The sequence below is a fragment of the Oceanicella actignis genome, from assembly GCF_900111545.1.
Classification (GTDB): Bacteria; Pseudomonadota; Alphaproteobacteria; order Rhodobacterales; family Rhodobacteraceae; genus Oceanicella; species Oceanicella actignis.
Genome location: NZ_FOHL01000001.1, coordinates 275445 through 500090, shown reverse-complemented (window position 1 = coordinate 500090; position 224646 = coordinate 275445). Strand labels below are relative to the sequence as shown.

Below are 224646 nucleotides of genomic sequence, written 5' to 3'. Positions count from 1 at the left end.
CCAGCATGTCCTCGAGCACCAGGATCTGGCCGTCGCAGGCCGCCGAGGCGCCGATCCCGATGGTGGGGATGGGGATCTGGGCGGTGATGCGCGCGGCCAGCGGCTCGACCATGCCTTCGAGGACCACGGCGAAGGCGCCCGCTTCGGCCACCGCCTGGGCGTCGGCCTCGTGGCGGGGCCAGCTGTCCTGATCGCGGCCCTGGGTCTTGAAGCCGCCCAGCGTGTTCGACGATTGCGGCGTCAGGCCGATATGGGCCATGACGGGAATGCCGCGCTCGACCAGAAAGCGGATGGTGTCGGCCATGCGCGCGCCGCCCTCGAGCTTGACGGCGCCGCATCCGGTCTCCTTCATCACGCGCACGGCGCTGCGGAAGGCGGCCTGGGGGCTTTCCTCGTAGGCGCCGAAGGGCAGGTCCACCACCACCAGCGCGCGGCGCGAGCCGCGCATCACCGCGCGGCCGTGCATGATCATCAGGTCGAGCGGAACGGGCACCGTGCTGTCCATGCCGTGCATCACCATGCCCAGCGAATCGCCCACGAGGATCACGTCGGCGTGGCGGTCCACGATCTGGGCGGTGTGCGCGTGATACGAGGTCAGCGCGACGATCGGCTCGCCTCCCTTGCGCGCCGCGATCTGGGGCGCGGTGATGCGTCGGACGGGTTTCTGGGCGCTCATGGGGCGTTCTCCTGGTCAGCGGGGCGGATGACGCGCTGGTCGATCAGCAGCACGTCGCCGAAGCGCATCGAGATCAGCGCCACGGCCGGGCGGCGGAGCGCGCCGCGCAGGGGCGAAAGGTCGTCCGCGGCGCGGACGTCCACCCGCGGGTCGCGCCCGCGGGGGCTGGCCTCGAGCGTCTCGCGGATCAGGCGGCGCAGCGCCTCGACCGAAACGGGGCCGCGCGCGGCGCGCGCCTCGGCCGCGTCCAGCGCGCGGCACAGGACCGGCGCGGCGGCGCGATCCTCGGGCGACAGGCGCACATTGCGCGAGGACATGGCCAGCCCGTCGGGCTCGCGCACCGTGGGCACGCCGACGATGCGCACGGGAACGTCCAGATCGGCGACCATGCGCCGGATCACCGTCAGCTGCTGGTAGTCCTTCTCGCCGAAATAGGCGGCGTCCGGGGCGACGATGTTGAACAGCTTGGTCACGACCGTGGCCACGCCGCGGAAATGCCCGGGGCGCAGGCGTCCGATGAGGATGCGCGAAAGGCGCTCGGCCTCGACGAAGGTCTGCGCGTGCGGGGCATACATCTCGGCCGCGTCGGGCAGGAACACGGCATCCGCCCCCTCGGCGCGCAGAAGGAGCAGGTCGCGTTCGGGATCGCGGGGGTAGCTGTCGAAATCCTCGTTCGGGCCGAACTGGGTCGGATTGACGAAGATCGAGACCACGACCGCGTCGTTCTCGGCGCGCGCGCGGCGCACCAGCGCCAGGTGCCCCTCGTGCAGATAGCCCATGGTGGGCGCGAAGCCGATCGAGCGCCCCTCGGCGCGCCAGCGGCGCGTCAGCGCGCGAATCTCCTGCTTGGTGCGGCAAATCTGCATCGCATGGACCTCCGACCCGCGGCGCGGCGGTTTCGCCCGGAAACCGCTTTTCGCACCTGCAATGCATATGCTGCGGCGCAGCTTTGCGCAATGATGTTGCGCGCGCGCGCCGCGCTTGCGGACGGCGGCGTTCGGCGCCACATTCTCCGCGCCGGAGAACGGCGTATCCCGAACCTTGGCCCAAGGGGTTGCCCCATGGATCTGCACACCTGGATCGCATTCGCCGTCGCGGCGGGCGTCATCGTGGCCATTCCCGGCCCGACGGTGATGATCGTGGTGAGCTTCGCGCTGGGGCAGGGGCGGCGCGCGGTGCTGGCCAGCGCGCCGGGCGTGCTGCTGGGCGACCTGGCGGCGATGAGCGCCTCGATGCTGGGCGTGGGCGCGGCGCTGGCGGCGTCGGCGGCGCTGTTCTCGGCGGTCAAGCTTGCCGGCGCGGCGTATCTGCTGTGGCTGGGCCTGCGCATGTGGCGCGCGGCGCCGCAGATGGCGCTCGGGCTGACGACGGCAAGCCCGAAGGCGCCGCGGCGCATGTTCCGCGACGCCTTCCTGGTGACGCTGTTCAATCCCAAGGCGCTGGTGTTCTTCGTGGCCTTCGTGCCGCAGTTCATCGACCCCACGCGCCCCTTCGCGCCGCAATGCGCGATCCTGATCGCCACCTTCGCCACGCTGGGCTTCGTCAACGTGGTCATCTGGGGCCTTGCGGCGGGCGCGCTGCGCGAGCGGATGACGCGCCCCGGCGCGATGCGGGCGCTGGGGCGGACCGGCGGCGGCCTTCTGGCCGGCGCCGGCGCCCTGGCGGCGCTGAGCGCGCGCGGCTGAGCGGGCTCAGTCCTTCTCGTAGGCGTAGATGTCGGTCGGCGCCCACAGCAGGCGCCCGCCCGGCTTTTGCATCTTCAGCAACAGGCACGAGGTGCTCAGCCGCTGGAAGAACACCGCCTTGAGCGCATACCAGCCCGGCTGCGGCACGTTCACGCGCACCGGGCCGGCGGTGTCGCAGGGGCGTCGCTCGTCGAAGCGGTAGATGCGCGCGCCGCCCAGCAACACCTCGAGCCCGTCATTGGACCAGAACTCGAGCGCATGCTCGCCGGCTTCGTCGAAGCGCATGTAGCCTTCGATCAGCGCCACCACGCGCGTGGCCCGGCGCGAGGTCAGCGCCGGTTCGCCCGGCAGGGTGTTGGGGTAGTCGAACCCGATCAGCGGCGGCCCCGGCTCGAGCCCCGAGTCGATGGCCCGCCAGGCGTCGGTCAGGAACTTGACGTCGCCCGGATAGGCGTAGCCCACCTTCAGCCCCGGCGCCAGATGCGCGGGGTCGGGCTGCGGATCGGCCGGGCGCAGCGTCGTCGGCGCCTGCGTCTCGCTCAGGGCGGGCAGGGCGGCGAGCAGCGCGGCGGCAAGGCCGACAAGGCCGGTCACAAGGGCTTTCATGGCGTCTCCCGCATGGATGCGCCCCGGGCGGGGCGGCTTGCGTTCAGCCTAGGCGCGCGGGCGGCGGCGGGCAAGCGCGCACGCTTGCCTCGGCCGCGCCAAGGGCGGAAACTGCGCCCGCCCGCGGCCGCCATGGCCGGCGGACGGCCCAACGAAGAACGAAGGAGCACGAAATGACCGCCCCAGCGCCCTGGCAGCAATCGGTCCAACGCCTGGTCGACGTCGCCGCGGGGCGCGCCCCGGCCGATCTGGTGGTGCGCGGCGGCCGCTGGGTGAACGTGCATTCGGCCGAGATCCTGCCCCGCACGGACATCGCCATCGCCGCGGGGCGCTTCGCCTATTGCGGCCCGGATGCGGGCCATTGCATCGGCCCGGACACCCGCGTCATCGAGGCCGAGGGGCGCTACATGGTTCCGGGCCTGTGCGATGCGCACATGCATGTCGAATCGGGCATGCTGACGGTCGGCCAGTTCGTGCGCGCGGTGCTGCCCCACGGCACCACCTCGATGTTCATCGACCCGCACGAGATCGCCAATGTTCTGGGCCTTGCGGGCGTGCGGCTGATGCATGACGAGGCGCTGGTCCAGCCCGCGAACGTGTTCGTGCAGGCGCCCTCCTGCGTGCCCTCGGCGCCGGGGCTCGAGCGCGCGGGCGCCGAGTTCGGCCCGGACGAGATCGCGCAGATGATGGCCTGGCCGGGCATCGTCGGGCTGGGCGAGGTGATGAACTTTCCCGGCGTCGCCGCGGGCGATCCGCGCATGATGGGCGAGATCGCCGCCGCCGCCGCCGCGGGCAAGACCATCGGGGGGCACTATGCCTCGCCCGATCTGGGGCTGCCCTTCCACGCCTATGTCGCCGGCGGCGCCGCGGACGATCACGAGGGCACCCGCAAGGAGGACGCCGTGGCGCGCGTGCGCCAGGGCATGCGGGCGATGCTGCGGCTGGGCTCGGCCTGGCACGACGTGGCCGAGCAGATCCGCGCCGTGACCGAGGATCGGCTCGACCCGCGCAACTTCATTCTGTGCACCGACGACTGCCATTCCGGCACGCTGGTGCGCGAGGGGCACATGAACCGCGTGGTCCGCCACGCCATCGCGCAGGGTCTGGCGCCCGTGACCGCGATCCAGATGGCCACCATCAACGCCGCCGCCCATTTCGGGCTTGAGCGCGAGCTGGGCTCGATCGCGCCGGGGCGGCGGGCCGACATGATCCTGACCTCGTCGCTGGTCGAGCTGCCGGTCGAGACCGTCATCGCCCAGGGCAGGGTGGCGGCCGAGAACGGGCGCCTGCTGGTCGAGCCGCCGCGCTTCGACTACCCGCCCGAGGCGCGCGCGACGGTGCGCATCGCCCGTCCGCTGACCGAGGCCGATTTCGACATCCCCGCCCCCGCCGGCGCGGATGAGGCGACGGCGCGCGTCATCGGCGTGATCGAGAACCAGGCCCCGACCCGCGCGCTGACCGCGCGCGTGCCCGTGCGCGGGGGCGTGGCGCAGATGGACCGCGCGCGCGACCTGTGCCAGATCGCGCTGGTCGAGCGCCACCGCGGCGAGGGGCGCGTGGTCAACGGCTTCGTCACGGGCTTCGGCTACGAGGCCGACTGCGCCGTGGCCTCGACGGTGGCGCATGACTGCCACCACATGATCGTGGTCGGGACCAGCAAGCGCGACATGGCGCTGGCGGCCAATCGCCTGGCCGAGGTCGGGGGCGGCGTCGCGGTGTTCCGCGACGGGCGCGAGGCGGCGCTGGTTCCGCTGCCCATCGCCGGGCTGATGTCCGACGCCCCGGCCGAGCAGGTCGCCGCCCAGGCCGACGGCGTGATCGAGGCCATGCGCGCCTGCGGCTGCCGGCTGAACAACGCCTACATGCAGCACTCGCTGCTGGCGCTGGCGGTGATCCCCGAGCTGCGCATCTCGGATCAGGGTCTGATCGACGTGACCCGATTCCGCCACGTGCCCGTCCTGCTCGAAGAGGGCGCCGAGCCGTGATCGCGTGGCCCGGCCGGCGCGGCGGATGAGGCGCGCGCGGCCGCGGGGCGTGGCGCGCCGCGCTCGGGCGCCGAAGGAAGCGGCCCGGGACGCCGCCGCCGGACGGGCGTGACGCAGCCACGCGGCCGGGTTTGCGCGGCGCGCCATCGCGGCGGCCCGGCCGCGCCGCCCCGGTCTGCGCGGGCCCCTCGTCCGGCGCGCGCGGCGCGCGGCCGCAACCTGCGCGCGCCGGCGCGGAACACGGGTTCACAACCGCTCGGCGGCTGATAATCTGCGCCGCGAAGAACCATTCGGGAGGAGACGGTTCATGTTCGGGGAAATGCAGGACTGGCCGCTGCGTGTGACGTCGATCATCGACCACGCGGCGAAATTTCATGGCGACCGGCCGGTGATCGGACGCTCGATCGAGGGGCCGATCGTGCGTTCGAACTGGCGCGAGATCCACGCCAAGGCCCGCAAATGCGCCCAGGCGCTCAATCGCTGGGGCATCGGGCGCGGCGACGCGGTGGGCGTCATGGCGTGGAACACGCCCCGTCACCTCGAGGTGTGGTGGGGCGTGGCCGGCGCCGGCGCGATCATGCACACGCTCAACCCGCGCCTGTTCGCCGACCAGCTCGAATACATCATCAACCATGCCGAGGACCGCGTCCTGTTCGTGGATCTCGACCTTGTCGGGGTGCTCGAGCCGCTGGTCCCGCGCCTGCGCACGGTCGAGCGCTACGTCATCATGACCGATCGCGCCCACATGCCGCAGACCACCCTGCCCGATCCGATCTGCTACGAGGATCTGATGGCCGAGCAGGACGGCGACTTCGCCTGGGTCATGGGCGACGAGACCGACCCCTGCGGGTTGTGCTACACCTCGGGCACGACGGGCAATCCCAAGGGGGTGCTCTACTCGCACCGCTCGAACGTGCTGCACGCCATGGCGTCGGTCAGTCCCGACGTGGTCGGGCTTAGCTCGACCGAGGTGGTGATGCCCGTGGTGCCGCTGTTCCACGCCAATGGCTGGGGGCTGGCCTACACCACGCCCATGGTCGGCGCCTCGGTGGTGATGCCCGGGCGCGACATGACGCCGCCCGCGCTTTACGAGCTGCTCGAGATGGACGTGACGCTGACCGCCGCCGTGCCGACGGTGTGGCTGGGCCTGCTGCAGCACATGCGCGCCAAGGGCCTGAAGCTGAGCACGCTCAAGCGCGTGGTCATCGGCGGCTCTTCCTGCCCGCGCGCGGTGATCGAGACCTTCCAGAAGGATTACGGCGTGCAGGTCATCCACGCCTGGGGCATGACCGAGACCTCGCCCCTGGGGACCGTGTGCACCTTCAAGCCCGAGGTCGCCGCCCTGGACGACGAGGCGCGGCTGGACGTGCAGACCTCGGTCGGGCATCCGCCCTTCACCGTGGACATCAAGATCACCGACGACGCCGGCGCCGAGCTGCCGTGGGACGGCCGCACCCAGGGCAAGCTGTTCGTGCGCGGCCCCGGCGTGGTCAAGCGCTACCACAAGGCCGACAAGCTGGCGGTGGACGAAGAGGGCTGGTTCGACACCGGCGACATGGCCACCATCGACCCGCACGGCTATGTGCGCATCACCGACCGCTCGAAGGACGTGATCAAGTCGGGGGGCGAGTGGATCTCTTCGATCGAGCTCGAAAACGCCGCCGTCGCCCATCCCGAGGTGGCCGAGGCCGCGGCCATCGGCGTCAAGCATCCGCGCTGGGACGAGCGTCCGATCCTGGTCATCGTGCCCGTGGCGGGCAAGGCGCCCAGCAAGGAAAGCATCCTCGAGCTGGTCGCGCGCAGCTTCGCCAAGTGGCAGGTGCCCGACGACGTGGTCTTCGTGGACGAGATCCCGCACACCGCGACGGGCAAGATCTCGAAGCTGCAGCTGCGCCGCCAGCTTGAAGAGATGGGCTACGCCCACCCCGACCTGCGCGCGGCCGCGGGCTGAGGCCCGCCGCGCCCTGTCCTCGCCCCGCGCCCGGCCGCCGCGGCGGCCGGGCCGGCCGGGTCAGTCCCCGGGCGTCTGCGCGGGCGACGCCTCGCGGATCACGCCCTTGTCGCGCAAGGCGTCGATCTGCGCGTCGCTCATGCCCAGCGCCTCGGTGAGCACCTGCCGGCTGTGCTGGCCAAGCAGCGGCGCGGCGTGGTCGTAGCGCATGCGCGCGTCCGAGAACCTGATCGGATTCGCGACGCCCGGAACCGTCCCGCCCAGCGCGTGGGGCGTTTCGATCTTCATGCCGCGCGCCTGGACCTGCGGCTCTTCGAAAGCCTGCTTGATGTCGTTCAGCCCCGAGCAGGGCACCCCCTGGCGCGGAAGGTTCTCGATCCACCAGGCGCGCGGGCGCTGGGCGATCTTCTCGGCGATCAGGGGGATCATGCGCGGGCGATTGGCGTTGCGCGCGGGGTTGGTCGCGTAGTCGGGGTGGTCGGCCATCCAGCTCAGCCCGATGAAGTCGCACAGCGCGCGGAACTGCCGGTCGTTGCCGACGGCGATGATCACCTTGCCGTCGGCGGCGTCGAAGGGCTGGTAGGGGCTCAGATTGGGGTGCCAGACGCCGGTGCGCGTCGGAACCTTGCCGCCGATGAACCAGTTCATCGCCTGATTGGCCAGCCAGCCCACCTGCGTGTCCAGAAGCGCCATGTCGATATGCTGGCCAAGGCCCGTCGCCTCGCGCTGGCGCAGGGCGGCCAGGATGCCGATGGCCGCGTAAAGCCCGGTGGTGATGTCGGCGATGGCCACGCCCACGCGCATGGGCCCGCCGCCGGGCTGGTCGTCGGGCTGGCCGGTGATCGACATCAGCCCGCCCAGGCCCTGGATCAGATAGTCGTAGCCCGGCTGCGCGGCCATGGGTCCGGTCTGCCCGAAGCCGGTGATCGAGACGTAGATCAGACCGGGGTTCAGCGCCCGCAGGCTTTCATGGTCGAGACCGTATTTCTTCAGCCCGCCGACCTTGAAGTTTTCGACGAACACGTCGGCGCCGGCGGCCAGGCGGCGGACGATCTCGCGCCCCTCTTCGCTGCGCAGGTCCAGGGCCAGCGACTTCTTGTTGCGGTTGGCCGACAGGAAATAGGCGGCCTCGCGCGTTTCCTCGCCGGTCTGCGGATCTCGCAGCCAGGGCGGCCCCCAGGAGCGGGTGTCGTCGCCGCCCTCGGGGTTCTCGATCTTGATGACCTCGGCGCCCATGTCGGCCAGGATCTGGGTGCACCAGGGGCCGGCGAGCACGCGCGTCAGGTCCACCACCCGCAGCCCCGCCAGCGGCAGGGGGCGCGGATCGGCCTGTTCGGGCGCCGGGGCGGCGGGTTGTCGGTCGGGCGCGGTCGGGTCTTGGGTGGTCATGCAAGCGGTCCGTTCTGATTGGCGCGTCGGCGCGCGGGCGATGGGGGCGGCGGGCGTCAGGCGGCGGGGGGGCCGCCGAAGCGCGCGGCAAGCGCCGGCGAGGCGGGGGGCAGGGGGCCGTCGGGGCGCCCCTCGCAACCGTCGAGCCAGCGTTCCGAGGCCGGAAGCAGGCGCCAGTAGAGCCGCCGCACCGCCGCGCGCGCCTCTTCGCCGCGCCAGCGCGCCGGGCGCAGCGCCAGCGGCAGGTCGGGGCCGCGCAGCGCCGCGCGCCGCCAATGGTGCAGCAGCAGGCAGCGCGCGGCCATGGCGTCGAGCGGATCGGACGGCGGCGCGGCGTCCAGCGCCGAGGCCAGCGCCGCGCACAGCGTCAGGGCCGCCTCCATGCGGCGTTCGGCCTCGGGGTCGCTCCAGGCTTCGGACAGCGCCTCGAGATCGGGTCGCGCGTCCTCGCCCGGCGCATCGAACCACGACACCCCCGGCTCGGCGACCAGCGGCGCCGCGTTCTCGCGGCGCGGGCGCAGCCAGGCCTCGCCCACGCGGCCGAAGCCCCGCGCCGCAAGGCGGGCGGCGATGGCGGCGCGCGCGTCAGCTTCGGGCGCATGGATCAGCGCCACGCGCCAGCCGCCGTCCCATTCGGGCGGGCCGGGCGCGTAGATGCGCCGCGCGGCGGCGTCGGTTTCGGCCTGCTTGGCGGGGGTGAGGGCGTAGAAGCTGGCGCGGCCGCGCCGCTCGCGCGTCAGCCAGCCGTCGCGCGCAAGGCGCGACATGGCGGTGCGCAGCGCTCCGGGCTCGACGCCAAGCCGTTCGGTGACCTGCTGCAAAGCCCCCAGCCGGATGACCCCGCCGCGGGGCGCCACCGCGTCGCCGAAGAAGGTCACCACCAGCGACCACACCCGCAAGCGGTCGGGGCCGGCGGCGGCGCGGGCGCTCAGCGCGTCAAGGGCGCGGGCAAGGGGCGGGCGCGCGCCGCCGCGTTCGCCCGGCGCGATGGTGTCGAAGGCGCTCATGGCGGGGAATGTGTCAGCTTGCCCGCCGCCGCGCAAGCCGCCGCCCCATCACCCTTTCGCGCGCGGCAGGGTGATGCGGACGGCCAGCCCGCCCAGATCTTCGCTGCGGTCAAGGACCAGGTCGCCGCCATAGGCCTCAAGAATGTCCGAGGCGATGGCCAGCCCCAGCCCGGTGCCCGGGGTCGACTGATCGAGCCGCCCGCCCGCGCGCAGCGCCGCCTCGCGCTGCTCGGGCGGGATTCCGGGGCCGTCATCCTCGACCGTCAGCGCGATCATGCGCTCGCGCGGGCTTGCGCGCACCCGCACGCGCCCGTCGGCCCATTTGAAGGCGTTGTCCAGAAGGTTGCCCAACAGCTCCTCGACATCCTCCTTCTCGGCGCGCACGCGAAGGCCCCTGGGGATCTCGATGCTCAGCGCCACCTCCTTGTCGGCGTGAACGCGCGCCATGACGCGGCCCAGGCCCTGGGCCAGCGGCGCCAGCTCGGCCGAGGCGCCGGGGGCGTTCGCGCCCGCAAGGCGCGCGCGGGCGGTGTAGCGGGCCATGAGCGACTCGATGCGGTCGAGCGCGTCGCGCATGACCGGCGAGGGCGGGTCCATGGCGTCGATCTCGTTGCGCAGGATGGCCGCGGGGGTCTTGAGCGCATGGGCCAGATCGGCCGCCTGGCGGCGCGCGCGGCTGATGATCTGCGCGTTGCGCTCGAGCAGCTCGTTCAGGTCCTCGACCAGGGGCTCGATGTCGGCCGGATAGTTGCCGACGATGCGGTCGGCCTCGCCCTGCCGATAGTCCCAGAAGGCGGCGCGCAGCGTCGCCAGCGGCCGCAGCGCCAGACCCGTCTGCGCCGCGCCCGCCAGGATCAGCGAGGCGCCCAGGCCGATCAGCGCGCCGAACAGGCTGCGCCGGAACTCGAGCTGATCGCGCGAAAGGGTGGCCAGCGCCTCGCCGGCCAGGATGCGCCACGATCCGGCGCCGCCGCGCGCGGCCCCCGCATCGACGGCCACGTCGCGGGCCATGATCTTGATGACCAGACCGCTGGGCGCGCGCGCGAAATAGGCGTTGCGCGCGCCGTCCGGGTCGGGCAGGCGCTCTTCGCCCAGATTGGGCGAGCGGAACACGCGCCCGTCGGGCGCCTCGATCTGCCAGAAATCCGTGGGGCGCGAGGGCCCCAGCGCGCCGGTGCGCCCGTCGGCGGGCGCGCGCTCGGGGTCCAGCGCGCCCGAGCGGATCAGCGTCTCCATCTGGTCAAGGCGCGCCGACAGCTTGTTGTCGAAGGCGCGCCGCGCGATCTCGTCGAAGGCCGAGAGCAGGACATAGCCGCTCAGCCCCACCGCGAACATGATCCAGACGAAGCCGCCGAGAACGGCGCGCGCCCTCAGCGACAGGTTCATCGCGCGTCAGGAGCCGTTGAACTGATAGCCCCGCCCCCGGATGGTGACGATGATGTTGTGCCCCAGCTTGCGGCGCAGGCGGCCGATGAACACCTCGATGGTGTTGCTGTCGCGCTCGGTGTCGTAGCCATAGACATGCTCGGACAGCTCGGTGCGCGAGACGACCTTGTCGCGATGGGCGATCAGGTAGCCCAGCACGTTGGTCTCCTGCGCCGTCAGCTGCACCGAGACGCCGTGCATGCTCACGCGCCCCGAGCGGGTGTCGAATTCGAGCCCGCCCTGGCGGAACACCGGATTCGCCTGCCCGGACGAGCGGCGGATCAGCGCGCGCAGGCGCGCCAGCAGCTCGTCCATCTGGAACGGCTTGGTCAGGTAGTCGTCGGCGCCGCTGTCCAGCCCCTCGACCTTGTCGCGCCAGCTGTTGCGGGCGGTCAGGATCAGGACGGGCGCCTTGACGCCGCTTTCGCGCCAGTCGCGGAGAATCGAGTGGCCGTCCTTCTTGGGCAGGCCCAGGTCGAGCACGATCGCGTCATACGGTTCGGTCGAGCCAAGAAAGCCGCCTTCCTCGCCGTCGGTGGCCACGTCCACGACGCGGCCCTCGCGCTCGAGCGCCTTTTGCATCTGCGAAGCAAGGACCGTTTCATCTTCGACTACCAGAACGCGCATCGAATCCTCCAGAATTCCCGCCGGCGCAAAAAAACGCCGCGCCAGCCTGCGTATGCGACGGAATCTTAACCTCAATGGGGCGCGCGGTTCAACCGAAAGGAATGCCCAAGAAACGACGAAAGCATAAGTAGCGCAAATTGGAAAGATACATGAAGCATTGTTCATCTTGCGGCGGGTTCGACGGCGCGAGAGGGCGAGACATCGTCGCGGCCTGCCCAGCGTATTGATTATGAACCATTTCTGAATGGAATTGCCGTTGATTTTCGCGCGAATTTGGGCGACAACAAGGCCGTGAAAGCTTCCGCGCCGCGCTGCGTTCCGTGCGGCGACCATGCACACTCAGGTAGCGTAGCTTTCCGCGCGCGTAGCAAAGCGCATGAAGGACGTTCGGCACCCTGGGCCGGCCGCGTGGCCGCGAGCAGGGCGGACGAAATCGTCAAGGCCCCCCACCTTGGCGAGAGAGGCTCCGGGGCGGCGCGCCCCCACGCTCGCCGGGCCCTTCCCCCAAGGGTCAGGATCAACGCAGCACCCCACCTCAGCGCCGCGCCGGAGCCTCGCACCCCTTGGCCTGGGTCAGCGCTCGTCCTCGGGCGGCTCGCGCCCCACCCCCAGAAAGACCCGGCGGAAGGGCAGCGCCCACAGAATTCCCAGCACGACGTAGATCGCCACCTCGAGCGCGATGTGCGGACGCTCGAACATGCCGGCGAGGGTGACCGCCGCCACGACGTAGAGCGGCAGCCACACCAGCAGCAGAAACAGCGACAGGCGCCGGCGGGTCTTGTGGCTCAGCGCCATGACCTCAATCCGCGAAGGGGTCGGTGACGAGGATCGTGTCCTCGCGCTCGGGGCTGGTCGACAGCAGCGCCACCGGGCAGCCGATCAGCTCTTCGACGCGGCGCACATACTTGACCGCCGCCGCCGGCAGGTCGGCCCAGGAGCGCGCGCCCTCGGTGCTTTCGGACCAGCCTTCGAGCGTCTCGTAGATGGGCTTGACGCGGGCCTGCTGCTCGGCCGCGGCGGGCAGATGGTCAAGCCGGCGGCCGTCCAGCTCATACCCGACGCAGATCTTCAGCTCGTCGAAGCCGTCCAGCACGTCGAGCTTGGTCAGCGCGATGCCCGTCACGCCGCCGATGGCGCAGGTCTGGCGCACCAGCACCGCGTCGAACCAGCCGCAGCGGCGCTGACGGCCGGTGACGGTGCCGAATTCGTGGCCGCGCTCGCCAAGGCGCTTGCCGACCTCGTCATGCAGTTCGGTCGGGAAGGGGCCTTCGCCGACGCGGGTGGTGTAGGCCTTGACGATGCCCAGCACGAAGTCGATCGCGTTCGGCCCCAGCCCCGAGCCCGTCGCCGCCATGCCCGCCGTGGTGTTCGACGAGGTGACGTATGGATAGGTGCCGAAGTCGATGTCGAGCAGCGCCCCCTGCGCGCCCTCGAACAGGATGCGGTCGCCAGCGCGGCGGCGCTCGCCCAGCACCTGCCAGACCGGGCGGGCGTAGGGCAGCAGGCGCGGCGCGACCTCGAGCAGCTGCGCCTTGAGAGCGGCGCGGTCGATGGGCTCGGCCCCCAGCCCCTTGCGCAGCGCGTCGTGATGCGCCAGCAGGCGGTCCAGGCGGCTGTCCAGCGTGGCCTCGTCCGCCAGGTCGGCCACGCGCACCGAACGCCGGCCCACCTTGTCCTCGTAGGCCGGGCCGATGCCGCGCCCGGTGGTGCCGATCTTGCCCTTGCCGGCGGCGGCCTCGCGCATCACGTCAAGGTCACGGTGAACGGGCAGAATCAGCGGCGCGTTCTCGGCCACGGCGAAGTTCTCGGGCGTGATCTCGACGCCCTTGGCGCGCAGGCGCTCCATCTCGTCCAGCAGCGCCCAGGGGTCCAGCACCACGCCGTTGCCGATCACCGACAGCTTGCCCTTGCGCACGATGCCCGAGGGCAGAAGCGAAAGCTTGTAGACCTCGCCGTCGATCACCAGCGTGTGGCCCGCGTTGTGGCCGCCCTGAAAGCGCACGATCACGTCCGCGCGCTCGCTCAGCCAGTCCACGAGCTTGCCCTTGCCTTCGTCGCCCCACTGGGCGCCGACCACGACAACGTTGGCCATCCGCCGATCCTTTCCTGTTCGGGAATTACGCGGCCTTTTAGCAGCGCGCGCGGGCGGGCGAAACGGGAAATGCGCATGGGGCGACGCGCGGTCGCCCCATGCCCGTCGGCGCGGCGCCGGTCAGAAATGCAGCGCCTTGGCCTGGCGCACCTGCGGCAGCTGCGCGATGTCGGCCAGCATGGCCTCGGTCACCGGCTCGTCCACGCCCAGCAGCGCGATGGCCTCGCCGCCCTTTTCCGCGCGGCCGAGCGCGAAGGTGGCGATGTTGACGCCCAGCTCGCCCAGCTTGGCGCCCAGCGCGCCGATATAGCCCGGCGTGTCGGTGTTGACGGTGTAGAGCATGTGCGGCTGGGGCTCGGCCTCGAGGTCGATGCCCTTGATCTGGATGATGCGCGGCTTGCCGTCCGAGAACACCGTGCCGGCGACCGAGCGGGTCTGCTTCTCGGTCGTCACCACGAGGCGGATGTAGGAGCCGTAGGCGCCCTGCGCGTCCTTGCGGGTTTCGGCGATCTGGATGCCGCGCTCGCGCGCCACGAGCGGCGCCGAGACCATGTTCACCGCGCCCTCGCCGACCAGCGGGCGCAGCATGGCCGCGGTCAGCGCGGCGGTCAGGGGCTTGAGGTTCAGCTCGCCGACGCGGCCGACATACTCGATCTCGATCTCCTTGATCGCATGCTCGGTCACCTGGCCGGCGAAGCCGCCAAGGGTCTCGGCCAGGGCGATCCAGGGCTTGAGCAGCGGCGCCTCTTCGGCGGTGACCGAGGGCGCGTTGAGCGCGTTCGAGATGGCGCCCTTCGTCAGGTAGTCGGACATCTGCTCGGCGATCTGCAGGGCCACGTTCTCCTGCGCTTCGGTCGTCGAGGCCCCCAGATGCGGGGTGCAGACCGTGTTCGGCGCGTCGAAGAGCGGGTTCTGCCGGGCGGGCTCTTCGGCGAAGACGTCGAAGGCGGCGCCGGCCAGATGGCCCGCGCGCAGCGCCTCGGCCACGGCGGCCTCGTCCACCAGCCCGCCGCGGGCGCAGTTGATCAGCCGCGCGCCCTTCTTCATCTTCGCGATGCGCTCGGCCGACAGGATGTTGGCGGTCTTTTCGGTGCGCGGCAGGTGCAGGCTGACGAAATCGGCGCGCGCCAGCAGGTCGTCGAGGTCGGCGACCTTTTCGACGCCCAGGTTCTGCGCGCGCTCGGCCGACAGGAAGGGGTCGTAGGCGATGACCTTCATGCGCAGCCCCAGCGCGCGCGAGGCGACCACCGATCCGATGTTCCCGCAGCCGATCAGGCCCAGCGTCTTGCCGGTGATCTCGACGCCCATGAATTTCGACTTCTCCCACTTGCCGGCGCGGGTCGAGGCGTCGGCGGCGGGGATCTGGCGCGCGACGGCGAACATCAGGGCGATGGCGTGCTCGGCGGTGGTGATCGAGTTGCCGAAGGGCGTGTTCATCACCACGATGCCGCGCGCCGAGGCGGCGGGGATGTCGACGTTGTCCACGCCGATGCCGGCGCGGCCGATGACCTTGAGCCTGTCGGCGCGGGCGATGATGTCGGCCGTGACCTTGGTCGCCGAGCGGATGGCGAGGCCGTCATACTGGCCGATCACCTCGGCCAGACGCGCGGGGTCCTTGCCCAGATCGGGCTGGAAATCGACCTCGACGCCGTTGTCGCGGAAGATCTGGACGGCGGCTTCGCTGAGCTTGTCGGAAATGAGAACCTTGGGCATGGGGCGTGTCTTTCGGATGGAATGATGCTGAGGGGGCGCCGGCCGTCGCGGTCGCGCCCGTGGCGGGCCGGCCGCGCGGCCGGCGTTGGCGGCGGGGCGCCGCGCGGCGGGCCGGGCATGCGGCGCCGGCCCGCTGCGGCGGCGCCGGTCAGGCGGCTTGGGCCTCGGCCAGGGCCTGGGCGAAGGCCCAGTCGAGCCACGGGGTCAGGGCCTTGACGTCGTCGGTCTCGACCGTGGCGCCGCACCAGATGCGCAGCCCGGCGGGCGCGTCGCGGTAGCCGTTGACGTCGAAGGCGGCGCCTTCGTCCTCGAGCAGCTTGACCATGCGCTTGACGAAGGCCTTCTGCTCGGCGTCGGGCAGGGCGGCGACGCCGGGATCGACGATGCGCAGGCACACCGAGGTGTTCGAGCGCGCCGCCGGATCGGCGACCAGGTTCTCGACCCAGGGCGTAGCGTCCACCCAGGCCTGAAGGGCGGCGAAGTTGGCGTCGGCGCGCGCGCGCAGCGCCGGCGCGCCGCCGATCGATTCGGCCCAGTCCAGCGCGTCGATGTAGTCGGCCACGCACAGCATCGAGGGGGTGTTGATCGTCTCGCCGCGGAAGATGCCCTCGATGAGCTTGCCGTTCTTGGTCAGGCGGAAGATCTTGGGCAGCGGCCGGTCGGGGGCGAAGGTTTCAAGCCGCTCGACCGCGCGGGGCGAGAGCATGAGCATCCCATGCGCGCCCTCGCCGCCCATGACCTTCTGCCAGGAGAAGGTGACGACGTCGAGCTTGCTCCAGTCCAGCTCCTGCGCGAAGACGGCCGAGGTGGCGTCGCAGATCGCAAGCCCCTCGCGCGCGGCGGGGATCCAGTCGGCGTTGGGCACGCGCGCGCCCGAGGTGGTGCCGTTCCAGGTGAAGACGATGTCGGCCTCGGGGCGCACGGTGGCCAGGTCGGGCAGCTGGCCGTAATCGGCCTTGAGCACGTTGACGTCGGGCAGCTTGAGCTGCTTGACCACGTCGGTGGCCCAGCCGGCGCCGAAGCTTTCCCACACCAGCACGTCCGTCGGGCGCGGACCGAGCAGCGACCAGAGCGCCATCTCGACCGCGCCGGTGTCCGAGGCGGGCACGATGCCCACGCGCCAGTCGGCCGGCAGGCCCAGCATGGCGGCGGTGCGGTCGATGGCCTGCTTGAGCTGCGCCTTGGGGCCGGCGGCGCGGTGCGAGCGGCCCAGCCACGCCTTCGCGGCGACGGCTTCGGCCGACCAGCCGGGGCGTTTGGGGCAGGGACCGGAAGAGAATTCGGGACGCGCAGGGCGAACCTGCGGCTTGGCGGGGAACGTCATCGACGCGCTCCATCGTCAGGGCGAGGTTCCTGAGTCCGCCGCCGCTCGCCCTTGTTCCGGCGACGGGCCCGCAGCCGCAATACGCTCCGGCCCCGGCGCGGTCAACGCACAAAACGTCGCGTTCCCGCAGAAAAGCGTCGCGTTTCGCCGCGATGGGAAACCATGTTTCCGATCCGAAACCGCGCGCGCCGATGCGCGACGCGACGGGCCGGCCTGCGGGCCCCGCGGCCGCGATCATGCGCGGCGCGGCCCGCGCGGGCGTCGGTTTCATGGGGGTTCATGGGGGGCGATTCGCGGGCGCGCGGCCTGCCTCGAATGCCCGTCCCCTGCGATCGGCGGGCGGGCGGCGCCTTGCGCCGCCGCGCGGCCGCGCGGGGCGGGCGGCAGCGGCGCGCGCCTCAGGCGGCGGCGTCCTCGACCGCGGCGCAGATCTCGGCCACCACGGCCTCGACCAGCGCCGGGTCCTCGCCCTCGGCCATGACGCGGATCAGCGGCTCGGTGCCGGACTTGCGGATCAGCACGCGACCCGCGCCGGCCAGGCGCGCCTCGGCGGCGGCGATGGCGCGGCGCACCTCGGCCGCGTCCAGCGGCGCCGCGCCGGGTGCGTAGCGCACGTTGCGCAGCACCTGCGGCAGCGGCGAGAAGCGCGCGCACACCTCCGAGGCCGGGCGCCCCTCTTCGGCCACGGCGGCCAGCACCTGCAGCGCCGCCAGAAGGCCGTCGCCCGTGCTGGCATGGTCGGTCATGACGATGTGGCCCGATTGCTCGCCGCCCAGGTTGAAGCCGCCCTCGCGCATGGCCTCGACCACGTAGCGGTCGCCCACGCGGGTGCGCAGAAGGCGCACGCCGCGCGCGGCCAGGTGGCGCTCGAGCCCCAGATTCGACATCACCGTGGCCACCAGCGTGCCGCCCGCCAGGCGCCGGCTCTGCAGCCAGCGCTCGGCGATCAGCGCCATGATCTGGTCGCCGTCCACGATCTCGCCCTTCTCGTCGATGATGTGGACGCGGTCCGCGTCGCCGTCCAGCGCCACGCCCAGATGCGCGCCGGTCTCGACGACCGTGCGCCGGCACAGATCGGGCGCGGTCGAGCCGACGCCGGCGTTGATGTTCAGCCCGTTCGGCTCGACCCCGATCTTGATGACCTCGGCGCCCAGCTCCCACAGCACGGCGGGCGCGGTCTTGTAGGCGGCGCCGTTGGCGCAGTCGAGCACCACGCGCAGCCCGTCCAGCCGCAGATGGCGCGGGAAGGTGGCCTTGGCCGCCTCGATGTAGCGGCCCAGCGCGTCGTCGATGCGCTTGGCGCGGCCCAGATCGGCGGCGTCCGCCAGGGCGATGGGGCGCTCCATCATCGCCTCGATCTCGGCCTCGACCTTGTCCGACAGCTTGAACCCGTCGGGGCCGAACAGCTTGATGCCGTTGTCGTGGAACGGGTTGTGCGAGGCCGAGATCATCACCCCCGCATCCGCGCGCAGCGACTTGGTCAGCATGCCGACGGCCGGGGTCGGGGCCGGGCCCAGCAGGAACACGTCCATGCCGACCGAGACGAAGCCCGCCGTCAGCGCCGATTCGATCATGTAGCCCGAAAGCCGCGTGTCCTTGCCGATCACCACCCGGTGACGATGGCGCCCGCGCAGGAAACGCCGCCCCGCCGCCTGGCCCAGCTTCATGGCGATCTCGGCGGTCATGGGATGCTCGTTGGCGCGCCCGCGCACGCCGTCGGTGCCGAAAAGCTTGCGGGTCATGGGTTTTCTCCGTGACGGATGGCGCGCCAGACGGCGACGGCCTGGGCGGTCTGGGCGACGTCGTGCACGCGCAGGATCTGCACGCCCTGCGCAAGCCCCGCGAGCCCGGCGGCGATCGAGCCGGGGGCGCGGCGGGCGGGGTCGGCCTCGCCCGACAGGGCGCCGATGAAGCTCTTGCGCGAAACGCCGAGCAGGATCGCGCAGCCCAGCCCGTGAAACAGCGACAGCCCGCGCAGCAGCGCCAGGTTGTGCGCCAGGGTCTTGCCGAAGCCGATGCCCGGATCGACTAGAATGCGCGCGCGCGCGATCCCGGCGGCCTCGCAGGCGGCCACGCGCGCGGCCAGCCAGTCGTAGACGTCCAGCAGAACGTCGTCGTAGCGCGGGTTGCGCTGCATGGTCTGCGGATCGCCCTGCGCATGCATCAGGCACACCGGGCCGCCCAGCTCGGCGGCGGCGGCCAGGCTGTCGGGGGCGAAGGTCAGGGCGCTGACGTCGTTGTAGAGCGCGGCGCCCGCGGCGAAGGCGGCGCGGGCGACCTCGGGCTTGCGCGTGTCGATCGACAGCGGCGCCGCGCCGCGCAGCGCCGCGATGACGGGCAGGACGCGGGCGGCCTCTTCCCCGGCGGGGATCTCGGCGGCGCCGGGGCGGGTCGATTCTCCGCCGATGTCCAGAATGTCGGCGCCTTCGGCCAGCATCCGCCGCCCGGCATCGGCCGCGGCCTCGGCCGCCAGGTGCCGCCCGCCGTCCGAGAAGCTGTCGGGCGTGACGTTGATGACTCCCATGATCCGCGGACGGTCCAGCGTCAGCCCGCAGATCGGCGCGCGCGGGGCGGTCAGGCGCTCGAGCAGGTCGTCGGGCAGCGCGCGCGCGGGCACGACGCGCGGGGGCGCCGAGCGCGACAGGATCTGCGCGAAGGCGAAGCGCACCGGCCCGCCGGCCAGCGGCAGCGTCTGGTCGTCGCCAAGCGCCGGGTCGGCGGGGATGGGGCGGGCGTAGAGGGCGCGCTCGGTCATCTGGCCTCCTGTGTCAGGCAAAGCGGTTAGCGCCGCGCGGGGCGGGGGTCCAGTCCCAAAGCCCGCGGCGCGGGTTAAAACATTGCTTGGCTGTGAAATAAATGTTGAGCGCAAAGACGTATGTGAAATATTGAGAACCACATCGAACAGGCATAGTTTCCTGCCTGCGGCCCCCCGCGCCGCGGCGCGACCGGGGGCAGGAAAGCGAAGGAAGACCAAGCCATGGCGAAACGCTTCAATCCCGTCGTCCTGACCGCCAACGCGCTCGAATCGGGCGCGCCGCTCTGGTGGACCGGCGCCGGCTGGTCCGAGAGCTTCGCCGATGCGCGCGTCGCGACGACGCCCGAGCAGGCGGCCACGCTCCAGGCGCTGGCGGACACGCCGCTCATGCAGGCCGCGACGGTCGGCCCCTGTCTGGTCGAGGTGGTCGAAGAGGACGGCGCCTGGCGGCCCGCCTCGCGCCGCGAAGCCATCCGCGCCTCGCGCAGTCCGACCTTCGCCTACGGTCCCGAAGCCGCATCCCGGCGCGGCCCCGGCGCCCGCGCCGCCTGAGCGCCCCCAAGCCCGCCGCGCCACACCGACGGAGACGCCGCATGTATCGCTATGACGAATTCGACGCCGCTTTCGTGGCCCAGCGCGCCGCCCAGTTCCGCGAGCAGGTGCGCCGGCGCCTGTCGGGCGCGCTGACCGAGGACGAGTTCCGCCCCCTGCGCCTGATGAACGGCGTCTATCTGCAGCTGCACGCCTACATGCTGCGCGTGGCGATCCCCTACGGGACGCTCGACGCCGAGCAGATGCGCATGCTTGCCCATGTGGCCGAGAAATACGACCGCGGCTACGGCCACTTCACCACGCGCCAGAACATCCAGTTCAACTGGCCGCAGCTCAAGGACATTCCCGACATCCTCGACGATCTGGCCGGCGTGCGGATGCACGCGATCCAGACCTCGGGCAACTGCATCCGCAACGTGACCTCGGACCCGCTGGCCGGCGTCGCCGCCGACGAGATCGAGGATCCCCGCCCCACGGCCGAGCTGATCCGCCAGTGGTCCAGCCTGCACCCCGAGTTCACCTTCCTGGGCCGCAAGTTCAAGATCGCCGTCACCGGCGCCGAGAACGACCGCGCCGCGGTGGCGGTGCATGACGTGGGCCTGCGCATCGTGCGCGGCCCGGACGGCGAGATCGGCTATCGCGTGCTGGTCGGCGGCGGTCTGGGGCGCACGCCCATGATCGCCAAGACGCTGCGCGAGTTCCTGCCCCGCGCGCATCTGCTGCCCTATCTGGAGGCGACGCTGCGCGTCTACAACCTGCTGGGCCGGCGCGACAACAAATACAAGGCGCGCATCAAGATCCTGGTGCACGAGATGGGAATCGACGCCTTCCGCGCCGCGGTCGAGGACGAGTTCGCGCGCCTCGACCCCGAGGCGAGCGCGCCCGATCCGGCCGAGGTCGCGCGCATCGCGGCCTATTTCGCGCCCCCCGCCTATCCCGAGCTGCCCGACGCGTGCCCCGCGCTCGAGCGCGCGCGCCGCGCGCATCCCGAGTTCGACGCCTGGGTGCGGCGCAACGTTCACCCGCACAAGGTTCCCGGCCATGCGGCGGCCACGATCTCGCTCAAGCCCATCGGCGGCGCGCCCGGCGACGCCACGGCCGAGCAGATGCGCCTGATGGCCGACGTGGCCGAGCGCCACTCGATGGGCGAGCTGCGCATCACGCACGAGCAGAACGTCGTGCTGCCCCATCTGCGCAAGGACGAGCTGTTCCAGGTCTGGCGGATGCTGGCCTCGCAGGGGCTGGATGCGCCCAATCGGGGGCTGGTGACCGACATCATCGCCTGCCCGGGGCTGGATTACTGCGCGCTGGCGACCGCGCGCTCGATCCCCGTGGCGCAGGCGATCTCGCGGCGCTTCGCCGATCCGGCGCTGCAAGAGCGCATCGGCCCGCTGGCGATCAAGATCTCGGGCTGCATCAACGCCTGCGGCCACCATCATGTCGGGCATATCGGCATTCTGGGGCTCGATAAGGCCGGGGTCGAAAGCTACCAGATCACGCTCGGGGGCGATCCGACCGACGACGCCGCGCTGGGCGAGCGCACGGGGCCGGGCTTCGCCTTCGACCAGGTGCCCGACGTGGTCGAGACCCTCGTGCGCCGGTATCTCGAGCTGCGCCAGCCCGGCGAGACCTTCCTGCAAACCTATCGCCGTCTGGGCATGACCCCGTTCAAGGAGGCCCTCTATGCCGCTGCTTGACGATACGGGCTTCGTTCCCGACCCGTGGACCCGGCTCGCCGACGACCGTCCCGCCCCCGAGGGCGCGCGCGTGATCGTGTCGCTTGCGCGCCTGCGCGAGCAGGGGCCGCCCGCCGGCGCAGCCGCGCTGGGCGTGCATGTCGCGCCCGAGGACGACCCCGAGGCCGTCGCCGAAGCCGCCGCGCGCGCGGCGCTGATCTCGGTGGGCTTTTCCAGCTTCGCCGACGGGCGCGGGTTCTCGGTGGCCCGGCGCCTGCGCGCCGCGGGCTTTGCCGGCGAGCTGCGCGCCTTCGGGCCGCTGATCGCCGATCAGTTCGCCGCCCTGCGCGCCTGCGGCTTCGACGCCGTCGAGATCCCCGAGGCGCTGGCCGCCCGCCAGGACGAGGCGCAGTGGCTGGCCGCGGCGCGCAGCATGACGCTGGGCTACCAGCGCGGCTACGCGCTGCCCGGGCGCAACATTCTGGAGGCGCGCCGCGCCGCGCGCGAGGAGGCCGCAAGATGACCGCACCCGCCAGCATCGACCAGGCCGGCGCCGCGCCGGCCGCGCCCAGCCTGCTGCACCGCCATGCCGAGCGGCGCGCGGCCGCGCTCAACCGCCTCAACGCCGGCAAGTCGGCGCAGGAGCTGCTGGCCGACGCGATTCTCGAAGAGTTCCGCGGCCGCATCGCGCTGGTGTCCTCGTTCGGGGCCGAAAGCGCGGCGCTGCTGCATCTCGTGGCCGAGGTCGATCCCTCGACGCCGGTCCTGTTCCTCGAGACCGGGATGCTGTTCCCGGCCACCCTGGCCTACCAGAAGGATCTGGCCGAGCGGCTGGGCCTGACCGACGTGCGGCTGATCCGCCCCGATCCGGCGGATCTGCGCGCCGAGGACCCCGACGGCGCGCTGCACCAGACGGACCCGGACGCGTGCTGCGATCTGCGCAAGACGCGCCCGCTCGAGCGCGCGCTGGCGCCGTTCGACGCCTGGATCACCGGGCGCAAGCGCTTCCAGTCGGCCGAGCGCGCGCGGCTCGAGTTCTACGAGACCGACGCCGCCGGGCGCATCAAGCTCAATCCGCTGGCCGACTGGGATGCGCGGCGCATCCGCGCGCATATGGAGGCGCACGACCTGCCGCTGCACCCGCTGGCCACCGAGCGCTTCCCCTCGCTGGGCTGCGCGCCGTGCACCACCCCGGTCGCCGAGGGCGAGGACCCGCGCGCGGGCCGTTGGCGCGGGCGCGACAAGACCGAGTGCGGCATCCACATCGTCAACGGCAACGTGGTGCGCCGCTCGGCCGCCTGAGACGGCGCCCGCCGCGCGGCGGGGAAGGGATGACGGCCGGCCCGCGCGGGCCGGCCGTTCGCGTTCGGGCCGAACGGTCGCGGCGGACGCGCCGAAGGCCCGCCGGCGGGCCGCCGAGCCCGCCCGCCCGACGGCCCGACGCCGCCAGCCGGGCCTCAGCGCCGGTCGCGGATCGAGCCGATGATCAGCAGCGTGATCGCCCAGACCAGCAGAGACACGAAGGCCACGGCGATGGTCCACATGAGCCGGTCGGGGTATTCGGCCTCTTGCGCGCGGGTGGGGGCGATGTGGGTGGCCAGGTAGCGCTGGGCGCGGCGGGCGTCGGCGCGCGCCGCCTCGACCGCCGCCAGCGCCGAGGTATACATGTTCTCGGCGAAATTCAGCTCGACGGTCAGCTGCTCCTGCGCGCCGGCGGCCGAGGTCAGCGAGCCGTCGCCGTCGCGCTCGCGCGCGGCGGCCTCGGGGTCGGCCGAGGCGATGCGCTCCTGCTCGCGGCGGATCTGCTCGTCCAGGCTGGCCATCTGCCGGCGCAGCGCCGCAAGGGCGGGGCTTTCGGCGCCCAGAAGGTCCTTGCGGCTGTCATAGTCGGCCTGCAGCGCCGCGCGCTGGGCGCGCAGCTGCGAGATCAGCGCCATGGCCTGCGCGATGTCCTGCGTCACGTCCACCGAGCGTTCCGACAGCCGGAACTCCTGCAGCTTGCGCCGCGCCTCCCGCACGCGCGCCTCGGCGTCGGCCAGATCGGCCAGGGCGTAGCGCACCGCGTCGGCGCGGGCCTTGACCGACAGCTCGTTGATGAGCCGCGCGCTCTCGTCCAGCACCGCCTGCGCCACGCGCTGGGCGTCGTCGGGGTCGAAGGCGCGGGTCTGGACGTAGATGATCCCGCTTGCGTTGTCGTAGCTGACCGTGACCGCCAGGTTCCAGTAGAACACCTTCTCTTCGATCGAGCGGCCGCGCCCGAGGCGGAAAAGCGGATCGGCGTCGGGGTGGTTGTAGATCTTTTCGAGGTCCAGCTTGCGGTCGATGATCTCGACCAGCGGCTGGCTTTGCAGATACTCGAACAGCATCTGGCTGTCGGCCGCGGTGGAATCGGCCGCGCCGCCCAGCAGTTCGGTCATCGGGCTGGGCAGGGTCTGGTCCAGGCTGCGCACGGCGAAGCTGGTCTCGGAGGCGTATTGATCGGCCGCCTGCGTCCACAGATACCAGCCCGCCAGCCCCGAGGGCAGCAGCACCATCACGACGAAGCTGAGCCAGAACAGGGCCGCGCGCAGCCGCCGGCTCAGCCCCGCCCGGCGGCCCGTTTCGGGCGCGCCGGTCTCGATGATGACCGTCGGGCGCAGCGGCCGGGGGCCGTCGACGTTTCCGCCGCGAAGGCGCCCGCGCGCCGCCTCGGCCGGCGCGCCGGATCCGGCGCCGGCGGCCAGCCCGCCGCCCTCGCCGCCATCCTGGCGCCGGGGGCGAGCCGGGTTTCCTCGGGCCGCGAGGGGGCCGCCCTTTCCGGCGCCGGGGCCCCTTGCGCCCCCGCGCCCCGGACCCTTGGCGCCCTGGCCGGCCTTGCCCCCGCCCGAGACCCCGCCCGAGCCCGCGCCCCCGCCCTGGCCCCCGGGCGCGCCGCCCTTGCGGCCGGGGCCCCCCTGGCCGCCGCGGCCCAGGCGCGCCAGGCGGCGGGCGCGGCGCGCGGCGCGGCGCTCGGCCTGATCGGGCGCCGCGTCGTCGGCGGCGGGCGGGCGCGTGTCGTCCGTCATGCTCAACTCAGCTCCTCATGCGCTTCGCGAAGGGCCGCGCCCGCGTGGCCGGCGCTCAGATTCGCGACGTGACGCGCGATGGCGTCCTCGACGTCGTCGTAATATTCGAGCCGCCCGTTCTCGAGCACCAGCCCGCAGTCGCAGTAGCTGCGCAGCGGCCCCGGCGCGTGCGAGACCATGATGACGTCGCTCGCCGAAAGGCGGTCCTCGAACACGGCGCGGCACTTGCGCTTGAAGTCGGCGTCGCCCACGGCGATGGTCTCGTCCACCAGATACACGTCGAAGCGGATGCCCATCGACACGCCGAAGGCGAGCCGCGCCTTCATCCCCGCCGAATAGACCGCCACAGGCTGGTGCAGATAGTCGCCCAGCTCGGAAAACTCGCGCACGAAGGCGATCAGCTCGTCCGCGTCCACGCCGTAGATGCGCGCCACGAAGCGCACGTTCTGAATGCCGCTCATCGCCCGGTGGAAGCTGCCCGAAAAGCCCAGCGGCCACGAGACCCGGCAGCCATGGATCACCCGGCCCGAATCGGGTCGCAGCGTGCCCGCGATCAGCCGCAGCAACGAGGATTTCCCCGCCCCGTTGCGCCCCAGCAGCGCCAGCGAGCGCCCGCGCGGGATCGTCATGGTCAGATCGCGCACGACGGTCTTGCGCAGCCCGCCGGGCAGGCGGAAGGTTTTCGAGACGTTCTCGAGACGGATCACAGCTCGTCCAGCCTTTCCGCATGGCGCCGGGCCAGGAGCTGCCCCAGAAGGCACAGCGTCAGCCCCAGGATGATCGGATACTCCAGCCGATCCAGCGTCGCGTGATAGACGGGATAGACCCCCTCGCGAAAGGCGGCCACGATGTGCACCACCGGGTTCAGCGCCAGCAGCTCGCGCAGCTGGGAGGGCAGGGCCTCGGGCAGGAAGAAGATCCCCGAGATGATGAAAAGCGGGCGCATCAGGATCTTGTAGATGCGCTCGTAGATCGGGTGCACCACGAACATCACCGCGTTGACCGACCCCACGCCGAAGGCCAGGATCGCCGCCGCCGCCAGCGCGCCCAGCAGCCATTCGGGCGCGATCAGCACCGGCTCGCCCGTCGCGACGATCAGCGCCGGCAGGATCAGCGCAGCGATCATGCATTCGGTCAGCAGCTGCAGCGTGCCGGCCGCCACGATGGCGTCCCAAGGGTTGACGTTCGGATAACGCAGCAGCGCCTTGTTGGCCCGGATCGCGGTCGAGATCTGGTCCGCCGTGTTGCGGTAAAGGCTGTAGGCGATGTAGCCCGTGGCGAAGAAGACCGGAAAGCTGCGCCCCAGCGAGGGCGTGCGCGCCAGGGTCGAAAACACCAGCGACAGCAGCGCGATGACGGCGATGGGCTCGGCGATGGCCCAGAAATACCCGCCCGCCGAGCGCCCGTAGCGCGTGGTCATCTCGCGCCGCATCAGCGCCCCGACCACGCGCAGGTGCACCCGGAATGGGTTCTCGGCCTGTCCCGCCCTGGCTTCCATGGTCGCTTCCGTCTTTCGCTTGCGCGCCGCGCCGGGCGCGGGGCCGGCGCAGGCGAACGCTTCGTCACTAGCACGCGGCATCGGCGATTGCGAGGGGGCCGGGCGCCCGCGACGGTCGATCCGAGGCGGTTGCGCATCCGCGCGCAAGTCTGCACAAAGAAGGCCGACCGGGGCGCCGCCGCCCCTCGCGCGACGAGGTTCCAATGCGCTTCAATCCGACGCTCCGCGCCGTCCTCATCCTGACCGCACTGCTTGGCGGCTGCGCGCGCATGCCCGAGGCCGGACCCAAGGGGGATGTGGTGCGCGAGACCGCTCAGGTCAAGGATGCGCCCTATCTGCTGGTCCCGCTCGACCCGGCGGCGCTTGACGCGCTCGAGGGCGCGTCGGGCGGCGAAGCGGGCGCGCTGCGCGCCGACGCGCCCGCCGCCGGCCCCGCCGCGGGCGACGCGCTGCGGGTGGGCGATCTGGTGACGGTGACGGTGTGGGAGGCCGTCAATGGCGGCCTGTTCAGCGCGCCGCAGGCGAACGGGCCGCGCATGGCGCCCTTCCCGGCCCAGCGCGTGGCCGAGGACGGCGCCATTCTGGTGCCCTATGCCGGGCGCATCCGCGCCGCCGGGCGCACCCCGCGACAGGTCGAGCGCGCCATCGAGGCGGCGCTGGCGGGCAAGGCGATCGAGCCCCAGGCGCTGGTCACGCGCCAGGAATCGCCCGTCTCGGCCGTCACGGTGCTGGGCGACGCGGCCAATGGCGGCGGCCGCGTGGCGCTGGCCGGGGTGGGCGAGCGGGTCCTGGACGTGATCGCGGCCGCCGGCGGCCTGCGCGCCGCCCCGCACCGCACGCTGGTGCGCCTGACGCGGGGCCGGATCTCGGCCGAGGCGCATCTGTCCGAGGTGCTGCGCGACCCGGCGCAGAACGTCCCCGTCCGCCCGGGCGACGTCGTCAACCTGGTCGAGGCGCCGCGCAGCCTGACCGTGTTCGGCGCCGCCGCCCGCCCCAGCAAGATCGAGTTCCCCGCCGAGCGCCTGACCCTGGACGAGGCCCTGGCCCTGGCCGGCGGGCTGTCGGACGACCGGGCCGACCCCTCGGCGGTGTTCGTCATGCGCCGCGAGAGCGCCGAAACCGCCCGCGCGCTGACCGGCGGGCGCGTCGCGCGGGACGTGCCGGTGGTCTACAACCTGGATCTGAGCCGGCCCGAGTCCTTCTTCCTGGCCCGCCGCTTCGAGATGCGCGACAAGGACATCATCTACGCCGCCAACGCCCCGATCGCGAATTTCGAGAAGGTCATGCGCGTCATCGCCCTGGCGCTGCAGCCGGTTTCGACCGGCGTCGGGCTGGCGCGGCTTGCGCAGTGAGCGCGCGCTCAGCGCCCGCCCGGCGCCGGGCGCAGGCGCGGGGGAAAGGGCATGAAGGCGCCCGGCTCGTTGACGCGCCCGCCGGCCACGCGCGCCACGATCTCGGCCTGCGCGCGCGCCCGTCCCGCCGGCTGGTAGAACGAGCCCTTGACCTGGATCGTTGCCGCCAGCGCCAGGACGAAGTCGCGCGTCAGGGCGCGGTCCGGCGCGGCGGCCTCGCGCCAGAAGGCGTCGAGCGGCCCCTGATGCGTCAGCCCCTTGACGTCGAACACCGCCGCGCCCAGCGCCGCCGTCGGCCGTCCCGCGCGGATGGCGTGCAGCCCGACGGTCGAGTTGACGACGATCACCCCATGCGCCGCCTCGATCAGCGCGTTCAGATCGCCGCCGTCGATCGTGGTCACCCGCTCGGCCACGCCGTGCGCCGCGGCGGCGCGCGCCACGCGGGCGGGCCAGTTCTCGAGCCCGTTGTCCAGCGGGTGCTGCTTGACCACCAGCCGCCGCGCGGGCGGCGCGTGGCGCGCGAACGAGGCCACGACCTCTTCGATCGCGTCCTCGAGCCCCGCATAACCGCAATTGTCGCGGATCTGGTAGTCGCTTTGAAGCTGAAGGGCGAACAGGTCGTATTCGAAGGCGCGGGCGGCGCAGGCGCGGGTCACCTCGCGCGCATGGGCCTCGGCGCGGCGGCGTCGCGCCAGCCGCGGCAGCCACGAGATGAAGTCGAGCAGGGGATGATACAGCCTGTCCATCCGGTAGAACGGATAGGGCCAGAAGAACAGGCTGTTGAGCAGGTTGAACGAGACCTCGTTGAAGGCTTCCTGAACGAAGGGATGGGGGTGGCGGGTTTTCAGGTCGGGCGCGAAGCCCTCGGCGCGCACGCGTTCGGCGATGGCGCGGATGGCGTCGGGATCGTCCGGAAAGCGCGAATAGGCGCCCATGCCCACGCGCTCGAGCGTCAGCCAGTCCGGGCGCAGATAGCCGAACTCGAGCGCATGGGCGCGCAGGCCGCGTTCCTCGGCCAGCTCGGCGGCGACGACGTGGTAGGGGTTGCGGTCGGCGTAATACAGGATGTCGGTGACGCCCCGGCGCGCGACGAAATCCTCCAGCCAGCGCCGCCAGCCGGCGAAGCGGCCGCGATACGAGGCCGTCGGCCGCCGGCCCCAATAGACCCGATCGGCCGTGCAGACGGCGACGTGAAGCGCCTCGTGCCCGGCGGCCTCGAAGGCGCCGGCCAGCTCGCGCCAGAAGGGCGAGGGCGGGCCCTGCAGCAGCAGCACGCGCCGGCGCGCGGGCGCGGCGGGGGCGGCTTCGGCGCGGGTTGCGTCGTCTGGCGTCATTTCGTGTCCGGCGTGCAGGGATGGCCCCGCAGCGCTAGGCGCGGGCGGGCGGCTTGTCAATGGCGGCGGGGGCGGCGGGCATGAGCGGCGAGGCGCGCGCGCGCACGGCGCTGCTGCTGCAGGGGCCGTCATCGTTCTTCTTCTCGTATCTGGGCGACGCGCTCGAGGCGCGGGGCGCGCGGGTCTTGCGGGTGCATCTGTGCCCCGGCGACATGCTGTTCTGGCGCCGGGGCGGCGGGCGGGTCTATCGCGGCGGCCTGGCGCGCTGGCCCGCCTGGATCGAGGCGTTCATGGCGCGCGAGGGGGTGAGCGACCTTGTCCTTCTGGGCGCGCACCGGCCCTTTCACGCGCCCGCCATCGCCGCCGCGCGCAGGCTGGGCGTGTTGGCGCATCATGTTGAGCTGGGCTATTTCCGCCCCGACTGGATCACGGTCGAGCTGGACGGGGCGGGCCCCGACTCGCGCTTCGCGCGCGAGGCCGAACGCTTCATGGCGCAGGCCGCCGCCGCCACGGACTCCGCCGCGCCGCCCCAGCCGGCGCGGCGCTTCGCCTCCAGCTTCGCGGCCTATGCGGCCATGGACATGGCGTGGAACCTGTCGAACCTGGCGCTGTCATGGGCGCTGACGCCAGGCTATCGGCGCCATCAGCTGTGGCATCCGCTGGCCGAATATGGCGGCTTCGGGCTGAAGCTGGCGGCCGGGCCGCTGCGGCGGCGGGCGGCGGGGCGGGCGCTGGCGGCGTTGGCGCGGGCGCGCGGGCCGATGTTCCTGTTCCCGCTGCAGCTGCGCACCGATCACCAGATCCGCGTCAACGGCCCGGACCCGGACCTGCGCGCGACCGCGCGGCGCGTGGTGCGCTCATTCGCGGCGCATGCGCCGGCGGACGCGGTGCTGGCGGTCAAGGAGCACCCCATGGACAACGGGCTGACCCCCTGGCGGCGGCTGCTCGAGCGCGAGGCCGCCGCCTGCGGCGCCGCCGGGCGCGTGCGCGTGTTCGACGGCGGCGATCTGGACGCGCTGATCGCGCGCAGCGCCGGGGTCGTCACGGTCAATTCGACCGTCGGCTTGGCGGCGCTGGCGGCGGGGCGCCCGGTCAAGGCGCTGGGACGCGCGCTGTTCGACCGGCCGGGGCTGACCGACCAGGCGCCGCTCGACGCGTTCTGGCGCGCGCCGGCCGCCCCGGATCCGGCTTTGGCCCGCGACTTCCTGGCGGCGCTGCGGTGGGCGACGCAGCTGCGCGGCGCCTTCGACGGCGAAGGAGCGCTGCCGGGCGCCGAGGCGGCGGCCGAACGCATTCTGCATCCGCGCCTGTAGCGGCCCTGCCGCCGCCGCGGGCGCGCCCCCTTGGCCGGCCTTGCGATCGCTCCGCGGCCGTGACCGGCGTCCGGCCGGGGCGCGCGCGGCTCAGCCGGTCATGCCCTCCCAGAAGGACTTGACCTTCGAGAAGAAGTTCGAGCTGTGGGGCGAGTTGTCCTTGCCCGCGGCCTCGAACTCGCGCAGCAGCTCCTTCTGGCGCGGGGTCAGGTTGACGGGCGTCTCGACCTGCAGCTCGAGATACAGGTCGCCATGGCGGCCGCCGCGCAGGTTGGGCATGCCCTTTTCGCGCAGGCGCAGCTGCTTGCCCGACTGCACGCCCGCGGGCACCTTGACCCGGGTGCGGCCGCCGTCCAGCAGCGGCACCTCGATCTCGCCGCCCAGCGCGGCGGTGGTCATGGGCACGGGGACGCGGCAGTGCAGGTCGGGGCCTTCGCGCTCGAAGATCGGGTGCGGCGCGACCTCGATGAAGATGTAGAGATCGCCTGGCGGCCCGCCGTTCACGCCCGCCTCGCCCTCGCCGGCCAGGCGGATGCGGGTGCCCGTCTCGACGCCCGGCGGGATGTTGACGTTGAGCGTGCGCTCGCGATGCACGCGGCCCGAGCCGCCGCAGGCCCGGCACGGGTTCTTGACCACCTGGCCGCGGCCCGAGCAGGTGGGGCAGGTGCGCTCGATGGTGAAGAAGCCCTGCTGCGCGCGCACCTTGCCCATGCCCGAGCAGGTGGGGCAGGTGACGGGCGCCGAGCCGTCCTCGGCGCCGGTGCCGTCGCAGGACTCGCACTTGGCCGAGCCGGGCACCGTGATGGTCTGCCGCTTGCCTGTGTAGGCCTCTTCGAGCGTGACGCGCAGATTGTAGCGCAGGTCCGATCCGCGCCGCGCCGCCGTCCGCCGACGCCCGCCGCGATGGCCCATGAAGTCGCCGAACAGATCGTCGAACACGTCCGAGAAGGCCGAGGCGAAATCCGCGTCGCCCTGCGGCCCGCCATGGCGGAACCCGCCGGCGCCGGGGCCGCCGGCCTCGAAGGCGGCGTGGCCGAACTGGTCGTAGGCGGCCTTCTTCTGCGGATCCTTGAGAACGTCGTAGGCCTCGTTCACCTCCTTGAACAAGGCCTCGGCCTCGGGGCGGTCGGCGTTGCGGTCGGGGTGCAGCTCCTTGGCCTTGGCCCGGTAGGCCTTCTTGATCTCGGCCTCCGTCGCGTTGCGGGAGACGCCGAGGACTTCGTAATAGTCGCGTTTCGCCATGTCGATCTCCTAACGCGGGAGCCGTTTCACGCAGCGGCCCCGCCCCCGCTGCCGGGGGCGGGGCCAGGCCGCGCCGCGGGGCCGAGCGGCCCCGGACGTCACTTCTTCGCGTCGTCGTCCTTCACCTCGGTGAAGTCGGCGTCCACCACGTCGTCGTCCTGGCCCGACGCCTTCTGCTCGGCGCCGCCCTCGGCGGCCTGGCCTTCGGCCTCGGCGGCCTGGGCCTTGTAGATGGCCTCGCCCAGCTTCATGGCCGCCTCGGTCAGGGCCTGCGACTTGGCCTTGATCTCGGCCGCGTCCTCGGATTCGAGCGTGCCCTTGAGCGCGGCGACGGCGTCCTCGATGGCCGTGCGGGTGGCCTCGTCAACCTTGTCGCCATGCTCCTTGAGCGACTTCTCGGTCGAGTGGATCAGGCTTTCGGCCTGGTTGCGGGCCTCGACCAGCTCGCGGCGCTTGCGGTCGGCTTCGGCGTTGGCCTCGGCCTCCTTGATCATCTTCTCGATGTCCTCGTCGGACAGGCCGCCCGAAGCCTGGATGGTGATCTTCTGCTCCTTGCCGGTGGCCTTGTCCTTGGCCGAGACCGAGACGATGCCGTTGGCGTCGATGTCGAAGGTCACCTCGATCTGCGGCACGCCGCGCGGCGCGGGCGGGATGTTCTCGAGGTTGAACTGGCCCAGCAGCTTGTTGTCCGCGGCCATCTCGCGCTCGCCCTGGAAGACGCGGATGGTGACGGCGGTCTGGTTGTCCTCGGCGGTCGAGAACACCTGGCTCTTGCGGGTCGGGATGGTGGTGTTGCGGTCGATCAGACGGGTGAACACGCCGCCCAGCGTCTCGATCCCGAGGCTGAGCGGGGTGACGTCCAGCAGCACCACGTCCTTCACGTCGCCCTGCAGCACGCCGCCCTGGATCGCGGCGCCCAGCGCCACCACCTCGTCGGGGTTGACGCCCTTGTGCGGGGCCTTGCCGAAGAACTTGGTCACCTCCTCGACGACCTTGGGCATGCGGGTCATGCCGCCGACCAGGATCACCTCGTCGATGTCGGTCTTGGAGATGCCCGCGTCCTTGAGCGCGGCCTTGCAGGGCTCGAGCGTGCGGGCGATCAGGTCCTCGACCAGGCTTTCCAGCTTGGCGCGGGTCAGCTTGATCACCAGGTGCAGCGGCGTGCCCGACTTGGGATCCATCGAGATGAAGGGCTGGTTGATCTCGGTCTGCTGGCTGGAGGACAGCTCGATCTTGGCCTTCTCGGCCGCTTCCTTCAGGCGCTGCAGCGCCAGCTTGTCCTTGCGCAGATCGACGCCATGCTCCTTCTGGAACTCGGAGGCGAGGTAATCGACGATGCGCATGTCGAAGTCCTCGCCGCCCAGGAAGGTGTCGCCGTTGGTCGACTTCACCTCGAACAGGCCGTCCGAGATCTCGAGGATCGAGACGTCGAAGGTGCCGCCGCCCAGGTCATAGACCGCGACGGTCTTGTCGCCTTCCTTGTCCAGGCCATAGGCCAGCGCCGCCGCGGTGGGCTCGTTGATGATGCGCAGCACCTCGAGCCCGGCGATCTTGCCGGCGTCCTTGGTGGCCTGGCGCTGGGCGTCGTTGAAGTAGGCGGGAACGGTGATGACCGCCTTCTCGACTTTCTCGCCCAGATAGGCCTCGGCGGTTTCCTTCATCTTCTGCAGGATGAAGGCCGAGATCTGGCTGGGCGAATACTTCTGGCCGCGCGCCTCGACCCAGGCGTCGCCGTTGGGGCCCTCGACGATCTTGTAGGGCACCATCTTCATGTCCTTCTGGACGACCGGGTCGTCCATGCGGCGGCCGATCAGGCGCTTGACGGCGAAGAGGGTGTTCTCGGGGTTGGTCACCGCCTGGCGCTTGGCCGGCTGGCCGACGAGGCGCTCATCCTCGGTGAAGGCAACCATCGAGGGCGTGGTGCGCGCGCCCTCGGAGTTCTCGATCACCTTCGGCTGCGACCCTTCCATGACGGCGACGCAGGAGTTCGTGGTCCCGAGGTCGATACCGATGACTTTCGACATTTTGCGATCCTTCTTTCGGCGATCTTCAAGGGCGGGTCCGGCGCGGCCCCCGTCCTTCATCCCATGCGGGCCTTGCCGAAACGACAACGCCCGCGGTTCGCCTCGCATATAGGGGCCGCTCGTGCGGGCCGCAAGCGCGGCGGGCGCGGGGCGCGGCCGGAATCGGCGCCCTGCGGCTTGCCGGCCGCGCCCCGCGCGCTAGGCTGGGTGGGCGAGTGCGGCGGCGGAGGCAAACGCATGACGGCGCTGGAGCTGAACGGGGTCAGGATCTTCAAGGGGTTTCTGGGGCGCGAGGCGCAGCGCGCGCTGCTCGATCAGGTGCGCGAGGCGGTTCGCGCGGCGCCCTTCATGCGCCCCGTCACGCCCTGGGGCAAGCCGATGAGCGTGCGCATGACCTCGGCCGGCCGCGTGGGCTGGGTGTCCTCGCGCCAGGGCTATCGCTACGCCGCGCGCCATCCGGCCGGCACGCCCTGGCCGCCCATCCCGCCCGGCGCCCTGGCGGTGTGGGAGGCGCTTTCGGACTGGCCCGAGCCGCCGGATTGCTGCCTCATCAACCATTACGGCGAGAAGGCCCGCATGGGCCTGCATCAGGACCGCGACGAGGGCGAGTTCGCCGCGCCGGTGGTGTCGATCTCGCTGGGCGACGCGGCGGTGTTCCGCGTGGGCGGGACGCGGCGCGGCGATCCGACGCGCTCGACGACGCTGGAAAGCGGCGACGTCGCCATTCTGGGCGGACCGGCGCGGCTGGCCTATCACGGCGTGGACCGGGTGCGCTTCGGCAGCTCGACCCTGCTGCCCCAGGGCGGCCGCATCAACCTGACGCTGCGCGTCGTGCGCGTCGCGCCGCAGGCGTGACGCCGCGGCGGCGGGCCGGATGGGCCGATTGTCCGGGGCGATCGGTCGGGCTGGCCGAGGCCCCGCGCCGCCGCATGCGCCCCGCGCCCAACGCGTAGCGGGCGGATAGGCGCGCACGGGCCGCCGGGGCGGCGCCGCCCTTGGACGCAGCCATGGACGGCGCGGGGACGGGTGCGCGCAAGATGGCGCCCGGCCGATTGCAGGGGCGGCGCGCCATGCGGATGGCGCCCGCGCGCCGGCGCCGCGGCGGGGCGAAGGGCTGGCGACCTTCGCGGGGCGGGCAGGTTCCGAGGGGCGCCTTCAGACGGGCGCCCGGGCCGGATCGTAGCCGTAGATCCAGTCGTTGAGCGCCGCCGCCCGGCCGGGCGCAAGGCGGGCGAACAGCTCGAGCGCCGCGAATTTCGCCAGCCCGTCCAGCGCCGTGCGCGCGTGAAAGCGCCGCCCCGTGCGCCGCGCCGCCTGCTGAAGGCGCGTGGCGCGGGGCTTGCGCGCGGCCTCGTAGGCGGCAAGCCCGTCGGCGACGCCATGCGCCGCGACCGCGCGCGACAGCACCACCGCGTCCTCGAAGGCCATGGCCGCGCCCTGCGCAAGAAAGGGCGTGGTCGGATGCGCCGCGTCGCCCAGCAGCGCAAGGCGCCCGCGCCGCCAGCTGGGCAGGGGGGCGTGCCCGAACAGGCCCCATTCGAAGGTTTCGTCCGCCGCATCCAGGATCGCGCGCGCCTGCGGGTGCCAGTCGGCGAACTCGGCGCGCAGCGCCTCGGGGTCGCCCGGGCGGCTCCATCCCTCTTCGGTCCAGGCGGCGCGCTCGATCACGGCGACGAAGTTGACGATCTCGCCGCCGCGCAGCGGATAATGGACCAGGTGCCGCCGCGGCCCCATCCACACGGTCGCGCAGGGCGGCGCGGCGCCTCCGGGCAGGCGGTCGGCGCGGACCAGCCCGCGGAACGCCACATTGCCCGAAAAGCGCGGCGACGAGGCGCCCGCCGCCGCCCGCAAGCGCGAGCGCACCCCGTCCGCGCCCACGATCAGATCGGCGCGCAACGGGCCGCGGTCGGTTTGCAGCGCGTCCTCGCTCACCCCCAGCGCCTCGCAGCCCAGGCGCAGCTCGACCCCCGCCGCCAGCGCCGCGCGCAACAGGATGTCCAACATGTCGGCCCGGTGGATCTGGCGATAGGGCGCGCCGTGGCGGCGCTCGATCTGCGGGTTGAGCGCCAGCCGCCAGGCGAGGCGGCCGCTGCGCCAGGCGCGCAGCTCGACCGCCTGCGGCGCGAAGCCCGCGGCGCGCGCCTCGTCGCCCACGCCCAGATGGTCGAGCGCCTTGATCGCGTTCGGCGACAGCTGGATCCCCGCGCCCACCTCGCGCAGGGCCTCGGCGCGTTCGACCACCGTCGCGCGCCAGCCCATGCGCGCAAAGGCCAGCGCGGCGGCCAGGCCCCCAAGCCCTCCTCCGGCGACGGCGACGCTGCGCTGGGCGCGGTCGGACATGGGGGCGCTCCGCAAGCTGGCGCTCAGGCGCCGGTGAAGACGGGCTTTTCCTTGCGGAAGAAGGCGGCGACGGCGTTGCGCGTGTCCTCGCTGCCGGCGCACAGGGCCTGGAGCTCGGCCTCGAGGCGGAAGGTGGTCTCGAAATCGCCGCCCTCGGCCGCGCGCAGGATCTGCTTGGCGTAGCGCAGCGTGCGCGGCGCGCCCTGGGCCAGCCGGGCCGCCCATTCGAGCGCCGCCGCGCGCGCCTGGCCTGCGGGAACCACCTTGTTGACCATGCCCGCGCGCAGGCATTCCTCGGCCGTGATGCGCGGCGCCTCGACGATCGCCTGATAGGCGCGCTTGTAGCCCAGCGCCCGCACCAGGTGCCAGTGGTTGCCCCCGTCGGGAACCAGCCCGATGGCCGCGAAGGCCTGGTAGATGTAGGCGTCCTCCTCCATCACCGCCAGGTCGCAGGCCAGCGCGTAGGCCGCGCCGATGCCCGCGCAGGCGCCGTGGATCGCGGCGACGAAGGGCTTGGCCGAGCGCATGATCGCGTCGATCGAGGGCTTGAACTCTTCGTTGAGCACGCGCGTGACGTCCTCGCCCGGCACGCCCGCGCGCAGATCGGCGCCGGCGCTGAAGGCGCGCCCCTCGCCGGCCAGCACCACGACGCGCACGGCCTCGTCCTGCTCGGCGCGGCGCAAGGCGTCCAGCAGGTCGCGCCGCAGCGCCGCGTCGAAGGCGTTGAGGCTGTCGGGCCGGTTGAGCGCGATCAGCGCCACGGGGCCCGACACGGCGTAGCGGACGGTTTCGAGTTCGGTCTCTTGCGGCTCAGCGCTCATGCCTCGGGCTCCTTCGCTCGTTCTCGCCCGCGCGGGGCCTTGGTCGGGCGCGCGGCGCGCCCTTCGATCGGGCCGACTGTTTCGCCGCCGCGCGGCCTCGTCAAGCCCGGCGCTTGCCTTGTCGCGCGCCGGGCCGCAAGATCCGGCGGTCAGCTTGAAGGGGGCGCGATGAAGAAGCGGGCGGGCGAAGCGCCCTTCGCCGCCGCGATGCGGCGCGAGGCCGAGCGCCGCCGGCGCATCGGCGCCCTTGCGCGCGCGGGGGCGCTGGCCGCGCTCGCGCCGGTGGTGGCGCTGGTCTCGGACTGGCCGGACGCGCTCTGGAACCTCGGCTTCATGGCGGTTCTGGCGGCGCTGGGCGGGCTGCATGTCGCGGCCGCGCGGATCTGGTCCGAGCGCGCCTGGCCCGATTTCGCCTTCGCCGCGCTCGACATCGGCGCGCTGGCGCTGTTCCTGGCCACGCCCGATCCGCTGGGCGGCGGCCCGGCGCCGGCGGCGCTGGGCGGCGGGGTGGGGCTGTTCCACCTGGCGCTGTCCTGGCTGGCGCTCAGCCTTCGTCCGGCCCTGCTGCTGTGGGGCGGGGCATGGGCGGCGGCGCTGTGGCCGGCGGCGGCGCTGGCGGCCGGGTCGGGGGCGCCGTTGCGGCTTCTGGCGTTGCAGGCGGCGGCGCTGGCGGCGGCGGCGGGCGTGCTGGCGGCGGCGGCGGGGGCCTCGCGGCGGATGGCGCGCCGGCAGGCCGAGCTCGAGCGGCGCGCGGCCGATCTGGCGCGCTACGTCCCGCCCGAGCTGGCGGCCCGCCTGGCCGAGCGCGACTGGCCTTACGCGCAGGGGATCGAGCGTCACGCGGCGGTGCTGTTCGCCGACCTCGTGGGCTTCACCGGCTGGGCCGAAACGCAAAGCCCGCAAGAGGTGCTGCGCCTGCTGCGCGAGGTGCAGGCCGCCACCGCCGAGGCGGTGTTCGAGGCCGGCGGCGTGCTCGACAAGTTCATCGGCGACGGGGCCATGGCCACCTTCGGCGCGGCGGCCGATCCGCCCGGCGCCGCCCGCGCGCCCGAAGCCGAGCGCCGCCGCATGGCCGCGCGCGCCGCGCTGGCCTGCGCCGAGCGGATCGTGGACCGGCACGCGGCGCTGCGCCAAGGGCCGGGCGCGGTCGGGCGCGCGCCGCTGGCCATATCGGTGGGCGTGCATTTCGGGCCGGTGATCGTGGGCGACGTCGGCGCGCGCCAGCGCCTCGAGCTGGCGGTGCTGGGCGACTCGGTCAACGTCGCGGCCCGGCTCGAGGGTCTGACGCGCGCGGTGGGCTGCGCGGCCTGCGCCTCGCAAGAGCTGATGGACGCGGCGGGCGGCGCGCCGCCGCGCTGGCGGCTGGTGGGGCCGGCGCGCCTTGCCGGGCGGCGCGGCGAAGAGATCGTCTGGGCGCTGGACCCGCCCGGGGCCGCCGCGGCCCGGGGCGCGCGCTGAACGCGGCGCGGCCCCGCACGACGATCACGACCGCGGCGGCGCCCCGCGCGCCGGTCCGTTTGCGCCGGCGCCGAGCGACGCGCGGGCGAACCCTTCGGCGCCGAGCCCGCGCGCGCGGCGTCGAATGATCTGATCCGCGCCTCGCGGCGTTCGATCGGCGCCTGCGCCGCCTTGGGCAAGGCGGGCGGTCCCCGGCGCCCCGGCGGATTTCGAGCTGTTCCGCCCCGCCCGCCGCGCGGACCGGGCCGGGCGCGGCTGCGGCAAGGCCGATCCCGAGCCGCCTCGCCGGCTGGGCGAGGGCCCGAGGCGGATCAGGGCGCGATCGAAGCCTTGCGCCGCGACGTCCATCCCAACAGGACCAATCCCGTGGCGAGAAGCGGCAACCCGGCCGGAACCGGAACGGCCGAGACGGCGACCACCCGTCCGGTCGCCTCGCCGCCGCGCCAGTTGGTGATGGACGAACCGACCCCTTGGGCGCATTCGGAACGCGAAGAGCAGCGGAACTCGGCGAACGCCCGCTCCGAAATCGGTTTCGAGCCGGGCGCGCCCAGATCGGCAAGCCAAACGCCCGCCAGCATGAAAGCCGTCTGCTCGGCGCTCGGGTCCGCGCCGCTTTGCCCGAACGTCAGCCCGCCGCCGGCGGAATAGAAGGACTCGCCCAGATGCGCATCGAAGATCAGGCCGCCCGAGGGCGACCCTGCCGGCGTGGCGATGCGGACGTCATGGATCTGGCCGGTGTCGGTGTCATAGCGGAAGACGCCGCTCGCCGTGCCTGCGTCGGGACCCGACACGCTTCCGGCCAAGATCGTTCCCGAGAAAGACCACTCCAGCACGGCGGCATGAGCCGAAGCCGCCGTCAGCGCCAGCGCGGCCGAAGCGGCGGCCAGCATGGCGCGCAAGGACAATGGCAAATATTTCGATGTCTGCATGGCGAATACTCATCAGAAAAAAACGATGTTGGTTGAAAATGCTACGCTTCTCGGCGACCGGCGGTCAAGTTGCGAGGATTCGTCAGACTCGGCGCGGTCCGTCATGCTCTTGCCAAGGGCGGCAGATCTCGCGCGGTTTCTTCCCGCGGCCCTCTTTTCGGCGCGACGCGAAAAATCCGCCTCATGGGCGAGCAGCGACGGCGAAAAGGCGGCCGTCCGCCGGCGGGGGCCTGGTCCTTGCCCGCGCTCGCGCGCTTCGCCAAGCCGGCCCGCGCGCCGGCGGAACGATCGCCTCGGCCGCTCGAACGCCCCGAGCGACCTTGCCCGATCCTCCGCGGGCTGTCATGGATCGGTCGGGCGGTCTTGACCGGGCCATCCGGGCGCCTGCGCCCTCGATCGTCCCTGCGGATCGCCGCGACGGGGCGAGGGCGAAGCCGGACGTGACGCGAGGAAGCCGATGGAAGACGTGCAAGACCCGGGCGCGGCAGGCAGAGCCGGCCCGCAAGGCGCAACGCCTTCGAACGGGGCGCCGCGGGCCCCCGGCGGCGTTCCCTTTCATGCCCTGTCATGCGAAGAGGCGCTGGCCGCGCTGGCTTCGTCGCGTCAGGGGTTGAGCCAGGCCGAGGCCGCGGCGCGGCTGCGTCGGCACGGGCCGAACGTGCTTCCCGAGCGCCGACGCGCGGGGCCGGTGCGGCGCTTCTTGCGGCAATTCAACAATCTGCTGATCTACGTCTTGCTTGTCGCGGCGGCCATCACCGCCGGGCTTGACCACTGGATCGATACCGGGGTGATCCTCGCCGTCGTGCTGGTCAACGCGCTTGTCGGCTTCATGCAGGAAGGCCGCGCCGAAGCCGCCATCTCTGCGCTGCAGCGGATGCTTGCGCCGCAGGCGACGGTGCTGCGCGAGGGCAAGCGGCTGCGCATTCCGGCGGCCGAGCTGGTCCCCGGCGACGTGATCCTGGTCGAAGCCGGCGACCGGGCGCCGGCCGACGCCCGGCTGATCGAGGCCGTCCGGCTGAAGGCGCAGGAAGCGATCCTCACGGGCGAATCCGTGCCGGTGGACAAGTCGACCGAACCCGCGGCGGCGGACGCGCCGCTTGGCGAGCGGCGCTCGATGCTGTTCTCGGGCACGCTGGTCGTCGCGGGGCAGGGCCGTGCCGTCGTCGCCGCCACGGGCGCGGCGACCGAGATCGGCCGGATCAGCGGCATGCTCTCGAACGTCGAGGAGCTGACCACGCCGCTGCTTCGCAAGATGGACGCCTTCGCCCGCTGGATCACCGCCCTGATCCTGCTCGGCGCAGCCATTCTGCTGGTCTACGGGCATTTCGTCCGGCGCCACCCGTTCGAGGAGCTGTTCCTCACCGTCGTCGGCCTTTCGGTGGCGGCGATCCCCGAAGGTCTGCCGGCGGTGCTGACCATCACGCTTGCCGTGGGCGTGCGCAAGATGGCCGAGCGTCACGCCATCGTCCGCCGACTGCCCGCCATCGAGACCCTGGGCGCGCTGACGGTGATCTGCACCGACAAGACCGGCACGCTGACCCGCAACGAGATGATGGTCGCCGAGGCGGCGACCTCGGCCGAGCGCTACGAGGTGACGGGCGAGGGCTATCTGCCGGGCGGCGAAATTCGCCCCCTGGGCGAGACGAACGGCGAGGATGCCGCGATCGCCGCGCTTGTCGAAGCCGCGATGGCCTGCAACGACGGCGCGCTTGTCGATCGCCCCGAGGGCCGAACCATCGCGGGCGATCCGATGGAGGCGGCGCTTCTGGTGCTGGCCGAGCGGGCCGGGCGGCTGCAGGAGCGCTCGGGCATCGCCCGGCTGGCGCTGATTCCCTTCGACGCCGCGCATCGCTACATGGCCACGCTCGATCGGATGCCCGACGGCGCCGTCCGCCTGCATGCGAAGGGCGCGCCGGAGGCGATCCTGGCGCTTTGCGACGGCGAGATGGCGCCCGACGGCCGCCCGCGCCCGCTGCGCGCCGAGTTCTGGCAGGCCGAGACCGAGCGCATGGCCGCGCAGGGCATGCGGGTGATCGCCATCGCGCGCCGCGAGGCGAGCGCGGACGAACGGCCGACCCCCGAAACCCTGACGGGCGGCTTGACGCTGCTTGGCCTGGCGGGCCTGATCGACCCCCCGCGCGCCGAGGCGATCGCCGCCGTGGCCGAGTGCCGGCAGGCCGGCATCAGGGTGAAGATGATCACCGGCGACCATCCCGCAACCGCGTCGGCCATCGCCGCGATGATCGGGATCGAGGCGCCTGAACGGGTGCTGACGGGGCGCGACCTCGACCGCCTCGACGACGCGATGCTGATCGAGGAGGCGCGGCTGACCAACGTCTTCGCCCGCACCACGCCCGAGCACAAGCTGCGCCTGGTGATCGCGCTGCAGCAGGCGGGCGAGATCGTGGCCATGACGGGCGACGGCGTGAACGACGCTCCGGCGCTCAAGCGCGCCGACGCCGGCATCGCCATGGGCGTCGCCGGCTCGGACGCCGCCAAGGAGGTGGCCGACCTGGTGCTGACCGACGACAACTTCGCCTCGATCGCAGCGGCGGTGCGCGAGGGCCGCACCGTGTTCGAGAACATCCGCAAGGTCATAAGCTGGACCCTGCCCACCAACGCCGGCGAGGCCGCGGTGGTCGTGGTCGCGCTTCTGGCCGGGCTGGCGGCGCCGCTTTCGGCCTTGCAGATCCTGTGGGTCAATCTTGCAACCGCCGGCACGCTGGGCATCGCCCTGGCGTTCGAACGGACCGAACCGGGGATCATGCGGCGCCCGCCCCGAGCGGCGGACGCGCCGGTGCTCGACCGCACCCTGGTCTGGCATGTGATCTTCGTCTCGGTCCTGTTCGTCGCCGGCGCCTACGGAATGTTCAACTACGCCATGGGTCGCGGCCATTCGGTCGAGCTGGCCCGGACGCTGTGCGTCAACACATTGATCGTGCTCGAGGTGTTCCACCTTTTCTTCATCCGCAACTTCCATCTCACGTCGCTGACATGGGAGGCGGTGCGCGGCACGAAGGCGGTCTGGATCGCGGTCGTCGTGGTGGTGGGCGCGCAGATGCTCTTCACCTATGCGCCCTTCATGCAGGCGGTCTTCGCCACCCGGCCGGTGTCGTTGATCGACGGCGCGGTCGTGATCGGCGTCGGCCTGGCCTTCTTCGCCGTCGTCGAGGTCGAAAAGCAGCTGCGGCTGCGGCTGAGCAACGGCGCCGGGCCTGCCGCGCGCCGGGGGCGCGGATATCGCTGAAATGGGCCGGACCGAGGCTTTTGCCGACGGTCGCCGCCCGCGCGTCGGGGGCGGCGCCTCGGCGCCGCGCCGTCGGCCTTGCGCGTCGGGACGGGCGCCCCTATCGCGAGGCGGGGGATGATGCGGGGGTTTCGTCCGGCGCGAGCGTCAGGCCGCCCGCGTCGCCGAGGAAATCCACGATCTCTTCAAGGCCCTGTCCCGCGCGCAGCTCGGCCATCACATGGGGACGGCCCTCGCGCATGGCCTCGACGTCCTGCCGGTATGTCTCGAGCGACACCCCGACATGGGGCGCCAGATCGCACTTGTTCGCCACCAGCAGGTCCGAGCGGGTCAGCGCCGCGCCGCCCTTGCGGGGAATGTCCTGACCTGCGGCGACGTCGATGACGTAGATCGTCAGATCCACCAGTTCCGGGCTGAATGTGGCCGCAAGATTGTCGCCGCCCGACTCGATCAGCACCAGATCGAGGTCGGGAAACCTTTCGCGCAGCTCGGCCAATGCGGCAAGATTGATCGAGGCGTCCTCGCGGATCGCGGTATGCGGGCAGCCCCCGGTCTCGACGCCGCGGATGCGATCCAGCGGCAGCACCTGGGCGCGCATCAGGAATTCGGCGTCTTCGCGGGTGTAGATGTCGTTGGTGATGACCGCCATCGACAGGCGCGGAGCAAGCGCGCGCGCGAGCGCGGCGGTCAGCGTGGTCTTGCCGGCGCCGACGGGGCCGCCGATGCCGACGCGCAGCGGGCCGTTTGGTGAGGTCATGAGCGGAAGATCCTTGTCGTCATGGTTTCGTGTTCGAGGCTGGCCATGTCCGAAGCCAGGGCGCAGCCGCCAAGATCGTCCGGGCAGGATCGCAGGGCCTCGGCCGCGACGCGCGCGATCAGGGGCGCAAGGCCGGCCAGGATCCCCTGTCCCGCGCTTTGGCCCAGCGGGACGTGGCGCACCGCGATGGTGGCGAGATTGGCGGCGAAGTTCTGCAGATAGGCCAGCAGGACGGCCTCGAGAGGAAGGCCGGCCCCCCGCGCGGCCGCGCCGACCGCCACCGGCAAGGGCCAAGGGGGCAGATCCGCCTCGCCCGTGCGTTCGAGCGTGGCGGCGAAAGCCGCGCCCTGGGCGGCGCTTTCGCGCGCGCGCTCGGCGCCGGGAGCCAGCGCCAGCGCCAGATCGGCGAGTTCCTCGCGCTCCTGGGCGTTCGCCGCCCGCCAGCTTGCCGCAAGCAGGATCGCATCGTTGCGTCCGGCGCCGTGCTCCAGCACCGCCGCCAACCAGTCCCGCGCCGTTTCGGCGTCGCGCACCCGCCCCGCCGCCGCCTCGGCCTCGAGGCCGTGGCTGAAGGCGAAGCCTCCGGTCGGGAAGGCGGGCGAGAGCCAGCGCGCAAGGGTCAGAAAGATCTGCGCGTCCATCGGCTGTTCAATGCGAATGGCCATGCGTGCGTCCGTGGCCATAGGCGCCGCCTTCCGGGGCGAAGGGTTCGACGACCTCGCAAATGCGCCCGCCCAGCCGCCGGATCATCTCGCCCAGCACGTGATCGCGCGCGATGAGCAGCCGTCCCTCTTCGATCTGGCAGGGCGTATGTCGGTTGCCCAGATGCCAGGCGAGGCGAACAAGGTCGCCGGCGATCTCGTAAAGCGGCTCGGGGGCGGCGACCACCTCGACCAGGCGGCCGTCGTCGAGCACGAAAGCGTCGCCATGGTCGAGCGCGGCGGTTTCGGGCAGGTCCGCCAGAAACGCCTCGCCGGCGTCGGTGGTCAGCACCTTTCGGCGCAGGAAGCGCTGTTCATGGGTGAGCGTCACCCGGGCGTCGCCGCGGTGCGCATGGATTGTGGCGCGAGCGATGGGAAGAGTCATGCCTTGCGCTCAGAACAGGAAATAGCGTTGGGCCATGGGCAACGCCTCGGCCGGCTCGCAGGTCAGCAATTCGCCGTCGGCGCGGACCTCGTAGGTCTCGGGATCGACCTCGATCTTCGGCAGCGCGGCGTTGAGCGCCATGTCCCTCTTGCCGATGCCGCGCACGCCCCCGACCGCCGCGGTCCGCTTGCGCAGGCCAAGCCGCGCGCCGATTCCGGCCGCCTCGGCAGCCGCGCTGACGAAGGTCACGGCGCTTGCCTCGACCGCGCGTCCCAGCGCGCCGAACATGGTGCGCGAATACACGGGCTGCGGCGTCGGGATCGAGGCGTTCGGATCGCCCATCTGGCTCATGGCGATGGCGCCGCCGATCATCACCATCTCGGGCTTGACCCCGAAGAAGGCCGGATCCCACAGCGCCAGATCCGCCCGCTTGCCTTCCTCGACCGAGCCGGTCTCTTGCGCGATCCCGTGGGCGATGGCGGGATTGATCGTGTATTTGGCGATGTAGCGGCGGACGCGGAAATTGTCGTTGTCGCCGGTTTCCTCGGGCAGGCGTCCGCGCTGCTTCTTCATCTTGTCGGCGGTCTGCCATGTGCGGATGATCACCTCGCCCACCCGGCCCATCGCCTGGCTGTCCGAGGCGATGATCGAGAAGGCCCCGATGTCGTGCAACATGTCCTCGGCGGCGATGGTCTCGCGCCTGATCCGGCTTTCGGCGAAGGCGACGTCCTCGGGGATGCTCGGGTCGAGGTGATGGCAGACCATGAGCATGTCGAGATGCTCTTCGAGCGTGTTCGCCGTATAGGGCCGGGTCGGGTTGGTCGATGCCGGCAGCACATTGGGCTCGCCGGCCAGGCGGATGATGTCGGGGGCGTGGCCGCCGCCCGCGCCCTCGGTGTGAAAGGCGTGTATCGTGCGGCCCCTGAAGGCGCCGATGGTGGCTTCGACGAAGCCGCTTTCGTTGAGCGTGTCGGTATGGATCATCACCTGCACGTCCATGTCGTCGGCAACGGTCAGGCAGTTGTCGATGGCGGCCGGCGTCGTGCCCCAATCCTCGTGCAGCTTGAGGCAGCAGGCCCCCGCTTCCACCTGCTCGACAAGCGCGGCGGGAAGCGAGGCGTTCCCCTTGCCCGCGAAGCCGAAGTTCATCGGCAGACCGTCGACCGCCTGCAGCATCCGCCCGATATGCCACGGTCCCGGCGTGCATGTGGTGGCCAGCGTGCCATGGGCGGGCCCCGTTCCGCCGCCCAGCATGGTGGTGATGCCCGAATGCAGCGCATCCTCGACCTGCTGGGGGCAGATGAAATGAATGTGGCTGTCGATGCCCCCGGCCGTCAGGATCCTGCCCTCGCCGGCGATCACCTCGGTTCCCGGGCCGATGACGATGTCGACGCCGGGTTGCGTATCGGGGTTGCCGGCCTTGCCGATCTTCGCGATCCGCCCGTCCCTGAGGCCGACATCGGCCTTGAAGATGCCGGTGTGATCGACGATCAGCGCATTGGTGATGACCGTATCCATCGCCCCCTCGGCGCGGCTCGCCTGAGACTGCCCCATTCCGTCGCGGATCACCTTGCCGCCGCCGAACTTCACCTCTTCGCCGTAGGCGGCGAGGTCGCGCTCGACCTCGATGATCAGTTCGGTGTCGGCAAGGCGCACGCGGTCGCCGACGGTGGGGCCATACATGTGGGCGTAATCGGCGCGCGAGATCCTGAAGGGCATCACAACTCTCCCATCACCTGTTGCCGGAAGCCGTAGATCCGCCTGGCCCCGGCGATCGGCACAAGCCGCACCTCGCGCCGCTGGCCGGGCTCGAAGCGCACCGCGGCGCCGGCGGGTATGTCGAGACGCATGCCGCGCGCCCGCGCTCGGTCGAAGTCGAGCGCCGCGTTGGTCTCGGCGAAGTGGTAGTGCGAGCCCACCTGCACCGGCCGGTCGCCGGTGTTGGCGACCTCCAGCGTCAGCGCTTCGCGGCCCGCGTTCAGCTCGATTTCGCCCTCGAGAGGGAAGAGTTCGCCCGGAATCATCGCCTTGCCCTCGTCATCCTGGTCCGAATGCCTCGCCCGAGGCGGATCAACGGATCGGCCGGTGCACCGTCACCAGCTTGGTTCCGTCGGGGAAGGTCGCCTCGACCTGGATCTCGTCGATCATCTCGGGCACGCCCTCCATGCAGTCCTCGCTCCGGATCACATGCGCCGCGGCCTCCATCAGATCGGCCACCCGCCGCCCGTCCCGCGCGCCCTCGACGACGAAATCGGCGATGAGGGCGACCGCCTCGGGGTGGTTGAGCTTCACCCCCCGCGCCTTTCGCGCCCGGGCCACCATCGCCGCGACGCTGACCATGAGCTTGTCTCTTTCCCTGGGCGTGAGCTTCATCGTGATCCTGCCTCCTCATATCTGCCAGACGGTCGGAACCTGCGCGCCCAGCACCCCGACAAGCCGCGCCGCCAGCGCCTTGAGCGGGGCGAGATCGGGCGCCAGCATGCGCACCACGATCCGCCCCTCCCAGGCCGAGGCGGCGGCGCGCAGATCGTCGCGCGCGAGCGCCTGGCGCACCTGCGGCAGAAGCGCTTCGGCCCCGGGCGCAAGGCAGCTCATCAACCCGATCGCCCGCGCCCCGTCGAGCAGCGCCGGCGCGCGCGCAAGCGCCGCCATGTCGCCCCCGAGCCGCAACGCCTCGGCCTGCGCAAGCCGCCCGCCGCGGCGGATGCGCCAGCGGTCCGCAAGCTGCGCGGCCGCAAGCGTCTCGCCCATGGCGCGGCGGCCCAGGACCAGCATCTCGAGGCCGATGAAGCACGCATCCTCGGCCATCTCGACCTCGAGCCTTCGCGCGAGCGCGCTGCGCTCGAAAAGAATCGTTTCCTGCGGCAGCCACCACAGCGTGCAGCCCCGGCCGATCCGCAGCCGGCTCTCCACCCGCGCCGCCCCGCTGATCGAACGGTATGCGCGCTCGGCCGCCTGCGTGGTCATCGCAAGCCGCGCCCCCTCGCTCAGCTCCGCCTCGACCGCGAAGCGATCGCCGCCCGTGAGGCCGCCGGCGGTGTTGAGCACCACCGCAAGCGGCGGGCCGCCGGCGTTCCTCGGCATCATGATCCGCCCGCAGCCCGCCTGCGCGAGCCGCCCGAGCCGCTCGCCGGCAAAGCTGACGGCCACATGCCCGCGGGCGCGCTGGTGCGTCATGCCGCGCTCAGACCGTGAGCAGGCGTCGAACATCGGCCTCGACCATTTCCCGCCGCCGTCCCGACATGACCACCTCGCCCCGGTCCATCACCACGAAGCTGTCGGCAAGGTCGCGTGCGAACTCGAAATACTGCTCGACCAGAACGATCGCCATCTGCCCCTGGTCGCGCAGCCAGGCGATGGCGCGGCCGATGTCCTTGATGATCGAGGGCTGGATGCCCTCGGTCGGCTCGTCCAGCACCAGAAGCCTCGGGCGGGTCACCATCGCCCGCGCGATGGCAAGCTGCTGCTGCTGCCCGCCCGAAAGATCGCCGCCGCGACGGCCCAGCATCTCCGCGAGCACCGGGAACAGCTCGAACACCTCCTCGGGCAGGCGCCGCTCGCCGCGCGGCAGGCAGGCAAAGCCGGTCTCGAGGTTTTCCCGCACGGTGAGGAGGGGAAAGATCTCGCGCCCCTGCGGCACGCTGCCGAAGCCGAGGCGCGCGCGCCGGTGGGCGGGCAGGGCCGCGACGTCCGCGCCGTTCCACACAATGGCGCCGCGGGCGATGCGCCGGCGGCCGGTGATGGCGCGGATCAGCGAGGTCTTGCCCACCCCGTTGCGCCCCATCACCGCCGTCACCTCGCCCGGCCGCGCCGCGAGCGAGACCGACTTGAGCGCCCGGCTCGCGCCGTAGAAAAGGTCGATGTCCTTCACTTCGAGCATCGTTCAGCGCCCCAGATAGACTTCGATGACTTCGGCGTTGGCGGAGACATGCGCGAGCGAGCCCTCGGCCAGCACCCGTCCCTGATGCAGCACCGTCACCTTGCAGCCGAGCGCGCGAACGAACTCCATGTCGTGCTCGACCACCACCACCGCATGCCTGCCGGCGATCTCGCGCAGAAGCTCGGCGGTGCGCATCGTCTCGGCATCGGTCATGCCGGCGGCCGGCTCGTCGACCAGCAGAAGCTCGGGATCCTGCGCCAGAAGCATGCCGATCTCGAGCCACTGCTTCTGCCCGTGCGACATGCTGCCGGCGAGCGCATCGCGCGCCTCTTCGAGCCGGACCAGCGCAAGAAGCCGCTCGATTTCCCGCGCCTCCTCGCGCGTGCGCCGCCCGAACAGGGTCGCGCCCACCCCGCGCGGCCCCTTCAGCGCCAGCTCCAGGTTTTCCGCCACGGTCAGGCTTTCGATCACCGAGGGCTTCTGGAACTTGCGGCCGATGCCGAGCCGGGCGGTTTCGACCTCGTCGGCGCGGGTCAGATCCACGGTCTCCTTCCACAACACCTCGCCTTCGTCGGGGCGGGTCTTGCCGGTGACGATGTCCATCATCGTGGTCTTGCCGGCGCCGTTCGGCCCGATGACCGCGCGCAGTTCGCCCGGAAGGACCACGAGCGAGAGATTGTCGATGGCGCGGAAGCCCTCGAAGCTCTTGCTCACGCCGGAGAGATAGAGAAGCGAGCCGCTCATGCCCTTGCCTCCTCGGGGGCGGAAGCGCGCGCCGGGCGAAGCCGACCGAGCCCGTCCTCGAGCGCGCCCAGAACGCCGCGCGGCAGCCACAGCGTGACCAGCACGAACAGCCCGCCCAGCGCGAACAGCCACAGCTCGGGCAGCCACGCGGTCAACAGCGTCTTCGCCAGAGCGACGAGCATCGCGCCGAGCGCGGCGCCGACCAGCGTGCCCCGCCCGCCGAGCGCGACCCAGATGACGATCTCGATGGAATTCGCCGGCGAGAACTCGCCGGGGTTGATGATGCCGACCTGCGGCACGTAAAGCGCGCCCGCCACGCCCGCCATCACCGCCGAGACGGCGAAGACGAAAAGCTTGTAGTGCTCGACCCGGTAGCCGAGAAAGCGCGCGCGCTCTTCCGCATCGCGGATCGCCGCCAGCACCCGGCCGAGCTTCGATGCGGCGATCCAGCGCGCGATCAGCAGGCCCCCCGCCAGCGCGAGCGCCGAGGCCGCGAACAGCCCCGTGCGGGTGGAGGCGGCGGTCAGGTCGAGGCCCAGGATCTCCTTGAAGTCGGTCAGCCCGTTGTTGCCGCCGAAGCCCATCTCGTTGCGGAAGAAGGCGAGCATCAGCGCATAGGTCATCGCCTGGGTGATGATCGACAGGTAGACGCCGCTGACCCGGCTGCGGAAGGCGAACCAGCCGAAGACGAAGGCCAGCAGCCCCGGCGCCGCCATCGCCATCAGCGCGGCGAACCAGAAGCTGTCGAAGCCGAGCCAGAACCAGGGCAGCTCCTGCCAGTTCAGGAACACCATGAAGTCGGGCAGCACCGGATCGCCATAGACCCCGCGCGGCCCGATCTGGCGCATCAGGTGCATCCCCATCGCATAGCCGCCCAGCGCGAAGAAGGCGCCATGGCCAAGGCTGAGGATGCCGCACAAGCCCCAGACAAGATCGAGCGCGACGGCAAGCAGCGCGTAGCACAGATACTTGCCGACGAGCGAGACGAGGTAGGCCGGCGCCAGCTCGCCGGCCGCGGCCGAGCTGGCGACGGGCAGGCCCACCGTCAGGATGAACAGGCCGGCAAGGAAGATCGCCATGCGGCGGTCGATGATGCGGGCCATGCTCAGGCCTCCGCTGCGCGGCCGCGCTGGGCGAAAAGCCCGCGGGGCCGTTTCTGGATGAACAGGATGATGAACGCCAGCACGAGGATCTTGCCCAGCACCGCCCCGGTCCACGGTTCGAGAAACTTGTTCACGACGCCAAGCCCGAAGCCCCCCGCGAGGGCGCCCCACAGATTGCCCGCGCCGCCGAAGACGACGACCATGAAGCTGTCGACGATGTAGCTCTGGCCGAGATTGGGGCTGACGTTGTCGATCTGGCTCAGCGCCACCCCGGCAAGCCCGGCGATGCCCGCGCCAAGCCCGAAGGTGAGCGCGTCGACGCGGCCGGTGTCGATGCCCATCTCGGCGGCCATCGGGCGGTCCTGCGTCACCGCGCGCATCTGCAGCCCGAAGAAGCTGCGCCGGAGCACGAGCAGCAGGGCGAAGAAGACGGCGAGCGCGAAGATCAGGATCCACAGCCGGCTCCAGGTGACCGTCATCTGCCCGATCTCGAAGGCCCCGGACATCCACGATGGATTTCCGACCTCGCGGTTGTTCGGCCCGAAGATCGTGCGCACCGCCTGCTGAAGGATCAGGCTCACCCCCCATGTGGCCAGCAGCGTCTCGAGCGGGCGGCCGTAGAGATGGCGCACGATCCCGCGCTCGATGGCGATTCCGACGCCGCCGGCGACCAGCATCGCCAGAGGCGCGGCGATGAGCAGCGAGAAGTCGAGAAGCCACGGCGCAGACCCGCGGATCGCTTCCTGCACGGCGAAGGTCGTGTAGGCGCCCAGCATGACCAGCTCGCCATGGGCCATGTTGATCACGCCCATCACGCCGAAGGTGATGGCGAGCCCGATCGCGGCAAGCATCAGGACGGATCCCAGCGACAGGCCATACCAGACGTTCTGCGCGACGCCCCACATCCGCTGCGTGCGCTCGATCCGGGCCAGCGCGGCGGCGACCTCGGCTCCGATCGCCGGATCGGACGCATGGGGCGCGAGCGCCGCCTGCGCCGCCGCATCCCCGCGCGCCGCCAGGATGGCGACCGCGGCGCGTCTTTCCGCGACGGGGGCCTTTGCGTTCAGGATCGCCGCCGCGCGGGCTTCGGCCAGCGCGGCGGCGACCTCCCTGTCGGACTCGGCCGACAAGGCGGCGTCCAGGGCTTCGATATCGGCCGGATCGCCGCTTTTGAGGACCGACTGCGCGGCCCTCAGCCGCGTTTCGCGGTCGGGGCTCGTCAGCGACAGCGCCCCGATCGCGCTGCGCAGCATCCCGCGCAGCCGGTTGTTGACCTTGATCCTTTCGGTGGAGCGGGCCGGCGCTTCGCCAAGGCTTTCGCCGCTGAGCGCATCGATGGCCGTCGCGCCGGCCGCGCCCTCGACAACGATGACGACGCGCCCGTCCGCCTTGCGCGCATGCAGCCGCCCCTCGAGCAGGGCCTCGAACAGCTGCGCGGCGCGCGGGTCGCCCGTCCGGGCGATCGCGTCGATGGTTTGCGCGCGGTCCGAATAGCCGCCCTCGGGCAGGCGCGCCACAAGCTCCTCGAAGCCGGCGGCGCGGCTGGCGGAAGGCATCATCAGCGCAAGCGCCGTCAGCAAGGCCGCAAGATACGGGCGAAGGGGCAAGGCGAGCACGTTTTTCATCTTTTCCGACAAGCGATGAGACTGGTTTCGGGAAGGGCGGCCATGCGGCGGGCGGCGGGCCGGGCCCGCCGCCGCCGGTCCGGCCGCCGGGCCGCGCGCGTCAGCCGGCGCCGCCGCAGCGGCCCAGCTCGACGTTGAAGTTCCCGCAGGACATCGGCGCGCGCCAGTCCGAGATCAGCTTGGCGCTGTCGGGCAGATAGTCCGACCATGCGTCGCCGACGACGAGGCCGGGCGTCTCCCACACCACGTCGAACTGCCCGTTCTCCTGAATCTCGCCCACCAGCACGGGCTTGGTGACGTGGTGGTTGGGCATCATCGTGGAACAGCCGCCGGTCAGGTTCGGGGCCGAGACGCCGACGATGGCGTCGATCACCGCGTCCGGGTCGGTCGTGCCGGCCTTCTCGACCGCCTTCACCCACATGTTGAAGCCGATGTAGTGGGCTTCCATCGGGTCGTTGGTCACGCGGTTCGGGTCGCCGGTGAAGGCGTGCCACTTGGCGATGAAGTCGGCGTTCTCGGGCGTGTCCACCGACATGAAGTAGTTCCAGGCGGCAAGGTGGCCGACCAGCGGCGCGGCGTCGAGCCCGGCAAGCTCCTCCTCGCCGACCGAGAAGGCGACGACGGGAATGTCCTCGGCCGAGATGCCCTGGTTGGCCAGCTCCTTGTAGAAGGGCACGTTGGCGTCGCCGTTGATGGTCGAGACCACGGCCGTCTTCTTGCCCGCCGAGCCGAAGGCCTTGATGTCCGAGACGATCGTCTGCCAGTCGGAGTGGCCGAAGGGCGTGTAGTTGACCATGATGTCCTCGGGCGCCACGCCCTTGGACTTCAGATAGGCCTCGAGGATCTTGTTCGTGGTGCGCGGATAGACGTAGTCGGTGCCCGCCAGCACCCAGCGCTCGACGCCGCCGCCATCCTCGCTCATCAGATAATCGACCGCCGGAATGGCCTGCTGGTTGGGCGCGGCGCCGGTGTAGAAGACGTTGCGCTCGCTCTCTTCGCCCTCATATTGCACGGGGTAGAACAGCAGGTTGTTCAGCTCCTTGAACACGGGCAGCACGGACTTGCGGCTCACGGACGTCCAGCAGCCGAAGACGGCGGCGACCCGATCCTTCTCGATCAGCTCGCGGGCCTTCTCGGCGAACAACGGCCAGTCCGAGGCGGGGTCGACGACCACCGGCTGCAGTTCGCGCCCCAGCAGCCCGCCCTTCTTGTTCTGCTCTTCGACGAGCATGAGCATGACGTCCTTCAGCGTCGTCTCCGAAATCGCCATCGTGCCCGAAAGCGAGTGCAGCACGCCGACCTTGATCGGGCCGTCCGTGGCCGCGCGCAGGATCGACGGCGCCGAGAGCAACGCCGTTCCGGCGGCGCCCATCTTCAGGAATTCTCTGCGACCGAGCATGTTTCCCCACATCTCCTCGAAGGTGCGGAGACCTGCCGGTCGCGCCTGCGCCGCGGCCCCCGGGAAGAGGGGCGCATTGCGTCAAGGCGGCCGTTATGGCAGGCATGTCCCCGCAACATCCGTTGCAAACCGTGCGGCGGCAGGAACCCGGCCAGGCGATCGCCGCCGCACACCTCTTTCCTTCTTCATGCGGCGCCGAGCCTTGTGACCACGAGCCGCACAGGCATGCTGTCGGACCCTCGTCGAGGGAATCAAGCTTTCCGCCCCGCCGATGCTGCACTGCGGCACCAGAATGCCCACAATTTGTGCAGGAATGCAGGGATTGCGCGTTTTCGCATCTTTGTGTGATCCGAGGATGCGTGTTTTTTGGGCGAATCGATTCGCCCGCCGTAGCCGCAGGCCCGCGCCCAGGCCGCAGCCGGAGCGTGAATTCAGATCTCACGAAGAGCGCCCCTCGCCCCGGGTCCGCCGGCCCTTGCGCGTGGACGGCGCATCCGCGCTCCGCCCGAGTTGGGCGCCGCGCCGCTCACAGGCCCGTGCAGGCTGAGTCGACCAAGGCGCCCAAAGGGGCGCGTCGGCGATTCTCGGGCGGGTGTCGAGGGCGAACGAAAGGGCGTCGCGGCCAGCCCGTTGCGCGGGATGGCGGCGACGCCCTCAAGATCCTCGGGAACCGAGGAGAATTGGAAATTTGGCATCCCCTAGGGTTTCAAAACCGATTGGCGGCATTGGTCTAAGCCAATGCAAAAAAAGAAAAAACCCGGCCGCACATGGCGGCCGGGTGTTCAAATGTTCCGGGATTTGTTCCGGCGCGCGCGGGCCGAATCAGGGGGCGGCGGCGGCCAGCGCAGCGGCGGCCCGCAGGCGTGCGCAAAGGTCGATGCGCAGCGCCCGCGCGGCGGCCAGTTGACCCTCCGCGACGCCAGCCGCCAGCGCGTCGGCGGCACCCGTGGCCTGCACCGCATCCATGCCGGCGCACAGGTCAAGGGCGGCCGCGGCCACCCCCGCCGCATCGCCCGCGGCGATTGCGTCGCGGGCGTCTCGAATGGGCGTGCAGGCGGCCAGCAGGGCGGCGACGCCGGCCGCGGAAAACATCATCGCTTTGGTCATGATTCAAACCTCCCATCAAGGGCCGCGCAATCCGCCGCGCAGGCCCAGCGGCGCGCCGCATGGCGCAAGACTTCGCGGGCGGCCGCCGCGCCGTCATCTTCCGCAGCATTCAGAACGGCCACGTCAGCCTCGACGCCGGCTTCCGAAATGTGGCCGCCCACATCGTCGCCCCTCGGGCCCACGATGCGCACCACGAAGCCGCCGAGGGCGCGAATGGCGGCCGCCTCGTTCTCGAACCGCACCGAATCGTTGACGACGCCGCGGCCCGCAGACACATGCGCCCGCGCCCGGCGGTCCCAGGCGCCCACCCAAAGGTCGGGCGTCATCTGTTCGCGGCCCCATTCGGTCCCGAGCCGCTGCATCGCCTCCGTGGGGGTCCGCCCCCCCAAAAGCGGATCGGGCGCGCGCTTCAAGTCGCCGTCAATCCTGCGCGCAATCTCCGCCGGCGGAATGCTGCATTGCGCGTAGAACGCTGCCAGCATCGCCTTTAAGGGCACGCCGGTTCCGTCAACGACAATGCCGCCGCGCGCCCGCTGGATCGCGCGCGCCACGGTTGACTTTCCGACCCCGGCGACACCCGCCAGGCCGATGATGAACGACGCCGGCCAAAGGGCCGGCGGGTGCTGCGAGTCCGACATAGGGGCCTCATGTGCCATGTGAATGGAAGGAACCAGGCGGGCCGCTACTCGCCCCGCCACTTCGCGCCCCGCATCGTCACAAGGGCGCGCTTGCCGTTGTCATAGGTCAAGGCGTGGGTGTGCGACCAATTCGAGGGGCCGCGATTATAGCCCATGCACAATTCACAACTGACCCCCACCTGGTAGCAGCCGGCCACGATGTTGGCGCCGTGCGAATGCCCAATGGTGGATCGGCGGCCGATGCGCGCCAGCGCCGCAGCCGACCCGCGCGCGCCGTTCGGCCCTAGGTCGCCGTGGTGCGCGTGGTCGATTCCGGCGATTGTCAGCGGCTCATCGCGCCGAAGGAAGCGCACGGGCGGGCCGCCGGCCCTGGCGATTGCCCAGGCCACAAGGTCGAATTCCCGCCCGTCTCGTATCGCCTCAACCTTCGCCAAGGCCGCGGCAAGATAGAAATGCGCATTCACAGGATCGGCGCGCCAGTCCGACTCCCTCACCCATCGGTCAAGGTGTTCATCGTGATTCGACTTCACAACGAAGGTTTCAGCCCACGGCCGCACCATGCGCCGCAATTCAGCGGCGGTAGCCTCAACCTCGGATTCAACCGATTCGCGCCCGGCGAAATGAAGCGCAAGGCGCTCCTCCAGCGCCAGATGGTGCGAACGCCGGCCCATATTGAACACGTCATGCAACACCTGGGCGCGAGGGCGCAGAACGTCCACCATGCCGCCGGCGCCCCACACCGCGCCCGCCACCACCTGGTCGATGCGCTCGCCGTGTATGTCGCCGGGTGTGAACACCGCGACCCGGTGGCCGCGGGTGACGCGGCCGCCCTCCACGCGCGCGTCAAGGTCATGGATGACGCCCGCCCGGTCCGCGTTCACCTGGCGCACGAACCAGTCGCCCGCGGCGTCAACTTCAACCATCAAGCCGGAATAAGCGTGATGAAATTCGGCCTTCAAGCCCGCCTTGCGCTTGATGTAGTTTGCGAGGGTGGCCGCCCCGGTGGTGTAATTGATTTTCACCGGGTCGGGCTTCGCGGTGGCGATGGATCGCAGCGCAAGATGCGTATGCGGGAAGATGCAGGAGTCCACGCCGGTGAAGCTATCCAAGCCCGAAAGAGGGTTGGCGGCGGTCGGAAGGGCGTTCATGTCACCCGCCCACATCAGGCCAGGGGCCAGCCGCACCCGCTCGTCGCAGATATAGGGCGCGAACTCGGGCGCATACCAAAGATCGCCCTGCGCCGCGCCGTCATCCTTTTCCTGCGCCACCTGCTGCCGGGTGTGATTGTATCGGATGCGGCCCAGCATCACCCGCGCGCCGGTTTCCTCGGCCAGCGCCAACAGATTGGCCCAAAACTCGCGATGCGGCGCGGTGTTGTTTTGAACCGCCGAAAGCAGATAACGCGCCACGCCCCGCTCGGGCACGGGAAAGACCACCTCGCGCGTTGCGTCAACTTCCCCGTGCGGCGTTATTCCGTAACGATCCGCGGCCCGCAGGCGGCGCTGAACGGCCGCGCGAGTCATGCCAACGGCCCGCGCGGCGGCGGCGATGCTGCCCGCCGCCGCAACCGCCTGAACGGCCTCCCGCGCTTCCTGCGGCGTGATGGGCGCGCGCGCGCCGCGCGCGGTCATCGCCGCCCCCGCAAAATCAATGCGAACAGCGGCGACAGCGCCCACGCGGCGAAGCGCACCAGCAGAACAACGCCAGACGCCAGCGCCAGCGCGTCGGCGGCGGTGACGTAAACGGGCAGGCCGCCCCACTCGAACGCCGCCACCGATTGCTCAACGAAGCGCGCCGCCAGCCCCGCGCCGGGGTTGCCGATTTCGCCGGAAATGGCGCCGGCCCAGCGGTCCACCCCGGCCGCCGTCGCCATGGTGGCGAAAAGCCCCGCGTCGATCCGGTCAAGGGGTCCGCGCGTCACGAGTCCGCCCTCGGCGCCGCGTATCCGTCGCGGATGTTGGGAAGGCGGGCCGCCTCAAGGTGCGCCGCGAAAAGCCGCCGGAACCACCCCAGGCCAAAGCGCACGATGTGCGGCAAGCCCGAATAATGAAGCGCCCGCCTGGCGGCCACGTCGCGCAAGAACGAATCGGGGCGCAAGCGCGCCTCCCGCTCGATGGCGGCCAATGTGACAGGCCCCACGATTCCGTCAGCCGCGACGCCGGCGGCGGCCTGCACAATTCGCGCCGCGCGGCGCGGCCCCTGATTGACGGCCGAGTCGAACACCAGCAGGGCCACAGCCGGGGGCATGTCGCCACAGCGGCAAGCATTCCAATATGCCGCCCGGTAAAAGGCGCGCGCCTCCGCGCGGGTCATGGCGGCCAGGTCGCGGCGATCCACGCGGCCGTCGCCGGTTACGTCAAGGGCCGCGGCCGCGAGGGCGCGCAGGGTGACGCCCCATTTCGTGAGGCCCCCAGGGTCGCGCGGATCGTCAGACCAACCGCCCTCCCACCTTTCGACAAAGGCCATTGCGCGTTCAAACATGCCAACCTCCACGGGCAACACGGAAAACGAAAAGGCCCCGCGCGCGAATGCCGGGGCCTTTGATGCTGTTTTGCAGCGGTCGGGGCGCGGCGCCCCCCTATGGTTCACGCGCCGGCGGTGAACACAGCGCGGCGGGTTTCGCCCGTCAGGCCCGCGGCGGGGTTGGTGTCGATCCTGCGGCGGGTGGTCACTTGGAAGGTGTAGAGCGCGCCGGGGGTCAGGCCCGACAGGTTCGCAACGCCCGAATAATTGGCCCCGTGGTCAGCCTGCTGGCCCCACAGCACCGGCCGGAACGCGCCCGCCTCGATGTCCTCGGGCCGGTGGAAGAACACGTCGCCCTCGAACACCGCCCAGGTGTCGGTCCCAGGCGCCGTGGCGCCCCACGTCGCCGTCGCGGCGCCCGCGCCAGCGGAAGCCACCGCCAGGTCGGGCGCAATCTTGGTTCCGCCGCCTCGGGTCAGCTTGTGGACGGCCGAAGGCGCCCCCACGGGCGCGCCGGCTTCAATCTCCGAAAGGATGAAGTAGGCGTCTTGAACCGTATTTGCCGCGAAGGTGCCCGACCCCGTGAACGCGCTGAAATCCCCGGCCGCCAAAAGGTCCAGGGTGAAGTCAGACACCTTGCCGGGCACGCTGGCCGCCGCCAGCAGGTCGGCGGCGGAAGGGGGCGCACTGCCCGCATCCAAGACCATGCCGAAAACGCGCCCGCCAACGCTGGCGTGGCCCGAAACCTCCATTTGCGACCCGGTGTCATCGGTGAACATGGGGGGCAACAGGAAGGCCGGGCGAAAGCCGCTGAACGGGTGCGACACCACCAGCCCGTCGCCGGGGCGGCCGTGCGCGTCGCGAATCCACGCGAATGCGCGCCGGCCAATGTCGCCCTGCGCGGCGCCATCATAGTGGGTGTCGGCGTCCGCCGTCCCCCACGCCCCACCGCCGGAAATCAGCGTTGCGTTTGGAATCTCGGCGGCGGCGGCGGCCAACTGCCCGTTAACCGCGGCCCGATCCGCGCCGTTCTCGAATACCTCGACAAGCGCCACCGGGAAGTCGCAGCCCAGCAGCGCGCGCACCTGCCGCACGTATTCCTGGAGCCGGCCAGACATGGACTCGCCCATTTTCGCGCCGCCGCCGGGGTGGTCAAGGTTGGCGTCGGCCTCTCCGATGACCACCACCGCCCCCTGGATCAGAACAGACTTTCCGGCGGCCGCCAGCCCCGCCAGGTTGACTCCTGCGGTGGTCTGGATCGCGCCGAGCGAATAGGCCGTTTCCCGCCCGCCGTGGCGGAATGCGTCCACTTCGGTGCCGCCAAGCGTCGCCTTCAGCACGTAAAGCCGGGGGTCGGCGTCGTCGCGCCATTTGCGGGCCGCCGGCGCGCCCAGCACGTGACGCACCAGGCCAACCTCGGGGCCGAAAGATGGCGTCGCGTCCGGGATTCCCCAAACGCCCCCGCTCCACATCTTGGCCGCGGTGCGCGGCTCGCCGGCGCCGGGGGTCGCGAGGCCGCGCCGGCTGAACTGGCCGCCCGTGGCGCTGGCCGGAACGTCCGCAGGGGTGAAGCGCGCCCATTCGTGAATCATGCGCTCCCCTGCCGCCAGCGCAGGCACGGCCGCCGCCGGGTCGGCCTTGGCGGGGTCTTGCTCATAGGGCGCCCATCCCGATGCGTTGGACTGCCCCAGGATCAGCCACACCGCCACCGCGTCGGCGGGCCAGTCGGGCGGGGGCGTAAACACCTGCGCGGCGCCAAGGTAGGCGGGGGCGGGCAGGGCCACGGGATCGCTGCCGAAAAAAAGCGCCATCAGATCACCCGTTCACAATGTAAAGGGTTGCCGCGTCGGGCGCTGCAAGCGCGTCATATTCGGCCTGGGTCAGCGTCACGATGCGGGCCACGTCCGCCGACGCCACGAACGGCCCCGCGGCGTCGCCGGCGCCGTCATTCATCAGGTCAGACGTGGCGCCGGGAACCGATGCCGCCATCGCGAAGGAGTCGGCGGCGTCGGTCAGAAGGTCAATCAGGTCTTGCCCAGACGTGCCGCCCTGGCCGGTCGTGTCCACCTTGGCCGCAACCTGATTCAGAAAATCGGCCCTTGTTCTTTCGGTCATGTCAGGCTCCTGCGCTGGCGCCAAAGTCGGCGCTGAAATCGGCGTTGAAGTCGGAAGGGGTGGGCGTGGGCGTCGCCGGCGGGGCGGCGTATTCATCCTCCGGGAACACCGCCGAATCCGTGATGGTGCGCAGCACGGTGCGCAGGTGGGCGGGGGTGATGGCGCCCTCCTCGTTATCCGGGATCAGGTTTGCAATTTGCGCCAATGTCGCGGCGCGGGTTTGCGCGGGCATGGCCGCCTCCTAGTCGAATGCCTCGGAATAGCCTTCATCGAAGGCGCCGCCGGGAACGTGCGGGGGCGCCTGGTCGGTGACGAACTGCACAAGAAACCGCGCTTCAACGGTGCCCACGCGGCGCTCGCCGCGCCCCACCGAAACCTCGAAGCCGGCGGGGTCAACGTATTGCGCCAACCCGCCAAGCCGGGCGGGCGGCGCCGCCAAAACATCCGCCAGCCCGCAAGCCAGAGACGACAGCCGCGACTCCATATCGCCGCGGCCGGCCACTTGCGCGGCCACGGTGATTTCATCCTGGACGATATACGCGCCGGGGGCGTTCATCGCGCGCGGCTCGCGCTCGCGTTCCGCCGCCGCCACCCAGAAGGCGGGCAGCCGGTCCGCGGCGGCGGCTTCTGGCTCCTCGGTGCGGTCCACCGCGTCGGGCCACGCCACAGCGATGCGCGCGCGCACCGCGTCGAGAATCAACTTGCGCTTGCCGCCGGCCATCAGGGCGCCGCCGGAATGATGAGCGACACCGACAAGCCCAGCCTGCCGCCGGTGAATGTCCCGCCGTTTGCCGTCGCCACCACATCGGCCGGCGCATAGGTCGCAAACGGGCCGACCACCCCGACATTGGCCGCGCCCAGCGATGTGCCCAGGGCGCCGCCGAACCTGCTAGGGTCCGATCCGTCGCCCAAGTCATACGACGCGGCGCCGGTCACTTCCTCAAGCACCCAACACGTGACGCCCAGCACGATGGCGCGCGGCGGAATCAGCCCGGCCGCGGCGGCGCTGGCCCCGGCCAGGTCCAGCGCGCCGTCGCGGATCGCCAGCCCCAGCGAAGAGCCGCTAGCGCCGGCCACCGATCCGGGCGCCCATACGCCGCCGCCCACATGGACTCGGTGCGCGCCCTCATCCAGCACAAGCAGCCGGTGCCCGGTCGGCGCGGGTCCGCCGAACCACCCGCCGCCCAGATACACCGCAACATCGCCGGGGGCGAGACTCGCGCCCTCGGGCGTGACGAATGCGCCGCCGGGCGGAACGATCCACGCCGCCCCCTCGGCCGGCGCCGCCGGCGAGGGGTCGGTGGCGCTGACCACGGAAGCGCCGGCCATGGCGGCCAGCATGTCCATGGCCTCGTTGTGGGTGACGTGCTTTTGCGCCTGGTCGGCGGCGATATAGGGAACCCCAAAAAATGGCGTTGCCATGCCAGCCTCCTTTTAAATGTTGATGGTCATGCGGGCGGGAACGCCAGGCCCGAACGTCTCGGACACCTGCGCCACGCGCACCTCGGCGGGGCCGGTCAGGCCGTCCGCCGCCTGCATGGCCGCGGAATAGGTCCAGCCCGACACATCGGCGCCGGCTATCTCGGCCACCCGCGCCGGGTCGTCCGCCGGGCCAATCTCGACCCGCCAGGCCAGGGATGACTCGCCAAGCGGCGAGTCGCCCACATCGGGCCAGCGGTCCCCCTCGATTCGCGTGCGCCGCGTCCATGTCAGGATCACATCGCCGCCCGCATATGCAGCGCGCAGATGGACAGGCGAAAACGGCCGCCGGCCGAGGCCCGCGAACGCATGTGATGCGGTGCGGAACGAAGCATCATCTTGGGCGACGCCGGCCGGGCCGTATTTCCACCACCACGCCCGGCCCACATCCTGCGGCGACATGGCAACAGGGGCCACCGCGGCGTCGAGGGCCACCACGGAAGCGCCGGGCGGAAGCGGCGCCGCCGCGCGCACGGATTCGGTGCCGCGCTGCCCGCGCAGCAGCCCGGAAAGGCGCCACGTGTCGGGGCCGACAAGATCGGCCGCGCGGAATTGCACCACCTCCCACCCGGCCGGATGCTTCACCGCCAGCGCGTTGGCGCCGTTCAGAACGTCCACGCGCGGGCGGGTGACAAGGCCCCCCGAGAACATGCGAACATCAACGGACTCACCGCTCCAAGCCCACAGGCGGCCCGGCTCAAGCGGCGTCGCCGTTTCACCCATCGCCGCCCGAAGCCCCAAAACCGCATTGGATTGGTAGCCCGTGAATTCGTCGGGGCTTCGCAGCAGCACCGCGCCCCCAGGCCATGGGTCGGCGTGGGCGGCCACATATCCCCGCCAATCAGGCGCCGCCTGGTCCGCCAACAAGGGCAAGTCGAGAAACTCCATCAGGATGCTGCGCGAACGCGGGCGCAACGCCACGGGCGCGCCGCGCCGCACGGCCCGGCCGCGGTTGATGGCGGCGGCGTCGAAGTCCACGCCAACCACGGCGCGGGCCGCCCCTTCGGTGACGGACTCAACAATCAGAGTCCGGCGGTCGCCGCTGGGCAATAGAACGTCAATCAACCGCCCAGGGCGAACGCCAAAGGCCGATGGCGGCAGGGCAAACGCGATGCGCTCGCGCGCCCCGGCCGCCTTGCGCAGCCACGATTCCACGGCCGGAAGGGCCAATTCCTGGTCCAGCACAAGCGGCGTTTCAGCCACCGCCAAACCCACCTCCGGGCCTTCCTCGATCGCGGCGCGCACCGCTGCGGATTCATAGTCGCCCAGGCCGTTGACATAGCGCAGCACCGCGGCGCCCGGCGCATCAGCCAGAGCGCGGCGGGTGGCCGTGAAGCGCGGCGCGCCCTCGGCGTCCACCATGTCGTCGGCCCGCACCAGCCCCGCGGGCGGCGCCGCAATTCTCGCGCGCACGGTCAGCGCGCCGAAATCCTCGAACGCATCCAGCGCCAACAACAACTCCAAGGGCTGGAACCACTCGCGGAAGCTGACGGCCTCGCGCGTGGCGTAGCCATCAACCTGCCCGTGCGCGTCGGCCAGGTTCAGGTCGTCCGCGCCAAACCCGTGAAGCGCCAGCCGGCGGGCGATGGCCTCGCGCGCCGGCGCCGCCCCGGCCCGGCCGTTCAGCCAATGCCCCAGCGACCAATCCGGCCCATCTGCCCACACCGAGTCTTGCGTGGGAAATTCGGGCCAAGGCCGCGCATCCCAAGCCCAAATCAGAATGCCGGCCGGGTCAACAACGCCCGCCCCGTGCTCGCCCCACCATTCCAGCGCGGCGCGCAGGAACTGACGTTGCGCGAAGTCATCGCGCGCGCCGCTGGAATGGTGCGGATAAGCGCCCTCCGATGAATTCGCAGAAAAGAACGCATTGGGCTGATTTGCCGCCTTGTCCACCGCAGGGGCGCCCAACTCGGTGAACCATACGGGTTTCGCCCCCGGCGCCCAAGCGGTCGGCGCGGCGTCGCGAACCCCGCCTGGGCGGTTGTGGTGCGCCGCCCCGTGCCAGCCCCGAATGTCCTTTTGACGATACACCCAATGCTCGCCGTGCGCGCCATCATTGATTGGCGTTCTCACCTGCGCGGCCCGGTCGGCCTCCGTGGCATAATACCAATCGAAGAACTCGCCGCCCTCAACCTGCGATTTCAGGTAATCCAATGAATATTGCGACGTGTGCCCCTTGTCCGCGTCATAATCAAGGTGGGCCGTCCCCTCGCGCCAGTCAGCCAGGGGCAAGTAATTGTCAATTCCGACAAAATCGACATGCGGCGACGCCCAAAGCGAGTCCATGTTGAACCACACATCGCCGCCCTGCCGGTGGGAATGGTATTCCGACCAATCCGCCGCATATGACACCAGCGCGGCGGGCAGAACGGCCTTCACATCCCGCGCCAGGTCGGACAACACGTCAACGAACGGGTAAACGCCCGGCGCGTCGGTGGCCTGGGTCATGCCGACCATTTCAGACCCCACCAGCATGGCGTCGATGCCCCCCGCCGCCGCCGCCAGGTGGGCAAGGTGCAGGATGAAGCGGCGATAACCCCATTCCGCCGGCCCTGCATAGGAAACGGCGCCGCCCGCAATGCTGAAATCAGACACCGCGGCGGAGCCGGCGAAGGCGGCCACCTCATCGGCCACGGCCGCGGCGGGGTCGGGCGCGATCCTGCCGCGCCAAGGATACGCGCCCTGCTCGCCCCCCCACGGGCTGGGCTTGCCGGTGCCGGGCGGAATGTCCATCATAATGAACGGATAAAGAACCACCCGCTTGCCGCGGCCGCGCAGATGCTTGATTGCCTCAATCACGCTCGAATCTGCCGGCGATGATCCGAATGCGGGCCGCCCCCCAGACTGCGAGACGACGCGCGCCGCCGCGCGGTCCAATCCGCCGGCCGACCATGCCGCGGGCGCCGTATCCTTGACGCCAACCTCCACGCGCGGCGCGATTTCGCAAAGCCCTGCCCGCAGGTCGTCCCCGAACCAGGCCACCACCAGGGCCACGGTGTCGGCGTTGGGCAGAACTTCCTCCATCATGTCAACGGACAACGACAGGTCGGAAATTCCTTCATGCCGGTGCGCGTTCTCCGGGCGCTCGGAAACAATCTTTCCGGCCGCGTTGCGCGCCACCTGGGTGATGACTTCGGGGTGATAGCCCCATTCCGTGGTGCCCGGAATCAAATCCACGCCCCGCACCAGCGACTCCAGATCGCCCGAGAACCCGAACACCTCGAATGTGATTTGCGGAATCCTGCGTCCGAACTGCGCAAGGGGCATGCGCTCAAAAACCACGTATGCGGTGCCGCGATAGGCGGGCGCCGCGCCGTCCTTTTCCTCCAGCAGCCGGTCGGGCTGCTGCGCATCGCCGCCGTGGTAGAAGCGCACCACAAGGCCGCTAATGTCCAAGGGCTTGCCGTCAGCCCACAGGCGGCCGAAATGCGCCACCGGCCCCTCGGCCACGGCCACCGCGAAGCTGGCAAAATAGGTGTAATCGGTCGACTCGACTTCCTGCCCGCCGCCGCCCTTGCCCCCCACCTCCTGGGTGGTGGTGGTCGCCACTTCCTCGATGCGAGTCGCCCAGATGACGCGGCCCGCGACGCGGGCGCGCCCCTCGACGCGGGGCAGCGCGACGCCCTCCTGGGCCACCATCACGTCAAGCGATTGCATTCGCGGCCCGGCCACGCGCTGCGATGCAGAAGAACCGCCCAGCAGCAGCGAGTCCACGTATTGCCCAGCCACAGCGCCGAGGGCCTGCCCAATCGCAGCCGCCCCGACGCCCAGAACCGCGCCCCCGATGCCGCCGCCAATGGCCGCGCCGGCGGCCGCCAATGCCAGAGTCGCCATTTTGAACCCCCCGCGTGCAGGTGTCAGATGATGCCCGCCCGGCGCCGCGCCAGGCGCCTATCAGGTCTAGAAAAAGAGAATTCGACGCCCGGTCTTTCAACTTGCAATTCGTGTCATATGATGCGAAAAGGGGCGCGAAAGTTGATTGCATTTGCACAAAATGGAAGGGAACGGACATGCGCCCAGAAGCCCAACGCGAAGTCTTGGCCCACGCCGCGCGCGTGATCGCCGCGCGAACGCCGGCGGATGCCCGCTTGGCAATCTCGGCGCTCGATTCCGCCGTGGCCGCCATGTGCGATGCCGCCATCACATTGCTGGCCGCCCGCATCGCGTCCAGCCCGCGGCCCGCCCCCGCCGAATGCGTCGCCATGTCGGCCGCGGCGGATGTGTTCACGGCCCGCCATGGAGTCACCCGCGAAGAATTCCACGCCCGCCTTGCGGCGGGGCCGGGCGGGGGGCGCTGACATGGACCAAAAGCCCCTTTCGGCGCAGGAATACGCCAACGCGCGGCGGGCGGTGGAGGCCCGCATCGCGCTTCACAAGGCGCGCTTTGAAGCGGCCGCGGCCCGCGGCGATTTTGAAACGATGCGCAAGGCCGGCGGCACGCTTTACCGCCTGCGGCGCGCGCTCGCGCGGCTCGGGTAGCCGCGGCGCCACGATGGGGGGCGGATGCAATGGCAAGATTCGACTACGGGAACGAAAGACAGCCCGGCCGCCTCGACGCCATCCTGGCAAAGGTGGATCGCTCGCCCGTCTTCCACGCGGCGCTCGCCGCAGGCGCGGCGTGGTGGTGGGTTGACTACGCCCTCCAGATCGCCGCCGCGTTCGGCTGACGCCGCGGCACGGCGCCCCCTATAGCGCCGGGAAGCGCACCGGGAAGCGCGCGCAAAATGCGATTCTTCCGCGCCATGCCGCAAGCGTCACCTCGACCACCCCGACCCCCTCAGCCGCATGGACGACGCGCCCCGCGTCGGTCAGGATGCCGCAATGGGCAACCCGCGCACCGCCCATCCGAAAGGCCACAACATCGCCGGGGCGGGCCTCGGCCGGCTTCAACTCGATCAAATGCCGCCGGGCGGCGTCCAGAAGCGGCGCGCCGGGCGCCGCGGCCCAATCTGCTCGCCATCCATGCGGCGCCGGAACGTGTCGCCCCGTCACGTCGCGCAGAACGCCGCGCACCAGGCCGACGCAATCGCAGCCGACGCCGCGCAGGGCGGCGCCCGCGCGGTAGGGCGTCCCGATCCACGCCCGCGCCGCCGCCACCGGGTCGATGTCACCCCCAGCCATGCCAAGCCCCCCGCTTCATTGCATCGTCTCCCCATACACCTGCGGCGGCGGCGCCGGCTGCGGGTTGCCGGTTTCGCCATCCTGTCCGGCGGCGCCGGGTTCCGCAAACGCAACTGCGAACTGTTCGGATGGCACATGCGGGAAGCCGCGGAAATTGGCCCCGTTGGAAAACTTGACCACGCAAGAATCCCAGCTTTTCGGGCAGCCCGCGCGCACCTCGAAGGTGTCGCCAACCTGGGGCGCGTAGGGCGGCGCGCGCCACAGATGCAGCACGCCCGCGCCGGCGCCGCGGGAATGCAGCCGCACCACGGAGGAAGCGCCCGCATTGGCGCCGCCCGTCCAGATCAGCGCGCCGCGGTCGAAAAAGCCCGCTTCGGCGTCCTGGATTTCGGCCGCCTCGATGGTCAGGCCGGCGGCAGAGGCCACCACCCCCGTGCGCATGAACGGCGCGCCGGTCACGTCCACGCCGCAGCGGCCATCGCCCAGGCTGGCGTCGCAAAGATTGGTAATGTGGCGCCCGGCCTTGGTGTCGAGGGCCGACGCGCGGGAACGCAATTCCCCCCGAAACGTCGCGTCGGTGCGCTCGACTTCGCCCATGACGTATTCGGCCAGCGTGGCCCGCGCGGCGGGGTCGGTCCAGTCAACATCGAACACGGAAACCTCGGCGCCGTCATAGAGGCCCCGCAGAAGGTCGGACTCGGTGATGGCGTCGGACGACAGGGCGCCGGCGATTTCCTGGTCATCGGCCGAAAGGCCGAGGGTGGCGGCGGCGTCGGACGCGACAAGGGCGGCGCCAGGCTCGTAGTCCACGCCGCCGAAGGTCAAGGGGCGGTCATGGTCGGTGAACCCAAGAACGGCGCCGTCGCGGCGCGTCACCCGCCAGCAGCGCGCGCGGGTGGTGGCGCCCGTCGCCAGGCCCGCAAGATATGATTCCGGCGGCGTCGTCATTCCGCAACCTCCACAAGCGCAATGTCTGGAAGCGACCCGCTGCCGGCGCCGCCATCTTGGAAAAACCCCAGGTCAACGTCCAGTCGGTCGGCGTCGAACCGCACGGGAACGTCGAATTCAAACCCCGCCGCCACCGATACGCCGGCGGCAGGGGCGGCCGCGAACGTCACCAGGCCGGTGACGTGATCCACGGACCACCCGCCCCCCTGCGGCACCCCATCCAATGACACCTGGACGGTGCCAGGGGCGGGCTTGGTCACGTCGCGCCAATAGGCGTTGACGGCGCCATATCGCAGGCGCAACTGAAATTCCGTGCGCGCGCCGTCGCCGTCGCCCAGCCATTGGTCGGCGGCGCCGATTGGCGCGCCGGGCGGGGCGCTGCGATAGTCCGACCAATCGCGAAAGCGGAAGCTATGCAGGCGCCCGCGGGCCTCCTCGAAAAGCGCCAGAACCGCCGCCAGGTCGGCGGCGGATCGCAGGCCAAGGCCCACCTGATAGGTGCGCCGCGAGTCGGCCCATCGGCTGTTGCGCTCTTCATATCCAGAGCCAACGGACACCACATCGGTGCGCCGGCCAGGCCCACCCGTCGAGCCGGCGGCAATGTCGCGCGGAAACTGCACATCAAGAAACGCCATTCCGCGCGCCCCCCTGCACTTCGGCGGCGTCGGCCAGAACGCCGGCCGCCATTTCAAGGGCCGCAACGCGGGCGGCGGCCTCGGCCCCGCCGCGGCGCGCCTCGGCGCGGGCCAGAACGGACACAAGGCGCGCCCCCAAGCGAAGGCCGCGCGCCGGATCGGCGGCAGCTTTCGACCCGACCCGCAGGCCCATGGCATTGCGAACCATCACCACCTCCCCCATTGTCACATCATGCGCTGGCCGCGCCCAACCGCCCGCGCAATCTGGGCCGCCACCTGATTGCGCGACGCGCTGAACGCCGCCGGGCTGGGCGTTTGAATGGTCACGTTGACCACCGGCGCGGCGCCGGCGGCCGCCCCCCGCGGCGTCACGGTGATGCGCTCGCCACGCGATACATTGAAGGCGGCCACGTTGCGGTCGATGCCGCCAGCGCCAGCCGCGACAAAATCGGCGCCATTGTTGAAGCTGGGAAGCACCGCCGCCAGCCCATCAGCCAGGAATCCGCCAATCGCGCCGAAAACGCCGCCGGATGGCGCGGCGGCGCCGGCGCCTGAAATCGCGCGCGTCAGCGCGGCGCCGGCCTCGCCGTTCAGGCGGCCGAACACGTCGCGAACGAGCGAGTCCACCATCGCGTTGGCGGAATCCATGATGACCCCGGCGAAGCGCCGAAAACTGAACTCGCCATCGCGCGCCATGTCGGTGAGCGCGCCGGCCACGTCATCCGCGAGGCCGTCGAACGCCGCGCCAACCGCGCCGGCCGCGTCGTCCGAAACCTTGACCATTGCGCCGTCCAGCCGCGCGAACTCTTCCGCGATTCCGTCCACCATGTCGGGCACGTAGGAATGACCCACCACCGCGTCATACATCTGGAAGAACGCATCGGAAACGCTCGCCACCGCCCCCTTGACCCAATCGAACGCCGCGGCCAGCTTGCCGCGGAAAATCGCCACGATGCGGTCAACGGTTTCCGACACAAGGGCGGCGGTTTCTGGAAACAGCGCGGCGAAGGTGTCGGCCACCGCCCGCACGGCCAGGGAAACGGGCGCCATGGCCTTTTCGAGAAGCGTCATTTCCCCCCAGGCCGCGCGCACCCAGCCGATTGCCGACTCGATTTCCGGCCAGAACGCAGCCGCGGCGGCCGTCAGCGCGCCCACGCCGGCGGCAGCCGCCAGCACCGGCCCGGACAGCGCCGCCATGCCGGCCACCAGAAGCCCGACCACGCCCAACACCGGCCCCAAGGCAACGGCCAGCGCGCCGATGGCGACAGCAAACCGCTTGGCCGGCTCGGGCATGGCCTGGAACCCGTCAGCTAGGGCGCGCAAGGCGGAAATGACGGGCGGCAGGATTTCCGCGATGATCCCGCCCACCTCTTCCTTTATGTCGCCCCATGTGTTCGCAAGCTGTTGCAGCGCGCCCAAGCCGGCCCGCGCGGCGGCCTCGGCCTGCCCACCATACTGGCGCTCCAATTCTTCAAGGATGACCCTTTGGGCCTCGGCCACCTTGCCGGCGGCGGCCAGGGTCTTGATTGTTTCCTGTTGCGTCGCGTTGAACGTGACGCCGGCTTCCGACATGGCGGAAAGGCCCTTGACTGGATCGTTCAGGGCCTTGCCCAGCATGATGGCGGCTGACTGAAGGTCGCCCTCCAGAACGGTGGCAAGGTCGAGGGCGACCACCTGCGCGCGCCGGAACTCGTCGCCCGCAACATTGGTGAATGTCAGAAGCTGGCCCGTGACTTTGGAAAGAATTTCCTCGTCTCCGAACCTGGTAACGGCCTGCAAGCTGCCGGCCATCTCGTAAAGCTGCGCGGCGGCGAAGCCGGCGGCGCCGGCGGTCGACTCTACTGCGCGGGCCACCTTGGCCTCGGCGCGCGCCTGGGTGTCGTAAAGCGAAAGCGAGTCGCGGAAGGCAAAGAGAATCGAGGCCGAGGCAGCCGACGCGGCCGCCCCAACCTTCGCCATGCCCCGGCCAACGGACGCGATGCGCTCGGAGGCCGTGCGCGCGGCGCCGTCCACGCCGGCCAGGTTGTCGCGCACAGACTTGAAGGCCGCGCCGGTCTTGTCTTTGGCGAGGATGTTAAAGAACAGGTCTTTCAGCGCCACGGCCCGACTCCTTGTCTCTCGCGCGGAAATAGGCCGCCCAGCCCGCCACCTCTTCGGCCGTCAGGTCCAGAACGGCCGAAACGGGAAGTCGGAGGGCGTGGGCAAGGTCGTAAATGAACCGCGTTTCCGCGTCGCGGCTCAGGACTCCCCCAGGTCGTCAGGGTCGGAAGCGCCAAGGATGGCGGCGGCGATCCTGCCGATAACGGCCGGGTCAACCTCGTTCTCCAGCGTCTTGCGGGTCTTGGCGTCGTCAGCGAACAGGCGTTCGCCGCCGGCGCCCTTGGCGTGGCGCACCACCACCAGAATGGCCGCCTGGGCGTCCGACCCCTTGGCCGCCGATTGAAGCGCCTGGCGTTCGCGCATGGTCAGGGGGTCGAAATGAACCTCCAGGCCCCACTCGGGCACGGTCATGGACTGGCCGCGCATCCGGGCGAAATGCTCGCGGGCCTTGTGCAGAACGTCATTCATGCCACGGTCCCCTCGGTCACGGCGCCGTTGGCGCGGAAATTGATTGACAACGCCACAACATCGGTTTTCGAGCCGCTGCGCGAAACCGACTCGATCAGGGCCGACAGGCTGAAATAGCCGGTTCCCTGGGTGTCGCCGCCGGGGTAAAGCTCCAGGGGCACCTCATCGCCCACATTCAGCACCGCCTGCCCGGCGTCCGCGGGGTCGAAATACACCTCCACCGACCCGGTGGACGAAGGCGGCGCCGATTGGAAATGGCGCGCCGCCAGGTCGCCCATGCCCCACGCTTCGGAAAACGCCGCCGATGTGTCCAGCTTCCAGCTTTGCACCTCGCCCACCGCGGCCAATCCAGGCCCCGCCTTCACCACGCCATCGCGGCCGCTGTAAAAGGCCATATCGTCACCTTTCGAGAATGACGCGCACCAGCCCGGTGCCGTCAGGTTGCAAATCGGCCGCCCGCCATTGGGCGCCGCTTATGTCCACCTTGTCGCCCTGCCCCGCCCCATCGGGCACGTCAGCCGCCGCAACGGTCAGAACAGGCTGGACGGTGGACGCGCCGGGCCAGTCGCCCGCCCCGGCCGCCGCGTGCGCGGCGGTGAAAATGCCCGCCAGATCGGCGGGGGGGCGGCCCTTCGGCGTCCACGTGACGGCCTGGGCGAAGCCGCCCGCGCCGTCGAACAGCACCGCCAAGTCGGCCGCATCCTCGATCACGGCGCGCCCCGCGTCGCGTCGGGGCTGGCGGCCCGGTTGGGGGCGGGGGCGGCGGCGGCCGCAACGGGAACGGCGCGCCCGGACCCCATCAACGCCAGCGCGCTTGCGCGGTCCACGTCCGCCACCGCGCCCGGCCGATACACCCGCCCCCCAACATTCGCCGGGGCCGTGAACTTCACGCGCAGCGCGTCAGCCATGCGTCGCGCCCCCATCGCGCCCCGCCGCGCCGGGGTCGCCGCCGGGCGCGCCGCGCGCACGCGACGCGGGGCCGGCGTCGGCGTCGGCGTCGGCGTCGGGGGGCGTGCCCTTCGCGATTTCGTCGAGAATCCAGCGGGCAAGCATGTTGACGTTGTGCCCGTCCATCGTGTTGGGCACGATGAGGGCGGCGGCGGCGGCCATCGTCACGGATGCAAGGTTGATGATTTCGGCCGTTGCGTATTCCGAAACGCCGGGGATGAAATGCGCCGCGAGGCCCAGCAGGCCGGCGAGAAGCGCGGCAATGGCCTTGCGGTATTCGGAAACTCGCGACATGGCGCGACTCCTTTCGTTCCTGGGGTGGTGCGGCGGCCCGCTCAACTCGCGGCGGGCCGCGCGCCGGTCGGCGTCAGGGGGTGGCGGTGCCCACGCCGCGGATGAACGACTCGGGATGCCGAACCGCAAAGTCAACATCCTGGAACGCGACCACCCGCACCGCGCCGGTGGAGGAGCGCGAATAGGGATCAACGGTCAGGTCAAGCCCGGACCAAAGGCCGATCACGAAATCGGACCAGTTGCCGAACCACACATCGCCCGCCGCAACCTGGTTCGAGTCGGCGGCGGTGAACCCGTTCAGCGCGCCGCGCCCGGCCATGATCGGCGTATCGCCGGCGGCGAACTTCGGCGTCGTCATCAGCGCCGCCACCTGAAGGGGGTTCAGCGCGTAGCCCAGCGACCCCACCGCGGCGTTGGCGTTCGCCACCTGCGCCCACATGCCCACGGTCTCCGCGTAGTCGGGCGACTCGGCCGCAAAGGTGGTGGACAGCAGGCCGGCCTGGTCCGCGAGGCCATCCGGCGCGTCAGCCGAAGCGGCGCCGTTCAGCCCGCACGAGTCGATGGCCAGGGCCATCTGGGCGGCAATGTCGGCCCGGATCATGGACTCCACGTCCACGCTGGACTGAATCAGCAGCTTGCGGCTGATTTCCGTCAGCGCGCCCAGCGTGTGCGGGGTCATGGGCACCTGGTCAACGGTCACGCCGCTATTGGTGGGGCCGGTGTCCTCGCCCACCCAATAGGCGGTCACGCTGCCGGACTGGCGCGGAATAGCGATGTTGCCCGACAGGTTCGACAGGGTGCGCACCCCGAGTCGCGGCAAAATCGCCGTGGCGCGCAGAATGTCGATGAACGAGCCCGACAGGAGCCCCGTGGCGATCAGGTCGCCGCCCGTCGCCGCGGCGCCGGCGGCCATGTCCGACGCGCGCGTGGCGCCGAAGCCCTCGGCCAGAACGTCCTGGGGCACCATGATGCCCTGGGCCTCGCGGCCGGCGGCCTTCGCGGCGGCCTCGGACACCTCCAACTCGAACGCGGCCGCATCGCGCGCGCGCGCGTTGCCGGTGTCGGCCAGGTAGCGCAGGGCGCGCACGAAGCTGAACTGACGCACCTCGCCGGCGGTCATGCCGATGCGGGCCGCCCCGGCGCGGGTGGCCTCGGCCGATCCGGCCCCCAGATGGTCCAGCACGCGAGACTGGAACGCCGCCACGGTGTCGCCGTCGCGAATGGCCGCCTCCACCATGTCGGCGGGCAGGTCGAACTGGCGGCCGGTCGCCGTGATGTTGGCGATGCGCTCGCGCTCGGCCTTGCGCACATCGTCCGCGCGCGGCGCGCCCGGCTCAGCCGGGGCGGCGCGGCTGGCGGCGGCCGCCGGCGCGGCGGGGGCGGGGGCGTTGGGCGCGGCGGCCTCGGGCGCGCCGGCGTTGGTGTTGCGTGCGGTCATGTCGTCGCCTTTCAGTTTCAGAATGATGGTTTCATTTTCGGCCCCGGCGGCGCCGGCGGCCCCGGCGGCCCTGCCAACGCCCACGCTGGGGTCGGCCGGGATGGCGACCAGGGAAATTTCCATGGGCTGCCATTTCGTGGCGCGAAACACCGGGGCGCCCTCGCGCTCGCCGGCCTGTTCCACGGCCTTGATGGCGTAGCCAACCGAAACGGCCGACACCTCGCCATCTTTCACCCGCGCCATGACTTCGGCCGCCCGCGCGGATGTTCCGAAGCGCACCACCGCGCGGCCGCGGCCGCCCGACACCTCGGCCGACTCGATGACGCCCACCTGGTGCTCAAGGTCCGCCCGGTGATCCATCAGCAGGGGGGCCGACCCCGAGCCGATGCGCCCCAGGTCAACCTCGCCGGCGTCGTGGCCCAGCACTTCCCAGCCAAAGGCCCGCAACACGGGTTCCTCGGACGAAAACGATAGAGTCACCCGCCTGGGGTCGCCGTCGCGGCCGGCGTCGATGATCGCGCCGCCGCGGAAGGCCCGCGCGGGCATTCTGATTTCGTTCATTCGGGCTCCCCATTGGTTGCGTTTTCGCCCGCGGGCTGGGCCTGGCCCGCCAAAGCCTCGGGCAACGGAACGCCGGCCCGGCGCATGGTTTCCAGGTCGGCGGCGAAGCGTTCGGCCACGTCCGCGAAATCGTCGCCGCGATCCGCCACAATGTCGGACGGCGCGCGCAGCCTGTTGCGCAGGTCGGAATCCGCCGCGGTGGCGTCATCCTTCGGGTTGACGCTGGGCCACCCGCGCGGCCGCCATGCCGCCGGGCGCAGGCGCTCCATGTCGGCCATGGGCAGCGACAGACGCCCGGAAAGGATCGCCCGCGGAAGCCACATGCGAAAGACTTCGCTATGGAGTCCCTCGTAAAGATCGCGCTGGAACATTCGCCATTCGTCGCGCTCTTCGCCAAGGCCCGCGCGCAGGCTGGAAAAATTCGCGCCCTCAAGGTCATTCGACAGGCCCGAATAACTGACCCCAAGGCCGGCCGCGCCACCTTTCAGCATATGCTTTGCGAAGGCGGGCATTTCGCCGTCTGGGTAATTCGGCGCCCAACTCGCCACATCCATGCCAGGCGGCAGGCGCGCGACCATGCCGGCCTCTATCTCTTCGGGCAGATCGTCGGCCGCGGCGTCGCCATCGGGCGGCCCTTCGCCGTCCAGGGATTCCTTGATCCACGCCATATTCGCCGCACCGAAATGGGCGGCCGTCAGCGCGGCCTCCTCATATCTGCCCAGCATGTTGAACCGCCGCAAAGCGGTGTGCGAAGATGGCACGCCAAGGGCCTGCAAGGACTCGGTCGGGCGGAATACGTGAATCACCTCATCCATGGGAACACGGATGCGCCGGGGGCGGCGGCCGTGGTGATGTTCGCCGGGGTGGGCGCTCCACAGGTGCAGGGCGACAGGCCGGCCGCGCGGGTCAAATTCAATGCCGCCGTCAATGTAGGCGCCGCCGCGCAGGGCCTCCACCCGGTCAAGGTCCACAAGGTCGATAGGCAGCACCTCAACCTGGAAGCCGAACGGGCCGAAGCCGGGGCCGGTGTGGGCGCGCATTAGAAAGTTGCCCTCGCGCGCCACCATCGTGGCCGCGATGTTCTCGACGTTCCACCAGGACAGGCGCCCGCATGTGGTGCAATTGCGGCGCGCGCCCCACTCGGCCCATGCCGACTCAATGGCGCGCGCGGCCTCCATGTCGCGCGCCCCGTCCGCCCCCTTGGCCTGCGATTGCAGGGCGATGCCGCGGCGGCCCACCACATGGCGTCTAACCATCATCTCGAATGCGCGCACGTAGTCGATATTTTGCGCCGCGTGGCGGGCGTGGGCGATCAGGCCCCGCAAGTCTTGGCGCACGGTCGCCCTGGTGGATGGAAGCGCGCCGGCCCCAAAGCCGCCGGCCAGCCTATCGGGCCGCGCCGCCATGAACTTGCGGGCGCCGCGGGCGGGCGTGGCGCCGGCGGCGCGCGGCGCCGGCGGCGCATCCGCCACGGCCGGCTCGATGCGCGGCGGCGCCGGCGTGCGCCGAAGGAAGCGGGGCATTTTCATGGGATCACCTCAACGTCATGCGCTTCCAGCGCACGCCCCCGCGGCCATCTTCGGCCGCGACCAGGCGCGCGTAGCGTGTCCGCAGCTTGTCCAGCACCTCCAGCGGGGTGCGGGCGATGCTGCGCCCCTCGATGGTGTAACTTTCCGCATCCTTGGTAATGCGGCCTTCAATGCGCGCCGTGATTGCGTCAAGGATTCGGCGGTTGCGGCTGCGCGCATCGGGGGCGTCGCCATCGGCCGGGGCTGGCATGACCTGGACGAAGCCGCGGGGGCCGTGGGCAATTTCCCCATCAGCCAGCCGCATGATGACGGCCGACCACGCCCAGCGGCCTGGCGTGGCCGCCGCCGTGCGCGACCCCGGAACTTCCACAAGGAAGCCGGCGGCGTCGGGCGTCGCCTCGGCCCGGATCGCGGCGCCGCCGCCTTCCGGCGTCAGGACGAAAGCGAGGCCGTGGGCGTCGGGGTCAAGCCCCAGCGCGTCGGCGCGCCACGTCCAGAACGCGCCCGCGAACAGCGCGAGGGGCACGCCCTCGCAGGGCTTGAACAGGTCGGACATTCCGGCCTCCGGGGTCAAAATGGGATGTCGTCGTCAATGTCGGATGCGCCGCCCTGCCGCCCCCCCGCCACCGGGGCGTCGCCAGCCCCGGCGGCGGGGGCCGCGCCATGCTGGCCGGCGGCGTGCCCCGCGCGGTCCAGAAGCACCAGCTTGGAGTCGAAGCCCGCCAAAATCACCTCGGTGGTGTAGCGTTCCGCGCCCTGCTGATCGGTCCATTTCCGGGTTTGCAGCTTGCCCGCCACGTAGATGCGCGACCCCTTGCGCGTGAACCGCTCCACCACGCCCACCAACCCGTCGCCCCGCACGGTGATGCGGTGCCACTCGGTGCGCTCCGACACATCGCCGGTTTGGCGGTTGCGCCATTTTTCGGTCGTCGCAAGCGAAAGGTTCGCAACCCGCCCGCCATCCTGAAAGGTGCGCAATTCAGGGTCGGCGCCAAGGTGCCCGATCAACTCGACTCTGTTCAGCATGTCACCACCCGTTGAATCTGTTTCTTGGTCCGCGCCGCCCCCGGCGCCGTTTGGGCGCGGTCGTTTTCGGGGGCGGCGCGCCTTCGCCATGGCCCGCGCGCTCTTTCGTTTGGGGCGCGGCCGCGGTGGCGAACGTGTTCGAGGAATCGCCGGCGGCCCATCTGGGCGGCCGGCCCCACTCGATTTTTTCGGCCCCAAGCACGATTGCGAGGGCCAGGGAATACACGGACAAATCAAGCGACTCGTTACGCTTGACGCCCGGTTTCTTTTCCCACCCCTTTGCGCCGCGGCGTTCCGCGGCATATTCCGCGAACATCTCGGCCGGCGCGCCGCGCGGGATGAGGAGCGCCCGTGCGCCCGCCTCGCGCCGGGTCAGGCTCGCCGCGATTTCATCTTTCAGGCGGTCGGTTCCGGCCCAAATGATGGTAACGTCACGCGCGACATGGGCGCGGCCTCGATGGGCGGTTTCCGGCCGCGCAGCCTCGGCCCGCTTGACGCGCTCGCCACCGCGGCCGCGCACCAGGTGGAACATGCCGCGGGCCTCGCGGCGCGCGCGGCGGAAAAATGCGTAAGCGTTCGGCGTGACGCCAGGCGCGCCGCCGGCGTCGATGACGACGCCGCAGGGCGTCAGCCGATAATCGGCGCCGGCCACCGGCCAAGACATGCCCGACAGGGGGCGCAGGGCCGCCCAATCCTCGCCAAAACGGCCGGGATCAATGGCCCGCTCCGTGGCGCGCGGCGCCCCTTCCGGCGGGTTGACTATATCCCAGCGGTCAATGACGGTGCGCTCCAGCCCCTCGGCCCACGCTTCCACCTGCACCACAAAACGCCCGGCCTGCACATCCACCGCCGCCGTGATGAAGCGTGTTCCTGCCGGCGCCACCTTCCACGGCCTATCGCTCGCAGCTTCGCGCAGGGCCGACTCCGAAAGCGCCGCGGAAGCGCCGAGGGCGCGGGGCAGATATGGCAAGCCCAAGTCCACATTGGTGGCCGACTTAAGGGCGGTTTCGTCGCCCGTGGCGTTGAACCGCTCGACCCCCTCCAGGTAGCGGGTGACAAGCTGCGCCCAGGTCGCGAAGGCCGCGGCGGGGCCGTGCAGCCAATAGGACACCGCCGAAGCCTTGCGCGGCCCCGCATCCAGCGGCGCCGGCTCGCCTTCCGGCGACTCGTGAAGCCAGCGCCCCTGGGCGTTCAGCTTGGCCTTGGCGGATGGCTCGATGACGCCGCCGCAATGCAGGCACGCCATGAACGCGGCCGCGCCGCGCTCGGCGGGCGTGCCGCCCTTCGGAAACTGGATGCGCTCGAATGTCGGTTCAAACTCAACGCCGCAATTCGGGCAAGGCCAATACCACCGGGCGCGCGTTCCCGCATTGTAGAGTCCCAAGATGCCGTCGCAGGGCGGGGCCTCATGCCGCGTTGCGGGCGTCCAGCTTTCATCGGTGATGGGAAAGCCGGGCGAAGCCTCGGCCACGATCATGCCGCGGGTGCCGGCGGATTGCGTGCGCTTGCGCCCCAGCGCGAAGGCCGACCCCTCGCCGCCCAGGTCGGTGGGAAATCGGTCATAATCGGTCAGAAGCACAAGCGGAATCGAACGGGCCGAAAGCTGCTGCACCACAGGCCAACCGATGGTCAGGCGGCAGCCGCCGGAAAATCGCTTGTCATAGGTGTTATTTGCGCCCTTGCCCTTCGCCAGGCGCGCGGCCAACTCGGGCGAATTGCGCAACAGCTTGTCGATGGTTTCCACGCTGAACTCGCGGGCCGCTGATTGCGTCATGTGGACGACATGCACCAACCGCGGCGCCGCCAGGATGGCGTGGGCCAGCGGATTCAGGATCAGCGCCTCCGTTTTCGATGATCGGGCGGGGCCGGCGAAAATCACCGCCTCGAAGCGGCGGGAAGTCACCATGTCCATGGGTTCGACCATGTAGGGGGCAACGTCGTTTCTCCACGGCGCCCAATGCCCGCCGGCCTCGACCATCCGGCGGGTGGCGGCTTCCGAAACGCTGATGCGCGCCGGCGGCGCCAGGGCGGGCAGGGCGGCGCGGATCGCGTCGGAAAGCGGGCGATATGCGGGCAGCGGCCGCCCCGGCCTGTATTCAATCCGCGGCGGCTCCAGCATGTCCAATCATCCCGAGAATTTCGCGCCGCGCGCCGTCCAGAACATCGTCGCAAATGCGCTGCGCCGCCTCGATGGCGGCCCCATCCAGGCCACACTCGCGGCCCAGCCGGTCGGGCAGCGCGTCCAGCCCGTCGCGGATCGCCGCCAGCAAATCCTGGATGCCCTCGGCCACATCTTCGGCGCGCATCAATTCGCCACGGTCGCGCGCGGCGATCATGTAGGCGTGTTCCAACTCCAGAATTTCGCGCTGCTGGCGCGGCGTCAGGCCGACGCGGGCGCCGCCTGCGCTATCCTCGCCCACCAACGCCAGGCGCAACTGCTGCGCCGCCCCTTCCGCTTGCAGCCTGGCCGCGGCCTCTTCGGCGTCGCGCTTCGCCATCCACGCGAAGCACACCGACAGCCTGAATTCATAGCTGCGCCCATTGGTGCCCTCGGACTCAACGGGCATTCCCGCGCGGCGCCAGGCGTCCAGCGTCGTTTGCGATTTCCCCAGCGCGTCGGCCAGTTGATACTTGTTCACCACCGCATCGGGCACGCCGGCGGGCAGCGGATACTCCGCCACCAGCGCCGCCTCGGATGGCGTCAGGCTTCGCAATGCCGCAGGTTCAGCCATGAAACCACAACCCCAACCTTTTGCAGCACCCCCCGACCCCAGAACTTTGACCAATGGAACGCGGTCGCGAATTACCCCACGTTCCAGGGCGCGGAAGAACCTATTGCCGCGCGGCCCCTATCGCTTGGCCGTGCGGATCGCGCGCGCAAGCGCGGCCTCGAAATGCCGCGCCATGCGGGCCTGCGCGGTCAGCGCCGCCCCGCGCCGGAAGCCGAGCCGCGGGCGGTAGCGGGCGCGGGGCGTGTAGGCCGCCAGCAGCCGCAAGCCCCGCCCATCCGGGCGCCGCTCATAGATGCCGCCGGGGCGCGGCCCCTTCGGGTCGCCGGAAAAGACGCGCGGCTTTGCAAGGTGGCGCTTGATGCTTCCGCGCGGCATGTTGCCATGCTTGTTAAGGCGGATGCCCACGGGCACAACGATGGCGCGGCGCTTCGGCTCACGCTCGCCCCCGGTTTCCTGAAATCGCAGATACGCGGCCTGCAAATCCTTTGCGAACACCGCCGCCGCAAGCCGCCTCTTTGACGCGCGCCGCAAGGCATATGCGCGCAAGGTAAACTTGGTGGGCCGGTCCAGCTTGCGCACAAGGCCCTTTTCGGCGTTGCGCTTCACATCCTGCGCGGTGGCGTTCAGGGCCAAGGACGCGGCGAACGGAACTTGCGTTCGGGCGAAGTCCGACAGGCCGCGCTCCACCTGCGCGATGTTGTGCTGAAAGCTGATTTCCACGCCGCCACCCCGCCGCCAAGGAAAAGCCCGGCCGCGGCGTTGAAGCCGAGCCGGGCGCCAAACTGCGGCAGAAGCGCCGCGGGGCAGGTAACGCCACCTTGCAGAAGGTTTTAGCTTATCCACCCCCTGGGGGTGCAACCATTTTCGGCGCTTCGGCCGACCCGCGCCCCTCCAGCCCCTCGGATCGCGCGACTCGCCCGAGGGCGTCGGACAGCACGTCGCGAATGATGGTTTCGCGCCGCCGCCCGGCGCTGGCGTCCAGACGCCCCAGCAGCGCCGGAATTGATTCCTCGCGCACGATCAGCGCCCGAACAAGCCCAAGGTGCGACACCACCGCGGGCGGCCTTCCCCCAGCGCGGCGCAGCGAAATGGCGCCGGGGCCGATGGCCGCCTCCAGGCGCCGCAGCCGCTCAACCTGCCGCAGCGCGCGGAACTGGCGGCAGGGCGCGCCAATCTGGGGGCCGCCGCCCGCGCCATGCGCCGGCGCGTCGCCCGCCGGCGTGGCGGCGCCCCCGGCCTCGACCCCCTCGAAGGTTTCAGCGTAAAGGCGGGCCGCTTCGCGGCGCGGCTCAGGCAGCGAACGCAGCACGCGGGCGCCGGCCCGGCGCATCACCTGCGACTTTCCGCCGACGCGCGCGCCCGTGCGCGGATCGCGCGCGGGGTCGTCAACGCTCGCGCGAACGCGGCGGGGCTGCGCGGGGCCGTCCGCGCCCATGTCTTGCGCCCAGGGGACCGGCGGGATGGTGACGGCCGCGCGGGCGCGGCGGGGGCGGCGGCGATGGCGGCGGGGGTCTTGGCGGGTCATCTGTTCACCTCACAGGTGGCGGCGCAGCGCGGCGCGCGTTGACGGCTGGGGCAGGCGGCGGCCGAGGGCGCCAGGGCGCCCAGGGCGGGAAGGGCGGTTTTTTTTGCCCCACTCACAAAATGCAGGTTTTCCAGAACCCGACTCATACGTGCTAAAGAATCATGCCCTTTATGCCCTAGACGCCCTGGGCGCTTGATCCAAAAGGGAAAAAGCAGGGTCAAGCCAGGGCGCCAAGGGCGCCCAGGGCGCCGGGCGCGGCCGAAGCAGGCCACCCCCTGCCCTTCAATGCCGCCCTTTAGGGCGGCGCCGCACCCCCTGCCCCCCAGTTGGGGCGCGGGGAAGGGCGCCCGCGGGGCGCGTTTGCGCCCTGCCGCGGCCCCCTGCGGGCGGCGATGCCGGCGGGCGCGGCCCATCGCCCCCAGGCGCATTTCCGCGCGGCGGGTCAAAACGGGGGGTCGCCCATGAAGGCGGCGGCTTCCGCGTCCGACACATGATCGGCGGCAGGGCGCGAGGATGCGCCGGCGCCGAAACCGCACTTGCCCCGCAATTGGGCCGTGAAATCGTCCCGCTTCCACCCTATGCCCAGCCAGAACCAGGACGATTTCTTGCGCTTCCGGAGGCCCTTCTCGACAAGCTGGGCGCCGAACGCTTTCGCGCTCCACGGGTTTGCGCCCGTCTCGGCGCACCATTCCTCATAAACCCGGTGCAATTCCGTCACCCCGATGCGCGACTCGGCGTCGGCGTCGGTGCAGTCGCGCAGGAAGTTGCCCACGGGGTCGGCGTCGGCCATAAGGTCGTCTTTCAAGTCAATCACCCGCTTGGGCGGCCGCAGCCCGTGGCGCCTATAGGCGCGCCATCCGTCAACCAGCCAATTCAGGATTCCAGGCCCCTCGGCCCTCAATTCCGCCGCCACCTCGGTGGGGCTGCGGCGCTGTTCCTCGGGCAGCTTGTGCAACAGCACATCAAAGGGGATGAACACCAGCCGCCGGCGGGTGCCCTCGTCCTCATCCTTGATGCGCGGCGTTCGGTTGAAGGATATGACGGGAACGCCCGATGGGCGGTAAATGAATTGCGGCATTCCCAAGCCGCGCGCCGGGCGGGGGTCGCCGCCCGTGAAAGCCTTGATGGCCTTTGCGCTGAAAGTATCGGTCGCGGCCGGCTCCGATGCGATGTATGCGCGGGCGCCGGGAAGGTCCACTTCCTCGGGGGTGGCCGCGCCGGTGTTCCTGCCCTGCTGCACCAGGAACATATCCACCTTGCAGGGGGCCGCGTATCCGTCGCGTTCTCCCAGCACGTAGCTTATGGCGTCCATCATGGTGGACTTGCCGTTTCCGCCCCCGCCACGCATCAGCAGGCACACCTGCGAATCGTTGCGCCCGAAAAGCAGCATCCCCAAGCAGCGTTGCAGGAAATCGCGCACCTCGGCGTCGGGCTGGATCAACTCAAGGAACGCCCGCCATTTGGGCGCGTCGGCCGCCGGGTCATATTCCACGCCCGCGCATTTCGTCGGCCTGGATTCCCAATCCACGGGGCCAAGCCAAGATTGCCGCACATCCAGCGCGGCGTCGGCGTCGGGGGGGATGTCGTCCGCCGCCGCCGCCTCCAGGTCCACCCGCCCGTTGGGGCAAACGAAGCCGCCCACGTCGCGGTCAAGATCTTCAATATCAACCCGCACCCGCGTGCGCAGCATCTCCAGGGCGGCCTTGATGCGCGGCGCGTTCTCGCATTTTTCGGCGTGTTTCAGCAGCTTGGCCTTGGCGTCGCGCCGGCGGAAAACGCGCGCCGACTCCAGGTCCGCGAAGCGCGGCGATTTCTTCGCCACCTCGGCCGCCAGGTGCTGTTCGGCCTCGAAGTCGGAAACGGGCAGCCACTCGGCCGTCGCGGCCGCTTCCTCTTCCACCAGCGCCGCCAATCGCTGGCCGATTTCCACGGCCGCCACCTCGCCGCCCCGGAAGCTATAGCGCGCGCCATCGCGCACGGCCCAACCCTTGCCCACGGTGAAGAGGATTTCCGCGCCATAGACGCGGCGCAGGCGCTCGGCGTTGCCCATGTCGGATTCCCTCAGCCGCGCGCGGTCGAGGGCGGCCGCAACATCCGGGGGCGGTTCCGCGCCATCCGCCGGCGGGGGCGCGGGGCGCGGGGCGTCGGCGCCGGCGCGGCGCGGCTTGCGGTCCGGGTCGCCGCCGCTCATAAGATCGCGGTATCCGTCCATCACCCCCTCCCGAGACGCGCCGCGGCAACGTCTGCATAATCCATTTCCACGTCCCACCGGCCGCCAGGAACGCGCAACGCGACGCGCACGCCCAGCGACTCCAGCCGCGACTTGGCGGCGCGCCCCTTGGCCTCGGCCGCGGCCGGGTCTTTCGCTGACCCCTCGCCCAAAACCATGACGCCCACGGCGCCGGGGGGCGGGGTCCAAGCCCCGGCCATGGCGTCCCGCGCCAGGGCCGCCTCCGCTGACCACCTTGCATCGCCGGCCTCCATGCACATGGACAGCGCCGCAAGCGTCGTCTCGATGCCCTCGCCCACGATGATGCGGGGGCCGGGCGCGGTCAGGCGCACCGGGTGGCCGAACATGGCGCCGGTGGCGCCAAGCCATTGCTTGGGCGCCACAGCGCCGCCGGGAAGGCGGGCGCGGCCGCCTTCCGTGATCCAGGTGCGGTGAACGCCGCGGAAGCGGTCGCGGCCGATCCAACCAACCATCGCCGGGCCGGTGTGCAGAACCTCGCGCGTTCGCGCGCAGCGGTGCGCAAGCGCCGGGTGCAGGCGCAAGGACGGGGGCACGCCGCCGATGGCCGACAGGTTGACGCCCCGCGACTCCAGGTAGCGGTGCAGAACGTCGCCGGCCTGCGCCTGGGCCGCCGCGCGCCAGATGGCACGCGCCGCGGCAAGGCCGCGCCGCGCCTTTGCTTCGGCCGCCGCGCGGGCCTTGGCCTCGCGCTTGGCCCTTTCAGCTTCGCGCCGGCGGCGGGCGGCGGGGCATTCGTCGCCGTCAATTCCGTGGCCGCTGGCCAGGGCCTTGATGGCCGCGGCCGCGTCCAGGCCGTCGCGCTCCATGACGAAATCCACCACCGACCCCTTGGCGCCGCAGCCGAAGCAGCGGAACCAGCCGCCGGCGCCGCCCGGCTCGACCACGTGGAAGCTGGCCGTGCGCTCGTTATGGAACGGGCACGGCGCCCACATATCGCCGCGCGCAGGGCGCGATTTCCCACGGTCCCAGACGACGCCCGCGCGCTCGGCCACGGCCACCAGCGACACCTCCGCCTTGATGCGGTCCGAAAGCGTCATTTCAGCCCCAAGTCGAGCGCCCGAAACAGAAAATCGCGTTCCACCCGCCGCGCATCCGGCGCACGCATGGAAATGCGCCGGGCGGGGGGCGGCGGCAGGTCGGGCCATGGCCGCGGGTCCGATACCAGGTCGCGCTTCTCGGCGGCCGCGGCGAGGGCGTCGAAATGCCCCATCCATTCGGGGATTTCCGGCGGAAGGCCGAAGCGGCGGGCGATGGCGCGCCACACCGGCCCCTCGATCCGTTCCTTGAACTCGGGCAACAGGGCCTTGCAAGGGCGGGTCAGATCGCCCACCGCGAACTCGGCCGCATCGTGCATCAGGGCCAGGGCCTCGACGCCCGGCGACGCCCCGCGCTCGGCCACCAGATCGGCGCAAAAAAGGGAATGTTCGGCCACGGAATAGGGGCGCGCGGTGGCGCCGTTGTAGCGGGCAAGCCGCGACAGGTTGCGCGCAATGTCGCCCAGGCAGATTTCTGCCGGGTCGGGTTCGGTCAGGTTCAGCAGGCCCGAACCAGTCCACGCAAACACCGCGTCGCCGTCGCGAACCACCCCGGCGTCATCGCGCGCAATGGCGCCCGCGGGCAGGGGCGGCGAATCTTCTCCGTTGGGCATGACTTGTTTCCTTTTGGTCAGGTGAAAAGGCGGCCCTGGGCGGCTGGCGCCGGCGCCGACGCGGCCCCGGCGGGCTTGGGGGTGGCGGGGGCCGCGGGCCGCGGCGCCGTGGCCTCGCCCGCATCCGCAATCAATGCGGGGGGCGGGGTGTGGCCGTCCGCGCGCATCGCGGCGAGAAGCCGCGCCGCGGCGGCCTTTGCGCAAGCCACATCGGCGCAATGCAGCAGATAGCCGCGCCGCCCGGCGGGAATGTCGCGCCAGAGGCCGGGCCAGCGCCGGCCGAAGGGCGCGCCGGGCGCGCCACAGATGCCGCACCGCCGATTCATCGCCCGCGCCCCGCAGGGCCGGCGCGCAATGCGGGGCCGCGGGCGGGCGCGTTGGCCTCGAACACCGCGCGCGCGAACCCGCGCGGCGTCTCGTTGCGAATGTTTTTTGTCCTGGCGCTGGCGCCGCCCAGCAGCATGAACTGCCGCGACCCGCGCAGCAGGCGCCCGGATTTCGTGCGCCGCTCCAGAACTTCCGGCCTCACCGGGCGCCGGGGCGGCATGACGAAGCCGCCGCCCGCCCAAATTCCGGTTTTCTTGGTGTAGGCGTCCCGCGGCGCGATGTAGCGCGGGAATCGCGGGTGGGAATCATCCGGCGGCAGGTAGCCGCCGAAATCGCAGGGGTCAAAGTAATGGTCGGGCCGCCGCCAAAGCGTGGCCAGGCGCGACACCGGATTTTCAGCGATCCACGGGGCGGCGATGCCCGCCATAAGCCGCTCAACGCCGCGGGCCATCTGCACCGCCTTGGCCTGAAACTGCGGGTCGGCGGCCGCCTTCGCCGCGAAATGCCGTGCGCCGGCCACGGTCAGGTCGGTGCAGGGCGGGAAGCTGAACGCCATTCCGATGGGCGCGCGCTCCATGCCCGCGCGGATCGCGGCCCAATCGTCCGAGCCTGCCGCAAGGTCGGCGCGGGCGTAAACGATGGCGCCGCCGGCGTCGCCCGCATCCTCGATGCGCGCTTGCGTTTCGTGCTGAATGTCGAGGCACCAGCACCACCACCCGGCTTGCGCCCAATCGCGCACCGCGTGCCCGGTGTAGTCGAAGAACGACACCACCAGCCCGCGGCCTTCCGGCGGCGGAATCAAATCGGCGGGGCGGATCATGTCGCGGCGGCCTCGGCCGCGCGGGCCGCGCGCCGGGCGCCCAGGGCGAAGTCGCGGGGGGTGGCGCGGCCCGGCCGCTTCCTTTCCGCGCCCCGCCGGGCGGCTGCGCGCTGCGCCGGCGTCATGTTCGCGGGATCGGCGCCGACGCGACGCGGGCGCGGCGCCGCGGCGCGCGGCGGGCAGTCGATGCCCTCATGGCGAACATCATTTTCAGGCGCGGGGCGCAGATCGGCCGCGGCGCGGCGGCCGGATGGCGTCAGGGCGCAATAGATGACCCCCGGCGCACGGCCCACCGCCTCGATGTGGCCGGCGGCGCGCCATTGCAGGGCGGCGCGCGGGGAGGCCTCGATCAGAACGCGGGGGGCGCATCCTCGCAGCGCGACCACCTGCACAGACTTGGCGCCGCGGGCGACTCGCAGATAGGCCCCAGGCTCCGAAAGGCGCTGATAGAAGCGCCAGGCGTCGCGCCCCATTCCGGGGGTGGTCAATTCGGTGGGCAGCGCGCGGGCGTCGCAATCGCTCATTGGTCAATCCTCCAGGAAGTCAGCCCAGGCCGCGCCGATGGCGAGGGCAAGGGCCATGGCCGGGGCGGCGGCGGGGGTGAGGGCGAGGGGGCCGAGGGCGGCGGCGGCCCACGTCACGGCCGCCGCTTCGGTGACGCGCAGGGGGCGGGGGCGGCGCATCAGAAAAGCCCCAACTGGCCGGGCAATGCGTCGGCCGCCGACTCCCTCGCCTGCGCTTCGGGGTCCAGCGCCGCGATGCGGCGTCGCAGGTGCGGCAGGTAGTCCGACTCGCGCTCGCACAGAACCGCGCGCACGCCCTCGGCGGCCGCGGCCCATCCCGTTGACCCCGACCCCCCGAACGGGTCGAGAATGAGGCCGCCGCGGCGGGTGGTCAGCCGCACCAGCCAACGCATGAGGGCCTGCGGCTTGACGGTCGGGTGATCGCTGCCCCGCCGGTCCGCCTCGCCGGCCTTGGCCGAATAGAAGAACCGCCCCAGGCTGCCGTCCTGGTCGCGCGGGAACGCGGCCAGCGCCTCGGGGGTGCCGTCATGCAGCACATTGGCGGGCCAGCGGCCCAGATCGTGCGGGGCCTTGTCGATCACCGCCGCGGCGCCGTCTGAAAAGAACTTGTTGGCGGCCAGGCCCGTGGCGCGGTGCGGGCGCCAAGGTTCGCCCCCGACGCGCGCGGCGTCGATGTTCAGCGCGCCCGTGCCGGTGGCGAGGCATTGGCGGGCCACGCTGGATTCGCGCAGGGGCTTGCGCGCCAGAACGACGGGTTCGAACGCGGGCTTCAAGGCCGTTCCCCAGCCCTGCCATGCGCGGGCTTCGGGCGTGGCGGGTGCGGTCACTTTCGCCGTTGCACCGGGGGCGTGGCCCCGCATGGCCCGGCCTTGGCCCATGGAATACGCGGCGCGCTCGGAAAGAACCTTCCGCTTGCGCCCCAGGGCCTTGTCAATGCCCTTTGAAACGTCATGCGACTTGGGGAAGCCCGACCCGTAGAGCCAGGCCAACGTGTCGCGCACATCCCAGCCGGCCGCCTCGATGGCAACCGCCATGTGATGCCACGTCCGCGAATGGTTGAATGCCACCAGATGGGCGCCGGGCTTGGCGACGCGCAGCAGCGCCGCCCAGGTTTCGGCGCGAAACGCAATGTCGCCCCCATCCCATTCACGGCCCATGAAGCCGCGCGATGCGCGCTGGAACGCGCCATCGCTGCCATATCCCGCGGCCGCGCCCGCCGCCCCGCTGGCGCCGGGGCCAAACCGCTTGACGATGCTCGCCAGGTGATAGGGCGGATCGGTCACGATCGCGTCGAAGGTGTCGGCGGGGATGGCGGCCACGGACTCCAGGCAATCGCCTTCCAGCAGCGCCACGGGCGGCCCGCCGTCGCGGAAATTCTCGCCAATCCAGGATTCCGGCGTCATGCCCCGCACCCCATGACGGCGCGGGCGGCCTCATAGGCGCGCACGGCCTCGGCCATGGCGTTGGCGCCGAGGCCGGCCACCTGCGCGGCGGAAATCGTCAGATCGCAGCGCGCGCCGGGGCCGTGCGCGGTCCATTCTTCCGCGATCACGCCCGCGCCAACCAGGCGCGCGGCTGCCAGCGCCAGGTCGGCCTCGCGGCGGCCGGTTTCAGCGGCCAGCCGCGCCAGCGGATAGTCGCCGGCGGCCGCGGCCACGGCCGCGAAGATAACCAACAGCTCATCAAGGGAATGCGGGCGCGGGGCGGGCCACGCCAGCGGGGGCGCGGGGGGCGGCGCCGCGGCGGGCGCGGCGGCGAAGCGCGCGGCGGATGCGATGGCGCGCGGGCTGGGGCGCGCGGCGCGGGGCGCGGGGCGTCCGCGCCGCGGGTCGCGCTGGGGTTGCGGCTGGGGGCATTGCATGGCGGCTCTCCTGCTCGGTGGACATGCCCCAAGCGATGCCGGATGCGCCGCGCGGCGAACATCGCAATTCATTGGCGCGGGGTGTCGCGCCGATGGCGGCGGGTGGGCGCGGGCGCGCAATCCGCGGGTGTCAATTGACGCGGCGCGCGCTCATTTCGCCAAGGGTGTGCGCTTGCTTGGCGCTTATGGTGAAAAACGTCCACAAGGCGAAATTATGCCGTCACTTAATGGCGATGCGCGCGGGTAGGCGGGCAACTTGCGGTTGACAGTTGGTTAACATGCGGCGTTATAGTGCCGTCGCCCGCCACGAAATGCGGGATCAAATGACACCGCGTCGCATACGCATCAACGCTCGGAAAGCGATACCAAATGTTGAATGTTACCAGCCCCGCCACCGCCGAAGCCGCCCAGGAGAACGCCGCGCACACCCAGCTTGCGCGCCGGCGCGAAGATGGCGGGCGCGTGTTCATCCTTGTGGACATTACGGGCGCAACGCTTCCGCAGGTTGCAAAGGCGGTGGAGGGCGAATACGTCGCGCAGCAGTTGGAAGATACCGGCGGCAACCGCAAGCAGGCGGCGCGGCGCGCCGGCCTTGAATACCGCACTTTTCTTAATCGCCTGCGCAACATCAACATTCGGTTCTCGGCGGTGGTCGAATGACCCGCGCCGGCGACAGGCGCACCGCGGCGCGCCGCGCGCCCTCGCGGGCGCCGGGCGATGGCCGCCGGCGGCGCGCCGCGCCGACTCTGGCCGACGCGGAACACGCGGTGCGGGTGGCGGCGACTCTGGCCGCGGCCTATCCGGGCGCCGGGTTCGATGCGGTCTTTGAAGTCGCGGAAGCCGCCCTTGCGCGCGCGCGCGCGCGCGCCGCCGCTCAGGATCGCGCCGCCGCGCTGGCCTGGGGGCCGGCCTGAACGGCCGCGCGGGCGGCGCAGCCCGACATTGACGCCGCGGCCACGGGTGACGCCCCGCGGCCGCGGTTGGTCGCGTTTGCTTGTGCGCGGGGGTCCGTTTGGCCTATTGTGGCTCCTCCACCATCCGGGAAGAGCCATGCGACCAAAGGACTTGAAGCGCCTTCGCGAAGATGTTTTTCGCGAATCTCGCCGGGAATTCGCCATCAGAACGGGGGTTTCCGAGGCCAGCCTGGGCCGCTATGAGCGCGGAGAAATGCCGATCCCGCCCTGGCTTGGCATGGTTTGCGCCGCTGCGGTGTTCAACCTGCCGCCCTTCGGGGTGTTCCCGCTCGAACTCGCGGCGGAACTGCGGCGCATCTGGACGCTGCCGCCGGAAATGCGACTCGCCGGCTTTAGGGAAGAGGGGGTAATTGAACGGATGCCCGACCCGTAGCGCGCCGCCTCGCGCGACGCGGGGCGGCGGGCGGATGCGCGAAACGGGCCGCCCGATCAAGGCGGCCCGTTCCGTCAAAGCGCAATCTTGGCGATGGCGGCCGCGCGCAGGTCCAGCGGCGGGTCGCCGTATTTCGGCCGGTCGTATTTGTGCCCCATCAATTCGATGCGCAAGCGTTCATCCACGCCGGCGGCCAAAAGCCGATCCTCGAAGGAATGGCGCAGCGAGTAAGGCACATGGGCGGGCGACTCGCGCAGGCCGTTTTCGCGCATGTATTTTCCGGCGGCGGCGGTCCACTTGTTGGCATTCATGAAGTAACGCTTCAAGCCGCCGCGCGCCACGATGCGGCGGGCGGCGTCCAGCGACACCCCCAACAGCGGCACGTCGCGGGCGCTTTGATCGTTTTTCAGGGGGTGGCCGTCGCGCGGGCGGATTCGCAGGTGCGGGATTGCGTCGCCCACCCTGAACTCTTCGCGCAGGGCGCCCACGATTTCGTCGGGGCGCGCGCCGGTGTTCACCATCACCAGCAGCACGTCGCGCGCTTCCTCGTTCAGCCCATCCAGCGCGCCGGGGGCAAGGATTCGATTGCGAATCCATCCGATGGAAAACGGGGGGCGCTTGTTCTCATTCTTCACCTTGAAGCGCAGCCCCGAGAATGGCGACTTCAAGCCCAGGTTGTGCAGGTCGCTGACGGTCTGGAACACGTCATCAATATGCGAGAACGACTTGTTGGCCGAGTCCAGGTCGAGGCCCCGCTTTGCGCAACGCTCCTGCCACCATGCGCGAAAGGCCATTGCATCCTCGCGGGTGATTTCCGCCATATCCTTGTCGCCCACGGCCGCCACGAAATACTCCACGGCGCGCTCGCGCGTGCGGCGCCACAAGGCGGCCTTGCGTTCCGACTTGCCCAGCACGCGCTCCGGGGTGGCCTTGAAGAATTCGGCCAGGGCTTCGGTCATGGTGAAGCTGGGCGCGTCCACCAGGCCCAGCATCGCGGCGGCCTCTTCTCGCGGTGCGACATGGCCCGGCCCGGCGAGACGTTCCAGCCGGGCGAACAACTCGGCCAGCATCTCGGGGCGGGCCAGGTCCGCAAAGGGTCGGTATTCATAGCCGCGGGATTCGCACAGCCTGCGGGCGGCCTCCCATCTGGCGGCGGCGTCCTGGGCGCGGCCGGCGGCGAGGGCTTCCCAATACGCCATGATCTCGGCCTCCACGGCCGGGGCGCGGGCCAGCGCCTCGCGGCGCGAGTCGGTGTGCAGGCAACGGGTGATTTTCTGGCGCGGGTCCACATGCGCGAATCGCTTCGGAACCCGTTTGACGAAGTAATATCTGCCCCTGTCGCAATAGATTCCCACCGCCGCCTCCCTGGGCGCTCGCGCGCGAAATGTTCCGGGAAATGTTCCGGGATTTCCGGGGGCCGCGTCAAGCCGCCTTGCGGCGGATTTCCTGAAAACCTTTTATTTTCAGGCGCTTGCGGCTTTTGGGGTGGGTGATTGCTTGGCGTCCCCTAGGGGAATCGAACCCCTGTTTCCACCGTGAGAGGGTGGCGTCCTAACCGCTAGACGAAGGGGACGCAGGCCCGACGTGCGGTGTGGCGCGCTATTTAGAGGGGGCTTGCGCGCTTGTCAAGCGGCTGTTGCGCGTGGCCGCGGCGGCTTTCGGCCAGGCGCCCCCGCGCCCGGCCGCAGGCCGTCAGTCGCCGGCGCGCGCATCCTGCGGCGGCGCGCGGCGCACCGGCACGCGATAGAGCTCGCGGCCGTCCTCGCGCGACAGGCCCAGCAGCCATTCGGCGCCGTCGGGCATGCGCGTCAACACCATGATCGCGGCGGCGTCTCCGCCCAGCGCCAGGGGCTCTGCGCCCTCGGGCAGAACCAGCGATTCGGCCCGCACCGGCGCCGGCGCGCCGGCGGGCGCGGCGCGCGTCAGCCGCCAGGCGATCGTCGCCGCGATCAGCGCCATGCCCAGCGCCAGCACCAGCATCAGCCCCATCACCGCGCGGCGCAGCGCCTTGATGCGGGGCGGTTCGGGGAATTCCTCCTCCTCCTCGAGCGGATCTCGCGCTAGGTTCCGGGTCATGACGCATCCTTCCACGAACGACGACGGGGCGGTGACCCTCGTCATACCCGAATCCATGGCCGGCGAAAGGCTGGACAAGGCGCTGGCCGCCCTGGCGCCGGCGGGGGCGGGGCTGTCGCGCTCGCGCATCCAGGCGCTGATCGAGGCGGGCGCCGTGCGCGGCCCCGACGGCGCGGCCGCGGCGCCGCGCGCGCGCGCGCAGGCGGGGCAGGCCTGGCGCGTCGCGCCGCCGCCGCCGGCGCCCGCCGCGCCCGCGCCCGAGGCCATTCCCCTGCGGGTGCTTTACGAGGACGACGCGCTGATCGTGATCGACAAGCCGCCGGGCATGGTCGTGCATCCCGCGCCGGGGGCCGAATCGGGCACGCTGGTCAATGCGCTCATCGCCCATTGCGGCGAATCGCTTTCGGGCGTCGGGGGCGAGCGGCGGCCGGGCATCGTGCACCGGATCGACAAGGACACTTCGGGCGTGCTGGTGGCGGCCAAGACGGACGCCGCCCATCAGGGCCTGGCCGCGCAGTTCGCCGCCCATGATCTCGAGCGCAGCTACCTTGCGGTGTGCTGGGGCGCGCCGCATCCGGGCGATCCGCGGCTGCGCGGCCTGCCGGGGCTGAGCGTCGAGCCCGGCGGGTGGATGCGCCTCGAGACGCAGATCGACCGTCACCGCGCCGACCGCAAGCGGATGGCGGTGTGCGCCTCGGGCGGGCGGCGGGCGGTGACGCGATTCCGCGCGACGGAAATCTTCGGCCCGCGCGTTCAAGAGGGTGTCGGCGGCGCGGCGGCGCTGATCGAGTGCCGGCTCGAGACCGGGCGCACGCACCAGATCCGGGTGCATCTGAGCCATTGCGGCCATCCGCTGGTGGGCGATCCGGTCTATGGACGCGCCCGCCCCGTGCGCCGCGGCGCGCTGGAGCAGGCGGCGGCCGAGGCCCTGGCCGCGTTCCCGCGCCAGGCGCTGCACGCGGCGACGCTGGGCTTTCGACACCCGATCACCGGGCGCGAGCTGCGCTTCTCGGCGCCGCCGCCGCCGGACATGGCCGCGCTGATCGCGGCGCTGCGCGGCGGCGCGCCGGGGCCGGAGGCGGAAGATTGATCGCCCCCAAGGGCTTGCGCCCGCGCCGCGCGCCAACCATATGACCACGCCGGCCGCGCGTCGGCGACAAGGAGGGACATGATGAGCTACGCGAAACTTCCCGCCCCCTCTCCGGAGCAGGGCCTGAGCCGGTATCTGCAGGAGATCCGGAAGTTCCCGATGCTCGAGCCCGAAGAGGAATACATGCTCGCCAAGGCATGGGCGGACCATGGCGACACCGAGGCGGCGCACAAGCTGGTGACCTCGCATCTGCGCCTGGCGGCCAAGATCGCCATGGGCTACCGCGGCTACGGCCTGCCGGTGGCCGAGGTGATCTCGGAGGCCAATGTGGGGCTGATGCAGGCGGTCAAGCGCTTCGATCCCGACAAGGGCTTTCGCCTGGCCACCTACGCCATGTGGTGGATCCGCGCCGCGATCCAGGAATACATCCTGCGCTCTTGGTCGCTGGTGAAGATGGGCACCACCGCCGCGCAGAAGAAGCTGTTCTTCAACCTGCGCAAGGCCAAGGGCCGCATCGGCGCGCTCGAGGACGGCGACCTGCGGCCCGAGAACGTCAAGGAGATCGCGCAGAAGCTGGGCGTGACCGAGGACGAGGTGATCTCGATGAACCGGCGCATGGCCGGCGGCGACGCCTCGCTCAACGCGCCGATCAAGTCCGACGGCGACGGCGCGGCCGAGTGGCAGGACTGGCTGGCCGACGAGGACGCCGACCAGGCCGAGGCCTATGCCGAGCGCGACGAGCTGGAGGCGCGCCGCGCCCTGCTGCTCGAGGCCATGCAGGACCTGAACGAGCGCGAGCGCCACATCCTGACCGAGCGCCGCCTCAAGGACGACCCCGTCACGCTCGAGGATCTGGCCAAGGTCTACGGCGTCAGCCGCGAGCGCGTGCGCCAGATCGAGGTCCGCGCCTTCGAGAAGCTGCAAAAGCGCATGCGCGAGCTGGCGGCCGAAAAGGGCCTGGTGCCCGAGGTCGCCTGACCCGGCTCCCGCATCGGATCTCGCGCCGGCCCCCACGTCGGCTCCCGCATCGGGCCGCGCCGCGCGCGCCGAATGCGGCGCGATCGCGGCGCCTTTGCGGCGCGGCCGCGGCGGCGCGCGCCCTTCGCGCTTGCGAAAACGGCCGATTGGCAGTATGCCCCGGGCTCGAAATCCACCAATTGCGGAGAGTGACAAGATGTCCAGAGCCAAGATCGCGCTGATCGGCGCCGGCCAGATCGGGGGCACGCTGGCCCATCTCATCGGCCTCAAGGAGCTGGGCGACGTCGTGCTGTTCGACATCGCCGAGGGCGTGCCGCAGGGCAAGGCGCTCGACATCGCCGAAAGCTCGCCCGTCGACGGCTTCGACGCCGCCTTCAAGGGCGCGAACGACTATGCCGCCATCGCCGGCGCGGATGTGTGCATCGTCACCGCCGGCGTGCCGCGCAAGCCGGGCATGAGCCGCGACGACCTGCTGGGCATCAACCTCAAGGTCATGAAGGCGGTGGGCGAGGGCATCAAGGCCCACGCGCCGAACGCCTTCGTCATCTGCATCACCAACCCGCTCGACGCCATGGTGTGGGCGCTGCGCGAGTTCTCGGGCCTGCCGCACGAGAAGGTTTGCGGCATGGCCGGCGTGCTCGACTCGGCGCGCTTCCGCTACTTCCTGGCCGAGGAGTTCGGCGTCTCGGTCAAGGACGTCACCGCCTTCGTGCTGGGCGGCCATGGCGACACCATGGTGCCGCTGACGCGCTACTCGACCGTGGCGGGCATTCCGCTGCCCGACCTGGTGGAAATGGGCTGGACCACGCGCGAGAAGCTCGACGCCATCGTCCAGCGCACCCGCGACGGCGGCGCCGAGATCGTCGGCCTGCTCAAGACCGGCTCGGCCTTCTACGCGCCGGCCGCCTCGGCGGTGGCCATGGCCGAGGCCTATCTGAAGGATCAGAAGCGCGTGCTGCCCTGCGCGGCCCATGTGGACGGCCCCTACGGCCTCGACGGCATCTATGTGGGCGTGCCCACGGTGATCGGCGCCGGCGGCATCGAGAAGATCGTCGAGATCAAGCTCAACAAGGAAGAGCAGGCCATGCTGGACAAGTCCGTTGACGCCGTCCGCGGCCTGGTCGCGGCCTGCAAGTCGATCGAGCCTTCGCTGGCCTGAGACGCGCCCCCGCGGCCGCGTCGCAAGGCCCCGCGCGCCGCGCGGGGCCTTCGCCATGTCCGCCCGGCGCCTTGCGCGCGGCGCGGCCGCATGATTTACCGGAAGTTGAAATCCAACGGAGCCGCCCATGGAAAAGTTCGTCAAGCTGACCGGCGTCGCAGCGCCGCTGCCGCTGATCAATGTCGACACCGACATGATCATCCCCAAGCAGTTCCTCAAGACCATCAAGCGCACGGGGCTGGGCAAGCACCTGTTCGACGAGATGCGTTACGACGAGAACGGCCGCGAGATCCCCGATTTCGTCCTCAACCAGCCCGCCTATCGCGAGGCGAAGATCCTGGTGACGGGCGAGAATTTCGGCTGCGGCTCGTCGCGCGAGCATGCGCCCTGGGCGATCGCCGATTTCGGCATCCGCTGCATCATCGCCCCCAGCTTCGCCGACATCTTCTACAACAACTGCTTCAAGAACGGCATCCTGCCCGTCGTCCTGCCGCAGGAGGACGTGGACAAGCTGATGGACGACGCCCGCCGCGGCGCCAACGCCGTGGTCACCGTGGATCTCGAGTCGCAGACCATCACCGGCCCCGACGGCGGCGAGATCCGCTTCGACATCGATCCGTTCCGCAAGCACTGCCTGCTCAACGGTCTGGACGACATCGGCCTGACCATGGCCAAGGTGGACCGCATCGACGCCTACGAGGCGCGCATGGCCGCCGAGCGCCCCTGGCTGCGCGCGGCGAGCTGATCATGCCTGCGGGCGCCGCAACTCCGGGATGAGGAGGGCGCGATGAGAAGGCTGCCCGGAGCCTTGATCCGTGCGCTTCTCGTCGCGCTCGTCATCGCGGCGCCCTCTCTTCTGATTCCCGGCGCATCGGCCAGCGCCCGCGAGGTCAGCGCCATCATCGGCCTCATCGCGGGCGCCTTCGTCATGTTCGAATATGGCGCGCCGAATCCGGGGCTGGTCGATTTCCGCTTCGCGCCGCCCTACAACCGCGCGCGCTTCGCGGTGTTCTCGGCCGCGCTGCTGCTGCTGACCTTCTATGCGCGCGCGCTGGCGGGGGTGGACTCGTTCTCGCCCGAGCTGGCGCGGCTGGCGCTGCGGCTGGGCGCCTTGCTGGACTTTCCGCTCAGCCCGGTGCGCCTGGCGGTCGAGCTGCTGGCCGATCCCGCCGCGCCGCGGCAGGCCGAAGCGCTGCGCGGCGCGGCGGCGCTGGGCTTCGTGACCGGGGTCATCGGCGCGGCGTTCTTCGGCGCGCTGCTGTGGATCTTTCCCTGGCCCATGGAGCGCGAGACCTTCAATCTGTGGTTCAACATGCCCACGCTTGAAACCGCCTATGGGCGCGATCTCGAGCGCCGCCTGCTGCGGCTGAGCGTCCTCGTGACGCTGGCCGGGCTGGCCGCGCCCTATCTGATGCTGATCGTGGCCTCCAAGGCGGGCGGCCTGCTGGACCCGGCCGCGCTGCGCGAGCCGCTGGCGCTGGTCTGGGCCGCGGCGCTGTGGGGCGCGGCGCCGCCGCTGACGGTGCTGCGCGGCGCGATCATCCTGAAGATCGCGCTTCTGGTCCGCAGGGCGCGCGAATGATCGGGCGGCGCGCCTTCGTCGCCGGCGCCGCCCTGGCCGCGGCGTGCCGACTTGCCGCCTTGCCCGCGGCCGCGGCGGCCGAGCAGGCGGGCGCGTGGCCGCCGCCGCCCGCCGCGGGGGCCATCCGCGTGGCGACGTTCAACGCCTCGCTCTCGCGGCGCGGGCCGGGGCTGGCGTGGAAGGCGATCGCCCAGGGGCGCGATCCCCAGCCGCGCGCCGTGGCCGAGATCATTCGCCGCGTGCGCCCCGACATCCTGCTCATCAACGAGCTGGATCACGACCCCGAGGGCCTGGCCCTGCGCGCGCTGGCCGATGTCTTGCGCAGGCCGGCCGACGGGCTGCCGGGCGTGGACTATCCGCACCTGTTCTCGGCCCCCGTCAATGCGGGCGAGCCCTCGGGCCTTGACCTTGACGGCGACGGCGTCGCGACGGGGCCGGGCGACGCCTTCGGCTGGGGCGCCTTCCCCGGCCAGTATGGCATGGCGCTGCTCAGCCGCTTTCCCATCGACGCGGCGCGCGCGCGCAGCTTTCGGCTGCTGAAATGGGCGCAGATGCCCGACTCGCTCTTGCCGGTCGCGCATTACGGTCCGGCGGCGCCGGCGCTGCGGCTGTCCTCGAAGTCGCATTGGGACGTGCCGGCGATGCTGCCCGGCGGCGTCGAGCTGCGGATCCTGGCCAGCCACTCCACGCCGCCGGTCTTCGACGGGCCCGAGGACCGCAACGGCCGCCGCAATCACGACGAGATCCGCTTCTGGCTCGACTACCTGGCCGGCGCCGACTGGATCGTCGACGATGCGGGCGTCGCGGGGGGGCTGCCGGCGGGCGCGGCCTTCGTCATCATGGGCGATCTCAACGCCGATCCCCAGGACGGCGAGGCGCGGCGCGAGGCCATCCGGGCGCTCCTGGCCTCGCCGCTGGTGCAGGACCCGCGCCCCGCCAGCCCCGGCGCGGCCGCGGCCGCCGCCGCGCAGGGGGGCGAGAACGCGCGCCACCGGGGCGATCCGGCCCTCGACACCGCCGATTGGCGCGACAAGGGCGGGCCGGGCAACCTGCGCGTGGACTATGTGCTGCCGGCGGCGGGGCTGCGGGTTGCGGGGGCGGGGGTGTTCTGGCCCGCGCCGCACGATCCGCTGGCGCGGCTGGTCAAGGGCGGACGGCGCCCGGCCAGCTCGGACCACCGCCTTGTGTGGGTCGATCTGCTCGCGCCCGGCGCCGGCGCGTCGCCGCGGCCCTGAGCGGGCGCCTTGACCGCGGGCCGCTTGGGGGCTACGCGCTGGGCGGAACGCAATTTCAGGGAGCGCGACATGTCCAACCCCTCACTTCTGATCCTGCCCGGCGACGGCATCGGCCCCGAGGTCATGGCCGAGGTGCGCAAGGTCATCGACTGGTTCGGCGCCAAGCGGGGCATCGTCTTCGACGTCGAGGAGGATCTGGTGGGCGGCGCGGCCTATGACGCCCACGGCACGCCCCTGACGGACGAGACCATGGCCAAGGCGCAGTCCGTGGACGCGGTGCTGCTGGGCGCGGTGGGCGGCCCGAAATACGATTCGCTGGACTTTTCGGTGAAGCCCGAGCGCGGCCTGCTGCGCCTGCGCAAGGAGATGGACCTTTACGCCAACCTGCGCCCGGCGCAGTGCTTCGACGCGCTGGCCGATTTCTCGTCCCTCAAGCCCGAGATCGTCGCGGGCCTCGACATCATGATCGTGCGCGAGCTGACCTCGGGCATCTATTTCGGCGAGCCGCGCGGGATCCAGACGCTGCCCGACGGCTCGCGCGTCGGCATCAACACCCAGCGCTACACCACCGAAGAGATCCGGCGCGTGGCGCGCTCGGCCTTCGAGCTGGCGCGCCGGCGCAACAACCGGGTCTGCTCGATGGAGAAGGCCAACGTCATGGAGTCGGGCATTCTCTGGCGCGAAGAGGTCCAGTGGGTGCACGACAACGAATACCCGGACGTCGAGCTGAGCCACATGTATGCCGACGCCGGCGCCATGCAGCTGGTGCGCTGGCCCAAGCAGTTCGACGTGATCGTGACCGACAACCTGTTCGGCGACATCCTGTCCGACTGCGCCGCCATGCTGACCGGCTCGCTGGGGATGCTGCCCTCGGCCAGCCTGGGGGCGCCCATGGCCAACGGCCGGCCCAAGGCGCTGTATGAGCCGGTGCATGGCTCGGCGCCCGACATCGCCGGCCAGGGCAAGGCCAATCCCTGCGCCTGCATCCTCAGCTTCGCCATGGCGCTGCGCTACTCGTTCGATCTGGGCGAGGAGGCCACGCGGCTGGAAAAGGCGGTCCAGAATGTTCTGGACGACGGCGTGCGCACCGCCGACCTGATGCAGAAAGAGGGCGGAACGCCCGCCAGCACCTCGCAGATGGGCGACGCCATCGTGGCGGCGCTGGACGCCTCGCTCTGACCCGCCGCCAGCCCCGCCCTGACGCGCCCGCCGGCCCCGCGCCGGCGGGCGTTTCGCATGGCGGCAGGGGCGACAGGGGCGGGGGCCCGGCGCCCGTGCGATGATCGCGCGCCCGCCGAAGATCCGGGGGCGGCGGCCTCGCATCATGCCTGCGCACTGGGCGGCGCCGCTTTCGCCGCCGCTCGCGGCCCGTATCGGCAACGGCCGACGGGTCTGGCCAGGGCCATCGGCGATGGGCCCGCCTCGCCTGAAAACGGCCGGCGCGTCGCGCGCCGCGCCCTGGCGGCGATCGGGGTTTTCGGGTCAGGCGCCCGGCCGAGCTTCCGGCGCGTCGGCCGGCCCGTGCGGGGGGCTGCCGAGCCCGCGCGCCTTCGGGGGCCGCGCGGGTCGGGGCGGTCGTCGCGTGCCCGGGCGCGGGCGATCCCGAGGCCGGGTTCCGTGCCCCTCGGCGCGGCAAGGCCGCAACGACATCGCCCGCCGGCGCGGGACCGGCGGGCGATGGGGCGTCGGCCGCGGCGCGCTCAGGCGTGGATCGCGCCGTCGCCGCAGGCGAGCGCGGCCTCGCGCACCGCTTCCGAGAAGGTCGGGTGCGCGTGGCAGGTGCGGGCCACGTCCTCGGCCGCCGCGCCGAACTCCATCGCGACGCAGATTTCGTGGATCAGGTCGCCCGCCGCCGGGCCGATGATGTGCGCGCCCAGAATGCGGTCGGTCTCGGCGTCGGCCAGAAGCTTGACGAAACCGTCGGTGGCGAAGTTGGCCTTGGCGCGGCCGTTGCCCATGAAGGGGAACTTGCCGACCTTGTAGGCGCGGCCCTCTTCCTTGAGCTGCTCTTCGGTCTTGCCGACGGCGGCGACTTCGGGCGCGGTGTAGATCACCGAGGGGATCACGCCGTAATTCACATGCCCCGCCTTGCCGGCGATGATCTCGGCCACGGCGTAGCCCTCGTCCTCGGCCTTGTGGGCCAGCATCGGCCCGGCGATGACGTCGCCGATCGCATAGCAGCCCTCGAGCGAGGTGCGGAAATGCGAATCCACCGCCACGCGGCCGCGCTCGTCCAGCGCCACGCCCGCTTCCTCAAGCCCCAGCCCGGCGGTGTAGGGCTTGCGCCCCGTGGCCACCAGAACGGCGTCGCAGGCCAGCTCATGCGCGCTGTCGTCCTTGCGCAGCTTGTAGGCGACCTTGACCTCCTTGCCGCTGGCGTCCACCGACTGCACCGCCGCGCCGAGGACGAAGTTCAGACCCTGCTTCTTGAGGATCTTCTGCAGCTGCTTGCAGACCTCGCCATCCATGCCGGGGGTGATCTGGTCAAGATACTCGACCACCGTCACCTCGGCGCCCAGGCGCTTCCAGACCGAGCCGAGCTCGAGCCCGATCACCCCGGCGCCGATCACGACCAGGCGCTTGGGAACCTTGGTCAGCTCCAGCGCGCCGGTCGAGGACAGCACGCGCTTCTCGTCGATCTTGGCGAAGGGCGGGACGGCGACCTCGGAGCCCGTGGCGATGACGATGTTGCGGGCGGACAGCGTCGCGGGCTTGTCGCCGTCGACCGCGACCTGACCCTTGCCGACGATGCGGCCCCAGCCGCGGACGTAGTCGACCTTGTTCTTCTTGAACAGGAACTCGATGCCCTGGGTGTTCGAGGCGACGACGCCGTTCTTGTAGTCGATCATCTTCTTCAGATCGACCGAGACGTCCTTGGCCGCGATGCCCATCCTGGCGAACGAGCTCTGGGCCTCGTGCACCATCTCGGAGGCGTGCAGCAGCGCCTTGGAGGGGATGCACCCGACATTGAGGCAGGTGCCCCCGAGCGCGCCGCGCCCTTCGACGCAGGCGGTCTTGAGGCCCAGCTGCGCCGCGCGGATCGCGCAGACATAGCCGCCCGGGCCGCCGCCGATCACGATGACGTCGTATTCCGACATGAGTTCTCTCCGTTGTGGGCCGGCGGACCGGCCGTCAGGCGAAGGCGGGGCCGCGGCGGGCGGCCCCCCGGGACCTCAAAGATCCATCAGCAGGCGGCGCGGATCCTCGAGCGCCTCCTTCACGCGCACGAGGAAGGTGACCGCCCCCTTGCCGTCGACGATGCGGTGATCGTAGCTGAGCGCCAGATACATCATGGGTCGGATGACCACCTGGCCGTTCACGGCCACGGGGCGGTCCTGGATCTTGTGCATGCCCAGAATGCCCGACTGCGGCGGGTTGAGGATGGGCGAGGACATGAGCGAGCCGTAGACCCCGCCGTTCGAGATGGTGAAGGTGCCGCCCTGCATCTCGGCCATCGACAGCTTGCCGTCGCGCGCGCGCCGGCCCAGCTCGGCGATCTTCTTCTCGATCTGCGCGAAGCTCAGCTGGTCGGCGTCGCGCACCACCGGCACCACAAGGCCGGTGGGCGTGCCCACCGCGACGCCCATGTGGTAGTAGTTCTTGTAGACGATGTCCTGGCCGTCGATCTCGGCGTTGACCTCGGGCACTTCCTTGAGCGCGTGCACGCACGCCTTCACGAAGAAGGACATGAAGCCCAGCTTGACGCCGTGCTTCTTCTCGAACTGGTCCTTGTAGGCGTTGCGCAGCTCCATGATCGCCGACATGTCCGCCTCGTTGTAGGTGGTCAGCATGGCGGCGGTGTTCTGGGCGTCCTTGAGGCGGCGCGCGATGGTCTGGCGCAGGCGCGTCATGCGCACGCGCTCTTCGCGCGCGGCGTCCGAGGCCGCCACGGGCGGGCGCGGCGTGGCCGAGGGCGCGGGGGCCTGGGCCGGCGCGGAGGCCGCGGCGGCGATGGCGCGCTGCACGTCCTCCTTCATCACGCGGCCGTCGCGGCCGGAGCCCTGAACCTGATCGCGGGTCAGGCCGGCCTCGGCCATCAGCTTCCTGGCCGAGGGCGCGTCCTCGACATCCTTCGCGCCGGACGCGGCGGCCTGCGCGGCGGACGCCTCGGCCTGCGCGGCGGGCGCCGGGGCCGCGGCGGCGCCCTCGCCGGCGGCGATCACGGCCAGTTTGCCGCCCGCGGCGACGGTCGCGCCTTCGGGGGCCAGGATCTCGGCCAGAACGCCCGAGGCGGGGGCCGGAACCTCGACCGACACCTTGTCGGTCTCGAGCTCGCACAGGATCTCGTCGGCGCTCACGGCCTCGCCCTGCTTCTTGAACCAGGTCGCGACGGTGGCCTCGGTCACGCTTTCGCCCAGAGCGGGAACCATCACGTCAACCATGCGCGCATCCTCCTTGGCGGCGGGCTCGGGGGCGGATTTCGCTGCGGCCGCGGGGGCCGGCGCCGCAGGCTTGGCGGCCGCGCCCGCGGCCTCGTCGACGACGGCGAGCAGGGCGTCCACGCCCACGGTGTCGCCTTCCTTCGCCACGATCTCGGCGAGCACGCCCGAGGCGGGCGAGGGCACCTCGACCGTCACCTTGTCGGTTTCCAGCTCGCACAGCATCTCGTCGGCCTCGACGCGGTCGCCCGGCTTCTTGAACCAGGTCGCGACGGTGGCCTCGGTGACGGATTCGCCCAGAGTGGGAACCCTGACCTCTACGCTCATTTGTCCAGCTCCTCTCAGGCCAGCGCGTCGTTGACGAGCGCTTCCTGCTCTTGCTTGTGTTTCGTGGCGAGGCCCGTCGCCGGCGAGGCCGACGCCGCGCGGCCCGCATAGCTCGGGCGGGCGTGACGGGCCTCGATGCGGCCCAGCACCCATTCGATGTTCGGCTCGACGAAGAACCAGCCGCCCTGGTTCTTGGGCTCTTCCTGGCACCACACGATCTCGGCGTTCTTGAAGCGCGACAGCTCCTTGGTCATCGAGATGGCGGGGAAGGGATAGAACTGCTCGAGCCGCAGCAGATACACGTCCTCGAGCCCGCGCTCGTCGCGCGCCTCGAGCAGGTCGTAATAGACCTTGCCCGAGCAGATCACGACCTTGCGGATCTTCTCGTCGGGCGCGAGCTTGAGCTCCGAGCGGCCCAGCTCGGCGTCGTCGGGCAGGACGCGGTGGAAGGACGAGCCCTCGGCCATGTCGGCCAGCGACGAGACGCAGCGGCGGTGACGCAGCAGCGACTTGGGCGTCATCAGCACCAGCGGCTTGCGGAAGGTGCGGTGCAGCTGGCGGCGCAGGATGTGGAAGTAGTTCGCCGGCGTGGTGCAGTTGGCGACGATCCAGTTGTCCTCGGCCGACAGCTGCAGGAAGCGCTCGAGCCGGGCCGAGGAATGCTCGGGGCCCTGACCCTCGTAGCCGTGGGGCAGCAGCATGACCAAGCCCGACATGCGCAGCCACTTGCGCTCGCCCGAGCTGATGAACTGGTCGATCATGATCTGCGCGCCGTTGGCGAAGTCGCCGAACTGCGCCTCCCAGGCCACCAGCGCGCGCGGCTCGGCCAGCGAGTAGCCGTATTCGTAGCCCAGCACCGCGTATTCGGACAGCATCGAGTCCACGACCTCGAACTGCGCCTGGTCGGGGCGGATGTGGTTGAGCGGATACCAGCGCTCTTCCGTTTCCTGGTCGATGATGGCCGAGTGGCGCTGCGAGAAGGTGCCGCGGGTGCTGTCCTGACCGGACAGGCGCACGGGGAAGCCCTCGAGCAGAAGCGTGCCGAAGGCCAGCGCCTCGGCGGTGGCCCAGTCCACGCCCTCGCCCGTCTCGATCATCTCGCGCTTGCTTTCGAGCAGGCGCACGATGGTTCGGTGCGGGTGGAAGTTCTCGGGCAGGCGGGTCAGCGCCATGCCCACTTCCTTGAGCGTCTCGAGCGGCACGGCCGTCTCGCCGCGCTGATACTCGCCCGCGCCGGGGCCCATGCCGCTCCAGCGGCCGTCAAGCCAGTCGGCCTTGTTGGGCTTGTAGGATTTCGCGGCTTCGAACTCGTCGTTCAGAAGGGCCTGGAAACGCGCCTTCTCGTCCTCGATCTCGCCCTCGGGGATCAGGCCGTCGCGCACCAGGCGCTCGGTGTAGAGCTGCAGCGTGGTCTTGTGCTGCTTGATGCGCTTGTACATCAGCGGCTGGGTGAACATGGGCTCGTCGCCCTCGTTGTGCCCGAAGCGCCGGTAGCACCACATGTCGATGACCACGTCCTTGCCGAATTTCTGGCGGAACTCGGTCGCGACCTTGGCGGCATGGACCACGGCCTCGGGGTCGTCGCCGTTGACGTGGAAGATCGGCGCCTCGACCATCAGCGCGATGTCGGTCGGGTAGGGCGACGAGCGCGAGTTGTGCGGCGCCGTGGTGAAGCCGATCTGGTTGTTGACCACGATGTGGATGGTGCCGCCCGTGCGGTGCCCCCTGAGCCCCGACAGGCCGAAGCACTCGGCCACCACGCCCTGCCCGGCGAAGGCCGCGTCGCCATGCAGCAGCACCGGCAGCACCTGCTTGCGCTCGACGTCGCCCAGCTGCGCCTGCTTGGCGCGCACCTTGCCCAGAACGACGGGGTTCACCGCCTCGAGATGCGAGGGGTTGGCGGTCAGCGACAGGTGCACCTTGTTGCCGTCGAACTCGCGGTCCGACGAGGCGCCGAGATGGTATTTCACGTCGCCCGAGCCGTCGACGTCGTCGGGCTTGAAGCTGCCGCCCTGGAATTCGTGGAAGATGGCGCGGTAGGGCTTGCCCATCACGTTGGCCAGCACCGACAGGCGGCCGCGATGGGGCATGCCGATGACGATTTCCTTCACGCCCAGCGCGCCGCCGCGCTTGATGATCTGCTCCATCGCGGGGACCAGCGACTCGCCGCCGTCAAGGCCGAAGCGCTTGGTGCCGGTGTATTTGACGTGCAGGAACTTCTCGAAGCCCTCGGCCTCGACCAGCTTCTGGAGGATGGCCTTGCGCCCCTCCTTGGTGAAGACGATCTCCTTGCCCAGCCCCTCGATCCGCTCCTTGAGCCAGGCGGCCTCTTCGGGGTTCGAGATGTGCATGAACTGCAGCGCGAAGGTGCCGCAATAGGTGCGCTGGACGATGGCCAGGATCTCGCGCAGCGTGGCGGTTTCCAGCCCCAGGACGTTGTCGATGAAGATCGGCCGGTCCATGTCGGCTTCGTCGAAGCCGTAGGTGCGCGGGTCCAGCTCGGGATGCGGCTCGACGCGGCGCAGGCCCAGCGGGTCCAGATCGGCGATCAGATGGCCGCGGATGCGGTAGGCGCGGATCAGCATCAGCGCGCGGATCGAATCGAGCACCGCCTGGCGCGTCTGCGCGTCGGTCAGGCTGGCGCCCTTTTCCTGCGCCTTGGCCTGGAGCTTCTCGGTCAGCTTCGCGGGGGTCTTCTCCTCGCCCCACTCGCCGGTCAGGGCGGCGGTCACCTCGTCATGCGGGACGGGCGGCCAGTCGGCGCGCTGCCACGAGGGGCCGCGGGCTTCGCGCGTCACCTGATCGGGGGCGTCGCCGAGCGCCTTGAAGAAGCTGCGCCAGCTTTCGTCCACCGCGTTGGGATCCTGCGCGTAGCGGGCGTAGAGCTGCTCGACGAAAGCGGCGTTGTGGCCCTGCAGGAATGAAGTCGAATGGAAGACCTTGTTGGGGCTCTGGTCGGTCATGTTCCGCTGCGCGAAGACGCCTTGAGCGTTCGCTCCCTGGCTGATGCCCGGCGGGCCGTCCCGCCCGGCGCTGTCCGGATCACCCCTTGCCGGGGGCGCTCCGGCCGATTGCGAAGCGCGGCCCCTTTGTGGGGCCGCGCCGGTTTCTGCAAGGTTAGCGGCCCATCGCCTTGAGGACCGCCTCGCCCAGCCCGGCGGGGCTGTCGGCGACGACGAAGCCGGCCGACTTCATCGCCTCGATCTTGTCCTCGGCGCCGCCCTTGCCGCCGGCGATGATGGCGCCGGCATGGCCCATGCGCCGGCCCGGAGGGGCCGTGCGCCCGGCGATGAAGCCGGCGATGGGCTTGGCGCGGCCGCGCTTGCGCTCGTCGGCGATGAACTGGGCCGCCTGCTCTTCGGCCGAGCCGCCGATCTCGCCGATCATGATGATGGCCTCGGTCTCGTCGTCGGCCAGGAACCACTCGAGCACGTCGATATGTTCGGTCCCCTTGATCGGGTCGCCGCCGATGCCCACGCAGGTGGACTGGCCAAGGCCGACGTCGGTGGTCTGCTTGACCGCCTCGTAGGTCAGCGTGCCCGAGCGCGACACCACGCCCACCTTGCCGCGCTTGTGGATATGGCCGGGCATGATGCCGATCTTGCACGCGTCGGGGGTGATGACGCCGGGGCAGTTCGGGCCGATCAGCGTCGATTTCGAGCCCTGCAGCGCCCGCTTGACCTTCATCATGTCCAGCACCGGGATGCCCTCGGTGATGCACACGATCAGCCGCATCTCGGCGTCGATCGCCTCGAGGATCGCGTCGGCCGCGAAGGGCGGCGGAACGTAGATGGCGGTGGCGTCGGCGCCGGTGGCGGCCACGGCCTCGGCCACCGTGTCGAAGACCGGCAGGCCGATATGGGTGCTGCCGCCCTTGCCCGGCGTCACGCCGCCGACCATCTTCGTCCCGTAGGCGATCGCCTGCTCGGTGTGGAAGGTGCCCTGCGCGCCGGTCAGGCCCTGGCAGATCACCTTGGTGTTCTCATCGACGAGGACGGCCATCAGTTCGTCTCCTTCGCGGCTTTCACCGCCTTCACGATCTTCTCGGCCGCGTCGGACAGGTTGTCCGCCGCGATCACGTCCAGACCGCTTTCGTTGATGATCTTCTTGCCAAGCTCGACGTTCGTGCCCTCGAGCCGGACGACCAGCGGCACCGACAGCCCGACCTCCTTGACCGCGGCGACGATGCCCTCGGCGATGACGTCGCAGCGCATGATGCCGCCGAAGATGTTCACCAGGATGCCCTTCACGTTCGGGTCCGAGGTGATGATCTTGAAGGCCTCGGCGACCTTCTCCTTGGTGGCGCCGCCGCCCACGTCGAGGAAGTTGGCCGGCTCGCCGCCATAGAGCTTGATGATGTCCATCGTCGCCATGGCCAGGCCGGCGCCGTTGACCATGCAGCCGATCTCGCCGTCGAGCGCGATGTAGTTGAGGTCGTATTTCGACGCCTCGAGCTCCTTGGGGTCCTCTTCGCTCTCGTCGCGCAGGGCCATGATCTCGGGATGGCGGTAGAGCGCGTTCGAGTCGAAGTTCATCTTGCAGTCGAGGCAGCGCAGCCGGCCGTCGGTCATGACGATCAGCGGGTTGATCTCGAGCAGGTTGACGTCCTTCTCGACGAACAGCTTGTAGAGCTGGCCGGCCAGCTTGACGCAGTCCTTGTAGGCCTGGCCCTTGAGGCCCAGCGCGAAGGCGACCTTGCGGCCGTGGAAGCCCGACACGCCCGTCGCCGGATCGACCGAGAAGGTGACGATCTTCTCGGGGGTGGCGGCGGCGACCTCCTCGATGTCCATGCCGCCCTCGGTCGAGGCGATGAAGCTGATGCGCGAGGTCTCGCGGTCCACCAGCAGAGCCAGGTACAGCTCGCGCTCGATGTCGGCGCCTTCCTCGATGTAGATGCGGTTGACCTGCTTGCCCGCCGGGCCGGTCTGGTGGGTCACCAGCGTGCGGCCGAGCATGCGGCGCGCCTCTTCGGCGGCCTCCTCGACCGAACGCGCAAGGCGCACGCCGCCCTTGTCGCCGGCGTCCGGCTCCTTGAAGCGGCCCTTGCCGCGTCCGCCGGCGTGGATCTGGGCCTTGACCACCCAGAGCGGCCCGTCAAGCTCGCCGGCGGCGGTCTTGGCTTCTTCGGCGCGCGTGACGACGCGGCCGTCGGCCACCGGCGCCCCGTATTCCCTGAGGAGCTGCTTGGCCTGGTATTCGTGAATGTTCATGTCCTGGACGTCCTCCGAGGCGTTCCGACAGGCCGGCCGAGTTGCCGCCGCCTGCGACCCGGAGGGGCGCGCGCGGCGTCGGCGCCGGGTGCGCGCGGGCGCGGCCGACCGACGCCTTGTATCCAGTTTCCGCCCCGCGACGCAACGACGCCTTGGCGCGAAGGCCGGAAAAGCGGCTTTTGTGATCACGCGAAAAAGCGGCGTGATCACAAAACGGCGCGCATCGGCGCGGCGTGCGCCCGCGGCGCGAATCAGGGCTGGCGCGCCGGTGCGGGAATGATACACAGCGGACATGAGCAGCGCGCCCTCCGCCCCCACCCCAACCCCCGCCGCCTCCGCCGCACGCCGCTTCGACGGCGTGGCGCTGGCCATGGGGCTGGCCTTCGCGCTGATGTGGTCCAGCGCCTTCACCTCGGCCAAGTTCGTGGTCGCCGACGCGCCGCCCTTCATGGCGCTGTCGGCGCGCTTCCTCATCTCGGGGGCGCTGGCCTGCGCGCTTGCGGCGCTGATGGGGCAGCGCATGGACCTGACGCGCCGGCAATGGCTGCTGGTGGGCGTGTTCGGCGTTTGCCAGAACAGCCTTTACCTGGGGCTGAACTTCTACGCCATGACATGGGTGGATGCGGGGCTGGCGGCGGTGATCGCCAGCCTGATGCCGCTGATGGTGGCGCTGGCCGGCTGGCTGTTCCTGGGCGAGAGGCTGCGCCCGGCGGGGGCGCTGGGGCTGGCGCTGGGCGTGGCGGGGGTGGCGCTGGTCATGGGCGCGCGCGCCTCGGGCGCGGCCGACCTGGCGGGCGCGGCGCTGTGCCTGGCGGCCGCGGCGGCGCTGGCGGCGGCGACGCTGCTGGTGCGGGGCGTGTCGCCGGGCGACCGGGTGCTGATGATCGTCGGCCTGCAGATGCTGGCGGGCGCGGCGACGCTGGCGCCGGTCGCGCTGGCGTTCGAAAGCGCGGCGGATCTGCGCCTGACCGCGCCGATGCTGGCGGCCTTCGCCTACACGACGCTGGTCCCGGGCGTTCTGGCGACGGTGGTCTGGTTCCTGCTGGTCAAGCGCATCGGTCCGGTCGGGGCGGCGAGCTTTCACTTCCTGAACCCGGGCCTGGGCGTGCTCATCGCCGCGGTCATGCTGGCCGAGCCGCTGAGCTGGCGCGACGCGCTGGGCGTGGCGGTGGCGGGGGCGGGCATCTTGCTGACGCAGACGGCGCGGCGCGCGCCGCGGGCGGCGGCATGAGCGCGCATCGCCGCCACGATCCGGGCGGCAAGGTGCGGCTGCGCCTTGCGGGCGACGTGACGGGCGAGGCGGTGTTCTCGCCCTGCGGGCGCTATCGCCCCCTGCTGACGCGCGAGTATCCCGACGGCGCGGGCACGGCGCTGTGGATCGGCATGAACCCCTCGACCGCCGAGGCCGACGTCGACGACCCCACCGTGCGGCGAGAGTCGGACTACTCGCGCGCATGGGGCTTTCGCCGCTTCGTGAAGACGAACGTGATGGACTGGCGCGCCACGCGGCCGGCCGATCTGCTGGCCGAGGGCGTGGCGCCGCGCAGCCCCGTCAATCTGGACGTGATCCGCGAGCAGGCGGCGCAGGCCGATCTGATCATGCTGGCCTTCGGCGCGCTGCACCCGCGCCTGCGCCATTACGGGCGCGAGACCGTCGAGGCGCTGCGCGCCGACGGGCGCGCGCTGTTCTGCCTGGGCCTGACCAGGGACGGCGCGCCGCGCCACCCGCTTTACATGCGCAAGGACCTGCGGCCGATCCCCTTCCCCGGCTGAGGCCGCGGCGCGCATGCGCGGGAGCGGGCGGCGCGGGGCGGGCGCTCAGCCCACCTCGCAGGCCGCCATCACCGCCATGTTGAGCACGTCCGACACCGTCGCCGTGGTCGAGCACAGCTTCACCTGGCGGTCGATCCCCGTCAGGAGCGGGCCGATCACCGTGGCGCCGCCAAGCTCCTGCAGCATCTTGACCGTGATCGACGCCGAATGGCGCGCGGGCATGACCAGGATGTTGGCCGGGCCGCTCAGCCGGCAGAAGGGGTATTGCGCCATGACCTGCGCGTTGAGCGCCACGTCGGCGGTCATCTCGCCGTCATGCTCGAAATCCACGCCGCGCGCGTCCAGAACCTTGGGCGCCTCGGCCATCTTGGTCGCGCGTTCCGACACCGGATAGCCGAAGGTCGAGAAGCTGAGGAACGCCACGCGCGGCTCCAGCCCCAGATGGCGGGCCGTGCGCGCGGCCGCCTCGGCGATGTCGGCAAGATCCTCGGCGTCGGGCCATTCATGCACCAGCGTGTCGGCGATCAGGACCATGCGGCCCTTGATGATCGCGGCGGTGACGCCGACCACGCCCGATTTGGGCTGCACGTCGAAGACGTGGCCGATCAGGTCCAGCGCATGGGCCGATTTGCGCGTCGCGCCGGTGACCATGCCGTCGACCTGCCCGTGCGCGGTCATCAGCGCCGCGAAGACGTGCCGGTCGCGCGAGGCCAGGCGGTGGCAGTCGCGCGCGTCGAAGCCCTTGCGCTGAAGCCGGCGGTAGAGGAAGTCCTCGTAGCGGGCGAGATGGGGCGTGTTGGCGGCGTTGGCGATCTCGAGCTCGTCGAACGCCTCGGGCATGCCGGCGGCTTCGAGAATGGCGCGCACCTGCTCTTCGCGGCCGACGACGACAGGCTTGCCCAGCCCGGCGCGGCCGAAGGCGACGGCGGCGCGCACCACGCGCTCGTCGTCGCCCTCGGCGAAGCAGATGCGGGCCTGGCGCGCGCGCGCGCGGGCGAACAGCGCCTGCAGGATCGAGGCGGTGGGGTCCATGCGCGCCTTGAGCGACAGCTCGTAGGCGTCCCAGTCCTCGATCGGGCGGCGGGCGGCGCCGCTTTCCATGCCCGCGCGCGCCACGGCCATGGGAACGACATGGATCAGCCGCGGATCGAACGGGGTGGGGATGATGTAGTCGGGCCCGAAGCTGAGCTTCTGCCCGTAGGCCAGGGCGACCTCGTCGGGCACGTCGTGGCGCGCCAGATCGGCCAAGGCGTGCGCGGCGGCCAGCTTCATCTCTTCGTTGATCGAGCGGGCGTGGATGTCGAGCGCCCCGCGGAACAGATAGGGAAAGCCGAGGACGTTGTTGATCTGGTTCGGATAGTCCGAGCGCCCCGTGGCGACGATGGCGTCGGCGCGCACGGCGCGGGCCTCTTCGGGGGTGATCTCGGGGTCGGGATTGGCCATGGCGAAGATGACCGGGTTCGGCGCCATGGCGCGCAGCATCTCGGCGGTCACGGCCCCCTTGGCGGACACGCCCAGGAACACGTCCGCGCCGCGCATGGCGTCCTCGAGCGTGCGGTCGGCGGTGTCGGCCGCATGGGCGGCCTTCCACTGGTTCATGCCCCGCTCGCGGCCGCGATATATGACCCCGCGCGTGTCGCACAGGATGCAGTTGTCGTGCCGGGCGCCCAGCGCCTTGACCAGCTCGATGCAGGCGATGCCGGCCGCCCCGGCGCCGTTGACCACGATCTTGCAGTCCTCGATGCGCTTGCCCGTCAGGTGCAGGGCGTTGATCAGGCCGGCGACGCAGATCACCGCCGTGCCGTGCTGGTCGTCGTGAAAGACGGGGATGTCGAGCTCGTCCTTCAGGCGCTGCTCGATGATGAAGCACTCGGGCGCCTTGATGTCCTCGAGGTTGATGCCCCCGAAGCTGGGCGCCAGCAGCCGCACCGCGTCGCAGAAGGCGTCGGGGTCCTCGGTGGCCAGTTCGAGGTCGATGGCGTCGACGTCCGCGAAGCGCTTGAACAGCGCGGCCTTGCCCTCCATCACCGGCTTGGCGGCCAGCGCGCCCAGATTGCCCATGCCCAGGATGGCCGTGCCGTTGGTGATGACCGCGACCATGTTCCCGCGCGAGGTGTATTCGTAGCTGGCCATCGGGTCGGCCGCGATGGCGCGCACCGGCGCCGCGACTCCGGGCGAGTAGGCCAGCGACAGGTCGCGCTGCGTGGCCATGGGAACGGACGCCGACACCTGCAGCTTGCCGGGGCGGGGAAGGCGGTGGAAGGCCAGGGCTTCCTTGTCGAGCTGCGCGTTGCGGTCGGTCATCTGGGCTCCGTTGGTAATTTTATTGCGCGACGGTCGCGGTTTTTGTTCGTTTATCGCGCCGCGCAGGCGGCCGCAAGCGCAGTTTTCGCGCCGGTTCCGTCGCGCCGCGCGCCATGCTATCCGCCCTTGGGGATCCGACGGACGGACAGGACATGACCCGGAGCAACACCAAGCCGGCGCAGGGCGGCGTCGACGTCGCCGGCGCCACGCCGATGATGGCGCAGTATCTGGAGATCAAGTCGCGCTATCCCGACGCGCTGCTGTTCTACCGGATGGGCGATTTCTACGAGCTGTTCTTCGAGGACGCGGTGCAGGCGGCCGCGGCGCTGGACATCGCGCTGACGCGGCGGGGCAAGCATCTGGGCCGCGACATCGAGATGTGCGGCGTGCCGCATCACTCGGCCGAAAGCTATCTGCAGACCCTGATCCGCAAGGGTTTCCGCGTTGCGGTGTGCGAGCAGCTCGAGGATCCGGCCGAGGCGAAGAAGCGCGGCCACAAGGCCGTGGTCAAGCGCGACGTGGTGCGCCTGGTCACCCCCGGCACGCTGACCGAGGACAGCCTGCTGGACGCGCGCTCGCACAACTACCTGGCCGCATGGGCCGAGATCCGCGGCGAGGGAGCGGTGGCGTGGCTCGACGTCTCGACGGGCGATTTCCACGTCGCCGCCTGCCCGCGCCCGGCGCTGGGGCCGATGCTGGCGCGGCTGGCGCCGTCCGAGCTGCTGGCCTCGGAGGCCGCGGCGGGCGACGAGGCGCTGGGCTCGCTGGCGCGCGAGGCGGGGGCGGTGCTGACCCCGCTGCCCCGGTCCAGCTTCGACAGCGCCGGCGCCGAGGCGCGGCTCAAGGCCCTGTTCGGGGTCGAGGCGCTGGACGCCTACGGCGCCTTCGCCCGCCCGCAGCTGGCGGCGATGGGCGCGGTGGTGGCCTATGTCGAGCTGACCCAGCGCGGCAAGCTGCCCATGATCCGCCCGCCCGCGGTCGAGGGGCCGGGCGGGGCCATGCGGCTGGATGCGGCGACGCGCCGCAATCTCGAGCTGACGCGCACCCTGTCAGGCCGGCGCGAGGGCTCTTTGCTGGCGGCCATCGACCGCACGGTGACGGGGGCGGGGGCGCGGCTGCTCGAGACGCGGCTGGCGGCGCCTTCGACCGACCGCGACGAGATCGCCGCGCGCCACGACGCCGTGGACTGGTTCCTGGACCGGCGCGACCTTGCCGGCGCCGCCCGCGAGGCGCTGCGCAAGACGCCCGAGATCGAGCGCGCGCTGGGGCGCCTTGCGCTCGAGCGCGGGGGGCCGCGCGACCTGGCCGCGATCCGCGATGCGCTGGCCCGCGCCCAGGATCTGGCGGCGGCGCTGTCGGGGGCCGAGGCGCCCGCGCGCATCGCCCGCGCGCTCGAGGCGCTGTGCGGACACGACGCGCTGGTGGGCCTTCTGGACGCGGCGCTGATCGCCGAGCCGCCGCTCATGGCGCGCGACGGCGGCTTCATCGCGCCCGGCTTCGACCCCGAGCTGGACGAGGCGCGCAGCCTGCGCGACGAGGGCCGCGGCGTGATCGCCCGCCTGCAGGGAAGCTATGTCGAGCGCACCGGGATCAACGCGCTCAAGATCAAGCACAACAACGTGCTGGGCTATTTCGTCGAAACCCCGGCCACGCACGCGTCGCGGATGATGTCCGAGCCGCTGTCGCAGACCTTCATCCACCGCCAGACGCTGGCCAACGCGGTGCGCTTCACCACCGTCGAGCTGTCCGAGCTGGAGACGCGCATCCACAACGCCGGCGCCCGCGCGCTCGAGATCGAGCAGCGCCGCTTTCAGGAGCTGCGCGCCGCCGTGCTCGAGCGCGCCCCCGCCATCGCCGCCGCCGCGCGCGCGCTGGCCGAGATCGACCTGTCGGCGGCGCTGGCCGAGCTTGCCGCGCAAGAGGACTGGACCCGCCCGCAGATCCTGCCGGGGCGCGAGTTCGAGATCGAGGACGGCCGCCACCCGGTCGTCGAGCAGGCCCTGCGGCGCGCGGGCGAAAGCTTCGTGCCCAACGACTGCGACCTGAGCGCCGAGGGCGACGACGCCCGCCCCGTCTGGCTTCTGACCGGCCCGAACATGGCGGGCAAGTCCACCTTCCTGCGGCAGAACGCGCTCATCGCCGTGCTGGCGCAGATGGGCGCCTTCGTGCCGGCGGCGCGCGCGCGCATCGGCGTCGTCGATCAGCTGTTCAGCCGCGTCGGCGCGGCCGACGATCTGGCGCGCGGGCGCTCGACCTTCATGGTCGAGATGGTCGAGACCGCCGCCATCCTCAACCAGGCGGGCCCGCGCGCGCTGGTCATCCTCGACGAGATCGGGCGCGGCACCTCGACCTATGACGGGCTGTCCATCGCCTGGGCGACGCTCGAGCATCTGCACGACGTCAACCGCTGCCGCACGCTTTTCGCCACCCATTATCACGAGCTCACCGCCCTGGCGGCCCGCCTGCCCGGCCTGCGCAACGCCTCGGTCGCGGTGCGCGAGTGGGAGGGCGAGGTGATCTTCCTGCACGAGGTGCGCCCGGGCGCCGCCGACCGGTCCTACGGCGTGCAGGTGGCGCGGCTGGCCGGCCTGCCCGAGGCGGTGATCGCCCGCGCGCGCGAGGTGCTCGAGGCGCTCGAGCGCGGCGACCGCCGCGAGGGGGGCGAGCGCGTGCGGGCGCTGGCGGACGATCTGCCGCTGTTCTCGGCGGCCCGCCCGGCGCCCGCCCCGGCGCCGGCGCGCGCGCCCTCGCAGGTTGAGCGGCGCCTGCGCGAGCTTTCGCCCGACGACATGACGCCGCGCCAGGCGCTCGAGCTGCTCTACGAGCTGCGCGATCTGCTCGACGACGCAGGGTAAGCGCGCCCCCGCGGGCGGCGCGAAGCCTGTCCACGCTTGACTTTGCCCGCGATTACGGTGTTGTGGGGCGGCGATCGAACGACGCATTGTCCGAGAACGGAGGGACCACCCGTGAAGAAAGATGAACTCGTCACCGCGCTTGCCGAGGCCAGCGGCGAGACCAAGTCCAGCGTCGCCGCCGTGCTGGCCGCGCTTCCGCGCGTCGCCGAGGCCGCGCTGAAGCAGGGCAAGACCGTGACGATCAACGGTCTGGGCAAGATCGACGCGGCCGAGCGCGCCGCGCGCGAAGTGCGCAACCCGCAGACCGGCGAGAAGAAGATGGCCGAGGCCCACATGGCCCCGCGCTTCAAGTTCGCCGCGCCGTTCAAGGCCGCCATCCGCGGCTGAGGCCGGATCCGGGCGGGCCGCCGCGGTCCGCCCGGCCCGCGCCTTGCGGCCTCGGGGCCGTGCGGCGCGGTCAGACGCCGCCTTCGCCGGGCGGCCGCGGGCTCTGGTCGGCGGGGGGGCGTTCGCCCTCGGGACGCGTCCAGATGAAGATCCCGACGCACAGCAGCGCCGGCGCCTGCGCCGCCAGCACCCAAAGCGGCGCGCCCAGGGCCACCGACATCCCGAACACGAAGCACAGCGACGCCAGCGCCCACAGCTTGAGCGGGCGGCGGATGGCGCCGTTCCTGCGCCAGTCGAGAATGGGCTTGCCCAGCACGGGATGCGAGATCAGCCAGTCGTGAAACGCCGGCGAGGACCGCGCGAAGGCGTAGGCCGCCAGCAGCAGGAACGGCACCGTCGGCATCAGCGGCAGCACGATGCCGATGACCGCCAGAAGCAGGCTGAGCGCGCCGACCAGGAACCAGAACACCTTCATGGGGCCTGTCTAGCGCCTGCGGGCGCGCAGGGCGAGGGCGTTCAGGCCACAAGCTCGCGCAGCGCCGCATCCAGCAGCGCGCGCCCCTTGCGCGTGGCGGCGAGGCGCTCGGCGCGCCAGGTCAGGACTCCTTGCTCGACCAGCCGCGCCACCCGCTCGGGGTCCAGCGGACGCCCGCCCAGCCGGGCATGGCGCGCGGGGTCGGTCCCTTCGGCCAGGCGCAGCGACATGAGCAGGTATTCGGCGGCCTGATCCTCGGGGGCGATCTCTTCGAAGGACGCGGCCGGACGGCCCGCGCGCATCGCCTCGAGCCAGGCGCCGGGCGCGCGCAGGTTCTCGGTCGCCAGGCGGCGGCCCTCGACCGTCAGGCGGCCATGGGCGCCGGGACCCGCGCCGACATAGTCGCCATAGCGCCAGTAGATCAGGTTGTGGCGGCTCTCGTCGCCCGGGCGGGCGTGGTTCGAGATCTCGTAGGCGGGCATGCCGGCGGCCTCGCACAGCTCCTGCGTCAGCTCGTACATGCGCGCGGCGTCGTCGTCGGCGGGCAGGCCGCGCAGGCGGCCGCGCGCGTGCAGCTGGGCGAAGCGGGTGCCCGGCTCGATGGTCAGCTGGTAGAGCGACAAATGGTCCGCCGCCAGGTCCAGCGCGCGGCGCAGCTCGGCCTCCCACGCCTGCGGGGTCTGGTTCTGGCGCGCATAGATCAGATCGAAGCTGACCCGTCGGAAGACGGCGCGCGCCACGTCGAAGGCGGCCATGGCCTCGGCCGCGCCATGCGTGCGCCCCAGCGCGCGCAGGTCGGCGTCGTTCAGCGCCTGCACCCCCATCGAGACGCGGTTGACCCCCGCGGCCGCGTAGCCGCGAAAGGCGGCCGCCTCGACCGAGGTGGGGTTGGCCTCGAGGGTGATCTCGGCGCCGGGCTCGAAGCCCCACAGCCGATCGACGGCGTCGATCAGCGCGGCGACGGTGGCCGGCGGCATGAGGCTGGGCGTGCCGCCGCCGAAGAACATCGTGCGCGCCCGCCGCCCCGGGGTCAGGCGCGCGGCGGCTTCGAGATCGGCGATCAGCGCCTGGCGCCAGGCGTCATGGTCGACATGGGCCGAGACGTGCGAGTTGAAGTCGCAATAGGGGCATTTCGACTTGCAGAACGGCCAGTGGACGTAGATCCCGAAGCCGCCCGCGCGCCAGTCCTCGGTTGCGCCGGGGTCGGGTGCGGGTGCGGGGGCGGTGGCGCGGTTGGGGTCGGGAGCGGGGTCGGGTGCGCCCTCCGGCGCCGAGGGGCGGGGCGCCGGCCGGGCGGCGGGCGGCGCGTCGCCGGGGCGGATGGCGAAGGGTTCGGGCGGCATGGGGCGTCCTTTCCGGGCGCGGGCGGCGCTCAGACGTCGCGCAGCGCCGTCGCCTCGATCTCGATCTTCATCTCGGGGCGCAGCAGCCCGGCCACGATCAGCGTCGCGGCGGGCGGCGCGTCGCCCAGCCAGCGGCGCACGACGGGCGCCGCCGCCTGCCAGTGGGCGGGATCGGTGACGTGATACTGCACGCGCACGATGTCGCGCATCGAGAAGCCCGCCTCGCGCAGGGTGCGGGCGATGGTGGCGAAGGCGTTCTCGGCCTGCTCGGCGGCGCTCTCGGGCATGGTCATGTCGGCGTAGTCGTAGCCGGTGGTCCCCGAGACGAAGCACCACGGCCCGCGCACGACGGCGCGCGAATAGGCGTAGTCGCGCTCGAAGCTCGAGCCGGTCGAGATGCGCCGCACGCTCATGCGCCCTGCTCGAGCTTGCGGCGCAGCAGCGCGACGGCGCGGGCGCGGTGCGACATGGCGTTCTTCTCGGCCGGGTCCATCTGCGCGAAGGTCAGCGCGTGGCCCTCGGGCTGGAAGATCGGGTCGTAGCCATGCCCCAGCGCCCCGCGCATGGGCCAGACGAAGGTTCCCTCGACCTCGCCGCGGAACAGCTCGTCATGCCCGTCGGGCCAGGCCAGGCACAGCACGCACACGAAGCGCGCCCGCCAGGGCTGCGGCGCGCCCGAGCGCAGCAGCTCGTCATGGGCGCGGCGCATGGCCATGACGAAGTCGCGCCCCTGGGGCGTTTCGGCCCAGTCGGCGGTGCGCACGCCCGGCGCGCCGCCCAGCGGGTCGATGGCGATTCCGCTGTCGTCGGCGAGGGCGGGCATCTGCGCCGCCCTGGCGGCCGCGTGGGCCTTGATGCGGGCGTTGCCCTCGAACGTGTCCTCGGTCTCGGCCGGTTCGGGCAGGCCCAGCTCGGCGGCCGAGACGGGCGCAAGCCCATAGGGCGCCAGCAGCGCGCGGAATTCCTCGAGCTTGCCGGCGTTGTGGGTGGCGATCAGCAGCCGCGGGCCGGTCAGCTTGCGGCTCATGCGCCCTCCACCGCCGCCTTCTGCGCGGCGACCAGCTGGGCCACGCCCTTGTGCGCCAGCTCGAGCATCACGTCCAGTTCCTGGCGGCTGAAGGGCGCGCCCTCGGCCGACATCTGCACCTCGACCAGGCCGCCCGAGCCGGTCATGACGATGTTCGCGTCGGCGCCGGCCTCGCTGTCCTCGGCATAGTCCAGATCCAGCACCGGGCGTCCGCCATGGATGCCGCACGAAACCGCCGCCACGTGATCGACGATGGGGTTCTCGGACACCTCGCCCGCGCGCACCAGCTTCTCGGCGGCAAGGCGCAGCGCCACCCAGCCGCCGGTGATGGCGGCGCAGCGGGTGCCGCCGTCGGCCTGGATGACGTCGCAATCGACGGTGATCTGGCGCTCGCCCAGAACGACGCGGTCCACGCCCGCGCGCAGGGCGCGGCCGATCAGGCGCTGGATTTCCTGCGTGCGGCCCGACTGCTTGCCCAGCGCCGCCTCGCGGCGGTTGCGGGTGTTGGTGGCGCGGGGCAGCATGCCGTATTCGGCCGTGACCCAGCCAAGGCCCGAATTGCGCATCCAGGGCGGGGTGCGATCCTCGATCGAGGCGGTGCACAGAACATGGGTGTCGCCCATGCGGATCAGGCACGAGCCTTCGGCGTGCTTGGCGACGCCGGTTTCGATGGAGACGGGGCGGAGCTGGTCCGCTTCGCGGCCGGATGGGCGCATGTGCAATGTCCTCGTGGCTTTCCTACGGCGCCTGTCATACTCTTGGCGCGCGCCGGGGTCCATGCCTTGCCCGGGGCGCGGGGGCCGATTGACCGAGCGGGCGGCGGCGCCTAGATTCCGGACATGACAAGGCAGTTTTCGAAAGGCGACGCGCACATGACCGGCCAGCCGGCCAGGCTCAGCGACCTGAACGACCGCAGCCGCGAGATCTTCAGGCGCCTTGTCGAGACGTATCTCGAGACGGGCGACCCCGTCGGCTCGCGCACGTTGTCGCGCAGCATGGACAACGCGCTTTCGCCGGCCACGGTGCGCAACGTGATGCAGGATCTGGAGCATCTGGGGCTGCTGGGCAGCCCCCATGTCTCGGCCGGCCGCGTGCCGACCGAGATGGGCCTGCGGCTGTTCGTGGACGGGCTGCTCGAGATCGGCGACATCTCGCCCGAAGAGCGTCAGCGCATCGAAAGCGGCCTGACCGCGGACGAGCGCGCCGCGGGCGATCTGACGGGCATGCTGGCGCGCGCGGGGGCGCTGTTGTCGGGGCTGACCCGCGGCGCAAGCCTGGTCTTCGCGCCCAAGACCGAAGAGCCCATCAAGCATATCGAGTTCGTTTCGCTGTCGCCCGAGGCGGCGCTGGTGGTGATCGTGACCGAGAGCGGCGCGGTCGAGAACCGCCTGTTCGCGCCGCCGCCGGGGCTGACGCCCTCGGCCATGCGCGAGGCGGCGAACTTTCTCAACGCGGCGCTGCGCGGGCGCACGCTGAGCGAGGCCAGCGCCGTCATCCACGAAGAGATCGCCGCCCGCCGCCGCGAGCTTGACGCGCTGGCCGCCCAGCTGGTCGAGCGCGGCGCCGAGATCTGGCAGGGCGACGGCGGCGCGCATCCCGAGCGGGTCATCGTGCGCGGCGCGGCCAACCTGCTGGACGACGTCGCCAGCGAGGAGGAGCTCGAGCGCATGCGCCGCCTGCTCGACGACATGGAGCGCAAGGAGGACCTGCTTCAGCTGCTCAACCTGGCCGAAGAGGGCGAGGGCGTGCGCATCTTCATCGGCTCCGAGAACAAGTTGTTCTCGCTTTCGGGTTCATCTCTGGTGATTTCGCCATATATGGATGCGGAACGTCGAATCATCGGCGCGATCGGGGTGATCGGCCCCACGCGCCTGAACTATGGCCGCGTCGTTCCCATCGTCGACTACACCGCCCGCCTGATGGGGCGGCTGATGTCGGACCGGCGGCGCGGCATGAAGGGATGACCATGTCGCAGAACCAGAATCACGAGAACGACCGCATCGAGCAGCCCGAAGCCCAGGCCGAAGCCGAGGCGGGCGCCTCGGCCGCGCCCGAGCCCGCGGACCCGGTGGAGGCCGAGCTCGAAGCCCTGCGCGCCGAGCGCGATTCGCTGCGCGACAAGCTGATGCGCGCGCTGGCCGAGGCCGAGAACATCCGCAAGCGCGCCGAGCGCGACCGCAAGGAGGCCGAGGCCTATGGCGGCACGAAGCTGGCGCGCGACGTGCTCGACGTCTACGACAATCTGGGCCGGGCGCTGGCCGCCGCCGACGAGGCCGCGCGCAAGCACGCCCGCGCCCTGATCGAGGGCATCGAGCTGACCCAGCGCGAGCTGCTGGCCGCCTTCGCCAAGAACAAGATCGAGCAGGTCACGCCCGAGATCGGCGAGAAGTTCGATCCCAAGCTGCACCAGGCGATGTTCGAGGCCCCGGTTCCGAACGCCGAGCCGGGCACGGTGATCCAGGTGATGCAGCACGGCTTCACCATCTCGGGGCGGCTGCTGCGCCCGGCCATGGTCGGCGTCGCCGCCGCGCGCCCGGCCGGCGCGGGCGAACAGGACGCGGCCGGCGGCCAGGGCGCCGAGGCCGAGGCGCCCGCCGACGCCGGCGGTCCCGAAGCGCAGTGAGCGGCGCGCCCGAACAGGGCCGGCCCATCGGGCCGGTGACGCTGCAGACCATCGCCATGCCGGCGGACACGAACGCCAATGGCGACATCTTCGGCGGCTGGCTGATGGCGCAGATGGACCTGGGCGCTTCGGTGCCCGCGCGCACCCGCGCGCGCGGGCGCGTGGCCACGGTCTCGGTCGAGGCGATGACCTTTCACCGCCCGGTGCATGTGGGCGATCTGGTCTCGATCCACTCGCACATCATGCGCGAAGGGCGCAGCTCGATGACCATCGGCGTCGAGGTGTGGATCACCCGTCAGCCCAGCGGCGAGACCATGCGCGTGACCGACGCGGTGTTCCATTTCGTCGCCATCGACGAGAACGGCAAGCCGCGCCCCCTGCCGCCGCGCGAGTGACCGGGCCCGCCCCCGCGGCGGATCCGCGAGCGACCGGGCCCGCCGCCGCGCCGGATCGCGGCCGGGCCGGCCGGGGCGCCCGATCCGGTCCCGGATCGGGCCGGGGCCGCGGTCAGACCGCGTCGAAGTCCAGCACCAGCCTTTCGCTGCGCGGGCGGGTCTGGCAGGCCAGGGTATAGCCGGCCTCGACCTCCCACGGCTCGAGCGAATAGTTCACCGCCATTTCGCTTTCGCCCTCGACCACCTTGCAGCGGCAGGTGCAGCACATGCCGCCCGCGCAGGAGTAGGGGATCTCGAGCCCCGAAGCCTGCGCGGCCTCGAGCACGGTCTGGCCGGGGCGCGTGACGCGGAAGCTCTTGCGCGCGCCGTCCAGCACCGCCTCGATCACCGCGCCCTGCTCGGCGGCGCGCGCGGCGGCGTCCGAGACCGGGCGCGGGGCGGCGTCCTCGGCCGGGGTGAAGCGCTCGAAATGGATGCGCTCTTCGGGCATGCCCATTTCGCGCAGGGCGCCGGCGGCGGTCTCGATCATCTCGCCCGGGCCGCAGATGAAGGCGGCGTCGTGCCGGGCCGGGTCGATCAGCCCCGCGCGGGCCATGCGGCGCAGGCGCTCGGCGTCGATGCGGCCATGCAGCAGCTCGACATCCTGCGATTCGCGGCTGAGGACATGGATCAGCTCGAAGCGGTCGATGAAGCGGTCCTTCAGGTCCTCGAGCTCTTCGCGGAACATGATCGTCTCGGTCGCGCGGTTGCCGTAGATCATGGTCACGCGGCTTTCGGGCTCGTTCTCGAGCACGGCGCGGCAGATGGACAGGATCGGCGTCACGCCCGAGCCGGCGGCGAGCAGCAGGTAATCGTGCCGCCCGCCCGGATCGACGCCGAAGCGCCCGTCGGGGGGCATGACCTGGATGCGGTCGCCGGGGCGCAGGCGCTCGCACACGAAGGTCGAGAAGCGCCCGCCCTCGAGCTTGCGCACGCCCACGCGCAGCCCGCCCTCGGGGGTCGAGCAGATCGAGTAGGCGCGGCGCAGGTCCTGCCCGTCGATCGTGGCGCGCAGCGTCAGGTGCTGGCCCGGGCGGAAGGCGAAGGCCGGGCGCAGCGCCTCGGGCACGTCGAACAGCACCGAGACGGCATCGGGGGCCTCGGGGCGCACCTCGCGCACGGTCAGCTCGTGAAATCCATGGGCCATCGGGCGATCCTCGTCACAGGCACTTGAAATAGTCGAAGGGTTCCTTGCAGGCGCGGCAGCGATAGAGCGCCTTGCAGGGGGTCGATCCGAACTCGGACACGCGCTCGGTGTCGTCCGAGCCGCAGCGCGGGCAGGGGGCGGCGGTTTCGCCGAACAGGGCGCGGGTCGAGTTGCCGCCCTGGACGGGCGGGGCGATGCCGTAGGCGCGCAGCTTCTCGCGCCCCTCTTCGGTGATCCAGTCGGTGGTCCAGGGGGGCGACATGACGCGCTCGACGCGGGCCTCGAAACCCGCATCGCGCAGCGCCGCCTCGACCGCCAGCTCGATGGCCAGCGTCGCCGGGCAGCCGATATAGGTGGGCGTGACCTGCGCGACGGCGACGCCGTTCTCGATGCGCACGTCGCGCAGGATGCCCAGATCGGCCACCGTCACGACCGGGATCTCGGGGTCGGGCACGGCGGCGGCGACCTGCCATGCGCGGCGGCGGTCCAGCTCGCTCACCAGCGCGCCCCCGGATGCGCGCGAGCCACATATTGCAGCTCGGTCAGCAGGTGGCCCAGATCCTCGCCATGCAGGCCGGCGCGCCCGCCCGAGCGGGGAAAGAACCGCTGCGGACGCTCGAGCCGCGCCTCGCGGAACACCTCGTCCACCACGCGGTCCCATTCGGGGCGCAGCGACGCGGGGTCGGGCGCGACGCCCGCCTCGGCCAGGATGCGCGTGACCTCGTCGGTCTCGAACAGCTCGGGGGTGAAGCGGTGCAGCTCCTCGACCGCGTCGCGCATGCGTCGGGCGCTTTCCTCGGTGCCGTCGCCAAGGCGGATGACCCACTCGCCCGCATGGCGCACATGGTAGGCCATTTCCTTGACGGCCTTGGCGGCGATGGCGGCCAGCCCCTCATGCGCCGAGCCTTGCGCCGCGTGCCAATAGGGCTGCATGAAGGCCGCGAAGTAGAGCTGGCGCAGCATGGTGTGGGCGAAGTCGCCGTTGGGGCGCTCGACCAGCAGGCAGTTCGTGAACTCGCGCTCTTCGCGCAGATAGGCGAAGTCGTCCTCGGTGCGGCCCTTGCCCTCGATCTCGCCGGCCAAGGTGTAGAGCGCGCGCGCCTGCCCGATCAGGTCCAGCGCCATGTTGGGCATGGCCAGATCCTCTTCGAGCATGGGCGCGTGCCCGCACCATTCGGACAGGCGGTGGCCCAGCACCAGACAGTCGTCGCCCAGCCGCACGAGCTGGCGGAACAGCGCGTCCTTGACCGTCTGGTCCATCACATGTGCCCCACTTCGTCGGGGATGTCGTAGAAGGTGGGGTGGCGGTAGATCTTCGAGGCGGTCGGCTCGAAATTCTCGTCCTTGCGGGCGGGGTCCGAGGCGACGATGGCCTTCGAGGGCGCCACCCAGATCGACACCCCCTCGCCGCGGCGGGTGTAGACGTCGCGCGCGGCCTGAAGCGCCAGCTCGGCGTCGGCGGCGTGGACCGAGCCGACATGCTTGTGGCTCAGACCGTTGCGGGGGCGGATGAACACCTCCCAGAGCGGGGTTTCTTCGGTCATTGCGTCTCTCCTGTCGGCGCTGGGCTCATTCGGCGGCGGCGCGGGCGGCTTCGCGACGGGCGGCGCGCTTGCGCGCATGGGCCAGGGCGGCCTCGCGCACCCAGGCGCCTTCCTCCCACGCCTTGCGGCGGGCCTTGATGCGGTCGCGGTTCATGGGGCCGCCGCCCTTGACGACGGTCCAGAACTCGTCCCAGTCGATGGGGCCGTGGTCGTAGCCGCCCTTGCCGCCGTTCTTGTCCGGGTTCCAGCGCAGCTCGGGATCGGGAATGGTCAGGCCCAGATACTCGGCCTGCGGCACGGTGGCGTCGATGAAGCGCTGGCGCAGCTCGTCATTCGAGAAGCGCTTGATCTTCCACTTCATGGACTGCTCGCCATGCACGCTGTCGGTGTCGTGCGGGCCGAACATCATCAGCGAGGGCCACCACCACCGGTTGAGGGCGTCCTGCGCCATGGCCTTCTGCTTCTCGGTGCCGCGGCACAGCGTCAGCATGATCTCGTAGCCCTGGCGCTGGTGGAAGCTTTCCTCCTTGCACACGCGGATCATGGCGCGCGAGTAGGGGCCGTAGGAGCAGCGGCACAGCGGGATCTGGTTCATGATCGCGGCGCCGTCCACCAGCCAGCCGATGGCGCCGATGTCGGCCCAGGTCAGGGTCGGATAGTTGAAGATCGAAGAGTATTTCGCCCGCCCGTCCAGAAGCTGCTCGGTCAGCTCCTCGCGGCTGACGCCCAGGGTTTCGGCGGCGGCGTAAAGGTAAAGGCCGTGGCCGCCTTCGTCCTGCACCTTGGCCAGCAGCGCGGCCTTGCGGCGCAGGCTGGGGGCGCGGGTGATCCAGTTGCCCTCGGGCAGCATGCCGACGATCTCCGAATGGGCGTGCTGCGCGATCTGGCGGATGAGCGTCTTGCGATAGCCCTCGGGCATTTCGTCGTTCGGCTCGATCTTCTCTTCGGCGTCGATTCGCGCCTGGAAGCGGGCCAGGAATTCCTCGTCCTCGTGCGTGGCGCCGTCGGCGCCGATCAACCCTTGGGAATACATGCGTTTCCTCCGCCAGCTGGGTCGGACCTGCGGCGCGGGTCCGGCCTGTCGGGATGGATGATATGTGACACTGTTTATGCAATCAACAATAATCTTGTAACATATCGCCTCGCAAGGGCCCGCGGCGCGGCGGCGTAAACCGGAACTTAACGCTTTGCTGGTAACCATTCGGGACGCAGCCGAAGCGCCCCCGCATCCGTTCGGGCGCGCGGCCGTTCTTCCCGAAAGAGGTGTGGCATGGACGATCTGAGGGCGTTTTCGCCCCGCTGGACGATTCCGCATGGGATTTTGCGCGCGCCCGACGGCGCGGGCGGCTTCGCGCCCGGCGCGACGCCGGAGGGCTCGGTGCATGGGGCGGCGATCGCCGATGGCGGGGTCGGGCTGGCCAAGCTGGCCGACCTGCCCGCGGGCACGCTGCTGGGCCGCGCGCCGGGCGCCGACGGGCCGCCCCAGGCGCTGACCGCCGCGCAGGCGACGGCGATGCTGGCGACGCCCTTCGTCTATCCGACGCTGGCCGATCTGCAGGCGGCGGATCACCCGGAAACCGCGCCGGGAACGCTGGTGCGCGTGCTCGAGCGCGCCGAGGGCGCCGGCGGCGGCGCGCATTGGCGCGTGGTCGATCAGGCGCCCGCGCATCCGCTGTGGGTGACCTCGAACGGCGGCGCCGTGATCTGGGAAATCGCCGAAGAGGTCCTGACCCCGCAGATGGCCGGCGCCGTCGGCGACGGCGTGACCGACGACGGCTGGGCGCTGCAGGACATGATCGACTGCCTGGCCTCGCGCGGCGGCGGAGAGGCGCTGTTCACCCGCTTTCACGCCTGCGCCCAGCGCCTGGACGTGACCGGGCACGACATCAAGCTGCGCGGACTGGGGCCGATGACCAGCGGCGTGCTGTTCACCGCCAAGGACGCCCGCTTTCACTGCGGCGCCTCGGGGTGGCGCTTCATCGTCGAGGACATGCTGGTCTCGGGCGAATACGTCGCCGATTACTGCTTCTATCACGAGGGCAACAACGCCAACCCCGAGATCCGCGGCTGCCGCGTCGAGAAGGCCGAGAAGGCCTGCGTCTTCTACGACTGGGAGACGACGGCCTGGAAGATCGTGAACAGCAACATCGCGCTGGCCGGCGCGCGCGACGCCAGCGGCATTCTCACGCCCGGCGCCCATGCGGTGCACGCCCGTTGCATCGGCGAGATCACCGGCGGCTCGATCCTGGCCTCGGCGACGGGCCATCTGCTGTTCGTCGAGGGCTCGCAGTATCAGGAGGAGGTGCGCGTCAACGTCGTGGGCGGGCGTCTCAACTCGGGCTACGAGGGGCTGCTCAAGGTCGTGGCCACGCCCGACCCCGACCCCGCGCCGCCGGGAACGACGGCGATCGAGGGGCAGGTGATTCCCTGGCGCGGCATGGGCCACAACCGCGGCGTGACGGTCAATCTGCTGGGCACTTATCTCGAGAATCCCGGCGAGGTCTCGTTCTCGGGCGCCAGCGGCGAACCCGAAGCCTCGGTTCACGCCATCGGCGAGGGCGCGCGCGTCAACATCGAGGCGCCGCTCAAGCATCTGATCCGAAAGGCCAAGTGCGCCTATCTGGCCGAGGACGGCGCGCAGATCCATGTGCGCAGCCGCGGCTTCATGGCGCGCGCCCAGCTGCTGGGCGGATCGCCGCGGGCGGCCTTCGCGCGCGCCCGCCGCTCGGGGTCCGACACGCCCGGGCGCATCGTGCTGGGCGATCTGCCGACCTTCTGGGACGAAAACGGGCTCGAGAGCATGTCCGAGTGGCTGTCGCTCATCGAGTGCGAGGGCGCGCCCGCCGGTCTGGCCGTGAGCCCCGAGCGGCTGCGCAAGGTGGCGGTCGCGATGGATGGCGGCTCGACGGCCGGGATGACGGTCAGCGCGGGCACGGTTTCGGTGGACGCCGATCCGGCGAACCGGCTGACGGGCGCGGGGTCGATCCGGCTCGAAGGCGGCGGCCAGAGCGCGGCGACCAGCTTCCGGCTGGACTGGACCGTGCCCGCGCATCTCGAGGGGCACGCGCTGATGGCGCTTGCGATCGCGCGTTTCGGCCAGACGGGCGCCGACTGGGGCGGAGCGCTTGGGGCGCCGACGCCGCGCTTCCGCGTCGAGGATCCCGCGGGTCAGCAAAGCGGCGCGGGCATCTTCCCGTGGTGGGCGGCGACCCTGCCCGCGCCTGTTCCCGCGCCGGGCCAGGGCGCGCAAAGCGGCTGGTGGTGGTTCCCGGTCTTCTTCAAGGTGCAGACGGCGGGGACCGTGCGGCTGGTCTTCAACCTCGACACCCAGTCCCAGGCGCTGGATGACGTGGCGTGGGTGGACTCGGTGTCGGTGTTCGAGATCGAGGGGCGGCTGCCCGACCTGCTCTGATCTCGTCCGCTCAGCGTAGCTGCGTCGCCAGCCGGCGCAGCTGCGCGGCGGCAAGGGCGCACCATGCGGCCATGGTGGCCAGCGCGGCGCCCGTCGCCCCCCAGCCCGGAGCGAGCGCGGCCAGAAGCGCCGCGTTGATCCCGACCGCAAGCCACGCCGCGCCCGCGAACGCCCCCGCCGCGCCCAGAACCGGCAGCGCCAGCTCGGCCACGCCCGAGGCGGCCAGAACCAGCGCGCCCAGCGTCAGAATGACGAGCGCGGGCGCGGCGGCGGCGAAATCGGGACCGAACCAGCCCAGAAGCCAGCCCGGCGCCGCCAGCGCAAGCGCCGCGGGCGGCGCCGCGCCCAGCAGCGAGACGATGGCGGCCAGGCGAAGCTGCCGCCGCGCCTCGGCCTTGCGCCCGCCATGCCAGGCGACCGAGATGCGCGCGGGAAACATCTTGCCCGCCGTCCGCGCGCCAAGCAGCGCCAGCTGCGACAGGCGCGACGCGGCTCCATAGGCGCCGACCACGGCGGGCGGCGCGACAAGACCCAGGATCAGCGTGTCGAGCCGCCCCAGAAGCCGCTTGCCCAGCATCCCCGCGGCCAGCGCGGCCAGCTCGCGCCCGGCGACCTCGGGATCGGCGGCGGGCGCGGCGCGGCGCGCCTCGTCCGGCAGGGCGGTCAGAAAGCGGCGCCAGCCCAGCCCCGCGCCCACCGCCAGCGCCGCCGCATAGACCGCCAGCGCCGCGCGCCAGTCGCCCGCCGCGCCGGCGGCCGTGGCCAGGAGCACGGCCGCGGGCGCGACGATCTGTTCGGGCAACAGCGACGCCGCCGGCCTGCCGACGGCCTGCAAGGCGCGCTCGCTCAGCCGCGTCAGCGTCAGCGCCGGAAGAAGGGCGGCCGTCCAGGCCACGGCGTCGGCCAGGGCGAATCCGGCGCGCCCCAGCGCCGCGCCCAAGCCGAGCAGCAGCGCCGCGCCCAGCGCCGCCGCGACCATGGGCTGGGCCAGCGCGCGGCGGGCCAGCGCCCGCAGCTGCGGCCAGCGGCCGGCGGCGGCGTGCGCGTGCACGTGGCGCAGCAGCGCCAGGGGCCAGCCCAGGGCGCAAGCCAGCGACAGGGTCGTCGCCAGGGCCAGCGCGTAGCTCAACCTTCCATAGTCGCTTGCGCCCAAAGCGGCGGCCAGCGCCGCGTGCATCAGGAATTGCGCCCCCGCCCCCGCCGCATTCAACGCCGCCAGCCCGCCGAAGGCGCGCGCAAGGCGGCTCATGGCGCCGCGCCCGGAGCGAAGCGCCGGCGCGCGCGCTCGAGATTGGCGTGCGCCAGGGCCACGCCGACGCCCACCCAGAATACCCATTCGGTGATGCCGTCATGCAGGGTGTAGAGCGTCGTCACATAGACCGGCACCGGCAGATGGCGCGGCGCGTATCTTGCCACCTTCAGCAGCACGATCGCCAGGAACAGCGTCAGCAGCGCCCAGGCCGGCGGGCCCCACTCGCCGAAGGTCGAGATGTAGAGGTTGTGCGCCTGCTGCTCGCGCTCGAAGAAGGACAGGGTCGCGACGTGATAGCGGTCGTAAGCCTCGGGACCCGCGCCGTAGCCGACGCCCAGAAGCGGGTTCTTCAGCCCCATGTTGATGTAGGTCAGCCAGTGCTCGTAGCGCTTGGTGGTGGCCAGCGTCAGCCAGGCCCGCGCCTGGGGCGACAGCGCCTGGTCCAGCGCCCAGATCCACAGCGGCGTCGTCGCGGCGGCGCCCAGCAGCGCGGCGGCGCTTGCGAATTTCAGCCGCGCGCCGGGCGCCAGATGCACCGCCAGCGCCGCCAGCCCGGCCATGGCGAAGCCCCGGCTGCCCGTGGTCAGCGTGGCGAGCGCGAAGAACAGCGCCGGCCAGGGGCGGCGATGGGCCAGAAACAGGATCGCCAGGAAGAAATAGAGCCCCGCGCTGTGGGTGTGATAGCCCGCCAGGCCCATGAAGCGCGGCAGCGTCAGCCCGCCCAGGCTGCGCACGCTTTCGGGCTCTCCGACCGCGATCTCGAGCGGGATCGCGATCAGCGCCACGGGCAGCAGGATCCGCGCGGCCATGTTGGTCAGCTCGTGCGGCGGGCGGGTCGAGACGAAATGCGCCAGCGCGACCATGAGGAAGATCTGCGCGATCTTGACCAGCGCCAGCGGGTCGGGATTGACGGCGAGCGTGCCGAGCACCCCAAGGCACAGCATCGCATAGATCGGCGCGGCAAGCGTCAGCAGCCGCCCCGTCGCCGCCAGGAATCCCAGCCCCGCGAGCGGCGCCAGCGCGCGCAGGTAAAGCGGCAGCTCGGCCGGGTTCTTGATCGCGCCGAGCGTTGCCATGGTCATCAGCAGCGCCGCCGTGCCCTCGGACAGCGCCCGCGCGCGCGTCTCGGGCGCGGGCCAGGTCGCGCGCGCGCCGCTCATGCGTCCGCATCCGCCGGCGGATAGCCGAGCGCGCGCAGCAGGTCTCCGGCCTCGCGGTCGATGATGCGCCGGTCCTCGGCCGACAGGCGCGCGCGGCTCGCGGCGTTGAGATCCGCGACGGGCCGTTCCTCGCCATGCACGCGCTTGACGCCGGCATGCGAGCGCGCGAAGGGCGCGATGCCGATGAACTCGGCCAGGCGGGCCAGCTCGGCGTCGATGTCGCGGGTCAGGTCCTCGTAACGGACCTCGATGAAGCGCTCGAGCCGGGGGCGGTCGCGCGCCGCAAGCTCGACGCTGGCGCGCCATTGGCGGATGCACAGCTCGATGGGATAGCGGGTCAGGCCCTGGGGGTTGCCGCGCTCGGCCGGACGGGCCTTGCGGCGGATGCCCTCGGCCGCCGCCGCGCCGTCGCGCAGCACATGGATGAAGATCGCGCCCGGGAACAGCTGCTGCAGCAGCGGCATGCGGTAGGTGTTGGCGATGGACTTCTCGACCAGGACCGGCCGCGGCGGGCCGGACCAGAAGCCCCATTGGCGGCGGATGCGGCGCAGGTCGTCGGGCGAGAAGTCTTCGGGCCGCTGCTCGAGCCGATCAAGGCAGACATGCCACATGCGCGGCCAGCCCAGCGCCTCGGGATGCGACAGGCGGTCGGTCAGATAGACCCCCTCGGCGGGCGGGCCCATCACCTGCGGATGCGTGCGCAGCGCGTCGGCCAGCAGCGTGGTGCCCGAATTGTAGCAGCCGGTGACGAACACCCACCGTTCGGGCCGCGCCTCGGGGCCCAGGCGCGCGGCCAGCGCGTGGCCCGCCGGCGTGCGCCCGAAGCGCCGCCAGGCGCGGGCCGGAAGCTGGTCGAGCGGGCGCAGGCGCGCAAGGTCGAGCATCGGGGCGGTCCCTTCGCCGGGTCAGTCCTGGTAATAGCGGTTCGACCCCGCCGGGCCGTAGCCGTAGAACCCCTCGCGCGCCATGCGGCGCGGGTCGGCCTGCGTCAGCGCCAGCCCCGCCACGCGCGCCTTGACCTGACGCAGCAGCGTCAGGCTGGCGGCGATCATCTCGCGCCGGGTGACGTTCCAGCGCACCACGAACAGCACCGCGTCGGCATGGCGCGAGATCACGCGCGCGTCGGGCACGGCCAGCACCGGCGGCGTGTCGATGACGATCATGTCGTAGCGCTGGCGCAGCTGGTCGATCAGCTCGCCGAAGCGGGCCGAGCTGAAGGCGTCGGCGGCGTTGACGGCGCTGCGCTCGCCGCGCAGGACGTGCAGGCCCGAAGCCTCGTCCACATGCAGCGCCTCGTCCAGCGCGGCCTGGCCGGCCAGCACCTTCATCAGGCCGGGCTTGTCGCGCGCGGCGGGGAAGTATTCGGCGAAGACCGTGCGGCGCAGGTCGCACTCCATCGCCAGCACCTTGCGCCCCATCATGGCGCTGTTCTGCGCCAGCAGAAGGGCGGTGGTGCTCTTGCCCTCGCCGGGCATGGACGAGGTGGTCATGATCACCTGCGGCGGGTCGTCCAGGTCCGACATCAGGATCGCCGTGCGCAGGTCGCGCACCGCCTCGGCCAGCCGCGAGGAAGGCTTGCGCGTCATGTATTCGGCCAGCGCGCGGCGCCGGCGCGTGGGGGCGATGGGGATGACGCCCAGCACCGCCTCGCCGGTCAGCGCCTCGAGCTCCTCGCGCGAGCGCACGACGCTGCGCAGCAGACCCGCCGTCAGCACGATCAGCGTGCTCAGCATCAGGCCGCCGACAAGGGCCAGCGCCAGCGTGCGCTTCCAGCGCGGCTCGCCGGGCGCGGCGGGCGGTATGGCCTCGGACAGGATGCGGGCGTCGGCCTGCTGGATGCCCTGCTGAACCGAGGTCTCCTTCATGCGCGAGAGGAAATGCTCGTAGATCAGCCGCGACGCCTCGGCCTCGCGCTGCAGCTGCATCAGCTGCACCAGGTCGCGCGACTGGGCGCGCACCTCGTCTTCGAGCTGCGCCAGGCTGTCGCGCACCAGCGCGACCTGGCGCGCCAGCCGGTCGCGGTCGGCCTCGAGCGCGGCCAGCGCGGCGTCGATCCGCGCCTGCGGCGCGTCGGCGCCAAGGCCCAGCAGGCGCGCCCGCTCTGCGCCGTCGGCCGCGGCGCGGGCGCGGGCCAGGCGCGCCTCGACGTCGTCGAGCTGCGCGCTCATCTCGGCAAGGCGCGCGCGCAGATCCTTGATCTGCCGCTCCTTCGCCGCCAGGGCCTGCGGGCTGACCAGCGCCGCGCGGGCCGAGAAGTCCTTGACCGCGGCCTCGGCCCGCTCGAGCTGCTCCTTGAGCTCGGCCACGCGCGCGCTCAGCCATTCGGTCGCCTTGCGGGTGGCCTCGAACTTCACCTCGAGCTGGTCGAGGATGTATTGCTCGGCGATGGCGTTGGCGATGCGGGCGGATTTGACGGGGTCTTCGGTCCAGACCGAGATCTCGAACACATAGGAGCCGTCGATGTTGACCGCGCTCATGGCGCCCTGAAGCAGGTCGATGGCGGTCTGGCGGCGCATGAATTCGGGGCCGAACTCGTCCGCCGCGGCGGCGGGGGGCGCCTCTTCCTCGCGCAGCAGCCGCTTCAGGCCGCCCAGCGCCGCGCGCGCCGCGTCCAGGGCGGCGCTCAGCGGGCCGCTTTCGTCCGGGGCCAGGTCGGGGTTGAATTCGGGGTCGTTCTCGAGCCCCAGCTTGTCCACCACCCGGCCCAGAAGGGCGCGCGACTGCAGCACCTCGATCTGGGTGTTGATCATCTCGTAATCCGAGGACAGGCCCCCCGCCACGGCCTGCAGGTCGATCACCTGGTTTTCCGAGGTGTCGAGCATGACCTTGGCCACGGCCTCGTAATAGGGGGTGGCGGTCGTCAGATGCCACAGCGCCAGGCCCAGCTGCGCGGCCGTCAGCAGCGCGATGAGCCGCCGCTTGCGCCAGAGCGTGCGCAGCGTCTCGCGCAGGTCGAACGAGTCTTCCTCGGCGGCGGCGGCCATCGCGGCGGCGCGGCTTGCGTCGCGGATCGGCGCTTGTCTGGTCATCGGCTGTTCCCGCTTGGCGGCTGCAAGGGTCCGTGCCGCCGTGGATAAGCCATTTTCGGCCTTCGCTCGACCATAAAAAGCGCGGGTCAAGGAACAGTTGACGCGCTGCGCGCGGGATTGATGCGCGCGTAAAGCGCGAGGTATCCGCGCGCCATGGCCTCGGGCGAGAAGGCGGCCAGGGCGTGTTCGCGCAGCGCCCCGGCCAGCGCCGCGCGCCGCTCGGGCGCGTCGAGCAGCGCCGCCGCCAGCGCCGCCAGCGCCGCCGGGTCGCGCGCGGGGGCGACCAGCGGGGCGCGCAGCGCGGGGGGGATGGTCTCGGCGAACACGTCGAAGCCCACCGGCGCGGCGCCGTTGAGCGCGGCCTCGATCGCCACCGTGGGCAGCCCCTCCCAGCGCGAGGTCATGACCAGGAGGCGGGCGCGCCGCATGGCCTGCTGCACCTGGGCGTTGGGCAGGGCGGGCGAAAGGCGGACCTCGTCGAGCCCCAGCGCGGCGAGGCGCGCGCGCAGGGCGCCTTCAAGCTCGCCGCCGCCGATGACGAGCGCGCGCGGGGCGCGTCCGCGCAGGCGCGTCAGATGGGCCAGCGTCCGGGCGAAGGCCTCGGGGTCCTTCTGCGCCGTCAGGCGGCCGACGAACAGAACGTCGAGGTCGCGCGCCTCGTCCGCCGGGGGCGGGCCGGGCGGCGCGGCGACGCCGTTCGGGATCACCGCCGCCAGGGGATGCGCGTCCAGGCCGTAGCGCTCGGCGTTCAGTCGCGCGTCGGCCTGGCTGACCAGCGCCACCGCGTCGGCCCCGCGCAGCGCCGCGCCTTGCAGGGCGCGGGCGAGGCGCTGGTTGCGCCAGCTGGCGACATGGGTGCCGCGCACGTTGTAGAGCAGGCCGAAGCGCCCCCCGCCGGCCGCGCGGGCCATGCGCGCGGCCAGGGCGGCGCGCAGGCCGTGGGCGTGGACGATGTCGGCGCCGCGCCCCTCGCGCGCGATGTCCAGCGCCAGCCGCGCAAGACCGCGGCGCCCCCGGTGGCGGCCGAACGCGCACGAGGCGCCGGCCTCGGCGAAGGCGCGGCGCAGCGTCGGCGACGCGTCTGCGGGCAGCAGGAAGCGCGCCTCGGCGGCGCCGGGCGCCAGCTCGGCCAGCGCGGCGGTCAGGCGCAGGGCGTTCACATGGCCGCCGCCCATCTCGGCGTCGGGCAGGACGTGGAGTATGCGCATGCGCTTCCTTTCGTGTCGCGGCGCAACGCTCATAGTCCGCCCCGCCCGCCCGGCGCAAGCGCCGCGCCGCCCGGCGAAGCTTCGCCACGGGGCGGAAAGGGCGGAGCGGCGCCAGGCCGTTCGGTCCGCCGGGGCGCGATCAGGCATGGCCCGGGTCCCCTAAGCGCCGCAGGCCGGGCCGGGCAGGTTGGGGCGCGTGCGGCGCTTGGGGGCGGGCGGGTCGAGAGGACTGCGCGCAGCGTGACGTTGGGCGGGCGAGTTGGGACCGGGCGGGCCGGCGGGCGGCGCGGCGTCAGGCCGGGTGGGACGTCAGGTCGGGCGCCTGAACGGGCGAGCTGGCGCCCGGCGGGGCTGGCGGGCCGGCGGGCCCGGAGGCTTGGCCGAACGGGGCGCCGGCCCGGGCGGGGCCAGGTGGGGCTGCGGGCCGCGCGGGGCGTCGGGGCTGGCGGGCCGACAGGTCGAGCGGGTCGTCAGGCGGGGTGGGACGTCCGGTCGGCGGGTGATCGGGCAAGTTGGGGCCCGGCGGGGCCGGGTGGAGCTGGGTGTCGAGCGGGGCGTCGGGCAGGGCGGGGCGGCAGGTCGGTGGATGATCGGGTAAGTTGGGGTTCGGCGGGGCCGGGTGGAGCTATGGGCCGGGCGGGGCCGGGCTTGCCGGCAGGACGAGCGGTGCGTCGGGCCGGGCGGTCGATCGGGCGAACTGCGGCTGGGCGCGCGGCCGATCCGAGCAGCGGCTTGCGGGCCGTCGGGCGGCCGGGGGCGACGGATCGGCGCATCCGGCCGCGCGCCCCTTCGACGGGCTTGGCGCGGGGGCGTCGCCCGGCCTTGCGCGGCGCGCGCGCTCGCGCTCGCGTTCAGCAGGTCGCTGCGCGCGTCCCGACGGTCGCCGCGCGCCGATCGCGGCCGCCCGTCCCCGGCGCCGGGCGCGGCGGGGTTCGCCCCGCGCCCTTGGGGCGCTCAGCCCGGGGCGGGGGCGCGCGGGACCAGCGGCGCCTCGGCGCCGGCCTCGGCGGCCTCGCGCAGCGCCGCGTCCAGCGCCGCGCGGTCGGGCGAGCGCGAGCAGGTCGGGTCGGTCGCGCTTGCGCGGCCCGTCATGGCCTGCGCCTGACAGCGGCAGCCGCCGAAGTCGCGCGTCTTGCGCTCGCACGAGGCGCAGGGCTCTTCCATCCAGTCGAAGCCGCGAAAGGCGGCGAAGGCCTCGGAGCGCAGCCAGATCTCGGCCAGCGGGCGTCGGCGCAGATTGTCGAAGCTGAGCCCGGGAATGGTCTCGGCCGCATGGCAGGGCAAGACCCGCCCGTCGGGCGCGACGTTCAGCCCCGTCGAGCCCCAGCCGCCCATGCAGGCCTTGGGGAACTCGGCGTAATAGTCGGGCGGCACGAAGTCGATGACCATCACGCCGCGCAGCCGCTCGCGCGCCTCGGCCACCACGTCGCGCGCGCGCAGCGCCTGCTCGCGCGTGGGCAGCAGCGCCGCGCGCGAGCGCATCGCCCAGCCGTGGAACTGCACGCAGGCCACCTCGAGCCGGCGCGCGCCCAGGCGCAGGGCCAGCTCGATGGTCTCTTCCAGCCGGTCCAGGTTGCGCCGGTGCATCACCGCGTTGATGGTCAGCGGAAAGCCGATGCGCGCGATCTCGCGCGCGACCTCCATCTTGCGCGCGAAGCCGCCGCGATAGCCGCCGATCTGATCGGCGGGGCCGGCCTCGACGCCCTGCAGCGACAGCTGCACATGGTCGAGCCCGATCTCGTCCAGCGCCTCGAGGCGGCGCGGGGTCAGGCCCACGCCCGAGGTGATGAGATTGGTGTAGAGCTCGGCCTCGACCGCGGCGGCGACGATCTGTTCAAGGTCGCGGCGCGAGGCCGGCTCGCCCCCCGACAGGTGCAGCTGCAGCACCCCCAGCGCGGCCGCCTGGCGAAAGGCGTCGGCCCATTCCTCGGCCGACAGCTCGGCGCTGCGCGCGGTCAGTTCCAGCGGGTTCGAGCAATAGGGGCACGAGAGCGGGCAGCGATGCGTCAGCTCGGCCAGCATGGCGATGGGCGGCGGCGGCGCCTCGGGCGCCTGGCGGGGCGCGGTCTGGGGGTCGGGGGCGGTCATGGGCGCAGCTCGATCATGCGCCGCGCGGCCAGGGCGGACAGGAAGCGCCCCGCATCGGCGGCGATGCGCTCGGGCGGCGCGTCGTAGGCGGCGGCCAGATCGGCCACGATGTCGGCGAAGCTGCGCGCGCCGTCTGCGCGCTCCAGGATCGCCACCCCGATCCGGTCGAGGCGCAGCGCGCGCTCGGGCGCCAGCAGCACCCAGCCCTGGCGCACCGCGTCCCAGCGCACGCGCACGCCGCGCGGCAGCGCCGGGCGCGCCGCCGGGTCGATGGGCGCGGGCGGCGCGGGCGCGCGGGCGCGGGCCGGTCCGGGGGCGCTCATGCGGCGCGCTCCAGCAGACCCTCGCCGGGGCGCCAGGCGCCGGGCGGAATGCGGGCCGGTTCGACATAGGCCGACCACAGCGCGTCGAGCTGGGCCCAGAGCACGTCGGTCTTGAACTCGAGCGCGGCGGCGGCGGCGTCCTGCTTTTCGCGCGTGTCGGCGTGGTCCAGCACCCAGGCCAGGCCGAAGGCGACGTCCTCGGGGGCCTCGGTCAGGCGCTTGCGGAAATAGGACAGCGCCGCGTCGTCGGCGAAGTCGTAATGGCGCAGCAGGCCCTCGATGCGCTCGGCGTGGATCTTCGGCGCGAACAGCTCGGTCAGCGACGAGGCCACCGCGTCGAGCAGCGGCATGTCGCGCACGAAGCGCACATAGGCGTCCACCGCGAAGCGGGTGGCGGGCAGCACGCCGCGCTCGGAGGCGACGTAGTCGGGGTCCAGCCCCACCGCCTGCGCCAGCCGCAGCCAGCGGGCGATGCCCCCTTCGCGCGCGTCGGTCCCGTCATGGTCCTCGATGCGCTTGCGCCATGCGCGGCGCAGCGCCGGATCGGAGACGCGCGACATGAAGGCGGCGTCCTTCATGGGGATGCGGCTCTGGTAGTAGTAGCGGTTGATGACCCAGGCGCGCACCTCGTCGGGCGAGCAGCCGCCCGAATGCAGCCGCCGGTGGAAGGGGTGCTTGTCATGGTAGCGGGCGTCGCCGATGGCGCGCAGGCGGGCCTCGAAGGCGGCGCGGTCCTGCGGGGCGGTCTGGGTCATGGCGCAAGCTCCATTCCGTCATGGGCGATGGTCCAGCCCGCGGCCTCGGCCTCGGCCCGTTCGGGCGAGGCGGGGTCGAGGGCCGGGTTGGTGTTGTTGATGTGCACGAACACCTTGCGCGCGACGCCCAGCGGGGCGAAGGCGGCGATGGATTCGCGCATCGACATGTGCCCCATGCGCTTGCCGGTCTTGGCGCCGGCGCCGGCGCGGGGCATTTCGTCGTCCTCCCAGACGGTGCCGTCGAACAGCACCAGCGCCGCGCCGCGCAGCCGCTCGGCCAGGGCCGGGGTCATGCGCGCGCAGCCGGGAATGTAGAAGACCTCGGGGCCGCCCGCCTCGGCGCGCAGGGCCACGCCCACGGTCTGCTCGCCCTCGGCGTCGGTGACCAGGCGCTCCTCCTCGCCCTCGAGATAGAGCGGAACCTTGCCGGGCACGGCGAACAGGCGCGCGCTCAGCCCCGGCGCCGGCGAGAAGGGGCGCTCGAGCGCGACCGTGCGGCGCGCGACCGCCGCCGGGTCGAGCGCGCCGAAGATCGGGTTGTCGGCCAGCACGGCGTGGATCGCGGGCGTGGCGAACAGGTCGAAGGCCGTCTTCTCGCGCAGGATCAGGAGCCCGGCCACATGGTCGATGTCGCCGTTGGTGACCAGCACCGAGGCGATGGGCGAGTGGCGCAGCGCGCGCGGGTGCAGCTCGGGCGTGGCGGCGATCTGGGCGCGGATGTCCGGCGAGGCGTTGATGACGGCCCAGCTTTCGCCGTCGGCGCTGACGCAGATCGAGGATTGGGTCAGCGCGGGAATGCGTCCGGCGCGCGCGGCGTTGCAATTGGCGCAGCCGCAGTTCCACTGCGGCAAGCCGCCGCCCGCCGCGGCCCCCAGAACCTTAAGGCGCATGGCGTCGGCCTCTTGCGCGGATGCCAAGGGCGCCCGGCGCCGGCGCTCGGCCGGCGCCGTGGCGCGTCGGAACGGTCAGAACAGGTCGTCTTCGCCCTCGGCGGGGAAATACATGTTGATCTCCATGCCGCAGGAGACTTCTTCGATTTTCGGCGCGGTCCAGGCCATGCGTCTTCCTCCCATGTGACGCCTTGCGCCGCGCGCGGCGGCCAAGGCGGGTTCCGGGGATTTCTCCCCGCGCATCCGAGCGTGTCAGCGCGGCCGCCCGCGATCAAGTGCCCAATAGTAGTAACGCAAGGGAATGTGACGGCTGGCGCGTCAGGGCTGCGCGGGTGCGCTCGCGCAAACGGCCGGCCTCGCCCATGGCGAGCCGACCGCCGTGTTCCAGGCCTCGGTCCCTTCGCGCCTCGCCCCAAACTTCCTTCGCGCGAAGGCGGCCTGACGCGCCTCGGGCTGCGTCGCGATGCGCGGTCGAGGCGTTGCCGCAGGCTCCGTTCCGTCGCGCCGGGCGACCGTGATCGCAGCGCGGAGAGCCTGCATGCAGAATGCCGCGGGCGGGGTGATCGGCGGCTGAATTAAGAAAAGGTAAAACCGGCAATCCGCGCGAGAAGGCGCGTTTGCTTTCGCATTCGCGCGCGTGCGGCCCCGGCGGCCCTTGATCGCGCCCGATCGCGCGTCGGCCAGGCCGCGGGCGCGGCGCGCGGCGCCGGCGCCGGCGGCGCGATGCGCGGGGCGAGCCGGGGGGCGAATTCGGGGGGCGAATTCGGGGGCGAATCGGGCGGGCCGATTCGCCCCGCGCGGTCAGCGGTCGCTCTCGCGCCAGCGCGGATTGATCCACGGGCGCAGGTTCTCGGGCGGCAGGGGCGTGCGGCCCAGGATGTGATCCGAGGCCTTCTCGCCGACCATGATCGAGGGCGCGTTCAGGTTGCCGTTGGTGATGCGCGGGAAGATCGAGCTGTCGGCCACGCGCAGCCGCTCGACGCCGATGACCCGGCATTCGGGGTCGACCACCGCCATCGGATCGTCCCGCGCGCCCATGCGGCAGGTCCCGCAGGGGTGGTAGGCGCTTTCGGCGTGCTCGCGCACGAAGGCGTCCAGCTCGTCGTCCGAGCGCACATCCGCCCCCGGCGAGATCTCGGGGCCGCGGAAGGGGTCGAAGGGCTTTTGCGCGAAGATCTCGCGCGTGGCGCGGATGCAGCGGCGAAAGTCGATCCAGTCCTGCTCGTGGCTCATGTAGTTGAACAGGATCGAGGGCGCCTCGCGCGGGTCGGCCGAGCGCAGCTTCACGCGCCCGCGCGAGGGCGAGCGCATGGGGCCCACATGGGCCTGGAAGCCGTGCCCCTCGGCCGCCGCCTTGCCGTCGTAGCGCACCGCGAAGGGCAGGAAGTGGAACTGGATGTCGGGGTATTCCACCCCCGCGCGCGAGCGGATGAAGCCCGCACTCTCGAACTGGTTCGACGCGCCCAGCCCCGACTTGAAGAACAGCCATTGCGCGCCGGCCAGCGCCTTGCCCAGCAGGTTCCAGTGCTTGTAGAGCGTGATGGGCTGCGTGCAGGCCTGCTGGATGTAAAGCTCGAGATGATCCTGCAGGTTGCGCCCCACGCCGGGGCGGTCGACCAGCGGGGCGATGCCCGCCTCGGCCAGCTCGGCCGCCGGGCCGATGCCGGACAGAAGCAGCAGCTTGGGCGAGTTGATGGCCGACGCCGCCAGGATGACCTCGCGGCGCGCGCGCACGGTGAAGATCCGCCCCCCGCGCGAGACCTCGACCCCGACCGCGCGCCCCTCTTCGATCACGACGCGGCGCGCGAAGCAGCGCAGCAGGTCGCAGTTGGGCCGCCGCAGCGCCGGGCGCAGATAGGCGTTCGCCGCGGACCAGCGGCGGCCCTTCCAGACCGTCTGCTCCATGGGGCCGAAGCCTTCCTGCTTCTCGCCGTTGTAGTCGTCGGTGCGCTCGTAGCCGGCGGCCGCGCCCGCCTCGACGAAGGCGCGGTAAAGCGGGTTGCGCCGCGGGCCGCGCGTGACGTGCAGCGGGCCGCCCTTTCCGCGCCAGCGCGGATCGCCCGGCCCGGCGTCGGGGAAGGGGCCGCCGGGGTGCCAGTCTTCCATGCGCTTGAAATAGGGCAGCACCTCGGCGAAGGACCAGCCCGCCGCGCCCTGCTCGGCCCAGTGGTCGAAGTCGCGCGCATGCCCGCGCACATAGACCATCCCGTTGATCGAGGACGAGCCGCCGATCACCTTGCCGCGCGGGCAGGCCAGCCGCCGCCCGCCCAGATGTGGCTCGGGGTCGGTGCGGTAGCCCCAGTCGTAGAGGCTCATGTTCATCGGATAGCTCAGCGCCGCCGGCATCTGGATGAAGGGGCCGGCGTCGGAGCCGCCATGCTCCAGCACCAGCACCGAGCGGGTTCCGTCCTCGGACAGGCGGTAGGCCATGGCGCAGCCGGCCGAACCTGCGCCGACGATGACGTAATCGGCTTCCATGTCGTGGCTCATGGGCGGCTCCGGCGTCAGTAGGGGCTGTCGACCGGCTTCATGCCGACATAGACGCTCTTGATCTGCGAATAGTGATCGAGCGCCGCGCGCGAGTTCTCGCGCCCCACGCCCGACTTGCGCATGCCGCCGAAGGGGGCCTCGACCGGCGCCAGGTTGTAGGCGTTGATCCAGCACGCGCCGGCGCGGATGCGCGCGATGACCCGGTGCCCGCGCTTGAGGTCGCGGGTGAACACGCCGGCCGAGAGGCCGAACTCGGTGTCGTTGGCGCGGGCGATCACGTCCTCTTCGTCCTCGAAGTCGAGCACGCACATGACGGGGCCGAAGATCTCTTCGCGGGCGATGCGCATGTCGTCGGTCACGTCGGCGAAGACGGTGGGCTGCACCCACCAGCCGGGGCCGGGCAGGGCCTGGCCGCCGCAGACCAGGCGCGCGCCCTCGCGCTTGCCCAGCTCGATGTAGCTCAGGACCTTGGCGTGCTGGGCGGCGCTGACCACCGGGCCCATCTGCGTCGCCTCGTCCAGCGGGTCGCCGATGCGGATGGCGGCCGTGCGCTCGGCCAGGCGGGCCAGGAAGCGCTCCTTGATCGCGCGGTGCACATAGACGCGCGTGCCGTTCGAGCACACCTGCCCCGTCGAGTAGAAGTTGCCCAGCATGGCGCCCCCGACGGCGTCCTCGAGGTCGGCGTCGTCGAAGATGATGAGCGGCGACTTTCCGCCCAGCTCCATGGTCACGTGCTTGAGCTGCGCGGCGGCGGCCGAATAGACCTTGGCGCCGGTGGGAACCGAGCCGGTCAGCGACACCTTGTCCACCCGCGGATCGGTCGCCAGCGCCGCGCCCACGTCGCCCAGCCCCTGGACCACGTTGAACAGCCCCGGCGGCGCGCCCGCCTCGATCATGATGCGCGCGACCTCGAGCGCGCAAAGCGGCGTCGTCTCGGAGGGCTTGAACACCATGGCGTTGCCGCAGGCCAGCGCCGGCGCCGCCTTCCAGCAGGCGATCTGGGTCGGGTAGTTCCAGGCGCCGATGCCCACGCACACGCCCAGCGGTTCGCGGATGGTGTAGACGAAATCGTCGCCCGGCCCGCCGAGGGGGATGTATTCGCCCGTGATCGCGTCGGCCAGCCCGCCGAAATACTCGAGCGCGTCGGCGCCCGACGTGGCGTCGGCCACCAGCGTTTCCTGCAGCGGCTTGCCGGTGTCGAGCGTCTCGAGCTCGGACAGCTCGCGGTTGCGCGCGCGGATGATGTCGGCCGCGCGGCGCAGCACGCGCCCGCGCTCGGCCGGGGCGGTCGCGGCCCAGACGGCCTGGGCGGCGCGGGCGCTTTCCAGCGCGCGGTCGATCACCGCGGGGGTGGCGGAATGGACGCGGGCGATGACCTCGCCGGTGGCGGGGTGGAAGACGTCGATCGGGGCGCCGGCGGCGTCCTCGACGAAGGCGCCGTCGATGAAATGCGAAGCCTCGGGTTGCGCGCGCATCATTCTCCTCTCGGGAAACGCTGGGTTTCCTCCAGAACGTTCAGATCCATGTGGTTGCGCATGTAGCGCTCGGACGCCCTGAGCAGCGGCTGGTGGTCCCACGGGAAATAGGCGCCGTTGCGCAGGGCCTCGTAGACGATCAGCCGCCGCGCCTGGCTTTCGCGCACGGCGGCGTCGAAGGCGTCCAGGTCCCAGCGGCGGGCGATTTCGGCCGCCAGACGCGCCTCGACCTCGGCATGGGCGGGGTCGCCGGCAAGGTTGTCGAGCTCGTGCGGGTCGGATTCGAGGTCGAACAGCTGCGGCGGGTCCAGCTTGCAGACGACGTATTTCCACCGCCCGTCGCGCAGCGCGACCAGCGGCGCCTCGGACGCCTCGGCGGCGTATTCCATCGCCACCGGAGCCGTGCGCGCGCCGCCGGCGGCCAGCGGAACCAGGCTCTGGCCGTCGGTCCAGGGCATGACCTCGTCCAGCGACACGCCCGCCAGCTCGGCCAGCGTCGGGACCACGTCCATGGTCGAGACCGGCGCCGCCACGCGCCCCGGCGCCATCTGCGGGGCCGAGATCATCAGCGGCACGCGGGCCGAGCCTTCGTAGAAGCACATCTTGAACCAAAGCCCGCGCTCGCCCAGCATGTCGCCGTGGTCGGACAGGAACAGGATGATCGCCTCCTGCCGCGTGGCCTCGAGCGCGTGCAGCACCTCGCCGATCTTCTCGTCCAGATACGAGATGTTGGCGAAATAGGCCCGGCGCGCGCGGCGGATGTGCTCGTCCGTGATGTCGTAGCTGCGCCAGTCGTTGGCGTCGAAGATGCGCCGCGCGTGGGGGTCGTGCCGCTCGTAGGGAATGGCGGCGACCTCGGGCAGCAGATGCGCGCAGTCCTCGTAAAGATCCCAGTGGCGGCGGCGCGCGACATAGGGGTCGTGCGGGTGGGTGAAGCTGACCGTCAGGCACCAGGGGCGGTCGTCCTTGCGCCGGCCAAGGTCATGGACCTTGCGCGTGGCGTGGTAGGCGACCTCGTCGTCGTATTCGAGCTGGTTGGTGATCTCGGCCACCCCGGCGCCGGTGACCGAGCCCATGTTGTGATACCACCAGTCGATGCGCTGGCCGGGCTTGCGGTAGTCGGGCGTCCAGCCGAAATCGGCCGGGTAGATGTCGGTGGTCAGGCGCTCTTCGAAGCCGTGCAGCTGGTCGGGGCCGACGAAATGCATCTTGCCCGACAGGCAGGTGTGCCAGCCCGCGCGCCGCAGATGGTGGGCGTAGGTGGGGATGTCGGACGCGAATTCGGCGGCGTTGTCGTAGACGCGGGTGCGGCTGGGCAGCTGGCCGGCCATGAAGCTGGCGCGGCCCGGCGCGCAGAGCGGGCTGGCGGTGTAGGCGTTGGCGAATCGGGTCGAGCGCGCCGCCAGCCACCTGAGATTGGGCGCGTGCAGCCACTCGGCCGGGCCGTCGGGAAACAGCGTGCCGGTCAGCTGATCGACCATGAAGATCAGGATGTTGGGCTTGTCGGCCATGGGGCGCTCCTCGGGTCAGCCGGCCAGCTCGCGCGCGGCCATGCGCACATAGTCGCGCACCCGCGCCCGGGCGGCGGCGCCGTCGGCCGGGGCCGGGCGCAGCGCGTGGCGGATGTAGAAGCCGTCGATCATGGCGGCGGCGCCTTCGGCCAGCTCGGCGGCGCGGGCGCGCGGGGCGCCCGGCAGCATCGCGCGGATGGCGTGGCGCAGGTTCGAATCGAGCCGCCGCGCATAGATGCGCAGCAGCCGCGCCGCCTCGGGCACATGATGCGCCTGAACGTAGAAGACCAGCCAGGCCGAGACGATCTCGTCCGAGAACTGCTCGGGGTCGAAGCTGGCGCCCAGAATCGCGTCCAGACGTTCGTCCGGCGTGCGCGCCGCCGCGAGGCGCGTGCGCACCGCGCGGCCGAACTCGTCCAGGATCCTGCGGAACGCGGCCAGGAAGATGCCGTCCTTGTTGCCGAAATAGTGATGCGCCAGCGCCGAGGACACGCCCGCCCGGTCGGCGATCTGGCGCACGGTCACGTCCAGCGAGCCGGCGCGGCCGATCTCGCGGATCGCGGCGTGGATGATTTCTGCGCGGCGGATAGGCTCCATCCCGATTTTCGGCATATGGTGGCCTCCGGGACCAGGGGGTTGCTTTCGGCGGACAGTATGGTTTTTAACTGACTCGTCAATCAAGAACAATGCATCGCCCGCCGCAGCCCGGTCCGCGATGCCGCAAAGGAGGAATGCATCGATGAAATCGCTCAAGACCGCCATCATGGGCGCGCTGGCCGCCGCGATGATGGCCGCGCCCGCCGCGCAGGCCGCGTGCGAGAAGGTCACCTTCGCCGATGTCGGCTGGACCGACATCACCGCCACCACCGCCGCGACGCAGGTCGTGCTCGAGGCGCTGGGCTATGACGTGGACGTCAAGGTCCTGTCCGTGCCCGTCACCTACGCCTCGATGAAGAAGGGCGACGTGGACGTGTTCCTGGGCAACTGGATGCCCACCATGGAAGGCGACATCGCCCCGTATCGCGAGGACGGCTCGGTCGAGGTCGTGCGCGCCAATCTCGAGGGCGCGAAATACACCCTGGCCACCAACGAGCACGGCGCCAAGCTGGGCATCCGCGACTTCAAGGACATCGCCGCGCACAAGGACGAGCTGGGCGGCAAGATCTACGGCATCGAGCCGGGCAATGACGGCAACCGCCTGATCATGGACATGATCGAGAAGGACGCCTTCGGCCTCAAGGGCTTCGAGATCGTCGAGAGCTCGGAGCAGGGCATGCTGGCGCAGGTCGATCGCGCCACGCGCCGCGGCGAGCCGATCGTGTTCCTGGCCTGGGAGCCGCACCCGATGAACGCTAACTACAAGCTCACCTATCTGAGCGGCGGCGACGACTGGTTCGGCCCCGACTACGGCGGCGCCACGGTCTACACCAACGTGCGCGCCGGCTTCGCCAAGGACTGCCCGAACGTCTACAAGCTGCTGCAGAACCTGGTCTTCTCGCTGCAGATGGAGAACGAGATCATGGGCGCCATCCTTGACGACGGGCAGGAGCCGAAAAAGGCCGCCGCCGCCTGGCTCAAGGCCCATCCCGAGGTGCTCGACGGCTGGCTCGAGGGCGTGACGACCCGCGACGGCGGCGACGCCAAGGCCGCGGTCAAGGCCGCGCTCGGCCTCTGACCCGCGCCGGGACACAGGGGGGCGGGCCGCGGTCCGCCCCCTGATCATATCGGAGACCGGGCATGGACTGGCTGACCGAAAACAAGATCCCGATCGGGCGATGGGCCAAGGGGGCGTTCGACTGGCTCCAGACCCACGGCGCCTGGTTCTTCGACGGGCTGGCCGACGCGATGGACGCGCTGATCTCGGCGCTTCTGTCGGCGTTCCAGACGCCCCATCCGCTGGCGGTGGTGGCCGTCTTCGTGGCGCTGACCTGGGCGCTGCAGCGGTCGTGGAAGCTGTGCGCGCTGGTCGCGGCGGGGTTCCTGTTCATCCTCAACCAGGGCTATTGGGAGGAGACGACCGAAAGCCTGACGCTGGTGCTGTCCGCCTGCGTGGTCTGCATGGCGCTGGGCGTGCCCATCGGCATCGCCGCCGCGCACCGGCCGCGCATGTATGCCGCCATGCAGCCGGTCCTTGACCTGATGCAGACGCTGCCGACCTTCGTCTATCTGATCCCGGCCATCGTCTTCTTCGGCATCGGCATGACGCCCGGCCTCATCGCCACGGTGATCTTCGTGCTGCCCGCGCCCATCCGCCTGACGCATCTGGGCGTCAGCTCGACGCCCAAGGCGCTGCTCGAGGCCGCCGACGCCTTCGGCGCCACCCCGGCGCAAAAGCTGTGGAAGGTCGAGCTGCCCTGGGCGCTGCCGCAGATCATGACGGGGCTGAACCAGACCATCATGCTGTCGCTGTCCATGGTCGTCATCGCCGCGCTGGTCGGCGCCGACGGGCTGGGCGTGCCGGTGGTGCGCGCGCTCAACCAGGTCAACACCGCGCTCGGCTTCGAGAGCGGCTTCATCATCGTCGTCGTCGCCATCATCCTCGACCGGATGCTGCGGCTTGGACAGGGAAGGGGGCGCCGATGACCCGCAAGGCCGTGATCTTCGACAACGTCTCGATCGTGTTCGGCGATTCGCCCGACGAGGCCCTGCCGATCATGGACCAGGGGCGCAGCCGCGCCGAGGTGCAGGAGGCGACGGGGCAGATCCTGGGCGTGCACGACTGCTCGCTCGAGGTCGCGCAGGGCGAGATCGTCGTGCTCATGGGGCTGTCGGGCTCGGGCAAGTCCACGCTTCTGCGCGCGGTCAACGGGCTGAACCCGGTCGCGCGCGGGCGCGTTCTGGTCGATGACGGCGAGGGCATGATCGACGTCACCGCCGCCGACGCCCGCACGCTGCGCCGCCTGCGCCTGAGCCGGGTGGCCATGGTCTTCCAGCAGTTCGGCCTTCTGCCCTGGCGCAACGTCATCGACAACGTCGCCTTCGGGCTGGAGCTGGCCGGCGTGCCCCGCGCCGAGCGCGAGGCCAAGGCGCGCGCGCAGCTCGACCTGGTGGGCCTGACCGACTGGGCCGAGCGCAAGGTGGCCGAGCTGTCGGGCGGCATGCAGCAGCGCGTGGGCCTGGCGCGCGCCTTCGCCACCGAGGCGCCGATCCTGCTGATGGACGAGCCCTTTTCCGCGCTCGACCCGCTCATCCGCGCCCGCCTGCAGGACGAGCTGCTGGACCTGCAGCGCAATCTGCGCCGCACCATCATCTTCGTCAGCCACGATCTGGACGAGGCGTTCAAGCTGGGCGACCGCATCGCCATCATGGAGGGCGGGCGCATCGTGCAGTGCGGATCGCCGCAAGAGATCGTGCGCAAGCCGGCCAACGGCTACGTCGCCGATTTCGTCGCGCACATGAACCCGATGGGCGTGCTGCGGGCCGAGGACGTCATGCGCCCCCTGGCCGGCGCCGCGCCCGACGGGCCTCGGGTCGAGCGCCGCGCCCCGGTGCGCGAGGTCATGGCCCTGCGCATGCGCACGGGCCAGCCGGTGATCGTCGTCGATCAGGGCGCGCCCGTCGGCCTGATCGGCGAGGCCGAGCTCTTGTCGGCCCTGCTCGGGCCGCAAGAGCAAGACGCCGCCTGACGCGCGCGGCGGCGGGCGCGCCCCGCCGCCGCGTCAGTAGACGTAGTCGTATTCGTAGTAGTTTTCCGACTTCAGGTCGTAGCGGTTCAGGATCACGCCGCCCAGCGTGCCCATGTCTCTGATCAGGCGCTCGCTTTCGGCCAGCTCGTTCAGCTTGGTCTGCCCCGCCGAAGCGATCAGAAGCACCGCGTCCACATGCTGGGCGAAGGACAGGGCGTCGTCGCTGGCCAGCACCGGCGGCAGGTCGTAGATGACCACGTCGGGACGCAGCTCGTCCTTCATGGCCGCGATCGCCTCGGCGGCGACCGGGTCCTGGATCAGCTCGGCCGAGTTGCGGAAGGGCTGCCGGTTGACGCCGACGGCCAGCGAGTCGCCCACGCAGCGAAAGGTCTCCGTCACGCTTGCCTCGCCGCTGAGCCAGTCGCCGACGGATCTTTCGGTCCTCAGGCCCAGCACCTCGCCGAGCATGGGGCGCTTGAGGTCCATGTCGGCCAGCACCGTGCGGTGCGCCTTCTGCCGCGCAAAGCTCAGCGCCAGGTTGCAGGCGATCAGCGTCTTGCCGCAGGCCTTGGTCGGCGAGGTGATGGCGACCGAGGTCCAGCCGTTGCGCTCGAGCATCTTCATCAGCCGCGTGCGGAGGATGTCGAAGGGCACATGGGCCGGATCCTCCTTGGCGTGAGTGACGATGCGCGCGCGCTCGAGCCGCGCGGGGTCCGGGGTGAACTGTTCGAGCCGATCCCACGCCGCTGGGCGGCCTGAGCGCGGCCGCGCCACCTCGCGCGGGCGGCGCGCGGCGGCGGGGGCGTCCTCGCGGCTCATGCGCGCCTTGGCGATCGCTGCCTTGATCCGTTCCAATTCTGCGTCCTTTCGAAAATCGCGCGCCGTCTCGGCTCAGAGCTGCAGCCGGGCGCGGACCAGACCGACCAGCGAATCGAGCCGCGCCTTCTCGATCGCGCGCTCGGCCAGAAGGTCGAGGGGTAGGTAAAGGAAATGCAGCGCCGCCAGCCCTACGGCCGTCGCCGCGATCACGCCGAGCGCGACCAGCGCGCGGCGGCGGCGTTGCGCGCGGATCTCGGCGGCGGTGCGCACCAGCGGGATGACCGCCAACGGTTCGATGTTCAGCGCCGCGACGATCTCGGACGGGCGGCGCACGCGGCGGTTCAGGAACTCGATCAGGAAGGCCAGCGCGACGCCGCCGCCAAGGCCGGCGCCAAGCCCGGCCAACAGGATCAGCGGGCGGTTGGGCGAGGCCGGGCGCTCGGGCACGCTGGGCTGCTCGATCACCTCGAAGCGCTCGGCCTGCTGCTTGAGCTCCAGCTGCTCGCCCGTCGCGGCGCTGGCCAGCTTGGCCTGCACGTCGCGATACTGGGCCTGCAGCCCCGCATAGCGCCGGTTGAGCCCGGCCAGCGCCATCTCGACCGAGGGCGTTTGCGAGATCGTGCGCTCCAGCTCGTGCTGTTCGCGGTCGAGCTGGGCGATCTCTTCCTCGATGTTGGCGATGCGCTTGTCGATGACCGCGATGTCCTGCTCGACCTTGCGGATGATGGCGTTGCGCCCGCTCGCGCCCGCGTCCTCGGCGGCCCCGTCGGCGGCGCCCAGCTCTTCGGCGACGATCTTGCGCAGGGCGGCGATGCGCGCATCCAGCGCCCGGATGCGCGGGTGGCTCTCGGCCAGGATGGCGCGCTGGCGCGCGCGCTCGCGCTCGAGCGCGCGCAGCTCCTTCTCGTTGTCGGTCAGCGGCCGGTCGAGCTGCTGCGCCAGAAGCTCGGGATCCTCGAGACCGGCGGCGAGGATGCGCTTTTCATCCAGCAGATTGGCCCGCTCGCGCTCGAGCAGCGAGATGCGCTGCTGCGTCAGCGCGAGGCGGTCGCGCCGGTAGTCGAGGCTTTCGGGAAGCGAGTCGCGATTGGCCTTCTTGAAGGCGACGATCTCGTTCTCGATCTTCTGCAGCTCGTCCGACAGGCGCGCGACCTCCTGCTCGAAGAACTCGTAGGTCTGGGCGGCGCGCCCGGTGCGCAGCTTGACGTTCTGCTCGAGGATCAGCGTCACCAGCTCGTTCGCGACGGCGGCGGCGATCTGGGGCTTGTCGGCCTCGAAGGTCACGGTGAAGGCGATGGCGTTGGATGAGCGCCTGCTGCGCGGATCGCCGAATTGCATCAGCTCGAAGGCGGTGGCGTCGCGCATCGCCTCGAAGATCTGCGAGGGCGACATGTCGGGCCGGTCGGCGAAGACCCTGTGCTTGGCCGCGATGTCGAGCAGGGTCGCGCGCGTCAGCAGGCGCTGCTCGATGACGCGGATCCGCTCGGCCGCGTTCGAGGCCACGGTCGATTGCACGAGACTGGTGGGAATCTGCTGCGATTCGACCAGGATGGTCGCCGACGCCTTGTATCTGGGCGGCAGCAGATAGGCGACCGCCGCGAAGATGAGAAATGTCGCGATCGCAAAGCTCAGCACAAGGCCGAGGCGGCGTTTGATGATCGCCGTGATCAATCCGAAGTCGAATTCGCTGTTCATGTCGCCTTGACCTTGCGGGGCCGGCCGCGTTCAGCGGCGGGCTTCCCATATGCCGTTGAAAATGTTCTCTTCCGTTTCCGCCTCGGCCTGCTCGCGCGGGCGGGGCGGCGCGGCGCGGGCCTTGTCGGCGGGGGCGTCGGGGTCCGCGAAGACGCTGCTCGGGCCGCGGTCGGCCAGCACGTCGCGCACGATGCCTTCGTCGACGTTGGGCTTCTCGTCCGCGAAGGCGTAGACGAGGGCATAGTCGCACAGCTGATTGATGAGCCGCGGAATGCCGCGCGACGCGCGGTGGATGACCGAGCAGGCCTGCGGCTCGAACACCTGGCGCTCGGCCCCGGCGACGCGCATGCGGTGGGCGATGTAGTCGGCCGTTTCGGCTTCGGTCAGGCCGCGCAGGTGGAATTCCGAAGCGACCCGCTGCGCGAACTGCACCAGATCCGGGCGCGCGATCAGGTCGCGCAGCTCGGGCTGTCCGACGAGGATCAGCTGCAGCAGCTCTTCCTTGTCCGCGTTGATGTTCGAGAACATGCGCAGCTCTTCCAGCGTCTCGGGCGTCAGGTTCTGCGCCTCGTCGAAGATCAGCGCGGTGCGCCGCCCGGCGGCGTATTCCGAGATCAGGAAATCCTGGAACTGCTTGAAGAGCTGGACGTAGCCGCGGCTCGGGTCGGCCTCCTGACCCAGCGCCATCAGCACCCAGTGCAGAAGCTCGCCGCGGCTGCCCTGGGCGTTCGAGATCAGTCCCACGCAGAAATCCTGCGGGATGTCGTTGAGGAGCTTGCGCACGAGGGTCGTCTTGCCCGATCCGATCTCGCCCGTGACGACGGTGATCGGCGCATGCGTGGCGATGCCGTATTCGAGCATCGTGTAGGCCTTGGCATGCGGCGGCGCCCAGTAGAGGAACTCGGGGTCCGGCAGCAGCGAGAACGGCCTTTCGCGCAAGCCGAAGAACGCTGTGTACATCTTGGACAGGTCACGCATGCGCTCGGTCCCTTGCGCCGATGCCGGGGACGCCGCGCGGACGATTGGCCGACTGCGTCATTCGCGCGTCTCCTGATCCGGTTGAGCGGGCTTTTGGCCCTCGGGGGCGGGCGCGTCAAGCTGGGCGAGCAGGGCGCGGGCCTCGTCCTCACGCCCGAAGGGGGACTTCTTGCTCAGCTCCAGCGCCGCTTCGAGATGGGCGCGCGCCTCGTCCGCGCGGCCCAGCCGGGCCAGGACGACCCCGGCGTGGTAGCGCACCAAGGCGTTGTTCGGCAGCGCCGCGGCCGCGGCGCGCAGGGGCGCCTCGGCGGCCGCGTCGTCGCCGCGCAGATGCATGATCCAGCCGTAAGTGTCCTGCAGATGCGGCTGACGCGCGTTCTGGAAGCGCTTGGCGATGGCGTAGGCGCGGGCCAGCGCCTGGGGATCGTCGGCGCGGTGTTCGGCCAGCAGGCTGGCGTAGTTGTTGGCCACGATCGCCGCGTCGGGGTGGCGGGCGTAAAGCGCCTCGTATTGCGCGATCGCCTCGTCGGTGCGGCCCGTCGAGTCAAGGCGCAGCGCCAGCGCCAGGCGCAGCGGAAGGTCGTTTTCCACGCCCGCTTCGATGCCTTCGCGAAGGACCTGCTCGGCGCCTTCCTCGTCGCCCGCCGCCAGGCGCATCCGGGCCAGATTCGCGTAGCCGTCGGCCAGCTTGGGATCGGCCCTGACCGCCTCGCGGAAGGCCGCCTCGGCGGCGGCCGCGTCGCCGCGCGCCAGCTGCACCGAGCCCAGCAGGATCATCGCGCGGGCATCATTCGGGTTCTTTTGCAGGTGCTCGCGCAGATAGGCCTCGGCCTTTTCCGGCTCGCCCGCGGCCAGGTGTCCGCGCACCAGCGAGGCCATGGTCTCGATCGACGGATCGTCGGCGCGCGCGGCGGCGGCGAGCAGAGACATGGCCTCGTCCACCCGGCGCTGGCCGATCAGCGCCGCGGCGCGGATGCGCGCGGCGGCGTCGTCGCCGGGGGCGATCTGCTCGAGCCGCTCGGCCAGCTGAAGCGCGGCGCCGAAATCGCGCCGCTCGAGCCGAAGGCGCGCCAGCTCGACCATCAGGCCGCGATCCTGCGGGTGGCGCGACAGGGCGTCGACCAGCACCTTCTCGGCCACGTCGCGCTTGTCCTGCGCGATCAGGGCCTGCGCGTAGCGCAGCGCGATGGCGGGGTCGAAATTCGACGCCTGAACCGCCTGTCCCAACCGCTCCATGGCCAGCTCGCGGCTGCCGTTGCGCTCATGCGCCTGGGCCAGCTTGAGCAGAATGATCGGATTGCGCGGCGCGGCGTCCAGCGCCGCGCGCAGGTCGCGAATGGCTTCCTCGGGCTTGTCCTCGTCGATCAGGCGCGAGGCGCGCAGGGTCAGCGCGGCCTCGTTGCGCGGGTCGTTGGCCAGCACCTCTTCGACCAGCTTCTGCGCCTCGTCGTCGCGGCCCTGGCGCAGCATCAGCCGCGCCAGCTCGACGCGGGCCTTGTCGCCGTCGGCCGAGGCGCCCTCGCGCTCGGCCACCTCGCGCAGGCGCCTTTCGGCCTCTTCCGGCTTGCCCTGCGAGAGATCCAGCGAGGCCAGCGCCAGCTCGTATTCCACCTTGCGCTCGGGCGAGGCGATGAGGCGTTCGAGCTCGGCGCGGGCCGCTTCGGGGCCGCGCGCGGCGTTCAGATAGCGCACCACCTGCAGGCGCGGCTCGACCGCGCCGGGCGACATGTCGGCCAGCGCGCGCAGCTGAGCCTCGGCGCCCTGCACGTCGCCCTGCTCGTCCAGCCAGCGGGCGTAGGCGCGGCGAAAGCCGGCGTTGTCGGGAAACGTCTCGACCATGAAGCGCAGCCGCTCGCCCAGCTGCGCCGGATCGCCGCGCTTCTCGACCAGGCCCAGCTTGACGATGTTCAGGCTCAGATCGCGCGGCGCCCGGCTCAGCCCCTCATCGGCGAGCGATTCGGCCTCGTCCAGCTTCTCGGCGTCGAGCGCCGCCGCAATCAGCACAAGGCGCGCGGCCACGTTGTCGGGATGCGCCTCGAGCACCTTGCGCGCGCGCGCGACGCCCTCTTCCTTCTGGCCCAGGCGGTATTCCACCGTCGCCTTGAGCGCCTGCGCCTGCGGATCGTCGGGCGCGACGTTCAGCGCGGCGTCGACATGCTTTTCGGCCTCGATCGCGGCCTCGCGCCGCCCGGCGAGCAGGAAGATCTCGGCCAGCGCCAGGCGCGCGTCCACGCGGCGCGGGTCCAGCTCGACCACGCGCAGATACTGGCCGGCCGCGCCGTTGTAATCCTTCATGTCGTGCAGAAGGCGGGCGAAGCGATAGCGCGCCTCGACGTTGTTCTCCTGCAGCCGCAGGACGTTGCGCAGCTCGATCTGGGCTTTCTGGGGCTCGCCCTGCTCGATCAGCTCAAGCGCGCGCTCGTAATGCCGCTGCGCCCGCTCCTCGGCCGAATCGCACCCGGCGAGCGCGAAGGCGCAGCCCGCGAGCAGCGCGATCATGCGCCGCCTCAATCCATGGTTCATCAAGACTTTCCCCAATGCACGCCCGTCAATTCGCCCTTCGGACTGCCGCAAAAACCGATCGGCCGTCAAGCATCCGCGGTCCGGCCTCGCCATCCGCCCGCCGCAATCGAAACGTAACCAGATGCCGTTAACGTGCCTCATTAGCGCAATAATGCGGCGAAAGCACGAACGAGTCGTCAACGCCAAGCCCCTTGCGCGGCGGCGTTCATGAGAAGGTCGATTCCGGCGTGCCAATCTGCTATGCGCGCCGGCGTGGGTTTCAGAGCGTGGCTTTTCGAATGCGGAGACGGGCATGAGCGAATTTGACGGCCGGCTAAAGGGGCGGGGCGCCGCCGCTTCGCGAGGGCCTCTCGCCGGCCGGGGCGTGCTGATCCTGGTCGAGAATCTTCCCGTCCCCTTCGACCGCCGCGTCTGGCAAGAGGCGCAGGCGCTGCGTGACGCGGGCGCGCGCGTGTCGGTGATCTGCCCGGTCGGCAAGGGATGCGAGGCCCTGCGCGAGACGATCGAGGGGATCGAGATCTACCGCCACCCGCTGCCGGTCGAGGCGCGGCGCGCGCGCGACTACATCCGCGAATACTCGGCCGCGCTCTGGCGCCAGCTTCGGCTTTCGTTCAAGGTGCGGCGCGAGCAGGGTTTCGACGTCGTTCAGGCCTGCAACCCGCCCGATCTTCTGTTCCTGGTCGCGCTCGTGCACAAGCTGTTCGGCGGGCGGCGGTTCGTCTTCGACCACCACGACCTCAGCCCCGAGCTGTTCGAAAGCAAGTTCGAACGCCGCGGCCCCCTGCACGCCGCCATGCGTTTCTTCGAGCGCATGAGCTTTCGCTGCGCCGACGCCTCGATCGCCACGAACGAGACCTTCAAGCGCATCGCCGTCGAGCGCGGGGGCATGGACCCCGACCGCGTCTTCGTGGTCAAGAGCTATCCGCCCATCGAGCGTTTCCGCCGCGTCGCGCCCGATCCCGAGCTGCGCGCGTGGAAGCCGGTCCTGGCGGGCTATGTGGGCATCATGGCGCGGCAGGACGGGGTCGATCATCTGGTGCGGGCCATGGGGCGTCTGCGCGATCTGGGGCGCGACGACATCGGCTGCGTCATCATCGGCGAGGGGCCCGAGCTGGACGCGCTGCGGCGGCTGAGCGCCGAGATGGGGCTGGAGGACCGCATCCGCTTCACCGGCTATCTGCGCGGCGAGCGGCTGCTGTCGCATCTGTCGGCGCTGGACATCGGCGTGATTCCCGACCCCAAATCGGCGTTCAACGACAAGCTGTCGATGAACAAGGTCTTCGAATACATGATGCTCGGCCTGCCGATCGTGCAATACGACCTGACGCAGGCCGGCTTCGAGGCCGACGGCGCGGCGCTGGTGGCCCGGCCCTGCGCGCCCGAGGCCATGGCCGACGCCATCGCGGCCCTGGCCGACGATCCCGAAAGGCGCCGGCGCATGGGCGCGCTGGGCCGCGCCAAGGCCGAGGCCGAATTCCGCTGGGAGAACGAGGCCGCGCGCCTGGTCGAGGCCTATCAGGCGGCGCTCGACCTGCCGCGGGGCGGGGTCAGAAGCGCATCCGCCGGAAAACCCCTTCGGGAAGCAGCCGAATGACGCCCATGACCAGCCGCCATTTCCAGTGAACCGCCACATGCCGCCCCCGGCGCAGGGCGGCGAGCATCAGGCGCGCCTGCGCCTCGGGCGTCAGGGTCAGCGCGGCGGGCAAGTCCATGCCCTCGGTCATGCGCGTGGCGACGAAGCCCGGCTTGACGGTCATCACATGCAGGCGCGAGCGCGCGTATTTCTGCCGCAGCCCCGACAGGACCGCCTCGAACCCCGCCTTGGCGGCGCCATACCAGTAGTTGCGCGCGCGCCCGCGATCGCCCGCCACCGAACCCACGCCCACGATGGCGGTCGGCCCCTCGAGGGCGGCAAGGCGGCGCGCCGCCTCTTCCAGCGCCCAGGCCGGGCCCAGAAGGTTGCTCTCGATCACGGCGCGGGCCAGTTCGGGATCGCGCGCGGTCTCGTCCTGCGGCGGCATCCAGCCGACGAAGCTGACCACCAGCGAGGGCAGAAGCGGCAGCGAATCGAGCAGCGCCCCCGCCGAGGCCGGATCGCGCGCGTCGAAGGCGAGGGCGGTCGCCTTGACGCCGTGGCGCAGGGTCAGATCCTTGCACGCGGCGTCAAGCCGCGCCGGGTCGCGCGCGGCCAGGATCAGCTCGCGCCCCTCGGCGGCCAGAAGCCGCGCGAAGGCCAGCGCGATGTCCGATGTCGCGCCCAGGATCAGCGCGGGGCGGTCGGGCGAGGGCATGCTCATAGTCCGAGCCTTTCAGATTGGGCCGAGCGGAACAGCCGGTCCGCGCCGATGCGCGCGCGCAGCGCCCGGAAGGCGTCCGCGCGGGGTTCCGAGGCGGCGAATTCGCGCGCGGTCAGGCACGCGTCCTTGGCCAGGTAGAAGCGGCCGCCATGGTCGATCGCGGCCGCGTGCAGCAGGGGCATCAGGGCCAGCGCCTCGGCCGAGGCGGGAAAGTCCAGCGCCAGCGTCCAGCCGGGCCGGGGAAAGGACAGGAGCCCCCCCTCCTGCGGGCCGAACTTCTTGAGCACGGCCAGAAAGGCGCCCGGCCCCCGCCGCGCCGTCAGCTCGAGCAGCGCGCGCAGGCCGGCCCGGGCGCCGTCGGGCGGCAGCGCGCATTGGAACTGCACCAGGCCCCGCCGGCCATAGATCCGGTTCCAGCCGCCCAGCGCGTCGAGCGGATAGAAATAGCTTTCCCAGCTTTGCAGCCCTTCGCCGGCGCGGCGCGCGCCCAGCGCGTGATAGGCGGCGTTGAAGGCGCCGATGCTGCGCCGGCCCAGAAGCCAGCCCGGCGCGTCGAAAGGCACGGCCAGGCGCCGGCGCGGGGCGGGCAGGCGCGGGCGGGCGCCGATCTCGTCGGGGGCGGCGTGCGCGCCGAACATGACAAGCGACCGGCCCAGCGCCGCCCCCCGCGCCAGGCAGTCGATCCAGGCGACGGAATAGGGCGCATCCGCGTCGGCCTCGAAGGCCTCCATCGCCGCCTCCAGATCGGGCGCGGCGACGGTGCGCGTGCGAATCCAGCCCGTCGGGGCCGGGATCATGCGGAAGGCGGCGCGCAGGATCACGCCCGTCAGCCCCATGCCGCCGATCGTGGCGGCGAACAGCTCGGGGTTCCGGTCGGGCGCGCAGCGCGTCACCCCATCCGGCCCGGCCAGGTCCAGCCATGCCACATGGCGCCCGAAGCTGCCCGCGACGTGGTGGTTCTTGCCGTGAACGTCGGCGGCGATCATCCCGCCCAGCGTCACGAAGCGCGTGCCCGGCGTCACCGCCGGAAACCAGCCGCGCGGCAGGAAGGCGTCGATCACGTCGGCCAGCAGCACGCCGGCCTCGGCGGTGAGGAGCCCGGTTTCGGGGTCGAACTCCAGCATCCGGTCGAGCCGCGAGGTCAGGATGACGCCCGTCGCGCTCAGCGCCGCATCGCCATAGGCGCGCCCCGCGCCGCGCGCCACGGCGGGGCCGCGCGCGATGCGGGCCAGCAGCTCGGCCTCGTCGCGCGGCGCGCTGACCGGGCATTCCATGATCGGCCGCCGCCCCCAGCCCGACAGGCGCGCGCGTCGCTCGTTCATGCCGATCCTCCGGTGAACACGAAGCGCCGATCCAGCCGGTATTTCACCGCATAGCCGATCGCCAGCCCCAGCGCGCCGCCCAGCTCGCGCATGGCCTCGGTGCGCCACAGCGCCCAGAACGCCAGCTCGGCGCCCCAGAAGATCAGCGTCGTGGCGACGCCCATCAGCGCATAGGTCCCGAAGCGCCGCGCATGGGCGCGCACGCCGCGGCTGGGATCGCGAAAGATCCAGCGCTTGTCGAGCGCATATTTCGTCGCCAGCCCCGCCGCCGTCCCCACCGCCAGCGCCGCGGCCAGTCCCTCGGGCGGCGGCGCGGCCGCCAGAACCAGCCGCTGGGCGCCCAGATTGACCGCGCCCGCGACGACCGCGAAGGCGACGTAAAGCGCGGCCAGCGCCGCCCCGCTCACAGCCACGCCCCCGCCGCGCCCGCCGCCAGCGTGGCGGCGCCGCAGGCCAGGCTGACCGGATCGCGGGTCGCGAAGACCAGCGGATCGTCGGTCATGCGGCCGCGATGGGCCAGCATCACCATGCGGCTGATCCAGTAGAGCAGCACCGGCAGCGCCCACCACAGCAGCTGCGGCGAGGAATAGAGCGCCCTTGTCGCGTCGTTCGAGATGTAGAGCGCCAGCACCAGCACCGACAGGTAGCCCGCCGCCACGGCCATCATGGCGACGATGGGCAGGTCCTCGACCTGATAGGCGCGCCCCGCGGCCCTGGCGCGCCCGCTGCGCAGCCCGTCCACCAGCTCGGTCTGGCGCTTCATCGCCGCCAGCGACAGGAACAGGAAGCCGAAAAAGGCCAGCGTCCAGGGCGAGATGGCCAATTCCGTCGCGGCCCCGCCGGCGAAGACGCGCAAGGTGTAGAGCCCCGCCAGGGTGCAGATGTCGATCACCAGCCGCCGCTTGAGCGTCAGCGAATAGGCCAGCGTCAGCGCGAAGTAGATCGCGAGCACCGCCGAAAAGCCCGCCGGCAGCGCCGCCAGCGCCAGCGCGAAGGCCCCGCCCAGCAGGACCGGCGCCATCGCCAAACCGTGCGCGATGGGCAACGCGCCGCTGGCCAGGGGCCGATGGCGCTTGCGCGGATGGGCGCGGTCGGCCGACAGGTCGAGCAGGTCGTTGACGATGTAGACGCAAGAGGCCGTCAGGCTGAAGCACGCGAAGCCGAGCGCCGCGGCGCCCAGCGTCGCGCCGTCGAAGCGGTGCGCGGCCAGCGGCGGCACGAAGATCAGCGCGTTCTTGAGCCATTGATGCGGGCGCAGCGCCCGAAGATGCGGGATCAGGCGACGCGAAAGCGGCTGCGGCGGCGCAAGGTGCTCGGCGCGGGGGGCGGCGCCCTCGGCCAGGCGACGCAGGCGCGGCCCGGCGCCGACGGTGATCGCGGTGCGGGCGTGGCGCCACACCGCCAGATCGGCCGCGCTGTCGCCGACATAGTCGAAGCCGCGCTCGCCATAAAGGGCGGTCAGGAGCGCCGCCTTGGCCTCGCCCTTGAGGTTGCGCTCGGGCGTCGAGCCGTGGACCTCGTCGAACAGGCCCAGCGCGTCGGCGATCTCGCGCGCCACGCGCTCGTCCGTGGCGGTGACCAGGGCCACCCGCTCGCCGGCCGCGCGGGCGGCCTCGATGCGCGCCTTGACCGCGGGCTCGATGGGAAGGGCGCGCGGGTCGGGGCGCGCGATGTCGGCCAGCGCGGCCTTGAAGGCGGCGCGGCCGCGGCGCAGGGCGCCCAGCGCGGCCAGGGTGCGCAGCGGCGCGCGCGCAAGCGCGGCGAAGAAGGTCTCGAGAAGCATGTCCGTCCGGATCAGCGTCCGGTCAAGATCGACGACAAGCACGCGGCGCTCCGCTTCATCCGCCTGCGCGCCGCCCGGACGGCGCACCGGCGGCACGCGCGGCGCCCGGCGCGCCGCGGGGCGCAGGATAGGGCGCCCGCGCGCGCACGGCCAGACGGCTGTTCGGCGCCATCCGCCGTCTGCATGGCCGCGGCGCCCGGGCGTGCCGGACGGGCGCGCGCCGCGGCCGTCGGGCGCGGCGCGGGGCTTGCGGTCGGGGCGGGGCGTTGGGGGCGGGGCGTCGGGGGCGGGGCGTCAGGCGCGCGGGGGGGCGGCGCGGCCGCGGGCGCCGGCGACCAGATCCTCGATATAGCGCCCATAGCCCGACTTGCGCAGCGGCGCCGCCAGGGCCAGCGCCGCCTCGTCGTCGATCCAGCCCTTGCGCCAGGCGATCTCTTCGGGACAGGCGATCTTGAACCCCTGGCGGTCCTCGATGGTCTGTACGAAGGCGCCCGCCTGGAGCAGGCTTTCATGCGTGCCCGTGTCGAGCCAGGCGTAGCCGCGGCCCATGATCTCGACGAACAGGTCGCCGCGCCGCAGATAGGCCTTGTTGACGTCGGTGATCTCGAGCTCGCCGCGCGCCGAGGGGCGGACCGCGGCGGCGATGTCGAGCACGTCGTTGTCGTAGAAATAAAGCCCCGTCACCGCGTAGTTCGACTTGGGCTCGGCGGGCTTCTCCTCGATGTCCAGCGCGCGGCCCTGATCGTCGAAATGCACGACGCCGTAGCGCTGGGGATCGCGCACGTGATAGCCGAACACGGTCGCGCCCTTTTCGCGCGCGGCGGCGGCGGCAAGCAGCTCGACCAGCCCGTGGCCGTAGAAGATGTTGTCGCCCAGAACCAGCGCCACGCGGTCGGCGCCGACGAAGTCGCGCCCGATGACGAAGGCCTGCGCCAGCCCGTCGGGGCTGGGCTGGACGGCGTAGCTCAGCGACAGGCCCCATTGCGCGCCGTCGCCCAGAAGGCGGCGGAAGGCTTCGGCTTCGTGCGGCGTGGTGATGACCAGGATCTCGCGGATGCCCGCCAGCATCAGCGTGCTGAGCGGGTGATAGATCATCGGCTTGTCATAGACCGGCAGCAGCTGCTTGGACACCGCGATCGTGACCGGGTGCAGCCGCGTGCCCGAGCCGCCGGCAAGAATGATGCCCTTCATGTCTGCAAACCCCTTGCGGCTGAAAATGCTTCGGGTTCTTCGGCCTGGATGATGCGCAGCACGCGCTCCAGCCCTTCCTCCCATGGCGCGGGCGGGGCGCCGAAGACCTGCGCGAAGCCCGTGCAGTCGAGCGTCGAGTTGGCCGGACGCCGCGCCGGAGTGGGGTATTCGTCGGCGCCGATGCGCTCGATGCGCGGCGCGCGCGCGATCATGCCCAGCGCCGCGGCGCGCGCGAAGATGCGCTCGGCGAAGCCCGCCCAGCTGACCGGCGCGCCCGAGCCGGCGTAGTGCTGCACCCCCCAGACCGGCGCGCCGGCGGGGGCGGTCAGGCGCGGCGCGATGGCCAGGATCGCCTCGGCCAGGTCCAGCGCCGAGGTCGGACGGCCGATCTGATCGTCCACCACCCGCAGCGATTCGCGCGCCGCCAGTCCCAGCATGGTGCGCACGAAGTTCCTGCCCCAGGGCGAGAACACCCAGCTTGTGCGCAGGACCAGCGTGCGCGGATTGGCCGCCAGCGCGCGCCGCTCGCCCTCGAGCTTCGAGGCGCCGTAGACGCAAAGGGGCCCGGTCGGATCGTCGGGCCGCCACGCGCCCGCCCGCGCGCCGTCGAAGACGTAGTCGGTCGAGACATGCGCCAGCGCGCAGCCCGCCTCGGCCGCGGCGCGGGCCAGGGCGGCGACGCCCTCGGCGTTGACGGCGTGCGCCAGGGCGGGCTCCTGCTCGGCGCGGTCGACGGCGGTGTAGGCGGCGGCGTTCACCACCAGATCGGGCGACAGCGCGGCCACGGCCCGCGCGGCCTGGTCGGGGCGGGTCAGGTCGGCCTGCTCGCGGCCCAGAAAGATCAGCTCATGGGGGCTGCGCGCCGCCGCCAGGGCGCGCGCAAGCTGTCCGCCGCGGCCGATGACGAGGATGCGCATCAGCCCGTTCCCAGCCTCTTGCCGTCATAGCGGCGGGCGCGGATCTCGCGCCACCAGGGCTCGTGGGCCATGAACCAGTCGAGCGTGGCGTCGAGCCCGCTCTCGAACGTCTCGCGCGGGGTCCAGCCCAGCTCGCGCTCGATCAGGCTGGCGTCGATGGCGTAGCGCAGATCGTGGCCGGGGCGGTCCTGAACGTGCTCGATCAGGCGCTCGTGCGGGGCGCGGTCGGGATAGCGCGCGTCCATCCAGGCGCAGATGGCGCGCACCACCTGCATGTTGGTCCGCTCGGCCCGGCCGCCGATGTTGTAGGTCGCGCCCACGCGCCCGCGCGTCAGCACCAGCCACAGCGCGCGCGCGTGGTCGTCCACATGCAGCCAGTCGCGCACGTTCAGGCCCTGGCCGTAGACCGGCATGGGGCGGCCTTCGCGCGCGGCGATGGCCATGACGGGGATCAGCTTTTCGGGGAACTGCCAGGGGCCGTAATTGTTCGAGCAGTTCGAGGTCACCACCGGCAGGCCATAGGTTTCGCCCCAGGCGCGCACCAGGTGGTCGGACCCGGCCTTCGAGGCCGAATAGGGGCTGTTGGGCCGGTAGGGCGTGGTCTCGGTGAAGGGCGGATCGTCCGGGCCGAGGCTGCCGTAGACCTCGTCGGTCGAGACGTGATGGAAGCGGAACGCCTGCTTGCGCGCGCCGGGAAGGGCGGACCAGTATTCGCGCGCGGCCTCGAGCAGCGTGAAGGTGCCGACAAGATTGGTGCGGATGAACTCGGCCGGGCCGTCGATCGAGCGGTCCACATGGGATTCGGCCGCCAGGTGCATCACCGCGTCGGGCTGATGGCGCGCGAAGACGGCGCGCATGGCCTCGAGATCGGCGATGTCGGCGCGCTCGAGCGCGTAGTCGGGGCTGTCGGCGCATTCCTCCAGCGCCTCGGGGGTGGCGGCGTAGGTCAGCTTGTCGACGTTGACCACGCGCGCGCCCTCGTTGCGCATGGCGTTGCGGATGACGGCCGAGCCGATGAAGCCGGCGCCGCCGGTGACCAGAAGCTTGATGCTCATGCCTCGCCCTCCTGCGGCGAAGGATCGTAGACGAAGGGCGAGGCGAATTGCGCCATGCGCGGCGCGGCGGCGTCCTTGTCGGACAGGATCGGCGCCGTCACGCCGGCCTCGGCCAGCGGCCAGGCGATGGCCAGATCGGGGTCGTCCCAGGCCACGGCGCCGTCGCAGGCCGCGTCGTAATGAGCGTCGACCTTGTAGATGACCTCGGCCTTCGGAGTCAGCGTCAGAAAGCCGTGCAGAAAGCCGCGCGGCGCCAGCAGCTGCGCGCCGTTCTCGGCCGACAGCACCGCTGCGGCCCAGCGCCCGAAGGTGGGCGAGCCGCGGCGCACGTCCACCGCGACGTCCCAGATCGCCCCCGCCACGCAGCGCACCAGCTTGGTCTGGGCGGCGGGCGGCGCCTGGTAGTGCAGGCCGCGCAGCGTGCCCGCCGCGGCGCTGAACGAGTGGTTGTCCTGCACGAAGTCGTGCGCCAGCCCGGCCGCCGCCATGGCGCGGGCGTTCCAGGTTTCCGAGAACCACCCGCGCGCATCGGCGAAGCGGCGCGGGCGTATCAGCTTGAGGCCCGGCAGGCCCAGATCCTCGATCTCCATCGCGTCCTTCCGGGATGCGCGCGGCGGCGCGTTCAGGGCAGCAGGTCGAAACGTTTGCTCAGGGTCAGGTAGACGCGGTGGTTGTCGCCGCGCGCGCCTTCCGTGTCGCGCCAGAAATACGAATAGCCCGCCGTCAGGTCGACCGTGCGCGTCAGCGCGTGCGAGACGCTCATGCCGAAGCCGGTCGAGAGCTGGTCCTCGATCGTGTCCTCGTCGGTCGAGGACAGGGCCGTGCGGAAGGCGACGGTGGCGTTCGCGCCCAGGCTGGTGTCGGCGTTGACGGCGTGGCTCAGCCCCAGCCGCAGCGAGGCGACGTTGCTCAGCGCGCCGAGCGAGCTGGGCGTGACGTCGTTGCTCAGACCCAGCGAATAGACCGTGTCCGGCCCCTCGTATCTGAGCCCGAAGCCGGCGTCGGCGGACAGCTGCGTGTCGCTCTCGCGCCGGCCGGTGATGGTGCTGGTGCGCTTGGAAAAGGTCACCGCGGGGCCCAGGCGCCCGCTCAGCGACAGGCGCGGCGTGGCGTCGTGCGAGACGCTGGCGTTCGCGCTCCAGGTCCAGGATTCGCGGTCGCGCGCGTCGTCCGCCTCGAAGCGGCTGAGCGAGGTGTTGAGCCCCGCCCCGGTGCGCGGGGTCAGCGCCACGCTCCATCCGGCGCCGGCCGAGATCGTGCGGGTGGGCGTCAGCGTCGATCCGGCCGCGACGCTGGAATAGTCGGTGTCGCGGACGTTGAACGAGAGCGAGACGCTGTTGCGGGCGTTGATCTCGTGCGACAGGCTCAGCCCGGCGCGCCAGGTGATTTCGGTCGAGGTGTCCTCGAAGTCGCGGTCCTCGATGGCGACCTCTCCGCCCTCGTCGACGACCAGAACGCCCTCGGTGGCCAGGTAGTTGACCGGCCGCACCACCAGCCCGAACGTGCCGCGCAGCGTGGCGTCGTCGAAGGCGTAGGCGTAGGCGGCGGACAGGTCGGGGAACAGGCCCGTCAGGTCGTCCTCGGCGTCGCCCGTGGCCAGGGTCGCGTCCACGCCGGTGGCCAGCGACAGCGACGAGCGCGGCGTTTCGAGGGCGTAGGCCAGGTTCAGGCGCGTCGTCGAGCGCAGGCCGGAATCGCCGCCATCCGTCGCAAGGGTGGGGTTCGTCGCGGCCGCGAAGGTCTGGCTGAGCGTCGCCCGCAGCGACTGGTCGGCCGCGCCGGGCCCCGCCAGCGCCGCGGCCGCGGCGGCCGCCGTCGCCGCCAGCGCGCGGCGGCGGGCGGCGGGGGTCGTGCGCATGCGCGCCATGCCGCGCGCCTTCAGTCGAACAGGCCGCGTTCGGGAACGACGATCACGTCGCCGTCCTTGACAAGGACGTTCCCCAGCGCGGCCATGCCGTCTTCGATGCGCTCGTAATCGAAGGTCATGACCTCCGTCTCGGTCCCGTCTTCGTCGTGGCGCCGCAGCTGAATCCCGTCCAGCTTCGCGAAGCGCCCCGGTCCGCCGGCCAGCGCCAAGGCCTGCAGCAGGTTGGTCGGCCGGGTCAGCTCGAGCGCGCCTGGGCGCGCCACCTGCCCGATGACGAAGACGGTGGCGGCCTGCTCTTCGTCCACCACCTCGTCCCGGGCCGCGATGTAGCGCAGCGAGACGGTCACCGTCGGCGTGATCTCGAAGCCGCGGGCGAAGCGCTTGCGCAGCACCTCCTGCAGCTGTTCGGGGGAAAGCCCCTCGGCGCGGACCGAGCCGGCGATCGGCAGGGTGATGCGGCCGTCGGGGCGCACCAGAACGGTCTGGTTGAGGTTCGGATCCTCCAGAACCGAAACGGCCAGCTGGTCGCCCGGCTGGATCTTGTAAAGCTCTTCCTGCGCGCCGGCCTGGTCGGCGCTCCAGAGAATCGCGGCCAGAAGGCCCATCGCGGCGAACACCAGTTTCTTCAAGTTCCGTCCCCCCGGAAAGCGGCGCATGCGCATGGCGCAGCGCGATGGAAAATGCATTGGACGCATATCACTACAAACGCCGCCGCCGCGCAAGCGCCGCACGCCCCGCGGCGCGCGGGGCGGGCCGGACGCGCCGGGATTTACCCAGATTCAGGTTGAATTTTATCAAACCTTGTGGGACCTTGACGCCTGTGAGGTGGTTGTGATGCCGCGTCGTTTTTGAGCGGCGGAGCGATTTTTACGGATCGGCGCAAGCCGAGCGGCGGATTTTCGCCGACGATGGGGGATGAGGCATTGTATCACGAAGCGACCGAGGGGCGTTCGGGCTTGGCCCATGGCATGGCCGAAGCCGAGGGCCGCGCGCGCGGGATCTATGCGCGCTGGGGCAAGCGGGCGCTCGATCTGCTGCTGGTGATCGCCGCCGCGCCGATCGTGGCGCCGGTGGTCTTTCTGCTGGCGCTTCTGGTGCGGCGCGACGGCGGGCCGGCCTTCTATTCGCAAGAGCGCGTGGGCATGGGCGGCAAGCGCTTCCGCTGCTGGAAGCTGCGCACGATGGTGCCCGACGCCGAGGCGCGCCTGGCCCGGCTGCTGGAGAGCGACCCCGAGGCCGCCCGCGAGTGGCGCGAGCGTCAGAAGCTGCGCCGCGATCCGCGCGTGACGCGGATCGGCGCCTTCCTGCGCAAGTCCTCGCTCGACGAGCTGCCGCAGCTGTGGAACGTGCTGCGCGGCGAGATGAGCCTGGTCGGCCCGCGCCCCTTCCTGCCCGAGCAGGAAGAGCTCTATCCCGGCACGGCCTACTACGCGCTGCGCCCGGGGCTGACGGGCTACTGGCAGGTGGGCGACCGGAACGATTCGTCCTTCGCGGCCCGCGCCGTGCATGACGCGCGCTATGCGCGCGAGATCAGCCTGGCGGCCGATGTCGCGACGATCCTGCGCACGGTCGGGGTGGTGCTGCGGCAGACCGGCTGCTGAGCGGCGCCCGCGACCCGGAAGACCGACGCAAGGAAACGAAGAAGGCCCGCGGGCGGCAGCGCCCGCGGGCCTTTCCTTTTTCCGTCCGGCCCTGTCCGCGGCGGATGCGCGGGGCCGGGCTCCGGCCGGCGGATCGCGTCGGGCGGGGCGCGCGGCCCCGCCCGGGCGGTTCAGCCGTGCAGGTCGAAGCGGTCGGCGTTCATCACCTTGTTCCAGGCGGCGACGAAGTCCTGCACGAAGCGCTCGTCGGCGTCGTCGGCGCCGTAGACCTCGGCGATGGCGCGCAGCTGCGAGTTCGCGCCGAACACCAGATCGACCCGGGTCGCGGTCCACAGCGTTTCGCCGCTTTCGCGGTCGCGGCCCTCGAACAGGTCGGCCTTCTCGGAGGTCGGACGCCACTCGACGCTCATGTCCAGAAGGTTGACGAACCAGTCGCGGGTCAGCTGGCCCTTGCGCCGGGTGAACACGCCATGCGGCGAGTCGCCGTGGTTCAGCCCCAGAACGCGCATTCCGCCGATCAGCGCCGTCATCTCGGGCGCGGTCAGGCCCAGAAGCTGCGCGCGGTCGAGCAGCAGCTCTTCGGCCGAAACGGCGAAGTCGCATTTGAGGTAGTTGCGGAAGCCGTCATAGACCGGCTCGAGCACCTCGAAGGACTCGGCGTCGGTGTGCTCTTCGCCCGCATCGACGCGGCCCGGAGCGAAGGGAACCTCGACCTCATGGCCGGCGTCGCGCGCCGCCTTCTCGATCGCGGCCGCGCCGCCCAGCACGATCAGATCGGCCAGCGACACCTTCTTGCCGCCGGGCGCGGCGGCGTCGAACTCGGCCTTGATCGCTTCGTAGATCGGCAGGGCGCGAGCCAGAAGCTCGGGCTCGTTGACCTCCCAGCCGCGCTGCGGCGCAAGGCGGATGCGCGCGCCATTGGCGCCGCCGCGCCGGTCCGAGCCGCGGAAGGTGGCCGCCGAGGCCCAGGCGACCTTGGCCAGCTCGGCCGTCGTCAGCCCCGAGTCCAGCAGCCGCGCCTTGAGCGCGCGGATGTCCTCGGCCTCGATCAGCGGGTGATCGGCCGCCGGCAGGGGGTCCTGCCACAGGAAGTCCTCCTTGGGCACGTCCGGGCCCAGATAGCGGATCTTCGGCCCCATGTCGCGGTGGGTCAGCTTGAACCAGGCCTTGGCGAAGGCGTCCGCGAACTCGTCGGGGTTGGCGTGGAAGCGGCGCGAGATCTTCTCGAACTCGGGGTCCATGCGCATGGCCATGTCCGCGGTGGACATCATGATCGGCACGCGCTTGGACGGATCCTCGGGATCGGGGGCCATGTCCTCGGGCTTGAGGCCGATGGGCGTCCACTGCCAGGCGCCGGCGGGCGACTTGGTCAGCTCCCACTCGTAGCCGAACAGCACGTCGAAATAGCCCGTGTCCCAGCGGATCGGGTTCGGGGTCCAGGCGCCCTCGAGACCCGAGGTGATGGCGTCGCGGCCCTTGCCGCTGCCGTAGGTCGAGATCCAGCCGAGGCCCATCTGGTGGATCGGCGCGGCCTCGGGCTCTGGGCCGACATGCGACGGATCGCCCGCGCCATGGGTCTTGCCGAAGGTGTGCCCGCCGGCGGTCAGGGCGACGGTCTCGTAATCGTTCATGCCCATGCGCGCGAAGGTCTCGCGGATGTCGCGCGCCGAGGCCAGCGGATCGGGATTGCCGTTCGGCCCCTCGGGGTTGACGTAGATCAGGCCCATCTGAACGGCGGCCAGGGGGCTTTCGAGCTCGCCCTCCTTCATGTGGCGCGAGTCGCCCAGCCATTCGGATTCAGGGCCCCAGTAGATGTCCTCCTCGGGCTCGTAGATGTCCTCGCGGCCGCCGCCGAAGCCGATGATCTTGCCGCCCATCGACTCGATGGCCATGTTGCCCGCCAGGATCATCAGATCGGCCCAGGACAGGCGGGCGCCGTATTTCTTCTTGATCGGCCACAGCAGCCGGCGCGCCTTGTCGAGGTTGGCGTTGTCGGGCCACGAGTTCAGCGGCGCCAGCCGCTCGTTCCCGCGCGAGGCGCCGCCGCGGCCGTCGCCGGTGCGGTAGGAGCCGGCCGAGTGCCAGGCCATGCGGATGAACAGGCCGCCGTAGTGGCCGTAATCGGCGGGCCACCAGCTTTGGCTGTCGGTCATCAGCGCGTGCAGGTCGCGCTTGACGGCCTCGAGGTCAAGCTTCTGGAACTCCTTGCGATAGTCCACCTTGCCGGCCAGCGGATCGCCCGCCGGGGGCTGCTGGTGCAGGATGCGGAGGTTGAGCTGGTTGGGCCACCAGTCGCGGATCGAACGCGCCCCGAGGCGCGCCTGCGTGTGAATGACGGGGCATTTGCCCCCGCCGCTCGCGTGAACGTTCATGGTGCTCTCCTGTCATGGCCGCGGCGCGATGCGCGCGGCTGGTCGGCGACGCGCGCCCAGGGGGCGGCGCATCGCTTGGCAGGGGATTGGTAGCAGCTTTGCGCGATTTGGAAAAATTTGAAATTCTTCGGTCGACGATAGGTAAAACCTATCGCCCCGGGCCCTCAGATGCGCGGCAGCACGTAATCGGGCCACAGATCGGCGCGCGCCATGTCGCGCCCGGCGCGGCCCTGGTGGATCGAGCCGGAATCCGTCACCAGCGCCGCCGACATGCCCGCCGCAAGCCCGCCCAGAACGTCGGTGTGCAGCGTGTCGCCGACCATCACCGCGCGCTCGGGGGCGGTTCCGGCGCGGGCCAGGACGCGCTCGAAGATCGCGCCGAAGGGCTTGCCGTAGAATTGCGGCGTCACGCCGGGGATCTCGGCCAGCATGTGCGCAAAGCGCCCCGGCTCCTGGCTGTGGCCGCGGTCGCGCGGGGCCGCAAGGTCGGGGTTGCCGACCAGAACCGGGCGCGGATCGCGCGCCAGCGTCTCGGCCAGCATGGCCTGGCGCGCGGGCGTCCACGCGCCCGAGCCCAGCAGCAGAAAGCCCTCGGCGCCGGCGTAGTCGGCTGGATCGTCCAGCAGGAAACGCGCGTCCAGTCCCTCGAGCTCTTCCTCGCCCCAGGCGGGGTCGGCCATCACGCCCCAGCGGCGCGGGGGCTGGTCCTGCAGCGCGGCCAGCAGGGTCTCGCGGCTGGAAACCACCTCGTCCGGCGCGAAGTCGAAACCCAGCGCCGCGTAGCGCGCCAGAAGGCGGCTTTTGGGATAGCCCGCGGCGTTGGTGGCGACCACCACCTTCTTGCCCATGGCGCGCAGCCGGGCGATGCGCTCGGCCGCGCCGGGCACGGCGCGCTCGCCGATGTTCAAGACGCCGAACGCGTCGAGCACGAACAGGTCGAACGAGGCGGCCAGCGCGCCCAGATCGGGCGCCGGCCGCGCCGCGCCGCGGCGCGGCGCGCGCGGCAGCCGCGGCGCGGCGCGCAGATACAATGCGAAGATCGCCTCGGGGCCCGAGGCTTCGCGCTCTTGCAACGTCATCAGATGATCGCCCCGCGCACCTTGGCCGAAACCCACTCGCTCGCGCCGACGGCGGCAAGGATGATGAGCAGGATCAGCGACACCTGCCCCCAGGCCAGCGTGTTCAGCGACGAGGACAGCTCGAGCCCGATGCCTCCGGCGCCGACCAGCCCTAGCACGGTGGATTCGCGGATGTTGATGTCCCAGCGGAACACCGCGACGCCGGCGAAGGCGGGCATGACCTGCGGCACGATCCCGTAGGCCATCACCTGCCAGCGCGAGGCGCCCGTGGCCGCGATGGCCTCGACCTGGGTTTCGTCGATCTCCTCGATCGCTTCGTAAAGCAGCTTGGCGCAGAAGCCGATCGAGCGGATGGCGATGGCCACGATGCCCGCGAACACGCCCGGGCCGATGATCGCGATCAGAAGCAGCGCCCAGATCAGCGAGTTGATCGAGCGCGTGGCCACGATGATCAGCAGCGCCGGCGGGCGCAGCAGCCAGCGCGAGGGCGTCGTGTTGCGCGCCGCCAGGAACGCCACCGGCACGGCCATGACCAGCGCCCCCAGCGTGCCCAGCGTGGCGATGTTGATCGTGTCCCACAGCGGAACCCACAGCCGGTCGATGTAGGACCAGTCGGGCGGGGTGGCGCGGTCGAGGATGTCGCCGGCGATGCGCGGCGCGTCCCACACGAAGAACCACGTCGTCGATTCCGAGATGCGGTTCCAGCACCACACGAAGGCCGCGACGCCGATCAGCCACGCGCTCCAGCGCAAGAGCGACTGCGCGGGGGTGAAACGGCGCCAGATGCGGCGGCCCTGGGGGTCGATGCGCTCGGCCATCACTGCACCCTCGCGCGGACAATGCCGGACAGGTATTCGAGCCCCATCACGATGGCGATGATCATGATCAGGATCGCCGCGGCGGTGTCGAACTCGTAACGGTCGAAGGCGGTGTTCAGCGTCGCGCCGATGCCGCCGGCGCCGACCAGCCCCAGCACCGCGCTTTCGCGAAAGTTGATGTCGATGCGATACATGGACAGCCCGATCAGCCGCGGCATGAACTGCGGCTGGACGCCGTAATTGATCCATTGCAGCCAGCGCGCGCCGGTGGCGCGCACGGCCTCGGCCTGCACGCGGTCCATGGCCTCGATGTCCTCGGCCAGCAGCTTGGACAGAAAGCCGATGGTGGCGAAGGACAGGGTCAGGAACCCGGCCAGCGGCCCGAAGCCGAAGATCGCGACCAGCAGGATGGCGACGATCACCTCCTGAAACGCGCGGCTGACGGCGATCAGGCCGCGGCAGGCCAGATAGACCGGCAGCGGCGCGACGTTGCGCGCGGCGCCCAGCCCGATGGGGATCGACACGCCGATGCCCACCACCGAGGCCGCCACCGTCATCACGATGCTTTCCAGCATCCCGGCGTAGATGTCCGAGGCGCGGCTGGTGAAGTCGGGGCTCATGAAGGCGGCGATGAAGGCGGCGCCGCGGTCCAGCCCCTCATAGACGCGGGCCCAGTTGACCTCGACCGAGGCGACGGCCAGCGCCAGATAGACCAGCGCCCCGATCCCCAGCGCCCAGCGCAGCCAGGCGCGCCGGATCAGCGGCGGCTTGCGCCAAGGGCGGCCCAGCCGCGCCTCGAGCGCCATCTGCGCCTCGGCTTCGCTGACGGTCATGCGCCCCCCGCGCCGGCGGGAAGCGGCGCAGCCTCTGCTTCGTCCTCGTCCTCGGGCTTGCGGATGGTGGCCTCCCAGTCCTCTTCGCCGTAGATCTGGGTCAGCACCTCGGCGGTGAGCGCGTCGGGCGGGCCGTCGAAGACGACGCGGCCCTTCTGCAGGCCGATGACGCGGTTCACGAACATCTGCGCCAGCGCGACGTCGTGGATGTTGATGATGGCGGCAAGCCCGCGCTCGGCGCACAGCTCGACGATCAGGCGCATGATCTGGCGGCTGGTCTTGGGGTCGAGCGAGGCCGTCGGCTCGTCGACCAGCAGCAGCGCCGGGTCCTGGATCAGCGCCCGGCAGATGCCCACGCGCTGGCGCTGGCCGCCCGACAGCTCGTCGGCGCGCTTGTCGGCCATGTCCAGCAGGCCGACGCGGTCGAGCAGGCGATAGGCCTCGTCCACGTCCTTTTGCGGGAAGCGACGCGTGAAGCTGCGCCAGAAGCCCACATAGCCCAGGCGCCCGGACAGGACGTTCTCCATCACCGTCAGGCGCTCGACCAGCGCGTATTCCTGAAAGATCATGCCCATGCGCCGCCGCTGCCGGCGCAGCGCCGCCTGGCTCAGCCGCGTCAGGTTCACGTCGTCCAGCCAGGCCGCGCCCGAGCTGGGCTCGACCAGGCGGTTGATGCAGCGGATGAGGGTGGATTTGCCCGCGCCGGACGGGCCGATCAGGGCCACGATCTGCCCGGCGGGAATCTCCAGATCCACGGCCTGCAGGGCCATGTCGCCGGTCGGGTAGGTCTTGGTCAGCTTCTCGAGTCTGAGCATGCGCGCCTCATGATCGCGCGGCGCCCAGGGGCGGGCGCCGCGCGGTTCCTGTCACTGGCAGGTGTACTTGACGCCGTTGGCCGCGTCGATCTTGCGGATGACGGCCCAGAAGTCCTTGTAGTTCATGGGAATGAACTGCGACTCGCCCGACTTCGAGAACTCTTCCTGCAGGGTCGTGCCCTCCCAGTCGAAGGTGAAGAAGGCCTCCTTGATCTTCTCCTGCAGCTCGGGCTTGAGGTTGTAGACCACGCCGAAGCCCGTGGTGGGGAAGGTCTCGGACTTGTAGATCGAGACGACCTGATCGGGCGTGATGACGCCGCGCCGGATCATGCGGTGCATGACCGAGTTGGCGATGGCGGCGGCGTCGTAATCCTTGTTGGCCACGCCCAGGATCGAGTTGTCATGCTTGCCCGAGAAGACGGGCTCGAAATCGCGCTCGGGCAGCATGTCGAAATCGGCCTTGAGGATGGCCGAGGGCGCCTTGAAGCCCGAATTAGAGGTCGGCGAGGTGAAGGCCAGCTTGCGCCCGCGGATGTCCTCGACCTTCTCGATGCCCGAGCCGGGATAGGTGATGATCTCCATCTCGTAGCCGAAGCTGCCGTCGTCGGAGGCCATGATCGTGAACGGACGGAAGCCCGCGCAGTTCACCGCCAGCGGGTTCGAGCCGGTGTTGAAGCCCGAGATGTGCAGCCGCCCCGAGCGCATGGCCTCGATCTGGGCGGCGTTGGACTGGACCGGGAAGAACACGACCTTCTTGCCGGTCACCTTCTCGAGATGCGCCAGGAAGTCCGACCATGCGGTCTTGTAGACGGCCGGATCCTCGACCGGCGTGTAGGCGAAGATCAGCGTGTCAGGGTCGAGCCACTGCGACGGATCCTCGGGGATGTCGGCGACGAGGTCGCCGTCGCGGTCGCAATAGCGCGCGTCGAGATCGCCTCGGGGGCAGTCCTCGGCGGCCGAGGCCGGGACGGCGAAGGCGGCGGCGCTCAGCAGCGCGGCCGCGCCGGCAAGGATGCGGGTGATCGAGGTCATGCGTCTTCTCTCCCTGTTTGGCGCGGCCCTGGACCGCGCCGCTTCGATCCGGCGCGTTCTGCCCCCTGCGCGCGACGGCATGGCGAAACTTCGGTGACGATTCGACGACAGGCGGGTCGCATGCAGGGGCGCGCTCTTCCTTTCGGTTTCGCTCGAAGCGTTGCGGTTTTTTGCGCCCCGCGCAAGGATGATTGTTGCGCGCGGCGCCGTTCGGTGCTGAATTGCCCGCTCGCCCGGCGCATCGGCGCCCGGCGGCATCTTTCACCCATTGCGCAGGAGGTTCGGCATAGTCGGGTTCGCGCTTCATCTGGCCGGCGCGGTTGCGCTTCTTCTTTGGGCGGTGCGGATGATCCGCACCGGAGTCGAACGCGGATTCATGCCCCAGCTGCGCGCGGCGTTGCGCTCGGCGAATGGCGGTTCGCTGCGCGCCGCCATCCTTGGCGTGCCCGCCGCGCTGGCGCTGCAAAGCTCGACCGCCGTCGCGATCCTGGCCGCCGGCTTCGTCTCGGCGGGCGCGCTGGCCGGGCGCGCGGGGCTGGCGATGACGCTGGGGGCGGATGTCGGCTCGGCGCTGACGGCGCGGCTCTATTCGCTGCCGGTGAGCGCGCTGACCGCGCCGCTGCTGCTGCTTGGCGTCGCGCTGTTCATGAACGCGCGCAACAGGCCCATGAAGCAGGCCGGGCGGATGCTGATCGGGTTGGGGCTGGCGTTCGTCGCCCTCGCCATGATCCGCGAGGCGACGGCCCCGCTGCGCGACAGCCCGATCGTGAACGTGATCATCGGCTATCTGTCGTCGGACCTTGTCGGCGCGTTCGTGTTGGGGGCGCTGCTGGCCTGGGCGATGCATTCGAGCCTTGCGGCGGTTCTGACCTTCGTCGCCTTCGCTTCTCATGACATGCTGCCCGCGCAGGCGGCCGGGGCCATGACTTTGGGCGCCAATCTGGGCGGCGCCGCCATTCCAGCCGTGCTGACGCTGGCGGCGCCGAGCGCGGCGCGGCAGATCATTCTGGCGAACCTGCTGTTTCGCGGCGGCGGCGCGATGATCGCGCTGGCGGCGCTGGCGTTTCTGGAACATGAGCTTGCGCGGCTGGGGCCGACTGCCGCCGAGCAGGTGCTGAACCTGCACCTGGCGTTCAACCTGGCGGTCGCGCTTCTGGCGCTGCCGCTTGCCGGCGGCGCGCTGCGGCTGGCGGCGATCATGGCGCCCGATCGCGGAACGGCGCCGGGGCCGGCGCGCATCAGCAATCTGGATCCTTCGGTTCTCGACTCGCCCGATCTGGCGCTGGGCTGCGCGCGGCGCGAGCTCCTGCGCATGGGCGAAATGGTGCACGCCATGTTGGCGCCGGTGCTCGGGCTGTGCAGCAAGTGGGACGACGAGGTCGCCGGCTTCATCGCCGAGGCCGAGGATCAGGTCGATCGCATGCACTTCGACATCAAGCTCTATGTGGCGAAGCTGCAGCGCGAGCGGCTCACCGACGCCCAGTCGCGCCGCGCCATGGAGATCGCGGCCATGGCCAACAGCTTCGAGGACGCCGCCGACCAGATCTCGACCCAGATGCTGGCCATCGCAAGGCGCCTCAACAACGAGGGGCGGCGGTTTTCGGACGCCGGTCTGAAGGACCTGACCGCGCTGCACGACCGGGTTCTGGGCAACGTGCAGCTGGCGCTGAACCTGTTGCTGAGCGGCGATGTGGAAAGCGCCCGGCACCTGATCGAGGAGAAGGACGCGATCCGGGAGATGGAGAAGGAGCTGCAGGCCCGCCATCTGGCGCGTCTGCGCGACAGTTCGGCCAGCGTCGAGACCAGCAACCTGCATCAGGAGATGCTTCGCGCGCTCAAGCAGGTCCACAGCGCCGTGTGCATCGTCGCCTATTCCATCGTGGAGGATGCGGGCGAGCTGCTGCCCAGCCGCCTGGCCGGCGCGCGGGACGCCGGCGCCTGACGCGGATCAGGAGTTCAGGATGCTCTGAAACGAGCTTTGGCCGGCGGTGATGAGCGCGAGGGCCGGGTTGTAGGTCGTCGAGCCGTTTTCGATGCTTTGCTTGATGAAGAAGCGCTTGATGACGTTTTCCATGACCTCCGGGTCGGCGAGGCCGGATGGATCGTCGATCTTCAGGATCTCCGAGCTCTTGCGCTCGAGCATCTCGACCTGCTTGTCCACGTCGATCGAGCCGAAGCTGTTGGGCAGGCCAAGGGCGGCGGTGACGACCTCGCGCAGCGGCGTGTTGCCGAGGATGGCGAACCATTTGGTCGAGGCGCTCTTGTCGCCGGACACGACGTCGCCGATCTCGCGGCGGAAGTTCATCGCCAACCGCATGTCGTTGTCGACATCGCCCACGGCGGCCTCGAACTGGCGTTCCTGATACCGCGAAATGACCTTTTCGACGAAGGTCGACAGACTGGTGCGGGCGGCGAAGTCGCCGTATCCGAAGTCGCGGGCCAGGTCGCGGTAGCGCGAGTCGACCAGCCGATTGGCGAAGCTTTCAGGATCGAGCGTGCCCTCTTCGAGGACCTTGCGGATGAAGGCCTTCTTGTCGATGTCCTCGTCGAGGCCATATGCTCCGAGGGCCACCTTCAGAAGGCGGCGGTCGTTGACCAGGTCCTCGGCCGTTTTCGCCTCGGCGGCGTGAGCGCGGAAATACGCGATGTCGCGCTGAATCTGCGGGTCCGCGTTGAAGGCCTCGCGCTGGGCGGCCTCGGTGCGTTGGAGCAGGCGCCAACCGGCAAACCCGCTCAGGGGGATCGCCGGCTGGAAGGTCATTGCGCGGCCACCTCGAGCAGGCGCGCCTCGCGCGGGAGAAGGGCGCGGAGCGATTTGAGGGCCGGGTAGAAGCGTTGCTCGAGCACATGCCCGGTGGCTTCGTTCAGGCGCTTCTGGCTGTCCGGGTCGGTGAAGACCTGGCTGAGCTGTTCGATGCCCGTGAGCAGCTGCTTGCGGCCCAGGGCGGCGTCGGCCTCGCCGGCGAGGACGAGCTGGGCGATGTAGCACACCCGGCGGACGGGCGTGTTGGCCTGCTCGGGATGGATGGCGTCGCGCAGGCGAAGGACGTTGGCGTTGGGCGTCAGGATGTTGAGGCGCGAGCGGCGCAGGCCGTTCTCGATGACGACGCCGTTGATCATGACGCGTTCATTGGGCGCGAGCTTCAGGATGAGGCCGGGCATCAGGCGTCTCCGGTGCAGCCGCGCAGACCACGCATGACGGCGGTGTTGATGTCCACCAGAACCGCGGGGTCGGCGTCGCCGGCGAGAACGCGGAGCGTGTGCTGGCGCGTGAACTCGGCGAGATTGAAGATGCGGGCGCGCAGATCGACCGGCAGGGGGTTGGAGTCGAGAAGCACATCCGCGGCGAGGGCCGCCCACAGGCGGTTGTTGTCGTAAAGGGCCCTTGCGAGGTCGGGGAAGGCCTCCTTGCCGCGTTCGGCGGCGTCGGAGATGCGGCTGGTGACCTGGGCGAACACGCGATACTCGTCCTGGCGCGGCGTGCGCAGACCGGTTTGCGCGTTCCCGTAGGCCGTATGCGCGTAGGCGGCGTTCTGCATGGCTTGTTCCTGGGGTGGCGCTGTCGGGTGGCGGCGGGACCGCGCCGCGCCTTTCGAGCGCTGGGCGGCGGCCGGTCAGGTCCGGGGCCGGCCGGCGGCCGGCCCCGGCCGAGGCGTCAGCGGAACAGCGACAGGACGTTCTGCGGCGCCTGGTTGGCGATCGACAGAGCCTGGGTGCCCAGCTGCTGCTGCACCTGCAGGGCCTGGAGGCGCGCCGAGGCCTCTTCCAGATCGGCGTCGACCAGCGAGCCGATGCCCGAGGTGAGCGAGTCGGTCAGCTTGGACACGAAGTCGGCCTGGATCTCGATGCGCTTCTGGACCGAGCCGAAGGCGGCGGCGGCGTCGATGGCCGTGGTGAGCAGCCCTTCGATGCTGCCAAGCGCCGAGGCTGCGCCGGCCGCGGTGCTGACGTCGATGCCCTGGAGGGCGCCCAAGCCGCCGGCACCGGCATTCGTGAACTGGCCGCTCACCGCCAGGTCATCGCTGCCGTTGTTGGTGAAGACGAGCGCGCCCGGGGTGGCGCTGTCATAGTCGACCACCAGGTTCGAGATGCCCAGGGAGTCGATGGCGTTCTTCAGCCCCACCGCCACGATGTCCGCCGGCGTGCTGGCGGCCGCGTCTTCGGCGGTCACCGTATAGGTCACTGTCTGTTCGCCGATGTTGATCGAGATGCTGTCGCCGGCCGCCCAGGCGGCGATGGTGCCGTTCTGGATCATGATCGATTCGCTGCCGCCGCCAGCGTCGAGCGACATGACGAAGGTGTCCTGATTCGCGGAAACCGTCGCAGAGCTGCCGGTCCCGAAGACGTCGTTGGCGGTATAGGTCCCGATCGACAGGTCCTGCGCGGTCACGGTGATCTGGCTGGCGGTCACGTTGCCGGACGAGTCGCGGTCGAGCGAGGCGAGAACGGTCGCGCTGGAGACCGAGCCGTCAACCAGGTTCAGGCCGTTGAACTGGGCGGCGCCGACCACCGAGGCGATCTGGTCGCGCAGGGCGACGATGTCGGTCTGAAGCTTGGCGCGGTCGACGTTGTCTTCCTGCGCCGCGACGATCTTGCCCTTCATCTCGGTCAGAAGGTCGGTGACGGTTTCGGCCGCCTGGCGGGCCACCGCGACGGTGGAGGAGCCGAGCGCCAGCGATTCGGAGATGCCCTTGAAGCCCTTGACGTCGGACTGCATGACCGAGGCGATGGCCCAGACGGCGGCGTTGTCCTTGGCGTTGCCGACCTTCTTGCCGGTCGAGATCTGGCTCTGGACCTGGTCGAGGCCCTTGTTGATGCCCTTGAGGGTCTGGAGCGCGACCATCGCGCTGTTGTTGGTCAGGATGCTGCTCATGCTCTGTCTTCCCTTGGCGGGCGACGCTTTAGCGCCGCGGATTGTCGATGGCCGGGATTTGCCGGCCGCTTCCGCGCCTTCTTGACGTTTGCGGCGCCGGGTGTGGCCGTTCGCCGCGAGGGCCCCTTCTGGGCTGCTGAGACGAGCATCGGGGGAAAATCATAAGAGACGGTTACCCGCCGCGGAAAAATCCGGCGGGTTCATCGAATTGAAAAGATTAACTTTTTTGCAAGGGCTCAGCGCCCCTTGAAGACCGGCGCGCGCTTGTCGCGCATCGCCGCCAGCCCCTCGCGCAGGTCCTCGGAGGCCCAGCAGCGCGCCACGCGGCGGGCGGCGGCCTGGGCGTCGAGCGCGCCGCGCGACAGCTCGCCCAGCGTGCGCTTCATGCCTTGCACCGCCAGGGGCGCCAGGTCGGCCAGGCGGCGGGCGCGGGCCATGGCGACGGCGGGCAGGTCCTCGGGGGCGGTCAGGTCGTCAAGGAAGCCGATTCGGAGAAGGTCCTCGTCCGTGAACTCGTCGGCGGCCAGGAACATGCGGCGCGCGGCCTGAAGCCCGATCACGCGCATGGCGCGGGCCAGCCCGGCCGGTTCGTAGTGAACGCCGAGGCGGGCGGGGGGGACGAAGCAGCGCATCCCGCGCACGCCGATTCGAAAGTCGCAGGACAGCGCGATTTCGGCCCCGCCGCCATAGACCCCGCCGTTCAGCGCCGCGACGGTGGGGAAGGGCAGCGATTCGATCGCGTCGCACAGGGCGGTCAGGGGGTTTTCGCTCCAGGCCTCGCCGCCCACGTCGCCCAGCGAGACGCCGGCGCAGAAGCTGCGGCCCTTGCCGGTCAGGATCATGGCGCGCGGATTGGCGGCGGCGGCCTGGTCGAGGGCGCGGCGCAGGGCGGCGATGTCGTCCAGCTCGAGCGCGTTGTGGCGCTCGGGGCGGTCGAGGGTCAGGGTGGCGACGTCGTTTTCGGCGTGGAAGCGGATCATGGGGGCCTCAGATGTCGAATTCGGCAAGGACGGGGGCGTGGTCCGAGGGGCGCTCCCACCCGCGGGCCTCGCGCAGGATGCGGGCGGCGCGGGCGCGGGTTTCGGGGCCGCCGCGCGCCCAGATGTGGTCGAGCCGGCGCCCGCGGTCCGAGGCGGACCAGTCGCGCGCGCGGTAGGACCACCACGAGTAGAGCTTGCCCTGGGGGATGAGCTCGCGCACCACGTCGCGCCAGCCGCCGGCGCGCATGACGGCGGTCAGCTTCTCGACCTCGACGGGGGTGTGCGAGACCACGTTCAGAAGCTGGCGATGAGACCAGACGTCGTCCTCGCGCGGGGCGATGTTCAGATCGCCGGTCAGGATCTGCGGGCCCTCGGCGGCGGCGAAATGGGCGGCCATCTCGTCAAGGAAGGCCAGCTTGTGGGCGAATTTGGGGTTGGCGACGGGGTCGGGCTCGTCGCCGCCGGCGGGGATGTAGAAGTTGTGCAGCAGCGTGCCGTCGGGCAGGCGGGCGGCGACGTGGCGCGAATCGCCCCTGGCGCACCAGTCCTCGTGCCCCGCGTCGGCGAGCGGGATGCGCGAGAGGATGGCGACGCCGTTGTAGCCCTTCTCGCCGCGGGCGACCACGTGCCGCCAGCCCAGCTCGGCGAAGCCGGCGAGGGGGATCTTGTCGAGGGGGGATTTGATCTCCTGCAGGCAAAGGATGTCGGGGGCGTGTTCGCGCAACAGGCGCAGGACAAGCCCTTCGCGCAGGCGGATCGAGTTTATGTTCCAGGTGCATACGGTGAGGGGCATCGGGGTCTCCGGAGAAGCGACCCCGCCCTTTTAGCGCGCCGTGGCGACGGCGCACACCCCGTCGGCGGCGCTGAGGCGCCCGGCGGGAGGGGGCCGCCGGGCGCCGCCTTGGAGAAGGATCCGGCCGGGCGAGGGGGACCCGGCCTGCGCCGCCGTCGCGCGGCGTCGCTCCTCCTTGGGCGCAATACATCTAGGCGCCCGCGCGCGCGGGGCAAGGGGCGGCTACTGCACCAGGCGGTATCCTCCCGATTCCGTGACCAGGAGGCGCGCCTCCGAGGGGTTGGGCTCGATCTTCTGGCGCAGGCGGTAGATGTGCGTCTCGAGCGTGTGGGTGGTGACGCCCGCGTTGTAGCCCCAGACCTCGTGCAGCAGCACGTCGCGCGGCACCACGGCGTCGCCGGCGCGGTAGAGGAACTTGAGTATGCTGGCTTCCTTTTCGGTCAGCCGGATCTTGCGGTCGTTCTCGTCCACCAGCATCTTCGCCGCCGGCTTGAACACATAGGGGCCGATGGCGAAGACCGCGTCCTCGGACTGCTCGTGCTGGCGCAGCTGGGCGCGGATGCGCGCCAGCAGGACCGGAAAGCGGAACGGCTTGGCGACGTAGTCGTTCGCGCCGCTGTCCAGGCCGAGGATGGCGTCGGCGTCGGTGGCGTGTCCGGTCAGCATGATGATGGGCGACTTGACGCCCTGCTTGCGCATCAGGCGGCAGACCTCGCGCCCGTCCATGTCGGGCAGGCCCACGTCCAGGATCACCAGGTCGTGGATCTGCTCGCGCGCGCGCGTGAGGCCGGCGGCGCCGGTCTCGGCCTCGAACACGTCGAAATCCTCGGTCAGCACCAGCTGGTCGGCCAGCGCCTCGCGCAGGTCGGCGTCGTCGTCCACCAGCAGGATCTTCTTGAGCGCGGCCATGCTCTCTCCTCCGTCCGTCGTCATGCGGCCCCGGGCGGGGCCTTGCGATGCCACCCCTTCGATGTGGCGCAGCCGCGCGCGGCGCGCAAACCCCGGCGCTGCGCCTTCACGCAAGCGTCAGCGGCGGCGGGCGATTGTTTCAACGCCCGCCAGCGCCCTATATAACGCGCCATGACCCCGGAGGCGCCATGACCCTTGCCCTGACCATAGAGGAGCGCGCCGCGCGCGCGCGCGCCGAGCTGCGCATCGGCGCGGCGGCGGCCCTGACCAGCGGCGCGCGCGCCGCCCTGATCGGCGCGGCCGAGGCGCTGGCGCCCGAGCGGCTCGAGGACATGCGGCGCCTGGGCGCGTCGCTGGACCTGGCGATCACGGCGCGGCGGGCCGAAACGCTCAAGGCCCGGGCCTATGACGGCGACATCGCGCGCATCATCCTCGGCCCCGAGGACGGCGCCGCGCTGATCCGCAGCGCCGCCGATCCGGCCTCGGATCTGGACGCGCCGCTCAAGGGGCCGTTCCGCACCCGGCGCGAGGGCCCGGCCGACCTGCACCGCGCCGCGATCCGCCTGACCAAGCAGGCGCATCTGCTGCCCGCCGCGCTGGTGGCCGAGCTGCCCGGCGGGGCCGAGCAGGCGCGCGCCCTGGCGGCCGAGCACGGCCTGTCGGTGCTGGACGCGGCCGAGCTGGCGGCCGCCGAGGCAGAGGCGCTGGTCGTGGACCCGGTTGCGCGCGCCCGCGTGCCGCTGGCCGCCTCCGAGGCGGGGCGCGTGCATGTCTTTCGCCCGCGCGACGGCTCGGAAGAGCATTACGCGGTCGAGATCGGCGATCCGCCCCGCGACGCGCCGGTGCTGGCGCGGCTGCATTCGGCCTGCTTCACGGGCGACGTGATCGGCTCGCTCAAATGCGACTGCGGCCCGCAGCTGCGCGCGGCGCTGGCGCGCATGGCGCAGGAGGGGGCGGGCGTGCTGCTCTACCTCAACCAGGAGGGGCGGGGCATTGGCCTCGCGAACAAGATGCGCGCCTATTCGCTGCAGGATCAGGGCTTCGACACGGTCGAGGCCAATCACCGCATCGGCTTCGAGGATGACGAGCGCGATTTCCGCATCGGCGCCACGATCCTGCGGCGGCTGGGCTTTTCGGCGGTGCGGCTGCTGACCAACAACCCGCGCAAGGTCGGCATGATGGAGCAATCGGGCCTGACGGTGGCCGAGCGCGTTCCCCTGATCGTGGGCGAGAACCCGCTCAACGCCGCCTATCTGCGCACCAAGGCCGCCAAGAGCGGGCATCTGATGTGAGCCCGGACGATCTGCTCGTCACCCCCTGGGGCGCGCTGTTTCGCGGGCGCTTCATGCCCTGCGCGGTGGGGCGGGGCGGCATCGCGCGCGACAAGCGCGAGGGCGACGGCGTCACCCCCGCCGGGCGCTTCGCCCTGCTGGGGGTGTGGTGGCGGCCCGATCGCGGGCCGAGGCCGCGGGCGGATGCGCGCGCCATCGGGCCGGGGATGGGCTGGTCCGACGATCCGGCCGATCCGCTCTACAACCGGCCCGTGCGGCTGGGGCGGGGCTTCGGCGCCGAGCGCATGCGCCGCGCCGATCGCCTTTACGACCTGGTGGGCGACATCGACTGGAACCGCGCCGCGCCAAGGCCGGGGGCGGGCAGCGCCATATTCCTGCACGTCTGGCGCGGGCCGCGCCATCCGACCCAGGGCTGCGTCGCCTTCGCCGAGCGCGACCTGCGCCGCATCCTGGCCGGCTGGCGGCCCTGGAGCCGCATCGAGATCCGCCCCGGCCCGCTCGCGCCCCCGCGGCGTTGAGGGGGCGGGGGTGGCGGGCGACGCGCCGGGGGCGCGGCGCACGTCTTGGGGGCGCTGCGCGGCCCTGGCGGCCGGTCTTCGCCCTTCGACCTGCGCGCGACGGACGCCCGGCCGGGGCGGCGTCGTTCGCTCGGGGCGGTTGGGCTCGGGCGGCCGGGACTTGGGGGCGGGATCGGGCGGCCCGGATCAGGGGCCGGGATCGGGCGGCCAGGATTGGGGGCAGGATCATCGCGGTCGCCATCATGCCGGCCCGGATCGGCCCCCCGGTCGGTGGCGCCGCCATCATGCCGGCCCGGATCGGCCCGCCCGATCGGCGCGGCCCTGTTCCGCCGCCCGCGCCGGGCCGTCAGGCCGGCCGAGAGCCGCCGCCCGCCTCGCGCGGGCCGAACAGCGCCGAGCCCACGCGCACCGTCGTCGCGCCCAGCGAGATGGCCGATTCGAAATCGTCGCTCATGCCCATCGACAGGCCGGACAGGCCGTTGCGCTCGGCGATCTTGCGCAGCAGCGCGAAATGGGGCGCGGGCTCTTCGTTCACGGGCGGGATGCACATGAGCCCGACCAGCGGCAGGTCCATGGCCCGGCACTCGGCGATGAAGGCGTCGGCCTCGGCGGGGGCCACGCCGGCCTTTTGCGGCTCTTCGCCCGTGTTGACCTGAACGTAGAGCGGGGGGCACGCCCCGCGGGCCTGGGCCTCGTCGGCCAGCTTGCGCGCCAGCTTGGGCCGGTCGAGCGTCTGGATCACGTCGAACAGCTCCAGCGCCTGGCGAACCTTGTTCGTCTGCAACGGGCCGATGAGGTGCAGCTCGACGCCGGCGAAACGCTCGCGCAGGGCCGGCCACTTGCCGGCGGCCTCCTGCACGCGGTTCTCGCCGAACACGCGCTGGCCGGCCTCGAGCGTCTCGATCACGCGCTCGAGCGGCTGCATCTTCGACACGGCGACCAGCGTCACCGACCCTTCGGGCCGCCCGGCGCGCCGCTCGGCCTGGGCGATGCGGTTGCGGATCTCGGCAAGCGACATGGTCTGCTGGCTCCTGCGTTGGATCGGGCGCGCCCGCGCGGGCGCCGCCTCGCCTGGGTTCCGAGCTGTGCCGGGCCAAGGCCGGGATTTCAAGCGCTTTCCGCCCCGCGCCGCCGGCCTCGGACGCGAAAGGGGGAGCGGACGCGCGGCCCGCTCCCCCGAAGAGACGTCGCCTGATCCGAGCGATCAGAAGTTCAGCGACAGGTAGGTCATGGCGACCACGCCGTCGTCGTTCGTGCCGGCGGGCACCGTGCCGCCGGTGGCGTAGGCGGCCGCGGCCGTGGCCGTGACGCCCGGCGCCAGCGCGTAGCTCACCCAGCCCGACACGGTGTCGACGTCGTCCTGGCCGTCCGCGTCGGTGCGCGCATAGCCGCCCGCGATGGTCCAGGGGCCGGTCTGGTAGCCGACGCCGCCGGCGTAGTCCCACGACTCGTCATAGTTCTGCTCGGCATAGGCGGCCAGGCGCAGACCCTGCCAGCCCAGCTCGGCGCCGAAGCCGTAGGTGTCGTCGTTGGTCGAGACGTCGGTCTTCTCGTAGGCGGCCGACAGGGCCAGGTCCAGGCCGTCGAACTCGCGCGCATAGGAGGCGGCGATGGCGTAGACGTCGTCGCCGCCGGTCGAGAGCGCGTTGGTGTCCGAAGCGCCGTCGGCGGTGGCGTTGGGCTGCCACGAGGCGGCCAGCTGGAAGCCCGAGAAGTTCGGCGAGAAGTAGTGGATGCCGACCGAGTCCGAGGCGCCGTCGATGCCGCCCGACAGGCCCTGCGTCGCGTCGTCGTCATAGTAGCCGACCTTGTCGGTCGGCGCGTAGAGCACGCCGACGGTCAGGTGGGTCTTGGCGCTGTCGTTGCCGCCGATCATCACCTCGCCGAACTTGCCGCCGACCTTGACGAAGTTCTCGTCGATCTGGTCGTCCGTGGTGAAGGCCTCGAGCTCGACCTGCGCCGAGAAGGTCAGGCCGTTGTCGGCCGCGCCCTTGACCTTGAAGTGGATCTCGCCGTCGCGCATCACGCCGAACGAGCCGTCCTCGGTCGAGCCGGCTTCCTTCAGATAGCCGAAGCCCGCGGCCATGTAGCCGCCGACCGAGGCCTTGAGCGGTTCGGCCGCGAAGGCCGGCGCGGCGGCGAAGGCGCACAGGGCGATCGCCGAGCTGGTTGCCTTGAAAAGGGTCATGTCGTTGCTCGCATCTGGTTACGAAAGAAAGGGGGGAGTCCTGGCTGCCGGCTGGGCTCCGCCGCCTGATGGATGCCGCGCCATTGCGTGCAGCGCAACAGCGCCGTGGCGTCAGGGGCGCCGGCTTCGCTGCCATGTAGCCAAAAAGCAACGGAAATTTCCGCTCAGCCGTTCATGCTGCGCTGCACGCGGACATCGAGCAGCGCCTGCCGCCGCTCGATGGCGGCGACGGCGATGGCGCGGTCCAGCGCGTCGTCCAGCTGGTCGGGGGTCTCGACGGTCTCGACATGCGCGCGGCTGGCGGCGGCGACCATGGCGAAGTCCGGGCTCGGGTCGAGCGAGGTCAGCGGCGCGGCGTTGGCGCGCGCCGCGTGGCCGTCTGGATAGAGGCCGAGCGCCGACTGGCGCACCGCGCCCCATTCGGCGTTGTTGAGCACGACGCCGATCACCGGCAGGCCCAGCGCCTCGGCCGCCTGGTGGCAGGCGACGGGGTTGGCGAACATGTAGCTGCCGTCGCCCATGGTGGCGAAGACCAGCCGCTCGGGCGCGGCCAGCTGGAAGCCGAGCGCCGCCGGCAGGCCAAAGCCCAGCCCGCCCGAATGCGGCTCCTGCCGCCAGGCGTCGTGGCGGCGCAGCGTCAGCGGGTCGAGCGGGCAGCCCAGCTCCGAGAACACCGCCGCGTCCTGCTCGCGCCCGGCGCGGGCGATGGCCGCCGACAGGCGCCACGAGACGAAGGCCTTGCTCATGGGCGCGGCGCGTCCGCCCGCCCGCGCCGCCTCGATCGCCGCCCGCCGGATGCGCGCGGCGGCCTGAGCGACCTTGCGCGCGCGCGCCTCCAGCGCCTGCGCGCGGCCCTTGCGCAGCGGCGCCAGGGCGGCCTCGAGCATGGTCAGGATCTCGGCCGTTTCGCCCGCCAGCGCCATGTCGGCGCGAAAGCCGCGCACGGGCGTGCGGATCTGCAGCGGGTCGGGCCCCAGATGGACCACCCGCGCATCGGGCGCGGGGCGGTGCAGGTCGGGCTGCCAGGGCGCGAGGCAGTCAAGCGCCACGATCAGGTCGGCCTCGGCGATCCATGGCCCCGGATCGGCGCCGACGTCCATGGGATGGTCGGTCGGCAGGGCAAGCGCCGTGGCCCACCAGCGCCACACCGGCAGCCCCCAGCCGCGCGCGATCCGGTCCATGGCGGCGAACCCTTCGGCCGAGCCGGCGCCGCGCTGGGCGATGACCACGGGGTTGCGCGCCTCGGCGATCCAGCGGGCCAGGCGCGCGATCTCGTCGGGCGGGGGCGCGGCGCGGGCGGGCGCCATGGGCGGCGCCTCGGGCGACGAGGGAGCGATGGGCTCGCACAGAACCTCGCGCGGCAGGCTCAGATAGACCGGCCCCGCGGGGGTCGAGCGGGCGATCGCCGCGGCGCGGTCGAGCAGGCCCGGCAGTTGCTCGGGAAAGCGCAGCTCGTAGTCCCACTTGACCGATTCGCGCACCAGCGCGGCCTGGTCGCGCATCTCCTGCCCCCAGCCGATGGGCACGGTGCGCGCGCCGAAGCGGCCCTGCTCGACGACCGGGGTGCGGCCCGACATGAGGATGATGGGCGCGCGGTCATGCGCGGCGTTGATCGCGCCGATGGCGCCGTTGGCCAGGCCCACATTGGTGTGCAGCATGACCGCCTGAAGCCGCCCCGTCGCCAGCCAGGCGCCATGCGCCATGCCCATGGCGACGTGCTCGTGCGCCAGCGCGACGGGACGCGGCAGGGCGCGCCCCTGGGCGGCGGCGCGGGCCAGCCCTTCGATGATCGGCGGAAAATCGGTGCCCGAGTTGCAAAAGACGTGCGTCACGCCCAGGGCCTGAAGGCGGGGAAAGATCTCGCCGCCCGATGGGACGGGCGCCTCGCCGGTCTCGCTCATGCCGCTTGCTCCGTTCGCCGGCGCGCCTTCCGGCCGCGCGATTGCGGGGATGGTGCGGCCGGGCGCGGACCCGATCAAGAGCGCGCCGCGGGTGAGGGGAGCGAATCCCGCGGCGTGGAAAGGGCCGGCGCGCGGCGCGGAGCCGCGCGGGGCGCGCGGTGGGGCGGCGCGCCGGCAGGGGTGCGCGGGTGTGCCATCGCGCAAGGGCCGCCTTGCGCGGTGGGAGCACGCGCGGCCCTGGCCGGCGCGGCCGGACGGCGACCCGCGCGGCGGGCTTACCTTGGGCTGCCGGCCTTGCCCGGCGCGCCGCGCGAGATCCGGCGCAAGGGCCGGGACGGCGCGCGCCCCGGCCCCGCGTTCCGGCCCTCAGGCGAAGGAGAGCCCCGCCCGCGTGATGGGCAGCTTCAGCGGGCGCACCCCCGTCGCCGCCGCGATGGCGTTGGCCAGCGCCGGCGCGGCGGGCGGCGTGCCCGGCTCGCCGATGCCCGAGGGCGGCGCCTCGGAGGGCGCGACATGCACCTCGATCGCGCCGATGTCGCCCATGCGCAGGGGCTCGTAGTCGGGGAAGTTGGTCTGCTCGACCGCCCCGTTGTCGAAGGTGATGCGGTTGCGCATCGCATGGCCGATGCCGAAGCCGACCGCCCCCTCGACCTGGGCGCGCACGATGTCGGGATTGATCGCCGTGCCGCAATCGACGGCGCACACCACGCGGTCGATGCGCACCCGCCCGTCCCTGGCGGTGACCTCGACCACCGTCGCGACGTAGCTGCCGAAGGACTTGTGCGCCGCCAGCCCGCGCCCGCGTCCGGCCGCCAACGGCGCGCCCCAGCCGGCCTTCTCGGCCGCCAGGCGCAGCACGCCCGACAGGCGGCGGTGGTCGTCGGACTCGCCCGACAAGAGCTCGAGCCGAAGCTCGAGCGGGTCGCGCCCCGCCGCCTCGGCGGCCATGTCCAGCGCCGTCTCCATGGCGAAGGCGGTGTGGCTGTGTCCGACCGAGCGCCACCACAGAACCGGGATCGGCGAGGTCCAGTCGCTCAGCCCCACCGACATGGCCGGAATGGCGTAGGGCGTGTCGGCCGCGCCTTCGACCGAGCTGTGGTCCACGCCGTCATGCACGGTCACGCTCTCGAAGGCGGTGCCCTTCATGATCGATTGCGCGGCGATGCGGTGATCCCAGCCGACGACGCGCCCGTCCGCGTCCAGCCCGACGCGCACGCGGTGCGCGGCCATGGGGCGGTAGTAGCCGCCGGCCAGGTCGTCCTCGCGCGTCCAGACCAGCTTGACGGGCGTCTTGCCGCCCAGCGCGGCGAAGGCCAGCGCGGCTTCGACGTGGTAGTCGCTGGTCGGGTTCGCGCGCCGCCCGAACGAGCCGCCGGCGAACACGGTCCGGATGCGCACCTGTTCGGGCCGAAGGCCCAGAACCGCGGCGACGATGGGCTGGGTCAGGCCGGGGAACTGGCAGCCGTCATGGATCAGCACGCCGTCCTCGAGCGGTTCGATGACGCAGTTGAGCGGCTCCATCGGCGCGTGCGCAAGATGGGGCAGCAGCATGTCGGCCTCGACCACCCGCGCGGCCCCCGACAGGGCGGCGGCCGCCTGGGCGGCCTCGCCGCGCGCCTGATAGGTCGGCGCGTCGAGCAGGGCCAGGTGCTCGGCCTCCATCCGGTCGGTCGAGCGCGTCTCGGCCTCGGCCTCGTCCCAGCTGGCCTCGATCGCCTCGCGCGCCTTGATCGCGGCCCAGGTCGAGCGCGCATAGACGGCGACGCCGGCCCCGTTGGGCAGCGCGCGCGCGTCCACGAAGCCGCGCACGGCCTGCGCGCCCGCGGCGTCGAAGCCCGTCAGGCGCGCGCCATGGCGCGGCGAGCGCAGGATCACGGCCCAGACCATGCCCGGAACCTTGACGTCCATGGCGAATTCGGCCGTTCCGTCGGTCTTGGACGGTCCGTCGAGCCGGCGCAGATCCGGCGCGCCGATCAGCCGGAAGGCCGAGGCGGGCTTGAGCGCCGGTTCGGCCGGCGGCGTCAGCGCGGCGGCGTCGGCGGCGAATTCGCCCAGCCCGGCCGAGCGGCCCGCGCCGCGGACCTGGCCTTCGACGATGTCGAGCTCGGCTGGATCGACTCCCCAGCGGGCGGCGGCGGCGCGCAGGATCATCTCGCGCGCGGCGGCGCCGGCCTTGCGGTATTGCAGCCAGGAATTGGCCATCGCGGTCGAGCCGCCCGTGCCCTGCGTGCCGAACAGCAGATTCGCGTAGCGCGACGGATCGGCCGGCGCGAAGGCGACGCGCATCTGCGCCCAGTCGGCGCCCAGCTCTTCGGCGACAAGGGTCGCCAGGCCCGTCGAGGCGCCCTGGCCCATCTCGAAATGCTTGGCGATCACGGTCACCGCGCCGTCGGGCGCGATGCGCACGAAGGGGTTGAAGGCGGCGCCGGGCGCATCGGCGGCGCCGGCGGCCAGCGCGCCCTGCGCGTCGAAGCCGACGGCCAGCGCCGCGCCCGCGGCGGCGGCCAGGCCAAGAAAGCCGCGTCGGTCGGTGCGAACGGTCATGTCAGCCCTCCATCATGCGGGCGGCGCGATGGATCGCGGCGCGGATTCGCGGATAGGTCGCGCACCGGCACACATTGCCGCTCATGTGCGCGTCGATGGCGGCGTCGTCCGGCGCGGGGTTCGATTCGAGCAGCGCGACGGCCGACATGATCTGCCCCGACTGGCAGTAGCCGCACTGGGCCACGTCAAGCTCGCGCCAGGCGGCGCGCACGGCCTCGGCGGCCTTGCCCGAGACGCCCTCGATGGTGGCGATCTCGGCCCCGGCGGCGTCGGCCAGCGCGGTCTGGCAGGCGCGCACGGGCTCGCCGTCGAGATGCACGGTGCAGGCGCCGCAGGCGGCCACGCCGCAGCCGAATTTCGTTCCGGTCAGGTTCAGCTCGTCCCGCAGGACCCACAGAAGGGGGGCTTCGGGGTCGGCCTCGACGCTTCGGCGTCGACCGTTGACGGTCAGTTCGATGGTCATGTCGCATTCCTTGTCGCCCGGCGCCGGCAGCGACGCGGCGGGACAGCTTGGGGGCAGGTAAACTGCACGGTGCAGTATACTTGCGGGCCGCAACGTGTAAACCCGCGCGTTTACCTTGCGCTCGCGCGGTGCTACGCAGCATGAACGGCGGCATCAGCGCGGCGCGCGGTGGCGCGCCGGCGACGGGAGGGCGGCCCATGGGCCCTGCGGCGGGCAAGCGCGAGCAGATTGTCGAGGCGGCGGTGGACGAGTTCCTCGAGCGCGGCTATCTGCGCGCCTCGATGGACCGCATCGCCGCGCGCGCGCAGGTGTCCAAACGCACCGTCTACAACCATTTCGACGGCAAGCTGGCGCTGTTCAACGCGATCGTGGACCGCATGTCGGCGCAGCTGTCGGTGGCGCTGGACCTGCGCTTCGACCCCGCCGCGCCGGTCGCGCCGCAGCTGCGCGCGCTGGCCTGGGCCGAGGGGCGGCTGATGATGTCGCCCGACTTCATGCGCCTTGCCCGGATGGTGATGGGCGAGACCATGCGCGACCCCGCCCTGGCCGCCGAGATGGCCGAGCGGCTGGACAAATGCGCCCCCATCGCCGCCTTCATGGCCGATGCGGCGCGGGCGGGCGCGCTGCGCGTCGACGATCCCGAGCGCGCGGCGGCCGAGTTCCTGAGCCTGCTCAAGGGGCAGGGCTTCTGGCCGGTGATCCATGGCGGCGCTCCGCTGGACGAACGCGCCATGGAGGCGGTGGTCGACAGCGCCGTGCGCATGATCCTGGCGCGCTACGGGCAGGGCGCCGGACAGGGCTCGGGGCAGGACCCGGCGCAGGGCTAGGGCCGTCGGCGCCGGCGCGGGGCCGGGCGGTCGGCGGAGGGGCTCGTCCCGTCCCCCGTTCCGTCCCCCGCGTCGGGGGCGTCGGCGCCCGTCGCGCGGGCGCGCGGGTGGGCCGCGTCGTAGACCGCCATCAGATGCGCCTCGTCCACCGCCGCGTAGATCTGCGTGGTGGACAGCGAGGCATGGCCCAGCAGCTCTTGAATCGCGCGCAGATCGCCGCCGGCCGCCAGCAGATGCGTGGCGAAGGCGTGGCGCAGGGCATGGGGCGTCGCGCTGGGCGGCAGGCCCAGCGCCTGGCGCGCCTGGGCCATGCGCCGCTGCAGCGCCCGCGGCCCCAGCGGCCCGCCGCGCGCGCCGATGAACAGCGGATCTTCGGGGCGCGCCGGTCCGGGCCGCAGCGCCATGTAGGCGCGCACCGCCTCGCGCGCGGCGGGCAGGACCGGAACCATGCGCTCGCGCCCGCCCTTGCCTCGTATGCGCAGCCAGTCGCCCGCAACGCCCCCCGGCGCGTCGGCGCAGCGCAGCGCCAGCGCCTCGGAAATGCGCAGCCCGCAGCCGTAAAGCAGCGTCAGCGCCGCCGCGTCGCGCGCCGCGATCCAGTCGGGCGCGTCGGCCTCGGCGGCATGGTCGATGAGCGCGGCCGCCGCCTCGGCCGAGACCGGGCGGGGCAGGCGCCGCGGCGCCCTGGGGCCGCGCATGGCCAGGGGCGCCGTGGCCTCGATCCCCTCGGCCTCGGCCAGCCAGCGGTGAAAGCTGCGCACCGCCGACAGCCGCCGCCGCAGCGAGCGCGCGCCAAGGCCGGCGGCGCGCTCGGCCGCCATCCACGCGCGCAGATCGGCCAGCGCGACGCGCCCCAGATCCGCCGCTCTCAGCGCCCCCCCGCGGCGCGCGGCCACGAAGCCCAGCCAGGACGAGACGTCGCGCCGGTAGGCGTCCAGCGTGTGCGGCGAGGCCGCGCGCACGCCGCGCTGATGGTCGAGGAAACGCTCCAGCAGCTCGGCCGGGGCGGGGGGCATGTTCAGCCCGCCCAGCGGCGCAGCAGGCGCTCGAGCACGCCGCCGAAGAAGTCGAGCAGGTCGCCGCCCTGGTCGGGCGTGAAGCGCCCGGGGTCGCGCGCGCCGAAGGCCAGCAGCGCGGGCGGCGCCTCGGGGCCCAGGTCCAGCCGCACCAGCGCCTCCGAGCCCAGCCCGGACGCGGCCGGCCCGAACAGCGCGCCCGCCCCGCGCAGCCCGGCGGGAAAGCGGCGCAGGACGACGCGGCGATGCGCGTCCTCGCGCCCGAGATTCATGTAGGCCTCGACCCCGCCCGGCGGCAGCGGCGCGACGGCGGGCGCGGCGGCGCGCGCCGGGCCGGCGGCCTCGAGCCCGAGGCGGATCGCCTCGACCCCCAGCATGGCCGGCACGCGCGCCTCCAGCGTCGTCAGCGCCTCGGTCAGGTCGGGCGCCTCGAGCATGGCCAGCGCCGCGCGATGGATCTGCGCGGCGCCGGCCAGGTTCTCGTAGGCGGCCGACAGCACCGAGCGGTGCAGCGCCTCGAGCGCGGCCAGCCGCGATTCGAGCCGCTGGACCAGCGCGCCGCGCAGATCGACCACGTTGCGCCCCGCCGCCGCTCCCTGCGCGGCGACGAGCGCGCGCATCACCTCCATGTCGTCCAGGACAAGGCCCGGATCGGCGGTCAGCAGCGCGCGCACGCGCGCCGCCAGCTCGGGGTCGCGCGGCGCGGCGGCGGGGGGCGAATCGGCGGCGTCGGTCATCTGGGCGCGCGTCCCCCGGGGTCAGATGATCTTCTGACCGGTCTTCTCCCAGTCGGCCAGGAAGGCGGCCAGACCCTTGTCGGTCAGCGGATGGTCGGCCAGCTTGCGCAGCACGCCCGGCGGAATGGTCGCCACGTCGGCCCCCACGCGCGCGGCCTCCTGCACGTGGTTGATCGTGCGGATCGAGGCGGCGAGGATCTCGGTCTTGAAGTCGTAATTGTCGTAGATCTGGCGGATGTCGGCGATCAGCTGCATCCCGTCCAGGCCGATGTCGTCCAGCCGGCCGATGAAGGGCGAGATGAAGGTCGCGCCCGCCTTGGCCGCCAGCAGCGCCTGGCTGGCCGAGAAGCAGAGCGTGACGTTGACCATCTTGCCCTCGTCCGACAGGACCTTGCACGCCTTGAGCCCGGCCCAGGTCAGCGGCACCTTGACGGCGATGTTGGGGGCGATCTCGGCCAGCTTGCGGCCCTCGGCGATCATGGCGTCGGCCTCGGTGGCCGTGACCTCGGCCGAAACCGGGCCGTCGATCAGCGCGCAGATCTCGCGCGTCACTTCCAGGATGTTCCGCCCGGATTTCATGATAAGCGAGGGGTTGGTGGTCACCCCGTCGACCATGCCGGTTTCGGCAAGGTCGCGGATTTCGTCGATCTCGGCAGTGTCAACGAAGAACTTCATGATGCGCGTTCCGATCCTTGTCGCCCATGCGCCGCGCCGCCCGTCCGGGCGCGGCCTGTTGATGGGCGCGCACAATAGACCAGCCGCGCCGGCGCGGCCACAGCCGTTTTGATGGGCGCGGCGCGGCCCGCGAAGGCGGGCGCCCGGGGCGAAGCCGCGCCGGACGAGGACGCCTTCTTCCCCGAGGGCGCCCCGCTGAGCGCGCTGCCGGCCCTGCCGGTGGACAAGCCGCTGGACTACCTCGCCCCGCCCGGGGGCGTGCGCGCGGGCGACTGGGTCGAGGCGCCGATCGGCCCGCGCCGGGCCCTGGCGCTGGTCTGGGGGCCGCCCTCGGCCGAGCTGCCGCCCGATCGGCTCAAGCCGCTGGCGCGGCGGCTGGACCTGCCGCCCATGACGCCCGAGACCCGGCGCTTTCTGGCCCGCGCGGCCGACTACACGCTGATCGAGCTGGGGCAGGTCCTGCGCCTGGCCTCGCGCGCGCCCGGGCTGCGCGAGGCGCCGCGCATGCGCCGCCTGCTGACCCTGGGGCCCGAGCGGCCCGAGCGCATGACCCCCGCGCGGCGGCGCGTCATCGCCTTTCTCGAGGCCCATGACGGCATGCCCTTCGAGCCGGCCGAGCTGGCCCGCCAGGCCGGCGTCGGCCCCGGCGTCGTCAAGGGGCTGGAGGCGGCGGGCGCGCTGAGCGCCCGCCTCGCCCCCCATGATCCGCCCTTCGCGCGGCTCGACCCCGCCTTCGCGCCGCCCGCCCTTTCGCCCGCGCAGGACGAGGCCGCCGAGGCCTTGCGCCAAAGCGTCGCCGCGCGCGGCTACGCGACCTTCCTGCTCAAGGGCGTCACCGGCTCGGGCAAGACCGAGGTCTACATGGAGGCGGTCGCCGAATGCCTGCGCCAGGGCCGCCAGGCGCTGGTTCTGCTGCCCGAGATCGCGCTGACGGCGGCCTTTCTGGACCGGTTCGAGCGCCGCTTCGGCGCGCGCCCGGCCGAGTGGCACTCGGCCGCCGGCGACGCGGGGCGGCGGCGCTGCTGGCGCGCGGCCGCCTCGGGCCAGGCGCAGGTGGTGGTGGGGGCGCGCTCGGCGGTGTTCCTGCCCTTCCGCGATCTTGGCCTGGTGGTGGTGGATGAAGAGCACGACGGCTCCTACAAGCAGGAGGACGGCCCGCGCTACAACGCGCGCGACATGGCGGTGCTGCGCGCGGCGCTGGGGCGGGCGACGGCGGTGCTGGCCTCGGCGACGCCGGCGCTCGAGACATGGGCGAATGCGCGCGCGGGCAAGTATCGGCGCCTGGACCTGCCCGAGCGCTTCGGCCCGGCGGTGATGCCGCGCATGCAGGCGGTGGACATGCGCCGCCACGCGCCGCCGCGCGGCGAGTGGATCTCGGAGCCGCTGGCGCGCGCGGTGAACGAGCGCCTGGCGCGCGGCGAGCAGTCGCTGCTGTTCATCAACCGCCGCGGCTATGCGCCGCTGACGCTGTGCCGGGGCTGCGGGGCGCATATGGGCTGCCCCCATTGCGACGCCTGGCTGGTCGAGCACCGCCTGCGCGGGCGGCTGGTGTGCCACCAGTGCGGGCACTCGCGCCCCGTGCCCAAGGCCTGCCCCGAATGCGGGCGCGCCGACGCGCTGGCGGCGCTGGGGCCGGGGGTCGAGCGTCTGGCCGAAGAGGCGCGCGCGCGCTTTCCCAAGGCGCGCACGGCGCTGCTCAGCTCGGACCTGGCGCAAAGCGCCGAGCAGCTCAAGGCGCGCATCGCCGCCATCGCGGCGGGCGAGGCGGACGTGATCATCGGCACGCAGCTGGTGGCCAAGGGGCACAACTTTCCGCTGCTGACGTTGGTGGGCGTGATCGACGCCGATCTGGGGCTGAAGGGCGGCGATCTGCGCGCGGCCGAGAAGACCTTTCAGCTGCTGCGCCAGGTGGCCGGACGCGCGGGCCGCGCCGACCGGCCGGGCGCGGCGCTGCTGCAGACCTATGCGCCCGATCACCCGGTGATCCGCGCCATCCTGTCGGGCGACGAGGAAACCTTCTGGGAGCGCGAGGCCGCCCAGCGCGAGGCCGCCGGCGCGCCGCCCTTCGGCCGCATGGCGGGCGTGATCGTCTCGGGGCCCGACGAGGCGCGCGTCTGGCGCACCGCCGAGGCGCTTGCGCGCGCGGGCGCGGCGCTCGAGCAGGCGGGCGCGCAGCTGTTCGGCCCCGCGCCCGCGCCCATCGCGCGCATCCGCGGCCGGTTTCGCGTGCGGCTTCTGGTCAAGGCTCCGCGCGGCGCGCCCCTTCAGGCGGCGCTGCGCGCCTGGCGGGCCGCGACGCGCCCCGAGCCGGGCGTGAGCGTGGTCATCGACATCGACCCGCAGAGCTTTCTGTGAGCGCGCCGCCGCTTTCGCACCCCGCGGCCGCGCGCTCGAGCGCCGGATAGCGCAGCGCCAGCGTCGCGCCGCGAGCGGCGAAGAAGACGGTCAGCGCCGCCCACAGCCCGTGCGCGCCCATCAGCGGGGTCAGCGCGGCCCAGGCCAGCGCATAGACGGGCACGGATTGCATCATCGCCACGCGCATGTCGCGCGTGCGCGTGGCGCCGATGAACACGCCGTCCAGCATCCAGGCGGGCAGGCCGGCCAGGGGCAGGGCCACGACCCAGGGCAGGAACTCGCGGGCGGTCAGGCGCACCTCGGGCGCGGCCGCCATCAGGTCGATCGCCGCGCCGCCGCCCAGCGCGAAGGCGCCCGACAGCGCCGCCGCGCAGCCCAGCCCCCATCGTGCGCTCAGCATCGCGGCGCGGCGCAGGGCGGCCGGATCGCGTGCGCCGAAGGCCTGGCCGACCAGCGCCTCGGCGGCGAAGGCGAAGCCGTCCAGCGCATAGGCGCAGATCATCAGGAACTGCAGCAGCACCTGGTTGGCCGCCAGCGCCGCATCCCCGGCCGCGGCGGATCGAAAGACGAAAAAGGCCAGCCCCGCCTCGAGCAGCACCGAGCGCACCAGGATGTCGGCGTTCACCCCCGCCATGCGCCGCAGCCGCGCGCGGTCCAGCACCAGCGCCATCGCCCGCCGTCCGGCGCGCGCGCCCGCGCCCGCCCGCGCCGCCGCGCCGCGCCAGAGCGCCGCGAAGGCCGAGCGGCACAGCCACAGCCCCAGCGCGGCGCCCGACAGCTCGGCCGCCAGCGTCGCCGCGGCCACGCCGCTCACGCCCCAGCCCAGCCCCAGCACGAACCAGGCGTCGAGCGCCGCGTTCAGCCCGTTCATCCACAGCTGCAGCGCCAGCACGGCGCGGGTGCGCTCGGCCGCGATCAGCCAGCCCGTGAGCGCATAGACCGAGATCGCCGCCGGCGCGCCCCAAAGGCGCAGCGACAGGTAGTCGGCGGTCATGGCCTCGACCTCGGCCGAGGCGGGCGACAGCGCCAGCGTCAACGCCACGATCGCGCCGCCCAGAAGGACGATGGCCGCGCCCGCGCACAGGGCGATCAGCAGCCCGCGCGCCAGGACCGCGCCCGATTCGGCTTCGTCCCCCGCGCCGCGCGCCTGCGCCGCAAGCCCGGTCGTGCCCATGCGCAGAAAGCCGAACGCCCAGTAGGCCAGCCCGATCGCGGCCGCGCCCAGCCCGACGGCGCCGATGGGCGCGGCGGCGCCCATCTGGCCCACGGCGGCCGTGTCCACCGCGCCCAGCAGCGGCACGGTGGCGTTCGACAGCATGATGGGCGTGGCGATGCGCAGGATGCGCCGATGCCCGATCGGCGCGCCCGCGACGCCGCACGCCGCGCTCATGCGCCGCGCGCCGGGCGCGGCGCCCGTGCTCGGATGGCATCCCGGATCGCATCCCGAATCGCGCCCCGAGGCGCTCCTCGGCTCGCGCCCAGGACTGCGCCCCGGGGCGCTCCCCGGCAGGCGCTCAAGACTGCGCCGAAGATCGCGTCCCGAGCCCCGCCCCGGCCCGCGCTCCGAATGCGGCTGCGAGCGCCGCCCCGAACGCCGCCCCGAACGCCGGCCCGAACGCCGACCCTGACGCCGCCCCGCATGCGGCGCCGAATCGCGTCCCGAAGCGGATCGCGAAGCCGACCTCGCATCCGCCCCCGCATCAGCGGCCGCATCCGCCCCGGCATCCGCCCCGGCATCTGGCCCGAGACGCCGGCGCCGCGCGCCGGCGCGCTCATCCCGCTTCGTCCAGCCGGGGCATCACGAAATGCCCCGTGGCGGCGGCGAAGGGCTTGTCGCGATTGTCCTGCCAAGCCTCGACATGCACCGAGGCGTAGCGCCGCCCGGCCCGGTTGACGCGCGCGCGCGCATAGGCGTCGCGCGGCAGGCCCGAGCGCAGATAGTCCACGGTGAAATCAACCGTCTTGGGCATCGGCGGAAACTCGCCGCGCTCGATGGCGGCGGCCGCCTCGCCGCCCGATTCCATGCGCCGCCAGACGATGGACCAGGCCAGCTCGACCTGCGCGGTCAGCTCCAGAAACGCGCCCGTCACGCCGCCATGCAGCGCCGGCAGCATCGGGTTGCCGATCAGCTTGGGGTCGAAGCTGAGCTGCGCGGTGATCTCGTCGCCCAGACGCTGGAAGCTGACGCCCAGAAAGCGGGCGTAGGGAATGCCGCCCGTCAACCGCGCAAGCGCCGCGTCGCGGCGGGCCTTGACCACCTGGACGGGCTCGATGGGGGGGCGCGCGCTCATGCCTTGCCTCCGCCCGACTTGCCCGCCCTGGCGGGGCGCTCGACGGTGAAGGCGCCGTGGGCGGCGGCGACCGGGTCGTCGGGGTCGTCCTCGAAGGCCAGCGCGCGCACGAAGGCGACCGAGCGCGTCAGCCGGTAGCAGGTGGCGTGCGCGGTCACCGCCCGGCCCGGGCGCGCGGCGCGCATGTAGTCGATGCGCAGGTCGATGGTCGCCGTGCCCGCGGGGCCGCCGGGGTGGCTCATCACCGCCGCGCCGCAGCAGCTGTCGAGCAGCGCGGTCAGCACGCCGCCATGGATGACCCCCGTCTTCGGATCGCCCACGAATCGCTCGTCATAGGGCACGCGCATCCTGGCCTCGCCCCCGCCGATGGCCAGAAGCTCAATGCCCAGCTCGCGCATGTGGGGCACGGCCTGGATGAACTGTTGTCCGATCTTCGCCTGTCTGTCGGGCTCCGCCGCGGTCATCTTCGCCGTCCTTTCATCGTCTTGCGCGCAATCCTGTATACCGTGGCGCGCGGGTGCGTCCATCCCGCGCGGCGCTCGGCGCTTGCATCTTACGTCAACGTCAACGATAGTCCGCGCAGAGATTCGCCGACGGACCGGGAGGCCCGCATGACCGAGAAATACAGCACCATCTCCGAGATGTGCGCCGAGTTCGGCGTCACGCCGCGCACGCTGCGCTTTTACGAATACAAGGAGCTGCTCAAGCCCCTGCGCGACGGGCAGAAGCGCCTGTTCACCCATCGCGACCGCGCGCGGCTGAAGCTGATCCTGCGCGGCAAGCGGTTCGGCTTCTCGCTGGACGAGATCCGCCAGTGGCTCGAGCTTTACGACGTCGACGAGCTGACCCAGATGACCGTCTGGATCGAGAGCGCCAACCGCCAGATCGGCAAGCTCGAAGCCCAGAAGACCGAGCTCGAGGAGGCGATCCAGGAGCTGCGCGACCTGATGGAGGTCGCCCGCCAGGAGATCGCCCGCCGCGCCCGCGCCGACGCGGCCGAGTGACGCCCGACCCGAATCAACCGACCTCCGCCGGCCCGGATGCCTGGCCCGGCGACCGCACGCAAGCCTTTCCGCCGGCCGCGCCCGCCGCGGCGCGCCGCAGCACATGACCATGCAGGGAGCGCGACATGCCCACCTACACCCCCCCCATCCGCGACATGCTGTTCGCGATGCACGAGACGCTGAAGATCCACGAAGCCGCCGGCGTCGCCGGCTACGAGGACATGACCGAGGACTTCACCTCGGCCATCCTCGAAGAGGCCGGCAAGATCGCACGCGACGTGCTGGCGCCGCTCAACCGCGTCGGCGACGTCGAGGGCTGCGCCTTCGAGAACGGCGTCGTGCGCGCGCCCAAGGGCTTCAAGGAGGCCTTCGACACCCTGCGCGAAGGCGGCTGGACCGGGCTTGACTGCGACCCCGAATATGGCGGGCAGGGCATGCCCTACATCCTGGCCACCGCGGTGGGCGAGATGCACTCGGCCGCCAACATGGCCTTCTCCATGTATCCGGGCCTGACCCACGGCGCCTATTCGGCCATCCGCGCCCATGGCTCGGAAGAGCAGAAGCGCACCTATCTGCCCAAGATGGTGACCTGCGAGTGGACGGGCACCATGAACCTGACCGAGCCCCATTGCGGCACCGATCTGGGCCTGTTGCGCACCAAGGCCGAGCCGCAGGAGGACGGAACCTACCGCATCACCGGCCAGAAGATCTTCATCTCGGCCGGCGAGCACGACATGTCCGAGAACATCATCCACCTTGTGCTGGCCAAGATCCCCGGCGGCCCCGAGGGGGTGAAGGGCATCTCGCTGTTCATCGTGCCCAAGTTCCTGGTCAACGAGGACGGCAGCCTTGGCGCGCGCAACGCCGTCTCGTGCGGCAAGATCGAAGAGAAGATGGGCATCCACGGCAACGCGACCTGCGTCATGAACTATGACGGCGCCGTGGGCTATCTGGTGGGCGAGAAGCACAAGGGCCTGCGCGCCATGTTCACGATGATGAACGAGGCCCGCATCGGCGTCGGCATGCAGGGCCTGGCGCAGGCCGCCGTCGCCTACGAGAACGCCGTCGCCTACGCCAGGGAGCGCCTGCAGGGCCGCGCGGTGACCGGCGCCGCGGCGCCCGACAAGCCGGCCGATCCGCTGATCGTGCATCCCGACGTGCGCCGCATGCTGATGGACCAGAAGGCCTTCGTCGAGGGCGCGCGCATGTTCGTGCTGTGGGGCGCCTCGCTGATCGACCGCGAGCTGCGCGGCGGCGACAAGGACGCGGCCGGCCTGATCGCGCTGATGACGCCGGTCATCAAGGGCTTCCTGACCGACAAGGCGTTCGAGTCCACGGTCCAGGCGCAGCAGATCTTCGGCGGCCACGGCTACATCGAGGAATGGGGCATGTCGCAGTTCGTGCGCGACGCCCGCATCACCATGATCTACGAGGGCGCCAACGGCATCCAGGCCCTGGACCTGGTCGGGCGCAAGCTGGGCCTCGACGGCGGCAAGCACGTCATGGCCTTCTTCGAGATGGTCAAGACCTTCATCAAGCAGAACGAGGGCGACCCCGAGCTGGCGAAGGACTTCCTCGAGCCGCTGAAGAAGGCCTCGAAGGACCTGCAGGCCGCGGCCATGTTCTTCATGCAGCAGGGCATGAAGAACCCGAACGAGGCGCTGGCCGGCTCGACCGACTTCATGCACCTGTTCGGCCATGTCTGCCTTGGCTATGCCTGGTCGATGATGGCCAAGGCCGCGCGCGAGGCCATCGCCGCCGGCAAGGACGACCCGTTCTACGCCGCCAAGCTGGCCACGGGGCGCTACTACATGGCCCGTCACCTGCCCGAGACGGCGCTGCGCCTGGCGCGCATCCAGACCGGCGCCGCCCCGGTCATGGCGCTGGACGCCGAGGCGTTCTGAGCAAACGGCGCGGGGGCGGCCCGTCCGCGCCCCGCGCCGCCCGCGCGCGCCGGGAGGGGCGCGCGCCGCACATGGGCGCGGCCCGCCGCGCCGCAGGGAGAGATCCGCATGACCTACAAGCTTCATTGCTTCGCCCAGTCGGGCAACGCCTACAAGGCGGCGCTGTATCTGGAGCTGGCCGGCGCCGACTGGCAGCCCGTCTTCGTCAACTTCTTCGAGGGGCAGCACCGCTCGGCCGATTACCTCGAGAAGAACGACATGGGCCAGGTGCCGCTGCTCGAGCATGAGGGGCGCAGCATCAGCCAGTCGGCCGTGATCCTGGACTACGTTTCCGAGCGCGAGGGCAAGTTCCGCTGGGCGAACGAGGACGAGCGCCTCGAGGTGTTCCGCTGGCTGTTCTGGGACAACTACAGCTTCACCTCCATCGTCGCCCCGCTGCGCTTCATCGGCCACTTCATGCCCGAGGACAAGCGCGACCCCGCGGTGCTCGGCTTTCTGCAGTCGCGCCTGAAGGGCGCGCTCAAGACCCTGGACCAGCGCCTGTCGGGCCGCGACTTCGTGGCCACGCCGGGCCTGTCCATCGCCGATCTGTCGATCTGCGGCTACCTCTACTATGGCGAGGAGCTGCCCTTCGACCTCGGCGCCTATCCCAACATCGTCGCCTGGCTTGACCGCATCAAGGCGATGCCGGGCTGGAAGGCCCCCTACGACCTGATGCCGAAATCCGCCTGAGCGATCGGCCTGCAAGGAAGGACTCGAACATGACCGAGGCATACATCTACGACGCCGTGCGCACCCCGCGCGGCAAGGGCCGCAAGGACGGCAGCCTGCACGAGGTCACCTCGGTGCGGCTGTCGGCCGAGGTGCTCAACGAGCTCAAGCGCCGCAACGAGGGGCTCGACACCTCGAAGATCGAGGACGTGATCTGGGGCAACGTCACCCAGGTCGGCGAGCAGGGCGCGTGCCTGGCGCGCTCGGCGGTGCTCTACTCGGACTACGACCAGAAGGCGCCGGGCCTGTCCATCAACCGCTTCTGCGCCTCGGGCATGGAGGCGGTGAACATCGCCGCCAACCAGGCCAAGGGCGCGGGCGGCATGTATGTGGCCGGCGGCGTCGAGATGATGTCGCGCGTGCCCATGGGCTCGGACGGCGCCGCGATCGCCGTGGACCCGACGCTGGCGTGGAAAAGCTACTTCGTGCCGCAGGGCATCTCGGCCGACATCATCGCCACGAAATACGGCTTCAGCCGCGACGACTGCGACGCCTACGCGGTGGAATCGCAAAAGCGCGCCGCCCGCGCCTGGGCCGAGGGCCGCTTCGCGCGCTCGGTGATGACCGTGCGCGACCAGAACGGCCTGCCGATCCTCGAGCGCGACGAATACATCCGCCCCGACACCGACATGCAGAGCCTGGGCGCGCTCAAGCCCGCCTTCAAGGACATGGGCGAGACCATGCCCGGCTTCGACAAGGTGGCGATCCTGAAATACCCCGAGCTCGAGCGCATCGAGCACGTCCACCACGCGGGCAACTCGTCGGGCATCGTCGACGGCGCGGCGGGCGTGCTGGTCGGCTCGAAAGAGGCGGGCGAGGCCATGGGCCTGAAGCCGCGCGCGCGCATCCGCGCCGTGGCGCGGGTGGGCACCGACCCGACCATCATGCTGACCGGGCCGGTTCCGGCCACCCAGCGCGTGCTCGAGAACGCGGGCATGTCCATCAAGGACATCGACCTGTTCGAGGTGAACGAGGCCTTCGCCTCGGTGGTGCTGCTGTTCATGCAGGCCTTCGACGTGGACCATGACAAGGTCAACGTGAACGGGGGCGCCATCGCCATGGGCCATCCGCTGGGCGCGACCGGCGCCATGATCATCAACACCGCGCTCGACGAGCTCGAGCGCACGGGCAAGGGCACCGCGCTGTGCACCCTGTGCGTCGCCTCGGGCATGGGCGCCGCCACCATCATCGAGCGCGTGTGAGGACCGACATGACCGACATCTTCAAATACGACGTTGACGCCGACGGCGTCGCCACCCTGACCTGGGACCTGCCGGGCAAGTCCATGAACGTCATGACGCTCGAGGGGCTGGAAAGCCTGAACGCGGGCGTGGACAAGGCGCTGGGCGATCCGGCGGTCAAGGGCCTGATCATCACCTCGGCCAAGCCCGACTTCGCCGGCGGCATGGACCTGAACATCCTGGCCGGCATGAAGCGCCAGGCCGGCGACGACCCCGCGCGCGGGCTGTTCGAGGGCACGATGCGCATGCACGAGCTCTTGCGCAAGATCGAGCTGGGCGGCGCCGACCGCAAGACCATGAAGGGCGGCAAGCCCGTGGTCTGGGCCTGCCCCGGCACGGCCGCGGGCATCGGGCTCGAGATCGGCCTGGCCTGCCACCGGCGCATCGCCGCCGACAACCCCAAGGCCAAGATCGGCCTGCCCGAGATCCTGGTCGGCATCTTCCCCGGCGGCGGCGGCACGACGCGCCTTGCGTGGATGCTGGGCGCCATGGCCGCGGCCCCGCTGCTGCTCGAGGGCAAGATGCTGGCGCCGGCCAAGGCCAAGGCCGCCGGCGTCGTCGACGAGGTCGTTCCCGCCGACCAGCTGCTGGCCCGCGCGAAGGAGTGGGTGCTGAACGCCGGCCCCGACGACGTCGTCAAGCCCTGGGACAGGAAGGGCTACAAGATCCCGGGCGGCGCGCCCTATCACCCGGCGGGCTTCCAGACCTTCGTCGGCGCCTCGGCGATGATCCACGCGCGCACGCAGGGCGTCTATCCCGCGGCGCAGGCGCTGCTGGCGGCGGTCTACGAGGGCATGCTGGTGCCCTTCGACACCGCGCTCAAGATCGAGGCGCGCTGGTTCACCAAGGTGCTGATGAACCCGTCCTCCGAGGCGATGATCCGCTCGCTGTTCATCAACAAGGAGGCGCTCGAGAAGGGCGCCGTGCGGCCGGCCGGCGTGCCCGACATGCGCGTGCGCAAGCTGGGCGTTCTGGGCGCGGGCATGATGGGCGCGGGCATCGCCTTCGTCGCCGCGCGCGCCGGCATCGAGGTGGTGCTCATGGACCGCGACCAGGAGGCCGCCGACCGGGGCCTGGCCACCATCGCCGGCCTGCTGGACGAGGGGGTCAAGAAGCGCAAGGTGACCGAGGCCCAGAAGGCCGAGGTGCTGGGCCGCGTCCTGGCCACGCCGGACTACGCCCGGCTCGAGGGCTGCGATCTGGTGATCGAGGCGGTGTTCGAGGACATGGGCGTGAAGGCCGAGGTCACCGCCAAGGCCGAGGCCGTCATTCCCGAGGACGCGATCTTCGCCTCGAACACCTCGACCCTGCCGATCACCGAGCTGGCCAAGGCCTCGAAGCGGCCCGAGCGTTTCATCGGCATCCACTTCTTCTCGCCGGTGCACAAGATGGCGCTGGTCGAGATCATCAAGGGCAAGCAGACCGGCGACGAGGCCGTGGCCAAGGCGCTGGACTTCGTGCGCCAGATCCGCAAGACGCCGATCGTGGTCAACGATGCGCGCTTCTTCTACGCCAACCGCTGCATCATCCCCTACGGCGCCGAGGCCAACCGCATGGTGGCCGAGGGCGTCGAGCCGGCGCTGATCGAGAACTCGGCGCGCCAGATGGGCATGCCGCTGGGGCCGCTGCAGCTGGGCGACGAGACCTCGATCGACCTGGCGGTGAAGATCATGAACGCCACCAAGGCGGCGCTGGGCGACGCCTATCCCGACAATCCCGGCGACGCCGTCATCCAGAAGCTCTACGATCTGGGCCGTCTGGGGCGCAAGGCCAAGGCCGGCTTCTACGAGTATGACGAGAAGGGCAAGCGCCTGCGCATCTGGCCCGGCCTGCGCGAGCTGTTCCCCGTGCGCAAGGATCAGCCCTCGAAGACCGAGGTGCAGAACCGCCTCATGCTGGCCCAGGTGCTCGAGGCCGTGCGCGCCTTCGAGGAAGGGGTGCTCATGGACATCCGCGAGGGCGACGTGGGCGCCATCCTGGGCTGGGGCTTCGCGCCCTGGTCGGGCGGCCCGTTCAGCTGGGTCGACATGACCGGCCCGGCGAAGGTGGTCGAGATCTGCGAGGACCTCGCCGCCCGCCACGGCCCGCGCTTCGCGCCGCCGGCGCTGCTCAAGGAGCTGGCCGCGAAGGGCGAGACCTTCTACGGCCGCTTCGACGCGGCGAAGAAGGCGGCCTGAGCGCCGCCGGGGCCGGCGCGCGCCGCCGGCCCGCCTTGTCGAACGCCGCAACGAGAACGCCCGCCGGAAGGACTCCGGCGGTCGTTTCGCATGTCGGGCGCCGGGGGGCGCGGGGGCGGGCGTCAGAGGGCGGCGACCAGCTCGCGCGCCTCGGGGCCCACCGATTCCTCCATGCGCTGGCGCATCTTGCGCAGGGCCTGCGCCTCGAGCTGGCGCACCCGCTCCTTCGACAGGTTCAGCTCGGCGCCCAGGCTTTCCAGCGTGCGGGCCGGATCGCGCAGCTTGCGCGCCGCGATGATCAGCTGCTCGCGCTCGGTCAACGCGCCCATCGCATCGCGGATCCAGGCGCGCGCGGCGGCCAGGTCGCGCCGGCGGCCGACGATCTCGTCGGCCTGGGGGCCTTCGTCCTCAAGCGTCTCGACCCATTCGCGCCCCTCTTCGCCCGACTGCAGGGCGTTGAGCGAGAAGTCCGAGCCCGCAAGCCGGCCCTCCATCATCTCGACGTCGCGCAGCGACAGGCCCAGATCCTGCGCGATGCGCTCGCGGATCTGGTCGCCGGCCAGGGGCTCGTCGCCCTGCCAGGCCTCGCGCTCGACCTGGGCGCGCACGCGGCGCATGTTGAAGAAAAGCGACTTCTGCGCCGAGGTCGAGCCAGTGCGCACCAGCGACCAGTTGCGCATCACATAGTCCTGGATCGAGGCCTTGACCCACCACGCGGCATAGGTCGAGAAGCGCACGCCGCGGTCGGGGTCGAACTTCTCGGCCGCCTTCATCAGCCCCACGGCCGCCTCTTGCGTCAGATCGTTGAGCGAGGCGCCGTAGCGCCGATACTTGGCCGCCATCGACACCGCCAGCCGCATGTAGGCGGTGACCAGCCGGTGCAGCGCGCGCTCGTCGCGCTTGTCGCGCCAGCGGCGGGCCAGCTCCTGCTCGGTCTCGGCGTCGAGGAGCTCGGCCGACATGGCGGCGCGGCCGATGCCGGCGCCTTCGGGGATGCTCGTGGCCATGGTGTGCTCCTTCCCGTCTTTGCCGGACGGATTTCCGGCGTGTGATGGCGATACGCGTCTACATGGCGATCGGATCACCCTGGCCGCAAGCTTATCGACAAAAAAACTCGGAAATGTGACGGGGGGCGGGGCGCCCCTCGCGCAATCGTGATCGCGCGCGATCAGAGCCCGTCCGGGTAGCGCACCTGCGCCAGATAGAGCCCGTCGGGCGGCGCCACCGGACCGCATTGCGCACGGTCGCGCGCGGCCAGCGCTTGGGCCACGCGCTCGGGCGGCCACTTGCCCGCGCCCACGCGCTCGAGCGTGCCGACGAAGCTGCGCACCTGGTTGTGCAGGAACGAGCGCGCGCGCACATGAAAGCGGATCTCGTCGCCCAGCTGCTCGATCTCGAGCGCGTCCAGCGTGCGCACGGGCGATTTCGCCTGGCAGATGGACGAGCGGAAGGTGGTGAAGTCGTGCCGGCCCACAAGATGGGCGGCGGCGCGGCGCATGGCCTCGACGTCCAGCGCCGCGGGCACGCGCCAGGCCAGCCCGCGCTCGATGGTCAGCGGCGCGCGGCGGCAGATCACGCGGTAAAGATAGCGCCGCTCGATCGCGTCGAAGCGCGCGTGGAAATCGTCGGGCGCGGGCGCGGCGGCGGTCACCGCCACGGGCGCGGGCTTGAGATGCCAGTTGAGGGCCTCGGCCAGGCGGAACGGGTCCCATTCGCGCGACAGGTCGCAATGGGCGACCTGCCCGGTGGCGTGCACCCCCGCATCGGTGCGCCCGGCCCCCGTCGCCGTCGGCGCGGCCGGATCGATGCGCGCCAGCGCGGCCTCGAGCGCGCCCTGCACCGAGGGCCGGTCCTCCTGCCGCTGCCAGCCCGAGAAGGGGCCGCCGTGATACTCTATGGTCAGCTTGTAGCGAGGCATGGCGCCTCGTGCCGCGATCGGCGACAAAAGGCAAGGCCTCGCGCCCGCGCGGCGGGGCGCCTATATCGACGGACGAGGAACAAGGCGGGAGCGGGCGTGGGCATAGCGGACATTGCGGACGAGGTCGCGCGGCTGGTCGAGACGGCGCAGGAGGGCGCGGCGGCGCTGTTCGAGCCGACGGTGCGGCTGGGCGTGACGGGGCTGTCGCGCGCGGGCAAGACGGTGTTCATCACCTCGCTGGTGGCGAACCTGCTGGACCGGGGCCGGATGCCGCGCCTGCGCGCCGCCGCCCAGGGGCGCATCGAGGCGGCCCAGCTGCGTCCGCAGCCCGACCGCGCGGCGCCGCGCTTCGATTTCGAAACCCATCTGGGCGCGCTGCTGGCGCCCGAGCCGCGCTGGCCCGAATCGACCCGCGCGGTCAGCCAGCTGCGCCTGTCGCTGCGCCTGCGCCCCGAGGGGTGGCTGGCCGGTCTGGCCGGGCCGCGGGTGGTGCATCTGGACATCGTGGATTACCCCGGCGAGTGGCTGCTGGACCTTGCGCTGCTGGATCTGAGCTACGACGACTGGTCCGAGCGCGCCCTGGCCGAGGCCCGCGCCCCCGCCCGCGCCCTGCACGCCGCGCCCTGGCTGGCGCGTCTGGGCGCGGTCGATCCCGCCGGCCCGTGGGACGAGGGTCCGGCGCGCGCGCTGGCCGAGGCATTCGCCGCCTATCTCGAGGCGTGCCGCCGGGCGGGGCTGTCGGGGCTGACGCCGGGGCGTTTCCTGATGCCCGGCGATCTGGCCGGCTCGCCGGCGCTGACCTTCTCGCCGCTGCCGCGCGCCGAGCGCCGCGGCGGGTTGCGCGCCGAGATGGCCAAGCGCTTCGAGGCCTACAAGCGCGCCGTGGTGCGCCCCTTCTTCCGCGATCATTTCGCGCGCATCGACCGGCAGGTGGTGCTGGTGGACGTGCTGTCGGCGCTCGGCGCCGGGCCGCAGGCGGTGGCCGATCTGCGCGCGTCCATGACCGCGGTGCTCGACGCCTTCCGCCCGGGCGAGAATTCGTGGCTGGCGCCAATCATCGGCCGGCGCGTCGACCGCATCCTGTTCGCCGCCGCCAAGGCCGACCATGTCCACCACACCCAGCATGACCGCCTGGCGGCGCTGACGGCCGAGCTGCTGCGCCGCTCGCGCGAGCGCGCGGCGTTCAAGGGCGCGCGGGTCGAGGCCATGGCGCTTGCCAGCCTGCGCGCCACGGTCGAGCAGGACGTGCGCCGCGACGGCCGCGTCCTGCATTGCGTGCGCGGCAGGCTGGCGGCCACCGGGCGCGAGGCGGCGCTGCATCCGGGCGATCTGCCCGAGGATCCGCGCCGCTTTCTCGACGCGCTGGGCGCCGAGCGTTGGCCCGAGGGCGACTTCCGCGCAATGGATTTCGCCCCGCCGCGCCTGCGGCTGGCGCCGGGCGACGGTCCGCCGCATCTGCGCCTTGATGCGGCCGCCGAGTTCCTTTTGGGAGACAAGCTGTCATGAGCCGCTCCGACGCCCTCGATGCGCCCCCCGCCCCCCGCCAGGGTCCGATCCTGATCGAGGAGGGCGACCCGGCCCTGGCCGCGCCCGCCCCCTCGCCGGCCGAGGCGCCCTCGCCCGACGCCGCCGAAGCCGGCGCGGCGGGCCCCGGGGCCGGCGGCGAAGGCGCCGGCGCGCGCGCGGCCCGTTTCGCCGCGCGGCGCGGCGGGTGGCTCGGGCGCATGTTCTGGGCGGGCGCCGGCGGCTTTGCGGCGCTGGCGCTGGGCGCCTGGGCGTGGGAGCTGGCCGGGCGGCTCATGCAGCTGCACCCGGCGCTGGGCTGGGCGGCCGACGCGCTGCTGGCGCTGGCGGCGCTGGCGCTGGCGGGGATCGCCGCGCGCGAGCTGGCGGCGCTGGCGCGTCTGCGCCGGGTCGAGCGCCTGCGCGCGACGGCGGCCGAGGCGCTGGCGCGGCGCGAGCTGTCGGCGGCGCGCGCCGCGGCGGCGGGGCTCGAGCGCCTTTACGCCGGGCGCGCCGATCTTGACTGGGCGCGCGCCCGCATGGCCGAGCGCCAGCACGACGAGCTTGACGCCGAGGGGCTTCTGGCCCTGGCCGAGCGCGAATACATGGCGCGGCTCGACGCCGAGGCGCGCGCCGCCGTCGAGGCCGCTGCCCGCCAGGTCGCCGCCGCAACCGCGCTGGCCCCCGCGCCGCTGATCGACGTGCTGGCGGCGCTGGCGCTGAACCTGCGCATGATCCGGCGCGTGGCCTTCATCTATGGCGGGCGCGCGGGCGCGGTCGGCTCGTGGCGGTTGCTGCGGGCGGTGGCGGGCCACCTGATCGCCACCGGGGCGGTGGCCGTGGGCGACGATCTGCTCGGGCCGGTGCTGGGCGGCGGCGCGCTGGCGCGCCTGTCGCGCCGCTTCGGCGAGGGGCTGGTGAACGGGGCGCTGACCGCGCGCGTGGGCGCCGCGGCGATCGAGGTCTGCCGCCCGCTGCCATTCGCCGCCCTTCCCCCGCCGCGCGCGCGGGCGCTGGTGGCGCGGGCGCTGCGCGGCTTCGCCGGCGGGGGGTGAGCGCCGGGCGGCCGCCGGGGCCGGGCGATCGGCGTTGCGGGCGGCCCGGATGCGGGCGCGGCGGGCGCAGCATCGCGGCCCAGACCATGCCCGGAACCTTGGCGTCCATGGCGAATTCGGCCGTTCCGTCGGCCTTGGACGGCCCGTCGAGCCGGCGCAGATCCGGCGCGCCGATCAGCCGCAAGGCCGAGGCGGGCTCGAGCGCCGGTCCGGCTGGCGGCGGCGAGCGGCGGCGTCGGCGCGGCGGCGTCGGGGGGCGGCCTTGGCGGGCCTGGCTCGGGGCGGGCTCGGGGCGGGCTCGGGGCGGCGGCGTTCAGCCCAGGCCGAAGCGGTCGAAGAGCTGGCGCAGGTCGGTCTGCGGCCGCGCGCCGATATGCGAGATCACCTCGCCCGCGCACACGCAGCCCATCGTCCCGCAGGTCAGCAGGTCGCGCCCGCGCGTCAGGCCATAGAGGAACCCCGCCGCGAACAGGTCGCCCGCGCCGGTGGCGTCCACGCGCTCCATCGGCGCGGCGGGGGCGTGAACCGTGCGCGCGCCGGCCACGACATAGGCTCCGGCGGGGCCGATGGTGACGGCGGTCATGGGGATCTCGGCGCGCGCCGCCTCGATGGCGTCGTCCAGCGTCGCGGACTGGTAGAGCGAGATCAGCTCGTGCTCGTTGGCGAACAGCAGGTCCACCTCTTCGCGCGCCATGCGGCGGAAGGCGTCGCGGTGGCGCTCGACGCAAAAGGGGTCGGACAGCGTCAGCGCCACCTTGCCGCCCGCCGCCTTGGCCGCTGCGATCGCCTTGGCGAAGGCGGCCTGCCCGTCGGGGCCGTCGAAGCGGTAGCCCTCGAGATAGATCCAGCGCGCATCGGCCATGAGCGCAGGGTCGATGTCCTCGGGCGAGAGCGTGGCCGAGACCCCCAGATAGGTGTTCATCGTGCGCTCGCCGTCGGGGGTGACCAGCACCATGCAGCGGCCCGTCTCGTCGCCCTCGAGCGTGCGCGGCGCGCGCGGCGTGTCGAAATCCACCCCCAGCGCGCGGATGTCATGCGCGAAGATCGCGCCCAGCTGGTCGTCCTTGACCTTGCCCACATAGGCCGTGCGCGCGCCCAGCATCCCCAGCCCGGCGATGGTGTTGGCCGCCGAGCCGCCCGACACCTCCTGCGCGGGCCCCATGCGGTCGTAAAGCTCGAGCGCGCGCGCCGCGTCCACCAGCTGCATCACGCCCTTGCGCACGCCGTTCTCGGCCAGGAAGGCGTCGGTGACGCGGGCCAGCACGTCGACCATCGCGTTGCCGACGCCGACCACGTCATAGGTCTTGGCCGTCATGCGGTCTTCTCCTCGAACAGGCACAGATCGCGGATCAGGCAGGCGCCGCAGTCGGGCTTGCGGGCCTTGCACACATAGCGGCCGTGCAGGATGAGCCAATGATGGGCGTGCAGCGCGTATTCGGCCGGCACCACGTCCTCGAGCGCGCGCTCGACCGCCAGCACGTCCTTGCCCGGCGCCATGCCGGTGCGGTTGGCGACGCGGAACACATGCGTGTCCACCGCCATGGCGGGCACGCGGAACCACATGTTCAGCACCACGTTCGCCGTCTTGCGTCCCACGCCCGGCAGGCTGGCCAGCGCCGCGCGCGAGGAAGGCACCTCGCCGTCGAACTCCTCGATCAGGCGGCGCGACAGGGCGATGACGTTGCGGGCCTTGCTGCGGAACAGGCCGATGGTCTTGATGTGCTCGATCAGCCCCTCTTCGCCCAGCTCCAGCATCTTGCGCGGGGTGTCGGCGATCTCGAACAGGCGGCGCGTGGCCTTGTTCACGCCCTTGTCGGTCGCCTGCGCCGACAGCGCCACGGCGACCAGAAGGGTGAAGGCGTTGACGTGCTCGAGCTCGCCCTTGGGCTCGGGGCGGTGAAGCTTGAAGCGGCGGAACGCTTCCTTGATGGATCTGTAGTCGAGCTGGCCGGTCATGACGCGGCGGACAATGCACCGAGCCGCCCCCCGGCGCAAGGCGCGCGCGGGCAAGATTCGGGTGGCGCGGCGGGCGCGCCGGCTGGCATATCCGCAGGCAGGAGGATCCAGCCATGACCGCATCGCCCATCGCGACCGATTCCCCGCCCGAACCCGCGCATGAGGCCGACTGGCCCGCCTCCGAGCGCGACCGCTTCCGCCACGGGCTGGCCGCGCAGGCGCTGCGCCTGATCGAGGAGACGCGCGCCGAGCAGCCCTCGCTGGACGAGCTTGCGCGGCGCATGGGGCTGAGCCCGGCCCATTTCCACCGCCTGTTCACGCGCCATGTGGGCGTCAGCCCCAAGCGCTACATGCAGTTCCTGACGCTCGAGCACGCGCGCCGGCTGCTGCGCGAGCGCCGCTCGGTGCTGGATGCGGCGCTGGAAAGCGGGCTGTCGGGGCCGGGGCGGCTGCATGACCTGTTCGTGCGGTGGGAGGCGATGACCCCCGGCGAATACGCCGCCGGGGGCGAAGGTCTGACCATTCGCTGGGGCTGGTTCGACGGCCCCTTCGGGCCGACGCTGGCCATGGCGACCGAACGCGGCCTGTGCGGCATGGCCTTCGCCGCCGAGCTGGGCCGCGACGAGGCCGTGCGCGACATGCGCGCGCGCTGGCCCGCGGCGCGCTTCGTGCATGACCCCGCGCCCTTGCGCCATTGGGTCGAAGCGGCCTTCGGCATGCGCGGCGAGGCGCGCGTGCACCTGATCGGGGCGCCGTTCCAGATCAAGGTGTGGGAGGCGCTGCTGGCCGTGCCGGCGGGGCATGTGACCACCTATTCCGACATCGCGCGCGCGGTGGGGCGGCCGGGCGCGGCGCGCGCCGTGGGCAACGCGGTCGGGCGCAATCCGGTCAGCTGGCTGGTGCCGTGCCATCGCGCGCTGCGCAAGTCGGGCGAGCTGGGCGGCTATCGCTGGGGCCTGTCGGTCAAGCGCGCCATGCTGGCCTTCGAGAGCGCCGAGCTGGAAAGCAGAACGGCGCCTGCGGAGCTTGCCGCAGGCGCCGTCGCCGTCGCGCAGGAGACCGGGGAGGAGGACAGCCCCCGCGCGGCTGATCGCGCTGCGCCCCGGGGAGGAGGACAGGGCGCGCGCTGAACCCGTTTCGCCGGAGGGAGGGGCCGGCGACGCGGGAATGGCGTTCAGTTGTCGTAGACCGCGTGCCAGGCCACCGAGCGCAGCGAGGCGCGGCTCAGGCCCAGATCGGCCAGGTCGCGGTTGTCGAGCGCCGACAGCTCGCGCAGCGTGCGGCGATACAGGCGCCACTTGGCGTAGCGGGCGGCCAGCTCCTCGGCCTTGGCGCGGACGAGCGAGGCGAGCGAGGCCCCGACGGCGGGGGCGTTGTTGGCGACGTGAGCCATGACCGTGTTCCTTTCTGCTTGCTCGCCGGTCTCCGCTGCGGAGGCCGGCGTTCGGGCGGGGCGTCCGGTTGCGGGCGCGGCGTCCTTGTTGCGCTGCAATATGCTTACGTTCGCGGAAGGTCGCAATCGCCGTTGCGGCAAACCCGTTTTGCGGCTTGCGCATACGTGACGTTGGGTCAGAGCCCTTGCGGTTTCGCGGGGTGGATTGTGCTGCGGCGCAATGCAATCAGAAGAAGAACATGCTGCATCGCAGATAAATCAGGACATGCGCCCTGCCGCCGCCGCCCTCAGCGCAGGGCGGCGGCGTGGTGGCGCAGATGGTCCTCGATGAAGGTGGCGATGAAGAAATAGCTGTGGTCGTAGCCCGCCTGCATGCGAATCCGCGCCCTCTGCCCGGCCTCGGCGCAGGCCTGCTCGAACAGCGCGGTCTTGAGCTGGTCCTCGAGGAAGGGGTCGGCCGTGCCCTGGTCGACCAGGATCTCGCCCTTCCAGCCAAGCTCGCGCACCAGCGCGCAGGCGTCGTGCCGCGCCCACAGCGCGCGGTCCTCGCCCAGATAGGCCGAGAAGGCCTTCCGCCCCCAGGGGCAGTTCATGGGCGAGACGATGGGCGCAAAGGCGGAAAGCGACTCGAAGGTCTCGGGCCGGCGCATGGCGATGGTCAGCGCGCCGTGGCCGCCCATCGAGTGCCCCGTCAGCCCCAGCGCCCCAAGGCCGAACGAATCGCGCAGCAGGGCGGGCAGCTCTTCGGCGACGTAGGTGAACATGCGAAAGTTCCGGTCCCAGGGCGGCTGCGTCGCGTCCACGTAAAAGCCCGCGCCCTGGCCCAGGTCATAGGCGGGGGAATCGGGCGCGTCCTCGCCGCGCGGCGAGGTGTCGGGGCAGACCACGGCCAGCCCCAGCTCGGCCGCGACGCGCTGGAACCCGGCCTTGACGGTGGCGTTCTCGTGCGTGCAGGTCAGCCCCGCCAGGAAGATCACGCACGGGGTCGGGCCCGCCCCGGCGCGCGGCGGCGTGTAGAGCGAGAAGGTCATGTCCGTGCCCGTGGCGGCGCTGGCGTGACGCAGAACGCGCTGCACGCCGCCGAAGCACAGGCTTTCGCTCAGGGTCTCCATGTCGGCCTCCGTCATGTGGGCGTCATGCGGGCGCGTCGCGGGCCTGGCGCGCGGCCGCGGTCAGCTCGCGGTCCAGCGCGTCCAGAAAGCGCGAGCGGTCGGCTTTCGAAAAGGGTCTGGGGCCGCGCCCGGCGCGCAGCGGGTCGGCGGCGCGCAGGTCGGCGGCAAGGTCGCGCATGGCCAGCTGCGCGCCGATGTTGGCGGGGGTGAAGGCCGCGCCGTCCGGGCGCAGGGCGCGCGCGCCGGCCTCGAGGCAGCGCGCCGCCAGCGGAATGTCCGAGGTCACGCACACATCGCCCGGGCCGATGCGCTCGGCGATCCAGCGATCGGCGGCGTCGGCCTCGGGCGCGACGATCACCGTGCGCACGCGCGGGTCGGGGTCGGGGCGGATGCCGCCGTTCGAGACGACGAAGACCTCGACGCCCCGGCGCGCCGCCACGCGCAGCGCCTCGGCCCGCACGGGGCAGGCGTCGGCGTCGATGAAGAGCCGCGCGCTCATGCCGCCCCGGCGCCCGGGGCCAGCCCTGCCGCCGCGCGCGCCAGCGCGGGCAGCGCGTCGTGATGGGCGAAGACGGCGGCGGGGTGCATGGCCTCGGCCGGGCCGTGGCGATAGCCGCCGAGAAACAGCAGGAAGGGCATGTCGCCGGCGCGGGCGGTCTCGGCGTCGGTCTCGCTGTCGCCGACATAGACGGCCGGCCCGTCGCCCAGCGGCGCCGCCGCCGCGGCCAGCATGCGCGGATCGGGCTTGAGCGCGCCGGGAACCGAATCGCCGCCGGCGAGGGATTCGATCATGTCGAAGCCCAGCGCCCGCAGCACGCGCCAGGCCGGGGCCTGCGGCTTCTGGGTGCAAACCCCGATGCGCCAGCCCTCGGCCGCCAGCCGGCGCAGCGCCGCGACCGCGCCCGGATAGGCGCGGCTGTGCGCGGTGGGGTCGTAAAGCTCGCGAAAGCGGCGCCGGCAGGCCTCGAGCCCGGCCTCGGGCGCGCCGCCCGAATGGGCCAGAAGCCGCTCGACCTGAACGTCCATGCCCTTGCCGATGAAGGTCTTGTAGGTCTCGACCGTCACCGGCGGGCGGCCCAGCTCGGCCAGAAGGGCGTTGCCCGCCGCGCACAGGCTGGCGGCGCTGTCGATCAGCGTGCCGTCCAGGTCGCAGATCAGGCGCGGCGCGCTCACGCCGCGCGCCACTTGATCGAGCAGCCGATCGAGGGCGTCTGCTCGGCCGGTCCGCGGCCCGTCAGGGCGACCTGCTTCATGGCCTCGTAAAGCTCGCGCGGCAGGTCGTCGCGCCGCTCGCGGCCGGCGGCGTCGAGGCGCCCGCGATACTGCAGCTCGAGATCCGCGTTGTAGCCGAAGAAGTCGGGCGTGCAGACGGCGCCGTAGGCGCGCGCCACCTCCTGCGTCGCGTCGTGCAGATAGGGGAAGGGGAAGCCGTGGGCGCGGGCGAACTCGCCCATCTTCTCGAAGCTGTCCTCGGGGTAGGTCTCGGCGTCGTTCGAGCAGATGGCGACCGTGCTCACGCCCAGCTCGGCCAGATCGCGCGCATCGCGCACCAGCTTGTGCGCGATCGACTTCACATAGGGGCAGTGGTTGCAGATGAACATGACCAGCGTGCCGCGCGGGCCGCGGATGTCGGCCAGCGAGACGATGCGCCCCTCGGTGTCGGGCAGGCTGAAGTCGGGGGCGGGGCGTCCGAAGTCGCAGACGGGGGTGTTGAGCGCGACCATCTCGATCTCCGTTCCTTGCGTTTGCAAATGGGGGCCGCCGGCCCGCGCGGGGCTAGCGGATGATGATCTCGGGGCCCATCAGGGCGTTGGGCAGCGCCGTGGACAGCCACGGAACATAGGTCACCAGGATCAGGAAGACGAACAGGATTCCCAGCCAGGGCAGGGCGGCGCGCACGACGCGCATCACCGGCATGCCCGCCACGCCCGAGGTGACGAACAGGTTCAGTCCGACGGGCGGGGTGATCATGCCGATCTCCATGTTCACCACCATGATGATGCCCAGATGGATCGGGTCGATGCCCAGCGAAACCGCGATGGGAAAGACCAGCGGCGCGACGATGACGATCAGCCCCGAGGGCTCCATGAACTGGCCGCCGATCAGCAGGATCACGTTGACCATGACCAGGAACATCACCGGCCCGAAGCCCGCGTCCAGCATGGCGGCGGCGATGGACTGGGGCACCTGCTCGTCGGTCAGGACGTGCTTGAGCAGCAGCGCGTTGGCGATGATGAACATCAGCGTCACGGTCAGCTTGCCCGCCTCGAACAGCGCGTCGCGCGCGTCGCGGTGGACCCAGCAGGTCAGCAGCGCCCAGGGGCGCGCCGTCAGCGGCAGGGGCGGGCCGTCGGGCCGGGCCAGCGGGCCCATGTCGCGATAGACGAAGTTGGCGATGAGAAAGGCGTAGACCGCCGCCACCGCCGCCGCCTCGGTCGGGGTGAAGATGCCGCCGTAGATGCCGCCCAGGATGATGACCATCAGGAACAGCCCCCAGCCCGCGTCGCGGGCGCTGTCGCGGATCTCGGCCCAGCCGGCCCAGGGCTCGGCGGGCAGCTTCTTGATCTTGGCGGCGACGTAGATGCCGACCATCAGCATCAGCCCGGCCACGATGCCCGGGATGACGCCCGCCAGGAACATGCGCCCCACCGACACGTCGGTGGCCGCGGCGTAGACCACCATCACGATCGAGGGCGGGATCAGGATGCCCAGCGTGCCCGCGTTGCAGATCACGCCCGCGGCGAAGTCGCGCGAATAGCCCACCTGGCGCATCCCGGCGATGACGATCGAGCCGATCGCCACCACCGTCGCCGGCGACGAGCCCGACAGCGCGGCGAACATCATGCAGGCGAACACGCCCGCGATGGCCAGCCCGCCGGGGAAATGCCCCACGCAGGCGATGGCGAAGCGGATGATGCGCCGCGCCACCCCGCCGGTGGACATGAAGGCCGAGGCGAGGATGAAGAACGGAATGGCCAGCAGCGTGTAATGCCCGGCCATGGCCTCGAACAGGGTCTGGGCGACGGCGGCCAGCGAGGTGTTCGACTGCGTGAGCAGAAACAGCACCGAGCTCAGCCCCAGGGCCACGGCGATGGGCGCGCCGATCAGCAGAAGGACGATCACCAGCGCGAAAAGGGCGGCGGCTTCCATGGCTCAGTCCTCCGCGGCGGGGCGCGCGGGGCGCGCGGCGTCGATCATGTCCTCGGCCTCGTGGCTGGCGATCAGCCGGTCCTGCGCGCCGCGGGCGATGGCGAGAGCGGCCTGGACGAAGCGCAGCAGCAGCAGCGTCATGGACAGCGGCATGGCGAAATAGGGGATCAGCCGCGGGATCTTCTCGTAGGGCTCGCCCTCGTTGAACCAGTTCGCGAAGAAGGGATTGAGGAAGGCGGGCATGTCGATGTCGTTGACCTCGTACCAGCCCTTTTCGCGCACGCGCTCCTCCAGCCCCAGCGGGAACCAGCGCCCTTCGGTGGCCGGCAGGTTGGCGAAGTTGGCCCAGTAGTCCCAGCCGCCCTTGAGCAGCAGCGCCGCATAGACGATGCAGGCCGCCGCCGCCGCCAGCCCCAGGATGCGCCGCGGGCCGGGGGGCAGCATGTCCACCGCCACGTCGACGCCCAGATGGGCGCGCTTCTTGACCGCGTAGCTGGCGCCCAGCAGCACCAGCCATGCGAACAGGAAGCTGGTGGCCTCGAGCGCCCAGAGGATGTTCGATCCCATGTAGCGCGCGGCCACGTTGGCGAAGGTCAGCAAGGTCATCGCGCCGAGGATGACGGCGATGAGCGTCTCCTCGATCGAGTCGGTCCACGAGCGGGGGGATTTGCCGGCCATGGCGGTCGCTCCGTCGTCAGCTGGATGCGGCCGCGCCCCGCGCGCGGCTTGCGGCGCGGGGCGCGGATGGGGGGCGGACCGCGCCGCCCCCGCCAGGGTCAGAAGCGCGCGTTGATCTCTTGCGCGGCGGCGATGTTCTCGGCGCCGACGTCGTCGCGGAACTTCTCCCAGACGGGCTTCATGGCGTCCACCCACTCCTGCCGCAGCTCGGGGGTCAGGGTGCGCACCACGCCGCCGGCGGCGATGATGGCCTGCTTGGCCTCTTCATTGACGCGGGTCGACTCGGCGTTGCGGGTCTCGGTCACCTCGTCGAGGATCTTCTCGAGCTGGGCGCGCACGTCGTCGGGCAGCCCCTCCCAGAAATCGACCGAGGTCACGACCAGATAGTCGAGAATGCCGTGATTGGTCTCGGTCACGCCGTCCTGCACCTCGAAGAACTTCTGGCCGTAGATGTTGGACCAGGTGTTCTCCTGCCCGTCCACGACGCCGGTCTGAAGCGCGCCGTAGACCTCCGAGAAGGCCATCTTCTGCGGAATGGCGCCCAGCGCCTCCATCTGCGCCACCAGCACGTCCGAGGACTGGACGCGGAACTTCAGCCCCTTGGCGTCCGAGGGGTGCAGCAGCGGGCGGTTGGCCGACATCTGCTTCATGCCGTTGTGCCAGAAGGCGAGGCCGATCAGGCCGCGCCGCTCCATGCTGCGCTTGAGCGCCTGCCCCGCCTCGGACTGCTGGAAGGCGTCCACGGCCTGGATGTTCTTGAACATGAAGGGCAGGTCGAAGATGCGGAACTTCTTGGTGAACTTCTCGAACTTCGACAGCGAGGGCGCGGCCATCTGCACGTCGCCGTTGAGCAGCGCCTCGAGCACCTTGTCGTCGTTGTAGAGCGACGAGTTCGGATAGACCTCCATGCAGGCCTTGCCGTTCATCTCGTCGTTCACCCGCTGCGCCAGAAGCGAGGCGGCGATGCCCTTGGGGTGCTTGTCGGTGTTGGTGACGTGGCTGAACTTGATGACGATCTCGCCCGGATCGCAATTGGCGAGCGCGGCGTTGGCGCCGAGCGCCATGGCGGCCGCGGCCGCGATGGTCAGAAGACGCATTGGGAACCTCCCGTTGGTTTTCGTTGGCGTTTGCGCGCCGATCCTAGCGCATGGCGGCGGGCTTGTCCCATGCGCCGCCAAGCCTCGGCGCGCGCACAGGCGCGGTCCGCGGGCGGCGCCGCGCCTGCGCGGCGGTGGGCATGGCGCGTCGGCGGGGGCGGCGCCATGCGGCGAGGCGGCGCGGGCATGATTCGCAAAGACGGGCGGCGCGAATCGTTGCGATTCTTTCGCGCTGGCGGCGCATCTCTTGGCGTTTCGATCCGGCTCGCGCGCAGATGCGGCCAAATGTCGCACCGGCGCGGCCTTGCGGCGCCGCGGCGCCCGCAGCCCCCTTTCGTTGTGCGTCGCAACCAATGCGCAGCCGCGTCAAGCGCCCCGTCCCGACGGCGCCCCGACGGCGCCCCACGGCGCCGGCGGCGCGCGAAGTTCTTGCCCCGCGTGCGCAAATGGGCTGTGACGAGCGGCGAAGACGGCTTTAGGATGGCCGGCGTTTGCGCCCCTTCGGGCGGCGCGAAGGCAACGGACGCAAGCGCGGGCGCCGCGGCATGAGGCCGACGCCCCGCGAACGGGAACGAGGGAGAACGCTGATGAAGATCGGCGCGCCAAGGGAGCTGCATCCGGGCGAGAAGCGCGTCGCGCTGACGCCCGACAGCGCCCGGCAGCTTCAGAAGCTGGGATATGAGTGTCTGGTCGAGAGCGGGGCCGGCGAGGCCGCGATGTTCTCGGACGAGGCCTATCGCGAGGCGGGGGTCAAGGTCGTGCCCGACGCCGCCGCGCTGTGGGCCGAGGCCGACATCGTGGTCAAGGTGCGCGAGCCGAAGATCGAGGAGATCGACGCCGCGCCCGAGGGCAAGACGGTGATCTCGTTCCTGTGGCCGGCGCAGAACGAGGATCTGCTGCGCCGCATGAACGAGAAGCGCATGACCGCGCTGGCCATGGACATGGTCCCGCGCATCAGCCGCGCGCAGAAGATGGACGCGCTGTCCTCGATGGCCAACATCGCCGGCTACCGCGCCGTGATCGAGGCGGGCGCCAATTTCGGCCGCTTCTTCACCGGCCAGGTGACGGCGGCGGGCAAGGTGCCGCCGGCCAAGGTGCTGGTGATCGGCGCGGGCGTGGCCGGGCTTGCGGCCATCGGCACGGCGGTCAGCCTGGGCGCGATCGTGCGCGCCTTCGACGTGCGCCCCGAGGTGGCCGAGCAGATCGAGTCCATGGGCGCCGAGTTCCTGATGCTCGACTTCTCGGACGACCTGTCGGGCGAGGGCGGCTACGCCAAGCCCGCCAGCCCAGAGTTCATCGAGAAGGAGATGGAGCTGTTCCGCCAGCAGGCGCCCGAGGTGGACATCGTCATCACCACGGCGCTGATCCCCGGCCGGCCGGCGCCCAAGCTCTGGCCCGAGGAGATGGTCAAGCTGATGAAGCCCGGATCGGTCATCATCGACCTGGCGGCCGAGCGCGGCGGCAACTGCGACCTGACCGTTCCCGATCAGAAGATCGTCACCGACAACCACGTCACCATCATCGGCTACACCGACTTCCCCAGCCGCATGGCGACGCAGGCCTCGACGCTTTACGCGACGAACATCCGCCACATGCTGACGGATCTGACGCCCGGCAAGGACGGCGTGTGCGTGGTGAACATGGAGGACGACGTCATCCGCTCGTGCACCGTGTGCAAGGATGGCGAGATCACCTTCCCGCCGCCGCCGCTCAAGGTCCAGGCGATCGCCAAGCCCAAGCCCAAGCCCAAGGAGCCGACCCCCGAGGAAAAGGCCGCGCGCGAGGCCGAGGAGCTGCGCCGCTCGCTCAACCACACCGCCTGGATGCTGGGCGTCGGCGGCGCGCTGTGCCTTCTGGTGGGGCTGGTGGCGCCGGCAAGCTTCATGCAGCACTTCATCGTCTTCGTGCTGTCGGTGTTCGTGGGCTATCACGTGATCTGGGGGGTGGCGCACGCGCTGCACACGCCGCTCATGGCGATCACGAACGCCATCTCGTCGATCATCATCGTGGGCGCGCTCTTGCAGGTCGGTTCGTCGTCGACGACGGTCGTGATCCTGGCGGCGCTGGCGATTCTCATGGCGTCGGTGAACATCTTCGGCGGGTTCCTGGTGACCCGTCGGATGCTCGCAATGTTCCAGCGCAGCTAAGGGGGCTGAGATGAGCATCGGTTTCGTGACGGCCGCTTACGTGGTGGCGGCCATCCTCTTCATTCTTGCGCTGGGCGGCCTCTCGAACATGGAGAAGGCCAAGCGCGCCATCTGGTACGGCATCGTCGGCATGGCGCTGGCGGTGGGCGCGACCGTGGTCACGCCCGGCGTGGGCAACCACGCGGTGATCGCGCTGATGATCGCGCTCGGCGGCATCGGCGGCTGGGTCGTCGCCACCCGCGTGCAGATGACCCAGATGCCCGAGCTGGTGGCGGGCTTCCACAGCCTCGTCGGCCTCGCCGCGGTCTTCATCGGCATCAACGCCGATCTCGAGATGAAGGCGGCGCTGGCGGCGAAGGAGGCGGGCACGGTCGAGCAGCTTGCCGGCTTTGCGGCCACCATCGCCAAGAAGTCGTCGGTCGAGCTTTCGATGCTGAAGGTCGAGCTCTTCCTCGGCATCCTCATCGGCGCCATCACCTTCACCGGCTCGGTGGTCGCCTATGGCAAGCTGGCGGGCAAGATCAGCTCGGCGGCGCTGACCCTGCCCTTCCGCCACCAGCTCAACCTGGCGGGCTTCGTCCTGTGCTTCCTGCTGGGCTGGATGTATCTGGATGGCGCGGGGCTGTGGACCATGATCGTGGTGGCGATCCTGGCCGGGGCCATCGGCTGGCACCTGATCATGGCCATCGGCGGGGCCGACATGCCGGTGGTGGTCTCGATGCTCAACTCCTACTCGGGCTGGGCCGCGGCGGCGATCGGCTTCACGCTGGGCAACGACCTGCTGATCGTGGTCGGCGCGCTGGTGGGCTCGTCGGGCGCCATCCTCAGCTACATCATGTGCCGGGGCATGAACCGCAGCTTCGTCTCGGTGATCCTCGGCGGCTGGGGCGGCACGGGCGCGCCGGCGGCCGAGGTCTCGGGCGAGATGATCGCCATCGACGCCGACGGCGTGGCCAGCGCGCTGGAAGAGGCCGACAGCATCATCATCGTGCCCGGCTACGGCATGGCGGTGGCGCAGGCGCAGCAGTCGGTGTCCGAGCTGACGCGCCGCCTGCGCGCGCAGGGCAAGCAGGTGCGCTTCGCCATCCACCCCGTCGCCGGGCGCCTGCCGGGGCACATGAACGTGCTCCTGGCCGAGGCCAAGGTGCCCTACGACATCGTGCTCGAGATGGACGAGATCAACGACGACTTCCCCAACACGGACGTGGTCATCGTCATCGGCGCGAACGACATCGTGAACCCCGCCGCGCAGGAGGATCCCAATTCGCCCATCGCCGGGATGCCGGTGCTCGAGGTGTGGAAGGCCAAGCAGGTCATCATCCTCAAGCGCGGCCAGGGCACGGGCTATTCGGGCATCGAGAACCCGCTGTTCTTCAAGGAGAACACGCGCATGTTCTACGGCGACGCCAAGGCCTCGATCGACGCGCTTCTGTCGAAGCTGTCCTGACGGAAGAGGCCTTGCGGCCATCGCGGCCGGCGCCTTGCGCGCCGGCCGCATCCGTTTTGCGCCCCGCGCATGGCCCGCGCGCGCCGCGCCGCTTGGAAGCTGACGCGGCGGCGGCTATGTTCGCGTCCAGGAGGGCCCCTGCATGAGCGACATGAACCCAGCCGATTCCGTCCTTCAGGGCGCGCCGACCGCCGAGCCCGAGGCCGGACCGGGCCGCGCCGGCGCCAAGGCGCGCGATCTGCGCGACCGCGCCCAGCGCCACCCGGAAAAGGCGCGCCGGCCCGACGCCCCCGTGCTGCGCAAGCCCGAATGGATCCGCGTCAAGGCGCCCGGCGGCAAGGGCTACAACCAGACCCGCCGCACCTTGCAGGAGCACGGCCTGGTCACCGTGTGCTCCGAGGCCGGCTGTCCCAATGTCGGCGAGTGCTGGTCGCAGGGCCACGCCACCATGATGATCATGGGCGAGATCTGCACCCGCGGCTGCACCTTCTGCAACGTCGCCACGGGCCGGCCCGACGCGCTCGACCCCTTCGAGCCCGCCCGCGTCGCCGACGCCGTGGCCAAGCTGGGGCTGAACCATGTGGTGGTCACCTCGGTCGATCGCGACGATCTCGAGGATGGCGGCGCCGAGCATTTCGCCCGCACCATCCGCGCCATCCGCCGCAAGAGCCCCGGCGCGACCATCGAGGTGCTGACCCCCGATTTCCTCAAATGCGGCCCCGAGGCGCTGGAAACCGTGGTGGCCGCGCGCCCCGACGTGTTCAACCACAATCTCGAGACCGTCCCCGGCCTTTATCCCGAGGTGCGCCCGGGCGCGCGCTACTTCCACTCGCTGCGGCTGCTGCAGCGGGTCAAGGAGCTGGACCCGACCATCTTCACCAAGTCGGGCATCATGGTCGGGCTGGGCGAGGACCGTCAGGCGGTGTTGCAGGTGATGGACGACATGCGCGCCGCGGACGTGGATTTCCTGACCATCGGCCAATACCTGCAACCGACGCCCAAGCATCACCCCGTGCGCCGCTTCGTCACGCCGGACGAGTTCGCCGCCTATGAGCGCGCCGCCTGGGGCAAGGGGTTCCTGATGGTCAGCGCCTCGCCGCTGACCCGTTCGAGCTACCATGCGGGCGAGGATTTCGCCCGCCTTCGCGCCGCGCGCCTGGCCGGCCGCGGGGCCTGAGCCGGGGCAACGGGACGTCCGGGCGGGGCGCGCAGCGAAACGACGGGCCGGCGCGAGGGGCCGCCGCGCGGCCGGTCGCGCCCCGGTCCGCCGTCGCCCCGGTCCGCCGTCGAGGAGCCGCGGGGCGCCGCGGGCGGGCCTGCGACCCCCTTCGCCGCCTTCGACGATCCCGCCGCAAGCGCGCGAGGCGGCCCGGCGCGGCGCCCGGCGCCGGGGCGCCTGACGTCGGGCTGGCGGCGCCTCAGTCGCGCGCGATCAGGCGGCCCCACAGATCGTATTCGGAAGCCTCGTCGATCTCGACCGTCACGATGTCGCCCGGGGACAGGGCCTCGAACCCCTCGTCGATGAACAGCTCGCCGTCGATCTCGGGCGCATCGGAAATGGTGCGGCAGACGGCGCCCTGCTCGTCGACCGAATCGACGATCGCCTTGCGCCGCGCGCCCACGCGCGCGGCCAGCTTCTCGGCCGAGATGCGCTGCGCGACCTCCATGAAGCGCGCGTAGCGCTCTTCCTTCACCTCTTCGGGCACATGGTCGGGCAGGTCGTTGGCGCGGGCGCCGGCGACGTTCTCGTATTTGAAGCAGCCGACGCGATCCAGCCGGGCCTCTTCCAGCCAGTCGAGCAGGGTCTGGAACTCGGCCTCGGTCTCGCCCGGAAAGCCGACGATGAAGGTCGAGCGGATGGTCAGATCGGGGTTGATCTCGCGCCAGGCGCGGATGCGCTCGAGCGTCCTGGCCGCCGCGGCGGGGCGGGCCATGCGGCGCAGCGTGTCGGGATGGGCGTGCTGGAAGGGAATGTCCAGATAGGGCAGCAGCCCGCCCGGATCGGCTTCGGTCCCCATCAGCGGGATCAGCTGATCGACATGCGGATAGGGGTAGATGTAGTGCAGCCGCGTCCACAGCCCCAGCTCGCGCAGGCCGCGGGCCAGGTCCGTGACATGGGTGCGCCAGCTGCGCCCGCGCCACTCATGCGCGTCATGGCGCCGGTCCACGCCATAGGCCGAGGTGTCCTGCGAGATGACCAGCAGCTCGCGCACGCCCGCCTCGGCCAGGCGCTCGGCCTCGCGCAGCACGGCGTGCACGGGGCGCGAGACCAGCTTGCCGCGCATGTCGGGAATGATGCAGAAGCGGCAGGCGTGGTTGCAGCCCTCGGAGATCTTCAGATACGCGTAGTGGCGCGGCGTCAGCTTGACGCCCGAGGCCGGCAGAAGGTCGACGAAGGGGTTCGGCGCCGGCGGCACGGCGGCGTGCACCGCGTCCAGCACCTGCTCGTATTGATGCGGGCCGGTCACCGCCAGCACCTTGGGATGCGCGCCGGTGATGAACTCGGGATCCGCGCCGAGGCAGCCGGTGACGATGACCTTGCCGTTGGCGGCCAGCGCCTCGCCGATGGCCTCGAGCGATTCGGCCTTGGCGCTGTCGAGAAAGCCGCAGGTGTTGACGATGACCGCGTCCGCGCCCTCGTAATCGGGCGAGACGGCGTAGCCCTCGGCGCGCAGGCGCGTGAGGATGCGCTCGCTGTCGACCAGCGCCTTCGGACAGCCCAGCGAGACCATGCCGATGGCCGGTTGGCCCGGGCGGCGGGCGGCGTCGAAGCGCGGCGCGGGGGCGATGTCGGGGCGCAGTTGCGGCGGGTTCTGTGGCGTGCGGGTGCTCATGCCCCGCCACATACGCGATTCCGCGCCGCTATGGAAACGCCCTTGCGGCCCCGCGCGCGGTTTCGGGCGCCGCGTCGGGCCGGTCGGCCAGGCGGCGCGTCGCTACGGCGCCGATCCACATGCAGGTCAGCGCAAGCCACGAGGTCAGCGCCAGCGCCGAGGTCCCGGTGACGCCGGCGCCGATCGCGCAGCCGCCCGCCAGCATCGCGCCCATGCCCATCAGCGCCGCGCCGATCAGGCGGCGGCGCAGGCCGGCCACGTCCTCGAAGCCCTCCCAGCGCCATTCGCGCGCCCACACGGCCGCCGCCATCGCCCCCAGCGCGACGCCGGGAATGAGGCCGATGTCGAAATCCGCCCGCGCGCCCGGCGTCAGGACGAACATCAGCGCGTCGGCCGAGGGGCCGGCGAAGGTCAGGCTCTTGACCGGCGCCGGATCGAAGGACTGCGCCGCGATGGCCGAGGTCGCCGCCCATCCCAGCGCCACCGCGAATCCCACGCCCGAGCCGGCCAGCAGCGTCATGGCCGAAACCCGGTTGCGCGCGGCGATGACCAGCGCCGCCAGCGCAAACGCCGCGCCCAGCGCGGGGCCGAAATCGGGGCCGAGCCCGAGCCAGGCCGACAGCTCGACATTGGTCGGTCCGGTGGTCCACAGCTCGGCCAGGCTCTGGCGCAGCGGCGCGAGGATGCCGTGCAGGCTCATTTGCGCCACCACCGCGAAGACCAGCCCGGACAGGAGGGCGCGCAAATTGCCGCCGGCCGCCAGCACCAGAAGCCGCCCCGAGCAGCCGCGCGCCAGGATCATGCCCGCGCCGAACATCAGCCCGCCCAGCGCCGCGCCCGAGATCGAGCCCGGCGCGGCCAGAACGCGCGCCTCGGCCAGGTCGAGCATGCCCGCCCGGGCCATGAGCTGCGTCCAGAACAGCGCGGTCGAGAAGGTCAGCAGCCAGACCGCCATGCGCGGACCAAGGCGCCCGTCGGCGAACTCGACGCTGGCGGCGCGCAGGCAGAACCGGCTGCGCTGGGCCGCGGCGCCGAAGACCGCCCCGATCAGCGCGCCGGCGGCGACCTGCGCGCCGCTTTCGCCCAGCAGCTCGAAGGCCGGTTCCAGGTCCGGGGGAATGTCCATGGCGTCCCGCTCCGCGACGTTTCATGCCGCCCATGGCATGGCGCGATTCGGGGCGCGGGGCCTTGATCCATCTCATGCGCGGATTGGAATATCGCGGGGGCGGGCGAAATCGCGCTCGAAAGGTCGCGGGAAAAGGAGTAAGGACGCCTTATGAAGAACGCGCCCGTCCCCATCGCGCAGGCCGCAAGCCTGCCCGCCTGGCGGCGGCCCATCGGCCTTCTGACGCTGATGGCCGCCGGCATGCCGCTGGCCTTCGCCACCTGGAACGCCCTGCTCAACAACTTCGTCATCGAGGCGGCGGGCTTCGACGGCTCGGACATCGGCTGGCTCCAGACCGTGCGCGAGATCCCCGGCTTCGCCGCCATCGGCGTCATCGCCGTGATCCTGTTCGTGCGCGAGCAGACGCTGGCCGTCATCTCGCTGGCGCTGCTGGGGCTGGCGACGGCGGCGACGGGGTTCTTTCCCAGCTTCGGCGGGCTGCTCATCACCACCTTCGTCGGCTCGCTGGGCTTTCACTATTACGAGACGGTCAACCAGTCGCTTCAGCTGCAATGGCTGAGCAAGGAAGAGGCGCCCAAGGCGCTGGGCTGGCTGCTGGCGGCGGGGTCGGCCTCGTCGCTGGCGGCCTATGCGCTGATCGTGGGCGCGTGGAAGACCTTCGATCTGAGCTATCAGAGCGTCTACATGGCGGGCGGGCTGGCGACGGCGGCGGTCGCGCTGGCGGCATGGGCGCTTTATCCGCGCTTCGAGGCGCCCCACCCGCAGGAGAAGCGCATGGTCCTGCGGCGGCGCTACTGGCTGTATTACCTGCTTCAGTTCATGGGCGGGGCGCGGCGGCAGATCTTCGTCGTCTTCGCCGCCTTCATGATGGTCGAGCGCTTCGGCTTCGAGGTGCACGAGGTCACGGCGCTGTTCCTGATCAACTACGCCGCGAACATGGCCTTTGCGCCGGCGGTGGGGCGGCTGGTCGCGCGCTTCGGCGAGCGGCGGGCGCTGGTTCTGGAATATGTCGGCCTTGCCGCGGTGTTCGCGGCCTATGCCGG

208 protein-coding genes and 1 tRNA gene (2 of these 209 running past the window's edge) are annotated in these 224646 nt (G+C 71.5%); 55 read left to right on the top strand and 154 right to left on the bottom strand.

The window, feature by feature from the left end:
- Both panB and panC read right to left on the bottom strand, forming a co-directional pair.
- Positions 1-676, bottom strand: the 5' portion of a protein-coding gene (gene panB, locus BMW67_RS02325; protein ID WP_072748122.1) for a 3-methyl-2-oxobutanoate hydroxymethyltransferase. Its footprint begins 134 nt before the window's first position; the window shows 676 of its 810 coding nt (coding positions 1-676); the start codon lies at positions 674-676; its stop codon lies off the left edge, out of view.
- The gene (gene panC, locus BMW67_RS02320; protein WP_072748121.1) at positions 673-1542 is read right to left on the bottom strand and encodes a pantoate--beta-alanine ligase; all 870 of its coding nucleotides are present in this window, start codon (positions 1540-1542) and stop codon (positions 673-675) included. Before panC ends, panB begins: the two co-directional genes overlap by 4 nt.
- 195 nt (positions 1543-1737) lie before the next feature.
- Here panC and BMW67_RS02315 point away from each other — a divergent pair, with 195 nt between their 5' ends.
- Positions 1738-2361, top strand: a complete 624-nt coding sequence (locus BMW67_RS02315; RefSeq protein WP_072748120.1) for a LysE family translocator — start codon at positions 1738-1740, stop codon at positions 2359-2361.
- A 6-nt stretch (positions 2362-2367) separates the two neighbouring features.
- On the opposite strand, the gene BMW67_RS02310 is transcribed toward BMW67_RS02315, so the two are convergent.
- Positions 2368-2967, bottom strand: a complete 600-nt coding sequence (locus tag BMW67_RS02310; RefSeq protein ID WP_072748119.1) for a hypothetical protein — start codon at positions 2965-2967, stop codon at positions 2368-2370.
- A gap of 173 nt (positions 2968-3140) precedes the next feature.
- On the opposite strand from BMW67_RS02310, the gene ade reads away from it, so the two are divergent.
- Both ade and BMW67_RS02300 read left to right on the top strand, forming a co-directional pair.
- Complete coding sequence (gene ade / locus BMW67_RS02305) at positions 3141-4952, top strand: adenine deaminase (RefSeq protein WP_072748118.1); 1812 nt, start codon at positions 3141-3143, stop codon at positions 4950-4952.
- Between the two features lie 307 nt (positions 4953-5259).
- The gene (locus BMW67_RS02300) at positions 5260-6903 is read left to right on the top strand and encodes a long-chain-fatty-acid--CoA ligase (RefSeq protein ID WP_072748117.1); all 1644 of its coding nucleotides are present in this window, start codon (positions 5260-5262) and stop codon (positions 6901-6903) included.
- Positions 6904-6963: 60 nt separating this feature from the next.
- Here BMW67_RS02300 and BMW67_RS02295 read toward each other — a convergent pair whose 3' ends face one another.
- The 10 genes from BMW67_RS02295 to folP all read right to left on the bottom strand — a co-directional run bounded on the left by BMW67_RS02295 (position 6964) and on the right by folP (position 19235).
- On the bottom strand, positions 6964-8292 hold the full coding sequence (locus BMW67_RS02295) for a CaiB/BaiF CoA transferase family protein (RefSeq protein WP_083581533.1): 1329 nt from the start codon (positions 8290-8292) through the stop codon (positions 6964-6966).
- Between the two features lie 56 nt (positions 8293-8348).
- Positions 8349-9299 (bottom strand): PaaX family transcriptional regulator C-terminal domain-containing protein, encoded by a 951-nt coding sequence (locus BMW67_RS02290; protein WP_083581531.1) that lies wholly within the window; start codon positions 9297-9299, stop codon positions 8349-8351.
- A 48-nt stretch (positions 9300-9347) separates the two neighbouring features.
- The gene (locus tag BMW67_RS02285) at positions 9348-10685 is read right to left on the bottom strand and encodes a sensor histidine kinase (protein WP_072748116.1); all 1338 of its coding nucleotides are present in this window, start codon (positions 10683-10685) and stop codon (positions 9348-9350) included.
- A 6-nt stretch (positions 10686-10691) separates the two neighbouring features.
- On the bottom strand, positions 10692-11351 hold the full coding sequence (locus tag BMW67_RS02280; protein ID WP_072748115.1) for a response regulator transcription factor: 660 nt from the start codon (positions 11349-11351) through the stop codon (positions 10692-10694).
- A gap of 573 nt (positions 11352-11924) precedes the next feature.
- Positions 11925-12146: a DUF2842 domain-containing protein gene (locus tag BMW67_RS02275; protein WP_072748114.1), complete on the bottom strand. Its 222-nt coding sequence runs from the start codon at positions 12144-12146 to the stop codon at positions 11925-11927.
- A gap of 4 nt (positions 12147-12150) precedes the next feature.
- The gene (locus BMW67_RS02270; protein ID WP_072748113.1) at positions 12151-13443 is read right to left on the bottom strand and encodes an adenylosuccinate synthase; all 1293 of its coding nucleotides are present in this window, start codon (positions 13441-13443) and stop codon (positions 12151-12153) included.
- Positions 13444-13563: 120 nt separating this feature from the next.
- Entirely contained in the window at positions 13564-15156 is a 1593-nt protein-coding gene (gene serA, locus BMW67_RS02265) for a phosphoglycerate dehydrogenase (RefSeq protein ID WP_072748112.1), read from the bottom strand.
- A gap of 148 nt (positions 15157-15304) precedes the next feature.
- The gene (locus BMW67_RS02260; RefSeq protein ID WP_072748111.1) at positions 15305-16480 is read right to left on the bottom strand and encodes a phosphoserine transaminase; all 1176 of its coding nucleotides are present in this window, start codon (positions 16478-16480) and stop codon (positions 15305-15307) included.
- 398 nt (positions 16481-16878) lie between these two features.
- Positions 16879-18222 (bottom strand): phosphoglucosamine mutase, encoded by a 1344-nt coding sequence (gene glmM, locus BMW67_RS02255; RefSeq protein ID WP_072748110.1) that lies wholly within the window; start codon positions 18220-18222, stop codon positions 16879-16881.
- Complete coding sequence (folP, locus tag BMW67_RS02250; RefSeq protein WP_072748109.1) at positions 18219-19235, bottom strand: dihydropteroate synthase; 1017 nt, start codon at positions 19233-19235, stop codon at positions 18219-18221. Before folP ends, glmM begins: the two co-directional genes overlap by 4 nt.
- Positions 19236-19457: 222 nt before the next feature.
- On the opposite strand from folP, the gene BMW67_RS02245 reads away from it, so the two are divergent.
- The 4 genes from BMW67_RS02245 to BMW67_RS02230 are packed head-to-tail and all read left to right on the top strand — an operon-like array spanning position 19458 to position 22765.
- Positions 19458-19787, top strand: a complete 330-nt coding sequence (locus tag BMW67_RS02245) for a DUF2849 domain-containing protein (protein ID WP_072748108.1) — start codon at positions 19458-19460, stop codon at positions 19785-19787.
- 41 nt (positions 19788-19828) lie between these two features.
- On the top strand, positions 19829-21484 hold the full coding sequence (locus BMW67_RS02240; protein ID WP_072748107.1) for a nitrite/sulfite reductase: 1656 nt from the start codon (positions 19829-19831) through the stop codon (positions 21482-21484).
- Positions 21471-21986 carry a DUF934 domain-containing protein gene (locus tag BMW67_RS02235; RefSeq protein WP_072748106.1) on the top strand — a complete coding sequence of 172 codons (516 nt, stop codon included), beginning with the start codon at positions 21471-21473 and terminating at the stop codon, positions 21984-21986. Before BMW67_RS02240 ends, BMW67_RS02235 begins: the two co-directional genes overlap by 14 nt.
- Complete coding sequence (locus BMW67_RS02230) at positions 21983-22765, top strand: phosphoadenylyl-sulfate reductase (protein ID WP_083581529.1); 783 nt, start codon at positions 21983-21985, stop codon at positions 22763-22765. Before BMW67_RS02235 ends, BMW67_RS02230 begins: the two co-directional genes overlap by 4 nt.
- Positions 22766-22920: 155 nt before the next feature.
- On the opposite strand, the gene BMW67_RS02225 is transcribed toward BMW67_RS02230, so the two are convergent.
- From BMW67_RS02225 to BMW67_RS02215, 3 genes are read right to left on the bottom strand one after another with little or no spacing between them, the layout of a single operon-like run.
- Positions 22921-24507, bottom strand: a complete 1587-nt coding sequence (locus BMW67_RS02225; protein WP_072748105.1) for a KpsE/RkpR family capsule polysaccharide export protein — start codon at positions 24505-24507, stop codon at positions 22921-22923.
- Between the two features lie 2 nt (positions 24508-24509).
- A complete protein-coding gene (locus BMW67_RS02220) occupies positions 24510-25214 on the bottom strand; it encodes an ABC transporter ATP-binding protein (protein WP_072748104.1) in 705 nt (234 codons plus the stop codon).
- Positions 25211-26005 (bottom strand): ABC transporter permease, encoded by a 795-nt coding sequence (locus BMW67_RS02215; protein ID WP_072748103.1) that lies wholly within the window; start codon positions 26003-26005, stop codon positions 25211-25213. Before BMW67_RS02215 ends, BMW67_RS02220 begins: the two co-directional genes overlap by 4 nt.
- Positions 26006-26208: 203 nt before the next feature.
- Between BMW67_RS02215 and BMW67_RS02210 the strand changes: the two genes are divergently transcribed.
- Positions 26209-27357, top strand: a complete 1149-nt coding sequence (locus BMW67_RS02210; protein ID WP_072748102.1) for a polysaccharide biosynthesis/export family protein — start codon at positions 26209-26211, stop codon at positions 27355-27357.
- Positions 27358-27365: 8 nt separating this feature from the next.
- Here BMW67_RS02210 and BMW67_RS02205 read toward each other — a convergent pair whose 3' ends face one another.
- Positions 27366-28691 (bottom strand): capsule biosynthesis protein, encoded by a 1326-nt coding sequence (locus BMW67_RS02205; RefSeq protein WP_072748101.1) that lies wholly within the window; start codon positions 28689-28691, stop codon positions 27366-27368.
- A gap of 80 nt (positions 28692-28771) precedes the next feature.
- Here BMW67_RS02205 and BMW67_RS02200 point away from each other — a divergent pair, with 80 nt between their 5' ends.
- Entirely contained in the window at positions 28772-30004 is a 1233-nt protein-coding gene (locus tag BMW67_RS02200; protein ID WP_177174475.1) for a capsular polysaccharide export protein, LipB/KpsS family, read from the top strand.
- Between the two features lie 90 nt (positions 30005-30094).
- Here BMW67_RS02200 and dnaJ read toward each other — a convergent pair whose 3' ends face one another.
- Complete coding sequence (gene dnaJ, locus BMW67_RS02195; RefSeq protein ID WP_072748099.1) at positions 30095-31246, bottom strand: molecular chaperone DnaJ; 1152 nt, start codon at positions 31244-31246, stop codon at positions 30095-30097.
- 98 nt (positions 31247-31344) lie between these two features.
- Positions 31345-33270, bottom strand: coding sequence for a molecular chaperone DnaK (dnaK, locus tag BMW67_RS02190; protein ID WP_072748098.1), 1926 nt, complete (start codon positions 33268-33270; stop codon positions 31345-31347).
- A 237-nt stretch (positions 33271-33507) separates the two neighbouring features.
- Here dnaK and BMW67_RS02185 point away from each other — a divergent pair, with 237 nt between their 5' ends.
- A complete protein-coding gene (locus tag BMW67_RS02185) occupies positions 33508-34125 on the top strand; it encodes an alpha-ketoglutarate-dependent dioxygenase AlkB family protein (protein WP_072748097.1) in 618 nt (205 codons plus the stop codon).
- A gap of 300 nt (positions 34126-34425) precedes the next feature.
- Here BMW67_RS02185 and BMW67_RS02180 read toward each other — a convergent pair whose 3' ends face one another.
- Together BMW67_RS02180 and BMW67_RS02175 are read right to left on the bottom strand one after the other, a co-directional pair.
- Positions 34426-35610, bottom strand: a complete 1185-nt coding sequence (locus BMW67_RS02180) for an FAD-dependent monooxygenase (RefSeq protein ID WP_072748096.1) — start codon at positions 35608-35610, stop codon at positions 34426-34428.
- 23 nt (positions 35611-35633) lie between these two features.
- A complete protein-coding gene (locus BMW67_RS02175) occupies positions 35634-36431 on the bottom strand; it encodes an enoyl-CoA hydratase/isomerase family protein (protein WP_072748095.1) in 798 nt (265 codons plus the stop codon).
- A 168-nt stretch (positions 36432-36599) separates the two neighbouring features.
- On the opposite strand from BMW67_RS02175, the gene BMW67_RS02170 reads away from it, so the two are divergent.
- Positions 36600-37889 (top strand): adenylate/guanylate cyclase domain-containing protein, encoded by a 1290-nt coding sequence (locus BMW67_RS02170; RefSeq protein ID WP_072748094.1) that lies wholly within the window; start codon positions 36600-36602, stop codon positions 37887-37889.
- Between the two features lie 311 nt (positions 37890-38200).
- On the opposite strand, the gene BMW67_RS02165 is transcribed toward BMW67_RS02170, so the two are convergent.
- Positions 38201-38779 carry a hypothetical protein gene (locus BMW67_RS02165; protein ID WP_072748093.1) on the bottom strand — a complete coding sequence of 193 codons (579 nt, stop codon included), beginning with the start codon at positions 38777-38779 and terminating at the stop codon, positions 38201-38203.
- A gap of 496 nt (positions 38780-39275) precedes the next feature.
- Between BMW67_RS02165 and BMW67_RS02160 the strand changes: the two genes are divergently transcribed.
- Positions 39276-42065, top strand: a complete 2790-nt coding sequence (locus tag BMW67_RS02160) for an HAD-IC family P-type ATPase (RefSeq protein ID WP_083581518.1) — start codon at positions 39276-39278, stop codon at positions 42063-42065.
- 100 nt (positions 42066-42165) lie between these two features.
- On the opposite strand, the gene ureG is transcribed toward BMW67_RS02160, so the two are convergent.
- The 23 genes from ureG to BMW67_RS02045 form a co-directional block, all read right to left on the bottom strand.
- Complete coding sequence (gene ureG / locus BMW67_RS02155; protein ID WP_072748092.1) at positions 42166-42822, bottom strand: urease accessory protein UreG; 657 nt, start codon at positions 42820-42822, stop codon at positions 42166-42168.
- Positions 42819-43487 (bottom strand): urease accessory protein UreF, encoded by a 669-nt coding sequence (locus BMW67_RS02150; RefSeq protein ID WP_370426853.1) that lies wholly within the window; start codon positions 43485-43487, stop codon positions 42819-42821. Before BMW67_RS02150 ends, ureG begins: the two co-directional genes overlap by 4 nt.
- Positions 43471-43908, bottom strand: a complete 438-nt coding sequence (locus BMW67_RS02145) for an urease accessory protein UreE (RefSeq protein WP_072748090.1) — start codon at positions 43906-43908, stop codon at positions 43471-43473. The genes BMW67_RS02150 and BMW67_RS02145 overlap by 17 nt, the downstream gene beginning before the upstream one ends.
- Positions 43909-43917: 9 nt before the next feature.
- Positions 43918-45627, bottom strand: coding sequence for an urease subunit alpha (ureC, locus tag BMW67_RS02140; protein ID WP_072748089.1), 1710 nt, complete (start codon positions 45625-45627; stop codon positions 43918-43920).
- Positions 45627-45932, bottom strand: coding sequence for an urease subunit beta (locus BMW67_RS02135; protein ID WP_072748088.1), 306 nt, complete (start codon positions 45930-45932; stop codon positions 45627-45629). Before BMW67_RS02135 ends, ureC begins: the two co-directional genes overlap by 1 nt.
- 46 nt (positions 45933-45978) lie before the next feature.
- A complete protein-coding gene (locus BMW67_RS02130) occupies positions 45979-46281 on the bottom strand; it encodes an urease subunit gamma (RefSeq protein ID WP_072748087.1) in 303 nt (100 codons plus the stop codon).
- A 15-nt stretch (positions 46282-46296) separates the two neighbouring features.
- Positions 46297-47085, bottom strand: a complete 789-nt coding sequence (locus tag BMW67_RS02125; protein ID WP_072748086.1) for an urease accessory protein UreD — start codon at positions 47083-47085, stop codon at positions 46297-46299.
- A 7-nt stretch (positions 47086-47092) separates the two neighbouring features.
- Positions 47093-47788: an urea ABC transporter ATP-binding subunit UrtE gene (urtE, locus tag BMW67_RS02120; RefSeq protein WP_072748085.1), complete on the bottom strand. Its 696-nt coding sequence runs from the start codon at positions 47786-47788 to the stop codon at positions 47093-47095.
- 3 nt (positions 47789-47791) lie between these two features.
- The gene (gene urtD / locus BMW67_RS02115) at positions 47792-48532 is read right to left on the bottom strand and encodes an urea ABC transporter ATP-binding protein UrtD (RefSeq protein WP_072748084.1); all 741 of its coding nucleotides are present in this window, start codon (positions 48530-48532) and stop codon (positions 47792-47794) included.
- Complete coding sequence (gene urtC / locus BMW67_RS02110; RefSeq protein ID WP_072748083.1) at positions 48529-49635, bottom strand: urea ABC transporter permease subunit UrtC; 1107 nt, start codon at positions 49633-49635, stop codon at positions 48529-48531. The genes urtD and urtC overlap by 4 nt, the downstream gene beginning before the upstream one ends.
- 2 nt (positions 49636-49637) lie before the next feature.
- Positions 49638-51251, bottom strand: a complete 1614-nt coding sequence (gene urtB, locus BMW67_RS02105) for an urea ABC transporter permease subunit UrtB (protein WP_245728430.1) — start codon at positions 51249-51251, stop codon at positions 49638-49640.
- Positions 51252-51360: 109 nt separating this feature from the next.
- Complete coding sequence (gene urtA / locus BMW67_RS02100; protein WP_245728429.1) at positions 51361-52659, bottom strand: urea ABC transporter substrate-binding protein; 1299 nt, start codon at positions 52657-52659, stop codon at positions 51361-51363.
- An 822-nt stretch (positions 52660-53481) separates the two neighbouring features.
- A complete protein-coding gene (locus tag BMW67_RS02095) occupies positions 53482-53766 on the bottom strand; it encodes a hypothetical protein (protein WP_072748412.1) in 285 nt (94 codons plus the stop codon).
- Positions 53763-54404, bottom strand: a complete 642-nt coding sequence (locus BMW67_RS02090) for a nucleoside/nucleotide kinase family protein (protein WP_072748413.1) — start codon at positions 54402-54404, stop codon at positions 53763-53765. The genes BMW67_RS02095 and BMW67_RS02090 overlap by 4 nt, the downstream gene beginning before the upstream one ends.
- 44 nt (positions 54405-54448) lie before the next feature.
- A complete protein-coding gene (locus BMW67_RS02085; RefSeq protein WP_072748414.1) occupies positions 54449-56035 on the bottom strand; it encodes a hypothetical protein in 1587 nt (528 codons plus the stop codon).
- Positions 56032-56325 (bottom strand): hypothetical protein, encoded by a 294-nt coding sequence (locus BMW67_RS02080; protein ID WP_072748415.1) that lies wholly within the window; start codon positions 56323-56325, stop codon positions 56032-56034. The genes BMW67_RS02085 and BMW67_RS02080 overlap by 4 nt, the downstream gene beginning before the upstream one ends.
- Complete coding sequence (locus BMW67_RS02075; RefSeq protein WP_072748416.1) at positions 56322-56885, bottom strand: glycoside hydrolase family 108 protein; 564 nt, start codon at positions 56883-56885, stop codon at positions 56322-56324. The genes BMW67_RS02080 and BMW67_RS02075 overlap by 4 nt, the downstream gene beginning before the upstream one ends.
- Positions 56886-56989: 104 nt before the next feature.
- Positions 56990-58678, bottom strand: a complete 1689-nt coding sequence (locus BMW67_RS02070) for a hypothetical protein (RefSeq protein WP_072748417.1) — start codon at positions 58676-58678, stop codon at positions 56990-56992.
- Positions 58679-58682: 4 nt separating this feature from the next.
- Positions 58683-58982: a phage upper tail fiber protein gene (locus BMW67_RS02065; protein WP_072748418.1), complete on the bottom strand. Its 300-nt coding sequence runs from the start codon at positions 58980-58982 to the stop codon at positions 58683-58685.
- 1 nt (position 58983) lies between these two features.
- A complete protein-coding gene (locus BMW67_RS02060) occupies positions 58984-59214 on the bottom strand; it encodes a hypothetical protein (RefSeq protein ID WP_072748419.1) in 231 nt (76 codons plus the stop codon).
- 9 nt (positions 59215-59223) lie between these two features.
- Positions 59224-59703 (bottom strand): hypothetical protein, encoded by a 480-nt coding sequence (locus BMW67_RS02055; RefSeq protein WP_072748420.1) that lies wholly within the window; start codon positions 59701-59703, stop codon positions 59224-59226.
- Entirely contained in the window at positions 59703-60404 is a 702-nt protein-coding gene (locus tag BMW67_RS02050; RefSeq protein WP_072748421.1) for a DUF2793 domain-containing protein, read from the bottom strand. The genes BMW67_RS02055 and BMW67_RS02050 overlap by 1 nt, the downstream gene beginning before the upstream one ends.
- 12 nt (positions 60405-60416) lie before the next feature.
- A complete protein-coding gene (locus BMW67_RS02045; RefSeq protein WP_072748422.1) occupies positions 60417-64295 on the bottom strand; it encodes a baseplate multidomain protein megatron in 3879 nt (1292 codons plus the stop codon).
- 14 nt (positions 64296-64309) lie between these two features.
- On the opposite strand from BMW67_RS02045, the gene BMW67_RS02040 reads away from it, so the two are divergent.
- The 3 genes from BMW67_RS02040 to BMW67_RS15640 are packed head-to-tail and all read left to right on the top strand — an operon-like array spanning position 64310 to position 65128.
- Positions 64310-64759 carry a hypothetical protein gene (locus tag BMW67_RS02040; protein ID WP_125459062.1) on the top strand — a complete coding sequence of 150 codons (450 nt, stop codon included), beginning with the start codon at positions 64310-64312 and terminating at the stop codon, positions 64757-64759.
- Positions 64760-64811: 52 nt separating this feature from the next.
- Positions 64812-64940, top strand: coding sequence for a hypothetical protein (locus tag BMW67_RS16125; RefSeq protein WP_256598405.1), 129 nt, complete (start codon positions 64812-64814; stop codon positions 64938-64940).
- 29 nt (positions 64941-64969) lie between these two features.
- Positions 64970-65128: a hypothetical protein gene (locus BMW67_RS15640; protein ID WP_177174474.1), complete on the top strand. Its 159-nt coding sequence runs from the start codon at positions 64970-64972 to the stop codon at positions 65126-65128.
- Between the two features lie 19 nt (positions 65129-65147).
- Here BMW67_RS15640 and BMW67_RS02030 read toward each other — a convergent pair whose 3' ends face one another.
- The 24 genes from BMW67_RS02030 to BMW67_RS15630 form a co-directional block, all read right to left on the bottom strand.
- Positions 65148-65582 carry a DUF6950 family protein gene (locus BMW67_RS02030; RefSeq protein WP_072748425.1) on the bottom strand — a complete coding sequence of 145 codons (435 nt, stop codon included), beginning with the start codon at positions 65580-65582 and terminating at the stop codon, positions 65148-65150.
- A 15-nt stretch (positions 65583-65597) separates the two neighbouring features.
- Positions 65598-66530, bottom strand: a complete 933-nt coding sequence (locus BMW67_RS02025) for a DUF2163 domain-containing protein (protein ID WP_072748426.1) — start codon at positions 66528-66530, stop codon at positions 65598-65600.
- A complete protein-coding gene (locus tag BMW67_RS02020; RefSeq protein ID WP_072748427.1) occupies positions 66527-67165 on the bottom strand; it encodes a DUF2460 domain-containing protein in 639 nt (212 codons plus the stop codon). The genes BMW67_RS02025 and BMW67_RS02020 overlap by 4 nt, the downstream gene beginning before the upstream one ends.
- Before the next feature lie 225 nt (positions 67166-67390).
- Positions 67391-69265 (bottom strand): hypothetical protein, encoded by a 1875-nt coding sequence (locus tag BMW67_RS02010; RefSeq protein WP_072748429.1) that lies wholly within the window; start codon positions 69263-69265, stop codon positions 67391-67393.
- 138 nt (positions 69266-69403) lie between these two features.
- A complete protein-coding gene (locus BMW67_RS02005) occupies positions 69404-69733 on the bottom strand; it encodes a hypothetical protein (RefSeq protein ID WP_072748430.1) in 330 nt (109 codons plus the stop codon).
- Positions 69730-70128, bottom strand: a complete 399-nt coding sequence (locus BMW67_RS02000; RefSeq protein ID WP_072748431.1) for a hypothetical protein — start codon at positions 70126-70128, stop codon at positions 69730-69732. The genes BMW67_RS02005 and BMW67_RS02000 overlap by 4 nt, the downstream gene beginning before the upstream one ends.
- A 4-nt stretch (positions 70129-70132) precedes the next feature.
- Positions 70133-70417: a head-tail joining protein gene (locus BMW67_RS01995; RefSeq protein WP_425433820.1), complete on the bottom strand. Its 285-nt coding sequence runs from the start codon at positions 70415-70417 to the stop codon at positions 70133-70135.
- Positions 70418-70440: 23 nt separating this feature from the next.
- Complete coding sequence (locus BMW67_RS01990; protein WP_125459064.1) at positions 70441-70641, bottom strand: hypothetical protein; 201 nt, start codon at positions 70639-70641, stop codon at positions 70441-70443.
- The gene (locus BMW67_RS01985) at positions 70634-70975 is read right to left on the bottom strand and encodes a hypothetical protein (RefSeq protein WP_072748434.1); all 342 of its coding nucleotides are present in this window, start codon (positions 70973-70975) and stop codon (positions 70634-70636) included. Before BMW67_RS01985 ends, BMW67_RS01990 begins: the two co-directional genes overlap by 8 nt.
- 73 nt (positions 70976-71048) lie before the next feature.
- Positions 71049-72959 (bottom strand): phage major capsid protein, encoded by a 1911-nt coding sequence (locus BMW67_RS01980; protein WP_072748435.1) that lies wholly within the window; start codon positions 72957-72959, stop codon positions 71049-71051.
- An 11-nt stretch (positions 72960-72970) separates the two neighbouring features.
- Positions 72971-74503 carry a phage portal protein gene (locus BMW67_RS01975; protein ID WP_083581620.1) on the bottom strand — a complete coding sequence of 511 codons (1533 nt, stop codon included), beginning with the start codon at positions 74501-74503 and terminating at the stop codon, positions 72971-72973.
- Between the two features lie 4 nt (positions 74504-74507).
- Positions 74508-75059 carry a hypothetical protein gene (locus BMW67_RS01970; RefSeq protein WP_072748437.1) on the bottom strand — a complete coding sequence of 184 codons (552 nt, stop codon included), beginning with the start codon at positions 75057-75059 and terminating at the stop codon, positions 74508-74510.
- 14 nt (positions 75060-75073) lie between these two features.
- Positions 75074-75529 (bottom strand): single-stranded DNA-binding protein, encoded by a 456-nt coding sequence (ssb, locus tag BMW67_RS01965; protein ID WP_072748438.1) that lies wholly within the window; start codon positions 75527-75529, stop codon positions 75074-75076.
- 1 nt (position 75530) lies between these two features.
- Complete coding sequence (locus BMW67_RS01960) at positions 75531-77648, bottom strand: terminase gpA endonuclease subunit (RefSeq protein ID WP_072748439.1); 2118 nt, start codon at positions 77646-77648, stop codon at positions 75531-75533.
- A complete protein-coding gene (locus BMW67_RS01955; RefSeq protein WP_083581621.1) occupies positions 77626-78261 on the bottom strand; it encodes a terminase small subunit in 636 nt (211 codons plus the stop codon). The genes BMW67_RS01960 and BMW67_RS01955 overlap by 23 nt, the downstream gene beginning before the upstream one ends.
- A 117-nt stretch (positions 78262-78378) precedes the next feature.
- Positions 78379-78981 (bottom strand): hypothetical protein, encoded by a 603-nt coding sequence (locus BMW67_RS01950; RefSeq protein WP_072748441.1) that lies wholly within the window; start codon positions 78979-78981, stop codon positions 78379-78381.
- 115 nt (positions 78982-79096) lie between these two features.
- Positions 79097-79786, bottom strand: a complete 690-nt coding sequence (locus BMW67_RS01945) for a hypothetical protein (protein WP_072748442.1) — start codon at positions 79784-79786, stop codon at positions 79097-79099.
- A gap of 442 nt (positions 79787-80228) precedes the next feature.
- Positions 80229-81998 (bottom strand): DNA primase family protein, encoded by a 1770-nt coding sequence (locus BMW67_RS01940; protein WP_072748443.1) that lies wholly within the window; start codon positions 81996-81998, stop codon positions 80229-80231.
- A complete protein-coding gene (locus BMW67_RS01935; protein ID WP_072748444.1) occupies positions 81998-83074 on the bottom strand; it encodes a DUF7146 domain-containing protein in 1077 nt (358 codons plus the stop codon). The genes BMW67_RS01940 and BMW67_RS01935 overlap by 1 nt, the downstream gene beginning before the upstream one ends.
- Positions 83071-83685 carry a hypothetical protein gene (locus BMW67_RS01930; RefSeq protein WP_072748445.1) on the bottom strand — a complete coding sequence of 205 codons (615 nt, stop codon included), beginning with the start codon at positions 83683-83685 and terminating at the stop codon, positions 83071-83073. Before BMW67_RS01930 ends, BMW67_RS01935 begins: the two co-directional genes overlap by 4 nt.
- 322 nt (positions 83686-84007) lie before the next feature.
- Positions 84008-84832: a hypothetical protein gene (locus tag BMW67_RS01920; protein WP_072748447.1), complete on the bottom strand. Its 825-nt coding sequence runs from the start codon at positions 84830-84832 to the stop codon at positions 84008-84010.
- A gap of 527 nt (positions 84833-85359) precedes the next feature.
- The gene (locus BMW67_RS15635; protein WP_177174473.1) at positions 85360-85515 is read right to left on the bottom strand and encodes a hypothetical protein; all 156 of its coding nucleotides are present in this window, start codon (positions 85513-85515) and stop codon (positions 85360-85362) included.
- Positions 85515-86759, bottom strand: coding sequence for a DNA-methyltransferase (locus tag BMW67_RS01910; protein ID WP_072748449.1), 1245 nt, complete (start codon positions 86757-86759; stop codon positions 85515-85517). Before BMW67_RS01910 ends, BMW67_RS15635 begins: the two co-directional genes overlap by 1 nt.
- Positions 86756-87031: a hypothetical protein gene (locus tag BMW67_RS15630; protein ID WP_177174472.1), complete on the bottom strand. Its 276-nt coding sequence runs from the start codon at positions 87029-87031 to the stop codon at positions 86756-86758. The genes BMW67_RS01910 and BMW67_RS15630 overlap by 4 nt, the downstream gene beginning before the upstream one ends.
- Positions 87032-87586: 555 nt before the next feature.
- On the opposite strand from BMW67_RS15630, the gene BMW67_RS01900 reads away from it, so the two are divergent.
- Positions 87587-87877, top strand: a complete 291-nt coding sequence (locus BMW67_RS01900; protein ID WP_072748451.1) for a helix-turn-helix domain-containing protein — start codon at positions 87587-87589, stop codon at positions 87875-87877.
- A gap of 390 nt (positions 87878-88267) precedes the next feature.
- Positions 88268-88564: a helix-turn-helix domain-containing protein gene (locus tag BMW67_RS15345; protein ID WP_125459069.1), complete on the top strand. Its 297-nt coding sequence runs from the start codon at positions 88268-88270 to the stop codon at positions 88562-88564.
- A gap of 74 nt (positions 88565-88638) precedes the next feature.
- On the opposite strand, the gene BMW67_RS01885 is transcribed toward BMW67_RS15345, so the two are convergent.
- The 3 genes from BMW67_RS01885 to BMW67_RS01875 all read right to left on the bottom strand — a co-directional run bounded on the left by BMW67_RS01885 (position 88639) and on the right by BMW67_RS01875 (position 90640).
- Positions 88639-89919 (bottom strand): DUF6538 domain-containing protein, encoded by a 1281-nt coding sequence (locus BMW67_RS01885; RefSeq protein WP_083581628.1) that lies wholly within the window; start codon positions 89917-89919, stop codon positions 88639-88641.
- A 143-nt stretch (positions 89920-90062) separates the two neighbouring features.
- Positions 90063-90137, bottom strand: a tRNA-Glu gene (locus BMW67_RS01880).
- A 119-nt stretch (positions 90138-90256) separates the two neighbouring features.
- Positions 90257-90640, bottom strand: a complete 384-nt coding sequence (locus tag BMW67_RS01875; protein ID WP_072746931.1) for a DUF6476 family protein — start codon at positions 90638-90640, stop codon at positions 90257-90259.
- Between BMW67_RS01875 and BMW67_RS01870 the strand changes: the two genes are divergently transcribed.
- From BMW67_RS01870 to leuB, 7 genes are all read left to right on the top strand, one after another.
- On the top strand, positions 90639-91730 hold the full coding sequence (locus tag BMW67_RS01870) for an RluA family pseudouridine synthase (protein ID WP_072746930.1): 1092 nt from the start codon (positions 90639-90641) through the stop codon (positions 91728-91730). The two genes, BMW67_RS01875 and BMW67_RS01870, sit on opposite strands and share 2 nt — an antisense overlap.
- Before the next feature lie 78 nt (positions 91731-91808).
- Positions 91809-92708 carry an RNA polymerase sigma factor RpoH gene (gene rpoH / locus BMW67_RS01865; RefSeq protein WP_072746929.1) on the top strand — a complete coding sequence of 300 codons (900 nt, stop codon included), beginning with the start codon at positions 91809-91811 and terminating at the stop codon, positions 92706-92708.
- 196 nt (positions 92709-92904) lie between these two features.
- Positions 92905-93867 (top strand): malate dehydrogenase, encoded by a 963-nt coding sequence (gene mdh / locus BMW67_RS01860; RefSeq protein ID WP_072746928.1) that lies wholly within the window; start codon positions 92905-92907, stop codon positions 93865-93867.
- Positions 93868-93994: 127 nt separating this feature from the next.
- Positions 93995-94612, top strand: coding sequence for a 3-isopropylmalate dehydratase small subunit (gene leuD, locus BMW67_RS01855; protein WP_072746927.1), 618 nt, complete (start codon positions 93995-93997; stop codon positions 94610-94612).
- A 63-nt stretch (positions 94613-94675) separates the two neighbouring features.
- A complete protein-coding gene (locus BMW67_RS01850) occupies positions 94676-95449 on the top strand; it encodes a hypothetical protein (protein WP_125459000.1) in 774 nt (257 codons plus the stop codon).
- The gene (locus BMW67_RS01845) at positions 95446-96684 is read left to right on the top strand and encodes an endonuclease/exonuclease/phosphatase family protein (RefSeq protein WP_072746925.1); all 1239 of its coding nucleotides are present in this window, start codon (positions 95446-95448) and stop codon (positions 96682-96684) included. The genes BMW67_RS01850 and BMW67_RS01845 overlap by 4 nt, the downstream gene beginning before the upstream one ends.
- A 69-nt stretch (positions 96685-96753) precedes the next feature.
- On the top strand, positions 96754-97863 hold the full coding sequence (leuB, locus tag BMW67_RS01840; RefSeq protein WP_072746924.1) for a 3-isopropylmalate dehydrogenase: 1110 nt from the start codon (positions 96754-96756) through the stop codon (positions 97861-97863).
- A gap of 521 nt (positions 97864-98384) precedes the next feature.
- On the opposite strand, the gene lpdA is transcribed toward leuB, so the two are convergent.
- The 5 genes from lpdA to sucC form a co-directional block, all read right to left on the bottom strand.
- On the bottom strand, positions 98385-99782 hold the full coding sequence (gene lpdA / locus BMW67_RS01835; RefSeq protein WP_072746923.1) for a dihydrolipoyl dehydrogenase: 1398 nt from the start codon (positions 99780-99782) through the stop codon (positions 98385-98387).
- 75 nt (positions 99783-99857) lie between these two features.
- A complete protein-coding gene (gene odhB, locus BMW67_RS01830; protein WP_072746922.1) occupies positions 99858-101390 on the bottom strand; it encodes a 2-oxoglutarate dehydrogenase complex dihydrolipoyllysine-residue succinyltransferase in 1533 nt (510 codons plus the stop codon).
- Between the two features lie 14 nt (positions 101391-101404).
- On the bottom strand, positions 101405-104353 hold the full coding sequence (locus BMW67_RS01825) for a 2-oxoglutarate dehydrogenase E1 component (RefSeq protein WP_072746921.1): 2949 nt from the start codon (positions 104351-104353) through the stop codon (positions 101405-101407).
- Between the two features lie 154 nt (positions 104354-104507).
- On the bottom strand, positions 104508-105392 hold the full coding sequence (sucD, locus tag BMW67_RS01820; protein ID WP_072746920.1) for a succinate--CoA ligase subunit alpha: 885 nt from the start codon (positions 105390-105392) through the stop codon (positions 104508-104510).
- Complete coding sequence (sucC, locus tag BMW67_RS01815; RefSeq protein WP_072746919.1) at positions 105392-106600, bottom strand: ADP-forming succinate--CoA ligase subunit beta; 1209 nt, start codon at positions 106598-106600, stop codon at positions 105392-105394. Before sucC ends, sucD begins: the two co-directional genes overlap by 1 nt.
- A 370-nt stretch (positions 106601-106970) precedes the next feature.
- Between sucC and BMW67_RS01810 the strand changes: the two genes are divergently transcribed.
- Positions 106971-107831 (top strand): DMT family transporter, encoded by an 861-nt coding sequence (locus BMW67_RS01810; RefSeq protein ID WP_072746978.1) that lies wholly within the window; start codon positions 106971-106973, stop codon positions 107829-107831.
- Positions 107828-108373 carry a DUF1643 domain-containing protein gene (locus tag BMW67_RS01805; protein ID WP_083581226.1) on the top strand — a complete coding sequence of 182 codons (546 nt, stop codon included), beginning with the start codon at positions 107828-107830 and terminating at the stop codon, positions 108371-108373. The genes BMW67_RS01810 and BMW67_RS01805 overlap by 4 nt, the downstream gene beginning before the upstream one ends.
- A 45-nt stretch (positions 108374-108418) precedes the next feature.
- Here BMW67_RS01805 and BMW67_RS01800 read toward each other — a convergent pair whose 3' ends face one another.
- The gene (locus tag BMW67_RS01800) at positions 108419-110677 is read right to left on the bottom strand and encodes an NADP-dependent malic enzyme (protein WP_072746918.1); all 2259 of its coding nucleotides are present in this window, start codon (positions 110675-110677) and stop codon (positions 108419-108421) included.
- A 152-nt stretch (positions 110678-110829) separates the two neighbouring features.
- Here BMW67_RS01800 and mutS point away from each other — a divergent pair, with 152 nt between their 5' ends.
- Both mutS and BMW67_RS01790 read left to right on the top strand, forming a co-directional pair.
- The gene (gene mutS, locus BMW67_RS01795; protein WP_072746917.1) at positions 110830-113532 is read left to right on the top strand and encodes a DNA mismatch repair protein MutS; all 2703 of its coding nucleotides are present in this window, start codon (positions 110830-110832) and stop codon (positions 113530-113532) included.
- A gap of 111 nt (positions 113533-113643) precedes the next feature.
- Entirely contained in the window at positions 113644-113919 is a 276-nt protein-coding gene (locus BMW67_RS01790) for an HU family DNA-binding protein (RefSeq protein WP_072746916.1), read from the top strand.
- A 70-nt stretch (positions 113920-113989) separates the two neighbouring features.
- Here BMW67_RS01790 and BMW67_RS01785 read toward each other — a convergent pair whose 3' ends face one another.
- From BMW67_RS01785 to rph, 5 genes are read right to left on the bottom strand one after another with little or no spacing between them, the layout of a single operon-like run.
- Positions 113990-114394, bottom strand: a complete 405-nt coding sequence (locus BMW67_RS01785; RefSeq protein ID WP_072746915.1) for a YbaN family protein — start codon at positions 114392-114394, stop codon at positions 113990-113992.
- A gap of 41 nt (positions 114395-114435) precedes the next feature.
- On the bottom strand, positions 114436-115737 hold the full coding sequence (gene hemW, locus BMW67_RS01780; RefSeq protein WP_083581225.1) for a radical SAM family heme chaperone HemW: 1302 nt from the start codon (positions 115735-115737) through the stop codon (positions 114436-114438).
- Positions 115738-115766: 29 nt separating this feature from the next.
- Positions 115767-116144 (bottom strand): RidA family protein, encoded by a 378-nt coding sequence (locus BMW67_RS01775; RefSeq protein WP_072746976.1) that lies wholly within the window; start codon positions 116142-116144, stop codon positions 115767-115769.
- A 2-nt stretch (positions 116145-116146) separates the two neighbouring features.
- The gene (locus BMW67_RS01770) at positions 116147-116764 is read right to left on the bottom strand and encodes a non-canonical purine NTP pyrophosphatase (protein WP_072746914.1); all 618 of its coding nucleotides are present in this window, start codon (positions 116762-116764) and stop codon (positions 116147-116149) included.
- Entirely contained in the window at positions 116761-117480 is a 720-nt protein-coding gene (gene rph, locus BMW67_RS01765) for a ribonuclease PH (RefSeq protein ID WP_072746913.1), read from the bottom strand. The genes BMW67_RS01770 and rph overlap by 4 nt, the downstream gene beginning before the upstream one ends.
- 156 nt (positions 117481-117636) lie before the next feature.
- On the opposite strand from rph, the gene hrcA reads away from it, so the two are divergent.
- Genes hrcA through BMW67_RS01750 form a run of 3 tightly spaced genes read left to right on the top strand, consistent with a single transcriptional unit; the run spans position 117637 to position 119782 of the window.
- Positions 117637-118728 carry a heat-inducible transcriptional repressor HrcA gene (gene hrcA, locus BMW67_RS01760; protein ID WP_072746912.1) on the top strand — a complete coding sequence of 364 codons (1092 nt, stop codon included), beginning with the start codon at positions 117637-117639 and terminating at the stop codon, positions 118726-118728.
- Positions 118729-118730: 2 nt separating this feature from the next.
- On the top strand, positions 118731-119387 hold the full coding sequence (gene grpE, locus BMW67_RS01755) for a nucleotide exchange factor GrpE (RefSeq protein WP_072746911.1): 657 nt from the start codon (positions 118731-118733) through the stop codon (positions 119385-119387).
- The gene (locus tag BMW67_RS01750; protein ID WP_245728428.1) at positions 119384-119782 is read left to right on the top strand and encodes an acyl-CoA thioesterase; all 399 of its coding nucleotides are present in this window, start codon (positions 119384-119386) and stop codon (positions 119780-119782) included. Before grpE ends, BMW67_RS01750 begins: the two co-directional genes overlap by 4 nt.
- Before the next feature lie 112 nt (positions 119783-119894).
- Here BMW67_RS01750 and paaE read toward each other — a convergent pair whose 3' ends face one another.
- From paaE to paaA, 5 genes are read right to left on the bottom strand one after another with little or no spacing between them, the layout of a single operon-like run.
- Positions 119895-120968, bottom strand: a complete 1074-nt coding sequence (gene paaE / locus BMW67_RS01745) for a 1,2-phenylacetyl-CoA epoxidase subunit PaaE (protein WP_072746910.1) — start codon at positions 120966-120968, stop codon at positions 119895-119897.
- A 13-nt stretch (positions 120969-120981) separates the two neighbouring features.
- Entirely contained in the window at positions 120982-121467 is a 486-nt protein-coding gene (paaD, locus tag BMW67_RS01740; RefSeq protein WP_245728427.1) for a 1,2-phenylacetyl-CoA epoxidase subunit PaaD, read from the bottom strand.
- Entirely contained in the window at positions 121464-122228 is a 765-nt protein-coding gene (gene paaC, locus BMW67_RS01735) for a 1,2-phenylacetyl-CoA epoxidase subunit PaaC (RefSeq protein ID WP_072746909.1), read from the bottom strand. The genes paaD and paaC overlap by 4 nt, the downstream gene beginning before the upstream one ends.
- Positions 122228-122512 (bottom strand): 1,2-phenylacetyl-CoA epoxidase subunit PaaB, encoded by a 285-nt coding sequence (gene paaB / locus BMW67_RS01730; RefSeq protein WP_072746908.1) that lies wholly within the window; start codon positions 122510-122512, stop codon positions 122228-122230. The genes paaC and paaB overlap by 1 nt, the downstream gene beginning before the upstream one ends.
- 25 nt (positions 122513-122537) lie before the next feature.
- On the bottom strand, positions 122538-123545 hold the full coding sequence (gene paaA / locus BMW67_RS01725) for a 1,2-phenylacetyl-CoA epoxidase subunit PaaA (RefSeq protein WP_072746907.1): 1008 nt from the start codon (positions 123543-123545) through the stop codon (positions 122538-122540).
- A 237-nt stretch (positions 123546-123782) separates the two neighbouring features.
- On the opposite strand from paaA, the gene BMW67_RS01720 reads away from it, so the two are divergent.
- Entirely contained in the window at positions 123783-125924 is a 2142-nt protein-coding gene (locus BMW67_RS01720) for a hypothetical protein (protein WP_072746906.1), read from the top strand.
- Positions 125925-125934: 10 nt separating this feature from the next.
- Here the strand turns inward: BMW67_RS01720 and BMW67_RS01715 are convergent, their stop codons facing one another.
- The 14 genes from BMW67_RS01715 to betI form a co-directional block, all read right to left on the bottom strand.
- Complete coding sequence (locus BMW67_RS01715; RefSeq protein ID WP_072746905.1) at positions 125935-127173, bottom strand: lipopolysaccharide biosynthesis protein; 1239 nt, start codon at positions 127171-127173, stop codon at positions 125935-125937.
- The gene (locus BMW67_RS01710; RefSeq protein ID WP_072746904.1) at positions 127170-128336 is read right to left on the bottom strand and encodes an O-antigen ligase family protein; all 1167 of its coding nucleotides are present in this window, start codon (positions 128334-128336) and stop codon (positions 127170-127172) included. The genes BMW67_RS01715 and BMW67_RS01710 overlap by 4 nt, the downstream gene beginning before the upstream one ends.
- Positions 128333-129220 carry a sulfotransferase family protein gene (locus BMW67_RS01705; protein WP_072746903.1) on the bottom strand — a complete coding sequence of 296 codons (888 nt, stop codon included), beginning with the start codon at positions 129218-129220 and terminating at the stop codon, positions 128333-128335. The genes BMW67_RS01710 and BMW67_RS01705 overlap by 4 nt, the downstream gene beginning before the upstream one ends.
- 21 nt (positions 129221-129241) lie before the next feature.
- Positions 129242-131365, bottom strand: a complete 2124-nt coding sequence (locus BMW67_RS01700) for a GumC family protein (RefSeq protein ID WP_083581223.1) — start codon at positions 131363-131365, stop codon at positions 129242-129244.
- Positions 131366-131451: 86 nt separating this feature from the next.
- A complete protein-coding gene (locus BMW67_RS01695; protein WP_072746902.1) occupies positions 131452-132573 on the bottom strand; it encodes a glycosyltransferase family 4 protein in 1122 nt (373 codons plus the stop codon).
- 954 nt (positions 132574-133527) lie between these two features.
- Entirely contained in the window at positions 133528-134661 is a 1134-nt protein-coding gene (gene pqqE, locus BMW67_RS01690) for a pyrroloquinoline quinone biosynthesis protein PqqE (protein WP_072746901.1), read from the bottom strand.
- Positions 134658-134984 (bottom strand): pyrroloquinoline quinone biosynthesis peptide chaperone PqqD, encoded by a 327-nt coding sequence (gene pqqD, locus BMW67_RS01685; RefSeq protein ID WP_083581221.1) that lies wholly within the window; start codon positions 134982-134984, stop codon positions 134658-134660. Before pqqD ends, pqqE begins: the two co-directional genes overlap by 4 nt.
- Complete coding sequence (gene pqqC, locus BMW67_RS01680) at positions 134981-135739, bottom strand: pyrroloquinoline-quinone synthase PqqC (protein ID WP_072746900.1); 759 nt, start codon at positions 135737-135739, stop codon at positions 134981-134983. The genes pqqD and pqqC overlap by 4 nt, the downstream gene beginning before the upstream one ends.
- Complete coding sequence (gene pqqB, locus BMW67_RS01675; protein WP_072746899.1) at positions 135736-136629, bottom strand: pyrroloquinoline quinone biosynthesis protein PqqB; 894 nt, start codon at positions 136627-136629, stop codon at positions 135736-135738. The genes pqqC and pqqB overlap by 4 nt, the downstream gene beginning before the upstream one ends.
- A 75-nt stretch (positions 136630-136704) precedes the next feature.
- A complete protein-coding gene (pqqA, locus tag BMW67_RS15340) occupies positions 136705-136812 on the bottom strand; it encodes a pyrroloquinoline quinone precursor peptide PqqA (protein ID WP_072746898.1) in 108 nt (35 codons plus the stop codon).
- 618 nt (positions 136813-137430) lie between these two features.
- A complete protein-coding gene (gene betA / locus BMW67_RS01665) occupies positions 137431-139107 on the bottom strand; it encodes a choline dehydrogenase (protein WP_072746897.1) in 1677 nt (558 codons plus the stop codon).
- Positions 139108-139133: 26 nt separating this feature from the next.
- The gene (gene betB, locus BMW67_RS01660) at positions 139134-140594 is read right to left on the bottom strand and encodes a betaine-aldehyde dehydrogenase (RefSeq protein ID WP_072746896.1); all 1461 of its coding nucleotides are present in this window, start codon (positions 140592-140594) and stop codon (positions 139134-139136) included.
- Complete coding sequence (betC, locus tag BMW67_RS01655; RefSeq protein WP_072746895.1) at positions 140594-142105, bottom strand: choline-sulfatase; 1512 nt, start codon at positions 142103-142105, stop codon at positions 140594-140596. The genes betB and betC overlap by 1 nt, the downstream gene beginning before the upstream one ends.
- 15 nt (positions 142106-142120) lie before the next feature.
- Entirely contained in the window at positions 142121-142717 is a 597-nt protein-coding gene (betI, locus tag BMW67_RS01650) for a transcriptional regulator BetI (protein WP_072746894.1), read from the bottom strand.
- 127 nt (positions 142718-142844) lie between these two features.
- On the opposite strand from betI, the gene BMW67_RS01645 reads away from it, so the two are divergent.
- From BMW67_RS01645 to choV, 3 genes are all read left to right on the top strand, one after another.
- Positions 142845-143780 carry a choline ABC transporter substrate-binding protein gene (locus BMW67_RS01645; protein ID WP_083581219.1) on the top strand — a complete coding sequence of 312 codons (936 nt, stop codon included), beginning with the start codon at positions 142845-142847 and terminating at the stop codon, positions 143778-143780.
- Positions 143781-143842: 62 nt separating this feature from the next.
- A complete protein-coding gene (gene choW / locus BMW67_RS01640) occupies positions 143843-144688 on the top strand; it encodes a choline ABC transporter permease subunit (RefSeq protein ID WP_072746893.1) in 846 nt (281 codons plus the stop codon).
- Positions 144685-145731: a choline ABC transporter ATP-binding protein gene (gene choV, locus BMW67_RS01635; RefSeq protein ID WP_072746892.1), complete on the top strand. Its 1047-nt coding sequence runs from the start codon at positions 144685-144687 to the stop codon at positions 145729-145731. The genes choW and choV overlap by 4 nt, the downstream gene beginning before the upstream one ends.
- 33 nt (positions 145732-145764) lie before the next feature.
- On the opposite strand, the gene BMW67_RS01630 is transcribed toward choV, so the two are convergent.
- From BMW67_RS01630 to BMW67_RS01615, 4 genes are read right to left on the bottom strand one after another with little or no spacing between them, the layout of a single operon-like run.
- On the bottom strand, positions 145765-146586 hold the full coding sequence (locus BMW67_RS01630; protein ID WP_072746891.1) for a CpsD/CapB family tyrosine-protein kinase: 822 nt from the start codon (positions 146584-146586) through the stop codon (positions 145765-145767).
- Positions 146587-146622: 36 nt separating this feature from the next.
- Positions 146623-148245, bottom strand: a complete 1623-nt coding sequence (locus tag BMW67_RS01625; RefSeq protein WP_072746890.1) for a GumC family protein — start codon at positions 148243-148245, stop codon at positions 146623-146625.
- Between the two features lie 30 nt (positions 148246-148275).
- The gene (locus tag BMW67_RS01620; protein ID WP_072746889.1) at positions 148276-149223 is read right to left on the bottom strand and encodes an ExeA family protein; all 948 of its coding nucleotides are present in this window, start codon (positions 149221-149223) and stop codon (positions 148276-148278) included.
- 57 nt (positions 149224-149280) lie between these two features.
- The gene (locus BMW67_RS01615; RefSeq protein WP_072746888.1) at positions 149281-151722 is read right to left on the bottom strand and encodes a tetratricopeptide repeat protein; all 2442 of its coding nucleotides are present in this window, start codon (positions 151720-151722) and stop codon (positions 149281-149283) included.
- Between the two features lie 316 nt (positions 151723-152038).
- On the opposite strand from BMW67_RS01615, the gene BMW67_RS01610 reads away from it, so the two are divergent.
- Positions 152039-153340, top strand: coding sequence for a glycosyltransferase family 4 protein (locus BMW67_RS01610; protein WP_072746887.1), 1302 nt, complete (start codon positions 152039-152041; stop codon positions 153338-153340).
- Here BMW67_RS01610 and BMW67_RS01605 read toward each other — a convergent pair.
- The 10 genes from BMW67_RS01605 to BMW67_RS01560 all read right to left on the bottom strand — a co-directional run bounded on the left by BMW67_RS01605 (position 153294) and on the right by BMW67_RS01560 (position 162807).
- Positions 153294-154043, bottom strand: coding sequence for an SDR family NAD(P)-dependent oxidoreductase (locus BMW67_RS01605; protein ID WP_072746886.1), 750 nt, complete (start codon positions 154041-154043; stop codon positions 153294-153296). The genes BMW67_RS01610 and BMW67_RS01605 overlap by 47 nt on opposite strands.
- Positions 154040-155365 carry an FAD-binding oxidoreductase gene (locus BMW67_RS01600; RefSeq protein WP_072746885.1) on the bottom strand — a complete coding sequence of 442 codons (1326 nt, stop codon included), beginning with the start codon at positions 155363-155365 and terminating at the stop codon, positions 154040-154042. The genes BMW67_RS01605 and BMW67_RS01600 overlap by 4 nt, the downstream gene beginning before the upstream one ends.
- The gene (locus tag BMW67_RS01595) at positions 155362-155778 is read right to left on the bottom strand and encodes a GtrA family protein (RefSeq protein ID WP_245728426.1); all 417 of its coding nucleotides are present in this window, start codon (positions 155776-155778) and stop codon (positions 155362-155364) included. The genes BMW67_RS01600 and BMW67_RS01595 overlap by 4 nt, the downstream gene beginning before the upstream one ends.
- Complete coding sequence (locus BMW67_RS01590; protein ID WP_072746970.1) at positions 155769-157235, bottom strand: UbiA family prenyltransferase; 1467 nt, start codon at positions 157233-157235, stop codon at positions 155769-155771. The genes BMW67_RS01595 and BMW67_RS01590 overlap by 10 nt, the downstream gene beginning before the upstream one ends.
- A gap of 207 nt (positions 157236-157442) precedes the next feature.
- Entirely contained in the window at positions 157443-158339 is an 897-nt protein-coding gene (rfbA, locus tag BMW67_RS01585; protein ID WP_072746883.1) for a glucose-1-phosphate thymidylyltransferase RfbA, read from the bottom strand.
- A complete protein-coding gene (gene rfbD, locus BMW67_RS01580; RefSeq protein ID WP_072746882.1) occupies positions 158336-159256 on the bottom strand; it encodes a dTDP-4-dehydrorhamnose reductase in 921 nt (306 codons plus the stop codon). The genes rfbA and rfbD overlap by 4 nt, the downstream gene beginning before the upstream one ends.
- A complete protein-coding gene (rfbB, locus tag BMW67_RS01575) occupies positions 159256-160305 on the bottom strand; it encodes a dTDP-glucose 4,6-dehydratase (RefSeq protein WP_342707592.1) in 1050 nt (349 codons plus the stop codon). The genes rfbD and rfbB overlap by 1 nt, the downstream gene beginning before the upstream one ends.
- A 2-nt stretch (positions 160306-160307) precedes the next feature.
- Complete coding sequence (rfbC, locus tag BMW67_RS01570; RefSeq protein WP_072746880.1) at positions 160308-160901, bottom strand: dTDP-4-dehydrorhamnose 3,5-epimerase; 594 nt, start codon at positions 160899-160901, stop codon at positions 160308-160310.
- A gap of 32 nt (positions 160902-160933) precedes the next feature.
- Positions 160934-162178: a hypothetical protein gene (locus BMW67_RS01565; protein ID WP_072746879.1), complete on the bottom strand. Its 1245-nt coding sequence runs from the start codon at positions 162176-162178 to the stop codon at positions 160934-160936.
- A gap of 11 nt (positions 162179-162189) precedes the next feature.
- Complete coding sequence (locus BMW67_RS01560; protein ID WP_177174471.1) at positions 162190-162807, bottom strand: polysaccharide biosynthesis/export family protein; 618 nt, start codon at positions 162805-162807, stop codon at positions 162190-162192.
- Positions 162808-162832: 25 nt separating this feature from the next.
- Between BMW67_RS01560 and BMW67_RS15625 the strand changes: the two genes are divergently transcribed.
- Together BMW67_RS15625 and BMW67_RS01555 are read left to right on the top strand one after the other, a co-directional pair.
- Positions 162833-163030, top strand: coding sequence for a hypothetical protein (locus tag BMW67_RS15625; protein WP_177174470.1), 198 nt, complete (start codon positions 162833-162835; stop codon positions 163028-163030).
- A 71-nt stretch (positions 163031-163101) separates the two neighbouring features.
- Positions 163102-163779 carry a sugar transferase gene (locus tag BMW67_RS01555; RefSeq protein ID WP_245728424.1) on the top strand — a complete coding sequence of 226 codons (678 nt, stop codon included), beginning with the start codon at positions 163102-163104 and terminating at the stop codon, positions 163777-163779.
- A gap of 170 nt (positions 163780-163949) precedes the next feature.
- Here BMW67_RS01555 and katG read toward each other — a convergent pair whose 3' ends face one another.
- From katG to phnD, 6 genes are all read right to left on the bottom strand, one after another.
- Positions 163950-166151 carry a catalase/peroxidase HPI gene (gene katG / locus BMW67_RS01550; protein ID WP_072746877.1) on the bottom strand — a complete coding sequence of 734 codons (2202 nt, stop codon included), beginning with the start codon at positions 166149-166151 and terminating at the stop codon, positions 163950-163952.
- Between the two features lie 164 nt (positions 166152-166315).
- Positions 166316-167230: an HAD-IIA family hydrolase gene (locus BMW67_RS01545; protein WP_072746876.1), complete on the bottom strand. Its 915-nt coding sequence runs from the start codon at positions 167228-167230 to the stop codon at positions 166316-166318.
- Complete coding sequence (gene phnE / locus BMW67_RS01540; RefSeq protein ID WP_072746875.1) at positions 167230-168048, bottom strand: phosphonate ABC transporter, permease protein PhnE; 819 nt, start codon at positions 168046-168048, stop codon at positions 167230-167232. Before phnE (BMW67_RS01540) ends, BMW67_RS01545 begins: the two co-directional genes overlap by 1 nt.
- Positions 168048-168881 carry a phosphonate ABC transporter, permease protein PhnE gene (gene phnE, locus BMW67_RS01535; RefSeq protein WP_072746874.1) on the bottom strand — a complete coding sequence of 278 codons (834 nt, stop codon included), beginning with the start codon at positions 168879-168881 and terminating at the stop codon, positions 168048-168050. Before phnE (BMW67_RS01535) ends, phnE (BMW67_RS01540) begins: the two co-directional genes overlap by 1 nt.
- Positions 168878-169696: a phosphonate ABC transporter ATP-binding protein gene (gene phnC / locus BMW67_RS01530; protein ID WP_072746873.1), complete on the bottom strand. Its 819-nt coding sequence runs from the start codon at positions 169694-169696 to the stop codon at positions 168878-168880. Before phnC ends, phnE (BMW67_RS01535) begins: the two co-directional genes overlap by 4 nt.
- 51 nt (positions 169697-169747) lie before the next feature.
- Positions 169748-170728 (bottom strand): phosphate/phosphite/phosphonate ABC transporter substrate-binding protein, encoded by a 981-nt coding sequence (gene phnD, locus BMW67_RS01525; protein WP_072746872.1) that lies wholly within the window; start codon positions 170726-170728, stop codon positions 169748-169750.
- 268 nt (positions 170729-170996) lie between these two features.
- Between phnD and BMW67_RS01520 the strand changes: the two genes are divergently transcribed.
- Entirely contained in the window at positions 170997-172670 is a 1674-nt protein-coding gene (locus BMW67_RS01520) for a Na/Pi cotransporter family protein (protein WP_256598369.1), read from the top strand.
- 6 nt (positions 172671-172676) lie between these two features.
- On the opposite strand, the gene BMW67_RS01515 is transcribed toward BMW67_RS01520, so the two are convergent.
- The 7 genes from BMW67_RS01515 to BMW67_RS01485 all read right to left on the bottom strand — a co-directional run bounded on the left by BMW67_RS01515 (position 172677) and on the right by BMW67_RS01485 (position 178283).
- Positions 172677-173489 (bottom strand): DUF1217 domain-containing protein, encoded by an 813-nt coding sequence (locus tag BMW67_RS01515; protein ID WP_072746871.1) that lies wholly within the window; start codon positions 173487-173489, stop codon positions 172677-172679.
- Positions 173486-173890, bottom strand: a complete 405-nt coding sequence (gene flbT / locus BMW67_RS01510) for a flagellar biosynthesis repressor FlbT (protein ID WP_072746870.1) — start codon at positions 173888-173890, stop codon at positions 173486-173488. The genes BMW67_RS01515 and flbT overlap by 4 nt, the downstream gene beginning before the upstream one ends.
- Complete coding sequence (gene flaF / locus BMW67_RS01505; RefSeq protein ID WP_072746869.1) at positions 173890-174267, bottom strand: flagellar biosynthesis regulator FlaF; 378 nt, start codon at positions 174265-174267, stop codon at positions 173890-173892. The genes flbT and flaF overlap by 1 nt, the downstream gene beginning before the upstream one ends.
- Positions 174268-174383: 116 nt before the next feature.
- Complete coding sequence (locus BMW67_RS01500; RefSeq protein WP_072746868.1) at positions 174384-175601, bottom strand: flagellin; 1218 nt, start codon at positions 175599-175601, stop codon at positions 174384-174386.
- Positions 175602-175837: 236 nt separating this feature from the next.
- Positions 175838-176581 (bottom strand): enoyl-CoA hydratase/isomerase family protein, encoded by a 744-nt coding sequence (locus BMW67_RS01495; RefSeq protein ID WP_072746867.1) that lies wholly within the window; start codon positions 176579-176581, stop codon positions 175838-175840.
- A 7-nt stretch (positions 176582-176588) separates the two neighbouring features.
- A complete protein-coding gene (locus tag BMW67_RS01490; protein WP_072746866.1) occupies positions 176589-177374 on the bottom strand; it encodes an exodeoxyribonuclease III in 786 nt (261 codons plus the stop codon).
- 222 nt (positions 177375-177596) lie between these two features.
- Positions 177597-178283 carry a response regulator transcription factor gene (locus BMW67_RS01485; protein WP_072746865.1) on the bottom strand — a complete coding sequence of 229 codons (687 nt, stop codon included), beginning with the start codon at positions 178281-178283 and terminating at the stop codon, positions 177597-177599.
- A 188-nt stretch (positions 178284-178471) separates the two neighbouring features.
- Between BMW67_RS01485 and ribA the strand changes: the two genes are divergently transcribed.
- Positions 178472-179575: a GTP cyclohydrolase II gene (ribA, locus tag BMW67_RS01480; protein ID WP_072746864.1), complete on the top strand. Its 1104-nt coding sequence runs from the start codon at positions 178472-178474 to the stop codon at positions 179573-179575.
- The gene (locus tag BMW67_RS01475; RefSeq protein WP_072746863.1) at positions 179572-180093 is read left to right on the top strand and encodes a L,D-transpeptidase family protein; all 522 of its coding nucleotides are present in this window, start codon (positions 179572-179574) and stop codon (positions 180091-180093) included. The genes ribA and BMW67_RS01475 overlap by 4 nt, the downstream gene beginning before the upstream one ends.
- A gap of 346 nt (positions 180094-180439) precedes the next feature.
- Here BMW67_RS01475 and BMW67_RS01470 read toward each other — a convergent pair whose 3' ends face one another.
- From BMW67_RS01470 to BMW67_RS01450, 5 genes are all read right to left on the bottom strand, one after another.
- Positions 180440-181111 (bottom strand): YggS family pyridoxal phosphate-dependent enzyme, encoded by a 672-nt coding sequence (locus BMW67_RS01470; protein ID WP_072746862.1) that lies wholly within the window; start codon positions 181109-181111, stop codon positions 180440-180442.
- Between the two features lie 186 nt (positions 181112-181297).
- Positions 181298-182281: a porin gene (locus tag BMW67_RS01465; protein WP_072746861.1), complete on the bottom strand. Its 984-nt coding sequence runs from the start codon at positions 182279-182281 to the stop codon at positions 181298-181300.
- Positions 182282-182445: 164 nt separating this feature from the next.
- On the bottom strand, positions 182446-184182 hold the full coding sequence (locus BMW67_RS01460; RefSeq protein ID WP_072746860.1) for a thiamine pyrophosphate-requiring protein: 1737 nt from the start codon (positions 184180-184182) through the stop codon (positions 182446-182448).
- Positions 184183-184548: 366 nt separating this feature from the next.
- Positions 184549-186726, bottom strand: coding sequence for a xanthine dehydrogenase family protein molybdopterin-binding subunit (locus BMW67_RS01455; RefSeq protein WP_072746859.1), 2178 nt, complete (start codon positions 186724-186726; stop codon positions 184549-184551).
- Position 186727: 1 nt separating this feature from the next.
- Positions 186728-187189: a (2Fe-2S)-binding protein gene (locus BMW67_RS01450; protein WP_072746858.1), complete on the bottom strand. Its 462-nt coding sequence runs from the start codon at positions 187187-187189 to the stop codon at positions 186728-186730.
- A 197-nt stretch (positions 187190-187386) separates the two neighbouring features.
- On the opposite strand from BMW67_RS01450, the gene BMW67_RS01445 reads away from it, so the two are divergent.
- Complete coding sequence (locus BMW67_RS01445) at positions 187387-188016, top strand: TetR/AcrR family transcriptional regulator (RefSeq protein ID WP_072746857.1); 630 nt, start codon at positions 187387-187389, stop codon at positions 188014-188016.
- On the opposite strand, the gene BMW67_RS01440 is transcribed toward BMW67_RS01445, so the two are convergent.
- The 3 genes from BMW67_RS01440 to fsa are packed head-to-tail and all read right to left on the bottom strand — an operon-like array spanning position 188013 to position 190444.
- The gene (locus tag BMW67_RS01440) at positions 188013-189032 is read right to left on the bottom strand and encodes a tyrosine recombinase XerC (protein ID WP_072746856.1); all 1020 of its coding nucleotides are present in this window, start codon (positions 189030-189032) and stop codon (positions 188013-188015) included. The genes BMW67_RS01445 and BMW67_RS01440 overlap by 4 nt on opposite strands.
- Before the next feature lie 2 nt (positions 189033-189034).
- Positions 189035-189769: a DUF484 family protein gene (locus BMW67_RS01435; protein WP_072746855.1), complete on the bottom strand. Its 735-nt coding sequence runs from the start codon at positions 189767-189769 to the stop codon at positions 189035-189037.
- A 21-nt stretch (positions 189770-189790) separates the two neighbouring features.
- Entirely contained in the window at positions 189791-190444 is a 654-nt protein-coding gene (gene fsa / locus BMW67_RS01430; protein WP_072746854.1) for a fructose-6-phosphate aldolase, read from the bottom strand.
- Positions 190445-190555: 111 nt separating this feature from the next.
- On the opposite strand from fsa, the gene BMW67_RS01425 reads away from it, so the two are divergent.
- Positions 190556-192799, top strand: a complete 2244-nt coding sequence (locus BMW67_RS01425; protein WP_072746853.1) for a primosomal protein N' — start codon at positions 190556-190558, stop codon at positions 192797-192799.
- On the opposite strand, the gene BMW67_RS01420 is transcribed toward BMW67_RS01425, so the two are convergent.
- The 3 genes from BMW67_RS01420 to BMW67_RS01410 all read right to left on the bottom strand — a co-directional run bounded on the left by BMW67_RS01420 (position 192768) and on the right by BMW67_RS01410 (position 195554).
- Positions 192768-194189: an MATE family efflux transporter gene (locus BMW67_RS01420; protein ID WP_072746852.1), complete on the bottom strand. Its 1422-nt coding sequence runs from the start codon at positions 194187-194189 to the stop codon at positions 192768-192770. The genes BMW67_RS01425 and BMW67_RS01420 overlap by 32 nt on opposite strands.
- 382 nt (positions 194190-194571) lie before the next feature.
- Entirely contained in the window at positions 194572-195090 is a 519-nt protein-coding gene (locus tag BMW67_RS01415) for a PaaI family thioesterase (protein WP_072746851.1), read from the bottom strand.
- Positions 195087-195554, bottom strand: coding sequence for a PaaI family thioesterase (locus tag BMW67_RS01410; protein WP_072746850.1), 468 nt, complete (start codon positions 195552-195554; stop codon positions 195087-195089). The genes BMW67_RS01415 and BMW67_RS01410 overlap by 4 nt, the downstream gene beginning before the upstream one ends.
- A 147-nt stretch (positions 195555-195701) precedes the next feature.
- Here BMW67_RS01410 and BMW67_RS01405 point away from each other — a divergent pair, with 147 nt between their 5' ends.
- The 5 genes from BMW67_RS01405 to BMW67_RS01385 all read left to right on the top strand — a co-directional run bounded on the left by BMW67_RS01405 (position 195702) and on the right by BMW67_RS01385 (position 202187).
- Entirely contained in the window at positions 195702-196094 is a 393-nt protein-coding gene (locus tag BMW67_RS01405; protein WP_072746849.1) for a MerR family transcriptional regulator, read from the top strand.
- Between the two features lie 125 nt (positions 196095-196219).
- On the top strand, positions 196220-197998 hold the full coding sequence (locus BMW67_RS01400; RefSeq protein ID WP_072746848.1) for an acyl-CoA dehydrogenase C-terminal domain-containing protein: 1779 nt from the start codon (positions 196220-196222) through the stop codon (positions 197996-197998).
- A gap of 108 nt (positions 197999-198106) precedes the next feature.
- Positions 198107-198730, top strand: a complete 624-nt coding sequence (locus tag BMW67_RS01395; RefSeq protein ID WP_072746847.1) for a glutathione S-transferase family protein — start codon at positions 198107-198109, stop codon at positions 198728-198730.
- Positions 198731-198759: 29 nt separating this feature from the next.
- Positions 198760-199971, top strand: a complete 1212-nt coding sequence (locus BMW67_RS01390; RefSeq protein ID WP_072746846.1) for an acetyl-CoA C-acetyltransferase — start codon at positions 198760-198762, stop codon at positions 199969-199971.
- A gap of 8 nt (positions 199972-199979) precedes the next feature.
- Positions 199980-202187 (top strand): 3-hydroxyacyl-CoA dehydrogenase NAD-binding domain-containing protein, encoded by a 2208-nt coding sequence (locus tag BMW67_RS01385; protein ID WP_072746845.1) that lies wholly within the window; start codon positions 199980-199982, stop codon positions 202185-202187.
- Positions 202188-202309: 122 nt separating this feature from the next.
- Here BMW67_RS01385 and BMW67_RS01380 read toward each other — a convergent pair whose 3' ends face one another.
- The gene (locus BMW67_RS01380) at positions 202310-203194 is read right to left on the bottom strand and encodes an RNA polymerase factor sigma-32 (RefSeq protein ID WP_245728422.1); all 885 of its coding nucleotides are present in this window, start codon (positions 203192-203194) and stop codon (positions 202310-202312) included.
- Positions 203195-203355: 161 nt separating this feature from the next.
- Entirely contained in the window at positions 203356-204105 is a 750-nt protein-coding gene (gene truA, locus BMW67_RS01375; protein ID WP_072746844.1) for a tRNA pseudouridine(38-40) synthase TruA, read from the bottom strand.
- Between the two features lie 96 nt (positions 204106-204201).
- Here truA and BMW67_RS01370 point away from each other — a divergent pair, with 96 nt between their 5' ends.
- A complete protein-coding gene (locus tag BMW67_RS01370) occupies positions 204202-205611 on the top strand; it encodes a YcjX family GTP-binding protein (protein ID WP_072746843.1) in 1410 nt (469 codons plus the stop codon).
- Entirely contained in the window at positions 205608-206663 is a 1056-nt protein-coding gene (locus BMW67_RS01365) for a YcjF family protein (protein WP_072746842.1), read from the top strand. The genes BMW67_RS01370 and BMW67_RS01365 overlap by 4 nt, the downstream gene beginning before the upstream one ends.
- 313 nt (positions 206664-206976) lie before the next feature.
- Here the strand turns inward: BMW67_RS01365 and BMW67_RS01360 are convergent, their stop codons facing one another.
- Both BMW67_RS01360 and nth read right to left on the bottom strand, forming a co-directional pair.
- Positions 206977-207978, bottom strand: a complete 1002-nt coding sequence (locus tag BMW67_RS01360; RefSeq protein ID WP_072746841.1) for an adenosine kinase — start codon at positions 207976-207978, stop codon at positions 206977-206979.
- The gene (gene nth, locus BMW67_RS01355) at positions 207975-208619 is read right to left on the bottom strand and encodes an endonuclease III (protein WP_072746840.1); all 645 of its coding nucleotides are present in this window, start codon (positions 208617-208619) and stop codon (positions 207975-207977) included. The genes BMW67_RS01360 and nth overlap by 4 nt, the downstream gene beginning before the upstream one ends.
- A gap of 113 nt (positions 208620-208732) precedes the next feature.
- Here nth and BMW67_RS01350 point away from each other — a divergent pair, with 113 nt between their 5' ends.
- A complete protein-coding gene (locus tag BMW67_RS01350) occupies positions 208733-209749 on the top strand; it encodes a methylated-DNA--[protein]-cysteine S-methyltransferase (protein WP_072746839.1) in 1017 nt (338 codons plus the stop codon).
- A gap of 44 nt (positions 209750-209793) precedes the next feature.
- Here BMW67_RS01350 and BMW67_RS01345 read toward each other — a convergent pair whose 3' ends face one another.
- The 8 genes from BMW67_RS01345 to BMW67_RS01310 form a co-directional block, all read right to left on the bottom strand.
- On the bottom strand, positions 209794-210012 hold the full coding sequence (locus BMW67_RS01345; protein WP_072746838.1) for a DUF1127 domain-containing protein: 219 nt from the start codon (positions 210010-210012) through the stop codon (positions 209794-209796).
- 287 nt (positions 210013-210299) lie between these two features.
- Positions 210300-211124, bottom strand: a complete 825-nt coding sequence (gene fghA, locus BMW67_RS01340) for an S-formylglutathione hydrolase (protein WP_177174469.1) — start codon at positions 211122-211124, stop codon at positions 210300-210302.
- 22 nt (positions 211125-211146) lie between these two features.
- The gene (locus tag BMW67_RS01335; protein WP_072746836.1) at positions 211147-211623 is read right to left on the bottom strand and encodes a YaiI/YqxD family protein; all 477 of its coding nucleotides are present in this window, start codon (positions 211621-211623) and stop codon (positions 211147-211149) included.
- Positions 211620-212297: an HAD-IA family hydrolase gene (locus tag BMW67_RS15620; RefSeq protein WP_072746966.1), complete on the bottom strand. Its 678-nt coding sequence runs from the start codon at positions 212295-212297 to the stop codon at positions 211620-211622. The genes BMW67_RS01335 and BMW67_RS15620 overlap by 4 nt, the downstream gene beginning before the upstream one ends.
- Positions 212294-212848 (bottom strand): thioredoxin family protein, encoded by a 555-nt coding sequence (locus BMW67_RS15615; protein ID WP_072746835.1) that lies wholly within the window; start codon positions 212846-212848, stop codon positions 212294-212296. The genes BMW67_RS15620 and BMW67_RS15615 overlap by 4 nt, the downstream gene beginning before the upstream one ends.
- Before the next feature lie 52 nt (positions 212849-212900).
- The gene (locus tag BMW67_RS01320) at positions 212901-214274 is read right to left on the bottom strand and encodes a TRAP transporter large permease (protein WP_072746834.1); all 1374 of its coding nucleotides are present in this window, start codon (positions 214272-214274) and stop codon (positions 212901-212903) included.
- Between the two features lie 3 nt (positions 214275-214277).
- Entirely contained in the window at positions 214278-214952 is a 675-nt protein-coding gene (locus BMW67_RS01315) for a TRAP transporter small permease (protein WP_072746833.1), read from the bottom strand.
- Positions 214953-215050: 98 nt separating this feature from the next.
- A complete protein-coding gene (locus tag BMW67_RS01310; RefSeq protein ID WP_072746832.1) occupies positions 215051-216049 on the bottom strand; it encodes a TRAP transporter substrate-binding protein in 999 nt (332 codons plus the stop codon).
- 587 nt (positions 216050-216636) lie between these two features.
- Here BMW67_RS01310 and BMW67_RS01305 point away from each other — a divergent pair.
- From BMW67_RS01305 to lipA, 3 genes are all read left to right on the top strand, one after another.
- A complete protein-coding gene (locus BMW67_RS01305) occupies positions 216637-218196 on the top strand; it encodes a Re/Si-specific NAD(P)(+) transhydrogenase subunit alpha (protein WP_072746831.1) in 1560 nt (519 codons plus the stop codon).
- A gap of 10 nt (positions 218197-218206) precedes the next feature.
- Positions 218207-219643, top strand: coding sequence for an NAD(P)(+) transhydrogenase (Re/Si-specific) subunit beta (locus BMW67_RS01300; protein ID WP_072746830.1), 1437 nt, complete (start codon positions 218207-218209; stop codon positions 219641-219643).
- Positions 219644-219785: 142 nt separating this feature from the next.
- Positions 219786-220820, top strand: coding sequence for a lipoyl synthase (lipA, locus tag BMW67_RS01295; protein WP_245728421.1), 1035 nt, complete (start codon positions 219786-219788; stop codon positions 220818-220820).
- A 241-nt stretch (positions 220821-221061) separates the two neighbouring features.
- On the opposite strand, the gene rimO is transcribed toward lipA, so the two are convergent.
- Together rimO and BMW67_RS01285 are read right to left on the bottom strand one after the other, a co-directional pair.
- Positions 221062-222477, bottom strand: a complete 1416-nt coding sequence (rimO, locus tag BMW67_RS01290) for a 30S ribosomal protein S12 methylthiotransferase RimO (RefSeq protein WP_072746964.1) — start codon at positions 222475-222477, stop codon at positions 221062-221064.
- Between the two features lie 28 nt (positions 222478-222505).
- Positions 222506-223603, bottom strand: a complete 1098-nt coding sequence (locus BMW67_RS01285; RefSeq protein WP_072746829.1) for a YeeE/YedE family protein — start codon at positions 223601-223603, stop codon at positions 222506-222508.
- A gap of 150 nt (positions 223604-223753) precedes the next feature.
- Here BMW67_RS01285 and BMW67_RS01280 point away from each other — a divergent pair, with 150 nt between their 5' ends.
- On the top strand, positions 223754-224646 hold the 5' portion of the coding sequence (locus BMW67_RS01280; protein ID WP_072746828.1) for an MFS transporter. The gene runs 343 nt beyond the window's last position; 893 of the gene's 1236 nt are visible here — the first part of the coding sequence; it begins with the start codon at positions 223754-223756; its stop codon lies off the right edge, out of view.

Bases quoted from the DNA above. Each gene is read 5' to 3' on its own strand.
- panC (WP_072748121.1), bottom strand. From the start codon at position 1,542: ATGCAGATTTGCCGCACCAAGCAGGAGATTCGCGCGCTGACGCGCCGC.
- BMW67_RS02315 (WP_072748120.1), top strand. From the start codon at position 1,738: ATGGATCTGCACACCTGGATCGCATTCGCCGTCGCGGCGGGCGTCATC.
- BMW67_RS02310 (WP_072748119.1), bottom strand. From the start codon at position 2,967: ATGAAAGCCCTTGTGACCGGCCTTGTCGGCCTTGCCGCCGCGCTGCTC.
- ade (WP_072748118.1), top strand. From the start codon at position 3,141: ATGACCGCCCCAGCGCCCTGGCAGCAATCGGTCCAACGCCTGGTCGAC.
- BMW67_RS02300 (WP_072748117.1), top strand. From the start codon at position 5,260: ATGTTCGGGGAAATGCAGGACTGGCCGCTGCGTGTGACGTCGATCATC.
- BMW67_RS02295 (WP_083581533.1), bottom strand. From the start codon at position 8,292: ATGACCACCCAAGACCCGACCGCGCCCGACCGACAACCCGCCGCCCCG.
- BMW67_RS02290 (WP_083581531.1), bottom strand. From the start codon at position 9,299: ATGAGCGCCTTCGACACCATCGCGCCGGGCGAACGCGGCGGCGCGCGC.
- BMW67_RS02285 (WP_072748116.1), bottom strand. From the start codon at position 10,685: ATGAACCTGTCGCTGAGGGCGCGCGCCGTTCTCGGCGGCTTCGTCTGG.
- BMW67_RS02280 (WP_072748115.1), bottom strand. From the start codon at position 11,351: ATGCGCGTTCTGGTAGTCGAAGATGAAACGGTCCTTGCTTCGCAGATG.
- BMW67_RS02275 (WP_072748114.1), bottom strand. From the start codon at position 12,146: ATGGCGCTGAGCCACAAGACCCGCCGGCGCCTGTCGCTGTTTCTGCTG.
- BMW67_RS02270 (WP_072748113.1), bottom strand. From the start codon at position 13,443: ATGGCCAACGTTGTCGTGGTCGGCGCCCAGTGGGGCGACGAAGGCAAG.
- serA (WP_072748112.1), bottom strand. From the start codon at position 15,156: ATGCCCAAGGTTCTCATTTCCGACAAGCTCAGCGAAGCCGCCGTCCAG.
- BMW67_RS02260 (WP_072748111.1), bottom strand. From the start codon at position 16,480: ATGACGTTCCCCGCCAAGCCGCAGGTTCGCCCTGCGCGTCCCGAATTC.
- glmM (WP_072748110.1), bottom strand. From the start codon at position 18,222: ATGACCCGCAAGCTTTTCGGCACCGACGGCGTGCGCGGGCGCGCCAAC.
- folP (WP_072748109.1), bottom strand. From the start codon at position 19,235: ATGACCGAGCGCGCCCTCTACGCCCGCCCCATCCCCGCCGACCCGGCG.
- BMW67_RS02245 (WP_072748108.1), top strand. From the start codon at position 19,458: ATGGCGAAACGCTTCAATCCCGTCGTCCTGACCGCCAACGCGCTCGAA.
- BMW67_RS02240 (WP_072748107.1), top strand. From the start codon at position 19,829: ATGTATCGCTATGACGAATTCGACGCCGCTTTCGTGGCCCAGCGCGCC.
- BMW67_RS02235 (WP_072748106.1), top strand. From the start codon at position 21,471: ATGCCGCTGCTTGACGATACGGGCTTCGTTCCCGACCCGTGGACCCGG.
- BMW67_RS02230 (WP_083581529.1), top strand. From the start codon at position 21,983: ATGACCGCACCCGCCAGCATCGACCAGGCCGGCGCCGCGCCGGCCGCG.
- BMW67_RS02225 (WP_072748105.1), bottom strand. From the start codon at position 24,507: ATGACGGACGACACGCGCCCGCCCGCCGCCGACGACGCGGCGCCCGAT.
- BMW67_RS02215 (WP_072748103.1), bottom strand. From the start codon at position 26,005: ATGGAAGCCAGGGCGGGACAGGCCGAGAACCCATTCCGGGTGCACCTG.
- BMW67_RS02210 (WP_072748102.1), top strand. From the start codon at position 26,209: ATGCGCTTCAATCCGACGCTCCGCGCCGTCCTCATCCTGACCGCACTG.
- BMW67_RS02205 (WP_072748101.1), bottom strand. From the start codon at position 28,691: ATGACGCCAGACGACGCAACCCGCGCCGAAGCCGCCCCCGCCGCGCCC.
- BMW67_RS02200 (WP_177174475.1), top strand. From the start codon at position 28,772: ATGAGCGGCGAGGCGCGCGCGCGCACGGCGCTGCTGCTGCAGGGGCCG.
- dnaJ (WP_072748099.1), bottom strand. From the start codon at position 31,246: ATGGCGAAACGCGACTATTACGAAGTCCTCGGCGTCTCCCGCAACGCG.
- dnaK (WP_072748098.1), bottom strand. From the start codon at position 33,270: ATGTCGAAAGTCATCGGTATCGACCTCGGGACCACGAACTCCTGCGTC.
- BMW67_RS02185 (WP_072748097.1), top strand. From the start codon at position 33,508: ATGACGGCGCTGGAGCTGAACGGGGTCAGGATCTTCAAGGGGTTTCTG.
- BMW67_RS02180 (WP_072748096.1), bottom strand. From the start codon at position 35,610: ATGTCCGACCGCGCCCAGCGCAGCGTCGCCGTCGCCGGAGGAGGGCTT.
- BMW67_RS02175 (WP_072748095.1), bottom strand. From the start codon at position 36,431: ATGAGCGCTGAGCCGCAAGAGACCGAACTCGAAACCGTCCGCTACGCC.
- BMW67_RS02170 (WP_072748094.1), top strand. From the start codon at position 36,600: ATGAAGAAGCGGGCGGGCGAAGCGCCCTTCGCCGCCGCGATGCGGCGC.
- BMW67_RS02165 (WP_072748093.1), bottom strand. From the start codon at position 38,779: ATGCTGGCCGCCGCTTCGGCCGCGCTGGCGCTGACGGCGGCTTCGGCT.
- BMW67_RS02160 (WP_083581518.1), top strand. From the start codon at position 39,276: ATGGAAGACGTGCAAGACCCGGGCGCGGCAGGCAGAGCCGGCCCGCAA.
- ureG (WP_072748092.1), bottom strand. From the start codon at position 42,822: ATGACCTCACCAAACGGCCCGCTGCGCGTCGGCATCGGCGGCCCCGTC.
- BMW67_RS02150 (WP_370426853.1), bottom strand. From the start codon at position 43,487: ATGGCCATTCGCATTGAACAGCCGATGGACGCGCAGATCTTTCTGACC.
- BMW67_RS02145 (WP_072748090.1), bottom strand. From the start codon at position 43,908: ATGACTCTTCCCATCGCTCGCGCCACAATCCATGCGCACCGCGGCGAC.
- ureC (WP_072748089.1), bottom strand. From the start codon at position 45,627: ATGCCCTTCAGGATCTCGCGCGCCGATTACGCCCACATGTATGGCCCC.
- BMW67_RS02135 (WP_072748088.1), bottom strand. From the start codon at position 45,932: ATGATTCCGGGCGAACTCTTCCCTCTCGAGGGCGAAATCGAGCTGAAC.
- BMW67_RS02130 (WP_072748087.1), bottom strand. From the start codon at position 46,281: ATGAAGCTCACGCCCAGGGAAAGAGACAAGCTCATGGTCAGCGTCGCG.
- BMW67_RS02125 (WP_072748086.1), bottom strand. From the start codon at position 47,085: ATGACGCACCAGCGCGCCCGCGGGCATGTGGCCGTCAGCTTTGCCGGC.
- urtE (WP_072748085.1), bottom strand. From the start codon at position 47,788: ATGCTCGAAGTGAAGGACATCGACCTTTTCTACGGCGCGAGCCGGGCG.
- urtD (WP_072748084.1), bottom strand. From the start codon at position 48,532: ATGAGCGGCTCGCTTCTCTATCTCTCCGGCGTGAGCAAGAGCTTCGAG.
- urtC (WP_072748083.1), bottom strand. From the start codon at position 49,635: ATGGCCCGCATCATCGACCGCCGCATGGCGATCTTCCTTGCCGGCCTG.
- urtA (WP_245728429.1), bottom strand. From the start codon at position 52,659: ATGCTCGGTCGCAGAGAATTCCTGAAGATGGGCGCCGCCGGAACGGCG.
- BMW67_RS02095 (WP_072748412.1), bottom strand. From the start codon at position 53,766: ATGACCAAAGCGATGATGTTTTCCGCGGCCGGCGTCGCCGCCCTGCTG.
- BMW67_RS02090 (WP_072748413.1), bottom strand. From the start codon at position 54,404: ATGTCGGACTCGCAGCACCCGCCGGCCCTTTGGCCGGCGTCGTTCATC.
- BMW67_RS02085 (WP_072748414.1), bottom strand. From the start codon at position 56,035: ATGACCGCGCGCGGCGCGCGCGCGCCCATCACGCCGCAGGAAGCGCGG.
- BMW67_RS02075 (WP_072748416.1), bottom strand. From the start codon at position 56,885: ATGTTTGAACGCGCAATGGCCTTTGTCGAAAGGTGGGAGGGCGGTTGG.
- BMW67_RS02070 (WP_072748417.1), bottom strand. From the start codon at position 58,678: ATGGCGCTTTTTTTCGGCAGCGATCCCGTGGCCCTGCCCGCCCCCGCC.
- BMW67_RS02065 (WP_072748418.1), bottom strand. From the start codon at position 58,982: ATGACCGAAAGAACAAGGGCCGATTTTCTGAATCAGGTTGCGGCCAAG.
- BMW67_RS02060 (WP_072748419.1), bottom strand. From the start codon at position 59,214: ATGCCCGCGCAAACCCGCGCCGCGACATTGGCGCAAATTGCAAACCTG.
- BMW67_RS02055 (WP_072748420.1), bottom strand. From the start codon at position 59,703: ATGGCCGGCGGCAAGCGCAAGTTGATTCTCGACGCGGTGCGCGCGCGC.
- BMW67_RS02050 (WP_072748421.1), bottom strand. From the start codon at position 60,404: ATGGCAACGCCATTTTTTGGGGTTCCCTATATCGCCGCCGACCAGGCG.
- BMW67_RS02045 (WP_072748422.1), bottom strand. From the start codon at position 64,295: ATGGCGACTCTGGCATTGGCGGCCGCCGGCGCGGCCATTGGCGGCGGC.
- BMW67_RS15640 (WP_177174474.1), top strand. From the start codon at position 64,970: ATGGCAAGATTCGACTACGGGAACGAAAGACAGCCCGGCCGCCTCGAC.
- BMW67_RS02030 (WP_072748425.1), bottom strand. From the start codon at position 65,582: ATGGCTGGGGGTGACATCGACCCGGTGGCGGCGGCGCGGGCGTGGATC.
- BMW67_RS02025 (WP_072748426.1), bottom strand. From the start codon at position 66,530: ATGACGACGCCGCCGGAATCATATCTTGCGGGCCTGGCGACGGGCGCC.
- BMW67_RS02020 (WP_072748427.1), bottom strand. From the start codon at position 67,165: ATGGCGTTTCTTGATGTGCAGTTTCCGCGCGACATTGCCGCCGGCTCG.
- BMW67_RS02005 (WP_072748430.1), bottom strand. From the start codon at position 69,733: ATGAATGACGTTCTGCACAAGGCCCGCGAGCATTTCGCCCGGATGCGC.
- BMW67_RS02000 (WP_072748431.1), bottom strand. From the start codon at position 70,128: ATGGCCTTTTACAGCGGCCGCGATGGCGTGGTGAAGGCGGGGCCTGGA.
- BMW67_RS01990 (WP_125459064.1), bottom strand. From the start codon at position 70,641: ATGGCTGACGCGCTGCGCGTGAAGTTCACGGCCCCGGCGAATGTTGGG.
- BMW67_RS01985 (WP_072748434.1), bottom strand. From the start codon at position 70,975: ATGTCGCGAGTTTCCGAATACCGCAAGGCCATTGCCGCGCTTCTCGCC.
- BMW67_RS01980 (WP_072748435.1), bottom strand. From the start codon at position 72,959: ATGCCCGCGCGGGCCTTCCGCGGCGGCGCGATCATCGACGCCGGCCGC.
- BMW67_RS01975 (WP_083581620.1), bottom strand. From the start codon at position 74,503: ATGAAAATGCCCCGCTTCCTTCGGCGCACGCCGGCGCCGCCGCGCATC.
- BMW67_RS01970 (WP_072748437.1), bottom strand. From the start codon at position 75,059: ATGTCCGACCTGTTCAAGCCCTGCGAGGGCGTGCCCCTCGCGCTGTTC.
- ssb (WP_072748438.1), bottom strand. From the start codon at position 75,529: ATGCTGAACAGAGTCGAGTTGATCGGGCACCTTGGCGCCGACCCTGAA.
- BMW67_RS01960 (WP_072748439.1), bottom strand. From the start codon at position 77,648: ATGCTGGAGCCGCCGCGGATTGAATACAGGCCGGGGCGGCCGCTGCCC.
- BMW67_RS01955 (WP_083581621.1), bottom strand. From the start codon at position 78,261: ATGGCTGAACCTGCGGCATTGCGAAGCCTGACGCCATCCGAGGCGGCG.
- BMW67_RS01945 (WP_072748442.1), bottom strand. From the start codon at position 79,786: ATGACCCGCCAAGACCCCCGCCGCCATCGCCGCCGCCCCCGCCGCGCC.
- BMW67_RS01940 (WP_072748443.1), bottom strand. From the start codon at position 81,998: ATGGACGGATACCGCGATCTTATGAGCGGCGGCGACCCGGACCGCAAG.
- BMW67_RS01935 (WP_072748444.1), bottom strand. From the start codon at position 83,074: ATGACGCTTTCGGACCGCATCAAGGCGGAGGTGTCGCTGGTGGCCGTG.
- BMW67_RS01930 (WP_072748445.1), bottom strand. From the start codon at position 83,685: ATGCCCAACGGAGAAGATTCGCCGCCCCTGCCCGCGGGCGCCATTGCG.
- BMW67_RS01920 (WP_072748447.1), bottom strand. From the start codon at position 84,832: ATGATCCGCCCCGCCGATTTGATTCCGCCGCCGGAAGGCCGCGGGCTG.
- BMW67_RS15635 (WP_177174473.1), bottom strand. From the start codon at position 85,515: ATGCGCCGCCCCCGCCCCCTGCGCGTCACCGAAGCGGCGGCCGTGACG.
- BMW67_RS01910 (WP_072748449.1), bottom strand. From the start codon at position 86,759: ATGACGCCGGAATCCTGGATTGGCGAGAATTTCCGCGACGGCGGGCCG.
- BMW67_RS01900 (WP_072748451.1), top strand. From the start codon at position 87,587: ATGTTGAATGTTACCAGCCCCGCCACCGCCGAAGCCGCCCAGGAGAAC.
- BMW67_RS15345 (WP_125459069.1), top strand. From the start codon at position 88,268: ATGCGACCAAAGGACTTGAAGCGCCTTCGCGAAGATGTTTTTCGCGAA.
- BMW67_RS01870 (WP_072746930.1), top strand. From the start codon at position 90,639: ATGACGCATCCTTCCACGAACGACGACGGGGCGGTGACCCTCGTCATA.
- BMW67_RS01875 (WP_072746931.1), bottom strand. From the start codon at position 90,640: ATGACCCGGAACCTAGCGCGAGATCCGCTCGAGGAGGAGGAGGAATTC.
- rpoH (WP_072746929.1), top strand. From the start codon at position 91,809: ATGATGAGCTACGCGAAACTTCCCGCCCCCTCTCCGGAGCAGGGCCTG.
- mdh (WP_072746928.1), top strand. From the start codon at position 92,905: ATGTCCAGAGCCAAGATCGCGCTGATCGGCGCCGGCCAGATCGGGGGC.
- leuD (WP_072746927.1), top strand. From the start codon at position 93,995: ATGGAAAAGTTCGTCAAGCTGACCGGCGTCGCAGCGCCGCTGCCGCTG.
- BMW67_RS01845 (WP_072746925.1), top strand. From the start codon at position 95,446: ATGATCGGGCGGCGCGCCTTCGTCGCCGGCGCCGCCCTGGCCGCGGCG.
- leuB (WP_072746924.1), top strand. From the start codon at position 96,754: ATGTCCAACCCCTCACTTCTGATCCTGCCCGGCGACGGCATCGGCCCC.
- lpdA (WP_072746923.1), bottom strand. From the start codon at position 99,782: ATGTCGGAATACGACGTCATCGTGATCGGCGGCGGCCCGGGCGGCTAT.
- odhB (WP_072746922.1), bottom strand. From the start codon at position 101,390: ATGAGCGTAGAGGTCAGGGTTCCCACTCTGGGCGAATCCGTCACCGAG.
- BMW67_RS01825 (WP_072746921.1), bottom strand. From the start codon at position 104,353: ATGACCGACCAGAGCCCCAACAAGGTCTTCCATTCGACTTCATTCCTG.
- sucD (WP_072746920.1), bottom strand. From the start codon at position 105,392: ATGGCCGTCCTCGTCGATGAGAACACCAAGGTGATCTGCCAGGGCCTG.
- sucC (WP_072746919.1), bottom strand. From the start codon at position 106,600: ATGAACATTCACGAATACCAGGCCAAGCAGCTCCTCAGGGAATACGGG.
- BMW67_RS01810 (WP_072746978.1), top strand. From the start codon at position 106,971: ATGGGGCTGGCCTTCGCGCTGATGTGGTCCAGCGCCTTCACCTCGGCC.
- BMW67_RS01805 (WP_083581226.1), top strand. From the start codon at position 107,828: ATGAGCGCGCATCGCCGCCACGATCCGGGCGGCAAGGTGCGGCTGCGC.
- BMW67_RS01800 (WP_072746918.1), bottom strand. From the start codon at position 110,677: ATGACCGACCGCAACGCGCAGCTCGACAAGGAAGCCCTGGCCTTCCAC.
- mutS (WP_072746917.1), top strand. From the start codon at position 110,830: ATGACCCGGAGCAACACCAAGCCGGCGCAGGGCGGCGTCGACGTCGCC.
- BMW67_RS01785 (WP_072746915.1), bottom strand. From the start codon at position 114,394: ATGAAGGTGTTCTGGTTCCTGGTCGGCGCGCTCAGCCTGCTTCTGGCG.
- hemW (WP_083581225.1), bottom strand. From the start codon at position 115,737: ATGCCGCCCGAACCCTTCGCCATCCGCCCCGGCGACGCGCCGCCCGCC.
- BMW67_RS01770 (WP_072746914.1), bottom strand. From the start codon at position 116,764: ATGAGCCGCAAGCTGACCGGCCCGCGGCTGCTGATCGCCACCCACAAC.
- rph (WP_072746913.1), bottom strand. From the start codon at position 117,480: ATGCGCCCATCCGGCCGCGAAGCGGACCAGCTCCGCCCCGTCTCCATC.
- hrcA (WP_072746912.1), top strand. From the start codon at position 117,637: ATGACCGGCCAGCCGGCCAGGCTCAGCGACCTGAACGACCGCAGCCGC.
- grpE (WP_072746911.1), top strand. From the start codon at position 118,731: ATGTCGCAGAACCAGAATCACGAGAACGACCGCATCGAGCAGCCCGAA.
- paaE (WP_072746910.1), bottom strand. From the start codon at position 120,968: ATGGCCCATGGATTTCACGAGCTGACCGTGCGCGAGGTGCGCCCCGAG.
- paaC (WP_072746909.1), bottom strand. From the start codon at position 122,228: ATGGACCAGACGGTCAAGGACGCGCTGTTCCGCCAGCTCGTGCGGCTG.
- paaB (WP_072746908.1), bottom strand. From the start codon at position 122,512: ATGACCGAAGAAACCCCGCTCTGGGAGGTGTTCATCCGCCCCCGCAAC.
- paaA (WP_072746907.1), bottom strand. From the start codon at position 123,545: ATGTATTCCCAAGGGTTGATCGGCGCCGACGGCGCCACGCACGAGGAC.
- BMW67_RS01720 (WP_072746906.1), top strand. From the start codon at position 123,783: ATGGACGATCTGAGGGCGTTTTCGCCCCGCTGGACGATTCCGCATGGG.
- BMW67_RS01715 (WP_072746905.1), bottom strand. From the start codon at position 127,173: ATGAGCCGCCTTGCGCGCGCCTTCGGCGGGCTGGCGGCGTTGAATGCG.
- BMW67_RS01710 (WP_072746904.1), bottom strand. From the start codon at position 128,336: ATGAGCGGCGCGCGCGCGACCTGGCCCGCGCCCGAGACGCGCGCGCGG.
- BMW67_RS01705 (WP_072746903.1), bottom strand. From the start codon at position 129,220: ATGCTCGACCTTGCGCGCCTGCGCCCGCTCGACCAGCTTCCGGCCCGC.
- BMW67_RS01700 (WP_083581223.1), bottom strand. From the start codon at position 131,365: ATGACCAGACAAGCGCCGATCCGCGACGCAAGCCGCGCCGCCGCGATG.
- BMW67_RS01695 (WP_072746902.1), bottom strand. From the start codon at position 132,573: ATGCGCATACTCCACGTCCTGCCCGACGCCGAGATGGGCGGCGGCCAT.
- pqqE (WP_072746901.1), bottom strand. From the start codon at position 134,661: ATGACCGCCCCCGACCCCCAGACCGCGCCCCGCCAGGCGCCCGAGGCG.
- pqqD (WP_083581221.1), bottom strand. From the start codon at position 134,984: ATGAGCGCCCCCGGACCGGCCCGCGCCCGCGCGCCCGCGCCGCCCGCG.
- pqqC (WP_072746900.1), bottom strand. From the start codon at position 135,739: ATGACCCAGACCGCCCCGCAGGACCGCGCCGCCTTCGAGGCCCGCCTG.
- pqqB (WP_072746899.1), bottom strand. From the start codon at position 136,629: ATGCGCCTTAAGGTTCTGGGGGCCGCGGCGGGCGGCGGCTTGCCGCAG.
- pqqA (WP_072746898.1), bottom strand. From the start codon at position 136,812: ATGGGAGGAAGACGCATGGCCTGGACCGCGCCGAAAATCGAAGAAGTC.
- betA (WP_072746897.1), bottom strand. From the start codon at position 139,107: ATGGAAGCCGATTACGTCATCGTCGGCGCAGGTTCGGCCGGCTGCGCC.
- betB (WP_072746896.1), bottom strand. From the start codon at position 140,594: ATGCGCGCGCAACCCGAGGCTTCGCATTTCATCGACGGCGCCTTCGTC.
- betC (WP_072746895.1), bottom strand. From the start codon at position 142,105: ATGGCCGACAAGCCCAACATCCTGATCTTCATGGTCGATCAGCTGACC.
- betI (WP_072746894.1), bottom strand. From the start codon at position 142,717: ATGCCGAAAATCGGGATGGAGCCTATCCGCCGCGCAGAAATCATCCAC.
- BMW67_RS01645 (WP_083581219.1), top strand. From the start codon at position 142,845: ATGAAATCGCTCAAGACCGCCATCATGGGCGCGCTGGCCGCCGCGATG.
- choW (WP_072746893.1), top strand. From the start codon at position 143,843: ATGGACTGGCTGACCGAAAACAAGATCCCGATCGGGCGATGGGCCAAG.
- choV (WP_072746892.1), top strand. From the start codon at position 144,685: ATGACCCGCAAGGCCGTGATCTTCGACAACGTCTCGATCGTGTTCGGC.
- BMW67_RS01625 (WP_072746890.1), bottom strand. From the start codon at position 148,245: ATGAACAGCGAATTCGACTTCGGATTGATCACGGCGATCATCAAACGC.
- BMW67_RS01620 (WP_072746889.1), bottom strand. From the start codon at position 149,223: ATGCGTGACCTGTCCAAGATGTACACAGCGTTCTTCGGCTTGCGCGAA.
- BMW67_RS01615 (WP_072746888.1), bottom strand. From the start codon at position 151,722: ATGATCGCGCTGCTCGCGGGCTGCGCCTTCGCGCTCGCCGGGTGCGAT.
- BMW67_RS01610 (WP_072746887.1), top strand. From the start codon at position 152,039: ATGAGCGAATTTGACGGCCGGCTAAAGGGGCGGGGCGCCGCCGCTTCG.
- BMW67_RS01605 (WP_072746886.1), bottom strand. From the start codon at position 154,043: ATGAGCATGCCCTCGCCCGACCGCCCCGCGCTGATCCTGGGCGCGACA.
- BMW67_RS01600 (WP_072746885.1), bottom strand. From the start codon at position 155,365: ATGAACGAGCGACGCGCGCGCCTGTCGGGCTGGGGGCGGCGGCCGATC.
- rfbA (WP_072746883.1), bottom strand. From the start codon at position 158,339: ATGAAGGGCATCATTCTTGCCGGCGGCTCGGGCACGCGGCTGCACCCG.
- rfbD (WP_072746882.1), bottom strand. From the start codon at position 159,256: ATGCGCATCCTCGTCATCGGCCGCGGCGGACAGCTTGCGCGCGCCCTG.
- rfbC (WP_072746880.1), bottom strand. From the start codon at position 160,901: ATGGAGATCGAGGATCTGGGCCTGCCGGGCCTCAAGCTGATACGCCCG.
- BMW67_RS01565 (WP_072746879.1), bottom strand. From the start codon at position 162,178: ATGGCGCGCATGCGCACGACCCCCGCCGCCCGCCGCCGCGCGCTGGCG.
- BMW67_RS15625 (WP_177174470.1), top strand. From the start codon at position 162,833: ATGCGCATGGCGCAGCGCGATGGAAAATGCATTGGACGCATATCACTA.
- katG (WP_072746877.1), bottom strand. From the start codon at position 166,151: ATGAACGTTCACGCGAGCGGCGGGGGCAAATGCCCCGTCATTCACACG.
- BMW67_RS01545 (WP_072746876.1), bottom strand. From the start codon at position 167,230: ATGACGTTGCAAGAGCGCGAAGCCTCGGGCCCCGAGGCGATCTTCGCA.
- phnE (WP_072746875.1), bottom strand. From the start codon at position 168,048: ATGGCCGAGCGCATCGACCCCCAGGGCCGCCGCATCTGGCGCCGTTTC.
- phnE (WP_072746874.1), bottom strand. From the start codon at position 168,881: ATGACCGTCAGCGAAGCCGAGGCGCAGATGGCGCTCGAGGCGCGGCTG.
- phnC (WP_072746873.1), bottom strand. From the start codon at position 169,696: ATGCTCAGACTCGAGAAGCTGACCAAGACCTACCCGACCGGCGACATG.
- phnD (WP_072746872.1), bottom strand. From the start codon at position 170,728: ATGACCTCGATCACCCGCATCCTTGCCGGCGCGGCCGCGCTGCTGAGC.
- BMW67_RS01515 (WP_072746871.1), bottom strand. From the start codon at position 173,489: ATGACCTTCCAGCCGGCGATCCCCCTGAGCGGGTTTGCCGGTTGGCGC.
- flbT (WP_072746870.1), bottom strand. From the start codon at position 173,890: ATGCCCGGCCTCATCCTGAAGCTCGCGCCCAATGAACGCGTCATGATC.
- flaF (WP_072746869.1), bottom strand. From the start codon at position 174,267: ATGCAGAACGCCGCCTACGCGCATACGGCCTACGGGAACGCGCAAACC.
- BMW67_RS01500 (WP_072746868.1), bottom strand. From the start codon at position 175,601: ATGAGCAGCATCCTGACCAACAACAGCGCGATGGTCGCGCTCCAGACC.
- BMW67_RS01495 (WP_072746867.1), bottom strand. From the start codon at position 176,581: ATGATCCGCTTCCACGCCGAAAACGACGTCGCCACCCTGACCCTCGAC.
- BMW67_RS01490 (WP_072746866.1), bottom strand. From the start codon at position 177,374: ATGCCCCTCACCGTATGCACCTGGAACATAAACTCGATCCGCCTGCGC.
- BMW67_RS01485 (WP_072746865.1), bottom strand. From the start codon at position 178,283: ATGGCCGCGCTCAAGAAGATCCTGCTGGTGGACGACGACGCCGACCTG.
- ribA (WP_072746864.1), top strand. From the start codon at position 178,472: ATGACCCTTGCCCTGACCATAGAGGAGCGCGCCGCGCGCGCGCGCGCC.
- BMW67_RS01470 (WP_072746862.1), bottom strand. From the start codon at position 181,111: ATGTCGCTTGCCGAGATCCGCAACCGCATCGCCCAGGCCGAGCGGCGC.
- BMW67_RS01465 (WP_072746861.1), bottom strand. From the start codon at position 182,281: ATGACCCTTTTCAAGGCAACCAGCTCGGCGATCGCCCTGTGCGCCTTC.
- BMW67_RS01460 (WP_072746860.1), bottom strand. From the start codon at position 184,182: ATGAGCGAGACCGGCGAGGCGCCCGTCCCATCGGGCGGCGAGATCTTT.
- BMW67_RS01455 (WP_072746859.1), bottom strand. From the start codon at position 186,726: ATGACCGTTCGCACCGACCGACGCGGCTTTCTTGGCCTGGCCGCCGCC.
- BMW67_RS01450 (WP_072746858.1), bottom strand. From the start codon at position 187,189: ATGACCATCGAACTGACCGTCAACGGTCGACGCCGAAGCGTCGAGGCC.
- BMW67_RS01445 (WP_072746857.1), top strand. From the start codon at position 187,387: ATGGGCCCTGCGGCGGGCAAGCGCGAGCAGATTGTCGAGGCGGCGGTG.
- BMW67_RS01440 (WP_072746856.1), bottom strand. From the start codon at position 189,032: ATGCCCCCCGCCCCGGCCGAGCTGCTGGAGCGTTTCCTCGACCATCAG.
- BMW67_RS01435 (WP_072746855.1), bottom strand. From the start codon at position 189,769: ATGACCGACGCCGCCGATTCGCCCCCCGCCGCCGCGCCGCGCGACCCC.
- fsa (WP_072746854.1), bottom strand. From the start codon at position 190,444: ATGAAGTTCTTCGTTGACACTGCCGAGATCGACGAAATCCGCGACCTT.
- BMW67_RS01425 (WP_072746853.1), top strand. From the start codon at position 190,556: ATGGGCGCGGCGCGGCCCGCGAAGGCGGGCGCCCGGGGCGAAGCCGCG.
- BMW67_RS01420 (WP_072746852.1), bottom strand. From the start codon at position 194,189: ATGAGCGCGGCGTGCGGCGTCGCGGGCGCGCCGATCGGGCATCGGCGC.
- BMW67_RS01415 (WP_072746851.1), bottom strand. From the start codon at position 195,090: ATGAGCGCGCGCCCCCCCATCGAGCCCGTCCAGGTGGTCAAGGCCCGC.
- BMW67_RS01410 (WP_072746850.1), bottom strand. From the start codon at position 195,554: ATGACCGCGGCGGAGCCCGACAGACAGGCGAAGATCGGACAACAGTTC.
- BMW67_RS01405 (WP_072746849.1), top strand. From the start codon at position 195,702: ATGACCGAGAAATACAGCACCATCTCCGAGATGTGCGCCGAGTTCGGC.
- BMW67_RS01400 (WP_072746848.1), top strand. From the start codon at position 196,220: ATGCCCACCTACACCCCCCCCATCCGCGACATGCTGTTCGCGATGCAC.
- BMW67_RS01395 (WP_072746847.1), top strand. From the start codon at position 198,107: ATGACCTACAAGCTTCATTGCTTCGCCCAGTCGGGCAACGCCTACAAG.
- BMW67_RS01390 (WP_072746846.1), top strand. From the start codon at position 198,760: ATGACCGAGGCATACATCTACGACGCCGTGCGCACCCCGCGCGGCAAG.
- BMW67_RS01385 (WP_072746845.1), top strand. From the start codon at position 199,980: ATGACCGACATCTTCAAATACGACGTTGACGCCGACGGCGTCGCCACC.
- BMW67_RS01380 (WP_245728422.1), bottom strand. From the start codon at position 203,194: ATGGCCACGAGCATCCCCGAAGGCGCCGGCATCGGCCGCGCCGCCATG.
- truA (WP_072746844.1), bottom strand. From the start codon at position 204,105: ATGCCTCGCTACAAGCTGACCATAGAGTATCACGGCGGCCCCTTCTCG.
- BMW67_RS01365 (WP_072746842.1), top strand. From the start codon at position 205,608: ATGAGCCGCTCCGACGCCCTCGATGCGCCCCCCGCCCCCCGCCAGGGT.
- BMW67_RS01360 (WP_072746841.1), bottom strand. From the start codon at position 207,978: ATGACGGCCAAGACCTATGACGTGGTCGGCGTCGGCAACGCGATGGTC.
- nth (WP_072746840.1), bottom strand. From the start codon at position 208,619: ATGACCGGCCAGCTCGACTACAGATCCATCAAGGAAGCGTTCCGCCGC.
- BMW67_RS01350 (WP_072746839.1), top strand. From the start codon at position 208,733: ATGACCGCATCGCCCATCGCGACCGATTCCCCGCCCGAACCCGCGCAT.
- BMW67_RS01345 (WP_072746838.1), bottom strand. From the start codon at position 210,012: ATGGCTCACGTCGCCAACAACGCCCCCGCCGTCGGGGCCTCGCTCGCC.
- fghA (WP_177174469.1), bottom strand. From the start codon at position 211,124: ATGGAGACCCTGAGCGAAAGCCTGTGCTTCGGCGGCGTGCAGCGCGTT.
- BMW67_RS01335 (WP_072746836.1), bottom strand. From the start codon at position 211,623: ATGAGCGCGCGGCTCTTCATCGACGCCGACGCCTGCCCCGTGCGGGCC.
- BMW67_RS15615 (WP_072746835.1), bottom strand. From the start codon at position 212,848: ATGGTCGCGCTCAACACCCCCGTCTGCGACTTCGGACGCCCCGCCCCC.
- BMW67_RS01320 (WP_072746834.1), bottom strand. From the start codon at position 214,274: ATGGAAGCCGCCGCCCTTTTCGCGCTGGTGATCGTCCTTCTGCTGATC.
- BMW67_RS01315 (WP_072746833.1), bottom strand. From the start codon at position 214,952: ATGGCCGGCAAATCCCCCCGCTCGTGGACCGACTCGATCGAGGAGACG.
- BMW67_RS01310 (WP_072746832.1), bottom strand. From the start codon at position 216,049: ATGCGTCTTCTGACCATCGCGGCCGCGGCCGCCATGGCGCTCGGCGCC.
- BMW67_RS01305 (WP_072746831.1), top strand. From the start codon at position 216,637: ATGAAGATCGGCGCGCCAAGGGAGCTGCATCCGGGCGAGAAGCGCGTC.
- BMW67_RS01300 (WP_072746830.1), top strand. From the start codon at position 218,207: ATGAGCATCGGTTTCGTGACGGCCGCTTACGTGGTGGCGGCCATCCTC.
- lipA (WP_245728421.1), top strand. From the start codon at position 219,786: ATGAGCGACATGAACCCAGCCGATTCCGTCCTTCAGGGCGCGCCGACC.
- rimO (WP_072746964.1), bottom strand. From the start codon at position 222,477: ATGAGCACCCGCACGCCACAGAACCCGCCGCAACTGCGCCCCGACATC.
- BMW67_RS01285 (WP_072746829.1), bottom strand. From the start codon at position 223,603: ATGGACATTCCCCCGGACCTGGAACCGGCCTTCGAGCTGCTGGGCGAA.